This is a genomic window from Streptomyces sp. B21-105 (assembly GCF_036898465.1).
Classification (GTDB): domain Bacteria; phylum Actinomycetota; class Actinomycetes; order Streptomycetales; family Streptomycetaceae; genus Streptomyces.
On sequence record NZ_JARUMJ010000001.1, the window covers coordinates 6,185,819 to 6,416,504 of the forward strand.

183 protein-coding genes, 1 tRNA gene and 6 pseudogenes (1 of these 190 only partly in view) are annotated in these 230,686 nt (G+C 71.4%); 106 read left to right on the forward strand and 84 right to left on the reverse strand.

Annotation, left to right across the window (positions count from 1 at the left end; genetic code table 11):
- Nucleotides 1-69: 69 nt before the first annotated feature.
- A complete protein-coding gene (sodN, locus tag QA802_RS28080; RefSeq protein ID WP_319164971.1) occupies nucleotides 70-465 on the reverse strand; it encodes a superoxide dismutase, Ni in 396 nt (131 codons plus the stop codon).
- A gap of 145 nt (nucleotides 466-610) precedes the next feature.
- Here sodN and sodX point away from each other — a divergent pair, with 145 nt between their 5' ends.
- A complete protein-coding gene (sodX, locus tag QA802_RS28085; RefSeq protein ID WP_334528178.1) occupies nucleotides 611-1,045 on the forward strand; it encodes a nickel-type superoxide dismutase maturation protease in 435 nt (144 codons plus the stop codon).
- Here sodX and QA802_RS28090 read toward each other — a convergent pair.
- A complete protein-coding gene (locus QA802_RS28090) occupies nucleotides 949-1,578 on the reverse strand; it encodes a CGNR zinc finger domain-containing protein (protein ID WP_319164973.1) in 630 nt (209 codons plus the stop codon). The genes sodX and QA802_RS28090 overlap by 97 nt on opposite strands.
- A 301-nt stretch (nucleotides 1,579-1,879) precedes the next feature.
- Here QA802_RS28090 and QA802_RS41675 point away from each other — a divergent pair, with 301 nt between their 5' ends.
- The gene (locus QA802_RS41675; protein WP_443042186.1) at nucleotides 1,880-2,074 is read left to right on the forward strand and encodes a zinc ribbon domain-containing protein; all 195 of its coding nucleotides are present in this window, start codon (nucleotides 1,880-1,882) and stop codon (nucleotides 2,072-2,074) included.
- Between the two features lie 59 nt (nucleotides 2,075-2,133).
- Here QA802_RS41675 and QA802_RS28100 read toward each other — a convergent pair whose 3' ends face one another.
- From QA802_RS28100 to QA802_RS28110, 3 genes are read right to left on the reverse strand one after another with little or no spacing between them, the layout of a single operon-like run.
- Nucleotides 2,134-2,895 (reverse strand): amino acid ABC transporter ATP-binding protein, encoded by a 762-nt coding sequence (locus QA802_RS28100; RefSeq protein WP_319164974.1) that lies wholly within the window; start codon nucleotides 2,893-2,895, stop codon nucleotides 2,134-2,136.
- Nucleotides 2,892-3,854 (reverse strand): amino acid ABC transporter permease, encoded by a 963-nt coding sequence (locus QA802_RS28105; RefSeq protein ID WP_334528183.1) that lies wholly within the window; start codon nucleotides 3,852-3,854, stop codon nucleotides 2,892-2,894. The genes QA802_RS28100 and QA802_RS28105 overlap by 4 nt, the downstream gene beginning before the upstream one ends.
- A gap of 39 nt (nucleotides 3,855-3,893) precedes the next feature.
- Nucleotides 3,894-4,856 (reverse strand): ABC transporter substrate-binding protein, encoded by a 963-nt coding sequence (locus QA802_RS28110; RefSeq protein WP_334528186.1) that lies wholly within the window; start codon nucleotides 4,854-4,856, stop codon nucleotides 3,894-3,896.
- A 635-nt stretch (nucleotides 4,857-5,491) separates the two neighbouring features.
- On the opposite strand from QA802_RS28110, the gene QA802_RS28115 reads away from it, so the two are divergent.
- From QA802_RS28115 to QA802_RS28130, 4 genes are all read left to right on the forward strand, one after another.
- Nucleotides 5,492-6,721 carry an NAD(P)-dependent malic enzyme gene (locus tag QA802_RS28115; protein WP_334528189.1) on the forward strand — a complete coding sequence of 410 codons (1,230 nt, stop codon included), beginning with the start codon at nucleotides 5,492-5,494 and terminating at the stop codon, nucleotides 6,719-6,721.
- A gap of 311 nt (nucleotides 6,722-7,032) precedes the next feature.
- Nucleotides 7,033-7,998 carry a zinc-binding dehydrogenase gene (locus tag QA802_RS28120; RefSeq protein ID WP_334528192.1) on the forward strand — a complete coding sequence of 322 codons (966 nt, stop codon included), beginning with the start codon at nucleotides 7,033-7,035 and terminating at the stop codon, nucleotides 7,996-7,998.
- A gap of 162 nt (nucleotides 7,999-8,160) precedes the next feature.
- Entirely contained in the window at nucleotides 8,161-8,370 is a 210-nt protein-coding gene (locus QA802_RS28125; RefSeq protein WP_111002852.1) for a helix-turn-helix domain-containing protein, read from the forward strand.
- Nucleotides 8,370-8,963 carry a Clp protease N-terminal domain-containing protein gene (locus QA802_RS28130; RefSeq protein ID WP_319164980.1) on the forward strand — a complete coding sequence of 198 codons (594 nt, stop codon included), beginning with the start codon at nucleotides 8,370-8,372 and terminating at the stop codon, nucleotides 8,961-8,963. Before QA802_RS28125 ends, QA802_RS28130 begins: the two co-directional genes overlap by 1 nt.
- Nucleotides 8,964-8,980: 17 nt before the next feature.
- Here the strand turns inward: QA802_RS28130 and QA802_RS28135 are convergent, their stop codons facing one another.
- From QA802_RS28135 to QA802_RS28145, 3 genes are all read right to left on the reverse strand, one after another.
- Nucleotides 8,981-10,147, reverse strand: a complete 1,167-nt coding sequence (locus tag QA802_RS28135) for a PadR family transcriptional regulator (RefSeq protein ID WP_334528199.1) — start codon at nucleotides 10,145-10,147, stop codon at nucleotides 8,981-8,983.
- 1 nt (nucleotide 10,148) lies between these two features.
- The gene (locus QA802_RS28140; protein WP_334528200.1) at nucleotides 10,149-11,060 is read right to left on the reverse strand and encodes a DUF4097 family beta strand repeat-containing protein; all 912 of its coding nucleotides are present in this window, start codon (nucleotides 11,058-11,060) and stop codon (nucleotides 10,149-10,151) included.
- 243 nt (nucleotides 11,061-11,303) lie between these two features.
- On the reverse strand, nucleotides 11,304-11,486 hold the full coding sequence (locus QA802_RS28145; protein ID WP_019058231.1) for a DUF6104 family protein: 183 nt from the start codon (nucleotides 11,484-11,486) through the stop codon (nucleotides 11,304-11,306).
- A 234-nt stretch (nucleotides 11,487-11,720) separates the two neighbouring features.
- Here QA802_RS28145 and QA802_RS41680 point away from each other — a divergent pair, with 234 nt between their 5' ends.
- The 8 genes from QA802_RS41680 (at nucleotide 11,721) to fxsT (ending at nucleotide 25,725) form a co-directional block, all read left to right on the forward strand.
- On the forward strand, nucleotides 11,721-12,341 hold the full coding sequence (locus QA802_RS41680) for a CU044_2847 family protein (RefSeq protein ID WP_443042187.1): 621 nt from the start codon (nucleotides 11,721-11,723) through the stop codon (nucleotides 12,339-12,341).
- On the forward strand, nucleotides 12,338-14,680 hold the full coding sequence (locus tag QA802_RS28155; protein WP_334528203.1) for a VMAP-C domain-containing protein: 2,343 nt from the start codon (nucleotides 12,338-12,340) through the stop codon (nucleotides 14,678-14,680). Before QA802_RS41680 ends, QA802_RS28155 begins: the two co-directional genes overlap by 4 nt.
- Before the next feature lie 107 nt (nucleotides 14,681-14,787).
- Entirely contained in the window at nucleotides 14,788-15,810 is a 1,023-nt protein-coding gene (locus QA802_RS28160; RefSeq protein ID WP_020130728.1) for an AAA family ATPase, read from the forward strand.
- Nucleotides 15,811-15,817: 7 nt separating this feature from the next.
- Nucleotides 15,818-19,303, forward strand: a complete 3,486-nt coding sequence (locus QA802_RS28165; protein ID WP_334528205.1) for an SAV_2336 N-terminal domain-related protein — start codon at nucleotides 15,818-15,820, stop codon at nucleotides 19,301-19,303.
- Nucleotides 19,304-19,329: 26 nt separating this feature from the next.
- Entirely contained in the window at nucleotides 19,330-19,572 is a 243-nt protein-coding gene (fxsA, locus tag QA802_RS28170) for an FxSxx-COOH cyclophane-containing RiPP peptide (RefSeq protein ID WP_334528207.1), read from the forward strand.
- Nucleotides 19,573-19,920: 348 nt separating this feature from the next.
- Nucleotides 19,921-21,093, forward strand: a complete 1,173-nt coding sequence (locus QA802_RS28175) for an FxsB family cyclophane-forming radical SAM/SPASM peptide maturase (protein ID WP_443042299.1) — start codon at nucleotides 19,921-19,923, stop codon at nucleotides 21,091-21,093.
- Nucleotides 21,093-22,550 carry an aKG-HExxH-type peptide beta-hydroxylase gene (locus QA802_RS28180; protein WP_334534942.1) on the forward strand — a complete coding sequence of 486 codons (1,458 nt, stop codon included), beginning with the start codon at nucleotides 21,093-21,095 and terminating at the stop codon, nucleotides 22,548-22,550. Before QA802_RS28175 ends, QA802_RS28180 begins: the two co-directional genes overlap by 1 nt.
- Nucleotides 22,551-22,683: 133 nt before the next feature.
- A complete protein-coding gene (gene fxsT, locus QA802_RS28185) occupies nucleotides 22,684-25,725 on the forward strand; it encodes an FxSxx-COOH system tetratricopeptide repeat protein (protein ID WP_334528212.1) in 3,042 nt (1,013 codons plus the stop codon).
- Between the two features lie 186 nt (nucleotides 25,726-25,911).
- Here fxsT and QA802_RS28190 read toward each other — a convergent pair whose 3' ends face one another.
- The 4 genes from QA802_RS28190 to QA802_RS28205 all read right to left on the reverse strand — a co-directional run bounded on the left by QA802_RS28190 (nucleotide 25,912) and on the right by QA802_RS28205 (nucleotide 32,682).
- Complete coding sequence (locus tag QA802_RS28190) at nucleotides 25,912-29,718, reverse strand: multifunctional oxoglutarate decarboxylase/oxoglutarate dehydrogenase thiamine pyrophosphate-binding subunit/dihydrolipoyllysine-residue succinyltransferase subunit (protein WP_334528214.1); 3,807 nt, start codon at nucleotides 29,716-29,718, stop codon at nucleotides 25,912-25,914.
- Nucleotides 29,719-30,020: 302 nt separating this feature from the next.
- Nucleotides 30,021-31,136 carry a sensor histidine kinase gene (locus QA802_RS28195; RefSeq protein ID WP_319171194.1) on the reverse strand — a complete coding sequence of 372 codons (1,116 nt, stop codon included), beginning with the start codon at nucleotides 31,134-31,136 and terminating at the stop codon, nucleotides 30,021-30,023.
- Entirely contained in the window at nucleotides 31,133-31,873 is a 741-nt protein-coding gene (locus QA802_RS28200; RefSeq protein WP_020130720.1) for a response regulator transcription factor, read from the reverse strand. The genes QA802_RS28195 and QA802_RS28200 overlap by 4 nt, the downstream gene beginning before the upstream one ends.
- A 122-nt stretch (nucleotides 31,874-31,995) precedes the next feature.
- Nucleotides 31,996-32,682, reverse strand: a complete 687-nt coding sequence (locus QA802_RS28205; RefSeq protein ID WP_334528223.1) for a spermine/spermidine synthase domain-containing protein — start codon at nucleotides 32,680-32,682, stop codon at nucleotides 31,996-31,998.
- A gap of 247 nt (nucleotides 32,683-32,929) precedes the next feature.
- Here QA802_RS28205 and QA802_RS28210 point away from each other — a divergent pair, with 247 nt between their 5' ends.
- A complete protein-coding gene (locus QA802_RS28210) occupies nucleotides 32,930-33,820 on the forward strand; it encodes a rhomboid-like protein (RefSeq protein ID WP_443042188.1) in 891 nt (296 codons plus the stop codon).
- 152 nt (nucleotides 33,821-33,972) lie between these two features.
- On the opposite strand, the gene QA802_RS28215 is transcribed toward QA802_RS28210, so the two are convergent.
- Complete coding sequence (locus tag QA802_RS28215) at nucleotides 33,973-34,992, reverse strand: DUF5954 family protein (RefSeq protein WP_334528226.1); 1,020 nt, start codon at nucleotides 34,990-34,992, stop codon at nucleotides 33,973-33,975.
- A 344-nt stretch (nucleotides 34,993-35,336) separates the two neighbouring features.
- On the opposite strand from QA802_RS28215, the gene lon reads away from it, so the two are divergent.
- Nucleotides 35,337-37,751 (forward strand): endopeptidase La, encoded by a 2,415-nt coding sequence (gene lon / locus QA802_RS28220; RefSeq protein ID WP_334528229.1) that lies wholly within the window; start codon nucleotides 35,337-35,339, stop codon nucleotides 37,749-37,751.
- Between the two features lie 157 nt (nucleotides 37,752-37,908).
- Nucleotides 37,909-38,409 (forward strand): MarR family winged helix-turn-helix transcriptional regulator, encoded by a 501-nt coding sequence (locus tag QA802_RS28225; RefSeq protein ID WP_319171200.1) that lies wholly within the window; start codon nucleotides 37,909-37,911, stop codon nucleotides 38,407-38,409.
- Nucleotides 38,410-38,470: 61 nt separating this feature from the next.
- Here QA802_RS28225 and QA802_RS28230 read toward each other — a convergent pair whose 3' ends face one another.
- On the reverse strand, nucleotides 38,471-39,262 hold the full coding sequence (locus tag QA802_RS28230; RefSeq protein WP_334528234.1) for a hypothetical protein: 792 nt from the start codon (nucleotides 39,260-39,262) through the stop codon (nucleotides 38,471-38,473).
- Nucleotides 39,263-39,630: 368 nt separating this feature from the next.
- On the opposite strand from QA802_RS28230, the gene QA802_RS28235 reads away from it, so the two are divergent.
- Genes QA802_RS28235 through QA802_RS28255 form a run of 5 tightly spaced genes read left to right on the forward strand, consistent with a single transcriptional unit; the run spans nucleotide 39,631 to nucleotide 45,557 of the window.
- Nucleotides 39,631-42,687 carry a sensor histidine kinase gene (locus QA802_RS28235; protein WP_334528237.1) on the forward strand — a complete coding sequence of 1,019 codons (3,057 nt, stop codon included), beginning with the start codon at nucleotides 39,631-39,633 and terminating at the stop codon, nucleotides 42,685-42,687.
- Nucleotides 42,684-43,187: a roadblock/LC7 domain-containing protein gene (locus QA802_RS28240; protein ID WP_334528240.1), complete on the forward strand. Its 504-nt coding sequence runs from the start codon at nucleotides 42,684-42,686 to the stop codon at nucleotides 43,185-43,187. Before QA802_RS28235 ends, QA802_RS28240 begins: the two co-directional genes overlap by 4 nt.
- On the forward strand, nucleotides 43,184-43,654 hold the full coding sequence (locus QA802_RS28245; RefSeq protein ID WP_334528243.1) for a DUF742 domain-containing protein: 471 nt from the start codon (nucleotides 43,184-43,186) through the stop codon (nucleotides 43,652-43,654). The genes QA802_RS28240 and QA802_RS28245 overlap by 4 nt, the downstream gene beginning before the upstream one ends.
- Entirely contained in the window at nucleotides 43,635-44,279 is a 645-nt protein-coding gene (locus QA802_RS28250) for a GTP-binding protein (RefSeq protein WP_334528246.1), read from the forward strand. The genes QA802_RS28245 and QA802_RS28250 overlap by 20 nt, the downstream gene beginning before the upstream one ends.
- Nucleotides 44,280-44,303: 24 nt before the next feature.
- Nucleotides 44,304-45,557, forward strand: a complete 1,254-nt coding sequence (locus QA802_RS28255; RefSeq protein ID WP_334528249.1) for a styrene monooxygenase/indole monooxygenase family protein — start codon at nucleotides 44,304-44,306, stop codon at nucleotides 45,555-45,557.
- Here QA802_RS28255 and QA802_RS28260 read toward each other — a convergent pair.
- The 4 genes from QA802_RS28260 to QA802_RS28275 form a co-directional block, all read right to left on the reverse strand.
- Nucleotides 45,530-46,840 carry a C40 family peptidase gene (locus QA802_RS28260; protein ID WP_334528252.1) on the reverse strand — a complete coding sequence of 437 codons (1,311 nt, stop codon included), beginning with the start codon at nucleotides 46,838-46,840 and terminating at the stop codon, nucleotides 45,530-45,532. The genes QA802_RS28255 and QA802_RS28260 overlap by 28 nt on opposite strands.
- Nucleotides 46,841-46,943: 103 nt before the next feature.
- Nucleotides 46,944-47,246 (reverse strand): DUF8847 domain-containing protein, encoded by a 303-nt coding sequence (locus tag QA802_RS28265; protein WP_334528255.1) that lies wholly within the window; start codon nucleotides 47,244-47,246, stop codon nucleotides 46,944-46,946.
- Nucleotides 47,247-47,260: 14 nt separating this feature from the next.
- Nucleotides 47,261-47,911 carry a TetR/AcrR family transcriptional regulator gene (locus tag QA802_RS28270; RefSeq protein WP_319171209.1) on the reverse strand — a complete coding sequence of 217 codons (651 nt, stop codon included), beginning with the start codon at nucleotides 47,909-47,911 and terminating at the stop codon, nucleotides 47,261-47,263.
- A 160-nt stretch (nucleotides 47,912-48,071) separates the two neighbouring features.
- Nucleotides 48,072-49,010 carry an AurF N-oxygenase family protein gene (locus tag QA802_RS28275; RefSeq protein WP_334528259.1) on the reverse strand — a complete coding sequence of 313 codons (939 nt, stop codon included), beginning with the start codon at nucleotides 49,008-49,010 and terminating at the stop codon, nucleotides 48,072-48,074.
- A 146-nt stretch (nucleotides 49,011-49,156) separates the two neighbouring features.
- Here QA802_RS28275 and QA802_RS28280 point away from each other — a divergent pair, with 146 nt between their 5' ends.
- Entirely contained in the window at nucleotides 49,157-49,756 is a 600-nt protein-coding gene (locus tag QA802_RS28280; protein WP_334528262.1) for a Uma2 family endonuclease, read from the forward strand.
- A 25-nt stretch (nucleotides 49,757-49,781) separates the two neighbouring features.
- Nucleotides 49,782-50,108, forward strand: a complete 327-nt coding sequence (locus tag QA802_RS28285) for a hypothetical protein (protein WP_334528265.1) — start codon at nucleotides 49,782-49,784, stop codon at nucleotides 50,106-50,108.
- Here the strand turns inward: QA802_RS28285 and QA802_RS28290 are convergent.
- From QA802_RS28290 to QA802_RS28320, 7 genes and pseudogenes are all read right to left on the reverse strand, one after another.
- On the reverse strand, nucleotides 50,105-50,635 hold the full coding sequence (locus tag QA802_RS28290) for a DUF3291 domain-containing protein (RefSeq protein WP_334528268.1): 531 nt from the start codon (nucleotides 50,633-50,635) through the stop codon (nucleotides 50,105-50,107). The genes QA802_RS28285 and QA802_RS28290 overlap by 4 nt on opposite strands.
- A gap of 45 nt (nucleotides 50,636-50,680) precedes the next feature.
- Nucleotides 50,681-52,138 carry a peptidoglycan D,D-transpeptidase FtsI family protein gene (locus tag QA802_RS28295; protein ID WP_334528271.1) on the reverse strand — a complete coding sequence of 486 codons (1,458 nt, stop codon included), beginning with the start codon at nucleotides 52,136-52,138 and terminating at the stop codon, nucleotides 50,681-50,683.
- Entirely contained in the window at nucleotides 52,135-53,775 is a 1,641-nt protein-coding gene (locus QA802_RS28300) for an FtsW/RodA/SpoVE family cell cycle protein (RefSeq protein ID WP_334528274.1), read from the reverse strand. Before QA802_RS28300 ends, QA802_RS28295 begins: the two co-directional genes overlap by 4 nt.
- Before the next feature lie 52 nt (nucleotides 53,776-53,827).
- Nucleotides 53,828-54,625: a dermokine domain-containing protein gene (locus QA802_RS28305; RefSeq protein WP_334528277.1), complete on the reverse strand. Its 798-nt coding sequence runs from the start codon at nucleotides 54,623-54,625 to the stop codon at nucleotides 53,828-53,830.
- A gap of 70 nt (nucleotides 54,626-54,695) precedes the next feature.
- Nucleotides 54,696-56,075 (reverse strand): ATP-binding protein, encoded by a 1,380-nt coding sequence (locus QA802_RS28310; RefSeq protein WP_334528280.1) that lies wholly within the window; start codon nucleotides 56,073-56,075, stop codon nucleotides 54,696-54,698.
- Nucleotides 56,076-56,130: 55 nt separating this feature from the next.
- Nucleotides 56,131-56,901: pseudogene (locus QA802_RS28315) on the reverse strand (hypothetical protein); the annotation flags it as partial.
- Between the two features lie 320 nt (nucleotides 56,902-57,221).
- Entirely contained in the window at nucleotides 57,222-57,731 is a 510-nt protein-coding gene (locus tag QA802_RS28320; RefSeq protein WP_334528283.1) for a protein-tyrosine phosphatase family protein, read from the reverse strand.
- A gap of 110 nt (nucleotides 57,732-57,841) precedes the next feature.
- Between QA802_RS28320 and QA802_RS28325 the strand changes: the two genes are divergently transcribed.
- The gene (locus QA802_RS28325; protein ID WP_334528286.1) at nucleotides 57,842-58,645 is read left to right on the forward strand and encodes a nuclease-related domain-containing protein; all 804 of its coding nucleotides are present in this window, start codon (nucleotides 57,842-57,844) and stop codon (nucleotides 58,643-58,645) included.
- Nucleotides 58,646-58,742: 97 nt separating this feature from the next.
- Here QA802_RS28325 and ligD read toward each other — a convergent pair whose 3' ends face one another.
- Nucleotides 58,743-59,624 carry a non-homologous end-joining DNA ligase gene (gene ligD / locus QA802_RS28330; RefSeq protein WP_334528289.1) on the reverse strand — a complete coding sequence of 294 codons (882 nt, stop codon included), beginning with the start codon at nucleotides 59,622-59,624 and terminating at the stop codon, nucleotides 58,743-58,745.
- A gap of 113 nt (nucleotides 59,625-59,737) precedes the next feature.
- Between ligD and ku the strand changes: the two genes are divergently transcribed.
- Nucleotides 59,738-60,868, forward strand: coding sequence for a non-homologous end joining protein Ku (ku, locus tag QA802_RS28335; RefSeq protein ID WP_443042189.1), 1,131 nt, complete (start codon nucleotides 59,738-59,740; stop codon nucleotides 60,866-60,868).
- Between the two features lie 84 nt (nucleotides 60,869-60,952).
- Here the strand turns inward: ku and QA802_RS28340 are convergent, their stop codons facing one another.
- The gene (locus QA802_RS28340) at nucleotides 60,953-62,308 is read right to left on the reverse strand and encodes an acyltransferase family protein (protein ID WP_334528295.1); all 1,356 of its coding nucleotides are present in this window, start codon (nucleotides 62,306-62,308) and stop codon (nucleotides 60,953-60,955) included.
- Between the two features lie 356 nt (nucleotides 62,309-62,664).
- On the opposite strand from QA802_RS28340, the gene QA802_RS28345 reads away from it, so the two are divergent.
- The 3 genes from QA802_RS28345 to QA802_RS28355 all read left to right on the forward strand — a co-directional run bounded on the left by QA802_RS28345 (nucleotide 62,665) and on the right by QA802_RS28355 (nucleotide 67,203).
- Nucleotides 62,665-63,870 (forward strand): MFS transporter, encoded by a 1,206-nt coding sequence (locus QA802_RS28345; RefSeq protein ID WP_334534946.1) that lies wholly within the window; start codon nucleotides 62,665-62,667, stop codon nucleotides 63,868-63,870.
- A 77-nt stretch (nucleotides 63,871-63,947) separates the two neighbouring features.
- A complete protein-coding gene (locus QA802_RS28350) occupies nucleotides 63,948-65,780 on the forward strand; it encodes a glycoside hydrolase family 35 protein (RefSeq protein WP_334528298.1) in 1,833 nt (610 codons plus the stop codon).
- Nucleotides 65,781-66,102: 322 nt separating this feature from the next.
- Nucleotides 66,103-67,203 carry a LacI family DNA-binding transcriptional regulator gene (locus QA802_RS28355; RefSeq protein WP_334528301.1) on the forward strand — a complete coding sequence of 367 codons (1,101 nt, stop codon included), beginning with the start codon at nucleotides 66,103-66,105 and terminating at the stop codon, nucleotides 67,201-67,203.
- 21 nt (nucleotides 67,204-67,224) lie between these two features.
- Here QA802_RS28355 and QA802_RS28360 read toward each other — a convergent pair whose 3' ends face one another.
- The gene (locus QA802_RS28360) at nucleotides 67,225-68,055 is read right to left on the reverse strand and encodes a hypothetical protein (RefSeq protein WP_334528304.1); all 831 of its coding nucleotides are present in this window, start codon (nucleotides 68,053-68,055) and stop codon (nucleotides 67,225-67,227) included.
- A 237-nt stretch (nucleotides 68,056-68,292) separates the two neighbouring features.
- On the opposite strand from QA802_RS28360, the gene QA802_RS28365 reads away from it, so the two are divergent.
- Nucleotides 68,293-69,060: a hypothetical protein gene (locus QA802_RS28365; RefSeq protein ID WP_334528307.1), complete on the forward strand. Its 768-nt coding sequence runs from the start codon at nucleotides 68,293-68,295 to the stop codon at nucleotides 69,058-69,060.
- 27 nt (nucleotides 69,061-69,087) lie between these two features.
- Here the strand turns inward: QA802_RS28365 and QA802_RS28370 are convergent, their stop codons facing one another.
- Nucleotides 69,088-69,732, reverse strand: a complete 645-nt coding sequence (locus tag QA802_RS28370) for a dihydrofolate reductase family protein (RefSeq protein WP_334534948.1) — start codon at nucleotides 69,730-69,732, stop codon at nucleotides 69,088-69,090.
- A 284-nt stretch (nucleotides 69,733-70,016) separates the two neighbouring features.
- Here QA802_RS28370 and QA802_RS28375 point away from each other — a divergent pair, with 284 nt between their 5' ends.
- Both QA802_RS28375 and QA802_RS28380 read left to right on the forward strand, forming a co-directional pair.
- Nucleotides 70,017-70,625, forward strand: a complete 609-nt coding sequence (locus QA802_RS28375) for a hypothetical protein (RefSeq protein ID WP_334528310.1) — start codon at nucleotides 70,017-70,019, stop codon at nucleotides 70,623-70,625.
- 77 nt (nucleotides 70,626-70,702) lie between these two features.
- A complete protein-coding gene (locus QA802_RS28380) occupies nucleotides 70,703-70,930 on the forward strand; it encodes a hypothetical protein (protein ID WP_334528313.1) in 228 nt (75 codons plus the stop codon).
- A gap of 225 nt (nucleotides 70,931-71,155) precedes the next feature.
- On the opposite strand, the gene QA802_RS28385 is transcribed toward QA802_RS28380, so the two are convergent.
- Entirely contained in the window at nucleotides 71,156-71,569 is a 414-nt protein-coding gene (locus QA802_RS28385) for a PIN domain-containing protein (protein ID WP_334528316.1), read from the reverse strand.
- Entirely contained in the window at nucleotides 71,566-71,829 is a 264-nt protein-coding gene (locus QA802_RS28390) for a CopG family transcriptional regulator (protein WP_334528318.1), read from the reverse strand. Before QA802_RS28390 ends, QA802_RS28385 begins: the two co-directional genes overlap by 4 nt.
- A gap of 424 nt (nucleotides 71,830-72,253) precedes the next feature.
- On the opposite strand from QA802_RS28390, the gene QA802_RS28395 reads away from it, so the two are divergent.
- Both QA802_RS28395 and QA802_RS28400 read left to right on the forward strand, forming a co-directional pair.
- Nucleotides 72,254-72,424, forward strand: a complete 171-nt coding sequence (locus QA802_RS28395; protein ID WP_334528321.1) for a hypothetical protein — start codon at nucleotides 72,254-72,256, stop codon at nucleotides 72,422-72,424.
- Between the two features lie 405 nt (nucleotides 72,425-72,829).
- Nucleotides 72,830-73,045 carry a hypothetical protein gene (locus tag QA802_RS28400; protein WP_334528324.1) on the forward strand — a complete coding sequence of 72 codons (216 nt, stop codon included), beginning with the start codon at nucleotides 72,830-72,832 and terminating at the stop codon, nucleotides 73,043-73,045.
- Nucleotides 73,046-73,143: 98 nt separating this feature from the next.
- Here QA802_RS28400 and QA802_RS28405 read toward each other — a convergent pair whose 3' ends face one another.
- The 3 genes from QA802_RS28405 to QA802_RS28415 are packed head-to-tail and all read right to left on the reverse strand — an operon-like array spanning nucleotide 73,144 to nucleotide 75,597.
- Entirely contained in the window at nucleotides 73,144-74,226 is a 1,083-nt protein-coding gene (locus QA802_RS28405; protein WP_334528326.1) for an ABC-2 membrane transporter-related protein, read from the reverse strand.
- Complete coding sequence (locus QA802_RS28410) at nucleotides 74,223-75,155, reverse strand: ABC transporter ATP-binding protein (RefSeq protein ID WP_334534950.1); 933 nt, start codon at nucleotides 75,153-75,155, stop codon at nucleotides 74,223-74,225. The genes QA802_RS28405 and QA802_RS28410 overlap by 4 nt, the downstream gene beginning before the upstream one ends.
- Before the next feature lie 4 nt (nucleotides 75,156-75,159).
- On the reverse strand, nucleotides 75,160-75,597 hold the full coding sequence (locus QA802_RS28415; RefSeq protein ID WP_334528329.1) for a GntR family transcriptional regulator: 438 nt from the start codon (nucleotides 75,595-75,597) through the stop codon (nucleotides 75,160-75,162).
- 400 nt (nucleotides 75,598-75,997) lie between these two features.
- Here QA802_RS28415 and QA802_RS28420 point away from each other — a divergent pair, with 400 nt between their 5' ends.
- Entirely contained in the window at nucleotides 75,998-76,297 is a 300-nt protein-coding gene (locus tag QA802_RS28420; RefSeq protein WP_334528332.1) for a helix-turn-helix transcriptional regulator, read from the forward strand.
- A 342-nt stretch (nucleotides 76,298-76,639) separates the two neighbouring features.
- On the opposite strand, the gene QA802_RS28425 is transcribed toward QA802_RS28420, so the two are convergent.
- Nucleotides 76,640-76,711, reverse strand: a tRNA-Arg gene (locus tag QA802_RS28425).
- Nucleotides 76,712-76,815: 104 nt separating this feature from the next.
- On the opposite strand from QA802_RS28425, the gene QA802_RS28430 reads away from it, so the two are divergent.
- From QA802_RS28430 to QA802_RS28555, 26 genes are all read left to right on the forward strand, one after another.
- Complete coding sequence (locus QA802_RS28430; protein WP_334528335.1) at nucleotides 76,816-77,313, forward strand: response regulator; 498 nt, start codon at nucleotides 76,816-76,818, stop codon at nucleotides 77,311-77,313.
- A gap of 191 nt (nucleotides 77,314-77,504) precedes the next feature.
- Nucleotides 77,505-78,572, forward strand: coding sequence for an ArgS-related anticodon-binding protein NrtL (nrtL, locus tag QA802_RS28435; protein WP_334528338.1), 1,068 nt, complete (start codon nucleotides 77,505-77,507; stop codon nucleotides 78,570-78,572).
- Nucleotides 78,573-78,586: 14 nt separating this feature from the next.
- Entirely contained in the window at nucleotides 78,587-79,978 is a 1,392-nt protein-coding gene (gene lysA / locus QA802_RS28440; RefSeq protein WP_334528341.1) for a diaminopimelate decarboxylase, read from the forward strand.
- A 202-nt stretch (nucleotides 79,979-80,180) separates the two neighbouring features.
- On the forward strand, nucleotides 80,181-81,473 hold the full coding sequence (locus QA802_RS28445; RefSeq protein WP_319171251.1) for a homoserine dehydrogenase: 1,293 nt from the start codon (nucleotides 80,181-80,183) through the stop codon (nucleotides 81,471-81,473).
- Nucleotides 81,474-81,476: 3 nt separating this feature from the next.
- The gene (thrC, locus tag QA802_RS28450) at nucleotides 81,477-82,535 is read left to right on the forward strand and encodes a threonine synthase (protein WP_107441899.1); all 1,059 of its coding nucleotides are present in this window, start codon (nucleotides 81,477-81,479) and stop codon (nucleotides 82,533-82,535) included.
- Nucleotides 82,536-82,835: 300 nt separating this feature from the next.
- Nucleotides 82,836-83,765 (forward strand): homoserine kinase, encoded by a 930-nt coding sequence (gene thrB, locus QA802_RS28455; protein WP_334449236.1) that lies wholly within the window; start codon nucleotides 82,836-82,838, stop codon nucleotides 83,763-83,765.
- A gap of 427 nt (nucleotides 83,766-84,192) precedes the next feature.
- Complete coding sequence (gene rho / locus QA802_RS28460) at nucleotides 84,193-86,211, forward strand: transcription termination factor Rho (protein WP_334528349.1); 2,019 nt, start codon at nucleotides 84,193-84,195, stop codon at nucleotides 86,209-86,211.
- A 187-nt stretch (nucleotides 86,212-86,398) separates the two neighbouring features.
- Complete coding sequence (locus tag QA802_RS28465; RefSeq protein ID WP_334528352.1) at nucleotides 86,399-86,605, forward strand: hypothetical protein; 207 nt, start codon at nucleotides 86,399-86,401, stop codon at nucleotides 86,603-86,605.
- A 282-nt stretch (nucleotides 86,606-86,887) separates the two neighbouring features.
- A complete protein-coding gene (locus QA802_RS28470) occupies nucleotides 86,888-88,180 on the forward strand; it encodes an LCP family protein (RefSeq protein WP_334528355.1) in 1,293 nt (430 codons plus the stop codon).
- Between the two features lie 253 nt (nucleotides 88,181-88,433).
- Nucleotides 88,434-88,658 carry a 50S ribosomal protein L31 gene (gene rpmE / locus QA802_RS28475; protein WP_319171256.1) on the forward strand — a complete coding sequence of 75 codons (225 nt, stop codon included), beginning with the start codon at nucleotides 88,434-88,436 and terminating at the stop codon, nucleotides 88,656-88,658.
- A gap of 107 nt (nucleotides 88,659-88,765) precedes the next feature.
- Complete coding sequence (gene prfA, locus QA802_RS28480; RefSeq protein ID WP_057584061.1) at nucleotides 88,766-89,842, forward strand: peptide chain release factor 1; 1,077 nt, start codon at nucleotides 88,766-88,768, stop codon at nucleotides 89,840-89,842.
- Nucleotides 89,843-89,929: 87 nt separating this feature from the next.
- Nucleotides 89,930-90,769 (forward strand): peptide chain release factor N(5)-glutamine methyltransferase, encoded by an 840-nt coding sequence (gene prmC / locus QA802_RS28485; RefSeq protein ID WP_266728596.1) that lies wholly within the window; start codon nucleotides 89,930-89,932, stop codon nucleotides 90,767-90,769.
- A 152-nt stretch (nucleotides 90,770-90,921) separates the two neighbouring features.
- Nucleotides 90,922-91,569, forward strand: a complete 648-nt coding sequence (locus tag QA802_RS28490; protein WP_319171258.1) for an L-threonylcarbamoyladenylate synthase — start codon at nucleotides 90,922-90,924, stop codon at nucleotides 91,567-91,569.
- Nucleotides 91,566-92,243: an arsenate reductase/protein-tyrosine-phosphatase family protein gene (locus QA802_RS28495; RefSeq protein ID WP_319171259.1), complete on the forward strand. Its 678-nt coding sequence runs from the start codon at nucleotides 91,566-91,568 to the stop codon at nucleotides 92,241-92,243. Before QA802_RS28490 ends, QA802_RS28495 begins: the two co-directional genes overlap by 4 nt.
- Before the next feature lie 76 nt (nucleotides 92,244-92,319).
- Nucleotides 92,320-93,558, forward strand: a complete 1,239-nt coding sequence (glyA, locus tag QA802_RS28500) for a serine hydroxymethyltransferase (RefSeq protein ID WP_334528363.1) — start codon at nucleotides 92,320-92,322, stop codon at nucleotides 93,556-93,558.
- Nucleotides 93,559-93,743: 185 nt separating this feature from the next.
- The gene (locus QA802_RS28505; protein WP_334528366.1) at nucleotides 93,744-95,096 is read left to right on the forward strand and encodes an MraY family glycosyltransferase; all 1,353 of its coding nucleotides are present in this window, start codon (nucleotides 93,744-93,746) and stop codon (nucleotides 95,094-95,096) included.
- 304 nt (nucleotides 95,097-95,400) lie between these two features.
- Nucleotides 95,401-95,814: a Cg1360 family ATP-synthase-associated protein gene (locus QA802_RS28510; protein ID WP_334528369.1), complete on the forward strand. Its 414-nt coding sequence runs from the start codon at nucleotides 95,401-95,403 to the stop codon at nucleotides 95,812-95,814.
- Nucleotides 95,815-96,036: 222 nt separating this feature from the next.
- Nucleotides 96,037-96,846, forward strand: coding sequence for a F0F1 ATP synthase subunit A (gene atpB, locus QA802_RS28515; protein ID WP_334528372.1), 810 nt, complete (start codon nucleotides 96,037-96,039; stop codon nucleotides 96,844-96,846).
- A 72-nt stretch (nucleotides 96,847-96,918) separates the two neighbouring features.
- Entirely contained in the window at nucleotides 96,919-97,164 is a 246-nt protein-coding gene (locus QA802_RS28520) for an ATP synthase subunit C-like protein (RefSeq protein ID WP_020131181.1), read from the forward strand.
- Nucleotides 97,165-97,210: 46 nt separating this feature from the next.
- Nucleotides 97,211-97,759, forward strand: a complete 549-nt coding sequence (locus QA802_RS28525; RefSeq protein WP_334534954.1) for a F0F1 ATP synthase subunit B — start codon at nucleotides 97,211-97,213, stop codon at nucleotides 97,757-97,759.
- A complete protein-coding gene (locus QA802_RS28530; protein WP_334528375.1) occupies nucleotides 97,756-98,577 on the forward strand; it encodes a F0F1 ATP synthase subunit delta in 822 nt (273 codons plus the stop codon). The genes QA802_RS28525 and QA802_RS28530 overlap by 4 nt, the downstream gene beginning before the upstream one ends.
- Before the next feature lie 134 nt (nucleotides 98,578-98,711).
- Nucleotides 98,712-100,301: a F0F1 ATP synthase subunit alpha gene (atpA, locus tag QA802_RS28535; RefSeq protein WP_057584041.1), complete on the forward strand. Its 1,590-nt coding sequence runs from the start codon at nucleotides 98,712-98,714 to the stop codon at nucleotides 100,299-100,301.
- Nucleotides 100,302-100,322: 21 nt separating this feature from the next.
- Complete coding sequence (locus QA802_RS28540) at nucleotides 100,323-101,240, forward strand: F0F1 ATP synthase subunit gamma (RefSeq protein WP_334528378.1); 918 nt, start codon at nucleotides 100,323-100,325, stop codon at nucleotides 101,238-101,240.
- Nucleotides 101,240-102,676: a F0F1 ATP synthase subunit beta gene (atpD, locus tag QA802_RS28545; RefSeq protein ID WP_334528381.1), complete on the forward strand. Its 1,437-nt coding sequence runs from the start codon at nucleotides 101,240-101,242 to the stop codon at nucleotides 102,674-102,676. Before QA802_RS28540 ends, atpD begins: the two co-directional genes overlap by 1 nt.
- Before the next feature lie 133 nt (nucleotides 102,677-102,809).
- Nucleotides 102,810-103,184: a F0F1 ATP synthase subunit epsilon gene (locus tag QA802_RS28550; protein ID WP_020131175.1), complete on the forward strand. Its 375-nt coding sequence runs from the start codon at nucleotides 102,810-102,812 to the stop codon at nucleotides 103,182-103,184.
- A 142-nt stretch (nucleotides 103,185-103,326) separates the two neighbouring features.
- Nucleotides 103,327-103,773, forward strand: a complete 447-nt coding sequence (locus QA802_RS28555) for a DUF2550 domain-containing protein (protein ID WP_319171267.1) — start codon at nucleotides 103,327-103,329, stop codon at nucleotides 103,771-103,773.
- A gap of 72 nt (nucleotides 103,774-103,845) precedes the next feature.
- On the opposite strand, the gene QA802_RS28560 is transcribed toward QA802_RS28555, so the two are convergent.
- The 3 genes from QA802_RS28560 to QA802_RS28570 form a co-directional block, all read right to left on the reverse strand.
- Nucleotides 103,846-105,669: a glycosyl hydrolase family 18 protein gene (locus QA802_RS28560; RefSeq protein WP_334528388.1), complete on the reverse strand. Its 1,824-nt coding sequence runs from the start codon at nucleotides 105,667-105,669 to the stop codon at nucleotides 103,846-103,848.
- A gap of 128 nt (nucleotides 105,670-105,797) precedes the next feature.
- The gene (locus QA802_RS28565) at nucleotides 105,798-106,451 is read right to left on the reverse strand and encodes a response regulator (protein WP_334528392.1); all 654 of its coding nucleotides are present in this window, start codon (nucleotides 106,449-106,451) and stop codon (nucleotides 105,798-105,800) included.
- Nucleotides 106,448-107,635 (reverse strand): sensor histidine kinase, encoded by a 1,188-nt coding sequence (locus QA802_RS28570; protein ID WP_334528394.1) that lies wholly within the window; start codon nucleotides 107,633-107,635, stop codon nucleotides 106,448-106,450. Before QA802_RS28570 ends, QA802_RS28565 begins: the two co-directional genes overlap by 4 nt.
- 153 nt (nucleotides 107,636-107,788) lie before the next feature.
- Here QA802_RS28570 and QA802_RS28575 point away from each other — a divergent pair, with 153 nt between their 5' ends.
- Entirely contained in the window at nucleotides 107,789-108,358 is a 570-nt protein-coding gene (locus tag QA802_RS28575; protein WP_334528397.1) for a hypothetical protein, read from the forward strand.
- On the opposite strand, the gene QA802_RS28580 is transcribed toward QA802_RS28575, so the two are convergent.
- Nucleotides 108,355-108,927: a cob(I)yrinic acid a,c-diamide adenosyltransferase gene (locus QA802_RS28580; protein ID WP_319171269.1), complete on the reverse strand. Its 573-nt coding sequence runs from the start codon at nucleotides 108,925-108,927 to the stop codon at nucleotides 108,355-108,357. The genes QA802_RS28575 and QA802_RS28580 overlap by 4 nt on opposite strands.
- A 427-nt stretch (nucleotides 108,928-109,354) precedes the next feature.
- On the opposite strand from QA802_RS28580, the gene QA802_RS28585 reads away from it, so the two are divergent.
- Nucleotides 109,355-109,678, forward strand: coding sequence for an STAS domain-containing protein (locus QA802_RS28585; protein WP_057584016.1), 324 nt, complete (start codon nucleotides 109,355-109,357; stop codon nucleotides 109,676-109,678).
- Between the two features lie 259 nt (nucleotides 109,679-109,937).
- The gene (locus tag QA802_RS28590; protein ID WP_334528400.1) at nucleotides 109,938-112,583 is read left to right on the forward strand and encodes an ATP-binding protein; all 2,646 of its coding nucleotides are present in this window, start codon (nucleotides 109,938-109,940) and stop codon (nucleotides 112,581-112,583) included.
- 101 nt (nucleotides 112,584-112,684) lie between these two features.
- Here QA802_RS28590 and nucS read toward each other — a convergent pair whose 3' ends face one another.
- Nucleotides 112,685-113,365 (reverse strand): endonuclease NucS, encoded by a 681-nt coding sequence (nucS, locus tag QA802_RS28595; protein WP_334528403.1) that lies wholly within the window; start codon nucleotides 113,363-113,365, stop codon nucleotides 112,685-112,687.
- Nucleotides 113,366-113,677: 312 nt separating this feature from the next.
- On the opposite strand from nucS, the gene QA802_RS28600 reads away from it, so the two are divergent.
- Nucleotides 113,678-114,070: an SCO5389 family protein gene (locus tag QA802_RS28600; RefSeq protein ID WP_334528406.1), complete on the forward strand. Its 393-nt coding sequence runs from the start codon at nucleotides 113,678-113,680 to the stop codon at nucleotides 114,068-114,070.
- A 96-nt stretch (nucleotides 114,071-114,166) separates the two neighbouring features.
- On the opposite strand, the gene QA802_RS28605 is transcribed toward QA802_RS28600, so the two are convergent.
- Nucleotides 114,167-115,195, reverse strand: coding sequence for an LLM class flavin-dependent oxidoreductase (locus tag QA802_RS28605; RefSeq protein WP_334528409.1), 1,029 nt, complete (start codon nucleotides 115,193-115,195; stop codon nucleotides 114,167-114,169).
- 221 nt (nucleotides 115,196-115,416) lie between these two features.
- Here QA802_RS28605 and QA802_RS28610 point away from each other — a divergent pair, with 221 nt between their 5' ends.
- On the forward strand, nucleotides 115,417-115,749 hold the full coding sequence (locus tag QA802_RS28610) for an Rv1322 family protein (protein ID WP_334528412.1): 333 nt from the start codon (nucleotides 115,417-115,419) through the stop codon (nucleotides 115,747-115,749).
- A gap of 60 nt (nucleotides 115,750-115,809) precedes the next feature.
- Here the strand turns inward: QA802_RS28610 and QA802_RS28615 are convergent, their stop codons facing one another.
- From QA802_RS28615 to mce, 7 genes are all read right to left on the reverse strand, one after another.
- Nucleotides 115,810-116,691: an ABC-2 transporter permease family protein gene (locus QA802_RS28615; RefSeq protein WP_334528414.1), complete on the reverse strand. Its 882-nt coding sequence runs from the start codon at nucleotides 116,689-116,691 to the stop codon at nucleotides 115,810-115,812.
- Complete coding sequence (locus QA802_RS28620; protein ID WP_334528417.1) at nucleotides 116,688-118,037, reverse strand: ABC transporter ATP-binding protein; 1,350 nt, start codon at nucleotides 118,035-118,037, stop codon at nucleotides 116,688-116,690. The genes QA802_RS28615 and QA802_RS28620 overlap by 4 nt, the downstream gene beginning before the upstream one ends.
- A 110-nt stretch (nucleotides 118,038-118,147) precedes the next feature.
- Complete coding sequence (locus QA802_RS28625) at nucleotides 118,148-118,918, reverse strand: ABC transporter permease (protein ID WP_334528420.1); 771 nt, start codon at nucleotides 118,916-118,918, stop codon at nucleotides 118,148-118,150.
- A gap of 2 nt (nucleotides 118,919-118,920) precedes the next feature.
- Nucleotides 118,921-119,979, reverse strand: a complete 1,059-nt coding sequence (locus tag QA802_RS28630; protein WP_334528423.1) for an ABC transporter ATP-binding protein — start codon at nucleotides 119,977-119,979, stop codon at nucleotides 118,921-118,923.
- A gap of 115 nt (nucleotides 119,980-120,094) precedes the next feature.
- Nucleotides 120,095-121,033, reverse strand: coding sequence for a coiled-coil domain-containing protein (locus QA802_RS28635; protein WP_256911601.1), 939 nt, complete (start codon nucleotides 121,031-121,033; stop codon nucleotides 120,095-120,097).
- Between the two features lie 183 nt (nucleotides 121,034-121,216).
- Nucleotides 121,217-125,098 (reverse strand): polarized growth protein Scy, encoded by a 3,882-nt coding sequence (gene scy / locus QA802_RS28640; protein ID WP_334528426.1) that lies wholly within the window; start codon nucleotides 125,096-125,098, stop codon nucleotides 121,217-121,219.
- Nucleotides 125,099-125,328: 230 nt separating this feature from the next.
- Nucleotides 125,329-125,769 (reverse strand): methylmalonyl-CoA epimerase, encoded by a 441-nt coding sequence (gene mce, locus QA802_RS28645; protein WP_306949231.1) that lies wholly within the window; start codon nucleotides 125,767-125,769, stop codon nucleotides 125,329-125,331.
- 151 nt (nucleotides 125,770-125,920) lie between these two features.
- Between mce and QA802_RS28650 the strand changes: the two genes are divergently transcribed.
- The 3 genes from QA802_RS28650 to QA802_RS28660 all read left to right on the forward strand — a co-directional run bounded on the left by QA802_RS28650 (nucleotide 125,921) and on the right by QA802_RS28660 (nucleotide 129,708).
- The gene (locus tag QA802_RS28650) at nucleotides 125,921-127,132 is read left to right on the forward strand and encodes an acetyl-CoA C-acetyltransferase (RefSeq protein ID WP_334528432.1); all 1,212 of its coding nucleotides are present in this window, start codon (nucleotides 125,921-125,923) and stop codon (nucleotides 127,130-127,132) included.
- 97 nt (nucleotides 127,133-127,229) lie between these two features.
- Entirely contained in the window at nucleotides 127,230-128,186 is a 957-nt protein-coding gene (gene meaB / locus QA802_RS28655; RefSeq protein WP_334528435.1) for a methylmalonyl Co-A mutase-associated GTPase MeaB, read from the forward strand.
- 187 nt (nucleotides 128,187-128,373) lie between these two features.
- Nucleotides 128,374-129,708, forward strand: coding sequence for an MFS transporter (locus QA802_RS28660; protein ID WP_334528438.1), 1,335 nt, complete (start codon nucleotides 128,374-128,376; stop codon nucleotides 129,706-129,708).
- A 50-nt stretch (nucleotides 129,709-129,758) separates the two neighbouring features.
- Here QA802_RS28660 and QA802_RS28665 read toward each other — a convergent pair whose 3' ends face one another.
- Nucleotides 129,759-130,355, reverse strand: a complete 597-nt coding sequence (locus QA802_RS28665) for a PepSY domain-containing protein (RefSeq protein ID WP_334528441.1) — start codon at nucleotides 130,353-130,355, stop codon at nucleotides 129,759-129,761.
- 119 nt (nucleotides 130,356-130,474) lie between these two features.
- On the opposite strand from QA802_RS28665, the gene QA802_RS28670 reads away from it, so the two are divergent.
- A complete protein-coding gene (locus tag QA802_RS28670) occupies nucleotides 130,475-131,245 on the forward strand; it encodes a response regulator transcription factor (RefSeq protein ID WP_334528444.1) in 771 nt (256 codons plus the stop codon).
- Complete coding sequence (locus tag QA802_RS28675) at nucleotides 131,242-132,693, forward strand: sensor histidine kinase (RefSeq protein WP_334528447.1); 1,452 nt, start codon at nucleotides 131,242-131,244, stop codon at nucleotides 132,691-132,693. Before QA802_RS28670 ends, QA802_RS28675 begins: the two co-directional genes overlap by 4 nt.
- A gap of 42 nt (nucleotides 132,694-132,735) precedes the next feature.
- On the opposite strand, the gene QA802_RS28680 is transcribed toward QA802_RS28675, so the two are convergent.
- The 4 genes from QA802_RS28680 to QA802_RS28695 all read right to left on the reverse strand — a co-directional run bounded on the left by QA802_RS28680 (nucleotide 132,736) and on the right by QA802_RS28695 (nucleotide 135,398).
- Nucleotides 132,736-133,212, reverse strand: coding sequence for a MarR family winged helix-turn-helix transcriptional regulator (locus QA802_RS28680; protein WP_306949224.1), 477 nt, complete (start codon nucleotides 133,210-133,212; stop codon nucleotides 132,736-132,738).
- Between the two features lie 92 nt (nucleotides 133,213-133,304).
- Nucleotides 133,305-134,111, reverse strand: a complete 807-nt coding sequence (locus QA802_RS28685; RefSeq protein ID WP_334534956.1) for an AIM24 family protein — start codon at nucleotides 134,109-134,111, stop codon at nucleotides 133,305-133,307.
- A 2-nt stretch (nucleotides 134,112-134,113) separates the two neighbouring features.
- On the reverse strand, nucleotides 134,114-134,764 hold the full coding sequence (locus tag QA802_RS28690) for an AIM24 family protein (RefSeq protein ID WP_319172157.1): 651 nt from the start codon (nucleotides 134,762-134,764) through the stop codon (nucleotides 134,114-134,116).
- 1 nt (nucleotide 134,765) lies between these two features.
- Nucleotides 134,766-135,398 (reverse strand): AIM24 family protein, encoded by a 633-nt coding sequence (locus QA802_RS28695; protein WP_319172187.1) that lies wholly within the window; start codon nucleotides 135,396-135,398, stop codon nucleotides 134,766-134,768.
- A 167-nt stretch (nucleotides 135,399-135,565) separates the two neighbouring features.
- On the opposite strand from QA802_RS28695, the gene QA802_RS28700 reads away from it, so the two are divergent.
- From QA802_RS28700 to QA802_RS28710, 3 genes are all read left to right on the forward strand, one after another.
- Nucleotides 135,566-135,910, forward strand: coding sequence for a DUF3817 domain-containing protein (locus tag QA802_RS28700; RefSeq protein WP_334528458.1), 345 nt, complete (start codon nucleotides 135,566-135,568; stop codon nucleotides 135,908-135,910).
- On the forward strand, nucleotides 135,907-136,200 hold the full coding sequence (locus QA802_RS28705) for an MTH1187 family thiamine-binding protein (RefSeq protein WP_334528461.1): 294 nt from the start codon (nucleotides 135,907-135,909) through the stop codon (nucleotides 136,198-136,200). Before QA802_RS28700 ends, QA802_RS28705 begins: the two co-directional genes overlap by 4 nt.
- A 140-nt stretch (nucleotides 136,201-136,340) precedes the next feature.
- Nucleotides 136,341-137,663, forward strand: a complete 1,323-nt coding sequence (locus tag QA802_RS28710) for a matrixin family metalloprotease (RefSeq protein WP_334528464.1) — start codon at nucleotides 136,341-136,343, stop codon at nucleotides 137,661-137,663.
- Here QA802_RS28710 and QA802_RS28715 read toward each other — a convergent pair.
- Nucleotides 137,612-138,607 (reverse strand): ArsR/SmtB family transcription factor, encoded by a 996-nt coding sequence (locus QA802_RS28715; protein ID WP_334528467.1) that lies wholly within the window; start codon nucleotides 138,605-138,607, stop codon nucleotides 137,612-137,614. The two genes, QA802_RS28710 and QA802_RS28715, sit on opposite strands and share 52 nt — an antisense overlap.
- A 122-nt stretch (nucleotides 138,608-138,729) precedes the next feature.
- On the opposite strand from QA802_RS28715, the gene QA802_RS28720 reads away from it, so the two are divergent.
- The 4 genes from QA802_RS28720 (at nucleotide 138,730) to icmA (ending at nucleotide 142,748) form a co-directional block, all read left to right on the forward strand.
- Nucleotides 138,730-139,986 carry an MFS transporter gene (locus QA802_RS28720; RefSeq protein ID WP_334528469.1) on the forward strand — a complete coding sequence of 419 codons (1,257 nt, stop codon included), beginning with the start codon at nucleotides 138,730-138,732 and terminating at the stop codon, nucleotides 139,984-139,986.
- An 11-nt stretch (nucleotides 139,987-139,997) separates the two neighbouring features.
- Nucleotides 139,998-140,507: a MarR family winged helix-turn-helix transcriptional regulator gene (locus QA802_RS28725; RefSeq protein ID WP_334528471.1), complete on the forward strand. Its 510-nt coding sequence runs from the start codon at nucleotides 139,998-140,000 to the stop codon at nucleotides 140,505-140,507.
- A 112-nt stretch (nucleotides 140,508-140,619) separates the two neighbouring features.
- Nucleotides 140,620-140,958: a DUF3817 domain-containing protein gene (locus QA802_RS28730; RefSeq protein ID WP_334528473.1), complete on the forward strand. Its 339-nt coding sequence runs from the start codon at nucleotides 140,620-140,622 to the stop codon at nucleotides 140,956-140,958.
- Nucleotides 140,959-141,047: 89 nt separating this feature from the next.
- Nucleotides 141,048-142,748, forward strand: coding sequence for a coenzyme B12-dependent isobutyryl-CoA mutase large subunit (gene icmA, locus QA802_RS28735; protein WP_334528476.1), 1,701 nt, complete (start codon nucleotides 141,048-141,050; stop codon nucleotides 142,746-142,748).
- A 365-nt stretch (nucleotides 142,749-143,113) separates the two neighbouring features.
- Here icmA and QA802_RS28740 read toward each other — a convergent pair whose 3' ends face one another.
- On the reverse strand, nucleotides 143,114-143,797 hold the full coding sequence (locus tag QA802_RS28740; RefSeq protein WP_334528479.1) for a TetR/AcrR family transcriptional regulator: 684 nt from the start codon (nucleotides 143,795-143,797) through the stop codon (nucleotides 143,114-143,116).
- 238 nt (nucleotides 143,798-144,035) lie between these two features.
- On the opposite strand from QA802_RS28740, the gene QA802_RS28745 reads away from it, so the two are divergent.
- The 4 genes from QA802_RS28745 (at nucleotide 144,036) to QA802_RS28760 (ending at nucleotide 148,485) form a co-directional block, all read left to right on the forward strand.
- Entirely contained in the window at nucleotides 144,036-145,010 is a 975-nt protein-coding gene (locus tag QA802_RS28745) for a tetratricopeptide repeat protein (protein ID WP_334528482.1), read from the forward strand.
- A 647-nt stretch (nucleotides 145,011-145,657) separates the two neighbouring features.
- Nucleotides 145,658-146,287 (forward strand): DUF6230 family protein, encoded by a 630-nt coding sequence (locus QA802_RS28750; RefSeq protein WP_334528485.1) that lies wholly within the window; start codon nucleotides 145,658-145,660, stop codon nucleotides 146,285-146,287.
- 118 nt (nucleotides 146,288-146,405) lie between these two features.
- On the forward strand, nucleotides 146,406-147,053 hold the full coding sequence (locus QA802_RS28755) for a DUF6114 domain-containing protein (protein ID WP_334528487.1): 648 nt from the start codon (nucleotides 146,406-146,408) through the stop codon (nucleotides 147,051-147,053).
- The gene (locus QA802_RS28760) at nucleotides 147,043-148,485 is read left to right on the forward strand and encodes a hypothetical protein (protein ID WP_334528489.1); all 1,443 of its coding nucleotides are present in this window, start codon (nucleotides 147,043-147,045) and stop codon (nucleotides 148,483-148,485) included. Before QA802_RS28755 ends, QA802_RS28760 begins: the two co-directional genes overlap by 11 nt.
- A 172-nt stretch (nucleotides 148,486-148,657) precedes the next feature.
- On the opposite strand, the gene pyk is transcribed toward QA802_RS28760, so the two are convergent.
- From pyk to pta, 3 genes are all read right to left on the reverse strand, one after another.
- On the reverse strand, nucleotides 148,658-150,088 hold the full coding sequence (pyk, locus tag QA802_RS28765; protein WP_319172172.1) for a pyruvate kinase: 1,431 nt from the start codon (nucleotides 150,086-150,088) through the stop codon (nucleotides 148,658-148,660).
- Nucleotides 150,089-150,206: 118 nt separating this feature from the next.
- Entirely contained in the window at nucleotides 150,207-151,412 is a 1,206-nt protein-coding gene (locus QA802_RS28770) for an acetate kinase (RefSeq protein WP_334528492.1), read from the reverse strand.
- Between the two features lie 17 nt (nucleotides 151,413-151,429).
- On the reverse strand, nucleotides 151,430-153,553 hold the full coding sequence (pta, locus tag QA802_RS28775; RefSeq protein ID WP_334528494.1) for a phosphate acetyltransferase: 2,124 nt from the start codon (nucleotides 153,551-153,553) through the stop codon (nucleotides 151,430-151,432).
- Nucleotides 153,554-153,765: 212 nt separating this feature from the next.
- On the opposite strand from pta, the gene QA802_RS28780 reads away from it, so the two are divergent.
- On the forward strand, nucleotides 153,766-154,791 hold the full coding sequence (locus tag QA802_RS28780; protein WP_319172175.1) for an ATP-dependent 6-phosphofructokinase: 1,026 nt from the start codon (nucleotides 153,766-153,768) through the stop codon (nucleotides 154,789-154,791).
- Nucleotides 154,792-154,881: 90 nt separating this feature from the next.
- Here the strand turns inward: QA802_RS28780 and QA802_RS28785 are convergent, their stop codons facing one another.
- Nucleotides 154,882-155,577 carry a response regulator gene (locus QA802_RS28785; RefSeq protein ID WP_334528497.1) on the reverse strand — a complete coding sequence of 232 codons (696 nt, stop codon included), beginning with the start codon at nucleotides 155,575-155,577 and terminating at the stop codon, nucleotides 154,882-154,884.
- The gene (locus QA802_RS28790; protein ID WP_334528498.1) at nucleotides 155,574-157,223 is read right to left on the reverse strand and encodes an ATP-binding protein; all 1,650 of its coding nucleotides are present in this window, start codon (nucleotides 157,221-157,223) and stop codon (nucleotides 155,574-155,576) included. The genes QA802_RS28785 and QA802_RS28790 overlap by 4 nt, the downstream gene beginning before the upstream one ends.
- A gap of 122 nt (nucleotides 157,224-157,345) precedes the next feature.
- Here QA802_RS28790 and QA802_RS28795 point away from each other — a divergent pair, with 122 nt between their 5' ends.
- Entirely contained in the window at nucleotides 157,346-158,791 is a 1,446-nt protein-coding gene (locus tag QA802_RS28795; RefSeq protein WP_334534959.1) for a cation:dicarboxylate symporter family transporter, read from the forward strand.
- A 163-nt stretch (nucleotides 158,792-158,954) separates the two neighbouring features.
- Here QA802_RS28795 and QA802_RS28800 read toward each other — a convergent pair whose 3' ends face one another.
- Together QA802_RS28800 and QA802_RS28805 are read right to left on the reverse strand one after the other, a co-directional pair.
- Nucleotides 158,955-159,902, reverse strand: coding sequence for an aldo/keto reductase (locus QA802_RS28800; RefSeq protein WP_334528500.1), 948 nt, complete (start codon nucleotides 159,900-159,902; stop codon nucleotides 158,955-158,957).
- A gap of 1 nt (nucleotide 159,903) precedes the next feature.
- Complete coding sequence (locus QA802_RS28805; protein WP_443042190.1) at nucleotides 159,904-160,836, reverse strand: NAD-dependent epimerase/dehydratase family protein; 933 nt, start codon at nucleotides 160,834-160,836, stop codon at nucleotides 159,904-159,906.
- A 39-nt stretch (nucleotides 160,837-160,875) separates the two neighbouring features.
- Here QA802_RS28805 and QA802_RS28810 point away from each other — a divergent pair, with 39 nt between their 5' ends.
- The 4 genes from QA802_RS28810 to QA802_RS28825 all read left to right on the forward strand — a co-directional run bounded on the left by QA802_RS28810 (nucleotide 160,876) and on the right by QA802_RS28825 (nucleotide 164,623).
- Complete coding sequence (locus tag QA802_RS28810) at nucleotides 160,876-161,385, forward strand: Lrp/AsnC family transcriptional regulator (protein WP_334528505.1); 510 nt, start codon at nucleotides 160,876-160,878, stop codon at nucleotides 161,383-161,385.
- Nucleotides 161,386-161,414: 29 nt separating this feature from the next.
- Nucleotides 161,415-161,843: a MerR family transcriptional regulator gene (locus QA802_RS28815; RefSeq protein WP_334528508.1), complete on the forward strand. Its 429-nt coding sequence runs from the start codon at nucleotides 161,415-161,417 to the stop codon at nucleotides 161,841-161,843.
- Nucleotides 161,840-162,172, forward strand: a complete 333-nt coding sequence (gene trxA / locus QA802_RS28820; RefSeq protein WP_334528510.1) for a thioredoxin — start codon at nucleotides 161,840-161,842, stop codon at nucleotides 162,170-162,172. The genes QA802_RS28815 and trxA overlap by 4 nt, the downstream gene beginning before the upstream one ends.
- A 198-nt stretch (nucleotides 162,173-162,370) precedes the next feature.
- Nucleotides 162,371-164,623: a HelD family protein gene (locus QA802_RS28825; protein WP_334534961.1), complete on the forward strand. Its 2,253-nt coding sequence runs from the start codon at nucleotides 162,371-162,373 to the stop codon at nucleotides 164,621-164,623.
- Between the two features lie 140 nt (nucleotides 164,624-164,763).
- On the opposite strand, the gene glgB is transcribed toward QA802_RS28825, so the two are convergent.
- The 5 genes from glgB to QA802_RS28850 all read right to left on the reverse strand — a co-directional run bounded on the left by glgB (nucleotide 164,764) and on the right by QA802_RS28850 (nucleotide 174,370).
- Entirely contained in the window at nucleotides 164,764-166,959 is a 2,196-nt protein-coding gene (gene glgB, locus QA802_RS28830) for a 1,4-alpha-glucan branching enzyme (RefSeq protein WP_334528512.1), read from the reverse strand.
- A gap of 349 nt (nucleotides 166,960-167,308) precedes the next feature.
- Nucleotides 167,309-168,697: a maltokinase N-terminal cap-like domain-containing protein gene (locus tag QA802_RS28835; RefSeq protein WP_334528514.1), complete on the reverse strand. Its 1,389-nt coding sequence runs from the start codon at nucleotides 168,695-168,697 to the stop codon at nucleotides 167,309-167,311.
- Between the two features lie 107 nt (nucleotides 168,698-168,804).
- Nucleotides 168,805-170,505, reverse strand: coding sequence for a maltose alpha-D-glucosyltransferase (treS, locus tag QA802_RS28840; protein ID WP_334528516.1), 1,701 nt, complete (start codon nucleotides 170,503-170,505; stop codon nucleotides 168,805-168,807).
- Nucleotides 170,502-172,550, reverse strand: coding sequence for an alpha-1,4-glucan--maltose-1-phosphate maltosyltransferase (locus tag QA802_RS28845; protein ID WP_334534963.1), 2,049 nt, complete (start codon nucleotides 172,548-172,550; stop codon nucleotides 170,502-170,504). The genes treS and QA802_RS28845 overlap by 4 nt, the downstream gene beginning before the upstream one ends.
- 662 nt (nucleotides 172,551-173,212) lie before the next feature.
- Nucleotides 173,213-174,370, reverse strand: coding sequence for an RNA-guided endonuclease InsQ/TnpB family protein (locus QA802_RS28850; RefSeq protein ID WP_334528519.1), 1,158 nt, complete (start codon nucleotides 174,368-174,370; stop codon nucleotides 173,213-173,215).
- 177 nt (nucleotides 174,371-174,547) lie between these two features.
- On the opposite strand from QA802_RS28850, the gene QA802_RS28855 reads away from it, so the two are divergent.
- The 6 genes from QA802_RS28855 (at nucleotide 174,548) to QA802_RS28880 (ending at nucleotide 193,198) form a co-directional block, all read left to right on the forward strand.
- Nucleotides 174,548-177,172 (forward strand): glycosyltransferase family 1 protein, encoded by a 2,625-nt coding sequence (locus tag QA802_RS28855; RefSeq protein WP_334528522.1) that lies wholly within the window; start codon nucleotides 174,548-174,550, stop codon nucleotides 177,170-177,172.
- Between the two features lie 242 nt (nucleotides 177,173-177,414).
- Nucleotides 177,415-178,863, forward strand: coding sequence for a hypothetical protein (locus QA802_RS28860; protein WP_334528524.1), 1,449 nt, complete (start codon nucleotides 177,415-177,417; stop codon nucleotides 178,861-178,863).
- 108 nt (nucleotides 178,864-178,971) lie between these two features.
- Complete coding sequence (locus tag QA802_RS28865) at nucleotides 178,972-180,306, forward strand: AAA family ATPase (protein WP_334528527.1); 1,335 nt, start codon at nucleotides 178,972-178,974, stop codon at nucleotides 180,304-180,306.
- A 215-nt stretch (nucleotides 180,307-180,521) separates the two neighbouring features.
- Nucleotides 180,522-181,811, forward strand: coding sequence for a vWA domain-containing protein (locus QA802_RS28870; protein WP_334534965.1), 1,290 nt, complete (start codon nucleotides 180,522-180,524; stop codon nucleotides 181,809-181,811).
- A gap of 478 nt (nucleotides 181,812-182,289) precedes the next feature.
- Complete coding sequence (locus QA802_RS28875) at nucleotides 182,290-192,627, forward strand: LamG-like jellyroll fold domain-containing protein (RefSeq protein WP_334528530.1); 10,338 nt, start codon at nucleotides 182,290-182,292, stop codon at nucleotides 192,625-192,627.
- Nucleotides 192,628-192,724: 97 nt separating this feature from the next.
- Nucleotides 192,725-193,198, forward strand: a complete 474-nt coding sequence (locus tag QA802_RS28880) for an SMI1/KNR4 family protein (protein ID WP_334528533.1) — start codon at nucleotides 192,725-192,727, stop codon at nucleotides 193,196-193,198.
- 149 nt (nucleotides 193,199-193,347) lie between these two features.
- Here the strand turns inward: QA802_RS28880 and QA802_RS28885 are convergent.
- Nucleotides 193,348-194,021 (reverse strand): annotated as a pseudogene (locus QA802_RS28885) (ISAzo13-like element transposase-related protein); the annotation flags it as partial.
- On the opposite strand from QA802_RS28885, the gene QA802_RS28890 reads away from it, so the two are divergent.
- Nucleotides 193,948-194,103: a hypothetical protein gene (locus QA802_RS28890; RefSeq protein WP_334535222.1), complete on the forward strand. Its 156-nt coding sequence runs from the start codon at nucleotides 193,948-193,950 to the stop codon at nucleotides 194,101-194,103. The pseudogene QA802_RS28885 and the gene QA802_RS28890 overlap by 74 nt on opposite strands.
- A 176-nt stretch (nucleotides 194,104-194,279) precedes the next feature.
- Here the strand turns inward: QA802_RS28890 and QA802_RS28895 are convergent.
- From QA802_RS28895 to QA802_RS28905, 3 genes and pseudogenes are all read right to left on the reverse strand, one after another.
- Nucleotides 194,280-194,432: pseudogene (locus tag QA802_RS28895) on the reverse strand (transposase family protein); the annotation flags it as partial.
- Nucleotides 194,433-195,135: 703 nt separating this feature from the next.
- Nucleotides 195,136-196,146: a hypothetical protein gene (locus QA802_RS28900; RefSeq protein ID WP_334528536.1), complete on the reverse strand. Its 1,011-nt coding sequence runs from the start codon at nucleotides 196,144-196,146 to the stop codon at nucleotides 195,136-195,138.
- A gap of 340 nt (nucleotides 196,147-196,486) precedes the next feature.
- A pseudogene (locus QA802_RS28905) lies at nucleotides 196,487-196,882 on the reverse strand (HAD domain-containing protein); the annotation flags it as partial.
- A gap of 55 nt (nucleotides 196,883-196,937) precedes the next feature.
- On the opposite strand from QA802_RS28905, the gene QA802_RS28910 reads away from it, so the two are divergent.
- From QA802_RS28910 to QA802_RS28925, 4 genes and pseudogenes are all read left to right on the forward strand, one after another.
- On the forward strand, nucleotides 196,938-199,007 hold the full coding sequence (locus tag QA802_RS28910) for an RHS repeat-associated core domain-containing protein (RefSeq protein ID WP_334528539.1): 2,070 nt from the start codon (nucleotides 196,938-196,940) through the stop codon (nucleotides 199,005-199,007).
- Nucleotides 199,008-199,031: 24 nt separating this feature from the next.
- The gene (locus tag QA802_RS28915; protein ID WP_334528542.1) at nucleotides 199,032-199,634 is read left to right on the forward strand and encodes an SMI1/KNR4 family protein; all 603 of its coding nucleotides are present in this window, start codon (nucleotides 199,032-199,034) and stop codon (nucleotides 199,632-199,634) included.
- 111 nt (nucleotides 199,635-199,745) lie between these two features.
- Nucleotides 199,746-199,871, forward strand: a complete 126-nt coding sequence (locus QA802_RS28920; RefSeq protein ID WP_334528545.1) for a hypothetical protein — start codon at nucleotides 199,746-199,748, stop codon at nucleotides 199,869-199,871.
- Between the two features lie 1,239 nt (nucleotides 199,872-201,110).
- Nucleotides 201,111-202,157 (forward strand): annotated as a pseudogene (locus QA802_RS28925) (IS110 family RNA-guided transposase); the annotation flags it as partial.
- Nucleotides 202,158-202,426: 269 nt separating this feature from the next.
- On the opposite strand, the gene QA802_RS28930 reads toward QA802_RS28925, so the two are convergent.
- The 8 genes from QA802_RS28930 to glgX all read right to left on the reverse strand — a co-directional run bounded on the left by QA802_RS28930 (nucleotide 202,427) and on the right by glgX (nucleotide 217,426).
- On the reverse strand, nucleotides 202,427-202,945 hold the full coding sequence (locus tag QA802_RS28930; RefSeq protein ID WP_334528548.1) for a DUF1990 domain-containing protein: 519 nt from the start codon (nucleotides 202,943-202,945) through the stop codon (nucleotides 202,427-202,429).
- Between the two features lie 70 nt (nucleotides 202,946-203,015).
- Nucleotides 203,016-204,674: a M4 family metallopeptidase gene (locus QA802_RS28935; protein WP_334528550.1), complete on the reverse strand. Its 1,659-nt coding sequence runs from the start codon at nucleotides 204,672-204,674 to the stop codon at nucleotides 203,016-203,018.
- A 317-nt stretch (nucleotides 204,675-204,991) separates the two neighbouring features.
- Nucleotides 204,992-207,043 carry a M4 family metallopeptidase gene (locus QA802_RS28940; protein ID WP_443042191.1) on the reverse strand — a complete coding sequence of 684 codons (2,052 nt, stop codon included), beginning with the start codon at nucleotides 207,041-207,043 and terminating at the stop codon, nucleotides 204,992-204,994.
- A gap of 312 nt (nucleotides 207,044-207,355) precedes the next feature.
- On the reverse strand, nucleotides 207,356-209,143 hold the full coding sequence (locus tag QA802_RS28945; RefSeq protein ID WP_334534967.1) for an ABC transporter ATP-binding protein: 1,788 nt from the start codon (nucleotides 209,141-209,143) through the stop codon (nucleotides 207,356-207,358).
- Between the two features lie 140 nt (nucleotides 209,144-209,283).
- A complete protein-coding gene (locus QA802_RS28950) occupies nucleotides 209,284-210,999 on the reverse strand; it encodes an ABC transporter ATP-binding protein (RefSeq protein ID WP_334528554.1) in 1,716 nt (571 codons plus the stop codon).
- A 79-nt stretch (nucleotides 211,000-211,078) separates the two neighbouring features.
- The gene (locus QA802_RS28955) at nucleotides 211,079-212,941 is read right to left on the reverse strand and encodes an ABC transporter ATP-binding protein (RefSeq protein WP_334528557.1); all 1,863 of its coding nucleotides are present in this window, start codon (nucleotides 212,939-212,941) and stop codon (nucleotides 211,079-211,081) included.
- Nucleotides 212,938-214,728 (reverse strand): ABC transporter ATP-binding protein, encoded by a 1,791-nt coding sequence (locus QA802_RS28960; RefSeq protein WP_334528559.1) that lies wholly within the window; start codon nucleotides 214,726-214,728, stop codon nucleotides 212,938-212,940. The genes QA802_RS28955 and QA802_RS28960 overlap by 4 nt, the downstream gene beginning before the upstream one ends.
- A 463-nt stretch (nucleotides 214,729-215,191) precedes the next feature.
- Nucleotides 215,192-217,426 (reverse strand): glycogen debranching protein GlgX, encoded by a 2,235-nt coding sequence (glgX, locus tag QA802_RS28965; RefSeq protein ID WP_334528562.1) that lies wholly within the window; start codon nucleotides 217,424-217,426, stop codon nucleotides 215,192-215,194.
- Nucleotides 217,427-217,580: 154 nt separating this feature from the next.
- Between glgX and QA802_RS28970 the strand changes: the two genes are divergently transcribed.
- The 7 genes from QA802_RS28970 (at nucleotide 217,581) to QA802_RS29000 (ending at nucleotide 224,437) form a co-directional block, all read left to right on the forward strand.
- Nucleotides 217,581-218,843 (forward strand): L,D-transpeptidase, encoded by a 1,263-nt coding sequence (locus QA802_RS28970; protein ID WP_334528564.1) that lies wholly within the window; start codon nucleotides 217,581-217,583, stop codon nucleotides 218,841-218,843.
- Between the two features lie 166 nt (nucleotides 218,844-219,009).
- Nucleotides 219,010-220,263, forward strand: coding sequence for a L,D-transpeptidase (locus QA802_RS28975; protein WP_334528567.1), 1,254 nt, complete (start codon nucleotides 219,010-219,012; stop codon nucleotides 220,261-220,263).
- Nucleotides 220,264-220,364: 101 nt separating this feature from the next.
- Entirely contained in the window at nucleotides 220,365-221,132 is a 768-nt protein-coding gene (locus QA802_RS28980; protein ID WP_334528570.1) for an enoyl-CoA hydratase/isomerase family protein, read from the forward strand.
- 329 nt (nucleotides 221,133-221,461) lie between these two features.
- Nucleotides 221,462-221,965, forward strand: coding sequence for an ATP-binding protein (locus QA802_RS28985; protein ID WP_334528573.1), 504 nt, complete (start codon nucleotides 221,462-221,464; stop codon nucleotides 221,963-221,965).
- Nucleotides 221,966-222,110: 145 nt separating this feature from the next.
- Nucleotides 222,111-222,926, forward strand: coding sequence for a polysaccharide deacetylase family protein (locus tag QA802_RS28990; RefSeq protein WP_334528576.1), 816 nt, complete (start codon nucleotides 222,111-222,113; stop codon nucleotides 222,924-222,926).
- On the forward strand, nucleotides 222,926-224,116 hold the full coding sequence (locus QA802_RS28995) for a YncE family protein (protein ID WP_334528579.1): 1,191 nt from the start codon (nucleotides 222,926-222,928) through the stop codon (nucleotides 224,114-224,116). The genes QA802_RS28990 and QA802_RS28995 overlap by 1 nt, the downstream gene beginning before the upstream one ends.
- A 108-nt stretch (nucleotides 224,117-224,224) precedes the next feature.
- Nucleotides 224,225-224,437, forward strand: a complete 213-nt coding sequence (locus tag QA802_RS29000) for an EF-hand domain-containing protein (RefSeq protein ID WP_334528582.1) — start codon at nucleotides 224,225-224,227, stop codon at nucleotides 224,435-224,437.
- Nucleotides 224,438-224,684: 247 nt separating this feature from the next.
- Here the strand turns inward: QA802_RS29000 and QA802_RS29005 are convergent.
- The 5 genes and pseudogenes from QA802_RS29005 to QA802_RS29030 form a co-directional block, all read right to left on the reverse strand.
- Nucleotides 224,685-225,226 (reverse strand): annotated as a pseudogene (locus QA802_RS29005) (MOSC domain-containing protein).
- Nucleotides 225,227-225,419: 193 nt separating this feature from the next.
- The gene (locus tag QA802_RS29010; protein ID WP_334528585.1) at nucleotides 225,420-227,699 is read right to left on the reverse strand and encodes an FhaA domain-containing protein; all 2,280 of its coding nucleotides are present in this window, start codon (nucleotides 227,697-227,699) and stop codon (nucleotides 225,420-225,422) included.
- Nucleotides 227,700-228,105: 406 nt separating this feature from the next.
- Nucleotides 228,106-228,498 carry a type II toxin-antitoxin system VapC family toxin gene (locus QA802_RS29015; protein WP_334528588.1) on the reverse strand — a complete coding sequence of 131 codons (393 nt, stop codon included), beginning with the start codon at nucleotides 228,496-228,498 and terminating at the stop codon, nucleotides 228,106-228,108.
- Complete coding sequence (locus QA802_RS29020; protein ID WP_334528591.1) at nucleotides 228,495-228,773, reverse strand: hypothetical protein; 279 nt, start codon at nucleotides 228,771-228,773, stop codon at nucleotides 228,495-228,497. The genes QA802_RS29015 and QA802_RS29020 overlap by 4 nt, the downstream gene beginning before the upstream one ends.
- 820 nt (nucleotides 228,774-229,593) lie before the next feature.
- Nucleotides 229,594-230,686, reverse strand: partial view of an L-serine ammonia-lyase gene (locus QA802_RS29030; RefSeq protein WP_334528594.1) — the 3' portion only. Its footprint extends 275 nt past the window's final position; the window shows 1,093 of its 1,368 coding nt (coding positions 276-1,368); the start codon falls outside the window, past its right edge — the gene reads right to left on this strand; its stop codon occupies nucleotides 229,594-229,596.

Genomic DNA, 230,686 nt, shown 5'->3' on the forward strand with positions numbered 1-230,686 from the left:
GCGGACCGGGTGCGGGCAGGGTAGGCGATGCGGCCCGCGAAAGCGCGGGTCGGACGGCCTGGTCATCGATCAGGCCTTCTTGGTCTCCCAGAAGATCTTGTCGATCTCGGCGATGAGCTCCAGGGCCTTCTCGCCGGTCTTCGGGTCCGTCGAGGCCTTGGCGGCCGACAGGGCCTTCAGGGTGTCGTTGACGAGCTGGTGCAGCTCCGGGTACTTCTCGAAGTGCGGGGGCTTGAAGTAGTCGCTCCACAGCACGGAGACGTGGTGCTTCGCGAGCTCGGCACGCTGCTCCTTGATGACGGTGGCGCGTGCCTGGAAGTGCGGGTCGTCGTTGGCGGCCATCTTCTCCTGCACGGCCTTCACCGACTCCGCCTCGATGCGGGCCTGGGCCGGGTCGTACACGCCGCAGGGCAGGTCGCAGTGGGCGCTGACCTTGACCTTGGGGGCAAACAGGCGGGAAAGCATGGAGCGTTCCTTCCTCGTGATCGTCTTCTCAGGTGGGACATTACTCCCTGCGAGACGGCTTTTCGCGGGTGCCCCCTTGGGCTTAGGACAAAAGTCCGGGGTCACACTGGGACTGGTGGAGGAACGGACCGGGGAGGTGCCGGGGATGCCGGAACCGTCGCAGGAGACCGAGCGGGGAAGGGCGGCGGCGCCTTTCGGGCTGGCCGAGGTGACCGGTCCGTCCATGGTGCCCACGCTCCACCACGGGGATCAGCTGGTGGTGCAGTACGGCGCCCGGGTACGGCCCGGTGACGTGGTGGTGCTGCGGCATCCCTTCCAGCAGGACCTGCTGGTCGTCAAACGGGCCGCGGAGCGCCGCGAGGGCGGCTGGTGGGTGCTCGGCGACAACGCCTTCGCGGGCGGCGACAGCACGGACTACGGCACGGTACCCGACGAGCTGGTCCTGGGCAGGGTGCGGCTGCGCTACCGCCCACGGCCCCGGGATCAGCGCTCGCCGCTGGCGGTGCTGCGCTGGGCGCTGTCGGCGGCCAGGCCGGTGCGGGGCTTCGGTTCCGTCTCCAGGCGCTTGCGGGCGCGGTAGGCGGCCACGTTGGCGCGGGTGGCGCAGCGGTCGGAGCAGTAGCGCCGGGAGCGGTTGGTCGACGTGTCGAGATAGGCGTTGCGGCACGGGCTCGCCTCGCACAGGCCGAGCCGGTCCACGCCGTGTTCGGTGAGGTGGAAGGCCAGGCCCATGGCCGCGATCGCCGCGTATCCCGCCGTCGCGTTCGACGGGTGGTCGGCCAGGTGCATGTGCCACAGCGGGCGGCCGTCGTCGTCGCGGACGTCGTGGCCGGAGATCTGCGGGCTCACCGGGAACTCCAGCAGCAGGGAGTTCAGCAGGTCCACCGCGAGGGTCTCGTCGCCGTCGTCGGCCGCCTCGAAGACCGCGCGCAGCCGGGCGCGGACCGAGCGGAACCGGGTGACGTCCGCCTCGGTGGCGCGGCGGGCGGCGGACCGGCTGACGCCGAAGAGCGCGCGGACGGCCTCGACCGAGGTCAGCGCGTCCTTGCCCCGGGCCGGGTCCTCGCTGTTGACGAGACGCACGGCGTGATCCGAGTAAAGGGCGAGTTCCACTTGTAGTCCTTACCGGGGGTTCGACGGTCGTGGACCCGGCCGAGTAACGGCTGAGGATGCTCCCAGGGTATTACGGACCGTCGCGCCGGGCCCAGACGGACGAAAGGGCGGTACGGAGGATCGGTCACTGTCGTCAAGGACGCGGCGGGCAGATTCTTCGCCTCCTTCGACTCATCGACACCGACCCCGCCACGGACCGGGCCCGCATGCCGCAGACCGACCGCACCGTCGGCGCCGACCTCGGCCTCACCCATTTCGCCGTCCTGTCCGACGGCACGAAGATCGACTCCCCGCGCTTCCTGTGGCGCGCGGAGAATGGACCTGTAGCGCCTGCGGCACGGTCCACGACCGGGACCACGACGCCGCGATCAACATCGAGACGGCCGCCGGACTGGCGGTATCGGCCTGCGGAGCGCCGGTAGGACCGGGAGCTGTCCCGGCACAGCGCGAAGAAACAGGAAGCCACCGATTCCCGACCGGAAACCGTGCCGTGTAGCGGCCCGGTTTCCGGTCGAGGAAGGCCAGAATCCTCGCCCCTTCAGGGCGAGGAGCATGTCAAAGCACCTTGGACAGGAACGCCTGCGTCCGCTCGTGCTGCGGGTTGGTCAGGACGTCGCGCGGGTTGCCCGACTCGACGACCACGCCGCCGTCCATGAAGACCAGGCTGTCGCCGACCTCACGGGCGAAGCCCATCTCGTGGGTGACGACGACCATCGTCATCCCGGACTCGGCGAGGTCGCGCATGACGTCGAGGACGTCGCCGACCAGCTCCGGGTCGAGGGCCGACGTCGGCTCGTCGAACAGCATCAGCTTCGGGTCCATGGCCAGGGCCCGGGCGATCGCGACGCGCTGCTGCTGGCCGCCGGAGAGCTGCGCGGGGTAGCTCCCGGCCTTGTCGGCGAGGCCGACCCGGTCCAGGAGTTCCCTCGCCCGCTCCCTGGCCTGGGCCTTGCTGAGGCCCTTGACCTGGACCGGGGCCTCGATCACGTTCTCCGCCGCCGTCATGTGCGGGAACAGGTTGAACCGCTGGAACACCATGCCGATGTCCCGGCGCTTCAGTGCGACCTCGCTGTCCTTGAGCTCGTACAGCTTGTCGCCCTTCTGGCGGTAGCCCACCAGGTCCCCGTCGACGTACAGCCGGCCGGCGTTGATCTTCTCGAGGTGGTTGATGCACCTCAGGAACGTCGACTTGCCGGAGCCGGACGGGCCGATGAGGCAGAACACCTCGCCGTTCTTGACCTCCAGGTCGATGCCCTTGAGGACCTCGACCAGGCCGAAGGACTTGTGGACGCCCTCCGCCTTCACCATCGCGGTCATGCCGTCCTCCTCGAGGATCCGAACAGGTTCGCCCTGATCTTCTGGAAGACCGTGGGCGGGAGGCTGCGGCTGGAACCGCGGGCGTAGTAGCGCTCCAGGTAGTACTGGAAGACGCTGAAGACGCTGGTCATGACCAGGTACCAGATGGAGGCGACGAACAGCAGCTCCATCACGGCGAACGACGAGGAACCGATCACCGACGTCGAGCGCAGCAGCTCGTTGTACGTCACCACGTACACCAGCGACGAGGTCTTCAGCATGTTGATGAACTCGTTGCCGGTCGGCGGCACGATCACCCGCATCGCCTGCGGGATGACGATCCGGCGCAGCGTCTTGCCGTGGCTCATGCCCAGCGCGTGGGCCGCCTCGGTCTGACCCTCGTCCACGGCCAGCAGGCCGGCCCGGCAGATCTCGGCCATGTACGCGGCCTCGTTCAGACCCAGGCCGAGCAGGGCGCACATGAACGGCGTCATGACGTCCGTCATCTCGTCCTTGTAGATCGGACCGAGGTTCAGCATCGGGAAGATCAGCGCCAGGTTGAACCACATCAGCAGCTGCACGTACACCGGGGTGCCCCGGAAGAACCAGATGTACAGCCAGGCGACCGTGCTGGTCACCGGGTTCTTCGACAGCCGCATCACGGCCAGCACGACGCCCAGGACGACGCCGAGCACCATGGACAGGATGCTGATCAGCAGGGTGCGCCCGGCGCCCGCGATCACGGTCGAGTCGAACAACTGGTCGCCGACGGTGTCCCACTGGATGTCGCCGTGGGCGAAGGCGTTGACCAGCAGCGCGAGCAGCGCGATGACGATGACGGCACTGACCCAGCGGCCGTAGTGACGCACCGGGATCGCCTTGATCGCCTCCGGCGGGCCGGAGAACGCCGCGTCCTTGGCGACCGGCGGGGTGTCCTCGGGTGGTGCGCCCGCGGAGGACTTGTCGAGCTTGTCAGTCATGGGGACTGCCCTTCGAAGACTTCAGGAGGTGCGGGTGGATCACTTGCCGCCGTTGATCGCGGCAGCCTTGATCGCGCCGCTCTGGGCGCCCCACTTCTCCAGCACCTTCTGGTACGAGCCGTCCTTGATGATCGCGTCGACGGCTTCCTTGAGGGCGTCGCGCAGCTGGGTGTTCTTCTTGTCGACGACGATGCCGAACGGAGCGGCCTCGTACTGCTCGTCGAGCACCTCGAAGGTGTTGCCGCCGCCGGCCTTCTTGGCCATGTCCACGGCGACCGGGTAGTCGTTGACGCCGGCCACGGCGCCGCCGGACTTCACGCGGGTCTGGGCCTCGGTGTCGTTCTCGAAGGACTCGATCTTGAGGGCCTTCTTGCCGCCGTCCGTGCACTTCTTGGACTGCGCCTTCAGGGCCTCCTCGTAGGTGGTGCCCCGCTGCACCGCGACCGTCTGACCGCACAGGTCGTCCATGGTCTTGACGCCCTTGGGGTTGCCCTTCTTGACGTAGATGGCCGTGCCCGCGGTGAAGTAGTCGACGAAGTCGACGCCCTCGCCCAGCTTCTTGCCCTTGTCGTCCAGACCCTCCTGGCGCTGCTTGTTGTCCGTGATGGACGACATGGCGATGTTGTAGCGGCCGGTGTTGACCGCGGTGATCAGGGTGTCGAAGCCGCCCGAGGTGAACTGGAAGTCGACGCCGAGCTGCTTGCCGAGCGCGGCGGCGATGTCGGGGTCGACGCCCACGATCTTGCCGCCCTCGACGGACTCCATGGGGGCGTACTCGGCGTTGGTGCCGACCTTGATGACACCCGACTTCTGGATCTCGGCCGGGAGCTTCGAGAAGAGCGGGGCCTTGTTGGAGCCGCTGGACGACTCGGAGGAGCTTCCGCCGCCCTCGGTCTGGTCCCCGCAGGCGGTGAGCAGCAGGGCGCCCGCGACCGCGAGGGATCCGACCGCCGCCAGGCGGGTGCGCGCGGCGGTCGTGGTTCGGGTGGAGCGTGCGGTCATGGTGGGTTCCTCCGGCGGATGGATGGAGATGCCGATGGGGCGACACAGCCGAGGGGCCGACCATGCCGTTGGGTCGACGAGAACACACACCTTCGGGTGTCGCGACCTCGTGTGATGACGGCATCTTGCCATTCGGACGACGCCATTCAGGGGGCCAGCCATGTCAAAATCGGATAACGGGCGACCCCCGAACCCCATCAGTCCGGTACATCACGACTGGACGGAGCCGGACCATCTGCGGGAATCCCCCGTTCCGGCCGAAAAATCTCCCGTTCCTCTCGTCGGGCGGTGATCGCGGTGCGACGCCTGCCTCGACCCGCTTTCTTGTCAAGGCATTGTCAAGAGGACTCACGGAGCCTGGACGCGTCCCCCGCATGAGTCATGTCACTCCCGGCGACCTCTGTCGAAGGTCCACAGACCGAGCGGTGTGACCTTGCACCGAATGGACTCGTCGGCTGTGGTCCCCGTCCGGTAAGAAGGTTCTTCACACCCCTCATCCGGGGCTCAGGGCGCGTGTGCGGCGCGCCCGACGCGCAGACGCCCGTACGCATCACCTCGGCTCTGCGCGATGCCCGCCCACTTCTCAATCAGGAGTGGCCACCCTCAAACCATGCAGACCTAAGGGGTAAGACACAGTGGCAGCGGAGATCGTCAATCCTCGCAGCGAGAGCGCCGACGGAACGGGCCAGGAGGGCGGTGCGGAGCCCCTCGACTCGTTCGACCCGGTGTTCGCGCTGCACCGTGGTGGAAAGATGGCCGTGCAGGCCACCGTCCCGATCCGCGACAAGGACGACCTGTCCCTCGCCTATACGCCCGGCGTCGCTCGCGTGTGCACCGCGATCGCGGAACAGCCGGACCTGGTGAACGACTACACCTGGAAGTCGTCCGTCGTCGCGGTCGTGACCGACGGCACGGCCGTGCTCGGGCTCGGCGACATCGGCCCGGAGGCCTCCCTCCCGGTCATGGAAGGCAAGGCGATCCTGTTCAAGCAGTTCGGCGGTGTCGACGCGGTGCCGATCGCGCTCGCCTGCACGAACGTGGACGAGATCGTCGAGACGGTGGTGCGCCTCGCGCCCTCGTTCGGCGGAGTCAACCTGGAGGACATCTCGGCGCCGCGGTGCTTCGAGATCGAGCGCCGGCTCCAGGAGGAGCTCGACATCCCGATCTTCCACGACGACCAGCACGGCACGGCGATCGTGACGCTGGCGGCGTTGCGCAACGCGGCGCGGCTGAGCGGGCGGGGCATCGGTGAGCTGCGGGCGGTCATCTCGGGCGCCGGGGCGGCCGGCTTCGCCATCGCCAGGATGCTCATCGAGGCCGGCATCGGGGACGTCGCGGTCGCCGACCGCAAGGGCATCGTCTCGGCGGACCGGGGCGACCTGACCGACGTCAAGCGCGAGCTGGCCGGGTTCACCAACAAGGCCGGGCTGAGCGGTTCGCTCGAGGACGCGCTGGCCGGCGCCGACGTGTTCGTCGGCGTCTCCGGCGGCACGGTGGCCGAGGAGGCGGTGGCCTCGATGGCGAAGGGCGCGTTCGTCTTCGCCATGGCCAACCCGAACCCCGAGGTGCACCCGGACGTCGCCCACAAGTACGCGGCCGTCGTCGCGACCGGGCGGTCCGACTTCCCGAACCAGATCAACAACGTGCTGGCGTTCCCGGGCATCTTCGCCGGCGCGCTGCAGGTGCGGGCGTCCAGGATCACCGAGGGCATGAAGCTCGCGGCGGCCGAGGCGCTGGCGGGAGTCGTCGGCGACGATCTCGCGGCGGACTACGTGATCCCGTCGCCGTTCGACGAGCGGGTCGCGCCCGCGGTGACGGCGGCGGTTGCCGCGGCTGCCCGGGCCGAAGGGGTTGCTCGTCGCTGACGTGCGCCCGCGAATGGTCCCGTCCGGGAGGGCGGGGCCATTTCTTTGCCCACCGCCCGCCCGTTCGGGTGATGAGAAGGCGCCGTCCCAGGGGCTGCCGCCCCTGGACCCCGCTTCGGCCCTGAACGGGCCTCGTCCTCAATCGCCGGACGGGCTGGGAATCGCCGGCCCTGTCTGGAGCGTCAGGCCGGGGATCGGGCGGGCGGATGGGCTGGGATTGCTGGTCGGGGTTCGGGGTGGGAGCGCAAGAGGGTGTGTCTCACAGTGCCGTCCGGTTTCGCCGGGCGTCGCCGGAGCCTAGGGTCGGTTGCATGTTCGCCGTCTACGCCGCCCGTATCGACCGTGACCAGCCGCTCTCCGGACTGGAGTTGGGGGAGCGTCCGGCCCCCGAGGCCCGGCCCGGCTGGAGCACCGTCGAGGTTCGGGCCGCATCGCTCAACCACCACGATCTCTGGTCGCTCAAGGGTGTCGGCCTCCCGGAGGGCCGGCTGCCGATGATCCTCGGCTGCGACGCCGCCGGCGTCGACGAGGACGGCAACGAGGTCGTCCTGCACTCCGTCATCGGGCAGACGGGGCACGGCGTCGGGCCCGACGAGCCGCGCTCGATCCTCACCGAGCGGTACCAGGGCACCTTCGCCGAGCAGGTCGCGGTGCCGACCTGGAACATCCTGCCCAAGCCGAAGGAGCTCTCCTTCGCGGAGGCCGCCTGTCTGCCCACGGCCTGGCTGACGGCGTACCGGATGCTCTTCACCAACGCCGGCGTGCGTCCCGGCGACTCCGTTCTCGTGCAGGGCGCCGGCGGCGGCGTCGCCACCGCGGCCATCGTGCTGGGCCGGGCCGCCGGGCTGCGGGTCTTCGCCACCAGTAGGGACGAGGCCAAGCGCAAGCGAGCGCTGGAGCTGGGCGCCGTCGAGGCGGTGGAGCCGGGTGCGCGGCTGCCGCAGCGGGTGGACGCCGTCATCGAGACCGTCGGCGCGGCGACCTGGTCGCACTCGGTGAAGTCCCTGCGGCCCGGCGGCACCCTCGTCATCTCCGGCGCCACCAGCGGCGACCGTCCCTCGCACGCCGAGCTGACCCGGATCTTCTTCCTCGAGCTGAAGGTCGTCGGCTCGACGATGGGCTCGAAGGACGAGCTGGAGGACCTGCTGTCCTTCTGCGCCGCCACCGGCGTCCGCCCCGTCATCGACGAGGCGCTGCCGCTCGACCGGGCCCGCGAGGGATTCGAACGGCTCGCGTCCGGAGACCTGTTCGGCAAGATCGTGCTCACCAACGGCTGAGCGCCGCCGACCGCAGGTTCGGGGCGGGTTGAGGGCGGTTTCGGGGCGGGTCCGGGGAATCCGGGCCCGCCTTTCGCATGCCGGGTGTGCCGGCTGGCGACCGCACACCTGACGTGTCAACCGTGGTTGACATCGGGCGGCTGTCAACGTAAGTTGACATGCATGACCGAAGCAACGGATCTCGCCGAGCGCGCAGGCGACCGCGATCCACGGGTCGGACTGCGCGCCGTGGCGGCACTGCGCCGACTGCTGGAGCAGTTGGAGGCGGTGCAGGTGCGCAGTGCGCGAAACCAGGGCTGGTCCTGGCAGGAGATCGCCGCGGAACTCGGGGTCAGCAGACAGGCCGTCCACAAGAAGCACGGGAGGCAGTGATGTTCGAGCGGTTCACGAAGGACGCCCGGGCCGTGGTCCAGGGCGCGGTGGCACACGCCGAACGGACGCGGGCGGAGCGCGTCGAGGAGACGCATGTGCTGCTCGCCCTGCTCGACCGCGAGGGGAGCCGCGGTTCCTTCGCGCTGGCCTCGCTGGGACTCCCCCCGGGCGGACGCGGGGCTGTGGTGCGGGAGTTGGACGAGGTCCGCCGCCGGGGTGGTCTCTCCCGTGCCGACGCGGACGCCCTCTCGGGCCTGGGCATCGACGTCTCTCGGATCCTCTCGCGGGTCGAGGAGGCGCACGGGGAGGGCGCGCTGGCGGCCGAGGGCAGGGCCGGCGGCCTCGGCCAGCGCGTCTTCGGCGGGCGTCCCTTCGCTCGCGGGGCCAAGGACCTGCTCACCGACACGCTGCGCATCGCCCTCGGCCGCCGTGAGCGGCGCATCGGCGACGAGCACCTGCTGCTCGCCCTCACCGCCCGCCGGGGCGCACCCTCGGAGGTCCTGGCCGACCACGGCGTCACCTACACGTCCCTGACGCGGGTGCTGTACGGCGACGGCCGCGGCGAGGCCGAGCCCGAGGCCAGGGCCGGCTGACCCGGGCCGGGCGGGCGTCAGGACTTGGGCGCTCGCAGCACCACGCCGATGTGCGCCGCCGCCGTCGACAGATGGCGGCGGGCCTCGCGGAGCTGGTCGCCGGTGACTCCGTGGTCACGGGCCGCGTCCCGGATGTCGTCGCGGAAGCGGTCCAGGAGGCGGTCCAGATCCCGGGCCGGGTCGCCGCTGGTGTCCTCGTGGGCCCAGGCCGGCTCGTATCCCGCGGGGAAGTCCTCGGGCGTGCGGGAGTACTCCGGGGGCACGGGGGTCGTGGGGCCGGCTGCCGTCCCTGGGGCGGCGGGTGCGGCCGTTCCGGCTGCCGCCCCCGGGGTGGCAGCCGTCTTCGGCCCCGAGGGGTTTGTCGCGGCCGGGCGGCCGAAGCCGAAGTCCCTGCCGAAGTCCTTGCCGAATTCGCCGAACTCCTTGGCCAGTTCGGTCAGGCCCTCGCGGACGCCCGTCGGCCAGTCGCCCCGGGCGAAGTGGTCCTGGACCTGTTCCTGCACGCGGCGTGCGATGCGCTGCACCTCCTCCTGGGCCTGGGTGCGGGCGTGTTCCTGGGCCTCCTTGGCCTGGCGGCGGGCCCGCTGGGCCTCCTCGCGGGCGCGGCGGCTCTCGTCCTTCGCCCGGCGCGCCTGTTCCTTCCACTCCTGCTTGACGCGGCGCATCTCCTCCTTGGCGGCACGCCAGGCCTCCTGGTCGCCGTACTCGCCGTACTCGGAGTTCTCGCCGTGGGTTTTGTGAGTCCCGTGGGTTCCGTGGTCGCCGTGCTCCGCCGCTTGCGGGCGGCCGGCGCCCTGGCGGGCCTCGGAGGCCGCCGCCCGCATCTCACGGCGCAGATCCCCCGCCGCCCCTCGCACGTCGGCCCGGATCTCCGCGGCCAGCTCGGCGACCGACTCGCGGATCTCCAGCTCCAGGTCGGCCAGTTCACCGCTGCGGTCCGCGAGTTCGGCACGGCCCGCGTCGGTGATCGCGTACACCTTGCGGCCGCCCTCTGTTGTGTGGGTGACCAGGCCCTCGGCCTCCAGCTTGGCCAGTCGCGGATACACCGTGCCCGCCGAGGGCGCGTAGAGGCCCTGGAAGCGTTCTTCGAGGAGGCGGATCACCTCGTAGCCGTGGCGCGGCGCCTCGTCCAGCAGCTTCAGCAGGTAGAGGCGGAGACGGCCGTGGGCGAAGACGGGAGGCATGTCAGAACACCTTCTTGTCGGTCGTGCTGTCGGCCGGGTCACCCGAGGAGCGCTCGGCGCCCGGGCCGCGAACCGCATTCTCCCCCGGGTCACGGACTGCCGCTTCCTCCGTCGGAGGCCTTCTGAGCAGGGCGATCGAGCCGGAGACCGTGGTCGCTCTGAGCTTGCCGTTGCCGGCGCCCAGCCGGCCCGTGATGCGCTTGGCGCCCCACTGGCCGCTGACCCGCAGGTCCTCGAAGGCGTTGGAGACCGAGCCGCTCGCGGTGTTCGCCTCCACCTGCGCGTCGGCCGGATGCGGCAGCCGGATGGCGATCTCGCCCGAGACGCTGGTCAGGTCGATCCGGGTGGGACGGCTCGCGGGGTCGAGGTCGACGATCATCGACCCGCTCACGGAGTCGGCCTTCACGGAGGAGCCGGCCTCGACCACCGTGAGGTCCCCGGAGACCGAGTTGAAGCGCAGGTCGCCGGTGAGGGCCTGCGCCTCCACGCTGCCCGAGACGGTGTCGGCGCGCACCGGCCCGGCGAGGCCGACCAGGGTGGTGTCCCCGGTGACGCCCTTCACCTCGGCGTGGCCGTCGATGCCGGAGACCACGGCGGTGGCGCTCACCACGCCCACCTCCACCCGGGTGCCGGCCGGCACGGCGAGCGAGACGACGGCCCTGCGCCGCCAGCCCCTGCGGTCGAGCCACTTGAGCAAGCCCTTCCAGGGAAGGTCCTCATAGGCCACGGTCAAGGTCCCGTCGCGGTGGCTGACCACCAGCGGCGGGCCGTCGACCTCGGAGACCTCCAGACGGGCAGGGCCTTCGTCGGTGCCCACCACGTTCACGGTGCCCTCGACGATGCGCACGTGCAGTTCGCTCACGGGCTCGTCGAAGGAGAGTTTCCTCGGTTCGGCAACGGACCACTCGGACATGGTGCGGACCTCCTTGAACGACACGCGACACACACGACGAACACGACACACGGCACGGCAGGTGCACACGAGCACGGCACACGAGCACGGCACACGAGCACGGCGCGACGCGCCATATCGCGTCTCCCGCTAAACACGATATATCGCGGTCGCCGAAAGTCAAGAAAAGAAAAAAGGGGCGTCCGGGACGCCCCTTCCCCGCGCGGCCGGCCGCTGTGCTGCCGGGCCGCCGTGCATCGCCTGCTACTCGTCGTCCTCGTCGTCGTCCAGCCGCGCCAGCCATGTCGCCAGCCGCTCCACCGGCACCTCGAAGTCCGGGTTCAGGTCGACGAACGTCCTCAGCTGCTCGGCGAGCCACTCGAAGGTGACCTCCTCCTCGCCGCGCCGCTTCTCGAGTTCCTCGATTCCGCGATCGGTGAAGTACATGGATCGTGCTCCGTGGGTCGGTCGCAGGGGTAGGGGTCCTCCGTCGGGGGAAGGACCCTTGTTCCTGCGAGGGGAGGAAGTGCTCCGCTCTCCGGTGGGGGAGGGGACAGGAAAAGGATAGGCGCAGGGGGGCGCGGGCCTGCGGGCCGCCGTGACCCCCGCGCGGGCGGAACCCGCCGCCGGCCTGCGTACCCGCGGGCGGGGCAGGAGGGGCCGGGGGAACGGGGGAGTGGCATGAACGGTGAGGACGTGACACGGGTGGCGCGCATCGCGCTGCCGGACGGGACGCCCGTCTGGGCCCGGATCTCGGGCGCGGGTGAGCTGTCCGCGCCGTCCGGGCGGCTGTCGTACAGCGACACCGGGTTCGCCGAGCGGGTGGAGGCGAGCGTGGAGAGCCTGCACGCGCTCGTCACGGGGGTCGCGCGGTCGCTGGCGGAGCCGCTGCGGGCGGTGCGGCCGGACGAGGTGAGCGTCGAGTTCGGCATCGAGCTGACCGCCAAGGCCGGCAAGGTCGTCGGTCTGCTGGCCGACGGCGAGGCCAAGGCCGGGATCACGGTCACCCTGACCTGGAACAGCGGCCCGCCCGACCTCGACGCACCTCCGCCACCCGCCTCACCCCCTGTACCCCCGCGGCCCGCCACGCCTCCCCCTCCGCCGCCACCACCCTTGCCCGCCTCGCCACCGCCTCCCGCCTCGCCCGCTGCACCGGCAGCACCGGCAGCACCGGCTTCGTCCGACGCCGACACCGACGCCGACACCGACGCCGACACCGACGCGGGGCGGCGCGCGGGAGCGTCCCCCGGCGCGCCGATGCACAGGGGGATCGACGGCGCCGTCGGCGGGGGCGGAGCATGAGGGGCGGGCACGCCCCGGGCGCATCGAACACGTTCGATGCGGCCCGCCGTGCGCTGCGTGGACTCGTCGTGGCGGCGACCGTGCGCATTCATCGCCCGGTGGTCGGGTATGCCCTGGATGAGCCCGGGACGTTCCTCGGCAGCGGCTTCTTCGTCGCTCCCAACTGGGTTCTGACCTGCGCACACGTGGCCTGCGGCGGGGAGGGGGGCAAAGTGGCCGTGGTGTATGAGACGGCTCCGGGACGGGGTGCCCGGGCCGCGCCCGGCAGGGTGGTGGCGACGCTGCCCGAGCGTGCCGACGGGGCCGCGTCCGCCGGCAACTGGCCGGCCCCGGACCTGGCCCTGGTGCAGCTGACCGAACCGGTCGACGACCACGAGTGCGTGTACGTCTCCGAGCGTCCGGCGGCCTACTACGGCGAAGGCCGGGTGCTGTACGCGGGCTGGACCGAGAACGAGGGCCGCTTACAGGTTCTGGACGGCACGCTCACGGTGCAGGGGACGATCGGCGGCTGGTCCTCGGACGTGCAGATGCGGCTGGGCGACAACGACCTGCCCTACGGCGTCTCGGGCGGGCCGGTGATCGACCCGGTGCGCGGCGAGGTGATCGGCGTCCTGAAGGCGCGCTCGGACCACCGGCCCGGCGGCACCTCCACCGGCATCGAGCAACTGCGCACCCTGCGGGTGCCCGCGGAGGCGGTGCCGGCCGAGCACAGCGACCTCTACCAGGCGGTCTTCCACGCCCATGACCGCTACCACCGCGACCGGCAGCGCCACCCGGCCTCCCGGCGGCAGACCTGGACCGACGTGCAGGCCAACCTGGGGGCCCGGCCGGGCCGCACCCTCAGTCCGGACGAGCGGATCCAGCTGCTCGGCCGGCTGGCCGAGCTTCCGCCGCCCGAGAGCACCCGCGGTCTGCTGGACATCCTCGACTCCCTGCCCGACCTCCAGGGTCCCGTTCCGTTGCCCGCGCCGCGCGGCTGGCGCGACGGTCTCGGCGCGCTGTACGAGAGCGCGAGCGACGACGGCGCGCTGGAGCTGGTGCTCGACTACGCGATGCGGGCGATGTCCGCGCCGCGCCCGTTCGTCGTGCCCAGCACCCCCGACGCCGAGAAGGCCCTGTGGGTGTGGGTGTGGCAGGCCGCGCAGCGGCTGAGCGCCCGCTACCGCTCCGGCCTCGCCGAGCAGCGGATCGCGCGGCTGCGCCGACGGGACGAGGCGGAGCGCGACGCCCCCGACACGGTCTCCAGGGGCGCGCACCCCGCGGACGGTCCCGGCGGGCGTGGGCGCGACCGGCGGCGCGGGCAGGACGCACGCGCGCGTGCCCGTGACCGCCGTGGCCAAGGCAGCGCGGCCCGGCCCTCCGTCCTGCTGGAGCTGGTGCGGCGGGGCTGGGAGCCGGACCGCTGCGACTGGTCGGTCTGCGTCACCGCTCCCGGCGGCGAGGCGATCCGGCTGCACGAGGCCGAGCGCACGCCGCTGGCCGAACTGCCCGGCCGCCTCGCCGGACCCCTCGCGGAGGCCTTCCGCCACTGCGACGAGCCCGGCAGGCCCGCGCTGCTCCAGGTGGCGCTGCCCCACGCGCTGCTCGGACTCGAGGTGGACGCCTGGCAACTCCCGCCGGACGAAGTGCCGTTGGGGACCCTGCGGCCAGTCGTCGTGCGCTGCGCGGACCGCGACCGGCTGCCCGGCGAGGCGTTCGAGGGGTACGACGCGGCAGGCCGCGACGCCGCAGGCCACTGGCGCGCCCCGGAGGACCCCGAGGGCGTCGGAGCGCCGGTGGCCCCTCAAGACGCCCGAGACGCCCGAGACGCCGAAGAGATCGGCGAGGGCGACGAGAACCACGATGACGGCGCCGAGCACGACGAGGGTGACGAGGACGTGGACGCGGAGCGCCGGGCCCGCTGGCGCTGGCTGCACGCGCACCGCGCGCGGGCCGAGGTCCTCGACTGCGACGAGGGGTTGCGCAAGCCCGTGCCGACCGTGGAGCAGTTGCGCGCCCTGTCGCACGGCACCGTCCCGGTGCTCTGCCGCTACGGCGACCTCCGTTACGAGGACGACGCGGAGGCGCTCGCCCGGATCGTGCTCGGCGGCTACGGCGTGGCCCTGTGGCGCCGGCGGCGCGGCCGGTCCGACGCCGTCTGCGGCGAGTTCCACCGCGGCACGATCGACGAGATCGCCGAACCGCCCACCGCGCAGCACCTTCCCGAAGCCGTGCACGATCTCCGGGTTCGCCTGCGCGAGGGCCGCACGGAGTCCTTCTGGGCCGACGGCGTGGCCCTGTTGTACGACGATCCCCACCAGCCCCTCCCCGGAACGGGTGACCTGCTGGAGGCCCCTTGAGCACGCGCCCGCGGGGCCGGCCGGCCCCTTACCAGGCACCCCCAGGATGGATAACGTGATGCACGTTCGGACGGCCGCGGCAGTGGACGAGTGACGAGGACCGGATCATGACCGAATCCAGTGAGTGGCTCATCTACCGAGGCGCCGGCGAACCGCACGACGGGATCGAGCGGCTGCCCGATCCGCCCCCGTGGCGGGACTTCACCAGCCGGGACGCGGCGGGCTCCGGCGACGGCTCCCAGGACCGCAGGCTCGGCGCGCACCGGCATCTGGCGGAACTGCACCGGCCGGGCGCCGAGGAGCTGGAGATGATCAACGCGGCGCTGTATCTGCGTCGTCCGCTGCTCGTCACGGGCAGCCCCGGCGCGGGCAAGAGCACCCTCGCCCACTCGGTGGCGTACGAACTCGGACTCGGCAACGTGCTGCGCTGGTCCATCGTCAGCCGCTCCGCACTGCAGGACGGGCTCTACCACTACGACGCGATCGCCCGGCTCCAGGACGTGCAGATCGCCGCCCAGGGCGGGTTCGGGTCGGCGGCCGGCTCGCCGGGCGCGGTCGAGGGCATCGGCAGCTACATCCGGCTGGGGCCGCTCGGCACCGCCCTGCTGCCCTCGGACACGCCGCGCGTGCTGCTCATCGACGAGCTGGACAAGAGCGACATCGACCTGCCCAACGACCTGCTGAACGTCTTGGAGGAGGGCGAGTTCGCGATACCCGAGCTGGAGCGGATCGCCGACCGGCTGCCGGACGGCGAGGCGGAGGTGCTGACCGCCGACGGCGTGAAGGTGCGGGTGCGCGACGGCCGGGTGCGCTGTCGCGCCTTCCCGTTCGTCGTGCTCACCAGCAACGGGGAGCGTGACTTCCCGGCCCCGCTGATGCGCCGGTGCATCCACCTGGAGCTGGGGCGCCCCGACCACAACCGGCTCGCCACCTTCGTCCGCGCGCACCTCGGTGACGAGGCGGCCCGCGCGGGGGACGATCTGATCACCCGGTTCCTGGAGCGGTCGCGCAGTGAACTCCTCGCCGCGGATCAGCTGTTGAACGCGATCTACCTCACCGACGCGGCCGCGCCGCCCAGTCGTGACCGGCTGGCCGACCTGCTCATCCAGCGACTCGACCGCCCGAGGTGAGGGCCTGATGCCCGACGCAGCGGCCCGCCACGGCCCCGTCCCGCCCGACGACCAGCACCAGGACCACGACCAGCACCAGGACCACGACCACCACGACGATCCCTCGGCCGCACCGCCCCCGTCCCCGGACGGGGGAGACCCTCTCGCCGAGCTGGTCGCGCGACTGCGCGGGGTGGGACTCGATCCGGACGTGGAGCAGTTGTGCGACGCGCTGTGGCTGGCGCGGTGGACCCGGCCGGCGGACGTCGCCGAACAGGCGGAACGGTCGGCCGCGACCGGCGGCCGGACCGCGCTCCGGCGGGCCGGCGGGCAGGGCGGGGGTCCCGACGGAGGGGGGCGGGGGGACCGGCCCGAGCAGCCCGAGCCGCCCCCGCAGGAGGTGGGCGCCGACGGACGCGTGAGCCTGTACCCGGTGCCCCAGGACGGCGTCCCGCGCGCGCGTGGCGCGGGCCGGGCCGCCGCGCTGCCGGTGGGCGTGCCCGCCGCTCCCGCGCTGCCCGCCCCGCTCGAACTCCAGCGCGCGCTGCGGCGGTTGCAGCGCTACCGCAGCCCGGCGCCGCCGCTGCGCATGCGGCTCGACGAGACGGCGACGGCGGAGCGCAGCGCCCAGGCGGGCGGCCTGATCATGCCCGTCCACCGGGCCGTCGTCCAGGGCGATGCCCGGCTCCAACTGGTCCTGGACGCCTCGTCGTCGATGCGGGTGTGGGACCGGCTCTTCCTCGAACTGGAGCAGGTGTTCAGCCAGTTGGGGGCCTTCTCGGACATCAAGGTCAGCCATCTGCACCAGGGTCCCGACGGCGCTCCCGCCGTCAGCCGCAGCCCCGACGTGTACGCGGCGCCGCTGCACTCCACGGACCGGCTCAGCGACCCCACCGGCCGCCGCATCGTGCTCTTCGTCAGCGACTGTGCGGGCCCGCTGTGGCACAGCGGACAGGCGCACCGGCTGCTGCACCACCTCTCCCGGCAGGGCCCGGTCGCCGTGCTCCAGCCGCTTCCGCAGCGGCTGTGGAACCGCACCCGACTGCCCGTGGTCTTCTGCGAACTGAGCCGGGGCGAGACGCTGGGCGGGGCGGCCGCGCTGCGGGTGCGCACGCCGGCCGGCGTTCCGCCGGAGGTCCGCCGCGGGGCGCTGCCGGTGCCCGTGCTGCCGCCCGAACCGGTGGCCCTCGGCGCCTGGGCCAGGCTGCTGTCCGGGGCCGGCGCCGGGTCGGTGCCGGGCGCCGTGGGCTGGGTGCGCGCGGACCAGCCGCCCGCCCCCGCCGGGCGCGCGGACCGGCGGCGCACCCCGCTCGAGCGGGTCAGCAGGTTCAGCTCCAGCGCCTCCCCGGCCGCCGGCCGGCTCGCCGTGTACCTGGCCGCCGCGCCCCTGTGCCTGCCGGTCATGCAGCTCGTCCAGCGCACGATGCTGCCCGACTCGGGACCGTCCGAGCTGGCCGAGGTGCTGGTCGGCGGCCTGCTCACGCGCGAGTCGGAGGAGTACGCCGACGACGGCGCCCAGTGGTACCGCATCGATCCGGACGTGCGTGACGCCCTGCTGTCCCGGCTCGGCCGCGACGAGGCGATGCTGGTGCTCAAGCACTGCTCGGAGTACATCGAGCAGCGCTTCGGCAAGGGCGGCCCCAACTTCCCGGCGCTGGCCCTCGCCCAGCTCGGCGACGGCGGCACGGGCCGCCCCTACGCGCCCGCCGCCGACGTCGACGCCGTGGACCGCGCAGGCCGGGCAGGCCGGGCAGGCCGCGCCAACAACAGGGATACCGGGGACAACGGCACCAACGGCGACGAGGCGCCCGTGCCGCAGCCCTTCGCCGAGGTCGCCGCGCGCGTGCTGCGGCGGTTCATGCCGCTGCCCGAGCAGTACGAGACGCCCGCCGTCGGCACCGGCCCGGGGCGTCCCGAGGAGCAGCCGACGCACCAGGCGGTCCGCCGGGCCCGCACGCTGATCGAGCGCTTCGACCGCGAGGGCATGATCCAGGACGTCATCGACGCGGTGCAGCTGCTGCGCGGCGCCACCGAGCACGAGCGGCCCGCCGGGGCGGACCCCGAGCTGTGGGCCGAGTACGCGCAGTGCACGCTGCGCCTGTGGGAGGTGCAGGGCGGCGACGACCTGCTCCAGGAGGCGGAGACGGCCGCCGAGCGGGCCGCGGCGCACCCGAGGCGGCTGCACGAACGGGCCGTTCTGGCACGGGTGCTGCACGCCGCGGCGACCGACCGCAGACGCCGCGGCGACCCGGCCCGCTCCCTGGACCTGCTGCGCCGCGCCGACCGCGAGTACGCCGTCGCCTGCGCGGCGCCCGACCTCGACCACCACCAGGCTCTCAGGCTGACCCTGGAGCGGGTGCGCGCCCTGGAGGCGCAGTGGCGGCTCGGCGGGGACAGCGCGCTGCTCCAGGGCGCCGTCGGCATGCTGGAGGCCTTCGCCGACGTCTGGCCCGACCGCCGGCAGCGGCCGCCCGAACTCCCCCTGGAGCACGGCCGGATCCTGCTGCGCCTCTCCGGCTCCACCGCCGACCCCGTGCAGTCCCGCCTCTACGCCGAGCAGGGCGCGCAGTCGCTGCGTACCGCCCTCGACACCGGGGAGGCGCCCGACACCGCGGAGTCGGCACGCGCGCGGGTGCGCGTCCTGCTCGACCTGGTCGACGCGCTGCTCCAGGCGGGCGGTCCGCTGGACGACGCCCAGCACCGCGTCGACGAGGCCCTCGCCCTGGTCCGTGAGCAGGGCCGGCGGGCGGCGCTGCTGGCGCGGGCCGGCCGGATCGCCGTCGCCCGGCACCGGGAGTCGGGCGATCCGGCGGAGCTGGAGACGGCCGCCGACCGCTTCGCACAGGCCGCCCAGCGCATGTCCCGCGACGCGCCCGCGCACGCCGACGTCCTCGCCGAGTGGGGCGAGGCGCTGCTGCGGCTGGCGGGGCTGCAGTCCGGGGCGCGGGCCCAGAGCACGCTCTCCCGGGCGATCCGCGTGCTGCGGGACTGCCGGATGGAGACCCCGGCGGGCAGTGCGCAGGTCGCCCACCGGCTGCTCCTGCTCGGCCGTGCGCTGATGCTGCGCTACCGGGGCCGCGGGGACCGCGTCGACCTGCGTGAGGCCGAGCACCTCTTCGGGCTCGCCGCCGTCGACGCGGCGGACCCGCTGCTGGCCGCCCGGTGCCGCCTGGAACTCGGCCAGGTCCAGTTCGAGGCGTTCCGCAGCCTGCGCCGCCCGGCCCGCCTCGACCTGGCGGTCGACGCCTTCCGCGACGCGGCGGAGTCGGCCCGGGAGGCCGAGGGGGCGGCCGCCACGGAACGCCGGCGACACGACGCCGTCCGGACGGGTGCGCAGGCGCACCACTGGCGGGGTATGTCCCTGGAGGCGGCCGCACGTCCGCGGGCCGCCCGGGAGGCCTACCGGGCCGCCCGGACGGAGTGGTCGCGGCTGCCCGAGGGCAGTCTGGTCGGCGACGGGCCGACGGCCGCCGGGACGGCGGAGCGGCTGGCCGCCTTGGAACGTGTGACGTGAGCCGAGCGGGCAGGGGAGGAACGGGCATGGGCATGGACGTACGGGGCGAGTCCGTGACGGAGGCGGAGACGGCCGCGCAGGACTTCGGCGCGGGGAGACCCGGCGCGGGAGGGTCCGGCGCGGGGGAGCCGCTGCCGGATCTGCTGGCGCTGGACCTCGCGGAGTTGCGCACGATCGGGCATCCGGTGCTGCGGGAGGTGGTGGAGGACCTGCGGGAGCGGGCGGGGCGGTCGAGCGAGACCCTGTGGGGTTTCGACTCCGTACTCTGACGGGCGGTGCACGGGCGGGCGGTGCTCTCGCGAGCCGTTCACCGACGGGTGGCGCTCTGGCGCGCTCTTCGGGAACCGCCGCCCGTACCGGATGAGTTCGGTCATCCGGAAGTCGAATCCGGTCTTAATTGCGCGCGACTCGGACAAGTTCGGTCAGGCAGGGTTTGTCGCCGCCGGGTACCCGGGCATGCGCCCCGTGCGGCGCCGCGCGCCGGCGCCGTGCCACGGGCACGCGGCAGCGCGGACCGAAGGACGGCGGCAGGGCGGCCGCGGCGCGGCTTCAGGGCAGCTGTAGGGCATGGGGGTGCTGGAGTGTCCGGACAGGCCTTCCGGCAGTTCATCGTGAAGATGCACGGCCGCTGCAACCTCGCCTGCACCTACTGCTACCTCTACGAGGGCCCGGACCGCACCTGGCGCACCCGCCCCGCCGCAATCGCCCCCGACGTCCTCGACCGCACCGCGGCCCGCATCGCCGAGCACGCCCGCGCCCACGCCCTGACGGACCTCTCCCTCGTCCTGCACGGCGGCGAACCCCTGCTGGCCGGCGCCGAGACCCTGGCCCGTTTCACCGACCTGGTCCGGAACCGCGTCCCGGCCGGCTGCACGGTCCACGCCGTCGTCCAGACCAACGCCACCCTGCTCACCGCACGACGGCTGGCCGTCCTCGCCGACGCCGGCATCCGGATCAGCGTCAGCCTCGACGGTGGGCGGGCCGCGCACAACGCGCGCCGTGTCGACCACGCCGGCCGTCCCTCCTGGCCCGCCGCCTCGCGCGGCGCCCTGCTGGCCGCCGAGCACGCGCCGTCGGCGTACGCCGGCATCCTCACCGTCGTCGACGCCACGCTGGACCCCGTGGAGACGTACGAGTCCCTCCTCGGCCTGCGCCCCCCGGCTCTCAACTTCCTGCTGCCGCACGGCAACTGGTCCGCCCCACCGCCCCACTGGGCCGGCGTCCGGCACGGGGAGTGGCTGTGCGCCGTCTTCGACCGCTGGTGGGACGCGGGCCGGCGGGAGACCCGCGTACGCCTCTTCGAGGAGTGCCTCGCCCTCCTGCTGGGCCTGCCCTCCGCCACCGAGTCCCTGGGCCTCGCGCCCTTCGACGCGGTCGTGGTCGAGACCGACGGGTCGATCGAGCAGACGGACTCCCTGAAATCCGCGTACGCCGGCGCCGCGCACACCGGCCTGGACGTCTTCCGGCACACCTTCGACGACGTCCTGCGGCACCCGGCGGTCGCGGCCCGGCAGGCGGGCACGGCGGCCCTCGCGTCGCAGTGCCGTGCCTGCCCCCTGCTCACGGTCTGCGGAGGCGGCCACTACGCCCACCGCTACCGGGCCGGACACGGCTTTTGCAACCCGTCGGTGTACTGCGCCGACCTCCAGCGCCTGATCCGCCACATAGCCGCCCGGCTCGCCGCGCACACGCCCGTCGCCGCCCAAGCCGCCCCCGCCGCCTCCGTCGTCCAAGCCGCCGCTTCCGCCCTCCATGCCGCCCCGGCCGCCCGGGAAGGGGGCGCTCCGTGATCCGGCCCGCGGTACCGGAACGCGGGCTCGTGGAGCTCGGCCGCACCGAAGGGAGCCCCGACACCCTGGCCCTCCTGACGCGCGACCAGGACACCCGGCGCCTGCTGCTCCTGCGCGCCGTCCTGGACGCGGCCGAGGCGGCGGACCCGGCGGTCTGCTCCACGGCTCGCAAGGCACGGCTGCGCGAGGACTGGGCCCTGCTCGCCGAGGCCGACCGCCCCCGCCCGCCCGATGCGTCGCCCGCCGACCGCCCCCGCCCGCCCGGCGCCGCGCTCTCGCCCGCCCGCGATCGCCTCTTCCACCCGCTGACCGGCCCCTGGGCGCGGAGCTGTCTGCGCGGACTCGACGAGCGCGGCGACCCCGCGGACGAGCACCGCGACCGCCGGCTCCGCCAGGACCTGGCCCACTTCAGCGCCCTCGCCGCGGTGGCCGCCGCCCGCGCCGGCATCCCCTTCACCGTGCGGCTCACCGCCCGCGCCGGAGTGCTCGCCCTGCCCTCCCTCGGCGCCCTGTACACGGCCACCGGCGCGGACTCCCCCGTCGACGTCACCCACCGGCACGGCCGGCTGACGCTCCGGCAGCCCGCCGCGCGGGACGTCGTCGTCCACCTGGAGAGCGGGATCGGAGCCTGGTCCGCCGCCCTCGCCTGGACGCCCGTGCGCACCCTGCCCGGCCTGCTGCCCGCCGCCGCCCCCCTGGCGCTGGACGACGTGGACCCGTACCGCACCGCGCCCGGTCCCGGCCACCGCGGCCTGAGCGGACCGGCCGTGCTCGACGACACGGACCACAAGCGCTGGCTGCAGGCCTGGTCGGGCACCGAGGCGGCGCTGCGTTCCGGCGGCGCGCACCGGGTGGCCGAAACGGCGGCGCTGCTGCGCTGTCTGGTCCCGCTGGAGAGCCCGCCGGGCGCCGACGGGCGCGACAGTTGCAGCGCGACCCGGCACGAGGCGTTCGGCGCCCTGCTCGGCAGCCCCCCGCAGGACGCCGTCGCCCTCGCCGCCACCCTCGTCCACGAACTCCACCACGCCAAACTCGCCGCCCTCGGCGACCTGATGACGCTTCATCACGCCGGTCCCGAGGCCCGCTACTTCGCCCCCTGGAAGCCCGAACCCCGGCCGTACGACGCCCTGTTGCAGGGGACGTACTCACATCTGGCACTCGCCGACTACTTCCAGCGCCGCGCGCTCGTCGCCCCGCCGCCCGACAGCGAGTACGCCTGGTCCCGGCACGCCCGGTACCGCGCCCAGGTCAAGGCGGCCCTGCCGGCGCTCGTCGGCTCGCCCGACCTCACCGTCCGCGGACGCCGCTTCGTCGACGAGATGGCCGCCGCCTACGAACGCATGGCCGAACATCCCGCGGCCCGCAACCACACCGCGCGGGCCCAGGCCTACGTGAAGGCCGCGCGCGGTTTGTGGACACAGCGTCATACTCCGGCGCTGCCACGCCCGAAAGAATGAGGATGGCCTGCGAGGGGCCGTCCGGTGAGCGAAGATCGTCGGGCCGAGGCGCGCGCGGAAGAGGTCGGCGGACTTACGCGCGCCGCGCCGAGGTCCTAGGATTTTCGAGGTACTACGTGCTGGAGGCCGCTGCATGTCTGGAGCTCGTACGCCGGTCGGGGCAACCGGGAGAGGGGCCGCGCGGCAGGCGGTCACGATCCATTTCGCGGGATACAACCGGGCCTGGGCGGCATGGATCGGAGACCGGCTGGAACGCCGCGGCCTGCGCGTGGTGTACCTGCGCTGGGACTCCCCGGCGGAGGTGCCGCTGGTCGACCTGCTGCGCGACCTGGAGCTCGCCGAGGGCCGCATCCTCATCGTCGTCAGCGAGTGGTACTTCCAGCTCGGCCCCCGCACGCAGGAGGAGTGGAACGCGGCGCTGCGCGAGGTCGTCGCCCCCGACCCGTCCCGGTTCGCCGCCGTCTCCGTGACGACGGCCTCGGTACCGGCCGCGACCGCCGTCCTGGCCCCTGTCGACCTGACCAACATGGGCGCCGAGGAGGCCGAGCGCCGTCTGCTCGACCGGCTGGACCTGCCCTTCGAACCGCAGCCCGACGGCGCCGGCGGCGCCCGCCGCGGCCCCCGCTTCCCGGCCGCGATGCCCGAGGTGTGGGGCGGCGTGCCGCGCCGCAACACGCGCTTCACCGGCCGTGAGGCACTGCTCAACGACGCCTACCACCTGTTGCAGGGTGCGGAGCCCGGCGCCGGCGTGGTCACGCTGCACGGCATGTCCGGAGTGGGCAAGACCCAGACGGCCGCCGAGTACGTCTACCGGTTCGGCTCCGAGTACGACGTCGTGTGGTGGGTCAACGCCGAGAAACGCGTCACCTACCGCCGGCTGCTCGCCGAACTCGCCCCGAAACTCGGCCTGCAGACCGGACAGGAGTACGGCGAACGACTGCGTGCCGTCCGTGACTCGCTGCGCCGCGGCGACCCGTACGGACGATGGCTGCTGATCCTCGACGGAGCGGACGAGCCCGATCAGATCTGGGACCTGGTGCCCACCGGTCCCGGCCACGTCATCATCACCTCCCGCAACCCCGAATGGACCGAGCACAACAGCAAGTTGCTGGAAGTGCCCGTCTACGCTCGCGACGAGTCGGTGGCGTTCATCAGGCGCCGCGCGCCCCGGCTGTCCGAGGGCGAGGCCGACCAGCTCGCCGACGCGCTGGAGGACCTGCCGCTGCTGCTGGACCAGACGGCGGGCTGGCTCAACGACTCCGACCTGTCGGTGCGCCAGTACATCGCCCTGCTGGACGGCGGCATCGACAGCGACGTGGTGAAGGTGTCGGCGGACTTCCCGCTCGCCTTCCAGACCGCGTGGTCGATACTGCTGAACAAACTCCGCGAGACCGTCCCCGAGTCCGTGGACCTGCTGCGGCTGTGCACCTTCTTCGCGCCCGGCTTCATCCCCGTCCGGCTGCTGCGCGAGATGTCGAGCGACGAACTGCCCGAACAGCTCGCCGGACTGCTCAACGACCCGCTGCTGTGGAACAAGGCGATCAACCAGCTCCGCCAGTACTCCGTGGTCCGCCTGGAGTCCCACGAGGCGGTCGGCGACGAGGGCGCCGGCTCCGGGGAGTCGCTGTACCTGCACCGCATGGTCCACCAGATCGTGCACAAGGACATGCCGGACGCCGACCGCAAGGAGTTCATCGACGTCGTCCGGCTGGCCCTCGCCGCCGCCGACCCGCGCCGGCCCACCGACCCCGACCTGTGGCCCGGATACGCCGAGATCGTGCCGCACCTGAAGTACGCCGACGTGCTGCAGACCCAGGAACCGACCGTCCAGCGGCTGGTCTTCAACTGCCTGCGCTACATGTACTTCTCCGGCGAGTACGTCGCCGGCATCAAACTCGGCGAGCGCGCCATGAAGGCCTGGCGCGAACTGCTCGGCCCGACCCACCCGCGGATCTGGGAGCTGACCTACCACTACACCAACCTGCTGCGCGCCGTCGGCGACTACGCCGCCACCGAGGCCCTCAGCCGGGCCGCCGCCGAACACCTGAAGGCGGAGCGCGGACCGCAGGACCTGGAGCATCTGCGGGCCGCCGCCGGCCTCGCCGCAGACCTGCGCGGCCTCGGCCGCTACGACGAGGCGCTGGAACTCTCCCAATGGGTCCTGGTGGCCTACCGCGACCTGCTCGGCGACCAGGACTCGCGCAGCCTCAACTCGCTCAACAACCTCGCCGTCTCCCTCCGGCTGCTCGGCCGCTACCCGGAGGCCCTGGAGCACGACCGGCGGACCATGGAGTCCCGCCGTCTGCTCCTGCGGGCCCGCCATCCATGGACCCTCGGCTCCGAGATCTCCTACGCCATCGACCTGCGGCTGCTCGGCCGTTACGCCGAGGCCGAGTCCATCCAGGCGAAGAACGTGCGCGAGATCCGGCTGGTGATGGGCCGCGACAACCCGTCGACCCTCAAGGCCGAGCACAACCTCGCCCTGTGCCGCTACCGCCTCGGCGAGCGGGACCGCGGCCGCGACCGCGGCGCCGAGCGCGAGGAGCCCGGGGAGCTGCTCTCCAGCGTCCTGGAGCGCGGCGAGCGGGTGCTCGGCGAGACGCATCCGCTGACGCTGATCTTCGCGACGGCCCAGAGCTGCTACTCCCGCGAGCACGGCGACATCGACCGGGCGCGCGAGCTCAGCGAGGCCGTCGTCGCGCGCTACGAGGTCATGCTGGGCGACGAGCACCCCTTCGTCGCCGGCGCCCGCGCCAACCAGGCGCTGATCCTGCGCAACGTCGGTGAGCGGGAGGCGGGCCACGTCCTCCTCGAGCAGGCACTCGCGGCGATGACCGACGCCGTGGGGGAGCGCCATCCCTGGACGCTGGGCTGCGCCCTGAACGCCTCCGCCCTGCGCAACCTCGTCGGCGACCCCGAGAGCGCCGCCGAGCTCAGCCACGACACGGTGAGCCGGGCCGTCGAGACGCTCGGGCGCACGCACCCGCTGACCCTGTCGGCGCGCATCGCCCACGCGGCGGACCTGCGCGGGCTGCGGGACCGGCGGCAGGCGGAGAAGGTCGAGCAGGAGGCCCTCGCGGACTTCGACGCGACGCTGGGCAGCAAGCACCCGCACACCGTCTCGGCCCGCTCCCGCAACCGGCCCTACTGGGACTTCGAACCCCAGGTCATCTGAGTCCGCCACGGTCCGACGCGCACGGACGGACGCACGGACGGACGCACGCACGCACGGCGAAGGGCCCGCCCCCGTAACTTCCGGGGCGGGCCCTTCGCCATGGATCACGCCATGGATCACGCCGTGGATCACGCCGTCGACGCGTTCTCGACGGTCGCGTTCTCGACGGTCAGCGGGTCAAGCGGGTCACGCCTCGAAGACCTCGCGGACCAGCTGCTCCTGCTCGGCCTGGTGGCGCTTCGCCGAGCCGACGGCCGGGGACGAGCCGTGCGGCCGCGAGATGCGGCGCAGCCGCTCGCCGTGCGGGATGTCGGCGCCGACCGCCAGGTCCAGGTGGTCGATCAGGTTCAGGGCGATGAACGGCCAGGCGCCCTGGTTGGCCGGCTCCTCCTGCACCCACAGGTACTTCTCGGCGTTCGGGTACTTGTTGACCTCGGCCTGGACCTCGGCGCCCGGCAGCGGGTACAGCCGCTCGAGGCGGATGATCGCCGTGTCGGTGATGCCGCGCTTCTGCCGCTCGGCCTCGAGGTCGTAGTAGACCTTGCCGGCGCAGAAGACGACCTTCTTCACCGCGTCGGCCTGGACCGAGGTGTCGCCGATGACCGGGCGGAACTGGCCCGTGGTGAACTCCTCCGCCTTCGACGCGGCGGCCTTCAGGCGCAGCATCGACTTCGGGGTGAAGACGACCAGCGGCTTGTGGTGCGGGTTGTGCACCTGCCACCGCAGGAGGTGGAAGTAGTTCGACGGAAGCGTCGGCAGCGCGACCGTCATGTTGTTCTGGGCGCAGAGCTGGAGGAAGCGCTCGATGCGGGCCGAGGAGTGGTCCGGGCCCTGGCCCTCGTAGCCGTGGGGGAGGAGCAACGTCACACCGCTCGTCTGGCCCCACTTCTGCTCGGCGGCCGAGATGTACTCGTCGACGACCGTCTGCGCGCCGTTGACGAAGTCGCCGAACTGCGCCTCCCACATCACGAGCGCGTCGGGGCGGGCCAGCGAGTAGCCGTACTCGAAGCCCATGACCGCGTACTCGGACAGCAGGGAGTTGTAGACGTTGTAGCGCGCCTGCTCCTCGGCCAGGTACTGGAGCGGGGTGTGCTCCTCACCCGTCTCGCGGTCGATGAGGACCGCGTGGCGCTGGCCGAAGGTGCCTCGCTGGGAGTCCTGACCGGACAGCCGGACCGGGGTGCCCTCGAGGAGCAGGGAGCCCACGGCCAGGGTTTCGCCCATGCCCCAGTCGATCGTGCCGTCCTCGACCATCGACGCCCGGCGCTGGAGCTGCGGCAGCAGACGCGGGTGGACGTGGAAGTAGTCGGGGATGTTGACCTGGGACTCGGCGATCCGCTTCACGGTCTCCGTGGAGATCGCGGTGTTCACGGCGACCGGGAACTCCGCCTGCGGGTCCGACACGGGGCCGGCGCTCGGCTGGGCCGTGACGGCCTCGCGGACCTCCGTGAAGACCTTCTCCAGCTGCCCCTGGTAGTCCTGCAGCGCCTGCTCGGCCTCTTCCAGGGTGATGTCGCCGCGACCGATCAGGGACTCGGTGTAGAGCTTGCGCACCGAGCGCTTCTTGTCGATCAGGTCGTACATCAGCGGCTGGGTGAAGGCCGGGTTGTCGGTCTCGTTGTGACCGCGGCGGCGGTAGCAGATGAGGTCGATCACCACGTCCTTGTTGAACGCCTGGCGGAACTCGAAGGCCAGGCGCGCCACGCGGACGCAGGCCTCGGGGTCGTCGCCGTTCACGTGGAAGATCGGGGCCTCGATCATGCGGGCCACGTCCGTGGCGTACATCGAGGAACGCGATGACTCGGGAGCCGCCGTGAAGCCGACCTGGTTGTTGATGACCACGTGGACCGTGCCGCCGGTGCGGTAGCCGCGCAGCTGCGACATGTTCAGGGTCTCGGCCACCACGCCCTGGCCCGCGAAGGCCGCGTCGCCGTGCAGGGCGACGGGCAGGACCGTGAAGTCCGAGCCGCCCTTGTTGATGATGTCCTGCTTGGCGCGGGCGATGCCCTCGATGACCGGGTCGACCGTCTCCAGGTGGGAGGGGTTCGCGGCCAGCGAGACCTTGATCTGCTCGCCGTCCAGGCCGGTGAAGGTCCCCTCGGCGCCCAGGTGGTACTTCACGTCGCCCGAGCCGTGCATCGACTTCGGGTCGAGGTTGCCCTCGAACTCGCGGAAGATCTGCGCGTACGACTTGCCGACGATGTTCGCCAGGACGTTCAGGCGGCCGCGGTGGGCCATGCCGATGACGACCTCGTCCAGGCGCGACTCGGCGGCCGAGTCCAGTACCGCGTCGAGCAGCGGGATGACGGACTCGCCGCCCTCCAGCGAGAAGCGCTTCTGGCCGACGTACTTCGTCTGCAGGAACGTCTCGAAGGCTTCCGCGGCGTTCAGCCGGCGCAGGATGCGCAGCTGCTCCTCGCGCTCCGGCTTGGTGTGCGGGCGCTCGATGCGGTCCTGGATCCAGCGGCGCTGCTTGGGGTCCTGGATGTGCATGAACTCGACGCCGGTGGTGCGGCAGTACGAGTCGCGCAGCACGCCGAGGATGTCGCGCAGCTTCATCAGGGACTTGCCGGAGAACCCGCCGACGGCGAACTCGCGCTCCAGGTCCCACAGGGTGAGCCCGTGCTCGGTGATGTCGAGGTCGGGGTGCTTGCGCTGGCGGTACTCCAGCGGGTCGGTGTCGGCCATGACGTGGCCGCGGACCCGGTAGGAGTGGATCAGCTCGAAGACGCGGGCGGCCTTGGTGACGTCGTCGTCGTGGCTGGCGTCGATGTCCTTGAGCCAGCGGACCGGCTCGTAGGGGATGCGCAGCGCCTCGAAGATCTCGTCGAAGAAGCCGTTCTCGCCGAGGAGGAGGTTCGCGACGATCCGCAGGAACTCGCCGGAGGCCGCGCCCTGGATGACCCGGTGGTCGTAGGTCGACGTGAGCGTCATGACCTTCGAGATGGCGAGCTTGTTCAGGGTGTCCTGGCTGGTGCCCTGGAACTCCGCCGGGTAGTCCATCGAGCCGACGCCCATGATGACCGACTGGCCGGGCATCAGACGCGGCACGGAGTGCACGGTGCCGAGCCCGCCGGGGTTGGTCAGCGAGACGGTGACGCCGGTGAAGTCGTCCATCGTCAGCTTGCCGTCGCGGGCGCGGCGGACGATGTCCTCGTAGGCCTGCCAGAACTCGAAGAAGTTCAGCGTCTCGGCCTTCTTGATGCCGGCGACGACGAGCTGGCGGTCGCCGTTGGGCTTCACCAGGTCGATGGCCAGACCGAAGTTGACGTGCGGCGGCTTGACGAGGGTGGGCTTCCCGTCCTTCTCCGCGTAGTGCCAGTTCATCGACGGCATGGCCTTGATGGCCTGCACCATCGCGAAGCCGATCAGGTGCGTGAAGGAGATCTTCCCGCCCCGGGCGCGCTTGAGATGGTTGTTGATGACGATGCGGTTGTCGAACAGCAGCTTCACCGGGACCGCGCGCACGGACGTGGCCGTGGGCAGCTCCAGCGAGGCGTTCATGTTCTTGGCGACCGCGGCGGACGGGCCGCGCAGCGTCACGAACTCCGGGCCCTCGGGGGCGGCGGGCGCCGCGTCGGCGGGCGCGGGCCTCGCGGCGGCGGCCGGCTTGGCCGCGGGGGCTGGGGCCGGCTTCGCCGGAGCGGGAGCAGCGGCCGCCGCGGGCTTCGGCACGGCGGCCGGAGCCGGGGCAGGAGCCGGAGCGGCGGCGGGGGCCGGCTGGGCCGGGGCGGCGGGCGCGGGAGGCGCGGTGGTGGTCGTCGCGGCCCCCGCGGCCGCGGTACCCGCCGTAGCCGAGGGCGCAGCGGCCCCTGGCTTGTAGTCGGCGAAGAAGTCCCACCAGGCGCGGTCTACCGAATTCGGGTCCTGGAGGTACTGCTGATAGATCTCGTCGACGAGCCACTCGTTCGGTCCGAACGCGGCAGCGGGGTTCTTGCCCGCTTGGTCTGCGTCGGTCGAGATGCTGGAGTTACTGGGGGACTGTGGCGACACGGCGGCAACCGCCCTCTTCCGCTTCACAAGGTGATGGACAGCGGGAATAAAGGCTACGCCCCCGGGAGGGGGAGAGTCAGGCCGGGCCCGTCCATCGTCGCGTAAGTCACATCGGAAAGTGAGTTTCGGGGCCGGAAATGGCGGGAAACAAGCGCGGTTGCGGGTCAAAAGGGTGTGTTGATGCACGTCACGCACGACGGGCGTGCGGACCCTTTGCCGACCTGCGCCGGACCGGAGCCTGATCACACGTGCCCGACGGGGCGAACACCGGTGGATCTTGCGGCTCCGCTGCGAACTTTACGTCAACTTGGGACGGAGGACTCTCCCGGAAGAGTGACAAGAATCCGGCAGCCCCGCTCGGATTCGGCCACCCCGATCCGGCCGCCGTGGAGATCGACCGCCCAGCGGGCGATCGCCAGCCCCAGCCCCGTGCCGCCGTCGCTGCCCGGACCGTGCGGCCGGCGCACGGCGCCCCGGTTGAACCGCTCGAACACGCGCCGCCACTCCGAGCGCGGAATGCCGGGCCCCTCGTCCAGGACCTCGATCTCCAGCGACTCCGGCAGCGGCCCGCGCCGCGCCTTCACCGTCACCCGTCCGTGCGGCGGGCTGTGCTTGACGGCGTTGTCGATCAGGTTGGCGACGACCTGGTGGATCCGCTCCGGGTCCGCGTGCGCGGTCAGCTCCGGAGGCGTGACGTCCAGGTGCAGATGGACGTCCGTACGGGTGTGACTGCCGCCCGAGCCCATCGTGGCGCGCGCCGAGGCGACCATGTTGGCCTCCTTCAGCACGCCCGACAGGTACGGCCACACCTCGAAACGCCGCCTGCGCAGCGGGACGACGCCGTTGTCGAGGCGGGACAGGTCCAGCAGGGTCTCCACCAGCCGCCCGAGCCGCTCCGTCTGCTTCAGGGCGGTGCGCATCGTCTCGGTGTCCGCCTCGGCGATGCCGTCGACGACGTTCTCCAGGACGGCGCGCAGGCCCGCGATGGGCGTGCGCAGCTCGTGCGAGACGTTGGCCACCAACTCCTTGCGCTGCCGGTCCTGCGCCTCCAGCTCGTCCGCCATGACGTTGATCGTCTGGGCGAGATCGCCCAGCTCGTCGCGGCGGTTCTCGCTCACCCGGCGGGTGTAGTCGCCGTGCGAGATGGACCGGGCCACCGTGTTCATCTCGTCCAGCGGCGCGGTCAGCGAATGCGCCACGAACTGCGTGATGAGCAGGGTCGCCACCATCGAGAAGACCGTGATGAAGCGGAGCTCCGTCTTGGTGTGCACCGCGATCATCGACAGACCCGTGGTGATCAGCACCGAGATGACGACCAGCGCACCCAGCTTGGTCTTGATCGAGAACGGGCGCACGCGGCCCCACGGCTCCCCCGTTCCGGGAGCGGGGCTTCTCGGTCCGTCCGGCCCGGAGCTCATGGCGTCGGGGTCTCCAGCGCGTAGCCCACGCCGTGCACCGTGCGGATCCGCTCGGCGCCGATCTTCCGGCGCAGCGCCTTGATGTGGCTGTCGACCGTGCGGGTGCCGGAGGCGTCCGCCCAGTCCCAGACCTCGGCGAGGAGCTGCTCACGGGAGAGGACCGCGCGCGGGGTGTTCGCCAGGCAGACCAGCAGGTCGAACTCGGTGGGCGTGAGGTGCACGTCCTCCGAGCGCACCCGCACCCGGCGCTGCGCGTGGTCGATCTCCAGTTCGCCGAGGCGCAGGATCCCGCTTCTCGGTGTGGTCGCGGCGATCGCGGCCCGCTCCACCCGGCGCAGCAGCACATGCACGCGTGCCGCCAGCTCCCGCATGGAGAACGGCTTGGTCATGTAGTCGTCGGCGCCCACGCCGAGCCCGACCAGCATGTCGGTCTCGTCGTCGCGCGCGGTGAGCATCATCACCGGCACCGGGCGGGACGCCTGCACGCGACGGCAGACCTCCAGACCGTCGAAGCCGGGCAGCATGATGTCGAGGATCAGCAGATCGGGCTGCCAGGCCTCCGCGGTGTCGACGGCCGCCGGGCCGTCACCCGCCGTTTGCACGAGGAACCCCTCGGCGCGCAGGCGGGCCGCGATGGCGTCGACGATCGTCGGATCGTCCTCGACCACCAGGACGCGCCGCTGAGCGCCCGGTGTGGCGGTCGCCGTGCTGTTGTGTGCGGTGTGTGTCTGCTCCATCGCCCGCCCCTGAGTGTGCTTTCCGGAACCAGTGGGGTGATCCCATGTCTGCGCATGACTGCGGTTGACGCGTAAATGATCGGCGTCAGGGGTGCAGCGTACGGGGAGTCACCTCGGCTTTGCTATCCAGGCCGGACGGCGAGATGCACGACGTCCGGCACTCCTCGGGCAACCGGGATCTCTTCGGTACGCACCTGCCGGAACCCGGCATTCCGCAAGGTTCCCTCGAATTCCGGAGAGGGTCGGGCAGACCAAACGGCCAGTACGCCGCCCGGTCTCAACACCCGTGCGCAGCCCGCGAGTCCGGCGGGGGAGTACAGGTTCTCGTTGCCTTCGGTGACGGTCCAGTCGGGGCCGTTGTCGATGTCCAGGCATACCGCGTCGAATGTGTCACGAGTCTCATTGACGTGGTCGAGCAGATCCGCCGCCACGATCTTCGTCCTGGGATCGGCGAGCGCCGGCCCGGAGAGCGCGGCCAGCGGGCCGTCGAGGTGCCAGTCGATCACGGCCCGCTCGCGCTCCACGACCGTGACCTCGCCCCAGTGCGGATCGGCTGCCGCGTGGGCGAGCGAGAAGCCCACGCCCAGGCCGCCGATCAGCAGGCGGGGGGCCGGGCGGTCGTCGAGCGCCGCGCGCGCCGCCGCCACCAGCAGGCGCTCCGAGCGGCCGTCCGAGGTGTCCATCAGGAAGCAGCCGTTGGCGATGATCTGGAGCAGCTTCCCGTGCCGGCGCAGGACCACCTCGCCGTAGGGGCCCTCGCGACGGTCCAGCACTTCCGGGGCGTCGGGCATGTCGTACGGGAGAGGCATGTGTCCATCCTGGCAGCCGGCCGGCGGTCGGGCGAGGGAAATCCGGGTGCGGCGGGTGCCGTTGACGTACGGGCTTTCGCGTCGGTCCGGGTCGGTCCCGGGTCGGTCCCGGGCCGGTCCGGGTTGCATGAGAAGCGGCTCGGAGGAGTCTCAGAGGTTCCTGTGAATCGGCCCGGACGTGGCGCGGGTCACAGACAGGAGGCGGGCAGGGCGCGAAGGGTGTGGCGAGACGGAAGGAGCGCCTCAGGTGGAACGCACGACCTCACCCGCGAGCCCGCCCCTGCCCGACGCCGCCCGGCTCCCCGGCAGCACAGGGGTCCCTGGCGTCGCGGAACTGCCCGACGCCGCCGGACTGCTGGACGGCATCCCGGGCCCGCGTGCCGCCCGGCCCACCGCGCCGCCCGTCGAACGGCCCGGCGAGCGGTGCGCAGAGGGTCCGGTCGAGCCCCTCGCGCGCACGGGTCGCGCCCCGCGATCCCGGCGCCCGGCCGGGTTCCGGGTGCGGGTCCCCGTCCCCTTCACGCTCGCCTACGCGGCCGTCCTCGCCGCCACCGCGTACTTCGCCGAGCATGCCGACCCCGCACTCGTGCACGCCCTGCACCAGGGCTCCAGCACCGATGTGGCGCACCTGTTGCAGACGCCGGCGCTGGTGATGGTGGCCAGCGCGCTGTGGCTGGCGGGCGGCTTCGCCTCGCCCTTCACCCTCGGCTTCGTGGTCGTCCTCACCGCGTTGGAACGGCGTATCGGCGGGGCTCGCACCGCGGTCGTCTTCCTGGCCGGGCACGTGCTGGCCACCCTCGCGACGGAGGTCCCGGTGGGCCTGGGAGTGCTGGTGGGGTGGCTGCCCGACAGCTCGCTCCACCGCCTCGACTACGGCATAAGTTTCGGCGTCGCCGCGAGCGTCGGCGCGCTGGCCGGACTGCTCGGGCCGTGGCCGCGCGGGCTGCTGCTCGTCGCCTTCGGCGGGATGCTGCTGCAGGACCTGATCGCCTACACCGACCCGCTGACCAACTGGGGCCACCTGATCGCGCTGGCGATCGGCGTCGCCCTCTGGCCCTGGGCCCGACGCCGGCCCCTGACGGCCCGACACCTGACCGGCCGGCACATGGCGGCCGGGCCTGACGAGTCGGGGGCGTGACGGCGGGGACCAATAATTCGGGCTTGACGAGGCGGGGCTGACCGGCCGGGGAAGTTCCGGTCTACACGTTCCGGGCGGACGGGTTCCAGCTGTCACGTTCCGGGCGGACGCGTTCCCAAAGAACCGTCGGACATGTTCCGGGCGGGTGGGGCTCAGTCGTTGAAACGGACCGTGCCGTCCTCGCACAGGGTGGGGTGGAGCTTCATGGGGCCGTACTCGTCCACGTCGGACGGGCGGGGCGGTTCGGGACCGTCGGGGCCCAGCCGGATCATCCGTTCGACCCGGCAGATGCGGAACTGGCGACCCTCCACGCTCGCCTCGTCGGCGCGGCCGGCCGCCCTGAACGTTTCGGCGGCGCGCGCGTAGAGGGCCTTCTTGCGCTCGTCGAAACGGTAGAGCATCGCCCAGACGCGGGCCATCCCCTCGTACAGCGCGCGGCGCGCCTCGTGCGGGGTCGCGGCCAGCGAGCCGAAGGGCGTCCAGTCCGCGCCGTCGCGCTCGGCCACCGAGAAGCCGACGGGCAGCCGGACGACGTCCGGGTGGGTCAGCACCGCCCGCGCGGAGTCCTCGCGGACGTCGTCGGGGAAGCGGGCGCCCGTGTACGTGAAGTCGCGCAGCCCCAGCCGCAGCGCGCCCGCCATCGGCCCCTCGTCCCGGCCGGGGTCGAGGGCGAAGCCCACGTCCGGCGACGGCGCGGCGCCCGGCTCCTCCCACGACGCGCCCGGGACCTCCGGGTCGGTGGGCCGGGGCGGCTCCAGACCGTCGTCGCCGGTCCGGGCGAACTCGTCGCCGCGCACCACCCGGTAGCGCACCCCCAGGGCGTCGACCTCGTCGGCGGGGGCCCGCTCCAGCACTGCGACGGCGGTCAACAGCTCGCGCCGCACGGCCGGATCGCCGGCGCCGTCCTTCGCCTGGAACCACAGGTGCGAGTTCAGTGCGTCCCGGGCCTGCTGGGGCATGCCGTCCACCACGGGTTTCAGCAGCCGCCAGCACGGCCCGTCGGCGGCCGGGTCCAGGGCGGCGACGCCGAAGACAGGCCCGCGCAGCGCGATGTGCGGGTAGCGCCGGGAGGCCTCGACGGCGTCCGCCTCGGTCACCCAGGCGACGGGGTCGTCGCGGCGGACCAGCTCCGCGTGGAGGGCGTCGAGACGTCGCTTCCAGTCATCGGTCATAAGCGCATTGTGGTCGGGTGAAGGGGATGCTTCGGGGTGAACGCCGGAAGTGGGCGGGGTACGGGCAGGGGGCGCGAGGGGCGTGGCCCGTCGTGCGGCGGTACGGGGTGCGCCCCCTTGGCCGTCGGACGTCATCCCCGTGCGTCCCCCGTGAACTCCGCGCTCGCCGGCGACGACTCGACGCGCCGCGTTCCGGGCTCGTACAGTGCCCGCCCCCGTGCCCCCGGCGCCCCCGTCAGAGCAGTGGTGATCGCCCACAGCGAACGGAACGGCCTGTGGGGAACATTCAAAGGCTCATGTGCATTGAGTCGGCATAGCTCAACTTGACTGCCGAAGGGGAGATCATGGCATCGACGTCCGCTCCGCTCACTCTGCCCGTGCTGCCTCTCGATGACGAGGTCGTGCTCCCCGGCATGGTGGTTCCGCTGGACCTCAACGACGCCGACGTACGCGCCGCGGTGGAGGCCGCCCAGGCCGCCGCCCGTTCAACACCGGGCAAGCCCCAGGTACTCCTGGTGCCGCGTATCGACGGCACGTACGCGAGCACCGGTGTGCTCGGCACCGTCGAACAGGTCGGCCGGCTGGCCGACGGCGACCCGGGCGCGCTGATCCGCGGCCGCGGCCGCGTGAAGATCGGCGCCGGCACCACCGGGCCCGGCGCGGCGCTGTGGGTCGAGGGGACGAAGGCCGACCAGACCGTCCCCGAGCCGCTGCCCGGTCACGTCGCCGAACTGGTCAAGGAGTACAAGGCGCTCGCCACCGCCTGGCTGCGCAAGCGCGCCGCCTGGCAGGTCGTCGACCGGGTCCAGGCCATCGACGACGTCTCCGCGCTCGCCGACAACTCCGGCTACTCGCCGTTCCTCACCACCGAACAGAAGGTGGAGCTCCTGGAGACCACCGACCCGGTGGCCCGGCTGAAGCTCGCCACCCAGCAGCTGCGCGACCACCTCGCCGAACAGGACGTCGCCGAGACGATCGCCAAGGACGTCCAGGAGGGCGTCGACAAGCAGCAGCGCGAGTTCCTGCTGCGCCGCCAGCTCGAAGCGGTGCGCAAGGAGCTGCGGGAACTGAACGGCGAGAAGGAGGGCGAGGAGTCCGACGACTACCGCGCCCGCGTCGAGGCCGCCGACCTGCCCGAGAAGGTCCGCGAGGCCGCCCTCAAGGAGGTCGACAAACTGGAGCGGTCCAGCGACCAGTCGCCCGAGGGCTCCTGGATCCGCACCTGGCTGGACACCGTCCTCGAACTGCCGTGGAACGAGCGCACGGAGGACCGGTACGACATCCAGGGCGCCAAGTCCGTCCTCGACGCCGAGCACGCGGGCCTGGAGGACGTGAAGGAGCGCATCACCGAGTACCTGGCGGTGCGCAAGCGCCGCGGCGAACGCGGGCTCGGTGTGGTCGGCGGCCGGCGCGGCGGCGCCGTCCTGGCCCTCGTCGGCCCGCCCGGCGTCGGCAAGACCAGCCTCGGCGAGTCCGTCGCGCACGCCATGGGCCGCAAGTTCGTCCGCGTCGCCCTCGGCGGCGTCCGCGACGAGGCCGAGATCCGCGGCCACCGCCGTACCTACGTCGGCGCGCTGCCCGGCCGGATCGTGCGGGCGGTCAAGGAGGCCGGGTCGATGAACCCGGTGGTCCTCCTCGACGAGATCGACAAGGTCGGCTCCGACTTCCGGGGCGACCCGGCGGCCGCCCTCCTCGAAGTGCTCGACCCGGCGCAGAACCACACCTTCCGCGACCACTACCTGGAGGTCGAACTCGACCTGTCGGACGTGGTGTTCCTGGCCACCGCCAACGTGCTCGAAGCCATCCCGGAGGCGCTGCTCGACCGTATGGAGCTGGTTCGCCTGGACGGCTACACCGAGGACGAGAAGGTCGTCATCGCCCGCGACCACCTGCTCCCGCGCCAGCTGGAGCGGGCGGGCCTGGACAAGGACGAGGTCACCCTCGACGAGAGCGCCCTGCGCAAGCTCGCCGGCGAGTACACCCGCGAGGCGGGCGTGCGCACCCTGGAGCGGACCGTCGCGCGGCTGCTGCGCAAGGTCGCGGCCCAGCACGAACTGGGCGAGCGGAAGCTGCCGTTCACCATCCGTGACGAGGATCTGCGCGCCCTGATCGGCCGGCCGCACCACGTGCCCGAGTCCGCCCAGGACCCGGCCGAGCGCCGGACCGCCGTGCCCGGTGTCGCGACCGGTCTCGCGGTCACCGGCGCGGGCGGCGACGTCCTGTACGTCGAGGCGTCGCTGGCCGACCCGGAGACGGGCGCGGCGGGCCTGACCCTGACCGGTCAGCTCGGCGACGTGATGAAGGAGTCGGCGCAGATCGCGCTCAGCTTCCTGCGCAGCCACGGGGCCGAACTGGAGCTGCCGGTGGGTGACTTGAAGGACCGGGGCGTGCACATCCACTTCCCGGCGGGCGCGGTCCCCAAGGACGGCCCGAGCGCCGGCGTCACCATGACGACCGCCCTCGCGTCCCTGCTGTCCGGCCGGCTCGTCCGCACGGACGTGGCGATGACCGGCGAGGTGTCCCTCACCGGCCGGGTCCTGCCGATCGGCGGTGTGAAGCAGAAGCTGCTCGCCGCGCACCGGGCCGGGGTCACCACCGTGATCATCCCCAAGCGCAACGAGCCCGACCTGGACGACGTTCCCTCGGAGGTGCTGGACACGCTCGACGTCCACGCTGTCACGGACGTCCGCCAGGTACTGGAGCTGGCGCTCGCGCCCGCCGCGAACGGCGCGACGCCGGAGGTTCCCGTGGCGGCGTGACGGACGCCGTGGGAGTGGCGAGGGCCCGGAACCCGTGGGGACCGGGCCCTCGCCATGCCCGGCGGCGGCCCTGCGAACCGCCGCCGCCCGGGGGCTGGGAAATACTTAAGAGCTGCGCCGATGGCAGCGACCGGCGAAAAAAGGCAGAGGTGCTGACGTGCACGAGGACACAGACGGCGACGGACGCGGGGACGAGTCCGGCGCGCCGTCGCGCGCCGTGGAGCAGGACGACCGGGAGTTCCTGTCCCTGGAGCGGGAGCTGACCGTGCTGTTCCGCCGGGCCCGCGCCAACCAGGGGGAGATGGCCCGCGAGGTCCACCCGGACCTGGAGTCCGCCGCCTACGGGCTCCTCGTCCGGCTGGAGGAGTGCGGCCGGCAGCGGGCCACCGAGCTCGCCGCCTACATCGGCGTCGGCAAGGCCACCATGTCGCGCCAGCTGCGTGCACTGGAACAGCTCGGCCTGGTCGCCCGCGCCCCGGACCCCGCGGACGGCCGGGCCTGGCTGGTCGACCTCACCGAGGAGGGCCGCACCCGGGTGAGCCGGGTCCGCGAGGCCCGCCGTGAGCGGTACGTCAGCCACTTCTCCCACTGGGACCGCGGCGAGGTCGAGGAGCTGGCCCGGCTGCTGCACCAGCTGAACCGGGGCATGGAGAAGTAACCCCACCGGCCGCCGGGCCGGGCCCGCCGGGCCGGCGTGATCGGGCTCGCGCGGGAAGCGGTCACGGCTGCACGTACACCACCGTCGCGTCGTCGTGGGTCTTCGTGCGGCCGAGCAGGGGGCGTCCCGCGGCCGCGTCCGCCAGCTCCAGCTCCCGCACCCGCTCCACCAGGGTCCGCGCCCCTTTCCCGGCGACGAGGGCCAACAGATCAGCCCAGTCGCCCTGGCGGAACAACTCCGCCCAGCGCCCGGCCCCGTCCGACAGGGCGGCCAGCGAACGGACCTCCTCGCGTGGCACGGACCCCGTCACCGCACGGGCCGCCGCCGACGGATCGGCCGCCGCCGTGAAGAAGCCGCCCTCCCGGTTGCGCAGCGTGCCGTCGACGACGTCGGCGCTGCGCAGCAGGGCGCGCGGCACCCGGGCCAGCCGGTCGTCCTGGACGGCGGTCACCGCGCCTTCGGGCGAGGCGAGCAGCAGCGTCGCGTCGCACAGGACCAGGTACTCCACGGTCCGCGGCGACCAGCGCGCCATGACCGCCGTGGCCTGAGGAGTACGTGGGTGAGAAAGGTCACAGGTTTCCGCGTGCGCCTCGGCGGTACGTGCGATGGCGAGGGCGAGCGCCTCGGCCAACGGGACATCCGTGAGCGAAACGGTCAGTTCGGTGAGGGCGCCGCCCAACCGTGCCGTGAACCAGGGGACCGAATGCAGACAGCCCCCGCCGCCCGGCGGCGGAGTCACCCCGTCCAGGAGGACGAGCGAACCTCCCTGCCCGGAGACGGCGAGCCCGACACTCGCGAAGTCCTCGTTGGGGCGGGCCCGATCGCCGGCCTCCGACACAAGTTCCGTACGCATCCGGCCAGTCTGCACGAGCCCTCCACAGCCTTCGCGAAAGGCTGGCAACGCGCCTCGAACGGGTGCGCTGCCGCAGGTCAGACGCCTGTTTTGGGCGGGAATGCAGCACTCCGGGAAGGCGTGGCGGCGAATACTGCCAAAGCCCGCCGCCCACGTCCAACCGGCCCACCGGACAGGGTCGCTGCACACGCCAGAGGAACTTGCCCGCCAACTCCCCTCCGATGTTCACTCCTTCGGGTGGCGGGGCAAGCGATGCGCGGCCCCTGCCCACCGGCACTGGGAGGGTCGGGAACCGTACCGGACGTAGGCGTCACTTGACAGAGCGTCACATCCGGCCCATGGAACACGAGTCAGGAATGCGAGCACCGGTGCAGAAGACGCGGCCTCGGCGTACAGGCAGGCAGACGGCCTCCGTGGGGGGCGCGGAGCGCACCCCCGTCGGCAAGGGCCGTCCGACCCATGTGCGCAACCGGCTGATCGTCGCGGTGGCCGTGGTGGCCGCCGCCATCGCCGGCGCCGGCGCCCCCTCGATCCTGGCCGCCTCCGGTCAGTTGAAGGACGCCCAGGACCTGGTCACCCTGGCCGAACAGACCCAGGACGCCCTCGCCCTCGCCCAGTCTCTGGCGGACGAGCGCGACGAAGTCACCGCCTATGTGGCGGCCGGCCGCGTGAAGTCCAGGGCCCCCTCCGTGCAGAGCCGCGCCCGGGTGGACCTGCAGGTGCGCGAGCTGACCGCCGAGGACGACGTCTCCGCCGCACTGCGCGCCGCCCTCGCCGCCGTCCCCTCCGCGCGGCAGTCGGCCCTCACCGGCAAGAGCACGGCGCTGCAGGCGCACCAGGACTACTCCCAGGCGATCGCCGCGCTCCATCTGCTCGTCGACCGGCTGGCGGAGGACATGCCACCGCGCGCGGGCTCCGGCGCGTACGCCCTCGCCGAACTCGACACCGCCGTCCAGCAGGCGTCCGCGACCCGCGGGCTGCTGCTCGCCGCGCTCAGCGTGCCCACCACCACCGAGACCGAATACGACCCCGTCACCGGCCGGTCGACCGACGAGAAGGTCTCCAGCGACGCCGACGCCAAGCAGCGCGACGCCCTCACCGCCGCCGCACAGCAGGCACGGCTGCGCTCCGACGCGGCCCTCGCCGACTTCCGCGAGGGCGCGCCCGAGGAGGTGCTGGCCTCCTACGACTCCACGGTGACCGGCGGCGACATCGACACCGCCGAGGCCTACCTCACGTCCCTCACCGACCAGCCCACGCTGAGCGACCGCGAACTCGACACCAACGTCAAGAAACTGGACGCCGCGCTCTCCGGCCGCGTCGACCTGATGCGCGGGGCCGAGGCCTCCCTGTACGGCCACCGCGCCGAGGACCTCGCCCAGTTGCGCGACGACGACGTCACCGGCCTGGAGATCCGCGTCGCCGTCCTCGGCGCGCTGATGCTGCTCGCCGTCGCCGTCGCCACGGGCATGGCACGCAGCCTCACCCGGCCGCTGTCCGTGCTGCGCCGCGGATCGGCGAGGCTCGCGGGGTCCGAGAACCCGGCGGCCGAGGAACCGGTCGCGTTCACCGGCCGCAACGACGAGTTCGCGCAGGTCGTGCGCTCCGTCAACGCCCTGCACGCGCACGCCGCGACCCTCCACGAGCGGGTCGCCACGCTGGAGTCCGACCGCAAGCACCTCGTCGGACAGCGCCAGCGGATGGCCGACGCCCGGGAGGAGCTGCGCACCGAACTCGATGACACGGCCGCCCGGTTGGACGGCCTGCGGGACAGCATCAGCGGCACCTTCGTCAACCTCGCCCTGCGCACCCTCGGCCTGGTGGAGCGCCAACTCGCCGTCATCGAGAGCCTGGAGGAGCGCGAGCAGGACCCCGACCGGCTGGCCACCCTCTTCAAGCTCGACCACTTCGCCACCGTCATGCGCCGGCACAGCGAGAACCTGCTGGTGCTGGCCGGCACCGAGCACGTCCAGCAGCACGCGGGCCCGATCCCGCTGGTGGACGTGGTCCGCGCCGCGGTCAGCGAGATCGAGCGCTACGAGCGCGTGCGGATCTCCGCGCTCCCGCCGCACGCGCACGTGGCGGGCTTCGCCGCGGACGACCTCTCGCACCTGCTGGCCGAGCTGATGGAGAACGCCACCTCGTTCTCCCCGCCGGACCTGCCGGTCGAGGTCTCCGGCTGGCTCCTGGAGAACGGCGACGTCATGCTCTCCGTCCAGGACGAGGGCATCGGGATCACGGACGACCGGCTGAGCCGCCTCAACGCCCGCCTCGCCGAGTTCGACCCCGAGACGCCGTACGACCAGGAGGGCGAGGACGGTCTCGGTCTCGGTCTGTACGTGGTGGCCCGGCTCGCCCACCGGCACGGGGTGCGGGTGCGGCTGCGCGAACAGAAGCAGGGCGGTGTGGCGGCCGTCGTCGTCCTGCCGGCCCCGCTGCTGGCCGCCGCACCGGCCGCCGCGATCCCGGCGGCCTCCCCGGCCTCGGCCGCCACCCACGCCTTCACCCTGCCCGGTGCGGACGCGGAGGCCAACTCCAACGTCCTGCACGGTCGTTCGCCCTCCCCGGACCCGCTGATCGCCCTGGCGGAGCGGGCGGTACGCGAGGCCCGGCCCCCGGCGGAGCAGACTCCCGAAGCCACGCCGACGCCCGAGCGCGAGCCGGCATCCGAGCCGGAGCCGGCGGCCGAGCCCGTGTCGGCGCACGAGCCGGAGCCGGCGCCGTATGCGACGCCCGCACCCACGTCGGCGCCCGCCGAGAGGCTCGCCGAGACGACGATGGAACTCCTGCTGCCGATCGCGCCGGACGCGCCGATCCCGTCGGACCCTCCGATGGCGCCGGACGCGCCGATCCCGTCGGACCCTCCGATGGCGCCGGACGCGCCGAACGCGCAGGAGGAGAGCGTCCGTCGGCGGGACGACGCCCCCGCACCCGCCGGGGAGGGCGCCCCCGCACCCGACGGGGAGCGCTCCGCCGGACCGACCGCGCGACCGGCGCCGTCCGCACCGTTCCTGCCCGGGGCCCGACCGGCACCCGGCACCACCCCCTACACCGCCGCCGACACCACCCCCGGCTCCGAAGCCGAAGCCGAGCACACCCGCACCGCCGACGCCCCGGAAGAGCTCGTCACCGACAAGGGCCTCCCGAAGCGCACGCCCAGGATCACCGCACCCGCGCACGCCCCGCGCCGGCGTACCGCCTCCGTCGACGCGGACGCCCTCCGCCGCCGTCTGGGCGGCTTCCGCCGGGGGGCGGAGGCCGGCTACCGCGACGTCGAAGCGGAGATCGCCGAACGAACGGGCCAGAACCGGGTTCCGTCACCTTCCGCTTCCGCGGAACGAAACGCACCGCACCCAGCAGCTCAAGAAGCACACGCACACGCCGAAGATGACACGGGGGGCACAGTCGAGGAGGCAAGCAGTTGACCGCGCCCAGTACCTTCGGACTGAGCAGTGAAGCCCGTAACCTGCACTGGCTGTTGAGCAACCTCGTGGAGGAGGTGCCCGGCATCCAGTCCGTCGCGGTCGTCTCCTCCGACGGCCTGCTGCTGCTCTCGTCGGACCCCGGCCGCAACGCCGCGGCCCGGCAGGCCAGGGAGACCCGGCCCACCGGACCCCGCGGGTCCGCGGCGGACCTCGCCACCATCGTCTCCGGGATCGGCAGCCTCACCCTGGGGGCCGCCAAGCTCATGGCGTTCGGCGGGGTGAAGCACACCATGGTCGCCATGGAGGAGGGCAGCCTCTTCGTCATGTCGATCAGCGACGGCTCGCTCCTCGGCGTGCACGGCTCCGCAGACTGCGACATGAGCGTGGTGTCGTACCACATGGCTCTCTTCGTGGGCCGCGCCGGACACGTGCTGACCCCGGAACTGCGCAGCGAACTACGGCAGTCCCTGGAGTCCGAGACGACCGGGAGCCTGCGATGAGCACGGACCCGCAGGACGTCGGGCACAACGGCAGGCAGGACGTCGGGCGAGACCTCGGGCAGGACGTCCGGCAGCAGCTCCCCGTCCGTGGCGGCGACCGCAAGCCCGCCCGCGTGCGTCCCTACTCGCTCACCGGCGGCCGCACCCGCTTCGGCCACGTCCTCCTCGTCGAGACGTTCGTGGCCGCTCTCGAGGCCCCCGAGGAACGGCGGGAGCTGACGGGAGGGTCGCTCAAGTCCACCGTCATGCCCGAGCTGCGGGCCATCGTCGAACTGTGCCGCCGGATGCGCACGGTGGCCGAGATCGCCGCGCTGCTGAGGATGCCGCTCGGCGTGGTCCGGGTGCTCCTCAGCGACCTCGCGGACCAGGGAAAGATCCGTGTGTACGGCACCGGTACCGCTCACGGTACGGGCCGTCCCGACCGCGCTCTGCTGGAAAGGGTGCTGAGTGGACTCCGTCGTCTCTGACGCCGCCACCTCCCGCGGCGTCACCCCCTTCGTCGAACCCGACGAACCCCTGCAGCCCTGGCAGACGGACCGCACCAGGGCCCCCGTCGCCACGAAGATAGTGGTCGCGGGCGGCTTCGGAGCGGGCAAGACCACCCTGGTCGGCACCGTCTCGGAGATCGAGCCCCTCCAGACGGAGGCGCTGATGACGCAGGCGAGCGAGGAGACCGACGACCTCACCGGCACCCCGGAGAAGCTCACCACCACGGTCGCCATGGACTACGGCCGGCTCACCCTCGACGACGACCTGGTGCTCTACCTGTTCGGCACGCCGGGCCAGCAGCGGTTCTGGTTCATGTGGGACGACCTGGTGCGCGGCGCGATAGGTGCGGTCGTGCTGGCCGACACCCGCCGGCTGAAGGACTGCTTCCCCGCGCTGGACTACTTCGAGAGCTGCGGACTGCCGTACGTGGTCGCCGTCAACCACTTCGACGGCAGCGACCTGTTCGAGCCGGCGGACGTGCGGGAGGCGCTGACGGTGCCCCCGCACATACCTGTCATGATCATGGATGCGCGGCGCCGGATCTCGGTGATCGAGACCCTCCTGGCCCTGGTGGGCCACGCGCTCGACGAAACCCCCGAGTAATCCTCGTTTAGGAGCCATCCCCGCATGCGGAAGATACTCGTCGTCGGAGCCGGCCAGTCCGGACTCCAGCTCGCCCTCGGCCTCCAGTCGCACGGGTACGAGGTCACCCTGATGTCGAACCGGACGGCGGACGAGATCCGCTCCGGCCGCGTCATGTCGACGCAGTGCATGTTCCACACGGCCCTGCAGCACGAGCGCGACCTCCAGCTGAACTTCTGGGAGCAGCAGGCCCCGAAGATCCAGGGCCTCGGCGTCTCGGTCGCCGCCCCGGGCTCGCACGACCCCGGCCCCACCCAGCGCGCGATCGACTGGCTGGGCCGGCTCGACGGTTTCGCCCAGTCCGTCGACCAGCGCGTGAAGATGGCCGGCTGGATGGAGACGTTCGCACAGCGCGGCGGCCAGCTGGTCATCCACGGCGCGGCGGTCTCCGACCTCGACTACTTCTCCCGCGCCTACGACCTCGTCCTGGTCTCCGCGGGCAAGGGCGAACTCGTCCAGATGTTCGGCCGGGACGCCGATCGCTCCCCCTACGCCGAGCCGCAGCGCGCCCTCGCCGTCGCCTACGTGCACGGCCTCGGCCCGCGCCCGGAGCACCCCGACACCGAGGCGGTCCGCTGCAACCTGGTGCCCGGCGTCGGCGAGCTGTTCGTCATGCCGACACTCACCACCTCCGGCCGCGCGGACATCCTGTTCTGGGAGGGCATACCCGGCGGCCCGCTGGACGTCTTCAACGGCGTCAAGGACCCCGCGGAGCACCTCTCCCTGATCCTGGAGCTCATGGAGAAGTTCACGCCGTGGGAGTACGCGCGGGCCACCAGGGTGGAGCTGACGGACGCGGGCGCCACGCTCGCCGGCCGTTACGCCCCCACGGTCCGCAACCCGATCGGCCGCCTCCCCGGCGGCGGCCTGGTGCTGGGCGTCGCGGACGTCGTCGTCGCCAACGACCCGATCACCGGCCAGGGTTCCAACTCGGCCGCCAAGTGCGCGGCTGCCTACCTCGCGTCGATCCTCGAGCGCGGGGACAAGGAGTTCGACGAGGAGTGGATGCGCGCCACCTTCGACCGGTACTGGGACACCGCGCAGCACGTCACCAAGTGGACCAACGCGATGCTGGCCCCGCCGCCGGAGCACGTCGTCGACATGCTGGGCGCGGCCGGGCAGCTGCCGCCCGTGGCTGATCGTTTCGCCAACGCCTTCAACGACCCGGCGGACTTCGAGAACTTCTTCTACGAGCCGGACAAGACGGCCGCCTACCTGGGTTCCGTCGCGGGGGTCTGAGCGGGCGCGGACGGTCCGGGTGGTGCCGGTGGTGCCGGTGGTGCCGGTGGTGCCGGTGGTGCGTCCGGGCGTACGGCTCCGAGGACCGGTTGAGCCGCGATCTCGGTGATCTTGACCTGCTCGCCGGTTCTCGGCGCCTGGACCACCTTGCCCTTGCCCAGGTACAGGGCCACATGGGTGGCCTCCGGGAAGTAGATCACCAGGTCGCCGGGGCGCAGCTTCGTCAGCGGGATCCTCGGCAGCCGCGCCCACTGCGCCTGGCTGGTGCGGGGGATCGGGGTCCCGGCGTGGTCCCAGGCCTCGGACGTCAGGCCCGAGCAGTCGTACGTCCTCGGGCCTTCCGCGCCCCACTCGTACGGCTTGCCGATCTGCCGCACGGCGTACCGGACGGCTTTCGCGCCCTCCTTCGAGGGCTTGTGGTCGTCCGTGCCGAGCGCACCGGACGCGATCAGCTGCTGCTGCGCCCTCGCGACGCCGTCGCGCTCCCGTTCGGCGAGGGCGGTGAGCTGCTCGGCGGTGAGGGAGGCCAGCAGCTTCTCGACGGCGGCCAGCCGGCGGCGGACGTCGTCGCGCTCCTTCTTCCTGCGCGCCGTCAGGGTGAGCTGTGCGTCGAGAGCGGCCCGCGCCCTGCGCGCCAGGCCGCCGGCCCGGCGCTCGCCGCTCGCCAGCCGACCGACCGTCACGGCCCGCTCGCGCGCCAACTGCCCGATCAGATGCCCCTGCTCGAGGGCGTGCTGCGGATCGCGGGCGAGCAGCAGCCGCAGGTACGGGGAGAGGCCGGTGCTGCTCTGGTACTGCTGGCGGGCCAGCCGGCCGGCCGCCCCCCGGCTGTCGTGCAGCGACAGCCGCGCCCGCACCAGGCCGGCGTCCAGCCGCCCGGTCTCGGCGCGCAGCCGCGCGAGCTGCTCCTCGGTGGCGTTGTACGCCTCGGTGGCCCGTTCGGCCTCACGGTACCGCTGCTGAAGCTCCGTCAGCAGTTCGGCGGCGGTCCGCTCGCCGCCGTCCTCCGCCTCTCCCGAGCCGCCTCCGCCGCCCGCGTTTGCGCCGCCCAGGACGTCGTCGTCCGTGCCCCCGTCGTCGGCGGCGGCGGTGTCCTGGGCCCCCGCGGCCGGGAGAGTGCTCCGGGACGGGAGCGCCGGCGCTGCCGCCGTCGGCCCTGTCGCCGTCGGTCCGCCCGGTTCCGGGGGTTCCTGCGCCGCGGCGCACACCGGGGCCAGTACGGGCTGTGCGGCGAGCGCCGCCGTGACGACCGTACAGGCCAGACGCAGCAGTCTTCCTGACACGCCATCACCTCCGCTGCGGGGTGGCCCCTCCATCCCGCAGGGCGAGCCTCGGACGGATCCGCGCGGTCCGCGCGCCGAGCGTGCGCGGTTCGGCGCAACGGTGTCACCCGTCGGCGTCGTCCCGCCGTCCGTCCGGCGTGGCGTCGGGCTTGGACCACGGCCACCGTGGTCGGCCGCTGTCCTTCCCCTCGGGGTCGAACGCGTACTTCCAGCCCTGCGGCAGTCCGAGCCGCTTGCTGTGGCCGCGGGGCACCCGCCGGTAGACCAGGACGGTGGGCGTGCGGCCGGCCGCGCCGGGGACGGGGATGCGGTACGTCTTCGGCGGGTGCCCGGTCGGGCCCAGCAGCACGGGCAGCACCCGGCCGTCCATGGGGCCGCCCTCGAAGGGGGTGTCTTCGCTCTTCACGTCACCAGTGTCGATCAGGTCTCCGCGGCCAGCGCACCCCGGACCAGCTCGTCGGTCTGCGGGTCCCGGGCGGCGGTCACCATGAGGACGGCGACGAACTGGTCGACCAGCCAGTCCCGCAGCTCGTCGGCGGGCGGCTGCTGGTCCTCGTCGAGCCAGATCAGCGACGCCGCCTCGACCGCGGTGATCCACATCCGCACGGTCATCCGCAGCCGCGGTCCGGGGGCGGCCACCCCCAGGTGGCTGTAGATGGCCTCGGCGGCGGCCCGGCGCACGCCGTCCACGATGGCTGTCGTCCGGGACGTCTCGACCACGCTGCCGCCCTGGAGCAGGGCGCTGAAGCCGGCGTCGTGCCGGCCGACGAAGGTGAGATAGCGGTCGAGGACGCGGGCGAGGCGGGGGAGGAGGGGACCGTCGTGGGGCTCGTCGAAGCAGTGGTGCAGCTCGTCGGCGGCGGAGCGCAGGGCGGCCTCGTAGAGCTGCTGCTTGCCGCCGGGGAAGTACCGGTAGACGAGCGGCCGGGAGACGCCGGCGGCCTCGGCCACGTCGTCCAGCGAGACGTCCTCGGGGACGCGGTGCGCGAACAGCGAGAGCGCGGCCTCCAGCAGCTGGCTGCGGCGCTCCTCGACGCTGAGGCGACGGTAGGCGGGGGCGGCGGGCGTCATGACGTGCAGCGTAATCCGTCGCCCCCGGGGTCGTGCCCACGACGGCAGTCCGGACGCCCGTCACAGCCGGCGTCCGGACCGTGCCTACGCCAGGAGTCCGTGCCTACGCCAGGAGCTCCCACCTACGCCAGCAGCCCGCGCTCGCGTCAGGAGGCCGCGCCTACGCCAGCAGTCCGGACGATCGCCACAGTCGGCGTCCGACGCCGCGCAGCACGCCGATGTCGTCCAGGAAGTCCGTCAGCCGCTTCGCGCCGGTCCGCATGATCTCCCGGCGGTGCCCGCTCGCCTGTACCTGCGCCATGGCCGCCCGCCGGTCCAGACCGACGTTCGTGTAGACCTCCGGATTCACGAAGGCCACCGAGAACACCCGGGCGAACTCACCCGACGTGACCCTGGTGAACTCCTGGGACCAGCGCGGGGCGGTCACCATCTGCCGGCGCAACTCCTCGCGGGCGTAGCGCACGTGCCGGGCCTCCTCCACCACGTGGATCCGGGTGACGCCCCGCACCAGCGGCTGTACCCGCTCGTCCGGGAAGGTCAGCCGCTGCATCCAGTCGAGGACCTCCTCGCCGAGCAGCGTCGCGGTGAAGGAGCCGGGGGTGGTGGAGACCGTCTTGAAGAGACGCCCCATGGCCTGGTGGGCGCGGCTCACCGGGTACCACGGCGTGTCGCCGCGCGAGATCAGCCGGGCGAACATCTTCGAGTGCCTGCACTCGTCCTCGATCTCGGTGAGCGCGTACCGCACGTGCGCGCTCGTCGCCGCCTTGTCGTAGATGTGCCGGACGAGCAGCTGCATGAGGATGATCTCGAACCAGATCCCCAGCGAGGCGAGCGCGGCGGCCTCGTGCTGGGACAGCAGGATCCGCTGCTCCTCGCCCATCCGCCGCCACAGCGGCGTGTCGTACAGCGACACGAGCTCCGGCGGCCAGAACCACTTGCCCTCCTCGAAGGGGGCGTCCCAGTCCAGCTCCTGGTCGGGGTCGAAGGAGTGCTTGGCGGAGGACGCGAGCAGCCGCTCGGCCACCTGTTCCCGGTCCTTGAGCAGGCCCAGCGCGTCCCGCAGCCCTTCCACCGCGTCGGCATCCGTGAGGGTCGTCATGGCTCTTATGAGACTGCCTGTCAGCAAGGCAGTCAATCCCTCGCGCGTCAACAATCCGTTCCGTGATCACTCGACGGGCGGGCGATCGGGCGTTCCGGCTGGGTAGGCTGATCGTGCCCGCCAGGCTCCACCGCATGGGAGTGACCATGAGCGCCGCACGCGAGTACGGGCTGGACGAGGACCACGAGTGGGCCCGTCCGCCTGAGGGCGGCTGGACGGCGGAGGATCTCGACAGGCTCCCGAACCTGCCTCCGCACACGGAGCTGATCGACGGGAGCCTGGTTTTCGTGAGTCCGCAGACGCGCTTTCACATGCGTACCCTGCGCCTGCTGGAGCGCACCCTGCTGGAGCAGGCGCCGGACAAGTTCGACATCGACCGCGAGTTCACCGTCAGGCTGGACAGACGCAACCGCCCGGAGCCCGACATCCTGGTGGTCCGGGCGGACGCCGACACCGGCCCCCTGCAGACCTGGCTCCACCCCGACGACGTCGTCCTCGCGGTGGAGATCGTTTCGGCGGACTCCGAGGAGCGCGACCGCAAGGTCAAGCCCCCCAAGTACGCGAGTGCGGGTATCCCTCACTACTGGCGTGTCGAGGAGAGCGACGGTCTGCCCGTGGTCCATGTCTACGAACTCGACCCCGCAACAGGCGCGTACGGGCTCACGGGCATCCACCACGACCTGCTCAAACTGACCGAGCCGTTCCCCCTCACCGTCGACCTCGCCGCTGTCGACCGCCGCCGATGACCGCCGACGAGCGGCCCGTCGTCGCATGCGGGTGCGCAACTCCGGCGCGGAGTTGCTCGAGCTCGTCCTCGAGCCGTACGGCAGCGATCACTGGGTGCGGCCCGGCGAGACCTTCGTGATCTGGACGATCGGGCGGCCCGGGGACGGGGTGTCCGAGGCGTTCGCAGGGGAACACGGGCCGGGGACGGTGACCGTGCACGCCGACGTGCTGCCCGCCTATGTCGGCGACGAGGACGGCAACGAGATCGACTGCGGTCACCACAGGCCGCAGCCCGCCGGCCCGTTCCGGCTCAATCTTCCCCAGCCGCTCCCCGCCCCTCCCGGCCCCTGCTGGACCGACCGGACGGGCTAGACCGAGCAGCCCAGGTCCTCCGGTAGCGCGAACGTCATCGGCTCCGCGCCCTGCGCCGGGAAGGACGTGCGCAGGCCGAAGGCGTACGGGGTCGGGCCGTTCGCGCGCAGATGGAGGAGGCGGGACTCGGCGTCCGCGACCGTCGGGCGTCGGCCCGCCGGCACCCACCACAGGGCCGTCATCGCCTCCGCCACCCGCTCGAACCACTCCCGCCTGCGCGAGAGCAGCTCACGGTGCTGCCCCTGGTACATGAACGTGGTCAGGGCGTCGAGGTCCCGCCACACCGTCATGTTGATGATCAGCCAGGAGTCCCCGAACACCTGGATGCCGGTCGCGTCGCCGCCGTCGGACTGGAGCCGCCACACATAGCCGTCCGCCGTCTCCGCGGCGGCGTTGACCGGGTCGAGAGCGTCCACGAAGTCCTTCAACTGCGGTGATTCCAGCGGGAACCTGAGGCGGGAGATGTTGACCTGGGCGAGTTCGAAAGCGGCGGTCTCGGTGACGTTCTCAGCTCTCGTGTCAGTCATGAGTGAACCGTAGGACGCCCCTGTGCGGCTCGGTACCCCCCCGTCTCACGGGTTGAGCACCGCCTCCATCACCGCCCGGGCGATCGGCGCCGCCATTCCGCCCCCGGTGATGTCCCCGCGGCGCGCCGACCCGTCCTCCACCACCACCGCGACCGCCACCCTCGGCTCCAGGCCCCGCAGGTCCTGCGCCCAGGAGACGAACCACGCGTAGGGGATCCCGGCGTTGCCGATGCCGTGCTGCGCGGTGCCCGTCTTGCCGCCGACGATCGCGCCCGGGATCGCCGCGTTCACCCCGGTGCCCTCCCGCACCACGTCCGTCATCAGCTCGCGCAGCCGCCGTGCCGTCGAGGGCAGCATCGCCTGACGCGACGGACGGGAGCCGGCGGTGGACACCGTGGCCCCGCCCCGGCGCGTCGTCCGCTCCACCAGGTACGGGGTGCGCACCTGACCGCCGTCGGCCACCGCCGCCGACACCATCGCCATCTGCAGCGGGGTCGCCCGCGTGTTGTACTGGCCGATCGAGGACAGCGCCAGCTGGGCCCGGTCGAGCGAGGTGTCGAAGGTGCTCGGCGCGACGGCGAACGGGATCCGCACGTCGAGGTCGTTGAAGCCGAACGCCTGCGCCGTCCGCGCCATCCGGGCCAGACCGGTGTCCACGCCGAGCTTCGCGAACACCGTGTTGCACGACCACTCGAAGGCGTCCCGCAGCGGAGCGTCCTCGCAGCCGTCGCCCTCGTTGGTCAGCCGCGTCCGCGTACCCGGCAGCCGGTAGGGGTCGGGGGAGTAGGTCGCCGCGTCCAGGTCGGTGATCACCCCCGCGTCCAGCGCCGCCGCCGCGGTGACCACCTTGAACGTCGACCCCGGCGGATACGTCTGCCGCACCGCCCGGTTGAGCATCGGCCGGTCCGGATCGCCGCCCAGCCGCGCCCAGGCCCGTTCCGCGCGGGCGTCGTTCCCGGACAGCACGGCCGGGTCGTACGACGGGCTCGACACCAGCGCCAGCACCCGGCCCGTCGACGGCTCCACCGCCGCCACCGCGCCCTTGCGCCCGTCCAGCCCCTCGAACGCGGCACGCTGGGCCCGCGGGTTCAGGGTGGTCACCACGTCGCCGCCGGACGGACGGCCGCGGGTGACGTCGTCCCACAGCGGGAACGAGGCGAGCAGCGGGTCCGAACCGGAGAGCACGCCGTCCCCGCTGTGCTCCAGGAACGTCGTCCCGTACACCTGCGAGGCGAAGCCCGTCACCGGCGCGTACAGCGGCCCGGCGCGGTACGTCCGTTCGTAGCGCAGCTGCTCGCCGGTGTCCCGGGAGCCGGTGACCGGCACCCCGCCGACCAGGATGTCGCCGCGCGGCTGGGCGTAACGGGCGATGGCCGCCCGCCGGTTGGCCGGGTTGCCGTTGTACGCCTCGGACCGGAGGACCTGGACGCGCGCGGCGTTGACCAGGAGCGCCGCCAGCAGCAGGGCGCAGAACGCGGCGGCGCGCCGGATGTGCCGGGTCACCCCGGCCTCCGCGAGATGCGGTCGGCGGCTCGGCCGGGCGCTTCGCCGCGCCCTTCGCCGAGGCCTTCGCCGAGGCCGTCGTCGCGCGCGTGGGAGCCCGCCGCGGGGTGCGCCTCAGTGCGCGCTTCGGGGCGCGCTTCGGGGTGCGCTTCGTTGTGCGTCTCGGGTCCCGCGCCTCCGTGCGTCTCGCGCCCCGGGGAGCCGCGCGTCTCGCGCCTCGCAGCACCGTGCGTCTCGCGCCCCGGGTCGCCGTGCGCCTTGGCGCGGGCCCCGTCGTACGGCCGTCGCGCCGAGTCGCTGACCCGGATCAGCAGCGCCACGATCGCCCAGTTGGTGACGACCGAGGAGCCGCCCTGCGCCAGGAACGGCATCGCCATGCCGGTCAGCGGGATCAGGCCGGTCACCCCGCCCGCGATCACGAACACCTGGAGCGCCACGATCGAGGCGAGGCCGGCCGCCAGCAGCCGTCCGAAGGGGTCGCGCAGCGACAGCCCGGCCCGAAAGCCGCGCTCCACCAGCAGCCCGTACAGCAGGAACAGCGCCGACAGCCCCGCGAGACCCAGCTCCTCGCCGGCCGTCGCCAGGATGAAGTCCGACTTCGCGGCGAAGCCGATGAGGACGGAGTGGCCGAGGCCGAGCCCGGTGCCGAGGATCCCGCCGGCCGCGAAGGAGAACAGCGACTGCGCGAGTTGGTTGGGGCCCTGACCGGCGTCGATGGAGGCGAACGGGTGCAACCAGTCCTCGACCCGGCTGTGCACGTGCGGTTCGAGACGGCCGACGGCGACCGCGCCGAGCGAGGCGAGCAGCAGGCCCACGGCGATCCAGCCGGTGCGGCCGGTGGCCACGTAGAGCATCACCACGAAGAGGCCGAAGAAGAGCAGGGAGGTGCCGAGGTCCCGTTCCAGCACCAGCACGCCGACGCTCAGCAGCCAGATCGCGACGATCGGGCCGAGCACGCGCCCGGTGGGCAGCTGCATGCGCGTGAAGCGCCAGATCCGCCTGCCCGCGTACGCCAACGCCGTGCGGTTGGCCGCCAGATACGCGGCGAAGAACACCGCCAGCAGCACCTTCGCGAACTCTCCGGGCTGGATGGAGAACCCGGCGATCCGGATCCAGATGCGCGCCCCGTTCACCGGGGGGAAGAGGACCGGGAGGGTGAGCAGGGCGAGCGCCGCGACCACGCACACGTACGCGTACCGCTGCAGCACGCGGTGGTCGCCCAGGGCGGTCACCACCACGATGAACAGCGCCACCCCGACCGTCGACCACACCAGTTGGGTGGGCGCGGCCCGGTCGCCGGGCGTCTCCAGGTCGAGCCGGTAGATCAGCACCAGGCCGATCCCGTTGAGCAGCACGGCGGTGGGCAGCAGCAGCGGGTCGGCGCACGGCGCGCGCCACCGCACCGCGAGATGCGCCAGCAGCGCGAGGACCCCGAGCCCGGCGCCGTAGCCGGCGGCGCCGGGCGGCACGGCGCCGAGCTTCGCCAGGCCGACCGCGCAGTAGCCGTACACCGAGAGCAGGACGGCCAGGACGATCAGGGCGAGTTCGACGCCACGGCGCCGGGGGAGGCCTGCCGTCGGAGCGGGCGCGTCGGCCGCCACCACGGTGGTCCCCGCTCCGACTCCGGTTTTCGTCATGTCCGGAACTTACCCAAATATGGCTCCTTGTGAGCCGTGTCGGGCGGTCGTGTCAGCACTGGCGCGGCGGCGCTCCGAGGGTCTCGATGTAGCGCGCCGAGCCCCAGGCCCAGGTGCCGTCCGTCAGGAGGTACCACTGCGTGTTGCCCTGGACGTCCTGACCCGAGGTCCGGCAGAAGATGGAGACGATGTCCCCGCGGTGGACCACCCAGATCACCTGACTCGCCCGGGTGGGCGCACTGCGCAGCAGCAGTTCGCTCGCGGTGACGCGCCCACGCGACCGGCGGCCCTCGTTCTGGGCGCCGGACTGGTTGCCGCCGGACTGCCACGGGTTGCCGCCGGACTGCCACGGGTTGCCGCCGGCCTGGTTGCTCCCGGCCTGGTTGCTTCCCGACTGGTTGCCGCCGGACTGCCACGGGTTGCCGTTCTGGTTTCCGGCCTGGTTTCCGCCGCCGGACTGCTGCCACTGATGGCCGTTCTGGTGGCCGCCCGACTGGTTGCCGGTCTGATTACCGCCCGACTGCCACTGGTTGCCGTTGTGGCTGCCGTTCTGGTTGCCCGACTGGTTGCTGTTCTGGTTGCCGCCGCCGCCCTCGGACTGCCAGTCGTTGCCGCCTCCGGACTGCCAGTCGTTGCTCCCTCCGGACTGCCAGTCGTCACCGCCGTCACCGCCACCGGGCCGCCAGTCGTCGCCGTCGCCGCGCTGGTTCTGCCGGCCGTTCGTTCCGCCCTGCTGGGCGTGGACGCCGTCCCCGCCGTCGGCGAGAGCGGGGGTGACCGCCGCGGAAGCGGCGAGGGCGCCGGCCGCGGTGACCATGGCGAGGCGGGCGAGAGTGGAGCGCAGGGGCATGGCGATACCTCCATGAAGAGGGTGAAGCTGACTTATCGCCAGACTAGGAGCGGTTCCTGCGGGCCGCCCGTCACGCTGCGCCATCGGGGATGTTGCTCGCCGCGGCCGGAGGCGTCTGAGGCAGTGTCAGAGTCGCCTTCGCGCCGCCGTCCGGCGCGTTGGCGAACGTCAGCCGCGCCCCCAGCACCTCCGCCTGTCCCACCGCGATCGTCAGACCGAGCCCGTGTCCCTTCGCGTCGCCTTCGGTGCGGAACCGCTGCGGCCCGTGGGTGACGAGGTACTCCGGATAGCCGTCCCCGTGGTCCCGCACGGTGACCACGGGCCCGTCCACCGTCAGCACGACCGGCGCCCGTCCGTGCCGGCGCGCGTTGGCCAGCAGATTCCCCAGCACCCGTTCGAGGCGCCGCCGGTCGGTCTCGACGCGCGCGTCCCGGACGACGGTGATCGCGATGCCGGTCGACGAGCCCCCGGAACCGCCCGAACCGCCGGAGCCCCCGGAACCGCCCGAACCGCCGGAGCTGCCCGAAGCGCCGGCGCCGCTCGAGCCGTCCGAGGCCTCCGCCGCCCGCACGACCCGCACCACCAGCGCGGTCAGATCCTCGGCGTCCACCTCCAGCCGCTCGCGTCGGGTGTCCAACCGGGAGATCTCCAGCAGGTCCTCGGTGAGTGTGCGCAACGCCGCCACCCGGTCGCGCACCAGCTCCGTCGGCCGTCCCGGCGGCAGCAGTTCGGCCGCCGCGTGCAGCCCGGTCAGCGGTGTCCGCAGCTCATGCGCGACGTCGGCGGTGAACCGCTGCTCGCTCAGCAGCTTCCCCTGCAGCGAGGACGCCATCGAGTCCAGGGCGACGGCGACCGTGCCCACCTCGTCCTGCGGCCGGCCCGGTTCCCGTGTGCGCGGGTCGTTCACGCGGGCGTCCAGATCGCCGGCGGTGATCCGCCGGGCCACCTGAGCCGTGGTGTGCAGCCGGCGCGTCACGCGGGTCACCGCGACCGCCCCGACCAGCAGCGTCGCGCCGATCGCCAGCGCCGACGACCACAGGATCGCGGTGTCCAGCGCCTCGATGGTGCGGGCGCTCTGCGAGTAGTCGACCGCGACCGCGAGGGCCCGGCCGCCGTCCACCGGGCCCGCCGCCCACATCGTGGGCCGCCCGTCACGGTCGGCGACCATGGTGCCGCGCTCCCCGGCCGCCGCCAACGTCCGCAACGAGACGGGCAGTCCCCGCGGGTCGACCCGCGCGCCCCAACCGAGCGTGTCCCCGGCCTCGAACGCCGCCGTCGCCTCCTTCAGCCTGGACAGCGCGAGGTCGCGGGCCTGGCCGACGGTCTGGTTCGTCACCGAGACGTGCACGAGCACGCCGAGCAGGGCGGCCAGCGCGCAGCACATCACGGTGATGAAGACGGCCGCCTTCACGGCGAGCGTGCCGGCCCACGAGGGCACCCCCAGCCTCACCGGCCGCTCGCGAGGGAGGAGGCGGAGGGCGAGTGGGACCCCGGCCGGACGCGGGCGCCGACGAGGCCGTGGGGGAGGCCGTCAAAGAGGTCGTGGCTTCCGGAGCGGGGACGGAGGAGGGGGAGGGGGAGGCGGACGACCGCGGCGTGTGCTTGCGGCCGTCGGTGCGCAGCATCTCGTCGTGGGTGAGCAGCATGGCCTGCTGCTGCTGGTCCCAGGTCCACTGCAGGCGGTACTCGTACCCGGCGACCTCCGAGGGGGCGCGGATGATCACGGAACGGGCGGCCAGCTCGACCCCGCTCACCGCGTCCTCGTAGCCCATGATCTGCACCAGCCGGTTCTTGCGGACGGTGTAGACGCGGACCGCCGTGAGGTTCCCGGGCAGCTGCCGGAAGCCCAGCGTCATGTCGTCATGACCGTCTCCGGTGAGGTCGCGGTAGTACGCCTTGAGGACGGGGCACCTGGCCGCCTGCGCGCCGCTCTTGCCGCAGTCCGCCATCCGGCGGGCCGTCTCCTCGTACTCTCCCGCACCGTAGGCGGCCGGATTCTGGGCGATCTCCCGGCGGACCACCGCGACCGGGTTCACCGCCCGGATGTCACCGTGGGGCACGGTGACGCCCTTCACCACCTGGGTGTCCACCTCGCCGATGTCGAAGGCGGGACGGGAGGCGGGCGTCAGATCCGGCCAGAGCCGGTCCGGACTGATCGCCGTCGGTGTGGCGCCGGCCCCCTTCAGTTCCCCGGCGTCCCCGCAGCCCACGACGACCGAGCCCAGCAGGACGACGGCGACGACGGCGAGCACGACGACCCTGGCGCGGCGTCGCAACCCGCCGGAGTGTCCGGGACCGCCGAGGCCGCTGGGATCCCCGAGGCCGGTGGGGCCGGTGGGACGACTGTGGGACACGGGACTCCTGTGACTCCTCTGACACGACCGGTGGTGACGATGCCGACGACCGGCATTGATACCGGTCCCGCACACCCCGCACACCCCCCACACCTTAATTCGTAAGGAAGTCCGTTTTGCGTACCAGCAGACCGGAAGGGCGAGCCGGTGCCTACATACTCATGACTCGTTGCCGAGCGGATGCCGACTTGATGTCGACGTGGCGCCGATCTGTGTCGAGGCGCCGACCTCGGGCGAAACGATTACTCGGCCAACTCCTCGAGCAGTCGGGCGGTCGGCAGCCCCGCGCGCAGATACTCCACGAACAGCTCGTTGTGCAGGGCCCACGGCGAGCGCCGTGACCGTATCAGCCGGATCGCGTCGTCGGCCGAGCGCCCCCGGCGCACCAGCGCGTGGGCGACGACCAGCCCCGAGCGGTTGTAGCCGCTGTAACAGCGCACGAGGACCCTCCGTCCCTCGTCCAGCGCGTCGGTCGCGGCCTGCGCCAGCCGGATCACCCCGGCGAGCTGGGTGCCGTCCAGCGGCCCGTCGGGAATCGCCCACACATGGTGCTCCACACCGGGCCCGGGTCCATGCTCCGGCCTGGCCCTGGTCAGCGTCTGGACGAGATCGAACTCGTCCCGCACCACGGCCGGCTCCCACGCTCCGGAACGCCCTCGGAACCCATGGCCGCCCATCCACAGTCCGGGCACGATCTCGCTCCACGGACGATCCGGTTCCGGTACGTCGGGCCGCTTCCTGCGAGTCCGCAACGGCGCCTCCCCAAACGCGCTGCCTACGCTCTGCCCGACTCACTCCGCGGGTAACCGCCTTCTTGCCCCGGAGCGTCGCTCCTGTTCCCATGGTCGTGGGGTGATGGTGCATGAACGGACTGCGCGTCATACCGACCTGGCGGCATGGCCGGGAGCGGCTCTACGTCTGTCTCGCGGACGGCAGGAACATCGCCTGGTACGACCGTGAGACGGCCAGGATCAACCTGATCGGCGACGACCGCAGGGAGGACGTCCTGGAGGTGCTCGGCCCCTTCGTCACCGGCCCGGTCACGGTCGGCCCGCCGCCGGTCCCCACGCCCGCCGAACTGGCCCGGCTCTCCCTTCCCCCGGACGACGACCTGGCCCCGAACCGCCCCGGCGAGGCCCTCCTGGTCGACCTGGACCGCGACCCGGGCCCCGCCCACCGGCTGCGCACCGACCCCCGCCGGCGCTCCCTCGCGGCCGAGCAGACGGTCGGCGAGGCACTGGACCGGCTCGAGGGCGCGGGCTGGCACACGCTGCACTCCCTCCCCCTCCCGGGCGGTGGCCGGCTCCACCATCTGGCCATCGGCCCGGCGGGCCTGTTCGCCGTCCGCACGCTGTACGCCCGGAAGCAGCGGGTGCGGATCGCCTACCCGGTGGTCGGACTGGGGCGCCGGGACCCGGCGCCCCTGCTGCGCGGGGTCAGGGTCGAAGCCGACCGCGCGTCCTACGCGCTCACGGCCGAGGTCCGTCCGGTGCTCGCGCTGGTGGGCCCGACGGACGTCGCCTTCACCGGCCCCCCGCGCGAGGTCCGGGTCCTGACCGACGCCGACCTCCCCGACCTGGCCCGCCTGGACGAAGTCCTCAAACCGGCAGACGTGGAGGCCCTCCACGCGATGGCAAGAGACCGCAGAACCTGGTCAGAACCCTGACACCCCCACATCCCCACCCCTACGGCCCCTACGGCCCCTACGGCCCCTACGGCCCCTACGGCCCCTACGGCCCCTACGGCCCCTACGGCCCCACCCCTCACGGCACCGCCCCCGCTCGCCCCTCCTCGAACAACGCCCCCGACAGATCCCCCAGATCCCGCACCCGCGCAGCGACATCCGCCGCGAAGAACGTGAGCGCCCCCGCCGACCGGCACCCCTCCACCTCCTCCCAGGTGACCGGCGCGGACACCGTCGGCTCCGCCCGCGCCCGCAGCGTGTACGGCGCGGCCGTCGTCTTGCGCGCCGCGTTCTGACTCCAGTCCACGAACACCTTCCCCGGCCGCAGACTCCGCGTCATGCGATGCAGCACCAGCCGCGGAGCGGCCTGCTCCGCCTCCACGGCCAGCCGCTTGGCGTACTCCGTGACCCGCTCGGACGACGCCCCCCGCACCGCCGCCAGGAGATGCAGCCCCTTGGACCCGGAGGTCTTCGGATACGCCTCGATCCCGTCCTCCGCCAGCCGCTCCCGCAGCCACAGGGCGACCTCGCAGCATTCGACGACGGTGGCGGGCGTGCCGGGGTCGAGGTCGAAGACGAGCCGGTCGGCGGTCTCCGGCTCCTGGATCACCCACTGGGGCGTATGGAACTCGGTGACGAGATTCGCCGCCCACACCAGGCTCGGCAGGTCCTGCACGACCACCATCCGGGCCGGCCCCTCCGACCGCGGCACCTCGGCGGTGGTGACCCAGTCGGGCGTCCCGGGCGGCACGTTCTTGGCGAAGAAGACCTGGCCGCCGGGCCCGTCCGGGTAGCGCAGGAAGGACAGCGGCCGGTCGCGCAGATGGGGGAGCAGGACGTCGGCCACGGTCGCGTAGTAGTGCAGCACCTCGCCCTTGGTGAAGCCGGTCGCCGGGTACAGCACCTTCCCCAGGTTGCTGAGCGCGAGCCGCCTGCCCTCCACCTCGGTGATCGGCGTCATACGATGAGAATCACACAATATGGCTGATAACACCTCACCTCATCCCCTCACCTCATCCCCTCACCCCTCACCCCCTCCCCTCCCATTCATGCCCGGCCGGAAAGGTGCTGCACGTGAGATCCATCTGGAACGGCGCCATCTCGTTCGGTCTCGTCAGCATCCCGATCAAGCTGGTGAACGCCACCGAGAGCCATTCGATCTCCTTCCGCCAGATCCACACGGAGGACGGCGGTCGCATTCGTTACCGCAAAGTCTGCGAGCTGGAGGAGCGTGAGGTGTCGTCGGCGGAGATCGGCAAGGGGTACGAGGACGCGGACGGCACGATCATCCCGATCACCGACGAGGACCTGTCCCACCTTCCGCTCCCGACCGCCAAGACCATCGAGATCGTGGCCTTCGTGCCGGCCGACCGGATCGACCCGCTCCAGATGGACGCCGCCTACTACCTCCAGGCGGGCGGCGCACCGGCAGCCAAGCCGTACACCCTGCTCCGGGAGGCCCTGAAGCGCAGCAACAAGGTCGCGATCGCGAAGTACGCCCTCCGTGGCCGTGAGCGCCTCGGCATGCTCCGCGTGGTCGGCGAGGCGATCGCCATGCACGGACTGCTCTGGCCGGACGAGGTCCGCGCGCCGGAGGGCGTCGCCCCGGATACCTCCGTCACGGTCCGCGACAACGAACTGGACCTCGCGGACGCCCTGATGGAAACCCTCGGCGAGGTCGACCTGGAGGACCTGCACGACGAGTACCGCGAGGCGGTGGAGGAGGTCGTCGCGGCGAAGGCGGCCGGCGAGGCGCCCCCCGAGGCCCCGTCCCCGCCGTCCAGCGGCAAGGTGCTGGATCTGATGGCGGCCCTGGAGAAGAGCGTCCGGGCGGCGAAGGAGTCGCGGGGCGAGGCCGCGGATTCCGCACGGGAGCCGGAGGAGGCCGAGAAGGCGGAGGTCAGGCGCCTGCCCCAGCGCAAGTCGGCCGGCGCCTCGCCCAAGCAGACGGGCGGCAAGAAGTCGACGTCGACGGCGAAGAAGTCCACGGCCGCGCCACGGAAGTCGACGGCGAAGTCCGGCCAGGCCGCGAAGAAGACGACGGCGACCGGGAGCACGGCCAAGAAGACGGCCGCGAAGAAGACGACGTCGACGGCCAGCAAGACACCCGCCAAGTCGACTGCCAGGACGACCGCGAAGACGACCGAGAAGACCGCGGCCAAGAAGACGGCGAAGAAGGCGACGCCCCGCAAACGCACGGCCTGACCGCCCGCCTACCCCACCTGCCTACCCCGCCTGGCCACCGACCTGCCCAGTCCCCTGCCCGCAGCGCCCCGCTGTCGGTCGGGTTCAGCGGGCCGGTGCTCGCCCGTCGCGCGCGTGGACGTCCGGCCGCGCGCCGTTGCGGTCGCCGCCCCGGCGGGGGAGGGCCAGCAGGGCCGTGCCCGCACCCAGTCCCACGGCCGCCGGGACGGGAATCGCGCCTCCGTGGGCGAATCCGTGTCCCGCGAAGTACGTCAGCGCGCAGACGCTCACCCCGAGCCCCGCCCACACCCGCCAGGCCGCCGCCCCGCGAATCCCGGCGCCGGGACGGACGGCCCTCTCCACCGAGGCCAGCCACCGCTCCAGCGGACGCAACGCCCGGACGACCCCGGCCAGGACGACCCCCAGCACCAGCAGCCACGGCGCACGCAGCGCCCACCAGCCCGCTGAGCCGTACCCGGGTTCGGGGGCGAGGCCGGTGAGGTAGAAGGCGGCGGCGACGATCAGCACGGGCAGCATGTGCCACAGGTAGAGCGTCATGCTGCCGGCCCCCAGCACCCGCACCGCCCGTTCCACCCGGTCCCGTTCCAGCGCTCTGCGGACGGCCGGCGCGATCCACAGCGCCACCCCCACCTGCGCCACCGCCCAGGCCAGCATGGCCGCCGACGGCGGATCGGTGTTGCTCAGCCCCTGCCCCGTCACCAGGATGAGACTGACCGGGAACGGCCCGGGCCCGACGAGGACGGCGAACACCGCCCCACCGGCCAGCGCCAGCGCGACCGGCACCGTCCGCCCGCCTTCGGTCAGCAGCCCGTCCCGCCAGCAGAAGCCGAGCTGGTAGACGACGCCCCACACGAGCAGGTAGTTCACCGCCCCGACGGCCTCGACGAGCCCGGTGCGAGGCGGTCCGACGGCCGCGACGAGCGCGCCCACGCCGAACCCGACGACGCCCATGACCACGGGCACCCGCGGACCCCACCGTTCGTGCAGGGCGTACAGCGTCGGCGTCAGGGCGCTGACCAGCATATACACCGGCAGGAACCAGAACTGCATGGCCATCGCCCAGCCCACCAGCGCGAGGGTGGCGGGATCCACGCCGAGCGCGCCGCACACGCCGAGGACGAGCAGGACGAGACCGCTGTACGCGGCCGTGGGCAGCAGCAGTCGCACCGCCCGCTGCCCTACCCATCCGGCGGCGCTTCCCCCGGCTTCCCGGCTCCGTGCCCAGGACCCGCCGGCCGCGTGCCCGCCGGCCAGGAAGAACAGCGGCATGATCTGGAAGCCCAGCGTCAGCCACTGCGTCCAGGGCAGCGTGAGCAGCATCTCCGGGGCGGTGAGCGTCCCGTCCGGATGCCGGACCAGCCCGGTGATCAGCCAGTGCCCCAGCACCACGAGCAGGATCGCCCAGGCCCGCAGGAAGTCGACGTACCGGTCTCGGCTCATGCCTCGCATGCTGCCGCCGTCTCCGACTCCTTTACAGGTCAACGGCGTTGTCGCAACCAAGCCGTGCCCTGACGGCACCCGCGTCGAGCGTGGCGACCGGTCGCCACGGGCGTCGCCGCACTCTTGACGCCCCGAATGTTACCGGTAACATCGACGGTCGTCGGAGCATCACACCCCACCCCACGACGCCGTGGGCCGTCCGTCCTGGAGTCCGCGTGACCGACCACCCCACGGCACGGCGCGCCCCGGCCACCGGGCCCCCGTCGCCCGGCCCGGCCGGCGCCGCCGCGGTCGAGGCCGGGCCGGCCGAACCCGCACACGCACCCGCAGTCGAAGCCGAAGCAGGCCCTGGTGGCCTGGAGGCCGGCCCTGGCGGTGTGGACGCCGGCCCCGTCTTCACGACGTCCGCCGTGGTCGCGTCCTGCTTCGGATTCGTGCTCATCGGCGTGCTCCAGGCCCTCTACGGACCGTCGATCCCCGCGCTCCGCGAGGAGTTCGGACTCTCCCCCTCCGCCGCGGGCCTCGGCCTGAGCGCCCACTTCGCGGGCGGGGTCGCCGGCGTCCTCCTCTTCGACCGCCGCTTCGGACGCACCGGCAACCGCCGGATCCTCGCCGTCGCGTACCTGCTGATGGCGGCCGGGGCCGCAGGGTTCGCCCTCGCCCCCGACTGGCCCGTCGCCCTCCTCGCCGCCCTCCTCGCCGGCATCGGCTTCGGCGGCATCGACTACGGCCTCAACCGGCTGTTCGCGAGGGGCTTCGGCCGCCGCTCGACGGCGATGCTCAACATCCTCAACGCCCACTTCGGCATCGGCGCGATCCTGGGCCCGGCCCTGCTCGGCGCCGTCGGCGCCGAGCACTATCCGGCCCTCTTCCTGGCCTTCGCCGTAGCCAACATCCCCCTGCTGTTCTGCCTGCGAGGCGTCAAGAACCACGCCCCGCAGCCCACGTCCGCCGATACCGGAGCCGCCGACGCGGGGGCCGGCGACACCGGGGCCGGCACGCCGGTCGGGGCCGCCCTGCGCTCCGTCCTCGCCGTGTTCGTCACCCTCTACGTCCTGCATGTGGGCATCGAGGCGGGCGTGGGCGGCTGGGAACCCACCCACCTGGAGTCCGTCGGCTACGGCGCGGGCGCGGCCGCCACCGCGACCAGCGTCTACTGGCTGATGATGACGGTCGGCCGCTTCCTGGCCGCCCCGATCGCCCTGCGCTTCTCCGCCCAGACGATCATCACCGTCTCCTGCGCCGGCATGACGGCCTGCCTCCTCCTGGCGGCGATCCCGGACTTCGCCCCCTACGCCTACGCCGGCGTCGGCCTCTTCATCGCCCCGATCTTCCCCACCGGCCTGCCCTGGCTCAGCCGGGCCGCCCCCAGCGCCCGCCGGGCCGGGGCGATAGTCATGGCCGCGTCCATGCTGGGCGGCGTGGCGGCGGGCCCGGCCCTCGGCAAGATCATCGAGTGGTCGGGCGTCCGGGACGTCCCCCTCATCCTCGCGGCCGTCTCAGCCGTCTGCCTGGCGGCCACCCTCTGGCTCACCCGGACGACACGCCGACCGTCCCCCTGAGGAAACCCGGAACGCACCCACCCCCTTTGCCCCACCCCCTTTGCCCCACCCCTCGCCCACCCCACCGAAGGGACCTCATGCCCGCCCTCGCCACCACCTCCGACGGCTTCCTCCTCCACGGCGCCCCCTTCCGCATCCTCTCCGGGGCGATGCACTACTTCCGCGTCCACCCCGACCAGTGGGCCGACCGGCTGCGCAAGGCCCGCCTGATGGGCCTGAACACCGTCGAGACGTACCTCCCCTGGAACCTCCACCAGCCCGAACCCGGCACCCTGGTCCTCGACGGCCTGCTCGACCTGCCCCGCTTCCTCCGCCTCGCCGCGGCCGAGGGCCTGCACGTCCTCCTCCGCCCCGGCCCCTTCATCTGCGCCGAGTGGGACGGCGGCGGCCTGCCCCACTGGCTCACCGCCGACCCCGACATCCGCCTGCGCACCAGCGACCCCCGCTTCACGGACGCCGTCGACCGCTACCTGGACCTCCTCCTCCCGCCGCTCCTGCCGTACATGGCGGCGTCCGGCGGCCCCGTCATCGCCGTGCAGGTGGAGAACGAGTACGGGGCGTACGGCGACGACGTCGCCTACCTCAAGCACATCGAGCACGCCCTGCGCTCCCGGGGCGTCGAGGAACTGCTCTTCACCTGCGACCAGACCGCAGGCGACCACCTCCGCAACGGGACGCTGCCCGGCGTCCTGGCCACCGGCACCTTCGGCAGCCGGGTGGAGGAGTCGCTGCGGCGGCTCCGCGAGGCACAGCCCGAAGGCCCCCTGATGTGCTCGGAGTTCTGGATCGGCTGGTTCGACCACTGGGGCGGCCCGCACCACGGGAGGGACGCCGAGGACGCCGCCGCCGACCTGGACCGGCTCCTCTCCGCGGGCGCCTCCGTCAACATCTACATGTTCCACGGCGGCACCAACTTCGGTTACACCAACGGCGCCAACCACCACCACGCCTACGTGCCCACCGTCACCTCCTACGACTACGACGCCCCGCTCACCGAGAGCGGCGACCCGGGCCCGAAGTACCACGCCTTCCGCGAGGTCATCGCCCGCCACGCCCCGGTCCCGGACGAGCCGGTCCCGGCGCCGTCGCCCAAACTCCCCCCGACCACGGTCGGGTTGACCCGCCGCACGCCCCTCATCCCGCCGGCCGGCCGCCCGGTCCGCGCCACGGACCCGCTCTCCGCAGACGACATGGGACGGCGCGCCGGCTACACCCTGTACCGGACGACCGTCCCCACCCCTGGGCACGGCCTGCTGCACTTCGAGGGGGGAGTGGGGGACCGGGCGCAGGTCTTCCTGGACGGCGCCCCGGCCGGCGTCCTGGAGCGCGAGCGCTACGAGGAGACCCTGCCGGTCCACGTCCCGCGCGCGGACGCCGTCCTCGACGTGCTCGTGGAGAACATGGGCCGGGTCAACTACGGGCCCCGCATCGGCGTCCCGAAGGGCCTGCTGGGCCCGGTCACCTTCATGGGACGTCCCCTGCAGGACTGGGACTGCCACGCCCTCCCGCTCGACGACGCCCCCTCCACGGCCACCCTCACCGCCGCCCACCCCACGACCGGGCCCGCCGCCCCCGAGACCACTGCCCCCGGCACCGGGACCCTCACCCCCCGCATCCCCGTCCCCGAGGCCTTCGCCTCCGCCGGGCCCGCCTTCCACCACGGCACCTTCGACGTGGCGACCCCGGCCGACGCCTTCCTCTCCCTCCCCGGCTGGACGAAGGGCCAGGCCTGGATCAACGGCTTCCACCTCGGCCGCTACTGGAACCGCGGCCCCCAGCGCACCCTGTACGTCCCCGCTCCGGTCCTGCGCAGGGGCGTCAACGAGCTCGTCCTCCTCGAACTGCACGGCGCCACGACGTCCGCCGCCCACCTGACCGAAGTCCCCGACCTGGGCCCGACAGGCCCCTGACCCACCCCCCACTCCGCGCCCCACCCCCACCCCCACTCCACCTCGCCCCCACCTCAGGCCACCCCACCCCACCCTCACCTCCGCCCACTCACCTGTCCCCCCGCCGCCCGGCCTATCCTGTGGATCCGCCGGGCGGTCCAGCACGACTGCCTGCCCGGACGCGCCCGCCCCGCAAGCGGAGCCCGCACCCGCCCCGCGCGGGCTCCTCCGCCCAGACCGGCCAGCCCAGCCCAGTCCGCCCAGACCGGCCAGCCCAGCCCAGTCCGCCCAGACCGGCCAGCCCAGCCCAGTCCCGCCCAGTCCACAGGAAGAAGCCCCCACCATGACCGGTAGCGCTGCCGACGGCCCGGCTCCCAGGGGACGCAGCAGACGCAACTTCGCCGGAGCCCGCCCGGTGATGGACGACGTCGCGAAACTGGCGGGCGTCTCCAAGCAGACGGTCTCCCGGGTGCTCAACGACCACCCGGCCGTCCGCGACGAGACGAGGGAGGCGGTCCGGACGGCGATGCGCACCCTCGGCTACCGCCCCAGCAGCAGCGCCCGCTCGCTGGCCAGCGGCCGTACCCGGATGCTCGGCGTGATCTCGTTCGACGCGGCCCGCTACGGCCCCGCCTCGACCCTGACCGCGATCAACACGGCGGCGCAGGAGGCGGGCTACCTGGTGAGCTCGATCGCGCTGGACACCGCGGACCGGGACACGGTGGTGCGGGCCGCCGACCGGCTGTCGGCGGAGGGCGCGGACGGCGTGATCGCGATCGCCCCCCAGGTCCGGCTGGCACGCGCCCTCGCGGAAGCCCACCTGGACACCCCCCTGGTCGTCATGGACAACGACCTCGGCGACGGCACCCCCACGGTCACCTCCGACGCGCTCACCGGCGCCCGCAAGGCGACGCGGCACCTGCTCTCCCTCGGCCACCCCACGGTCCGCCACCTCGCCGGCCCGACGGGCTGGACGTCGGCGGACCGCCGGGCGGACAGCTGGCGCGCCACACTCGAGGCGGCGGGCGCCGAGGTCCACGCCCCCCTCATCGGCGACTGGAGCGCGGACTCCGGCTACGACCGTGGCCGTGAACTGGCGCAGGACCCGGGCCTGACCGCGGTCTTCGTCTCGAACGACCAGATGGCCCTCGGTGTCCTGCGCGCGCTCCACGAGGCGGGCCGTCGCGTCCCCGAGGACGTCAGCGTGGTCGGCTACGACGACATCCCGGAAGCCGCCCACTTCCTTCCCCCGCTGACCACGATCCGCACCGACTTCACCGACATCGGCACCATCGCCCTGCGCGTCCTCCTGGCCCGGATCGACGCCCCGCCCCGTCCCTCAGCGGCACCGGAGCCCTCCCTCACCGTCGTCCCGGTCGACCTGCGGGTCCGGCACAGCACGACCGTCCCGCCCCGCCGCGGCGCCACGCACGCCGCCGTCTGACCGGCCGGACCGCCCGTCACCTCACGCGGGTTCGTCGATCCGGTCCTTCGCCCACCACAGGAACGCGGCGGCGTGCTGCTGGTTGGCGAACCCGTCGCCGGCGAGGGTGTGCAGAAGGTCGTTGCTCCAGAAGATGAGCCGGCCGAGGGTCCAGTTCACCGACTCCGGTGCGGGCAGCTCCAGTCCGTAGACGATCCGCGCGATCTCCCGCTTGCCGCCCGCCTCCGTCGTGTACTTGAGGATCGACAGAAAGCGTTCCGGCTCCATCACGCAGAGCACCCTGGTGAGGAGGGCCTCCTTGAAGCCCGTCATGGCGAACGGCTTCGCCCCGCTCAGCAGGTGGTCCAGCCGGTCCTCGCGCGGTACGTCGTCCGGTCCGTGAAGGAGGTACTCGACCGTCTGCCGGGTCGACTCGGCGGCCGCGTCGTCGCCGAGGGCGTTCCACGCGCTGTTGAACGTGGCCTGGTTGCCGGGGTGCGCTCCGACGTCGGAGTTCGCGAAGTCCTTGAGGGATCGCGGATCGCACGCGTACAGCCCTTCACGGGAGAAGATCCTCCGGTACTTCTCCCAGTAGGCCGCCACCTCGGGATCGAAGTCCGGCCGGGTGGCGAGGTAGCGGGCCTTGAGCCGGTCGACGCGTTCCAGCACTCCGGGCTCCACGTCCTCGGCTTTCGGGAAACGCGCCTTGAGGTCGGCGAAGGAGCGGGGCGGCTGCTTCCTCGGCTCGGCGAGTGCGCCGTGCTCCCACTCGAAACCGCATCGATGCCTGACGAGCCGACGCCCGCCCTCGAGCCCGCGAACCAGCTCGATGTCCTCATCGTCGCTGCACAACGGGCACATCGCCAACGCCATGGCCACCCTCCCGCACGGTGCCGCATCGCACCGCGAACCAGAACACGCGGCAACCGCAAGCCGCCCTGCGAAAGCCTGAGACGCACCCACCGCCCCCACGGTTCTCCACCCCACCGCCCGCCCCACCGTCCGTGCCACGCGAACGCCGGTAAAGCCCCACCGCGCCCACCGCGCCGTGTAGCGTGACGATCTTCGGCCGGCGCAAGCCGCCCGGAGTCCTCGAAGGCCGGGCACCTCATGCACCGCACGCATCTCGCCGCACGCCGCCGCCTCGGCGTCGCCCTGGACGACCTCTCCGACGTCTTCCGCGGCATGACCGCACATCCGGACGAGCACAACTGCCCATGCCACTGGGGCAGCGCGGAGGAGGACTCCCTCCTCAAGACCCCGGACGTGGAACTGGAGCCGGACCTCCTGCGGCGGACCTGGCAGGCCGTCGACTGGGACGATCACGCGGCCGTGCTGCGTCGGATCCTGCCGCAGTTCGCCACGGCGCTCGTCGCCGGCCACGTGCGACAGCGGTACGAGGTGGAAGAGGCCGGCTACTCCTTCGCCCGCGGCCGTTGGCAGCAGTGGCCCGACGAACAGGCCGACGCCGTACGCGAGTTCCTGCACGCCTGGTGGGTGCGTAGCCTCACCGACCCGGACGCGCCCGTCCCGGCGCACGAGGTCTTCGTCCTGTGCGCCGAGGCGTCCGGAACGCTGGGCCCATGGCTCGCCGACTGGGAAGCGCACACCGGGAGCCTCAGCGACCGACGTCTCGCCGAGGCGGTCGCGGAGTGGGAGTACGAGCTCCTGGGAGACAGCCTGCCGTGGTACGTCCACTGGCACGAGCACGACGAGGAGGAACTGCGCGCCGAACTGGTCGGCTGGCTGCTCGGCCACGCCGCGACCCGACTCCGCACGTCGGACGCACCGCCGGACCTGCGGCACCGGATACGTCTGCTCGCCCTCACCGACGAGGCCCGCTGGACGGACCCCCACTGGCCCAACCACCGCTACTGACACCCGGCCGCGCGCTCGGCAGCGGCCTCAGTCGTCGCGCCCGAGGCCGCGGTCGGGCGCGCTCATGTCCCCCGTCCGGGGCGTGCCCTCGGCCAGTCCGTAGCGCAGGTACACGGTGCCCGTCGGACTGGCCGCCGGCGGTTCGAGGAGCGTGACGTTGGTGGGCACCGCGCCACCGTCGAACACCTTCTTCCCGACGCCGAGCACGATCGGATGCACCCAGAGGTCGATACGGTCGAAGAGCTTCTCGCGCAGAAGCGTCTGCACCAGGTCGAGGCTGCCGACGACCTTCACGTGCTCGTGCCGGTCGCGGATCTCGCGCACCGCGCCGACCAGGTCCGGGCCGAGGTGCGTCGACCCCGCCCACGAGAGGTCGGGCGTGCCGCGGGAGGCGACGTACTTCGGGACGCTGTTGAAGAGCGTGGCGATCTCGTTGTCCACGCCGCCCTTCTGGTGCGGCCAGTACGCGGCGAAGATGTCGTACGTCCGCCGGCCGAGCAGAAGGGCGTCCGTGCCCTCGTAGGCGGCGCCGATCTGCGCTCCGGCGACCTCGTCCAGCAGTGGCGCCTGCCAGCCGCCGAGCGGAAACCCCTCCGGGTCCTCGTCCGGGCCGCCGGGTGACTGCGCGACGAGGTCCAGCGATGCGAACAGCTCGATGTCGATGAGGCCCATGCCCTGCTCCCGATGAGTCACGAGTTCCGTCTGTCTCGGTCGGCAGGTAGACCTGTGGACCCGGGCGAACTCATCGCCGCGACGGCACCGACCTCCGAGGCCGTCGTCCGCCCGCCCGGCAACCGGGACACCGCACCGGCACTCCCTCTCACCTCACGATAGGACACGGGCCGCGTCCCGACCCGGCGAAACCCAGCCGCCGGCGTCACCGCAGGTCACCCCGTCCGGCCACGCTGCGGCTAGTGTCGTCGTCAGGTGATCGGTCACGACTGGGGTGGGCGCGGATGACGACCTGGCAGGAGTTGCAGGACGAGGTGGCGGACCGCCTGGCGGACGCGTCCCCGGACGAGCGCGTGGTGTTCGCCGTCGGGGTGGCCGAGCGGCTGATGCGGGCCCAGGAGGCGCTGCCGGCCCATGAGCAGGCGGAGTACGCCCTCAGCCTGCGGCCGATGCTCAACGCCCTGTGGGAAGGCGCGTTGGGCAATGCGTCGGCGTTCGGAGAGATCAAGCACGGGCTGGGCGAGCACCTGCTGAGCGAGTACTGCCACAACGACGGGCGGACCGGCCCCGGTGACGCCGACGAGCCGGCCGCGGCCGCCGTACTCCACACCGCCGTGGCCTACCTGTTCGGCACCGGCGATCCGATCCCGGTCGTCAGCAGCCGCGCCGTCGAAGCCGCGGACGAGCACCCGCACACGGCCGACGGCACCGCAGCCGACCGGAACGAGAAAACCCTCACCGCCGAATTGCAGCGCCAGCTGAGTGACTTGACCCTGATCCGTCAGCACAGCGCGTCCTTGCGCCACGCGAGGCTGGGCCTCGACATCGACACCTCCGCCCGACTGCACCACGCTCTCCGCACCCCCCTGTCGACCACCGAACCCGATGCGTAGACCCGTAGACCGCACCTGCCGACGAGGTGAGTACACGAACTCATGTGGCGGCCGTGGCCCGCTCACAGACTTGGCGCATGAGACGAACCTCCGCATCCACCGGCACGGTCGCCCGCTCCCCGCGCCGCACGCGACGAGCGCTCGCGTCGGCAACCCTCGCGTCGGCAGCGCTCGCCGCGCTGGCCCTCACCGCCTGCGGCACCGAGAAGAGGGGCGCCGACGGACCGGGGAGCGGCCACGCCGACACCGCCGGGTCCTCACCCGCCCGGCCGGGCGTGGCCTTCGCGGAGATGACCAGGGTCTGAAATGCTCTGTTTAGTCGTCTTGTGGCGAACTTCAGTCTGATGCTCGCCAGTTCCGCCGTATGGGGAGGCGTTTCGGGGCGCGTGGGCACGTCCTACGGCTTCTCGGCCTGATGGCCGGGGGCGTGTGCCCATACCGAGTTTCCGGCTTCCGGGGGCGATGACTCGAGGCTGACCCGGCTGTATGCAGGTGTGGGCATCGTGATTGATCAGGCGGGCGGTGTGCCCTCAGATCTTGATGACGGTGACGCGCCCGCGGCAGAGCGTGGCGAGGTCCTCGGGGTCGGAGGTGAGAACGGTGACGGGGCCGGGGGCGGCCAGCGCCGTGGCGCTGAGCATGGCGTCGACGGCGTACTTGTGACCGTGCAGGCCGGCGTTGGCGAGGAGGGCAGCGGCGTGACGGGCGATGGACTCGGTGACCGGTTCGATGACGAGGCGGGACAGGGTCCATTCCAGAGCTGGGCGATTGATCCGTGGGTGGATCACTTCCACGAGGGTGGCTGCGGAAGTGATCACCCGTAGGTCGTCGGCGCGGGCGAGGGCGAGCCAGCCGGTGACCGTGCGGTCGCGCAGGACTGCCTTGGCCAGCCCTTCGCTGTCGAGGACCAGGGTGCCGCCGGGGTTGGCGGGGGAGGGGGTCACGCGGCGTTCACTCCGCCTTGGGTCTGCTGCTCTCGGGCTTGGTGGAGTTGGTCGCGCAGAGCCTGAATCTCTTCGTCGGAAATGGGGCCGTGTTCGGCCTCCGCCACCGTGATGAGTTCGTTGAGGTTGTCCCGCTCGATCTGGCGGGCGACGGCTGCGGCGACGTAAGCGGACAGCCCGGAGGGGCCACTGCGGGCCTTGGCTGCTTCGGCGATATCGCGCGGCATGGTGATCGAGTACTTGCCGGTAAGCTCGCTCATGCTACCTATCCTACCTTTCATCCTCCCTTGGCCGGATGGGGTCGGCAGAGAGAGTCGCCGCGGTGCTGGTCCGACGCGAGTTCGCATCTGGGTTTGGGCGTACGGCGGGACTCCAGGGCGTTGTTGCTGCCGGGCTTGATATGGGCATTCCGGGATGTTCACGCGTCAGAGAGGCGGTGGACGTCATGAGGGACCCGACATCTCAGGCGCGCGGCTGCCCCGGCCGGAGACGTCGAGGAAGGGCCGTGGCCGGCCGGCGCACGGCGGGTGCGACGGATGTCAGGGCCCTGGCCGATGCCTGGGCACGGTGCTCCTCCGTGCCGTTCGACAAGGCGTTGCGGATGAGTCCCCTGAAGGGATCGGTCGTGGCTCGTCACAGGGTCGCGCGGCTGGAGCCGGCTGGTATGCCTTTGCTCTGGAGTACATGGAGACGAGGTGGCCGCTGATCGCGGCGAAGACCCGGGACGAGACCGTTCACGGACTGAGGAAGATCCGCACCGACCAGGCATGGTTCTGGACGGAGCGGTGGCAGGCCGGTGAGCGCGAGGCCGGCGAGGACATCGCGGCTGGGCCCACGACCCGCCACGAGGACTGACGGCGAGCAACCCATCATGGAGATGACTTGGGCACCCGACTGGCGCGCCACCTGGCAGTACGGAGATGAACTCCGTGAAGGTGAGCCACACGTCATCTGGCGCCGGGCCGGTGGGCACGAGGCCTTCGATCCCGGTCCCGCCTGAGGCACCGAGGGCGGCCTTCCTTCCGTGCCCAGCCGAAGGAGCTGAAGACTGGTCTGCCGCCTGCAGGCGTACAGGCGGAAGACTTTGATTGCCATGTCGTCGCGGTCGTCGGCGAAGGTGTCCGGGATCCCGGCGAGTAGTTCGAAGTCTTGCTTGCCGGTCGCCGAGTCGGCCACGGCGCTGAGGGGCAGGGGTGCGAACTCTGATGCGGGCAGGGAAGTATCCACCGCGACGGCGTGGCTAAGGCCGCGAAGACCTCAATGAGTCGTTCTCCCACCGCCACGTCGATGCCCCAGGAGTGCAGCCGTTCTCGGCGGCGGCTCACGCTGCGCGCGCTGATCACGAACTGGCGCGCGGAGCACGTACCGGAACGACGCGGCTACCTCCTCAGCCGCGTCAAGGACGACTGGAGCAACGTCGCACGGGCCGTGGCCGTACCCCTGGACGACGTCATAGCGCGACTCCGGGAAGGCTGACGGTCCTCGCCTCACCGAGGGTGGCGGCGGTGAGCAGGGGGAGGGCCGAAGTCTCACCTGCTCACCGCCTTCGGTGATCGCGGTGGCGCGACGGCTCCTCAGACGAGCCGCTTACGACCCCAGAAGAAGAGGAACGCCACGACGCCGGCCGTCAGGGCGAACAGAATCGACGCCCCGAACCACTGCATACTGCTCATTTGGGATATGGGGATGTAGTCGATCGACGCGCCGACGATGTCCGCTTTCTTCATGCACGACGTAGTCGCCTCCTCCGTCGGCATTTCCGTACACGTGGTCAAGTCGAACAGTTTCCCGCTGCCGCTGACATACGAGGTGTCGAGCCAGTGCGCGGTGCTGGGCACCGAGGGGAAGGTGATCGGAGTGCCGGGACTGACCGGCTTGCTGGTGGCTGTGACGATGTCGCCGAGCGACAGCTTGAAGTAGCCCCAGACGGCCTGGAGGGCGACGGTGAATCCGAGGGTCACGACCATGGCCGCCAGCGTGCGGCGCAGGATCACACCGATCAGCACCCCGCCGAACACGGAGAGGAGGGAGAGGGCGACGGGCGCGGGGCCCGTGGTGTTGAAGAACTCCCGGGAGGTCCAGTCGATGTCCAGGTAATGGAGCTTGATGGGGTTCCACCACCAGGCGAACACAGCCGACAGCGTGACCGTGGTCACCGTCACCGCCAGCCCGGTCAGCGCCAGCTTCGTGGCGAGCCAGCGGTTGCGGCTCACGGACTGGGCGGCGATCAGCTTGGCCGTGCCGTTCTCCAGGTCGCCTGCGAGCAGCGGGGCGCCGAGGAGGACACCGAGTATGACGGGTATCGCCGTGAGACCCGTGGTGACGGAAGTGAACGCGCCGATGTAGGGCTCGAACTCCTTCTCCGCGTCGTCGAGGTTCTTGGCGGGAAAGCCGTAGGCGTTGAGGAAGTCCATCATCTGGGCGCGCTGGTAGATCATCCAGGCCGCGCAGAGCGCGGTGGCGGCGATCATGGTCCAGAACGCGGCCCGGTGCTGGCGCCAGACCAGCCAGGTCATGCCGCTCAGGCGGGGGCGCCGGGTGGCCTCCGTGGTGCTCGCGTTCCCGGCCCCGTGCCTGGGTCCGTTCTTCGTCGCGTTCATCGTCCGGTTCGCCGTCCCGTTCCTGCCGTCGGTCGAGGGGTTGGTGAAGGTGCTCATGCCGCCACCGTCCCGGTGCCGAACGCCTGGCTCTGGACCTGGGCAGTGGGAGTGATCAGCGGTGGCGCGTCGGGTGAGCGGAGATAGGCGAGCAGGAGTTCCTCCATGCTCGGGGCGGCCACCTCCCAGGGGCCGGTGACCGGGCCCTCCGGGCGGATGAGCGCGGTGAACTGCCGTCCGCTGGTCCGGACCTCGACGAGGGTGTGGTACCCGAGGGAGTCGGGCAGGCCCTCGCCCTCCCTGGCCCCGGTGACCACGGTGTGCATGGTCATCAGCTCGTCCATGTCACCGGCGACGCGCACTCCGCCGCCGGAGACGACGACGAGGAAGTCGCACACGTTCTCCAGCTCGGCGAGTACGTGGGTCGACATCACCACGGTGGTGCCGCGCTCGCCGGCCTCGGCGAGGAGGGTGCCCATGAGTTCGTGGCGCACGACCGGATCGAGGTCCGACATCGGCTCGTCGAGCAGCAGCAGGTCAGGGCGCTTGCCGAAGGCCAGGGCGACGGCGACGCGGGTGCGCTGGCCGCCGGAGAGGGTGCTGATCTTCGCGTCGAAGGGCACGTTGCCCGCACGGACGATGTCCTCGGCGGCGCGCTGGTCCCAGCCGGGGTTCAGCTCCCGCCCCAGCCGCAGGGTCTCCGCCACGGTGAAGCGACGGAACAACGGCTTCTCCTGCGCGAGGAAGGCCGTACGCCGGCCGGACTCCACCGAGCCCGGCGTCTCGCCGAACAGACTGAGCGAGCCCTGCGTCGGCTTCAGGACATGGGCCGCGATGTTCAGCAACGTGGTCTTGCCCGCCCCATTGGGGCCGACCAGCCCGCAGATCCTGCCCGCCGGAAGCCGGAAGGTGCAGTCCCGCAGCGCCCAGCCCCGCCGGTAGTGCATCCCCAGTCCGTGTGCCTCAAGCGCCGGCTCCCCCGCGTACATGACGTCACTCACCTGTGCTCCTCGTTGTCCTGCCCCCCGCGACCGCCGTGGTCCCGGGGGCGTACTGCTTCTCCAGCGCCGACGCGACCAGCGCGGCCACGTCCTCCTGCTCCAGACCGGCCCCGGCCGCCTTCGCCATCCACGCCACCAACTCCCCGTACAGCGGCGAGTCGGTGCCCGTCTCGGGGCGGCCCAGCGTGCGGCGTACGAAGGTGCCCTGGCCCGGTCGCGGTTCGACCAGGCCCTCGCGCTCCAGCTCGCGGTACGCCTTGAGGGTGGTGTTCGGGTTGACCGCGCTCGTCTCGGAGACCTCCTTGGCGGTGGGCAGCCGGTCGCCCGGCACCAGTACGCCCAGCCGCAGGGCCTGCTTGGTCTGCTGCACGATCTGCTGGAAGGCGGGGACCCCGCTCCGCCTGTCGATGCGGTACTCCACGGCCACCATCCCTTCCATCATCATTCCACTATGTGATTAGTGGAATGATGATGGAAGGGAGTGGTGGCCGTTGTCAACGGGGTTCGGGAACGGTCCGGAGACAGACCAGGGGAGAGCAAGGGGGGAAGGACGAGGCGAGGACGAGGCGAGTGGCGCGTCAGCCCGCAGATGGCCGGGGTGAGGATCGACCCAGGCGCGGCTTCGGATTCCCAAGGTTCCGGCCCGTTCTACGCCGGCATCGCCTGGTTCCTGCCCTTCGCAGGGGCGTACTGCAAGGCCGAGGACCGGCTGCGCTGACCCCCAGCAGTTCGCCGGCGGCACCTTTTTGAGGACGACTTCTTCGCCCGGTCGACCGCCGGCCGGCGGAGCATGGCGACGACGCCCCGCTCTCGTACGGCAGGACCGCGCGTTGGCCGCTGCCTACGCCGGCCGCACGCGGCCGGTGGAGGCCGGCCGCGAGCCGCTGGGCAAGGAGTTTGTCTGCGGGCCACGATGGCTGAGCACCAGATGTTCCAGACGTCGGACCTGTTGCCGCTCCTGGCAACCGACCGTGTCCAAGGTGGAGAACGGGCGCATGGTTCCCAGCCTCGACGTGCTGGGTCGGTTGTCGCTGGCTCTCGATCTCGACGAGTCGACCTCCCACGCTGTCCTCCTCGCTCGCCGCGTGGACAGGATCGGCCAGAACAAGGGGCGCCAGCAAGCGAAATGATCGCCTGACGGCTGGTGGGATCATGGGGTCGGAGTCGTCCTGGGTATCCCCGTTGCCAGGGCCCACCCCACGCCAATGATCACAGGTAAGCCGACCACAAGATCAGTTACAGCGCAGCCTCAGTCTCGTAGCGGTGGGTCTGCGTCGTGCACTCTTGAACGTCAAGACGCCCGCGTGCGCAACGAGGGCCCGACCTGCGGATTCCTACCCTGCGGCCAGTCCACGCATAGTCCACAGCACCCGACAGACGGCCGCTCCGAGCGGCACACCGCTGCACATACGCCAAGACCCCGTCCTCAGCGAAAGCGCTGGCGGCGGGGTCTTTGGGCACCTCGTGCAAGGTGCCCCCGGCAGGATTCGAACCTGCGCACACGGCTCCGGAGGCCGTTGCTCTATCCCCTGAGCTACGGGGGCGTGTCGGTCGTGAGGTGTTGCTCGCGGCGACGGGTAGAACACTACCAGCTCCCTCGGGGTGTTCATGAACGGGTTTCTGCGGGCCGGAGCGTCGTCCGCGGGGGATGGAAGTGGGGAAAACCCGGACGCGGTGGCCGGTCCCGACCTACTCTCGAGGTGTGCCAGGCGCGTCGGGCCGGGTGCTTGTTGTCGATGACAACAAGGTCATCCGGCAGCTGATCAGGGTCAATCTCGAGCTGGAGGGCATCGAGGTCGTGACCGCGTCCGATGGTGTCGAGTGTCTGGAAGTCGTCCATCAGGTGCGACCCGATCTCGTGACCCTCGATGTCGCCATGCCCCGGCTCGACGGGTTGCGGACGGCCGCTCGACTGCGTAACGATCCACGGACCCGCGATCTTCCGCTCGCCATCATCAGCGCCTGTACGCAGTTCGAGGTGGAGGCCGGTCTCGAGGTCGGCGTCGACGCGTTCCTCGCCAAGCCCTTCGATCCCGTCGAACTCGTCGCGATCATTCGGACCTTGATGGATCGGGAGAGCGGTGCGGGGGAGGGCGTGGGGGCCGGGACGGGCGGCGGGTCCGGCGCGGGACCCATGACCGACTAGAGGCTGTGCCGTTGTGCTGAGCGGGTCGGGTCGGGGCTGCCCTTTGTAGGGGCTTCGGGCGGGATGGCGTGCGATGTGCTTGGTGTGAGGGGCGCGTTCTCTCGCCCCTTTTCTCCGGGGCGGCGTCCACATCGCGGACCTCTCGCAAACCTGCTCGCCTACCCACCCCCCTCCTCCCCTACGCTTGTCCCGTGACCCCCGTCGAGCTCTCCCGTACCGTGCTGTGCGCGGTGCGTCGTGCCGTTCAGGCCGGGGAGCTCAGCGTGCCCGTGCCTGTGCGTGCCGTGGTCACGCCGCCGGGGCCCGGTGGGCGTGGGGACTACGCCACCAGCATCGCCCTGCAGCTCGCCCGGCCGGCCGGGCAGCCCCCGCTCCGTGTCGCCGAGGTGCTCCGGTCCTATCTGGCCGAGTCCGAAGGGGTCGCCCGCGTCGAGATCACCGGGCCGGGGTTTCTCAACCTCAGCCTCGACGGTTCCGCCGCCGGGGTCCTCGTCCGGCGGGTCCTCGGTGAGGGACCGCGTTACGGGCACGGTGACCGGCTCGCCGGGCAGGTCTTCTCGGTGCGGGTGCCGTACGAGGTGCGGGCCGAGGTCATCGCCGACGCGCTCGCGCGGATCGTCGCGGCGCAGGGCGGACGCGTCGACATCAGTCACGACGGGCCCGTCACCCTGCGGCCCGTGCCCGCCCTCGAGGACCCCGCGCCGCTCGGCCTCGACGCCGCCCGCTGGGCCCTGCTCCATCCGGCCCCGCACGACCGGCCCCGGATCACCGCCGATCATCTGGTCCAGCGGGAGAGCAATCCTCTCTTCCGGGTCCGTTACGCCCACGCCCGCACCCGGGCCGTGCGTCGCAACGCCGCCGATCTCGGGTTCGGACCGTGGTCCGACGCCGGCCCGCACGGACCCGGCCCGCACGAAGCCGATTTCCGACTTCGGGTGCCGTCCGAAGCCCAAGCCGAAGCCCACGCCCACGGCCTGCTTCCCCTTCTCGCGGACTACCCCCGCATCCTCGCGACGACCGTGACCGACGCCCCGCAGCCGGTCACCCCCGGTCTCGACGCCGGCGCTCCCTCCCGTCTCGCCCGGCACCTTCTGGCGCTGGCCGACGCGACCCTCGTCCTGCTTCCCGCCGTCCTTCCCCGTGGTGAGGAGAAACCCTCGGCCGCCCACCGTGCCCGGCTCGCGCTTGCCGAAGCCGCCGGGGCGGTGCTGGCCGGCGGCCTGTCCCTGCTCGGTATCGACGCACCCGATCACCTCTGAAAGAGCACGCCCAGATGAGCCGTTCCGCCCACCCCGCCGGGCCCCGTCACGCCGACGTCCTGCCCGAGGGCCACTACTCTGCGCCGCCCGCCGATCTGAACACCCTCGACGTCAAGGTCTGGGCGCAGACCGTCACGCGCAACGCCGACGGTGTGCTGACCGTCGGCGGCGTCGACGTCGTCACCCTCGCCGAGCAGCACGGCACCCCGGCCTACATCCTCGACGAGGCGGACTTCCGCGGCCGGGCGCGCGCCTGGCGCACCGCCTTCGGGGACGACGCCGACGTCTTCTACGCCGGCAAGGCGTTCCTGTCCCGGGCCGTCGTGCGGTGGCTGCACGAGGAGGGGCTCAACCTCGACGTCTGCTCCGGCGGCGAACTCGCCACCGCGCTGTCCGCCGGCATGCCGGCCGACCGCATCGCCTTCCACGGCAACAACAAGTCGACGGACGAGATCCACCGGGCCGTCGAGGCCGGGGTCGGGCGCATCGTTCTCGACTCCTTCCAGGAGATCGTGCGGGTCGCGCACATCGCGCAGTCCCTCGGCAAGCGCCAGCGGGTGCAGATCCGCATCACCGTCGGCGTCGAGGCCCACACGCACGAGTTCATCGCCACCGCCCACGAGGACCAGAAGTTCGGGATCCCGCTCGCCGGCGGGCAGGCGGCCGAGGCGGTGCGGCGCGCCCTTCAGCTCGACGGGCTCGAGCTGATCGGGATCCACTCGCACATCGGGTCGCAGATCTTCGACATGTCGGGGTTCGAGGTCGCCGCCCACCGGGTGGTCGGGCTGCTCAAGGTGATCAGGGACGAGCACGGCGTCGAACTGCCCGAGATCGACCTCGGCGGCGGTCTCGGCATCGCGTACACCAGCGACGACGACCCCCGCGAGCCGCACGAGATCGCCAAGGCGCTGACCGAGATCGTCACCCGGGAGTGCGAGGCCGCACGGCTGCGCACCCCGCGCATCTCCGTCGAGCCGGGCCGCGCGATCGTCGGACCGACCGCGTTCACCCTCTACGAGGTCGGTACCGTCAAGCCGCTCGACGGGCTGCGGACGTACGTCTCCGTCGACGGCGGCATGTCCGACAACATCCGCACCGCGCTGTACGACGCCGAGTACAGCGTGGCGCTCGTCTCGCGTGCCAGCGACGCCGAGCCGATGCTGGCGCGGGTGGTCGGCAAGCACTGCGAGAGCGGGGACATCGTGGTGAAGGACGCGTTCCTGCCGTCGGACCTGGCACCCGGTGACCTCATCGCCGTCCCCGCGACGGGGGCGTACTGCCGTTCCATGGCCAGCAACTACAACCACGTGCTGCGGCCGCCGGTGGTCGTCGTGCACGAGGGGGAGTCGCGGGTCGTCGTGCGCAGGGAGACCGAGGAGGACCTGTTGCGGCTCGACGTGGGCTGAGCGGTGCGGCCGGCCGGGAAATCGGCCGCGCGAAGGAGAATGGGGCGGCGGAGTGGAAGAGGCGGAAGATCTCCTGTCTGCCGCCTCTGCGAAAATGAAATACATGTCTCACGATCCGGACCGGGGACAGAAACCCCGGTCCGGTGAGTGAGACTGAACCAACCGGAAACTGCCGTAGACGGTATTCAGGAAACGAGGTCGGATGATGCGTACGCGTCCGCTGAAGGTGGCGCTGCTGGGCTGTGGAGTGGTCGGCTCAGAGGTGGCGCGCATCATGACGACGCACGCCGACGACCTCGCCGCGCGGATCGGGGCTCCCGTGGAGCTCGCCGGTGTCGCCGTGCGCCGGCCGTCCCGGGTCCGTGAAGGCATCGACCCCGCCCTCGTCACCACCGACGCCACAGCCCTCGTCAAACGCGGGGACATCGACGTCGTCGTCGAGGTCATCGGCGGCATCGAGCCCGCCCGTACGCTCATCACCACCGCCTTCGAGCACGGCGCCTCCGTCGTCTCCGCCAACAAGGCGCTGCTCGCGCAGGACGGCGCCGCGCTGCACGCCGCCGCCGACGAACACGGCAAGGACCTCTACTACGAGGCCGCCGTCGCCGGCGCCATCCCGCTGATCCGGCCGCTGCGCGAATCCCTCGCCGGCGACAAGGTGAACCGGGTGCTCGGCATCGTCAACGGCACCACCAACTTCATCCTCGACAAGATGGACTCCTCCGGCGCCGGCTACCAGGAGGCCCTCGACGAGGCCACCGCCCTGGGGTACGCCGAGGCCGACCCGACCGCCGACGTCGAGGCCTTCGACGCGGCCGCCAAGGCCGCCATCCTCGCCGGGATCGCCTTCCACACGCGCGTGCGCCTCGACGACGTCTACCGCGAGGGCATGACCGAGGTGACGTCGGCCGACTTCGCCTCCGCCCGGCAGATGGGTTGCACCATCAAGCTGCTCGCCATCTGCGAGCGGGCGGCCGACGGGGGGTCCGTGACCGCGCGGGTGCACCCCGCCATGATTCCGCTGAGCCACCCGCTCGCCTCGGTGCGCGGCGCCTACAACGCCGTGTTCGTCGAGTCGGACGCGGCCGGCCAGCTCATGTTCTACGGCCCCGGCGCCGGCGGTGCACCCACCGCCTCCGCCGTGCTCGGCGACCTCGTCGCCGTCTGCCGCAACCGGCTCAGCGGGGCGACGGGGCCCGGCGAGTCGGCGTACGCAGCCCTGCCGGTGTCGCCCATGGGCGATGTCGTCACGCGCTACCACATCAGCCTGGACGTCGCCGACAAGCCGGGCGTTCTCGCCCAGGTGGCGACCGTGTTCGCCGAGCACGGGGTGTCCATCGATACGGTGCGCCAGCAGGGCAAGGACGGCGAGGCCTCTCTCGTCGTCGTCACCCATCGCGCGTCCGACGCCTCCCTGACGGGGACCGTCGAGGCGTTGCGCAAGCTCGACACCGTGCGGGGTGTCGCCAGCATCATGCGGGTTGAAGGAGAGTAACCAATGACCCACCAGTGGCGCGGAATCATCGAGGAGTACCGGGACCGGCTGCCGGTATCCGACAGCACGCCGGTCGTGACGCTCCGTGAGGGCGGCACGCCGCTCGTGCCCGCGCAGGTGCTCTCCGAGCGCACGGGCTGCGAGGTCCACCTGAAGGTGGAGGGCGCCAACCCGACGGGGTCCTTCAAGGACCGCGGCATGACGATGGCGATCACGCGGGCCAAGGAGGAGGGCGCGCAGGCAGTCATCTGTGCCTCGACGGGCAACACCTCTGCCTCCGCGGCCGCCTACGCCGTCCGTGCGGGCATGGTCTCGGCCGTGCTCGTGCCGCGCGGCAAGATCGCGCTCGGCAAGATGGGCCAGGCCCTCGTCCACGGCGCGAAGATCCTCCAGGTCGACGGCAACTTCGACGACTGCCTCACCCTCGCCCGTGCGCTGAGCGACAACTACCCGGTGGCGCTGGTCAATTCGGTGAACCCGGTGCGCATCGAGGGGCAGAAGACGGCCGCCTTCGAGATCGTCGACATGCTCGGCGACGCCCCCGACATCCACGTCCTGCCGGTCGGCAACGCGGGCAACATCACCGCGTACTGGAAGGGGTACCAGGAGTACGCCGCCGACAAGATCGCCGCGAAGACCCCCCGGATGTGGGGGTTCCAGGCGTCCGGCAGCGCTCCGATCGTGCGCGGCGAGATCGTCAAGGACCCGTCGACGATCGCGACCGCCATCCGCATCGGCAACCCCGCCTCCTGGAAGTTCGCGCTGGCGGCGCAGGAGGAGTCCGGCGGCCGAATCGACGAGGTGACGGACCGTGAGATCCTGCGCGCCTACCGGCTGTTGGCGGCTCAGGAGGGCGTATTCGTGGAGCCCGCGTCCGCCGCTTCGGTGGCCGGTCTGCTGAAGGCGGCCGAGCAGGGGCTGGTCGACCCGGGCCAGCGCATCGTCTGCACCGTCACCGGCAACGGCCTCAAGGATCCCGACTGGGCCGTCGCCGGCGCCCCGCAGCCCGTCACCGTCCCGGTCGACGCGGTCACGGCGGCCGAGCGCCTCGGCCTCGCGTAGCGGACCTCGGTCCGACGAGACCCCTACGTGCACCCCCGACGGGGACTTCCCCATCAGGGGTGCACAGGGGGCTTACGACACGCATCGTGCGCCTCCTGTGCGCCCTATGTCGCCGCAGAACCATCCTTCGATAGGCTGTACTGAACCCGCCCGCCGCATATGCCGCGGTGCCGCGCGTCGCCGTAGCGGCGCAGGGTCCTCATGTACGTAGCGCATCAGCCTCACGGATCAACCTCACTCAGCAATCCCACGCAGCAATCTCATTCGACAGCCCCGCAGCTCAAGGAGAGTCATCGCAAGATGGCCGGTCCCGCCTTCCGTGCCGCCCCCGTGCGCGTGCGCGTCCCCGCCACCAGCGCCAATCTCGGCCCGGGTTTCGACGCCTTCGGCCTCGCGCTCGGGCTCTACGACGACGTCGTCGTCCGGGTGGCCGACTCCGGGCTGCACATCGACATCGCGGGCGAGGGCAGCGAGACGCTGCCGCGCGACGAGACGCACCTGCTCGTCCGCTCCCTGCGCACCGCCTTCGACGTCCTCGGCGGTCAGCCGCGCGGACTGGAGATCGTCTGCGCCAACCGCATCCCGCACGGCCGGGGCCTCGGCTCCTCCTCCGCCGCGATCTGCGCCGGCATCGTCGCCGCGCGCGCGGTGACCATAGGCGGTGAGAGCAGGCTCGACGACGCCGCCCTGCTCGAGCTCGCGACCGAGATCGAGGGCCACCCGGACAACGTGGCCGCCTGTCTGCTCGGCGGATTCACCCTGTCCTGGATGGAGGCCGGCGCCGCGCGGGCGATCAGGACGGAGCCCGCCGATTCCATCGTTCCGGTGGTCTTCGTGCCCGGGAAGCCGGTCCTCACCGAGACCGCGCGCGGTCTGCTGCCGCGCTCCGTGCCGCACGTCGACGCGGCGGCCAACGCCGGCCGGGCCGCGCTGCTCGTCGAAGCCCTCACCCGGCGCCCCGAACTCCTGCTGCCCGCCACCGAGGACCGTCTGCACCAGGAGTACCGCGCGCCGGCCATGCCGGAGAGCGCCGCACTCGTGGAGCGGCTGCGCGCCGACGGAATCCCGGCCGTCATCTCCGGTGCCGGACCCACCGTGATGGCGCTGGCCGACGCGGGCACCGCCGACAAGGTCGAGTCCTCGGCCGGCGCGGACTGGGCCGCGAACCGCCTGGCCATGGACCTGCAGGGGGCGTGCGTGCTGCCTCTTGCGCCCTCCGGCGACATTTAAAAAGCGCACGGTTGCCGGATTTCGAGAGGGGGAATGTTTGTTGGATCCGGTAGTGTTAACCTCAAGTCTGCACCCGACCCCACCACGGCGAGGTGCTTCGTGTCCCCCTTCGGGACAGACATTCTTCCGGGAGCTCCCCAAGCCGCACTGCGTTCCGTACGTCGTACCTGGGCAGTACGCCGTGCAACGACGCTGAGCGGCCCGCAGATGGGGGTCCCCCCTCTGGGGGAGCTTCGGAATCGGTGCTACCACGCCACGTGACACTGGGTGTCATGACTCGTCGCGGAAGCGCCATCACCAGCAAATTCTCTTCCGCCGCACAAGGCGGACCACCGCCCCGGCTTCGCCACAGCAAGGATCGAAGCCGGACAGCACAAACGGTCGCCGAGCCAGACAGGCCGACGTCCGCTCCAGGGAAGGACCCTTCGTGAGCGACACCACCGATCTGATGGGCGCACGTGTCGAGGAGACCGCTGCCGCGCCCGCCACGGACGCCTCCGCGCCTGCCACCGGTGCAGGCTCCCGGCGACGCCGCGGTACCGGCCTCGAGGGCATGGTGCTGGCCGAGCTGCAGCAGGTCGCATCCGGCCTCGGCATCAAGGGCACCGCGCGGATGCGCAAGAGCCAGCTGATCGAGGTCATCAAGGAGGCGCAGGCGGGCGGCGCCCCGGCCAAGGCCGAGGATGCGGTCGCCGAGACCAAGCCCAAGCGCCGCGCCACCTCCAAGGCCCGCACGGGAGAGGCCGCCGACAAGAAGGCGGCCGCCGCCCCGGCCGAGGCCGCCGCCGAGAAGGCCGTGGCCCAGCAGCAGATCGAGATCCCCGGCCAGCCGGCCGGAGCCGACGCGCCCGCCGAGCGCCGTCGCCGTCGCGCCACCGCCGACGCGGGCAGCCCGGAGACGGTCGCCGCCGAGGCGAAGAGCGCGCCGAAGGCCGAGACGCCCGCGCCGGCGCAGACCGAGGCCCAGGCGCAGGCCCAGCCGCAGGGTGACGCCAAGAACGACGCCGACGGCGGCGAAGGCCGTCGCCGCGACCGCCGTGAGCGCGGCCGCGACCGCGGGGACCGGGGCGACCGCGGTGATCGCCGCAAGGGCGACGAGCAGCAGGGCGGCCAGCAGCAGCGCGGCGGCCAGCAGGGCCAGCAGCAGGGCGGCCGTCAGGACCGTCAGCAGCGCGACAACGGCCCGCAGGACGACGACGAGTTCGGCGACGGCCGCCGCGGCCGCCGCGGCCGCTACCGCGACCGCCGTGGCCGCCGCGGGCGCGACGAGATCGGCGCCCCCGAGCCGCAGCTCGCCGACGACGACGTGCTGATCCCCGTCGCCGGCATCCTGGACATCCTGGACAACTACGCGTTCATCCGGACCTCCGGCTACCTGCCGGGCCCGAACGACGTGTACGTCTCGCTCGCCCAGGTCCGCAAGAACGGTCTGCGCAAGGGCGACCACGTCACCGGCGCCGTGCGCCAGCCGAAGGACGGGGAGCGCCGCGAGAAGTTCAACGCGTTGGTCCGTCTGGACTCGCAGAACGGCATGGCGCCCGAATCCGGGCGCGGACGCCCCGAGTTCAACAAGCTGACGCCGCTCTACCCGCAGGACCGGCTCCGTCTGGAGACCGACCCGGGCGTTCTCACCACCCGCATCATCGACCTCGTCGCGCCGATCGGTAAGGGCCAGCGCGGTCTGATCGTGGCCCCGCCGAAGACCGGCAAGACCATGATCATGCAGGCGATCGCCAACGCGATCACGCACAACAACCCCGAGTGCCACCTGATGGTCGTCCTGGTCGACGAGCGTCCGGAAGAGGTCACCGACATGCAGCGGTCGGTCAAGGGCGAGGTCATCTCCTCGACCTTCGACCGTCCGGCCGAGGACCACACCACGGTCGCCGAGCTCGCCATCGAGCGCGCCAAGCGTCTGGTGGAGCTGGGCCACGACGTCGTCGTGCTGCTCGACTCGATCACCCGTCTGGGCCGTGCGTACAACCTCGCCGCCCCGGCCTCCGGCCGCATCCTGTCCGGTGGTGTCGACTCGACGGCCCTGTACCCGCCGAAGCGCTTCTTCGGTGCGGCCCGCAACATCGAGGACGGCGGCTCGCTCACCATCCTCGCCACCGCTCTGGTGGACACCGGGTCCCGCATGGACGAGGTGATCTTCGAGGAGTTCAAGGGCACCGGCAACGCCGAGCTCAAGCTCGACCGCAAGCTCGCCGACAAGCGCATCTTCCCGGCGGTGGACGTGGACGCGTCCGGCACCCGCAAGGAAGAGATCCTGCTCGGCAACGAGGAGCTCGCGGTCACCTGGAAGCTGCGCCGGGTGCTGCACGCGCTCGACCAGCAGCAGGCGATCGAGCTGCTCCTCGACAAGATGAAGCAGACGAAGTCGAACGGCGAGTTCCTGATGCAGATCCAGAAGACCACGCCGTCGCCGGGCAACAACAACGACTGACGTCAGTCGCTGCAGAACCGGTACACAGGGCCGCTCCCGCTTCGGGGGCGGCCCTCTCCGTTGCCGCCATCGGGGTGAGATCGCGCTTTCGGCCATGTTCTCGAGCATGAACCTGACGAACCTGAACTCCGTATCCCGAGGGGGTACTTGAGTGTCCGGGAGTGGTCGTAAGCGGCACAGGCGGCGGATGTGCATCGGCCTGCCGGGGGCCGCGGCCGTACTGGCGGCAGCTGTGGCCGGCGCGCTGCTGACGTCGTCGGCCGAGGCGGCCGAGGCGGCCGAGACGCCGCCCACGCCCAAGATCACCGTGCCGTCGGCGAAGGAGCTGCAGAAGCGCTCGACATCGCACTCGCGGGCGACGACATCGCGGGACAGACGTTCAAGGAGTCGCTGACCTCCGGCCGTCGCACCACCACGGTCGAACCGAAGATCATCGGTGGTACGACCACCACCATCGCCAAGGCGCCCCGGATGGCGCAGCTGTGGTACGGCGACGACCGGGGCACGCCGGACAACACCAGCGACGATCGACAACGACATCGCCGTGCTGACCCTGGGGGCCCCGGTCAAGGCCACGCCGATCCCCATGGTCCGCGTTCGTGCAACCCAGCCCCGAGTTTCCCCGTCTGTCCTGGTGGAGTGACGATGGTGAGGTCGCACGAGAACCGAGGAGCGCATGTCCGCCGAGAGCACGCCGGAGCCCGGCACACCGGATGAGCCCGGCACACCGGGTGAGGCCGGCACGACGAGCGGGGCAGCCGACGGCAGCGGTCCCGACGGTCCGGGCGGTCCCGACGGTCCGGGCGGTCCCGACGGTCCGGGCGGTCCTGTGGGTCCGGGCGGTCCCGGCGGTTTGACCGGTCGCGGGGGTTCGGGCGGCCAGGACGGTCGGCGTCATCCGCGCCACCGCAAGCAGCGCGGCGCCGGCGGCAGACGCAAGGGACTGCTGATCGCCGCGTGGAGCGCCGCGGGCGTCCTCGCACTGGGCGGCACCGGAGCCGGATACCTGTACTTCCATCTCAACGGCAACATCAAGAGCGTCGACATCGACCAGGCGCTGGGCACGGCGCGGCCGGCCAAGGCCGACAACGGCTCCGAGAACATCCTCGTCCTCGGCTCGGACACCCGCTCCGGCGCGAACAAGAAGCTGGGCGGCGGCGCGGACGACGGCACCGCCCGCTCCGACACGGCGATGGTCGTCCACGTCTACAAGGGCCACCAGAGGGCCAGTGTCGTCTCCATACCGCGCGACACCCTCATCGACCGGCCCGCCTGCACGGACACGAAGGGCGTCACCCACGACGCCGCCTCCGACGTGATGTTCAACTCGGCGTACTCGACGGGCGGCGCGGCCTGCGCGGTCAGGACGGTCGAGGAGATGAGCGGCATCCGTATGGACCACTATCTCGAAGTCGATTTCGCCGGCTTCGAGAAACTCATCGACGAACTCGGCGGTGTCGAGGTCACCACCACCAAGGCGATCGACGACCCCGACAGCCACCTGAAACTCGACGCGGGCACCCACACGCTCACCGGCGAACAGGCGCTCGGCCTGGTCCGCACCCGGCACGGCGTGGGCGACGGCTCCGACCTCGGCCGCATCCAGCTCCAGCAGGCCTTCCTCAAGGCCCTGGTCGACCAGGTCGGGCACGTCGGCCTGTTCACCGGCGGCACCAAGCTGTACGACCTCGCCGACACCGCCACCAGGGCTGTCACCACCGACTCCCACCTCGGGTCGCTGAACTCCCTGATGTCCTTCGCGGGCGGCCTCAAGGGCATCGGCGCGGCCGACATGACCATGGTGACGATGCCGGTCCGGTACGACCCCGCCAACCTCAACCGCGTCCTCGTCTCCGAGGCGAAGGCCGCACAGGTGTGGACGGCGCTGAAGAACGACCGGCCCGTCCCGAAGGCGGCCACCGAGGGCAACGCCAGCGGTGAGGCGGCGGGGGTCGTCACCTCGTCGTAGCGGCCCGCGTCCGGTCGTCACAGCGGTTCGGTCCGGTCGTAGTGGCGGTCCGGCTCCGGCGGCCCGGCTCCGGCGGTCTCCGCCAGGATCCGACAGGGTCCGGCGCCCCGCCGCGAGCCCTGGGGAATAGATCGCCCCGCCCCCCGGTTTTGGGGGATACGGCCAGTGCTGGCAGACTGGTACGTCGGCTCCGGTTCACGTTTGCCGTATCCCGCGGCAGCGACCCGGCGCCCTCCCGAAACTAGGAGACACCTTGAAGCGCGACATCCACCCCGAGTACGTCGAGACGCAGGTCAGCTGCACCTGTGGCGCGTCGTTCACCACCCGCAGCACGATCGAGGGCGGTTCCATCCGCGCCGACGTCTGCTCCGAGTGCCACCCGTTCTACACGGGCAAGCAGAAGATCCTCGACACCGGTGGCCGTGTGGCCCGCTTCGAGGCCCGCTTCGGCAAGGCCGCCGCCGGCTCCACGAAGTAGCGAGCCCCTCTTCGCCGGTCCACGGCAGTGTCCCCGCCCGGGACACGCCGGGACCGGCGTTTTTGGTCGCCCGCCCTTCCCCCACGTACGTCATTCAGGAGCCCACCATGTTCGAGGCCGTCGAGGAGCTGCTCGGAGAGCACGCCGACCTGGAGAAGAAGCTCGCCGACCCGTCGGTTCACGCCGACCAGGCCAACGCGCGCAAGCTGAACAAGCGCTACGCCGAGCTCACCCCCATCGTCGGCACGTACCGCTCCTGGAAGCAGACCGGTGACGACGTCGAGACCGCGCGCGAGTTCGCCGCCTCCGACCCGGACTTCGCCGCCGAGGTCAAGGAGCTGGAGAAGCAGCGCGAGGAGCTGACGGAGAAGCTGCGGCTGCTGCTCGTGCCCCGGGACCCGTCGGACGACAAGGACGTCATCCTCGAGATCAAGGCGGGCGCGGGCGGCGACGAGTCGGCGCTGTTCGCCGGCGACCTGCTGCGGATGTACCTGCGCTACGCCGAGCGGGTGGGCTGGAAGACCGAGATCATCGACGCCACCGAGTCCGAACTGGGCGGCTACAAGGACGTCCAGGTCGCGGTGAAGACCAAGGGCGGGCAGGGCGCGACGGAACCCGGACAGGGCGTCTGGGCGCGGCTGAAGTACGAGGGCGGCGTGCACCGCGTGCAGCGGGTGCCCGCGACCGAGTCGCAGGGGCGCATCCACACCTCCGCCGCCGGCGTGCTGGTGACGCCCGAGGCCGAGGAGGTCGACGTCGAGATCAACGCGAACGACCTGCGCATCGACGTGTACCGGTCCTCCGGGCCCGGCGGCCAGTCCGTCAACACCACCGACTCCGCCGTGCGCATCACGCACGTTCCCACCGGAGTCGTGGCCTCCTGCCAGAACGAGAAGAGCCAGCTGCAGAACAAGGAGCAGGCAATGCGTATCCTGCGCTCCAGGCTGCTGGCGGCGGCGCAGGAGGAGGCGGAGCGGGAAGCCGCCGACGCCCGCCGCAGCCAGGTCCGCACGGTCGACCGCTCCGAGAAGATCCGCACGTACAACTTCCCGGAAAACCGCCTTTCGGACCACCGCGTCGGCTTCAAGGCGTACAACCTGGACCAGGTCCTGGACGGCGACCTGGACGCGGTGATCCAGGCGTGCGTCGACGCGGACTCGGCCGCCAAGCTCGCGGCCGCGTAGGCGTTGTAGGACGGACGCACGACGAGTACGACACGGAGGACTTGCGTGCAGCAATCATTTGGGGGACGTCCCCCGAGCCCTCGCAGTCTGCTGCTCGCTGAGGTAGCTCAGGCCACCCAGCGGCTGGCCGACGCCGGCGTGCCCTCGCCGCGCAACGACGCGGAGGAGCTCGCCGCGTTCGTGCACGGCGTCAAGCGCGGTGAACTCCACTCCGTGAAGGACCCCGACTTCGACGCCCGCTACTGGGAGGTCATCGCCCGGCGCGAGCAGCGCGAGCCGCTCCAGCACATCACCGGCCGGGCCTTCTTCCGGTACCTGGAGCTCCAGGTGGGGCCCGGGGTCTTCGTGCCGCGTCCCGAGACCGAGTCGGTCGTCGGCTGGGCCATAGACGCCGTACGCGCCATGGACGTCGTCGAGCCCCGGATCGTCGACCTGTGCACCGGCAGCGGCGCCATCGCGCTCGCCCTCGCGCAGGAGGTCCCGCGCTCCCGGGTGCACGCCGTGGAGCTGTCCGAGGACGCCCTGGTGTGGACCCGCAAGAACATGGAGGGGTCCAGGGTCGACCTGCGGCAGGGCAACGCCCTGGACGCGTTCCGCGACCTCGACGGCCAGGTCGACCTCGTCGTCTCCAACCCGCCGTACATCCCGCTCACCGAGTGGGAGTACGTCGCCCCGGAGGCCCGTGACTACGACCCCCAGCTCGCCCTGTTCTCCGGCGAGGACGGCCTCGACCTGATCCGCGGCATCGAGCGCACCGCGCACCGGCTGCTGCGTCCGGGCGGCGTCGTCGTCATCGAGCACGCCGACACCCAGGGCGGCCAGGTGCCGTGGATCTTCACCGAGGAGCGGGGCTGGGCCGACGCGGCCGACCACCCCGACCTCAACAACCGTCCGCGCTTCGCCACCGCCCGCCGGGCGACGCCGTGAGCGGCCCCCGCACTCTCGACCCGCAGCAGGACGTGTACGCGTCCGCGTGCGCGCATTCAGCGCGTTCCATGCGCTCCATGCATTCCATGCATTCCATGCATTCCGTGTATTTCGTGTATTTCGTGTATTCCGTGTACGAGGAGGCTCGCTAGATGGCTCGGCGATACGACACCAACGACGCGACCGACCGCGTGACCGGTCTGCGCGAGGCCGCGTCCGCCGTCCGCCGTGGCGAGCTGGTGGTCCTCCCGACCGACACGGTGTACGGGATCGGCGCCGACGCGTTCTCCTCGGAGGCCGTCGCCGACCTGCTGGACGCCAAGGGCCGGGGCCGCAGCATGCCCACCCCCGTCCTCATCGGCTCCCCGAACACGCTGCACGGCCTCGTCACGGACTTCTCCGAGATGGCCTGGGAGCTGGTCGACGCGTTCTGGCCGGGCGCGCTGACCCTCGTCGCCAAGCACCAGCCGTCCCTGCAGTGGGACCTGGGCGACACCCGGGGCACGGTCGCGGTGCGCATGCCGCTGCACCCCGTCGCGATCGAGCTGCTGACGGAGGTCGGCCCGATGGCGGTCTCCTCCGCCAACCTCACCGGCCACCCGGCGCCGGAGAACTGCGACTCCGCGCAGGAGATGCTCGGCGACTCCGTCTCCGTCTACCTCGACGGCGGTCCGACCCCCGGCAACGTGCCCTCCTCGATCGTCGACGTCAGCCGTGAGGTGCCGCTGCTGCTGCGGGCGGGTGCGATCTCCGCGGACGAGCTGCGGAAGGTCGTACCCGACCTCGAGGTGGCGAATTGACAGCCCCTGACGCGGGGCGTGGCATAGGCAACGGGGAACGTGCCGCGGAGCAGACGACGACGTTCGGGTTTCCGCGCGACACCTTCCGCATCCTCCACGTCAGCACCGGGAACGTCTGCCGCTCGCCCATCACCGAGCGGCTGACCCGGCATTTCGTGTCGCAGCGGCTCGGCCTGCTGGGCGGCGGGCTGATCGTGGAGAGCGCGGGCACCTGGGGCCACGAGGGCGCGCCGATGGAGGCCAACGCGGAGACCGTGCTGGCCGACTTCGGTGCGGACGCCTCCGGGTTCACCGGCCGCGAGCTCCTCGACGAGCACGTCATCATGGCCGACCTGGTCCTGACGGCGACCCGCGACCACCGTGCCCAGGTCATCTCCATGGGCCACTCGGCGGGGCTGCGCACCTTCACCCTGAAGGAGTTCACCCGCCTGGTGAACGCCATAGACCCGGCCACCCTCCCGTCGCTCGACGAGGGCGTGGTGATGCGCGCACGGGCGCTGGTCCGCGCGGCGGCGGCTCTACGCGGGTGGCTACTCGCCCCGACCCTGGAGGCCGACGAGGTCTACGACCCGTACGGGGCGCCCCTGCCGTTCTTCCGCTCCATCGGCGACGAGATACACCAGGCCCTGGACCCGGTGGTGACGGCCCTGACGGGGGTGCCGGCGCGAACCTGACGGCGCGAGCGCGGGGCGTGACGGGCGGTGCGGGCCTACATTGGACGTACGTCACCGTCGACGCCCGGAGCGCACCATGTCGGTCACCCATGTCCCCGAGACCGATGTCCTGCGCCGGCAGGACCCCGAGCTGGCCGGGATCCTCCTCGGCGAACGGGAACGGCAGGCGTCCACGCTCCAGCTCATCGCCGCAGAGAACTTCACCTCGCCCGCCGTGCTCGCCGCCCTCGGCTCGCCGCTCGCCAACAAGTACGCGGAAGGGTATCCGGGCGCCCGCCACCACGGCGGCTGCGAGATCGTCGACGTCGCCGAACGTATCGCCGTGGACCGCGCCAAGGCGCTGTTCGGCGCCGAACACGCCAACGTGCAGGCGCACTCGGGCTCCTCGGCGGTGCTGGCCGCCTACGCCGCCCTGCTGCGGCCCGGCGACACCGTGCTGGCCCTCGGGCTGCCGCACGGCGGCCATCTCACCCACGGCTCCCCGGCGAACTTCTCCGGGCGCTGGTTCGACTTCGTCCCCTACGGGCTGGACGCCGAGACCGGGCTGATCGACCACGAGCAGGTCCGCACGCTGGCCCGGGCCCACCGGCCCAAGGCGATCGTGTGCGGGTCCATCGCCTACCCGCGCCACCTCGACCACGCGTTCTTCCGTGAGGTGGCCGACGAGGTGGGCGCCTTCCTGATCGCCGACGCCGCCCACCCCATCGGCCTGGTCGCCGGGGGAGCGGCGCCCTCCCCGGTGCCGTACGCCGACATCGTCTGCGCCACCACCCACAAGGTGCTGCGCGGACCGCGCGGCGGGATGATCCTTTGCGGCAGGGACCTCGCCGAGCGAGTGGACCGGGCCGTCTTCCCGTTCACGCAGGGCGGTGCGCAGATGCACACGGTCGCCGCGAAGGCGGTCGCGTTCGGGGAGGCGGCAACGCCGGCGTTCGCCGTGTACGCCCATCAGGTGGTCGCCAATGCGAGGGTTCTCGCGGCCGCGCTGCAACGGGAGGGCCTGGTCGTGACGACCGGCGGCACCGACACGCATCTCCTCACCGCCGACACCGCGCCCCTGGGGGTCGACGGACGCGCCGCGCGGGGGCTGCTGGCGGCCGCCGGGATCGTCCTGGACTGCTGCGCCCTGCCGCACGGCACCGCCCGTGGCCTGCGCCTGGGCACCGCCGCGGTGACCACGCAGGGCATGGGGGAGGCGGAGATGACGCGGATCGCGGCGCTGCTGGCCGGGGTGCTGCGGGAGGTGACCGACGCCCGGACGGCCCGCGAGAACGTTCGCGAGCTGACTCTGGCGTTCCCGCCCTATCCGGGCTGAACCGGGGCAGACGCGCCCTGTGCGCTCCCGGTGCGCACCCTGGTACGCGCCCCCGGTCGGGCACCGCGCACAGCCGGACGTGAAACCATCGTCACTACCCGGGAGTCCTCACACATATGCGCCGTGACGTAGTCGATCGCTAGGGTGTGGGACTGAGATGGCCGGCGAGACATGTGGGGAAGCCCGTGCGTGAATACCTGCTGACGCTCTGCATCACGGCCGCGGTGACGTATCTGCTGACAGGGCCGGTACGGAAATTCGCGATCGTGGCCGGAGCGATGCCGGAGATCAGGGCCCGTGACGTGCACCGGGAACCCACTCCGCGGCTCGGCGGGATCGCGATGTTCTTCGGTCTGTGCGCCGGCCTGCTGGTCGCCGACCATCTCACCAACCTCAACGAGGTCTTCGAGAAGTCGAACGAGCCGCGCGCCCTGCTCTCCGGGGCGGCGCTGATCTGGCTGATCGGCGTCCTGGACGACAAGTTCGAGATCGACGCCCTGATCAAGCTGGGCGGCCAGATGATCGCCGCGGGCGTGATGGTCATGCAGGGTCTGACGATCCTGTGGCTCCCGGTGCCGCTGGTCGGCACGGTCGCACTGACGCAGTGGCAGGGCACGCTGCTGACGGTGGCGCTGGTCGTGATCACCATCAACGCCGTCAACTTCGTGGACGGGCTCGACGGACTCGCCGCCGGCATGGTGTGCATCGCCGCTGCCGCGTTCTTCATGTACGCGTACCGCATCTGGTACTCGTACGGCATCGAGGCCGCCGCCCCGGCGACGCTCTTCGCGGCGATCCTGATGGGCATGTGCCTGGGGTTCCTGCCGCACAACATGCACCCCGCCCGGATCTTCATGGGCGACTCGGGCTCCATGCTGATCGGGCTGGTGCTGGCCGCGGGCGCGATCTCCGTCACGGGTCAGATCGACCCCGATGTGATGAAGCTGTTCTCCGGTTCGGAACGCGCCGCCGTCCACCAGATGGTGCCGGTCTACATCCCGCTGGTGATGCCGCTGACGATCATCGCGATCCCGGCCGCCGACCTGATCCTGGCGATCGTGCGCCGCACCTGGCGCGGGCAGTCGCCGTTCGCCGCGGACCGGGGGCATCTGCACCACCGGCTGCTGGAGATCGGCCACTCGCACAGCCGGGCGGTGCTGATCATGTACTTCTGGTCGGCGCTGATCGCCTTCGGCGCGCTCGCCTACTCGGTCAACTCGGCCTCCATGTGGATCGTCCTCGGCGTCGTGTTCCTCAGCGCGATCGGGCTGGGGCTGCTTCTGCTGCCGCGGTTCACGCCGCGCACCCCGCGCTGGGCCGAGGCGTTCGTGCCGCCGCGCTACCGGCGTCGCCGGGGCTCCGCGGCAACCGCGCGGCAGCAGCCGTCGGCGGCCTCCGCCGAGCCGTCCGCGGCGGAGGCGGAGCCCGTCGCGGCCCGCGCGAAGGAGGAGCGGCAGACGCCCGTCGCGGCCGGGGTGGCAGGGGCCAACGGGGCCACCGCGATCGGCGGGCGGCGCGGCTCCAAGGTAAGAATCTGACGAGAGCATTGCCAAGTCGTGGGAGAGTCCGGGGAGGGCAAAGTTCCCCATTACCAGACAAGCCACCCCGGTTTCCGCGCAGACGTGCACTGTCACTCTCATGTGTGACAGTGGGCACACCATCCAGGTAAAGACCTCATCAAATAGTTTGTGATACGGTTCACGAGAACCCCCGGATGGAGCCGAAGGACCGTACTGAGACGGTTCGTTGGAGCGAGGCGGAGCGAGGTCACTCGCCCCCTCGGGCCGGGACTACGCTCGTCCATGACGACACCCTGCCCCCGTTGAATGCGGAGTTGCCGCCATGCAGTCCAACGACGTACGAACGCTCCTGCACTGTGCCCTGCCCACCGCGGTCGCGGGTGTGGCGGGAGTCGCGGTGAGCGCCGCCGTTGCCGGCGGCAAGGGAGCGCTCGGCGCCGTACTCGGCGCGGTGCTCGTCCTGCTTTTCATGGGCGGCGGGCTGATGGTGCTGCTGCGCACCGCGCGCCAGCTTCCCCATCTGTTCCAGTCGATGGGGCTGCTGCTCTACACCACTCAGATTCTGCTGTTGATGATCGTACTGATCACGTTCAAGGGGACCTCGGCCTTCAATCCGAAATGCTTCGCCTTCACGCTGCTCGCGACCACCCTGGTGTGGATCGCCGCACAGGTCGTCTCGCACATGAAGGCCAAGATCCTCTACGTCGAGCCGGATTCCGCTCGGGCGTCGTCGTGACCTGTAGGGCCGGTGTAAAGGGACTTCCGCTCTTTTGCTATGGTCTCGCCACAACTGCGGCAGAGCTGGCGCGGGCGGCAAGCGTGCCTGTGACGTCTCACGGTTCAAAGCCCAGTCGCCGCCCCCTAATCCGCAAGTCCAGTCCAGTGCCGTCCCGCGGTCGCAGGCCGCGCCGACACATCGAGGTTGCCGTACCCATGCGCCACGCTGAAGGAGCTCGCGGTGAGTAACGCCAAGACGCTCGCCTTCGAGACCGACTGTCATATTTTCGACGGGTGCGGTTTCCCGACCCCCGGCCTGCACTCGTTCATGTTCGAGCCGCTCTTCACCGTCGGCGGCATCGAATTCAACAAGCCGATGCTGCTCTCGCTGGTGAGCACCGTCATCGTCATCGGATTCTTCTGGGCAGCCTTCAACAAGCCGAAGCTGATCCCCGGCAAGCTCCAGATGGTCGGCGAGGCCGGCTACGACTTCGTACGCCGCGGAGTCGTCTACGAGACGATCGGCAAGCGCGAGGGCGAGAAGTACGTCCCGCTGATGTTCGCGCTGTTCTTCTTCATCTGGATCATGAACTTGTGGTCGATCGTGCCGATCGCCCAGTTCCCGGCCACCGCGGTGATCGCCTTCCCGGCCGGTCTCGCCGCACTCGTCTACATCCTGTGGATGAGCATCACGTTCAAGCGCCACGGCTTCATCGGCGGCTTCAAGAACATCACCGGCTACGACAAGTCGCTCGGCCCGGTGTTCCCGATGGTCATGTTCTTCGAGTTCCTGTCGAACGTGCTCATCCGGCCCTTCACCCACGCCGTCCGGCTCTTCGCGAACATGTTCGCCGGCCACGTGCTGATCCTGATCTTCACCATCGGAACCTGGTACCTGCTGAACGGCATCGGCATCGCCTACTCGGCGATCTCGTTCCTGATGGTCCTCGTGATGACGGTGTTCGAGCTGTTCATCCAGGCCCTCCAGGCCTACGTCTTCATCCTCCTGTCCTGCAGCTACATCCAGGGCGCGCTCGCCGAGCACCACTGAGCACCCGCACCACCCCCTGAACTTCCGGTGGCCAACCCCCACCGGCCTGTGTAAAGAGAAGGAAGTTACGGCATGTCCGCTCTCGACACCCTCGCCGCGGTCGAAATCAAGGGCAACCTCGCTGCCATCGGCTACGGTCTCGCGGCCATCGGCCCCGGCGTCGGCGTTGGCATCATCTTCGGCAACGGCACCCAGGCGCTGGCTCGCCAGCCCGAGGCCGCCGGCCTGATCCGTCAGAACCAGATCCTCGGCTTCGTCCTCTGTGAGGCGCTCGCCCTGATCGGTCTGGTCATGGGCTTCGTCTACCCGACGTCCTGATCCGGTCTAACGCCGACGAGAGAATTCCACGGAAGGAACTGATGTGATCTCGCCCTTGCTGCAAATCGCGGCTGAGGAGGAGGCCCAGAATCCTCTGATCCCGGAGATCCCCGAGCTCGTCATCGGTCTGATCGCCTTCGCGATCGTGTTCTTCGTCCTGGGCAAGAAGCTCCTTCCGAACATCAACAAGGTTCTGGAAGAGCGTCGCGACGCCATCGAGGGCGGGATCGAACAGGCCGAGATTGCTCGCACCGAGGCCCAGAGCGTCCTGGAGCAGTACAAGGCCCAGCTCGCCGAGGCCCGGCACGAGGCCGCGCGGCTGCGCCAGGAGGCGCAGGAGCAGGGCGCCGTGCTCATCACCGAGATGCGCGCGGAAGGCCAGCGCCAGCGCGAGGAGATCGTCGCCGCCGGGCACAGCCAGATCGAGGCGGACCGCAAGGCCGCCGCGTCCGCGCTGCGCCAGGACGTCGGCAAGCTCGCCACCGAACTGGCCGGCAAGCTCGTCGGGGAGTCCCTCGAGGACCACGCCCGCCAGAGCCGCGTCATCGACCGTTTCCTCGACGAGCTCGAGGAGAAGGCCGAGGCGTCTCGATGACCGCACACGGAGCGAGCCGCGAGGCATTCGCAGCAGCCCGTGAGCGTCTCGACGCGCTGACGGACTCCACGTCCGTGGACGCCGCGCAGCTCGCCGGTGAGCTGGCGACCGTCACCGCGCTGCTCGACCGCGAGGTCTCGCTGCGTCGGGTCCTCACCGACCCGGCGCAGGCCGGCGAGGCCAAGGCCGAGCTGGTCCAGCGCCTGCTCGGCTCCCGGATCAGCGGCCCCGCCGCCGACCTGGTGTCCGGCCTGGTGCGTTCCCGCTGGTCGCAGTCCCGCGACCTGGTGGACGTGCTCGAGGAGCTGGCGTCCATCGCCGACCTCACGGCCGCGCAGAAGGCCGGCACGCTCGACGACGTCGAGGACGAGCTGTTCCGCTTCGGGCGGATCGTCTCCTCGAACACCGAGCTGCGCGCCGCACTGACCAACCGGAAGGCCACCGTCTCGGCCAAGAGCGAGCTGCTGGGCAGCCTGCTCGGCAGCCGGGCCGACGCGGCCACCGAGCGACTGGTGACGCGCCTCGTGACCGCGCCCCGTGGACGTAGCCTGGAAGCGGGCCTCGAAGCCCTGTCCAAGCTCGCCGCTGAGCGCCGGGACCGCATGGTCGCCGTCGTCACCTCGGCGGTACCGCTGAGCGACCCGCAGAAGCAGCGCCTCGGCGCCGCCCTCGCGGGGCTCTACGGCCGCCCGATGCACCTCAACCTCGACGTGGACCCCGCGGTCCTCGGCGGGATCCGGGTGCAGGTCGGCGACGAGGTGATCAACGGCTCCCTCGCGGACCGCATCGAGGACGCCGCCCGCCGCATGGCGAGCTAGCAGCAACTCAAGACCGCAAGTCGAACTGATGGCGGCCCTGGTTGGGCCGTGCAGAGGATTCACCTCTTTCAGGGGGGAGTCCCCATCCCCCCAAAGTGAAACTTCGGGCCCAACAAGGAGAGCAGGGAACCCAGATGGCGGAGCTCACGATCCGGCCGGAGGAGATCCGGGACGCGCTGGAGAACTTTGTCCAGTCGTACAAGCCGGACGCGGCCTCGCGCGAGGAGGTCGGTACGGTCACCCTTGCCGGCGACGGCATCGCGAAGGTCGAGGGCCTCCCCTCGGCCATGGCCAACGAACTGCTGAAGTTCGAGGACGGCACCCTCGGTCTTGCGCTCAACCTCGAAGAGCGCGAGATCGGTACCGTCATCCTCGGCGAGTTCAGCGGCGTCGAGGAGGGCCAGCCGGTCACCCGCACGGGAGAGGTCCTGTCCGTCGCCGTCGGCGAGGGCTACCTCGGCCGTGTCGTCGACCCGCTCGGCAACCCGATCGACGGCCTCGGCGAGATCGAGACGTCCGGTCGCCGTGCGCTGGAGCTGCAGGCTCCCGGCGTCATGGCCCGTAAGTCGGTGCACGAGCCGATGGAGACCGGCTACAAGGCCGTCGACGCGATGACCCCGATCGGCCGTGGCCAGCGTCAGCTGATCATCGGTGACCGCCAGACCGGCAAGACCGCCCTGGCCGTCGACACGATCATCAACCAGCGCGACAACTGGCGCTCCGGTGACGTGAAGAAGCAGGTCCGCTGCGTCTACGTCGCCATCGGCCAGAAGGGCTCGACCATCGCCTCCGTGCGTGGCGCCCTCGAAGAGGCCGGCGCGCTGGAGTACACGACCATCGTCGCCGCCCCGGCGTCCGACCCGGCCGGCTTCAAGTACCTGGCGCCGTACACCGGCTCGGCCATCGGCCAGCAGTGGATGTACGAGGGCAAGCACGTCCTCATCATCTTCGACGACCTCTCGAAGCAGGCCGACGCCTACCGCGCCGTGTCCCTGCTGCTGCGCCGCCCGCCGGGCCGCGAGGCCTACCCGGGTGACGTCTTCTACCTGCACTCCCGTCTGCTGGAGCGCTGCGCGAAGCTCTCCGACGACCTGGGCGCCGGCTCGATGACCGGTCTGCCGATCGTCGAGACGAAGGCCAACGACGTCTCGGCGTTCATCCCGACCAACGTCATCTCCATCACCGACGGCCAGTGCTTCCTGGAGTCCGACCTGTTCAACGCCGGCCAGCGTCCGGCCCTGAACGTCGGTATCTCGGTCTCCCGCGTCGGCGGCTCCGCCCAGCACAAGGCCATGCGCCAGGTGTCCGGCCGGCTCCGCCTCGACCTCGCCCAGTACCGTGAGCTGGAGGCGTTCGCCGCCTTCGGTTCCGACCTGGACGCGGCGTCGAAGTCGCAGCTGGAGCGCGGTCAGCGCCTGGTCGAGCTGCTGAAGCAGCCGCAGTACCAGCCGATGCCGACCGAGGACCAGGTCGTCTCCGTGTGGGCCGGTACCACCGGCAAGATGGACGACGTTCCGGTCTCCGACGTCCGCCGCTTCGAGAAGGAGCTGCTCGAGTACCTGCACCGCAAGGAGCAGGGCCTCATGACCTCCATCAAGGAGGGCGCGAAGATGTCGGACGACACCCTCACCGCTGTTGCCGACGCCATCGCCGAGTTCAAGAAGCAGTTCGAGACCTCGGACGGCAAGCTTCTCGGCGAGGACGCCCCGGCCGCGGCCAAGTGACGTAAGGAAGGGACCTGACTCATGGGAGCCCAGCTCCGGGTCTACAAGCGTCGCATCCGATCCGTCACCGCGACCAAGAAGATCACCAAGGCGATGGAGATGATCGCCGCCTCGCGCGTCGTCAAGGCGCAGCGCAAGGTGGCGGCCTCCACGCCGTACGCGACCGAGCTCACCCGCGCGGTCACGGCGGTCGGCACCGGTTCGAACACGAAGCACGCGCTGACCACGCAGGCGGAGACGGTCGTGCGGTCCGCGGTGCTGCTCCTCACGAGCGACCGCGGTCTCGCCGGCGCCTTCAACTCCAACGCCATCAAGGCCGCGGAGCAGTTGACGGCACGCCTCGAAGCCGAGGGCAGGCAGGTCGACACCTACATCGTCGGCCGGCGTGGTCTCGCGCACTACAACTTCCGTGAGCGCAAGGTCGCCCAGTCGTGGTCGGGCTTCACGGACGAGCCGACGTACGCGGACGCCAAGAAGGTCGCGGGTCCGCTGATCGAGGCCATCGAGAAGGACACGGCGGACGGCGGGGTGGACGAACTCCACATCGTCTTCACCGAGTTCGTCTCGATGATGACGCAGACGGCGCTCGACGACCGTCTGCTGCCGCTCAGCCTCGACGAGGTCGCGAAGGAGGCGGCGCCGAAGGGCGAGATCCTTCCGCTGTACGACTTCGAGCCCTCGGCGGAGGACGTCCTCGACGCCCTGCTGCCGCGCTATGTGGAGAGCCGCGTCTACAACGCTCTCCTCCAGTCGGCAGCCTCGAAGCACGCCGCCACGCGGCGCGCGATGAAGTCGGCGACCGACAACGCGGGCGAGCTCATCGAGACGCTCTCCCGGCTTGCCAACGCGGCCCGCCAGGCCGAAATCACCCAGGAAATCAGCGAGATCGTCGGTGGCTCCGCAGCCCTGGCCGACGCGACCGCGGGGAGTGACAGGTAATGACGACGACAGTTGAGACGGCCGTTGCCACGGGCCGCGTCGCCCGGGTCATCGGCCCGGTCGTCGACGTGGAATTCCCCGTCGACGCCATGCCGGAGATCTACAACGCCCTTCACGTCGAGGTGGCCGACCCGGCCCAGGACGGCGCGAAGAAGACGCTGACCCTGGAGGTCGCCCAGCACCTGGGTGACGGCCTGGTCCGCACGATCTCGATGCAGCCCACCGACGGTCTGGTCCGCCAGGCCCCGGTCACCGACACCGGCACGGGCATCTCCGTCCCGGTCGGCGACTTCACCAAGGGCAAGGTGTTCAACACCCTCGGTGAGGTGCTGAACGTCGACGAGCAGTACGAGGGCGAGCGCTGGTCCATCCACCGCAAGGCCCCCAACTTCGACGAGCTCGAGTCGAAGACCGAGATGTTCGAGACCGGCGTCAAGGTCATCGACCTCCTCACCCCGTACGTCAAGGGTGGAAAGATCGGTCTGTTCGGTGGTGCCGGCGTCGGCAAGACGGTGCTCATCCAGGAGATGATCTACCGCGTCGCCAACAACCACGACGGTGTCTCCGTGTTCGCCGGCGTCGGTGAGCGCACCCGTGAGGGCAACGACCTCATCGAGGAGATGGCCGACTCGGGCGTCATCGACAAGACCGCCCTGGTCTTCGGTCAGATGGACGAGCCCCCGGGCACCCGTCTGCGTGTGGCCCTGGCCGGTCTGACCATGGCGGAGTACTTCCGCGATGTGCAGAAGCAGGACGTGCTGTTCTTCATCGACAACATCTTCCGCTTCACGCAGGCCGGTTCCGAGGTCTCGACCCTGCTCGGCCGTATGCCCTCCGCGGTGGGCTACCAGCCGAACCTGGCCGACGAGATGGGCCTCCTCCAGGAGCGCATCACCTCGACCCGTGGTCACTCGATCACCTCGATGCAGGCGATCTACGTCCCCGCGGACGACCTGACCGACCCGGCCCCGGCCACCACCTTCGCCCACCTCGACGCGACGACGGTGCTCTCCCGTCCGATCTCGGAGAAGGGCATCTACCCGGCCGTGGACCCGCTGGACTCGACGTCCCGCATCCTCGACCCGCGGTACATCGCGGCGGACCACTACAACACCGCGATGCGCGTCAAGACGGTCCTGCAGAAGTACAAGGACCTTCAGGACATCATCGCCATCCTCGGCATCGACGAGCTGGGCGAGGAGGACAAGCTCACCGTCCACCGCGCCCGTCGCGTGGAGCGCTTCCTGTCCCAGAACACCCACGTCGCCAAGCAGTTCACCGGCGTCGACGGGTCGGACGTGCCGCTGGACGAGTCGATCACCGCGTTCAACGCGATCATCGACGGCGACTACGACCACTTCCCGGAGCAGGCGTTCTTCCTGTGCGGTGGCATCGAGGACCTGAAGGCCAACGCCAAGGAGCTGGGCGTCTCCTGAACTCCCTGAGTTCGAAGTGAGCCCTTCGGCTCACGGCTGAGGGGGCGGGCGCGTCCCGCCCCCTCGCGCACGCCCCTTAGACTTGTAACCAACACCCGGCAGAATCCGCCGGGTGGTGACCCGAGGAGCCACCTTGGCTGCTGAGCTGCACGTCGCGCTGGTCGCGGCCGACCGAGAGGTCTGGTCCGGCGAGGCCACCCTGGTCGTCGCGCGCACCACGTCCGGCGACATCGGCGTCATGCCCGGTCACCAGCCGCTGCTCGGTGTGCTGGAGTCGGGCCCGGTGACCATCCGTACGAGTGAGGGTGGAACGGTCGTCGCCGCGGTGCACGGCGGTTTCATCTCGTTCGCGGACAACAAGCTGTCGCTGCTGGCCGAGATCGCCGAGCTGTCGGACGAGATCGACGTCCAGCGCGTGGAGCGCGAGCTCGAGCGCGCGAAGGCGGAGGGCGATGCCGCCGCCGAGCGTCGCGCGGACGTACGACTGCGTGCGGCGGCCTCGCGCTGACCGAGCGCGAAACCGCATGACGTCACTCAGCCGCGGTCGGCACCGGAGCAATCCGGAGCCGACCGCGGCTGAGGCAGATATGGATGATTTTTCCGTTCCGTTACCTGTTTTCGGTACCTAGGAGACGAGGAGGTCGGTGTCGATGGTCCTCGCTCTGACTGTGTGCGCAATCGTCGTGGCCCTGGTGGCGCTGGCGTTGTTCGTCTTCGGCCTGCGCCGCAGACTCATCCAGCGCTCCGGCGGCACCTTCGACTGTTCCCTGCGCTGGGACGTCTCCGAGAAACCGGACACGAGCGGAAAAGGCTGGAGCTACGGGGTCGCCCGCTACAACGGCGACCGTATCGAGTGGTACCGGGTCTTCTCGTACGCGTACCGCCCGCGCCGGGTCCTGGAACGGGGCTCGATCGAGGTGGCCGGCCGCCGGCTTCCCGAGGGGGAGGAGGAGCTGGCGTTGCTGTCCGACGCGGTGATCCTCGTCTGTCTGCACCGGGGGACGCGCCTGGAGCTCGCGATGAGCGAGGACGCGCTGACCGGATTCCTCGCGTGGCTGGAAGCGGCCCCGCCCGGACAGCGAGTGAACGTGGCGTAGCCACGTTCACTCGCTGGGTGAGGTCCCCGGGACGAAGTCTGGGGGAGCGTCGATGTCGCCTGGCGAACTTCTTTACGAGAGCCCGCTGTTGATGGCGCTCACCAGTTCGCCGCCCGCGGTGTCTCCGCTGAACTCCCAGAAGAACGCGCCGCCGAGGCCCTGGTTCTTGGCCCAGGCCATCTTCCCGGCGATGGTGGCCGGGGTGTCGTAGGACCACCAGTTGCTGCCGCACTTCGCGTAGGCCGTGCCGGCGATCGTGCCGGTGGCCGGGCAGGACGTCCTGAGGACCTTGTAGTCCTCGATGCCCTGCTCGTAGGTGCCCGGCGCCGGGCCCGTGGCGGTGCCGCCCGGGGCGTCCCGGGTGACGCCGGTCCAGCCGCGGCCGTAGAAGCCGATGCCGATGAGCAGCTTGCTCGCGGGCACGCCCTTCGCCTTGAACTTGGCCATCGCGTCGGCCGTGGTGAACCCGGCCTGCGGGATGCCGTTGTACGTCGTCAGCGGGGAGTGCGGGGCGGTCGGACCGTCCGCGTCGAAGGCGCCGAAGAAGTCGTACGTCATCACGTTGTACCAGTCGACGTAGTTCGCGGCGCCCGCGTAGTCGGCGGCGTCGATCTTGCCGCCGGAGCTGCCGTCGGCCGTGGTGGCGGCGGTGACCAGGTAGTTCGCGCCGAACTTGGCGCGCAGGGCCTGCATCAGGTTCTTGTAGGCCGCGGCCCCGCTGGTGTCGCAGGACAGGCCGCAGGCGTTCGGGTACTCCCAGTCGACGTCGATGCCGTCGAAGACGTCGGCCCAGCGCGGGTCCTCGACCAGGTTGTAGCAGGACTGGGCGAACGCGGACGGGTTGGCGGCGGCCTGGGCGAAGCCGCCGGACCAGGTCCAGCCGCCGAACGACCAGAGCACCTTGATGTGCGGGTACTTGGCCTTCAGCTGGCGCAGCTGGTTGAAGTTGCCGCGCAGCGGCTGGTCCCAGGTGTCGGCGACGCCGCTGACCGACTGGTCGGCGGTGAAGGCCTTGTCGTAGTCGGCGTAGGAGTCGCCGATCGCGCACTGGCCGTTCGTGACGTTGCCGAAGGCGTAGTTGATGTGCGTGATCTTCGCGGCCGAGCCCGACGTCACCAGGTTCTTGACGTTGTAGTTGCGGCCGTAGATGCCCCACTCGGTGAAGTAGCCGAGTTTGACCTTGTCGCCGGTGGTCGGGGGAGTGGTGCCCCCGCCGGTGGTGCGGACGGCGACCGCGCTGCCGGCCGGTCCCGTCTGGTCGGCGGTGTCACGGGCCCGGACGGCGTAGGAGTAGTCGGTGCCCGCGCTGAGGCCGGTGTCGGTGTAGGAGGTGGTCGTCACGGTGGCGACCTTGGCGCCGTCGCGCAGGACGTCGTAGTTCTTGACGCCCTTGTCGTCGGTGGCCGCGGACCAGGTCAGCTTCACCGAGGTGTCGGTCACGGAGGAGGCCGTGGGCGTGCCGGGCGCGGAGGGGGCGGCGTCACCGGGCACCGAGGTGCCGTCGCAGCCGCCGCCGTTGAGCTTGCAGCCGGACGGGGAGCCGGCGCCGGTGCCGTTGAAGCCGAAGGAGACCGAGGCGCCGGCGGCGAGGCTGCCGTTCCAGGACTTGTTCCTGGCGGTCCAGTGGGTGCCGGAGGACGTGACGTCGGCGTCCCAGGCGGAGGTGACGGAGGTGCCGGAGGGGAAGTCCCACTCGACGGTCCAGGAGCTGATGGCGGTGGTGCCGGTGTTCTTCACCGTCCACCTGCCCTCGAAGCCGGTGCCCCAGTCGGAGGCCTTGGTGTAGGTGGCGGTGGCGGTCGGGGCGGCCTGGGCGGGGCCCGCCAGGCCGACCAGCCCGGCCAGGGGGAGCAACAGCGTCGCGAACGCTGCCGCGGCTCTGTGTCTGAAGCGCATCTCGCGCCTCCTCGGGGGGAGTCGGGGGGCGTGGCTGAGCCTTCACGCCCACGGTGCCGCGAGAATAGAAAGGTCTGGACCACGGGTCAATAGGTCTGGACCACTCCGACCCCGTTCCGCTCCCGATCTCACCGGATGCCCAACTCCTGTGCCAGGACCGCCGCTTGCACCCGGCTGCGCAGTCCCAGCTTGCCCAGCAGTCGGCTGACGTGCGTCTTCACCGTCGCCTCCGCCATGTCGAGGCGTTCGGCGATCCCCGCGTTGGACAGCCCCTGGCCCAGACAGGCGAGCACCTCGCGTTCACGCCGGGTCAGCGGGTCGAGCGCGGCCGGATCGGCCGCGGGCGTGCGGACCGGGCGCGCGGCGAACTCGGCGATCAGACGGCGTGTCACGGCCGGGGCGATCAGCCCGTCCCCGGCGGCAACGGTGCGGACCGCGGTCAGCAGATCCCTCGCCTCCGCGGTCTTGAGCAGGAATCCGGCCGCACCGGCCCGCAACGCACCGAACACGTAGGCGTCGAGGTCGAAAGTGGTCAGGACCAGGACGTCGGCCAGCCCCTCCCCGACGACCTGCCGGGTCGCCGACACCCCGTCCAGGCGCGGCATCTGAATGTCCATCAGCACCAGGTCCGGCCGCAGCTCCCGGGCCAGCGCCACCGCCTCCTCACCGTCCGCGGCCTCCCCGACCACCTCGATGTCGGGCGCGCTGCGCAGGATGAGGACGAGTCCGGCACGGACGGCGGACTGGTCCTCGGCGACGAGAACACGGACGACGGAGCTCATGCGGGCTCTCCTTCGACGAGGGGGAAGACGGTGCGGACCGTCCAGCGCGGCCCCTTCGGCCCGGCCTCGAACGTGCCGCCCAGCAGGGCCGCCCGCTCCCGCATGCCGACCAGTCCCGCACCGGAACCGGGGGCGCGCGGTCCGTCCCGGTGGCCGTACGGACTGCTCACCCGCACGTCGAGCGTGTCGTCGCGCCGGCGCAGCGCGACGGTGACACGGCCGGGGCAGGCGTGCTTCAGCGCGTTGGTCAGCGACTCCTGCACGATCCGGTACGCGGCGAGTTCGACGGGGACGGGGACCCGGCCGTGGCCGGTGTCCGGGGGCATGTCCAGGGTCACGTCGAGCCCGTTCGCGCGGGCGCCGTCGACGAGGGCCGCGAGTCCGTCGAGGGTGGCGGCCGCGGCCGGTTCGTGGTCCCCGCTGCCGTCACGCAGGATCCCGATCAGCCGCCGCATCTCCGCCAGCCCCTCGACGCTGTTCTCGCGGATGACGGACAACGCCTGCCGGGACGTCTCCGGGTCGTCGATGGAGAGGGCGGCCGTCGAGTGGATGGCGATCGCGGACAGGTGGTTGGCGACCACGTCGTGCAACTCCCGTGCCATCCGCGCCCGTTCGGCGGTGACGGCCTGGGCCCGGTCCATCTCGGCGAGCAGCGCGGTCTGTTCGGCCCGCAGCCGGGCGGCCTCGGCGGCGTCACGGTGGTTGCGCACGATCCAGCCGGTGGCGGCGGGCCCGTACGCGACGACGCCCACGACCACGCCGACCAGCAGCGCCTCGGGCACCCGCCATACCGCGAACGGCACCAGCGTCCCCGCCACCGTCAGCAGCCCGGTGATCCACTGGATGCGGCGGGCGGAGGCGAGCGGGCCGTACAGGACGGCCGCGTACACGAGGTCGGTGAACATCAGGACCGTGGACAGACTGCCCTGGGTCACGAGGTCCGCGCTGATCGCGGCCGTGCCGGTGAGCAGGGCCGCGCGGGGAGCCGCCCGGCGCAGCACCTCACAGCCGGCCATCACGGCGAGCGGCGCCAGCACCGGCCAGGGGCCGTCGAACAGCGTGACCCTGGCGCTGGAGGGCCGCGTGCCCAGCCCGATGGCCACCAGCAGCAGCCCGCCGAGCAGTCCGCCGACCCCGACGCACACGTCGAAGCGGTGCGGGCGGGGCAGTCGTCGTACGGCCATGCCCTCCATCCAACACGCCTCGTGCGGCGCGCGCCTGCTCCCCGGGGACGGTCCCGAACTGCATCTTTCGATGTACCGCGACCTCGTCAACGGCGACGACGAATCCGGCAGGCCGGGACGGGAGCCTGGGACGGTGAGCGAGAGGAGCGAACCGTGGTCGTCACACTGATCATCGCCTGCGAGGTGGCCTTCTGGGTGCTGCTGGCCGCCGGGCTGGCCTTCCGGTACGTGCTGCGGATGCCGCGGCTGGGCCTCGCCCTGCTGCTGTGCGAGCCGTTGCTGGAGATCGTGCTGTTCGCCGTGACCGCGACCGACCTCAGGAACGGCGCCGAGCCGGACTGGCGGCACGGACTCGCCGCCGTCTACATAGGCTTCACCGTGGGCCTCGGCCACTCCACGATCAAGTGGGCCGACGCCCGCGTCGCCCACCGCTTCGCGGGCGGTCCGCCGCCCGTACGACCGCCGAAGTACGGCAGGGCCCGCGCCGTTCACGAATGGAAGGTCGCGGGCCGCTGGACCCTCGCCGCCCTGGTCGCCGTCGCCCTGCTCCAGGCGGCCGTCTGGTACGTCGGCGGCGACGGCGACACCGGCTCGCTGCGGGCATGGCAGCAGCGGATGCTGTTCGTCGTCGGCGTCAACGTCGTCATCGCCGCGAGCTACACCCTCTTCCCTAAGCGGGAACCCAAGGGCGGCCCGGAGCGGGAACCGGCCAAGATGGGCTAGCGCTCGCCGCCCGGCACCCACAGCACGTCGCCGACCGCCTTGTTGGCCGTGCGGGCGAGGATGAACAACAGGTCGGACAGCCGGTTGAGGTAGGTCGCGGTGAGCGGGTTCATCTGCTCGCCGTGCGCCTCCAGGGCGGCCCAGGTGGAGCGTTCGGCGCGTCGGACCACCGTGCACGCCTGATGCAGCAGGGCCGCGCCCGGGGTGCCGCCGGGCAGGATGAACGACCGCAGCTTGTCCAACTGCGCGTTGAAACGGTCGCAGTCCGCCTCCAGCCGGTCGATGTAGAACTGCTCGACCCTCAGGGGCGGGAACTCCGGGTTCTCCACGACCGGCGTCGACAGGTCGGCGCCCACGTCGAACAGATCGTTCTGGACGCGCACCAGAACCTCGGCCGTCTCCTCGTCGAGTCCGCCCAGTGCGAGGGCCGTGCCGATGACCGCGTTCGCCTCGTTGGCATCGGCGTAGGCGGCGATCCGCAGATCGGTCTTGGCGACCCGGCTCATGTCGCCGAGAGCGGTGGTGCCCTGGTCGCCGGTCCTGGTGTAGATGCGCGTCAGATTGACCATGCCGCCAATCTAGTGCCGTGACCGGGAAGGTTCACCGGCGCGTGACGCCCGCCTGCTCAGTACGGGGCCAATCGGAGTGAATCGGACAGGATTTGACGACGTGACCGGCGTCTCACGCCGTGAGACGTGAGACGCGTTACTAACCGGTCACGCAGCGCCTCGCGACCGCTAATCTCCGGCCGAGAGACAGACGGACAGGCAACCGGGGCGGCTGCGCCGGATGGTTGACGCCGGTGACATCGGGCGTGTGAACGGGCAGGGCTCTACAGGCACCGGAACCGCACAGGTCCCAGAGGCCTCACCCGTGCGAGTGAATTGGGTATCGGTTCGCTCACAGACGGCAACCTCTGACCGCTTCTCGCAGTCAGAGGATGCAACACCGGACACCACCACCGCGGAGCACGAGACGCACGCTTAGGGGAGCGCTATGCACATCAAGGGCGACCACGTCGAGCTGGTCGTCGGGGGCCGCCTCGACGTCCGCAGCGCGGCGGACGCCCGTACGGCCCTGCACACGGCCGTCGACGACGGAGTCGGCGACCTGGTGCTCGACCTGTCCGGACTCGACTCGTGGGACGCCACCGGACTCGGCGTCATCATGGGCGTCCACCGGCGGGCCGGCCGCTGCGGCCGGCGCCTGGTGCTGCGCGGCGTGCCGCCGCAGATGCAACGCCTGCTGGTGGCCACCCGGCTGCACCGGATCCTCGCCATCGAGGGCGGCATCGGAGTGGAGTCCCTGCCCCGCGTGTGACGCGACAGGGGCTGTGGCCTGCGGCGGGAAGCGTGCGGCGGGCGCGACGGGTGCGAGCGGCCCGACGCAATCCTCACGAGACCGTGACTCTTCAGGCGGCCCGGCACCCCGGACTGTCGTAGATACTGTGCGAAGGTTTACGGTTCGACTGCCCGCCGCCCGCAGCCCTCGAGCGGGCACCGGACCAGAAGCGACAGCCCAGTGTGCGGCAAGGCCGGGAGGGGCTACCGCCACACGACGCTTTTGGGGGGCTTGACCCATGGACCCGAACACCCGGGGACCCGAGGAGCACGGCCACGACCAGGGGGACCTCTCCCGGTCGAGCGCCTTCGACTCCGGGCCCGGCCAGACCTCGCGCCCGCGCCCGTCCAGGGACCCCCTCACCCCCGACTTCGGCCAGCCCGCCCCGGCCCTGGCCCGCACGGTGCGCCTGGTCGCCGGCGACCATCTGCTCACCGTCAACCCCGTCGACGGCAGCGAGATCGAGCTGTGCCCGCCTGGGGGCACCGCCCGCTCGAGCGCAGCCGAGAGCGGGGGAGAGCGGCCCGGCAGGCCCGCCAGGCGCACGCCCGAGGGGCGCGCCGAGGCCGAACGCGCCGCCAGGCCGCCCGCCCCCGCCGGAACCGTCCCGCCCGCGCAGCCGCTCCTGGGCCGTCAGGACGAACGCGAACAGCTGGTCCGTCTCCTCGCCCGCGGCCGCTCCGTCCGTCTCACCGGCGCCCCCGGCTCCGGCCGCACCAGCCTCCTCGACCTGGTCGCCGAGGACTGCGAGGACCTCGCCCCCGACGGCGTCGTCCGTCTCAGCGGCCGCCTGCGCACCGCCGCAGACCTGCTGCACGACCTCTTCCACGCCGTCTACGACGCCCCGCGGCACCGCCCCGACGGGGACGAGCTGCGCGACCTGGTCCGCGAGGTCGGCGCGGTCGTGGTGGTCGACGACCTCGACCTCGGCGGCGCCGACCTCGACGAGCTGCTGGACGCGACGCCCGAGTGCGCCTTCCTGCTCGGCGTGACGCCGGACACCCCGCCGCCCTCCGTGGACTCCGCCGTCGAGGAGGTCGTCCTCAGCGGTCTCGACCGTGCGGGCGGCGTCGAGGTCATCGAGCGTGCCGTCGGCCGCGTCCTCACCGAGGAGGAGGCCAACTGGGCCGGCGACCTGTGGTTCGAGTCCGAGGGCCTGCCGCTGCGGTTCGTGCAGGCCGGCGCGCTCCTCGCGCAGCGCGACCGGCTGCGGGCCGGCGCCGACGCGGTCGACGTGTTCGGTGTCTTCGAGGACGTCCGGCCGCTGCCCGGCCCCGTCGACGCGGCCGCCGGGGCCGGGGAGGCCGAGGGGATACCCCTGCCCTCCCTCGGCGAGGCCGCCGCCCCCGCCCCGCTGCTCGCCGCCCGCCTCAGCGCCTCCGCCCGCGCCACCCTGCGACTCGCCGTCGCCCTCGGCGGCGAGGTCCCGCACCAGGCCCATCTGCCGGCCCTGGTCGGCGACACCCACGCCGACGCCGCCCTCGGCGAGCTGGCCGGCTGCGGGCTCGTCTCCCCGGTCGGCACCCGCTACCGGCTCGCCGCCGGCGTCCAGACCCAGCTCGAGGCCGCCGGGTACGCCGACGACGTCGAGACCCGCGCCCGCGCCGCCGCCCAGCACTACGCCTGGTGGACCGGGCACCCCTCGGTCACCCCGGAACGGGTCTGCGCGGAGGCCGACGCCGTCCTCGCCGCCCTCGCGGCCGTCGTCGCGGACACCACCCGGCCCGAGGAGGGCGAGGAGGTCACCGCCGTCCGGCTCGCCCGCACGGCGGCGCCCGCGTTCGCCGCGGGACTGCAGTGGAGCGCCTGGTCGAGCGCTCTGCACGAAGGCGCGGAGGCCGCCCGGCTCGCGGCGCAGTCCGCGGACCGCGCCTACTTCCACCATGAGCTCGGCGTCCTCGCGCTGTGCACCGGGGACCTGGACCGGGCCCGTTCCGAGCTGGAGGCCTCGCTCGCCCTGCGCGGCACGATCGCCGACAAGCGCGGCACCGTGGCCGGCCGCCGTGCCCTCGCGCTGGTCGCCGACCGCTCGGGCGACGTGCCCGGCCTGCCCGTCGCGACGTTCGGCGACGAGACGCTCGACGTCCGCCGCGAGGAGCAGGCGTCCCCGCCCCACGGCGTCCGGGCGGCGCACCCGGCCTTTCCGCCTCACGGCGTCCAGGCGGCGGCGCACCCGGCCTCCCCGCCGGAGGCCGAGACCCTCGTCGCCCGCCGCGAACCGCCCGCCGCGGCGACCCGCCACAGCCGCGGCGGTCTGCGCGGCCTCGCCCGCCGCAACCTGGTCGGCGTCGGCGCGGGCGCGCTGCTCGTCGCCGTGCTCGGCACGGTGGTCACGCTCGGCGCGACCTCGAACAAGGACGCCGGTGACCCCTCCGACCGGGTCGGCGTCAACCCGTCCGTCTCCACCGGGGTCGACGGCGGTGACCTCGGCGCGGACCTTCCCGGCGACGACAAGGGCTCCGCCGACACGGGTGAGGCGACCAGCAGGCCCACGGACCCGGGCCCGGACGGAACCATGGGCACCTCGGACGACCCGACGCCCACGGGATCGGCGACGCCGTCGGCGGGGGCGAGCAGCTCGGAGGATCCCGGGGACGGGGACGGGAAGCCCTCCGGATCCCCCAAGCCGCCGCCGTCGCCGAGCTCGACGGCCAAGCCGCCGTCGGGAACGCCGACGGGGCCGACGGGGCAGCCCAGCGACACGCCCAGCGGCACCCCTACGGGATCGACGCCGTCCGGCACGCCGTCCGGCACGCCCTCCGGCGACACCTCGGTCTCGGGCGGCAACTCCATGTCCTCCGCGCCCGTGGGCGGCACGATGAGCTCCCCCGGGCTTGTCGGGCCCTCCGACACGGAGCCGGGTTCGCCGGACGAGGTGATCTGAGCCGCGGGGGCACGCCCCCCGGCACACGACAGGGCCGGGTTCCGCTACGGGAACCCGGCCCTGGTCGTCGTACGGACGTCGTGGGGACGCCGTACCGGGCGTCAGAACAGCCGCAGTTTGTCGTCCTCGATGCCGCGCAGGGCGTTGTAGTCGAGGACCGCGCAGCCGATGCCGCGGTCCGTGGCGAGGACGCGGGCCTGCGGCTTGATCTCCTGGGCGGCGAACACGCCGCGGACCGGGGCGAGATGCGGGTCGCGGTTCAACAGCTCGAGATAGCGGGTGAGTTGCTCGACCCCGTCGATCTCGCCGCGCCGCTTGATCTCCACCGCGACGGTCTGCCCGTCCGCGTCCCGGCACAGGATGTCGACCGGGCCGATGGCCGTCATGTACTCGCGGCGGATGAGGGTGTAGCCCTCGCCGAGGGTCTCGATGCGGTCCGCGAGCAGTTCCTGGAGGTGCGCTTCCACGCCGTCCTTGATCAGGCCGGGGTCGACGCCCAGTTCGTGCGACGAGTCGTGGAGGATCTCCTCCATCGTGATGATGAGCTTCTCACCGCCCTTGTTGACGACGGTCCAGACGCCCGCCACGCCGTCGGAGTCCCCCGCGTCCTCCTTCAGCGTGCAGGGCGGCGACATCCAGTTGAGGGGCTTGTAGGCCCGGTCGTCCGCGTGGATGGAGACGCTGCCGTCCGCCTTCACCAGGATCAGACGGGGGGCGGAGGGGAGGTGGGCGGTGAGCCGGCCGGCGTAGTCGACGGAGCACCGGGCGATGACGAGACGCATGGTCGGCAACGCTATCCGACGCCCCGCCGTGCAGGCGATCCGCCCGCCCGTCCGCCGGTCCCGCACGTACCGTGCGACCCTTCGGCCCCGCCCCTTTTGATCAGGAAAACCTCTGTTCGGCTGTGGCCGATTGTGTGCCCAACAAGGCTTCCCTATGTGCTCATTCTCCTGGTGCGGTCACCGTCCGTTGCCTACCGTAGTGAACGGGAGGTCGCGATGCGTGTACTCAGCGTGTGCGGTGTTTCGGCATGGCGGACTCCCTTTCCCTGTCCGTCAACCCTCGTCGTTCTCGGGGGTGCGAGAGGAGTACCCATGTCGCTCGACGTCTCACCGGCCCTACTCGATCAGGCCGAGCGAGGCGAGGTCGACGAAGCAGAATTCGTCGACTGCGTCCGGACCTCCCTGCCCTACGCATGGGAGATGGTCAGCTCCCTGGTGGCCCAGCTGAAGGTGGACGGCGGAGACTTCGCCGACAACCAGACGCCCCCGCCGGGCGAGCAGGCACGCGGGCAGCTGCTGCGCGCGCTCGCGAGTGACGCCATACGCGGCGCGCTGCAGCGGCACTTCGGTGTGCGGCTCGCCTTCCAGAACTGCCACCGGGTGGCGGTGTTCCCGTTGGACTCGGCTGTCGACGAGAAGCTGGACCGCTTCACCTCGATCCGCAGCCAGGTGCTCAACCAGTCCCCGGAATTCCGGGACTGCTGACGGCATGACGACGTCGCTTGCCGCTCCTGACGCGGGAGGTCTCCAGCACCACGGGAGCATCACGGGAGCGGCAGGCTCCGCGGCCGGCTGGGCCGCTCACCGGAGGTGGGGGAGCACCTCCGAGCCCAGCCGCCGTACGTTCTCCTCGGTGGCCGCCAGGTCGCCGGAGCCCTCGACGAGCAGCGCGAAGCGCGAGATGCCCGTCCGCTCGCTGGTGGCCGCGAGGCGGTCGGCGCACAGCCTCGGCGTGCCCACCGGGTGCAGCCCGCAGAGCAGTTCGGTGTACGCCACCGGGTCCCGCATGGAGCGGGGCCGGCCGTCCACCGTGACATGGGCGTCGAGCCCCTGCTTCAGCCAGCCCGGCATGGCCTTCACCAGGGTCTCCACCGCGTCCGTGCGCCGGTCCGCGATCTGGCAGACGCCCGCCGAGACATGCGCCGCGCCGCGGATCTCGCTCTCGGACCGCCCGGCCGCGCGGGCGAACCGCCGCCACAGGGCGACCATCTCGGCCTTCTCCTCGTCCCCCACGTGCATGCCGAGCAGCATCGGCAGGCCGCGCTCGGCGGCCAGCCGCACGCTCGCCGGTGAGGTGCACGCGACGACGACCTCCGGCCCGGACGTCTCCGTCAGAGCCTCCGACGGCCGGGGCACGACGGGGACTTCACGGAAGCGGAAGCGCTCGCCGTCGGCTCCCACCGAGGGTTCGCGCAGCCAGCGCACCAGCAGATCGAGTGATTCCGGGAACCCCTTCTCGTACGCCTCCAGCCCGGAGCCGAACACCTCGAGGTCGACCCACGGCCCGCCGCGGCCGACGCCCAGCGAGAAGCGGCCGCCGCTGGTCAGGTGCAGCAGCGCGGCCTGTTCGCCGAGCGCCACGGGATGGACGGTGGGCAGCACGCTGACCGCGGTGCCCACCCTGATGCGGCGGGTGCGGCCCAGCAGCAGAGCGGCGAGCGTGACCGCCGACGGGCATGTGCCGTACGGCACGAAGTGGTGCTCGGCCAGCCAGACCGAGTCGAGCCCCGCCTCCTCGGCGACCTCGGCCGAGCGGACCGCGCGGTGCAGCGCCTCGCCCTGACCCTGGCCGGGGAACTGGGCCCCCAACACAAAACTTCCAACGCGCATGGACTTTCCTGCTTCCTTGGCTCCGACACGGAGCTCCCCCGCCCGGCATAACCGTCCGACACGTGCCGAGGACACGGCCTGGCGGAGAGATTTGCGGATTGTCTGCCGAATGGGACGTCCGGGAAGGGCGCCTGCGGGTCTGTCGCCCCACGGGTGCCCCGGCCGGCGCCGCGTACGCTGGAAGACGGTCCTGTCCCCTGTATAGCCCCGTGAGGTGTCCTGTGTCGCCGCGTCGCAACCGACCCAAGGATGAGGGCTCGTCGGGCCGGAGCGCCGAGGACGACCGCGCGCGCCGCTACGGCGGCTGGGAGTCGGCGCAGGACTGGCACGGCGAGCGGTGGAGCGTGCGGCACGTGGCCGGGGCGAGCGCCCAGGGCAAGACGTACCGGTGCCCCGGCTGCGACCAGTTGATCCCCGGCGGCGTCCCGCACGTGGTGGCCTGGCCGGAGCACGCGGGCGTCGACGACCGGCGTCACTGGCACAAGGCGTGCTGGAACGCACGGGACCGCCGCACCCCGGGGATGCAGCGGTCCCGTAACGCGCCCAGGTTCTGAACCCGGTTGAACCCGGTCTGTTCGTTGAACCCGTCTGTTCTCGGCTCGGGGCGCGGTGGCCTACACGTCCCGCTTCTCCAGCAGCGCGAAGGCGGCGCCGAGCACGACGGCCGTCGTACCCAGCGCGATCCACAGCGGGTCCCAGCCGCTCGGGCCGCTCTCGCTGAGCGAGGCCGCGTAGAAGACGCTGAGCTGGCTGGGGATCGAGTACTCGAAGAGGGCCTGGCGCAGGCTCTCCAGCGAGGACGAGAACATGAAGATCGCGATGACCAGCGGGGCCAGCAGCAGACCGATCATGATGGTGATGGCGCCCGCCGAGTGCCGGATGATCGAGCCGACGGCCAGCGACAGCAGCCCGAGCAGCGCCAGGTAGAGGGACACGCCCACGGTGGCCTTCAGCCACTCCGCGCCGCTCGGTTCGCGGGCGCCGGACAGCATCGCCACCTGGATCACGGCCACGAAGGCCGACGCCACGAGCGTCACCGTGAAGGCGACGGCGAAGAACACGATCGCCTTCGCGGCGAGGACCCGGCCGCGCGAGGGGCAGGCGACCATGGTCGTGCGGATCATGCCGGTGCCGTACTCGGAGGCCGTGGTCAGCACGCCGAGCGTGATGACGCACATGCTGCCGAGGAGCAGTCCGAAGAAGCCGAACGGCAGCGCGGTGTCGCCCGCGAGGTCCTGCTCGGAGGCGTTCGCGGCGACGATCGCTCCGGCCCCCAGCCCGATGCCCACGACGAGGAACAGGTACACGCCGAGCGTCCACATGGTGGAGCGCACCGACCGGATCTTGGTCCATTCCGAGGCGATCGCGTTCCCGAGGTGGGTGCGCACGATCGGGATCGGCGAGGTGTAGACGGGGCCGGCCGCGGCGTACGAGGCGCCGGGCGCCGTCTGCCAGGCGGGTGCGGCCTGCGGCGACGGGTGCTGCGGGGTGCTCATCGGGCGTCCTCGGACTCGGTCGGGGCGTCGGGGGCGGAAACGGGCGCGGGCATCGGCGCTGCTTCGGGCGCCGGCGTCGCGGCCGGAGCAGCGGGCGCCTTGTCCAGTGAGGGCGTCGGCGCGGGCGGCGCGGCGGGCGCGGCCGCTACCGGTGCCGCGGGCGTCGGCGGAGCGGTCGGGGTCGGGCCCTGTGCGGGCGGCTGCGCGTACGGGTTGGCGGTGTGCGGGCCGGGAGCCGCGCCGGGCGCCGCGGGGGCGCCGTACGCCCCGTGGGCGGCCGCGGGAGTCGTCTGGGCCGGCTGCGCAGGCGCGTGACCCTGTGCGTGCGGGGGCGGCGGGGCGTACCAGCCCGGCTGGCCCTGGCCCGGCACCGGCATCGGCGGTTGCGCGCCGGGCGGAACCTGCTGCTGGAGGCCGGCCTTCTGGTCGATGGTCGACCGGTAGTCCACGGCGCCCTGCGTCATCCGCATGTACGCCTCCTCCAGGGAGGCCTGGTGCGGCGACAGCTCCCACAGGCGGACGTCGCTGTCGTGGGCGATGTCGCTGATGCGGGGCAACGGCAAGCCCGTCACCCGCAGCGCGCCGTCCTGCTCGGGCAGGACGTGGCCGCCCGCCTCGGTGAGCGCCGAGGCCAGCTTCTCGCGCAGCTCCGGGTCGGTGTGCGGGGTGCGCACGCGCGCGAAGTCGGCGGAGTTGGCCGAAATGAAGTCCTTCACGCTCATGTCGGACAGCAGCTGTCCGCGCCCGATGACGATGAGGTGGTCGGCGGTGAGCGCCATCTCGCTCATCAGGTGGGAGGAGACGAACACCGTGCGGCCTTCGGCGGCCAGCGCCTTCATCAGGTTGCGCACCCAGAGGATGCCCTCCGGGTCGAGGCCGTTGACCGGCTCGTCGAAGAGCAGCACCTGGGGGTCGCCGAGCAGCGCGGCCGCGATGCCGAGCCGCTGGCCCATGCCCAGGGAGAAGCCCTTGGAGCGCTTGCGGGCCACGTCCTGGAGACCGACCACACCGAGCACCTCGTCGACCCGCCGGGCCGGGATGCCGGACAGCTGGGCCAGGCTCAGCAGGTGGTTGCGGGCGGTCCGGCCGCCGTGCACCGCCTTGGCGTCCAGCAGCGCGCCCACCTGACGGGCGGCGTTGGGCAGCCGGCGGTACGGGTAGCCGCCGATCGTCACCGAGCCGGCCGTCGGGTTGTCCAGGCCCAGGATCATCCGCATGGTCGTGGACTTGCCCGAGCCGTTCGGCCCGAGGAAGCCCGTGACGGCGCCAGGGCGCACCTGGAAGGAAAGGTTGTACACAGCGGTCTTGTCGCCGTAGCGCTTGGTCAGGCCGACTGCTTCGATCATGCTCCGCACCCATCGAAAGGTTCAGGACAGCAGGGCACACGCCCCCGTAAGGGTTAGGAGACTATCCGGGCGCTGACGGTTCCACCCAAAACAAAGCAAAGCCCAAAGCGTTACGCGTCGCGTTTCTTCAGCAGGAGGTAGCCGCCGGCGAGCGCCGCCACCGTCCACAGCGCCATGATCGCGAACCCGCCCCAGGGCCCGTACGGGGTGTCGTCGTCGATCCGCGGGACCACCTGCATGACCCTGCTGCCCGCCTGGTCGGGCAGATACCGGCCGATCTTCTTCGTGGCGGAGACGTTGCCGAGGATGTTGGAGATCAGGAAGAAGAACGGCATCAGGATGCCGAGCGACAGCATCGGTGAGCGCAGCATCGTGGCCACGCCCATCGAGAAGACCGCGATGAGCGTCATGTACAGACCGCCGCCGATCACCGCCCGCAGGACGCCGCTGTCCTCGAGCGACGCCCGATGGGAGCCGAGCGCGGCCTGCCCCAGGAAGAACGTGACGAAGCTGGTCACGAGCCCCACGGCCAGCGAGAGCCCGGCGGCCACCGCGATCTTGCTGAACAGGAAGGCGCCGCGCTGCGGCACGGCGGCAAGCGAGGTGCGGATCATGCCGGTGCTGTACTCGTTCGACACCACCAGCACCCCGAACACGATCATCGCCAGCTGACCCAGGGTCATCCCGGCGAAGCTGACGAAGGTGGGGTCGAAGGAGAGCCGGTCGTCTCGGCTCATGTTGTCGAACTCGTGGTTCGACAGCGCCGAGATCAGCACGCCGAGGGCGACGGTGACCACCACGGCGAGGGACAGCGTCCACACCGTGGACGCCACCGACCGGATCTTGGTCCATTCGGACCGGATGACCTGGGTCGCCGCCATCGTCAGCTCCTCGTCCAGTCGTCGCCCCACCGCTGCCGGGACTGTTCGCCGGGCGCGCCCGCGGGCAGGCCCGGGGGCACGTCCGCCGGAACATCGGGGGGCACGTCCGCCGGCGCGTCCGCCGCCGGCGTGTCCGTCGGAACGTCCATCGGCACGTCCGTGTGCGCGTGGTACTGCACCGACTCCGCGGTCAGCCGCATGAACGCCTCCTCCAGGGAGGCCCGCTGCGGGCTCAGCTCGTGCAGCACGATCCGGTGCCGCGCGGCCAGCTCACCGATGTGCTCGGGCCTGCCGTCGTCGACCTCCAGCACCCCGTCGCCGGTCTCGACGACCACGGCTCCGGCCTCGTGCAGCACATCGAGCAGCCGCTCCCGCTGCGGGCTGCGGACCCGGACGTAACTGCGCGAGTTCTGCGCGATGAAGTCGGCCATGGAGGTGTCGGCGAGCAGCCGGCCCTGCCCGATGACGACGAGATGATCCGCGGTCAGCGCCATCTCGCTCATCAGGTGGGACGAGACGAACACCGTCCGCCCCTGCGAGGCCAGCGATTTCATCAGCGTGCGGATCCAGTGGATGCCCTCGGGGTCGAGCCCGTTGACCGGCTCGTCGAACATCAGGATCCGGGGGTCCCCGAGAAGCGCGCCCGCGATGCCCAGCCGCTGCCCCATGCCCAGCGAGAACCCCTTGGCCTTCTTCCGTGCCACGGAGGTGAGCCCGACGGTGTCCAGCACCTCGTGCACCCGGCTGCGGGCAATGCCGTTGCTCTGCGCCAGACACAGCAGATGGTTGAAGGCGCTGCGCCCGCCGTGCATGGCCTTGGCGTCGAGCAGGGCGCCGATGCGGGTGAGCGGGTCCTTGAGCCGGTCGTAGTGCTGCCCGTCGATGAGGACGTCCCCCGCGGTCGGCCGGTCGAGACCGAGCATCATCCGCATGGTGGTGGACTTGCCCGCGCCGTTGGGACCGAGGAAGCCCGTGACGATGCCCGGTCCGACGGTGAAGCTGAGGTTCTTCACCGCCACCGTGTCGCCGTACCGCTTCGTCAGTCCCGACAGCTCGATCATGCGGCCACGCTAAAGCGCGGCAAAGCCCCCTGCCACCGGAGTGGCAGAGGGCTTCGGCGATGTCCGTTCCCCGTGACTCCCGGACGTCGCCGTGACCTACCGGGCTTTCCGGGGCCTACCGGGACTGCTGCGCCGGGACCCCGCGCGAGATCGGCTCGTCGTCCGTGGACGGCGTACCGGCCGCGGCCACCGCGGCGCCGGTCAGCGTGGCGAGCATCTCGCGGACGTTCGTCAGCTGCGCGTTGATCGAGTCGCGGCGGTTGGTGAGAGCCGCCAGCTCGCGCTCCGATTCGGAACGGATCCGGTCCGCCTTGGCGTTCGCGTCGGCCACGATGTCCTCGGCCTGGCGCTGCGCCGTCTCGACGGTCTGACGGGCCCGACGCTCGGCGTCCGTGCGCAGCTTCTCCGCCTCCAGACGCAGCTGCTCCGCGCGGTGCTCGATCTCCGCGAGACGCTTCTCCGCCTTCTGCTGACGGGACGCCAGGTCGCGCTCCGACTGCTCGCGGCGCTTGGCCAGGTTGGTCTCGAAGTCGGCGGCGGCCTGCGCGGCCTTCGCGCGGGTCTCCTCGAAGAGGGCGTCCGCCTCCTCACGCTTCGACTGCGCGTCCTTCTGCGCCTCGGAGCGCAGCTGCGACGCGTCGCTCTTGGCCTTCTCGACGATCCGGACGCCCTCGTCCTCCGCCTTGGACTTGCGCTCCGCGGCGAACGACTCCGCGTCGTTGCGCACCTGCTGGGCGGCCGACTCGGCGAGCTCCCGGTGCTGCTCGGCCGCGCGACGGGCCTCCTCGCGCAGGTCCTTGGCCTCTTCCTCGGCGAGGCGGAGGATCTTCTCGACACGCGCGCCGAGACCGGCGTACGACGGCTCCGCGTCGCTTACCTGGGCCTGGGCGTTCTGCGTCTCGAGGTGGAGCTCCTCGATGCGCTTTTCCAGAGCAGTGATACGAGCCAGAGCGCTGTCACGGTCGGAGACGAGCTTCGAGATGCGTTCGTCCACCTGAGCGCGGTCGTACCCACGCCGCACAAGCTCGAAGCCGTAGGGGGAAGTGTCGCTCATGGGGTTCCTGTCGAATGAGACCGGTGAGGTGATAGGGGGAATCCTAGGGGCCTTTGCGGTGTGTCATCGAGCGTATGCGTGTTTGATCTGGAGAATGACACCCCTTTTGGGTGGCTGACCGGCAGACCTCTTGCCAAAACTTGGGTCAAAGGCCCCAGACTTTAACGCAATCCACACATTCCGCTACCCGTCCGAGACCTTCCCACCCGATCGGGGGGCTCCGATGGTCGCACCCGCCTTGACGCCCCCGTCCTTGCCCCCGGCCGGCGCCTCGAACGACTCCAGCGCCTCCAGCACGTCCTGGACCCGGGAGATCTCCGCTTGGATGTCCTCGCGCCGGCGCACCAGGACCTCCAGCTCCCGCTTGCCCTCCTCGACCGTGCGCCGCGCCTCGCGGATCGCCTCGGCCTTGAGCTCCTCGGCCTCGCGCACCAGCGCCGACTTCTTCTGCTCGGCCTCCTTGAGGAGCCCCTCCGCCTTCTTCACGGCGGCGATACGGACCTTGCCGGCCTCGGAGTTGGCGTCCGACACCAGCTCCCGCGCCTTCGCCTGCGCCTTCGCGAGCTGCTCCTCGGACGCCTTGATCAGCGCGTCGCAGCGGTCGCCGGTCGACTTCATCGTCTCGGCGGCCTCGCGGCGGGCCCGTTCGTGCAGCGCCTCGATCTCGCTCGTGATGCGGTCGCGCAGCTCCTCCGCCCGCTCCCTTATGGCCGTCGCGTCCCGCCGGGCGCCGATGAGCAGCTCGTCCGCGTCGGTACGGGCCTTCTCCACCCGGGAGTTGCCCTCCACCGTCGCCTCGGAGACCAGCCGGTCGGCCTCGCTGCGGGCCGCGCCGACCATCGAGTCGGCCTGCGCCTCCGCGTCCGCGGTCGTCTTCTGCGCCTGCGTCTGCGCCTCGGCGAGCAGCTTGTCCGCCTCGGCCGCGGTCTCCGTGATGAGGGTGTCGACCTGCTCGGCCGCCTCGGAGCGGCGCTTGTTGGCCTCCTTGCGGGCCTCGTCCAGCGTCGTGTCGGCCTCCTCGCGGGCCACGCTCATCAGCCGGTCGGCCTCCGCGGCCGCCTCCGCCTTGAAGCGCTCCGCCTCGGCCCTGACCCGCTCGGCGTGCTGCTGCGCCGACCCCACCGTCTCGGCCGCCTCGACACGCAGCCGCTCCGCGTCCCCCGACGCGTCCGAGATCAGCTTCTCCGCCTTGGCGACCGACTCGGCGCGCAGCCGCTCGGCCTCCGCGATCGTCTCCGACTGCAGCCGCTCCGCCTCGGCGATGGTCTCCGACTGGAGCCGCTCCGCCTCGCCTCGGGCCTCGGTGATGAGGGTGTCGGCCTGCGTCGCCGCGTCCGAGCGGATGCGGTTGGCGTCGTCACGGGCGTCGGCGCGAGTGCGCGACGCGTCCTGCTCGGCCTGGGCGATGGTGTCCGACGACTCCGTACGCACCCGCTGGGCGTGCGCGGACGCCTCCGAGCGCAGCCGCTCCGCCTCCGTGATCGCCTCGCCGACGGTCTGCTCGGCCAGCGCCTGCGCCGCCTGAGCCGCCTCGTTCGCCTCCCGCCGGAGCCGGCCCGCGTCCTCGGCGGCCCGTTCCCGCTCGGCGTAGGCGTCGGTGCGGACCCGGTCCGCCTCCTCCTCGGCCTCGCGCCGGACACGGTCCGCCGCGTGCTCGGCGGCCGAACGCAGCCCGGTGATCTCGTCCTGCGCCTGCTCGTGCAGCCCGGCCACGGAATCCCGCACCTGCTGCGCGTGCTGCTCGGCCGCCGACACCATCTCGGTGGCCCGCCGGTCGGCTTCCTCGACCAGCCGGACGGCCTCGGTCTGTGCCTCCTCCACGCGCTTGCGCGCCGAGGCCAGCAGTTCCTCGCTCTGCTCGCGGGCCCGCTCGCGCTCCTGGCCGGCCTCCTGGCGGGCGGAACCGAGCAGCTCCTCGGCCTCGCGCCGGCGCCGGACGGCCTCCTCCTGGGCGGCGGCCAGCGTCTCGGACGCCTCGTCGGCCAGCCGCTCGGCGGCGGCCTGTGCCTCCGCGCGCACCCGGTCGGCGGTGTCCTGCGCCTCGGTCTTGAGCCGCTCCGCCTCCGCGGCCGCGTCGGACCGCAGCCGGACGGCGACCGCCTCGCCCTCGGCGCGTGAGGCGGACGCGTCGGCGGCGGCCTCGTTGCGCAGCCGCTCCGCCTCCGCGTCGGCCTGCTGCTGGAGGGTGCGGATCCGGTCGGCCGCCTCGTTGCGCAGCCGCTCGGTCTCCTCGACGGCCTCGCGGCGGATCCGCGCGGCCTCCTCGCGGGCGTCGGTGAGCGCCTGCTCGGCGGAGGCCAGCCGGCTCTCCGTCTCCGTCTGCAGCCGGGTCAGCTCCTCGGCCGCCTCCGCCTGCCGCGCCTCTATCCCGCGCTCGGTCTCCTCGCGCAGCTCGCGCGCGGCCTGCTCGGCGTTCGAGGTGATGGTCTCGGCGAGCTCCACCGCCTCCTCGCGGGAGCGCTCGGCCTCCGCACGGGTGCGCTCCAGGGTCTCGGCGGCCTGCCGGCGCAGCGCGGTGGCGCGCTCGATGGCCTCGGTGCGCACCTTCTCGCTGTCGGCGGTGGCCTTCTGCCGTAGCTCGTCCGCGTCGGCCTTCGCCTTGGACAGCAGCTCCTCGGCGGTCCTGGCCGCCTCCTCGATCTGCTGGACGGCCTCCTTGCGGGCCTCCGCGCGGATCTTCTCGCCCTCGGCGACGGCGTCGGCGCGCAGCTGCTCGGCCTCGCCGCGCAGCCGGCGGGCCTCCTCCTGGAGCTCGACCGTCTTGGCGCGGTACTCCTTGGTGTCGTCCTTCGCCGAACCCTTGAGCTGCTCGGCGATGTCGTGCGCCTCGGCGCGCAGCCGGTCCGCCTCGGTCTCCGCCTCACGGCGGATCCGCTCGGCCTCCTCGGCGGCGGCCCTGGTGGTGCGCTGGGCGTCCTCCTGCGCCTTGATGAGGACGTCCTCGGCGGTCTTCGCCGCCTTCGACAGCTGGGTCGCGCTCTCCTCGGCGGTGAGCGTGCGGGCCTTCTCGGAGGCCTCCGCGACGATCTTCTCGGCCTCGGCACGGGCGTCGGCGACGAGCTGCTCGGCGTCCGCCTTGGTGGTCTCGGCCTCCTTGGTGGCCTCGCTGACCAGCCGGGCGACCTGCTCCTTCGCGGTACGGGTGCGCTGCTCGTTGGCCGACTCGGCGCCCGCGAGCGTCTTGGACGCGGCCTCCTTGGCCTCGGCGAGCACCTTGTCGGCCTCGGCCTGCGCCTTGCGCAGCGCCTCCTCGGCCTCGGACATCCGCTGCTCGGCGGCGCGACTGAGCTCCCCGGCCTGCCGGCGGGCGGCGTCGGACTCGGTGACGGTGGAGGTGCGCAGCTGCTCCGCGTGGTCGCTGGCCTCCTGGGCCTGCGTGGACGCGGCGTTCAGCAGCCGCTCGGCGTCGGTGCGGGCCCGCAGCAGCAGCTGCTCGGCCTCGGCGCGGGCCGACTCGGCGTCCGCCTGGAGCCGTTGCCGGGCCTCCGTCGCCACCCGCTCGGCCTCGGCACGGGCGGCCGTCAGGGCCTGCTCGGCCTCGGCCCGTGACTCGTCGAGCAGCCGGCGGGCCTGCGCCTCGGTGCGGGCGCGCAGCTGCTCGGCCCACGCCACGTTCTCGTTGACGTGCGACTCGACGTTCTGCCGGCGCTCGGCCAGCTCCTGGTCGAGCTGCTGGCGACGGGTGACGGCCTCCTGGTGCAGCTCCGCCTGGAGGCGGGCCGCCTGCTCGGCGTGCTCCTGGAGGATCCGCTGCGTCTGCGCCCGGGCCTGGCTCAGCTCCCGTTCGGCGTCCTGCCGCAGCTGGTCGGCCTGCATCTGCGCGTTGCGCAGCAGCTGCTCGGCCTGGTACCCGAGGTCGCCGCCGTCGAAGGCGGGCCGGGACATGATGGTGCGCCGCGCCTCGTGCAACTTGGCGCGCAGCACCTCGACCTGGTAGCCGAGGTCCTCGGCATGCTGGATCGCCTTTTCCCGCTCGGTCTTCAGCCGCTTCATCTCGGCTTCGAACCGAGTCAGGTGGTCGACGTCAGCCGCCGGCTCCCGCTCCTGGCTCTCATAGCCCCGCACTGCGCGGTCCCATCCGTCCCTGGTCGCAAGCTTCCCGAACGAGCTCCGTCCATCCGCCGGACGGGGCTCCCGGGGAATGGTGTCAGATCAACGACGGAGCACGGGCTGCTGCCCCGACGCTCGCCCCCGAAACCCGGACCCCGGCTGCGTCCCGCCGCTGACGGCAGGACCGGGTCGCCCCGGTGTGAGCGGCGACCGAGCCCAACCCTACCGGCCCATATGTACGGGGGTCAGTGCTCAGGTGACTCAACAGGGGCCGATGTGACGAGTTCTGTCAGTACTCCGTGGCAATCCTTCGGGTGCAGGAAGGTGATTCGTGACCCCATGGAGCCGCGTCGGGGCTCTTCGTACAGAACGCGTACGCCCTTGGAGCGGATGTCGGCGGCCTCGCCGTCCACGTCCGCCGTGCCGAAGGCGATGTGGTGGACGCCCTCGCCGTTCTTGTCGAGCCACTTGGCGACGGTGGAGTCGGGGCGGGTCGGCTCCAGGAGCTGCAGGTAGGAGGCGCCGCCGTCGGAGGTGTCGTTGATCTTCAGCATGGCCTCGCGCACGCCCTGCTCCTCGTTGACCTCGGAGTGGAACACCTCGAAGCCGTATGTGGAACGGTAGAACTCGACGGTCGCGTCGAGGTCGTGGCAGGCGATCCCGATGTGGTCGATTCGCGTCAGCATGGTGCTAGTGCAGCGCGACGGAGGTGGTTACGCAACGTGCGCGCGATCACACTGACGGCCCGATGACGGCACGGAGTGCCACTCAGTACATTCGAAGTAAACCCTCGTTCACTCCTCGGCCTGTGCAGGCCGGTAAGGGGAATCGCAGCTCATGACTGACTCGACTGGCTCCAACGGCACGACCTCGGTGATCGTCGCGGGCGCGCGTACGCCCATGGGACGGCTGCTGGGCTCCCTCAAGTCCTTCTCCGGAGCCGATCTCGGCGGCTTCGCGATCAAGGCCGCCCTCGACCGCGCGGGCATCGGCGGCGACCAGGTGCAGTACGTGATCATGGGCCAGGTGCTGCAGGCCGGGGCGGGCCAGATCCCGGCCCGTCAGGCCGCGGTCAAGGCCGGCATCCCGATGAACGTGCCGGCGCTCACGATCAACAAGGTGTGTCTCTCGGGCCTGGACGCGATCGCCCTGGCCGACCAGTTGATCCGCGCGGGTGAGTTCGACATCGTCGTGGCCGGCGGCCAGGAGTCCATGACCAACGCCCCGCACCTGCTGCCGAAGTCCCGGGAGGGCTACAAGTACGGCGCGATCGAGATGCTCGACGCGATGGCGCACGACGGTCTGACCGACGCCTTCGAGAACATCGCCATGGGCGCGTCCACCGAGAAGCACAACACCCGTCTCGGCATCGCCCGTCCGGAGCAGGACGAGATCGCCGCCCTGTCCCACCAGCGTGCGGCCGCCGCCCAGAAGAACGGCGTCTTCGAGGCCGAGATCACCCCGGTCGAGATCCCGCAGCGCAAGGGCGAGCCGGTCGTCCTCAGCACGGACGAGGGCATCCGCGCCGACACCACCGCGGAGTCCCTCGGCAAGCTCCGCCCGGCGTTCGCCAAGGACGGCACGATCACCGCGGGCTCGTCCTCGCCGATCTCCGACGGCGCGGCCGCCGTGGTCGTGATGAGCAAGGCCAAGGCGCAGGAGCTCGGCCTGGAGTGGATCGCGGAGATCGGCGCCCACGGCAACGTGGCCGGGCCGGACAACTCGCTGCACTCCCAGCCCTCCAACGCCATCGCGCACGCCCTGAAGAAGGAGGGCCTGGAGGTCTCCGACCTCGACCTCATCGAGATCAACGAGGCCTTCGCCGCCGTCTCGATCCAGTCAATGAAGGACCTCGGCGTGTCCACGGAAAAGGTGAACGTCAACGGTGGCGCCATCGCCCTCGGCCACCCCATCGGCATGTCCGGCGCCCGGCTGGTGCTGCACCTGGCCCTGGAGCTCAAGCGGCGCGGTGGCGGGGTCGGCGCGGCGGCGCTGTGCGGCGGCGGCGGGCAGGGCGACGCGCTGATCGTGCGGGTGCCCAAGGCCTGAGCCGCGTCGCGCGACGTACGCGCGACGTCTACGAGGCACGACGCGCGACGTACGAGGCACTCGCTGACGCAACCGAACGGATCTGAACGGAGCTGTGATGCAGGACGTCTCCTCGCTGGTCGCCCAGGCCAGGGAAGGCCGGCCCCGGGCGGTGGCCCGGCTGATCTCCCTGGTGGAGGGGGCGTCCCCGCAGCTCAGGGAGGTGATGGCGGCGCTGGCCCCGCTCACCGGCAACGCGTACGTGGTCGGGCTGACGGGGTCGCCGGGCGTCGGCAAGTCCACCTCGACCTCCGCGCTGGTCACCGCCTACCGCAGGCAGGGCAGACGGGTCGGCGTGCTGGCCGTCGACCCGTCGTCCCCGTTCTCCGGGGGCGCGCTGCTCGGCGACCGGGTCCGGATGTCCGACCACGCCTCCGACCCCGGCGTCTACATCCGCTCCATGGCCACCCGCGGCCACCTCGGCGGCCTCGCCTGGTCGGCTCCGCAGGCCATCCGCGTGCTGGACGCCGCCGGCTGCGACGTGATCCTGGTCGAGACGGTCGGCGTCGGCCAGTCGGAGATCGAGATCGCCTCCCAGGCGGACACCAGCGTGGTCCTGCTGGCCCCGGGGATGGGCGACGGCATCCAGGCCGCCAAGGCGGGCATCCTGGAGATCGGCGACGTCTACGTCGTCAACAAGGCCGACCGGGACGGCGCCGACGCCACCGCCCGCGAACTGAACCACATGCTCGGCCTCGGCGAGGCCCGCGGCCCCGGGGACTGGCGGCCGCCGATCGTGAAGACCGTCGCCGCGCGCGCCGAAGGCATCGACGAGGTCGTCGAGGCGCTGGAGAAGCACCGGGCGTGGATGGAGGAGCACGGCGTCCTCGCCGAGCGCCGCCGCGCCCGCGCCGCCCGCGAGGTCGAGATCATCGCCGTCACGGCCCTGCGCGAACGCATCGGCGACCTCCACGGCGACCGCCGCCTGAGCAGCCTGGCGGACCGCATCGTCAGCGGCGAACTCGACCCTTACCGCGCGGCCGACGAACTGGTCGCGGGGCTCACGGAGGGCTGAGCCCGGCCGGCGGCACGGCGGGGAAAACGGCGTGCGGCGCGCGCGGGCGCTGCTACGGTCGTTGACGTGTTTCTCCTCTTGGCATAGGGACCGCCCAGGTCCGTGATCGGTGAACGGCAGCAGGCCGGACCGGTCGCGGCGATCCGGCGACCCCTTTCCCGCCTGCCTCGAGTCGAGGAACCTCCTCATGCCCGCTTCACCGTCCGTGCGGCCCTCGTACGCCGTCGTCCTGCGCGTCCCGCACGCCCGCCGCACCTTCGCCGCCGCTCTGATCGGCCGGTCGTCCTATGCGATCGTCCCGCTGTCCCTGATGCTCGCCGTGACCCGGTCCTCCGGCTCGTACGCGGTGGCCGGCGCCGTGATGGCGCTGTTCGGGGCCACCACCGTCTTCCTGTCGCCCGCGCGGGCGGCCTTCGTCGACCGCCACGGGGCGCGCCGGGCGCTCGTGCCGATGACGGCCGGGCACACCGTGCTGCTCGGCCTGCTGGCCGCGGCCGTCTCCCGGCCGGACGCCGCCCCCGCACCGGCGCTCGGGGCCCTCGCCGCGGCCGCCGGGGCCTGCGTTCCGCCGCTGGGGCCGACCATGCGGGCCGTCTGGACGCGGCTCGCCCCAGACCGGGCGCTGCTCCAGCGGGCCTACAGCCTCGACGGCGTCGCCGAGGAGCTGCTGTTCGTGAGCGGGCCGCTGCTGGTCGGCGTCCTCCTCGGCTTCGCACCGCCGGCCGCCGGGATCGCGCTCGGCGCGGTCCTGATGGCCGGCGGCACGGCCGGGTTCCTGTCGTCCCCCGCGCTGCGGGCGGCGCCCGCGGGCGCCGGCGCCGTGCGGCGGGGCGGCGGCGGACTGCGCGGGCTCGGACGGCCCGTCGCCGCCGTCGCGGGCGTCGGGCTGGCGCTGGGCGCGGTCGACCTGCTGGTCGTGGCGTTCGCGGAACGGCACGGCCACGGCACCGGCGGCGGGGCGGGCGTCGCCTGGGTGCTGGCGGCACTGTCGGCGGGCAGCGCGGTCGGCGGGCTGCTCAACGGAGCCGTCTCCTGGCGGACGCCGGCCCCGGCCCGGCTGACGGTGCTCACGGCGGCCCTCGGTCTGACGCTGTGCGGCGCGGGCCTGGCGCCGGGGCTCGGCACCCTGGCCGCGGCCGTCGCGATCGCCGGGTTCTTCGTGTCGCCGGCGCTCACCACGGCCTACCTCATCGCCGACGAGGTCGCCGGCCCGCAGGCCCGGGTGCGGGCGGGGGCGTGGATCAACACGGCCGTCAACGCGGGCTGCACGGCCGGCACGGCGGTCGCCGGGACGCTGGCGGGGCGGCTGGCCGTGGGGGCGTGCTTCGCGGCGACGGGGGCGGCGGTGCTCGCCACGGCGGTGCTCGTGGCGGGCGCGTCACGGCGGGACACGCCGAGGAAGGGCGCGAGGGAGGACGCAAGGGAGGACGCAAGGAAGGGCGCGCGGAAGCAGGACAGGGAGGACCCGGTGGGGAAGGGCACGCCGGAGAGGGACGCGAGCGGACTCGCGCCCCTCGGCTGAGACGCCCCCGGCTGAGACGCCCGGCGGATCCAGGGCGGGAGGTCGGAGCCTCAGTCGTCGAGGTCCTGCGTGACCTTGCCGGTGCGCGCGTCCACCAGCCACTCGCCGCCCCGGGCGGTGTCCACGCTCCAGACGACGGCGCCCGCGTCGCCGTCCAGGTCGACGTCGGTCACCGTGCCCTTCGCGGCGACGGCCCGGACGGCCTCCCGGGCGTCCACCGTCGTGCCCTTCAGGGCGGCGAGGTCCGCACGGCCGTCGTCGTCACCGTCGTCGTCAGTGTCGCGGTGGGCGCCGAGCACCTTGCCGGTGTCCGGGGAGACGGTGACGACGTACTCGGCGCCGTCCGCCTTCACGACGTCCACCTGCCAGGTGCCGGCGCCCTGGCCGTCGTCCTCGCGGTCGGCGGAGACCGCGGTGCCGGGGGCGTGGGCCAGCGCGGCCGCGATCGCCTCCGTGACGCCGGTCTTCGAGTCGGTCGCCGACGTGTTCGTGTCCGCGGCCCGCGCCGCTGTCCGCGCCTCGGCGGCCGGGGCCTGCGCCTCGGCCGCGCCGGCGGTGGACGTGTCGCCGTCCGCGAAGGCGAGGGCGGCGCCCCCGCCGAGCAGGGCGGACACGGCGACGACGGCGGTGACGAGCTTGCGCTTCATGGGGTTCCTCCGGTTCGGGGTCGTTCGCTTTCGACGAGGACCACGCTGCCCGACCGGAGCTGAAGCCCCGCTGAAACCACCTGAAGGGCGCTTCAGGTTCGGTTTGGCACCCTGAGCGCATGCGCCCGCCCGTCATCCGCCACCGCCCCGCCCCGGGCGCCGCCGTGCGCCACCCCTTCCGGATTCTGATCGTCGAGGACGAACGCCGGCTGGCCCTGTCGCTGGCCAGGGGACTCGCCGCCGAGGGCTACGCCGTGGACGTCATCCACGACGGCCTGGAGGGGCTGCACCAGGCCGGTGAATCGCCCTACGACCTGCTCCTCCTGGACATCATGCTGCCCGGCATGAACGGCTACCGGGTCTGCTCCGCGCTGCGCGCCGCCGGTCACGACGTGCCGATCCTCATGCTCACCGCCAAGGACGGCGAGTACGACGAGGCGGAGGGCCTGGACACGGGCGCGGACGACTATCTGACCAAGCCGTTCTCGTACGTCGTGCTCGTCGCCCGGGTGAAGGCGCTGCTGCGCCGACGCGGCCGGGACGGCGGGGCCCCGCCCGTGCTGGCGCTGGGCGCGCTGACCGTGGACACCGCCGCCCGACGGGTCTTCGTCGGCGGGGAGGAGACCGTCCTGACCGCCAAGGAGTTCGCCGTCCTGGAGCATCTCGCGGCGCGGGCCGGCGAGGTGGTGTCCAAGGCCGACGTCCTCGAGCACGTCTGGGACTTCGCCTACGACGGCGACCCCAACATCGTCGAGGTGTACGTCAGCGCGCTGCGCCGCAAGCTGGGCGCCGGGCTCATCCGGACGGTGCGCGGCGCCGGGTACCGGCTGGAGCCGCTGGAGCCCTCGGGGGCGACCGAGCGGCCGGAGCAGCCGGAGGCGGGGCGATGAGCCGCAGGTTCGGCTCGGTGCGGGCGCGGGCGACGCTCGGCGCCGTCCTCGTGGTCGCCGTCGCCCTCGTCGCGGCCGGCGCCGCGGTAGTGCTGTCGCTGCGCTCCCAGCTGCTCGACCAGGCCGACGCGCAGGCGGAGCGCGTCGCACGGACCGTCGCCACCCAGCTGTCCGTAGGGACGGCCTACGACCGGCTCTCCTCGCTGGACGACGACGACCGGCCCGTCCAGGTCGTCGACGCGGCCGGCCGGCAGGTCGCCGCGTCCGAGGACCTGGAGCGGATCAGCGGGACGCCGGCCACGGAGCCCGACGACGACCTCGACCCCGGCGAGATCGAGGACAGGACCCGCTTCGGCGACGGCTCTGCGACCGTCGACGGCGACACGGCCGATTACCGGTTCGCCGCCGTGCAGGTCAGGGACCCGCAGAAGGGCCCGTTGACCGTGTACGCCGGCGCCCCGCTGTCCGCCGAACGCGGCGCCGTGCGCACCGCCCTGACCGTCATGCTGATCGGCTTCCCGCTGCTGCTGGCCGTCGTCGCCGGGGTGACCTGGCTGGTCACCCGGCGGGCGCTGCGGCCGGTCGAGGGGATCCGGCGCGAGATGGCGGCGATCACCGCCTCCGCCGACCTGGGCCGCCGGGTGCCCGTGCCGGACACCCACGACGAGGTCGCCCGGCTGGCCCGCACGACCAACGAGACGCTCGCCGCGCTGGAGAGCTCCGTCGAGCGCCAACGCCGGTTCGTCGCCGACGCCTCCCACGAGCTGCGCAGTCCGATCGCCTCGCTGCGCACCCAGTTGGAGGTGGGCGCCGCGCACCCCGGGCTGCTGGACGTGGCAGGCGCGGTCGAGGACACCGTCCGGCTGCAGCGGCTGGCCGCCGACCTGCTGCTGCTGGCCCGGCTGGACGCGGGGGAGGAGCCCGTGGGCGGACGGCTCGACCTGGCGGCGCTGGCCCGTGAGGAGGCCGCCGGGCGGCCCGCGGTGACGGTGGATACGGCGGCGGACGGTGCGACGGAGGCGGCGGTGGACGGGACGGCGGCAGGCGGGGCAGTGGCGGGCGGGGCAGTGGCGGGCGGGGCGGCGGGCGGGCCGTCCTTGCTGGTGGCCGGGTCGCGGGGGCAGTTGGGGAGGGTGCTGGCCAACCTGCTCGACAACGCGCAGCGGCACGCCCGGACGGAGGTCTCGGTGCGCGTGCGGCGGTCGGGGGACCGGGTCGTCGTCGAGGTGGCGGACGACGGGGACGGGGTGCCCGAGGCCGACCGGGAGCGGATCTTCGAGCGGTTCGTCCGGCTGGACGACGCGCGCAGCCGTGACGACGGCGGGGCGGGCCTCGGTCTCGCGATCGCGCGGGACGTGGCGGCGCGGCACGGCGGGACGCTCACGGTCGGTGAGACGCCGGCAGGCGGAGCCCTGTTCGAGCTCCGTCTGCCGGCCGTCAACGGGTAGTGGGTGCTGTGGCTGTGGCTGTGGCTGTGGCCGCGGCTGTGGTTACGGCCGTCCCCGCCGCCCGCGGAGGTGTTCCGCGACGGGCTTCAGGGCCTTGGAGAGTTCCGCCAGGGCCTCTGGGGACAGGAGATCGATGAAGTGGCGCCGCACGGAGTCCACATGGTGCGGCGCGACCTTCTGCATGGTCTCCATGCCGTGGTCGGTCAGGACCGCGTACAGACCGCGGCGGTCGGACTCGCAGTTCTCCCGGCGCACCAGATCGGCGTTCTCCATGCGGGTGATCTGGTGCGAGAGCCGGCTCTTGGACTGGAGGGTCGCGGAGGCCAGATCGCTCATTCGCATCCGGACGCCCTCCGACTCGGAGAGGTTCACCAGGATCTCGTAGTCGTTCATGGTCAGTCCGAACGGCTGCAGGTCCTTCTCGAGCTGGTACGTCAACAGCCTGTTGACCTCCAGATGGGTGCGCCAGGCGCACTGCTCCGCTTGGGTCAGCCAGCGCGTGGCCGTTTCGGTCTCCATAAATGAAGTCTACCTAAAATGTTGAAAGGCGAACTAGTACGGGTGGTGTGACGGTGCGCACGCGTTCGATGTCACACTCCGCAGACTACCGCTCACAGCCCGAAGCGACGCTGGAGGTCCCCCAGCTGTCCGGGAAGGCGCGGTGCGCCTGACGGCGTGCCGTGGCCCACGTGCCCACCTGGGACACCGCTCGCACCGGGCACCCCCGGCTCGTGCGGAACCACGCCCGTGGCCTGCTCGGCCATGAGGGTCTCGGACGACTGCAGCAGCACCGTGCCGGCGCCGACGAACTCGAACTGGTGCTCCTCCCCGGAAGCGCCGCCCAGGCCCGTCAGTGCACGTAGACCGCCCATCACGCCGGTCATGTACCCGTGGTCGTAGTGATGGCACGGGGAGGGACAGTCGGCCCAGCCCACGAGTGCCTGCGGGTCCACCCGGATCGGAGGTTCCATGAACACCACCGGCCCGTTGGAGGCGGCCACGAACTTTCCGGTTCCGATGAGGGTGAGGAAACCCGGCACGATCGACTGCTTGAGCGACAGACTTGGCTGAAAAGCGAGCAGATTGCCCGAGCGAATGGTCAGGTTGCCGTCTTCGAGGTCGTACGAGTTGACGTCGAAGGCCCGGTCGGCGAGGAGCATCTTGCCCGAGCCCTCCGCCACGACCCAGTCGCTCGCGTGCAGAGGCGAATGGAAGGAAGTTCGCACCAGACGGTCCAGTCGGCCGTGTCCGACGCCGTTGAAGTCGATCGACCCGTAGTAGGCGATCATCTTCCCCTTCTGCAGGAACCACTGGCTCCCCTTGAGCTCCACGCAGAAGGTGTAGTTGTTCACGTTGTCGTCGACCGGCAGGGTCATGGGGTCGTGCACCGTCGGGCCGCCGCCCGGAGCCCCGTACATGCTCACAGCTTCTCCTCGGACGCCTGGACGAACACCGCACCGCTGCCGCTCAGCTCCAGCTGGAAGCCCTCGCCGGAACCGCGGCCCACCATGTCCCGCCAGCCGAGCGCCGTCGACAGCTTGTTGCGGACGTCGCCGTGGTGGGCGACGTAGGCCTGGGGGTCGACGTGGACCGGGCGCTGCGGGGTGATCGGGACCTCGAAGACCCCGCCGTGGGCCATCACGGCGACGGCCCCGTGGCCCTTGAGGGTGGTGGTGAACAGCCCCTGCCCGCTGACCTGGCCGCGGACCATGCCCATGACGCCGCCCTGCGAGCCCAGGAACATCGTGCCCTGCTGGAGGGTGCCCTCGAAGGCGAGCAGGCGGTCCGCCTCGACGCACAGCGTGTCGCCGCTGAGCCGGATGACCTGGACGTGATGCCCGCCGTGCCCGAAGAGGACCGTGCCGTTGCCCTCGACGGTCATCAGCGGCGTGTCCTCGTTGGCGAGTCGCCGCCCGATCATGGACATCACCCCGCCCTGCCCGCCCTGGACGTTGGGAGTGAACGACACGTCGCCGCGGTAGGCCAGCATGGCCCCGCGCTGGCTGAAGAGCCGGGCGCCGGGGACGACGGTCGCCTCGAGCATCTTGGAGTTGATCTCACGGAAGGTCATCTCACACGTCCCCCGCGATCGTGTTGCGCTCGCTCGGCTGGACGTACACCAGGCCGTCCCCCTCGAAGCGGATCTGGAAGGCCTCGCCGCCGCCCTCACCGAGGAACGTGCGGAACGTCACCCCCGACTGGAAGGACTGCCGCACATTGCCCTGGTGCGCGACATAGGCGCCGGGGTCGACGGTGAGCGGGTACTGCGGGCTGACGCGCAGCACCACCGCCGGCCCGTCCGACGTGATCGCCGCCTGGCCGGTGCCCTCGACGGTCGTCGTGAACAGCCCGTTGCCCTGGGTCGCGCCGCGCAGGCCCGTGAAGCTCGTGCCCGTGCGCAGGCCGGCGTCGGTCGCGAGCAGGTTGCTCGACTCGACGAACAGCTTGTCGCCCTGGAGTCGCACGAGGTTGATCTCGGAAGCCCGGTCGGCGAACCAGCACGTGCCCTGCCCCCTCACCTCCATCACCGTCATCTGCTCGCCGGTGAGCCGCCGGGTCACCATGCCCCGGATGCCCTCACCGCCGCCGCTGAGCTTCTTGAAGGCCATCTGCCCGTCGTACGCGACCATCGAGCCGTTCTTCGCCTTCACGGCGTCGCCGGTCATGTCGACGGCGAGCACCTTGCTGCCTTGGAGTCGAAACATCGCCACGGGGCGAAGGTATCGGCCGGACGGGTGCGCCGAACAGCACCCGGAGGTGGAGCAAGACCCTGAACACACCCTTAGGGGGACCGTTTGTCACAATGGACGAACGCTTGTGCGTGCATTCACAAACTCCCTGCTCATCGCCGTACCCCACCCGAAGGTGACCCGTGGACCTCAAGACCGCCTCCGCCCTCCGCCGCCTGCGCCTGGTCTCCGCCCCGGAGGCCGTGTCCTTCCTCCTGCTGCTGGTCTGCTCGGTGCTGAAGCGGACCACGGACTTCGACGCCGTCCGCGTGATGGGCTGGGTCCACGCCGGGTTCTTCGTCCTGTACCTGCTCTTCTGGGCCGACGCCTGGAACCGCACGAAGTGGTCCCTGAAGACCGCGGCCCTCTACTTCGTCCTCGCGGTCCTGCCGACCGGTGGTTTCTTCGCCGAGCGCAAGCTGCGCCGCGAGGCCGAGGACGCGGTCATCGCCTCCCGTGCCCGCAAGGAAGGCGTGGTGAACGCATGATCGTCGCCTTCTCCGTCACTCCCCTGGGTGTCGGCGAGGAAGTCGGAGAGTACGTCGCCGACGCCGTTCGGGTGGTCCGCGACTCCGGCCTGCCGAACCGCACCGACGCCATGTTCACCTCCGTCGAAGGCGAGTGGGAAGAGGTGATGGACGTCGTCAGGCGGGCCGTCGCCGCCGTCGAGGCGCGCGCCCCGCGGGTCTCCCTCGTCCTGAAGGCGGACATCCGCCCCGGCGTGACGGACGGGCTCACCTCGAAGGTGGCGACCGTGGAGCGGCATCTCGCACCGTGACCGTCCCGGAACCGGACGCCCGTCCGATCCGTCCCCCGAACGGGTGCGGATCGGACGGGCGTCCGGCCTGTGCCGCATGACTAATGTCTCCCGGGTCGATCATGTTCCGCGTGCGGCGCGGCACTGAAGGGGAGTGTGCGGTGGCAGGGCGGCACGGGCCGGACCATCCCGGCAGGGCGATCACGGCGTTCCTCCTGGCGGCGACGCTGGCGGCCCTCTGCGTGGGCCAGCCGCCCCGGACGCCCGCCTGCTCGCTCGCCCGGGGCGAACTCACCGTCGACGACCTGCCCGCCGGCTCCTCCGTGCTCGACTGCTCCGCGGTCGGGCGCGTGGTCACCCACGACGGCGCGGGCCTGGCGGTGCCCGAGCCCGGCACGACGGTCAGCGTCGACTCCCTCACCGCGGACGGATCGGCGCATGGCTTCACCCTGAAGGTCGCCCCCGACGGCACGGTCTCCTACACCTACGAGGCCACCCACCCCGGGGCCGGTCACGGCGGAGCCGCCCATGCCGGGGCCGGTCCCACCGGGGTGGCTCAGCCCAAAAGCCCGCACGCCAAAAGCCCGCACGCCAAAAGCCCTCACGCCGAAACCCCTCACGCCGAAACCCCGCACGCCGAAACCCCTCACGCCGAAACCCCTCACGCCGGGACCGCTCACGCAAGGGCCGGCCGCACCGAGGCCGCCCGCGCCCAGGCTGCTCCCGCCGAGGCCGGTGCCGCCGGAATGCCTCACGCCGGGGCTGCTCGCACAGAGGCCGTCCACGCCGGGGCCCCTCGCACCGGGGGCGGGCGGGGAGGGCGGGCCGACGCGCCTGCGCCCTGTGCCGACGACGCCTATGTCACCGCGGGGCGCAAGGCGTACGGCCCGTACGAGTGGTTCCTCGGCGACGGCCACTGGCCGGGCGGGATCTCCCGCGCCGGGGCCCGGCGGGCCTTCGAGGAGGCCGTCGCCACCATCACCGCCAGCCGCAACGACTGCGGTCTCGAGGACCGGGTCGCCGCGAAGGCCCGCTATGTGTCGACCACCTCCAGCGAGGCCGACATCGACCGGGAGACCCGCTGCATGCGCCCCGACGGCCTGAGCGTCTGGGACGCGGGCGACCTCGGCCCCGAGTCCGTCGCCACCACCTGCTCCTGGAGCCGCCCGGCGCCCGGCGGGGGACCGGAGGAACTGCTCGAGGCCGACGTCCGCTTCAACACCCACGACCACGCGTTCACCGACGACCCGTCCGGCGCCTGCACGCAGGCGTACGACCTGCGCAGCGTCGCCACGCACGAGGCCGGGCACGTGTTCGGCCTCGCCCACTCCGGCGCCGGACACGAGAACCTCACCATGTTCGCGAGCTCGTTCGCCTGCTCCACGAGCGCCCGCACCCTCGGCAAGGGCGACGTCCTCGGTCTGCGCAGCCTCTACTGGGCGTCGCCCGACACCAACGCGATGCCCAGCGGCGTCCGCTCGTAGAGCACCTGGTGGCCGTAACGGCGGGACACCAGCAGCCCGGCCTCGCGCAGCACGCCCAGGTGCGCGGAGACCGACGACGGGGCGAGACCGAGGCGGTGCGCCAGCGCCGACGTGCTCGCCGGGTCGTCGAGCGCGCCGAGCACGGCGGCCCGGCCCCGGCCGAGCAGCCGCACCAGCGCGTCGGGGAGGCGCTGAGCACGGTCGGCGGGGTCGCTCCACAGGCCCGCGATGCCCCGCGCCGGGTAGACCAGCGTCGGCTGCCAGGGCGGGTCGAAGCCGCTCACCACGTCCGGCCACGAGAACACGCTCGGCATCAGCACCAGCCCCTGGCCGCCCAGATGCCGCTCGTGCTCGCCGTTCGACGCGACGGTCAGCGTGCCCGCCCGCCAGCCGCACCGCCGGTTGATCTCCGGCAGCAGCCCGCCCAGGCCGACTTCGGCCAGCCGTCGTGAGTGGAAGACGACGTCTGCCTCCAGCAGCGCGCGCAGCCGCGGCCAGTCCGGCGCGAGGAGGGTGCGCCAGATCTCCTCCAGCACGTCGGCGAGCTCGCGGATCATCCGCTCCGGATCTGCCAGCCAGGCCCGTCCCTGCGGCGAGTCCAGTGCGCCGGGGGTGTCCGCCAGCGAGCGGGCGGTGTCCTCGCGGGCGGCGCGCGGATCCGCGGCCCGCACGGCGGCGATCTCCTCCTCGAACCCGGCCGCCGGCCCCAGCGGCGGCGGGCACAGCCAGTCGGGGGAGTGGCCCCGGCGCGGCATGACCAGCCACAGACCGGTCAGGTCGAGCGCCCCGGCCGCCGAGCGGATCCGGCGCAGCCAGGGCGTGTGGTAGCCGTGCCGGTCGGGCCGCTTGAGCGTGCGCGCGACCTCCTGCGTCTCCCACAGCGGGGACACGGCGAACCGGCAGCGCAGGAAGTCCTCCTCCCCGAAGTGCAGCCGCGAGGACACGCCACCCCCTCCTCTCACCCGTCCGACTCTCACCAGCACGCCTCGCACCCACCCGCCCGGCGAACATTCGGCCCTGGCCGAAACTCTAGGACGCGCGCCCGCACCCCAGCACGCTGCCCTGCATGTCAGACGTCACGACGGCCGCCCCCGAGGCCCCGCCCACCGGATACCTCCGGGTCTTCGCCGTCCGCGAGTTCCGGGCCGTCTTCGCCGCCCACCTGCTGTCCATGCTCGGCGTCATCGTCGCCGAGGTCGCGCTCTCCGTCCTGGTCTACGACCTGACGGGCTCACCCCTGCTGAGCGCCCTGGCCTGGGCCCTCGGCTTCCTGCCCTACGTCGTCGGCGGCACCCTCCTCGCGGGCGTCGCCGACCGCTTCCCGGCCCGCCGCGTCCTCGTCGGCTGCGACCTGGTGTGCGCGGCGTGCGTGCTCCCCATGACGGCGCCGGGCGCGCACCTCGCCGTCCTGCTCGCCCTGCGCTGCTGCCTCGCCGTGGTCTCGCCGGTCTTCGCGGGCACCCGCATGGCGACCCTCGCGGACATCCTGGGCGACGGCGACCTGTTCGTCCTCGGCCGCTCCCTGCTGCGCATCACCGCGCAGAGCGCCCTGCTCGTCGGCTTCGGGCTCGGCGGTGTGCTGCTCACCGTGGCCTCTCCGCGCCAGGCCCTCCTCCTCACCGTCGCCACCTTTCTCGCCTCCGCCGCGCTGCTGCGCGTCGGCACCCGTCGCCGCCCGGCCCGCACCCGGACCGGCGGGGCGCTGGTCGCCGACTCCCTCAAGGGCGCCCGGCAGGTCCTCGCCGACCGGCGCACCCGGGCACTCCTGCTGCTCTTCTGGGTGCCGCCGACGTTCGGCGTCGCCCCCGAGGCGCTGTCCGCGCCGTACGCCGACGACCTCGGCGTCGGCTCCGTCGGCCTGGGTCTGCTGATGTGCGCGCTGCCCGTCGGCACGGTCGCCGGCGAGCTGTACGCCGGGGCCCGGCTGCGCCCCGCCGCCCGCGAACGGATCGCCCTCCCGCTCGTCTGTGTCACCCTGCTGCCCTACCTCGGCTACGCCCTGCACCCGGGCCTCGCCGTCTCGCTGCTGCTGCTGGTCGTCGCGGGGGCCGGGTCGGCGTACACCCTCGGCCTCGACCAGTGGATCGTCCGGGACGTCCCGCAGGAGCTGCGCGGACGGGCCATGACGCTGCTCACCGCCGGACTGATGACCTTCCAGGGCGTCGGTATGGCGCTGGCGGGCGTCGCCGCCGAGGCGGCGGGGGTGGCGTGGACCGTCACGGGGGCGGGCGTGCTGGGGGCACTGGCTTGCGTCCTCACCGCCCGGGAGGTCCGCGCGACCGAAACGCGAGACGGGGCTGACCACGATGTGACCGGCCGGTAAGGTCTGGAAGCGTGCCGAAACCGCTCAGTCTCGCCTTCGATCCCATCGCCCGCGCCGACGAGCTCTGGAAGCAGCGCTGGGGGAACGTGCCGTCCATGGCTGCGATCACCTCGATCATGCGCGCGCACCAGATCCTGCTCGCCGAGGTGGACGCCGTGGTCAAGCCGTACGGCCTGACGTTCGCGCGCTACGAGGCGCTGGTGCTGCTCACCTTCTCCAAGGAGGGCGAGCTGACCATGTCGAAGATCGGCGAGCGGCTCCAGGTGCACCCCACGTCGGTCACGAACACCGTGGACCGGCTGGTGAGGTCGGGTCTGGTGGACAAGCGCCCCAACCCCAACGACGGCCGCGGCACCCTCGCAGTGATCACCGACAAGGGTCGCGAGGTCGTCGAGGCGGCCACCCGCGACCTGATGGCCATGGACTTCGGGCTCGGGGTGTACGACGCGGAGGAGTGCGGGGAGATCTTCGCGATGCTGCGGCCCCTGCGGGTCGCCGCGCACGACTTCGACGAGGGCTGAACCGCCACCCCGACCCGGAGCGGCCGGGGGCCTTCCACGCCGAGCGACCGGACGCGCCGGGAGCGCCGACCCGGGGCAAGATCTCCCGGAACGGGTCGTTACGCTCGTCGGCATGAAGAAGAGCGTGCTGACCCGCTACCGCGTCATGGCCTACGTCACCGGTGTGCTGCTGGTCCTGCTGTGTCTGGGCGTCATCGCCAAGTACATCCTGGACGTCGACGGGGCCGCGGACTTCACGCGTGTCGTCGGATTCGCGCACGGCTGGCTCTACGTCCTCTACCTGGTCTTCGCCTTCGACCTGGGCTCCAAGGCGAAGTGGCCGGTCGGCAAGCTGCTGTGGGTGCTGCTGGCCGGGACCGTCCCCACGGCCGCCTTCTTCGTGGAGCACAGGGTCAGCCGTGAGCTGGCCCCCACCGGAGCGGTCGAGGACCCCGCGACCGTCAAGGCGTAGCCGCGGCACAGGCCGGTTCGCCCGGGATCACCGGACGTCCCTGCCTGCAGCTGTCGACATTTACTTGGACGTCCTAGTAAATTCGAAGCATGGACGCTGACGTCATCGAGGAAGGCCGCCGTCGCTGGCAGGCCCGGTACGACGCTTCGCGCAAGCGTGAGGCCGACTTCACCACGCTCTCCGGGGACCCGGTGGAGCCGGTGTACGGGCCGCGGGCCGGTGACACCTACGACGGCTTCGAGCGGATCGGCTGGCCGGGGGAGTACCCCTTCACGCGCGGTCTCTATCCGACGGGCTACCGCGGGCGCACGTGGACCATCCGGCAGTTCGCCGGGTTCGGCAACGCCGAGCAGACCAACGAGCGCTACAAGATGATCCTGGCCAACGGCGGGGGCGGCCTCTCCGTCGCCTTCGACATGCCGACCCTCATGGGCCGCGACTCCGACGACCGGCGCTCGCTGGGCGAGGTCGGCCACTGCGGCGTCGCCATCGACTCCGCCGCCGACATGGAGGTCCTGTTCAAGGACATCCCCCTGGGCGAGGTCACCACGTCCATGACGATCAGCGGGCCCGCCGTGCCCGTCTTCTGCATGTACCTGGTCGCCGCCGAACGGCAGGGCGTCGACCCCGGCGTCCTCAACGGCACCCTCCAGACGGACATCTTCAAGGAGTACATCGCCCAGAAGGAGTGGCTCTTCCCGCCCGAGCCGCACCTGCGTCTCATCGGCGACCTGATGGAGTACTGCGCGGCCGGCATCCCCGCCTACAAGCCGCTGTCCGTCTCCGGCTACCACATCCGCGAGGCCGGCGCGACGGCCGCGCAGGAGCTCGCCTACACGCTGGCGGACGGCTTCGGGTACGTGGAGCTCGGTCTCAGCCGCGGGTTGGACGTCGACGTGTTCGCGCCCGGGCTGTCCTTCTTCTTCGACGCGCACCTCGACTTCTTCGAGGAGATCGCCAAGTTCCGCGCGGCGCGCAGGATCTGGGCCCGCTGGATGCGGGACGTGTACGGGGCCAAGACCGACAAGGCCCAGTGGCTGCGCTTCCACACCCAGACCGCCGGCGTCTCGCTGACCGCCCAACAGCCGTACAACAACGTGGTGCGCACGGCCGTCGAGGCGCTCGCGGCGGTGCTCGGCGGCACCAACTCGCTGCACACCAACGCCCTCGACGAGACCCTCGCGCTGCCGAGCGAGCAGGCGGCCGAGATCGCGCTGCGCACCCAGCAGGTGCTCATGGAGGAGACCGGCGTCGCCAACGTGGCCGACCCGCTGGGCGGTTCGTGGTTCGTCGAGCAGCTGACGGACCGCATCGAGGCCGACGCGGAGAAGATCTTCGAGCAGATAAGGGAGCGCGGGCTGCGGGCCCATCCCGACGGGCGGCACCCGATCGGTCCGATCACCTCCGGCATTCTGCGCGGCATCGAGGACGGCTGGTTCACCGGGGAGATCGCGGAGTCGGCGTTCCGGTACCAGCAGGCCCTGGAGAAGGGGGACAAGCGCGTCGTCGGCGTCAACGCGCACACCGGGTCGGTGACCGGGGACCTGGAGATCCTGCGGGTCAGCCACGAGGTGGAGCGCGAGCAGGTGCGCGCGCTGGGCACGCGCAGGGCGGCCAGGGACGAGCAGGCCGTGCACAGCGCCCTCGCGGCGATGCTGACGGCGGCCCGCGACGGGGCCAACATGATCGGCCCCATGCTGGACGCGGTGCGCGCCGAGGCCACACTGGGCGAGATCTGCGACGTGCTGCGGGACGAGTGGGGCGTGTACACAGAGCCGCCGGGCTTCTGAGCGACCCGCGACGCCGGGGGCGGGGCGGGTCCGGCGTGACGCCGGGGTGCGGCTGGAATCCGGCGTGACGCCGGGGCGGCGCGGTGCCGAACGGGCACCGGCGCGGTGCCGGACAGGCACCGGCGCGGTGTCGGGGCGGCAGGGCCGGCCGGGCATCCGGCGTGACGCCGGGGCGGCTCGGGGCGGCTGACGGTCCGGTGCCGTCCCGCCCGCATGTCCCCGGGCGCGAATGGCGTCGGCCCCCTTCCGGTGCGGAGGGCTTCGGATGCGTCCCGCTGCGCGGGGCTCGGGCTGTGCCCAGCCTGGCTTGGGGGTTCGGGCCGGCCTGGGGGTTCTCGGGCTGTGCCCGGGCTTGGGATCTCGGGCTACGCCCCGGCGTGGGGCCTGGGAGCTATGCCCCCGGCGCGAGGGCCGGGGTGCGTCGCGGGCTGCTCGGAGGCCGATGCCAGGCCCAGCAGCAGGACCCGGGTGAAGCCGCGCACCCACTCCTCGTCCGCCGGTTCCGCGCTGACCAGGGTGCGGTGCACCACCGCGCCCGCCACCACGTCGAAGATCAGGTCGGCGGTCCGCACGGCCTCGGCCGGGTCGGACTCCGGGGGGAGTTCGCCGCGTGCCTGGGCCCGGGCGCGGCCCTCCAGGACCAGGCCCTTCTGCGGGTCGACGATGGAGGCGCGGATGCGCTCGCGCAGAGCGTCGTCGCGGGTGGATTCGGCGACGACCGCCATCAGGCCGCTCTTGGCCTCCGGGCGCGCCAGGATCGCCGCGAACTGCAGGACCACGCCCTCGATGTCGGCGGCGAGGGTGCCGCAGTCGGGGAGTTCGAGCTCGGCGAACAGTTCCGCGACCGCGTCGACGACCAGTTCGTTCTTGCCGGCCCAGCGGCGGTAGAGCGTCGTCTTGGCGACGCCGGCGCGCGTCGCCACGTCGCCCAGGGTCAGCTTCGACCAGCCCAGCTCGACCAGCGCCGCACGTGTCGCGGCCAGGATCGCGGCGTCCGCGGCGGCGCTGCGCGGACGGCCGGTGCGGACGGCGGGCGGGCGGCTCTGCATTCTCCGACCATAACCGCAGGTTTTTCCGCTGCGTCCGTGAGGCAGATCACTGAAGGGCGCTTGGTGCGAGGGCACTCGGTGCCATTACGCTACGGCTCGTAGCGAAAGCTCGCGACGGACGTACGCGAGCCGGACCGGCACGGCGCGGGGTGGGGACCCGAGCGCTCGTGTCCGGGCTGTTCGAGACGTATGGGGATCGCATTTTCACGCTGGCGCGCGGACGGGGGAGGATGGACGCATGCAGCCACGGAACATGTCCATGAGCGGAGTCGTCGACCTCGCCGCGGTGAAGGCGGCCCAGGAGGCCAAGGCCAAGGCGGAGCAGACGCGCGCCGAAGCGGCACGGCACGGCGGCGCCGGCGCCGTCTCCCCGGCCGATCTCGTGATCGACGTCGACGAGGCGGGGTTCGAGCAGGAGGTCCTGCAGCGGTCCGCCGAGGTGCCCGTCGTCATCGACTTCTGGGCCGAGTGGTGTCAGCCCTGTAAGCAGCTGAGCCCGGTCCTGGAGCGACTCGCCCTCGAGTACGACGGCCGCTTCCTGCTGGCCAAGATCGACGTCGACGCCAACCAGATGCTGATGCAGCAGTTCGGGGTGCAGGGCATCCCGGCCGTGTTCGCCGTCGTCGCCGGACAGGCACTGCCGCTCTTCCAGGGCGCGGCCGGCGAGGCGCAGATCCGTCAGACCCTCGACCAGTTGGTACAGGTCGCCGAGCAGCGGTTCGGGCTCACCGGCCTGACCGTCGACCCCGACGCCGAGCCGGGCGACGCCCAGGCGGCCCCGGCCGAGCCCGTCGGACCGTACGACGCGCTCCTCGAAGCCGCCGTGCACGCGCTGGACGCGGGCGACTTCGCCGGCGCGGTCCAGGCCTACAAGAACGTGCTCGCCGACGACCCCGGTAACCCCGAAGCCCAGCTGGGGCTTGCGCAGGCCGAGTTGCTCCAGCGGGTGGGCGGCATGGATCCGCAGCAGGTGCGCAAGGACGCGGCCGAACGTCCCACGGACGTGACGGCCCAGATCGCCGCGGCCGATCTGGATCTGGTGGGCGGTCATGTCGAGGACGCCTTCGGCAGGCTCATCGACACCGTGCGTCGCACGGCCGGTGACGACCGGGACGCCGCACGCGTGCGGTTGCTCGAACTGTTCGACGTGGTCGGTCCCGAGGACCCGCGGGTGGCGGGGGCGCGGCGGGCGCTGGCGCGCGCGCTGTTCTGACCCGGCCCGGCCCCGGGTGCTGACCAGTCGCTAAACGTCAGGGCCAGTGGTGCCGGAGTGAAATTTTCGTCAAAGTGGTTCCCCGGCGGCCGCGCTTTACCAAATCTTGGTAATCGCGGCCGCTGTTACTAGGAGTAAGACCAGGCCGTCGGTCTGTCGGTTTCTGTCCATGGCTCAATAGTTTTGTCCTGGGCATGAAGGACACCCTGTGTGGCCGGCCGAGACCAGCGGGTCGTTGTTCGGTTATCCGGCCGTTACTAGCCAGTAACGAACCCCCTTGTGCGGGCGGCGAGAATGCACCACGATCGGCCACGCTCGGTCCAATCCCGTACCCCGACAGCCGGTTGGGCGGACGGGTTCTCCTGGGTCCCCACCGAGCAGGGCCGGCGACAGTGATGTCGGCCCTCGGACAGGGGGGTCTTCGCCGAGGCGGAGCCTGTCCGGCAAGGTTGTGCGTGATGCGTGTCAGGCGCGACCAGTGGTTGTCGCTCGGGGGTGATCGCCGATGATCGGTGCGCGGTACGCGCCTTTCGAAACAGGCGCTCCCCTTCCCGAGGACGTAGCACTTCTCCCATCCCTGGCCGACTGAGTCGCCCTCATCGGAGGCGAGCCGGAGCCAGGAGATGTACGTCCGAGAAGGAGGAAATATGGAGTCCCAGGTGCGTGGCGGGACCAGATGGAAGCGCTTCGCTGTGGTCATGGTGCCCAGCGTCGCCGCTACGGCGTGTATAGGTGTCGCTCTCGCGCAGGGTGCACTGGCCGCGTCGTTCAGTGTTTCGGGGCAGTCGTTCAAGGTCACCGCCGACAAGCTCGTCGGTACCGGCTTCGCGCAGTACGGAGCCATCGACTCGGGGTACAACCTCGACGGCAGCAAGACTGCTCACGCGGTCGCGGTCTCGTCCTTCAGCAAGGCCGAGATCACGAACATGTGCCAGTCCGTGGTCACGCCGAACATCCCGCTGCTCGGCTCGGTGAGCCTGACGCTGAAGGCGGGCGGCGGCGGCACGCCGGTCCAGGCCGACAACCTCTACATCGATGTCGAGGACCTCAGCGCCAACGCGACGTTCGAGAACATCCGGATCGGCGTCGCCGGCAAGGACCTCAAGGGTCCCGGCATCAAGAGCGGTGACGCCGCCAACCCGTTCGGCTTCGGTCAGGACGCCGACAAGGCCACCCTGACCGACGTGAAGCAGACGGCGTGGGCCACCACCGCCGGAACCTTCAAGCTCAGCGGCCTGAAGATGTCGCTGTCGTCGGGCGTCAAGGAGTGCTACTAAGCACTCGCTGACGGGCGGGGGAGCCGGTGGCGCCCCCGCCCGTCCAGTCTGAAGCCCGGGGCTTCACCAGTCGTACGACTCACCACCACAGCAAAGCCGCACCAGGGAGCTGTTTTCCATGAGCGCCGAGACCCCTGACGCCCCCGGCCAGTTCACCCGCCGGAGGGAGCAGTTCCGCGCCTGGCGGGGCACCAGGCCTTTCTGGGCGGGCCTGTTCGTCCTCCTCGCCGGCTTCCCCATCGCCTACTTCCCCTACGCCCATCTCCAGGTGGGCCATCTGACTCTGGCGATGGCGACCACGGCGGGCGCGGGGTCGCTGATCATCGGCGTGCTGCTGGGCGTCCTGGGCATCAGTCTGTGGTTCCAGAAGCACGTACAGGTCTTCGCGGGCGTCGCGGCGATCCTGCTCGGCCTGGTGTCCATCCCGGTGTCCAACCTCGGCGGCTTCCTCATCGGCTTCTTCTTCGCGCTGATCGGTGGGGCGATGGCCGTGTCGTGGGCGCCCGGCACGCCGCCCGCGCCCGCTGCGGGCCCGGAGGCGGCCGCGAGCGCCGGAGGAGCCCCGCAGGGCGCGCACCCCGAAGGCCCCGCCACGGCGGGCGACCTCACCCAGAACCCGTACAGCACGGGCCCGGACCGGACCGGCGGGCCGTCCTTCACGAAGGACGCCGACGGACCGGGCGAGCCGCACGACCTGCACGACCTGCACGATCTGTCAGGAACGAGCCCGGCGAACGGGGCGAACGGGAGGCACAGTGCCGGCTGACGAGGTTTCCACCGGGAGCGATGTGGACGCTGCCCGCGTGAGAAGCACCGGGCCGCGGCACGCGGCACCCAAGAAGCCGCTGTTCACCAGGCTCCACATGCCGGCCGGCAAGGCGATAGCCCTGGCGGCCATGCCGACCGCGGTGCTGATGGGGATGGGCTTCACGCCCACCCTCGCCAACGCGGAGGACCAGCCGGCGTCCAAGAGCCTCACGATCGACGAGTACAAGGACTGCGTGGCGGCCCTGGAGGAGGCGGACGCCTCGCCGTCCGCCTCCGCGAGCGAGTCCGCCGACGACTCCAAGGACGACGCGAAGGACTCCAAGGACTCCAAGGACGACGCGAAGGACTCCAAGGACTCCGAGGACGGCTCCAAGGGCTCGGACGACTCCAAGGGCACGGCGGGCGACTCCGGCAAGGGCGGCTCGGCTTCGTCGGATTCAGGTTCCGACGACGCGGCCACGCCCTCTCCGGCGGCGTCCTCCGCCCCCGACAAGTCCGCGACGTCCGCCGACAGCACGACGACGACCCCGACGGACACCGAGACGAGCAAGAACGTCCTGGAGACCATCGGCGACGCGATCACGGACCTGTTCGACGGCAAGGACTCCGACGACGCGACGACCGAGGCGAACCCCTCGCCGTCGGCCTCCGCCCCGGCGGCCGGCGACTCGACGTCGGGCTCCGGGTCCTCGGACACCTCCGGCTCGGGCTCCTCCGGCACGGACTCGTCGTCCGGCAAGTCCTCCTCCGGCAAGTCTTCCTCGAAGACCTCGGCGGGCACGGCCAAGGACACCGCCGACGCCGTCACCGACAAGGCGAAGGACACCGCCGAGGACGCCGCCGACAAGGCCGAGGACACGGCGAAGGACACGGCGAAGGACGCCAAGGACACCGCCGCCGACGCCACGGCCTCGCCGAGCGCGTCCAAGGACGCCACGACGGACGCCGACGACTGCCCCGCCGCCACGGACGACGAGGGCGGCATCGACAACGGCAAGGTCGCGCTGCCCGACGAACCCTGGTTCCTGAACGCGAGTTCACTGCTGCTCAAGGGCGCCGACTACCAGGGCGTCGTGAAGGTGAAGACGGCCAACGGCACGGTCAAGGAAGTGCTGAAGTACGTCATCTCCGACGGCACCGACATCGGCGACCTGCACCAGACGGTCAACGACAAGCAGTCCGGCAGGACGTACCACGTGCAGGCCGGCAAGGGCACGACGTCCACCATCCGTGACGGCGACACGATCATGTACACCGAGAGCATCTCCGGGAACCTGTTCGGCCTGATACCGGTGACGTTCAGCCCGAAGAGCCCGCCGCCGCTGAACATCCCGCTGATCTACTTCACCAACGTCAAGGTCCAGCAGGCCGGCCAGTTCGGCGGCACGCTGACGGTGCCCGGGCTGCACCAGTTCACGACCGCCGGCTGAGCCGGGCGACCCGCGCGCCCCAGCCCGTCCGGGAGCCCGTCGGCCCGTCCGGGAGGCCATGAGCCCGTCCCGTAGCCGCACAACGCCTGAGGGCGCCTCCTGTGTCACAGGAGGCGCCCTCAGGCGCGTACAGGGCCCTTCACGGCCCGCCGCTCAGTCGTGGCCCGTCGGCTCAGTCGCGGGAGCCGCCGCCGAGGTGGTGGACCCGGAGCATGTTGGTGGTGCCGGGGACGCCGGGGGGCGAGCCGGCGGTGATGATGACGACGTCGCCCGGGTTGAAACGGTTGATCTTGGCGATCTCCTGGTCGACCATGTCGACCATTTCGTCCGTGGTGTTCACGAACGGCACGATGTGCGACTCGACGCCCCAGCTGAGCGCGAGCTGGTTGCGGGTGCCCTCGTCGGTGGTGAAGGCGATGATCGGCTGGGTCGCGCGGTAGCGCGAGAGCCGGCGGGCGGTGTCGCCGGACTGGGTGAACGCCACCAGGCCGCGGCCGCCGAGGAAGTCGGAGATCTCGCACGCGGCGCGCGCGATCGAACCGCCCTGCGTGCGCGGCTTCTTGCCCGGCACGAGCGGCTGCAGACCCTTGCTGAGCAGCTCCTGCTCGGCCGCGCTGACGATCTTCGACATCGTCTTCACGGTCTCGATCGGATACGCGCCCACGCTCGACTCGGCCGACAGCATGACCGCGTCCGCGCCGTCCAGGATCGCGTTGGCCACGTCGGAGGCCTCGGCGCGGGTCGGCCGGGAGTTGGTGATCATCGACTCCATCATCTGGGTCGCCACGATCACCGGCTTGGCGTTGCGCCGGCACAGCTCGATCAGGCGCTTCTGCACCATGGGCACCCGCTCCAGCGGGTACTCGACGGCGAGGTCGCCACGGGCGACCATCACACCGTCGAACGCCATCACGACGTCCTCCATGTTCTCCACCGCCTGCGGCTTCTCCACCTTGGCGATGACGGGGACCCGGCGGCCCTCCTCGTCCATGACCCGGTGGACGTCGGCGACGTCCTTGGCGTCCCGGACGAAGGACAGCGCGACCAGGTCCGCGCCCATGCGCAGCGCGAACCGCAGGTCGTCGATGTCCTTCTCGCTGAGCGCGGGCACGTTGACGGCCGTGCCGGGCAGGTTGATGCCCTTGTGGTCGGAGATGACCCCGCCCTCGATGACGATCGTCCGCACCCGCGGGCCCTCGACGTCGAGGACCTTCAGCTCGACGTTGCCGTCGTTGATGAGGACCTGGTCGCCGCGCGAGACGTCGCCGGGCAGACCCTTGTAGGTCGTGCCGCAGATCGTCTTGTCGCCGGGGACGTCGTCGGTGGTGATGGTGAACTCGTCACCCCGCACCAGCTCGACGGGGCCCTCGGCGAAGGTCTCGAGGCGGATCTTGGGGCCCTGGAGGTCGGCGAGGACGCCGATGGCCCGGCCGGTCTCCTCGGCGGCGGCACGGACCCGGTCGTACCGGCCCTGGTGCTCGGCGTGGGAGCCGTGGCTGAAGTTGAAACGGGCCACGTTCATGCCGGCCTCGATCAGCGACACAAGCATTTCGTGGGAGTCGACCGCGGGGCCGAGAGTACAGACAATTTTCGAACGGCGCATGGGGTGATCCTATCGGTTTGTTTCGCAACGGAATATTCCGTCTGGCGGAAGATACAAATGAGAAGGAGTGTGCTCAGTTGCTTTCCCGCTCAGTTGTCATGCGGCGTACCGCAAATGATTACCCCTTCACCAGCGCGTAGGTCTGCGTCGCGATCTCCAGTTCCTCGTCCGTCGGCACCACGGCGACCGCCACCCGCGCGCCGGCGGGCGAGATCAGCCGCGGCTCGTCACCGCGTACCGCGTTCAGCTCGGCGTCCACTGCCAGGCCCAGGGAGCCCAGCCCCGCGACGGCCGCCTCCCGTACCGGCGCGGCGTTCTCCCCGACCCCGGCGGTGAACGCCACCGCGTCCACGTGCCCGAGTACGGCGTAATAGGCGCCGAGGTACTTCTTCAGCCGGTGAATGTAGATGTCGAACGCGAGCTTCGCCCGCTCGTCGCCCTCGTCGATCCGCCGACGGATCTCCCGCATGTCGTTGTCCCCGCACAGCCCGACGAGACCGCTCTTCTTGTTGAGAAGAGCATCGATTTCGTCGATGGACATTCCACCGACACGAGCCAAATGGAAGATGACGGCCGGGTCGACGTCTCCCGAGCGCGTACCCATGACGAGACCTTCCAAGGGCGTCAGTCCCATCGAGGTGTCCACACAGCGGCCCTTCTCGACGGCCGACGCCGACGCCCCGTTGCCGAGGTGCAGCACGATGACGTTCACCTCCTCGGGGGACTTGCCCAACAGCTTCGCCGTCGCCCGCGAGACGTACGCGTGCGACGTCCCGTGGAAGCCGTAGCGCCGCACCCGGTGCGCGTCCGCGGTCTCGACGTCGATCGCGTAGCGGGCCGCCGACTCCGGCATCGTCGTGTGGAAGGCGGTGTCGAACACGGCGACCTGCGGCAGGTCGGGCCGCAGGGCCGTCGCCGTGCGGATACCGGTCAGGTTCGCCGGGTTGTGCAGCGGCGCGACCGGGATCAGCCGCTCGATCTCGGCGAGCACGGCGTCGTCCACCACGGTCGGCCGGGTGAAGTGCCTGCCCCCGTGCACGACCCGGTGCCCGATCGCGGCGAGCTCGGGGGAGTCCAGCCCGAGGCCGTCCCTGGCCAGCTCCTCGGCGACGGCCTTCAGCGCCGCGCCGTGATCGGCGAACGGCCCGCCCTGCTCACGGGGCGCGCCGCCGGTCGCGAGCGGGGAGTGCTTCAGCCGCGAGGTCCGCTCGCCGATGCGCTCGACGAGCCCGCTCGCCAGCCGACTGCTGTCCCGCATGTCGAGCAGCTGGTACTTCACCGACGAGGAGCCGGAGTTGAGGACGAGGACGCGGGTCGCGCTCACGGGTCGTCGGGTCGCGCTCACAGGTCGGTCGCCTTCTCGCTGGAGGCCGGTCCGGCGGTCCGGCCGGCCTGGGACGGTATCTGGGCCTGGATGGCCGTGATGGCCACGGTGTTGACGATGTCCTGGACGAGAGCGCCCCGCGACAGGTCGTTGACCGGCTTGCGCAGCCCCTGCAGCACCGGCCCGACCGCGATCGCGCCGGCCGAACGCTGCACCGCCTTGTAGGTGTTGTTGCCGGTGTTGAGGTCCGGGAAGATCAACACGCTGGCCTGGCCCGCGACTTCGGAGCCCGGCAGCTTGGTGGCGGCGACCGTGGGCTCGACGGCGGCGTCGTACTGGATCGGCCCCTCGATCTTCAGATCGGGACGCCGCTCGCGCACCAGCTCCGTCGCCTCCCGCACCTTGTCGACGTCCGCGCCGGAGCCGGAGGTGCCGGTGGAGTACGACAGCATCGCGATCCGCGGCTCCACGCCGAACTGCGCGGCGGTGGCGGCCGCCTGGACGGCGATGTCGGCGAGCTGCTCGGCGTCCGGGTCGGGGTTCACCGCGCAGTCGCCGTAGACCAGGACCTTGTCGGCGAGGCACATGAAGAACACCGACGACACGATGTCGGCGTCCGGCTTGGTCTTGATGATCTCGAACGCGGGCCGGATCGTGGCCGCCGTGGAGTGCACCGAACCGGAGACCATGCCGTCGGCGAGACCCTCCTGCACCATGAGCGTGCCGAAGTAGTTCACGTCCGAGACGACGTCGTAGGCCAGCTCGACGGTGACGCCCCGGTGGGCGCGCAGCGCCGCGTACTTCTCGGCGAAGGCGTCGCGCAGCTCGCTCGTCGCCGGGTCGATGAGCCGGCAGTCGCCGAGGTCGATGCCCAGGTCGGCGGCCTTCTTGCGGATCTGGTCCACCGGCCCGAGCAGGGTGAGGTCGCACACGCCGCGACGCAGCAGCACCTCGGCCGCGTGCAGCACCCGCTCCTCGGTGCCCTCCGGCAGCACGACCCGGCGCTTGTCGGAGCGGGCCTGCTCGAGGAGCTTGTGCTCGAACATCATCGGCGTGACGCGGTCGGTGCTGGGCGCGGAGACGCGCCGGAGCAGATCCGCCGTGTCCACGTGCCGTTCGAACACCCCCAGCGCGGTCTCCGCCTTGCGGGGCGTCGCCGCGTTCAGCTTGCCCTCCAGGGAGAACAGCTGCTCGGCGGTGAGGAAGCTGTTGCCGGGCACCGAGACGACCGGTGTGCCGGGGGCGAGGCGGGCGGCCAGCGTCAGGATCTCCTGCGTCGGCACCTCGCCGAGGGTGAGCAGCAGACCGGCGATCGGCGGGGTGCCGGCGCTGTGCGCGGCCAGCGAGCCGATCACCAGGTCCGCCCGGTCGCCCGGGGTGACGACCAGACAGCCGGGGGTCAGGGCCGCGAGGAAGTTCGGCAGCATCGCCCCGCCGAAGACGAAGTCGAGGGCGTCGCGGGCCAGCCCGGAGTCGTCGCCCAGCAGCACCCGCGCGCCGAGGGCGTGGCTGATCTGCGAGACGGTCGGCGCGGACAGCGCGGGCTCGTCGGGCAGCACGTAGCAGGGCACGGGCACCCGGGCGGCGAGCCGGGAGGCGATCTCCTCCCGGTCCTCCCGGGCCACCCGGTTGGTCACCATGGCGAGGACGTCGCAGCCGAGGCCCTGGTACGCCCGGTAGGCGTTGCGCGTCTCGGCGAGCACCGACTCCACCGTCTGCCTGCGGCCGCCGACCACCGGGATCACGGACGCGCCGAACTCGTTGGCGAGGCGAGCGTTCAGGGCGAGTTCGTCCGGGAACTGGGTGTCGGCGTAGTCGGTGCCCAGCACCAGCACGACGTCGTAGGCGCGGGCCACGACGTGGAAGCGCTCCACGAGGGTGGAGACCAGTTCGTCCGCGCCCTGCTCCGCCTGGAGGGCCGACGCCTCGTGGTAGTCCATGCCGTAGACCGTGGCCGGATCCTGCGCCAGCCGGTAGCGCGCACGCAGCAGTTCGAAGAGCCGGTCCGGCCCGTCGTGGACGAGCGGACGGAACACGCCCACCCGGTCGACCTGCCGGGTCAGGAGCTCCATGACCCCCAGTTCGACGACCTGGCGGCCGTCGCCGCGGTCGATACCGGTCACGTACACGCTGCGGGTCACGCCAGCTCTCCGTTTCGTTCCGGGACACATCGGGGACGCACATCCGGGACACACCGTCCGGGACACAAAAATCGCCCACCTAGGTGAGCAGATCCCTCTTGACAATACCCCCGGCCATGATTAAGGCGCCCGTCAAGAGACAGCGCGCTCGGCGGCGTGAAACAATCGAATCCGGCTCACCGGCAACGACAGCGAGCAGGAGACACAGCACGATGCGCATCGGAGTTCTCACGGCAGGCGGCGACTGCCCCGGCCTGAACGCAGTGATCCGGTCGGTCGTGCACCGCGCCGTCGACAACTACGGCGACGAGGTCATCGGCTTCGAGGACGGCTACGCCGGGCTGCTCGACGGCCGCTACCGGACGCTCGACCTCAACGCGGTGAGCGGCATCCTGGCCCGCGGCGGCACCATCCTCGGCTCCTCCCGCCTGGAGCGCGACCGGCTGCGCGAGGCCTGCGAGAGCGCCTCCGACATGATCCACGACTTCGGAATCGACGCGCTCATCCCGATCGGCGGCGAGGGCACGCTGACGGCGGCGCGGATGCTGTCCGACGCCGGTCTGCCGGTGGTCGGCGTGCCCAAGACGATCGACAACGACATCTCGTCCACCGACCGCACCTTCGGCTTCGACACGGCGGTCGGGGTCGCCACCGAGGCGATGGACCGCCTGAAGACGACCGCCGAATCCCACCAGCGGGTCATGGTGGTCGAGGTCATGGGCCGCCACGCCGGCTGGATCGCGCTGGAGAGCGGAATGGCGGCGGGCGCGCACGGCATCTGCCTGCCCGAGCGCCCCTTCGACCCCACCGACCTCGTGAAGATGGTCGAGGAGCGGTTCGCGCGCGGCAAGAAGTTCGCGGTGATCTGCGTCGCCGAGGGCGCGCACCCGGCCGACGGCACGATGGACTACAGCAAGGGCGCGATCGACCAGTTCGGCCACGAACGCTTCCAGGGCATCGGCACGGCGCTGGCCTACGAACTCGAGCGGCGGCTCGGCAAGGAGGCCCGCCCGGTCATCCTCGGCCACATCCAGCGCGGCGGCGTCCCGACGGCGTACGACCGCGTCCTCGCGACCCGCTTCGGCTGGCACGCGGTGGAGGCGGCGCACCGCGGCCAGTTCGGGCGGATGACGGCGCTGCGCGGCACGGACGTGGTGATGGTGCCGCTGGCCGAGGCGGTCACCGAGCTGAAGACGGTCCCCACGGACCGGATCGTCGAAGCCGAGTCGGTCTTCTAGGACGGGCCTCGCCACCAGGAGGAACCCCAGGACCATTTCTTTGCTCCCGCGACGGTCTAGGGGTTTGCCGGCCGCCGCCGCTTCCGCTCCTCAGCGGGCTCTCGGTGCGCTCCTGACCCATCGGTACACCAGCTCGGGGCGGCCCACCTGCCCGTACAGCGGCTTGCGCTCGGCCCGGCCGGAATCGACCAGATGCTCCAGATAGCGGCGTGCCGTGATCCGGGAGATGCCCACCGCCTCGGCCACGCCGGCCGCCGTCAGCCCCTCCTGCGTCTCCCGCACCGTCGTCGTGACGCGTTCCAGCGTCGGGGCGCTCAGGCCCTTGGGGAGGGCGGCCGGCCCGGGGGCGCGCAGGGCGGCCAGCGCCCGGTCGACCTCGTCCTGACCGCTCGCCTCGCCCGCCGCGCCGCGGAACTCGGCGTACCGGACCAGCCGGTCCCGCAGGGTCGCGAACGTGAACGGCTTCAGCACGTACTGGACGACGCCCAGCGAGACGCCCTCCCGGACCACGGTGAGGTCCCGCGCCGACGTCACCGCGATCACGTCCGCGTGGTACCCCGCCGCCCGCAGCGAACGGGCCAGCTGCAGCCCGTGCGCGTCGGGGAGGTGCAGGTCCAGCAGGAGCAGGTCCACCGGCGTGCGGTCCAGCAGTCGCCGGGCCTCCGCCCCGGTGTGCGCCTTGCCCACGGCGACGAACCCCGGCACCCGTCCTACGTACATGACGTGGGCGTCCGCGGCGACCGGGTCGTCCTCCACGACCAGCACTCTGATGGGTTCCTCGGTCATCTGCTGCCTCCCGATCCCGACACGGATCCGGAGATACCGGATGCGGCGTTCGTCCGCAACGGCAGGCGCACCGCGAACTCGGCTCCGCCGCCCGCCGCCTCCGTCACCGACAGTGTGCCCTCGTGCCGCTGTACGGCCTGCCGGACCAGCGCCAGCCCGAGGCCCCGCCCGCCCGGCCCGGACGGCTTCGTGGAGAAGCCGCGTTCGAAGACCTGGGAGGCGTGCGCGGGATCCACGCCCGTCCCCGTGTCCGCGACCTGGAGCAGCAGCTCGGAGCTCTCCGTGGACGCCGTCACCGTCACCTTCGCCCGGACGCTGCCCTGGGCCGCGTCCACCGCGTTGTCGATCAGGTTGCCCAGGATCGTCACCAGGTCGCGGGCGGGCAGCGTCTCCGGCAGCAGACCGTCGTCCAGGGTGCTCTCCTGAGAGACCACCAGCTCCACACCCCGCTCGTTCGCCTGCGCGGTCTTGCCCAGCAGCAGGGCCGCCAGGACCGGCTCGCTGACGGCCGCGACCACCTGGTCCGTCAGCGCCTGCGCCAGCTCCAGTTCCGACGTCGCGAAGTCCACGGCCTCCTCGGCGCGCCCCAGCTCGATCAGCGAGACGACCGTGTGGAGCCGGTTGGCCGCCTCGTGGGCCTGCGAGCGCAGTGCCTGCGTGAAGCCGCGCTCCGAGTCCAACTCGCCCATGAGGGACTGGAGTTCGGTGACATCGCGCAGGGTGGCCACCGTCCCGCGCCGTTCGCCGCCGGACACCGGGGAGGTGTTCACCACCAGCACCCGGTCCGCCGTCAGATGCACCTCGTCCACCCGGGGCTCCGAGGCGAGCAGCGCGCCCGTCAGCGGGGCCGGCAGGCCGAGCTCAGCCACCGACGCGCCCACCACGTCCCCCGAGACGCCCAGCAGCTCGCGGCCCCCGTCGTTGATCAGGGCCACCTTGTACTGTCCGTCCAGCATCAGCAGCCCCTCGCGGACCGCGTGCAGCGCGGCCTGGTGGTAGTCGTGCATCCGGCTCAGCTCGGTCGCGTTCATGCCGTGGGTGTGGCGGCGCAGGGACGCGTTGATGACGTACGTGCCGATCGCGCCGAGCGTGAGCGCGCCGACGGCCCACGCGAACAGGGCCGTCACCTGGTCCTGCACCCGCTCGCTGATCGCCTCGACCCGGATGCCGGCGCTGACCATGCCGATGATCCGCTTGTCGTCGTCCCTGATGGGGGTGACCGCGCGGACGGACGCGCCGAGGGTGCCGGTGTACGTCTCGGTGAACGTGTGGCCCGCCAGCGCCTCGGCCGTGTTGCCGCGGAAGTGCTGACCGATCTGTTCCTCGTCCGGGTGGGTCCAGCGGATGCCCTCGGTGTTCATGATCGTCACGAAGTCGACGTCCGTGTCGAGCATGACGCGGTGGGCGTACGGCTGCAGCTCGGCCGTGGGGTCCGCGGTGTGGATCGCCGTCCGGACCGACGGGGAGTCGGCCACCGAACGGGCCACCGCCGTGGCCTGGCGGCCCGCCGCCTCCTCGGCCTGCCGGCCGTCGCTGACGTACGTGAACAGCGCGTAGCCCGCGACCACGACCGCTATCAGCACCGCCTGCATGGCGAACAGCTGCCCTGCCAGGCTGCGGGGACGGGGGAGGGTGGGGATGCGCATGCCGTCAGTGTGCCCCCGAGGTCAGGCGTGAACTAAATGAACGGAAGGGTGACCGCCCTCACACCGCACGGGATAGTCACGGCATCCCCCACAACTTCCCGGACGTGAGCCGCACGCCGGTGATGACGACGAAGACGTCAAGGAGGGCAGCCGTGGCCGCCAGCAGCACCCCCGATACGGCACCTGCCGCACCCGCCGTGAAGCGGGACCGCACCCACTACCTCTACATCGCGGTGATCATCGCGGTCGCCATCGGCATCGGCGTGGGTCTCGTGGCCCCCGACTTCGCCGTCGAGCTGAAGCCCATCGGCACCGGCTTCGTGAACCTGATCAAGATGATGATCTCGCCGATCATCTTCTGCACGATCGTTCTCGGCATCGGATCCGTACGGCAGGCCGCCAAGGTCGGCAAGGTCGGCGGCATCGCGCTCGGCTACTTCGTGGTCATGTCGCTGGTGGCGCTCACCATCGGCCTGGTCGTCGGCAACATCCTGGAGCCCGGCAGCGGCCTGCACATCACCGACGCCGTGAAGGAGACCGGCCAGGCGCAGGTCTCGGCCGAGGCCAAGGACACCACCGAGTTCCTGCTCGGCATCATCCCCACCACGATCCTCTCCGCGTTCACCCAGCCGGACGTCCTGCAGACCCTGCTCATCGCACTGCTCTGCGGTTTCGCCCTCCAGAGCATGGGCAAGGCCGGCCGACCGATCCTGCGCGGCGTCGAGCACATCCAGCGGCTCGTCTTCCGCATCCTCGCGATGGTCATGTGGGTCGCCCCGATCGGCGCCTTCGGCGCGATGGCCGCGGTCGTCGGCTCGGCGGGCGTGGACGCGCTCAAGAGCCTCGCCGTCCTGATGCTCGGCTTCTACACCACGTGTTTCCTGTTCGTCTTCATCGTGCTCGGCGCGCTGCTGAAGATCTTCACGGGCCTGAACATCCTGACGTTCTTCAAGTACCTCGCCCGTGAGTTCCTGCTGATCCTGTCCACCTCCTCCTCCGAGTCCGCGCTGCCGCGCCTCATCGCGAAGATGGAGCACCTGGGCGTCAGCAAGCCCGTCGTCGGCATCACCGTCCCGACCGGCTACTCCTTCAACCTCGACGGCACCATGATCTACATGACCATGGCGTCCCTGTTCATCGCCGACGCGATGGGCACGCCGATGTCGATCGGCGAGCAGATCCCGCTGCTGCTCTTCCTGTTCGTCGCCTCCAAGGGCGCGGCCGGCGTCACCGGCGCGGGCATGGCGACCCTGGCCGGTGGTCTGCAGTCGCACAAGCCCGCCCTGGTGGACGGCATGGGCCTCATCGTCGGCATCGACCGCTTCATGAGCGAGGCCCGCGCCCTCACCAACTTCGCCGGCAACGCCGTCGCCACGGTCCTCATCGGCACCTGGACGAAGGAGATCGACAAGGAGCGCGTCCAGCTGGTGCTGGCCGGCGGCCTGCCGTTCGACGAGAAGACCCTGCTCGACCACGACGACCAGAACGACCACCACGAGGACGACGTCGTCGCGGCGGGTCTGCCCGAGCAGCGCGAAGAGGGCGAGAAGGAACTCGCCAAGGCCTGACCGGCCCACGCACTCCGGGTGTCCGGCCCCGCCTGAACCGGGGCCGGACACCCGGCCAAGCCCCTTCCCGCAGTTCCTGGGCCCCACCCTCTCCGGGCGACCGAGCGCTCCCCCCGTGCCTCGGTCGCCCGGTCTTTTCGCGTTCCCCGCCCGGCCGGTCGGGTCAGCGCACCTGGGCCGCCGCTCGCTTTTGCCGCCCCCGGCGCACCGCCTCGGTCAGGCGGGTCAGGGACTCCGGGTCCAGCGTCAGGTCGGCCGCGGCGGCCGAGTCCCGGATCGTCTCCGGGCGGGTCGCGCCCGGGATCGGGACGACGGCAGGGGAGCAGGCCAGCAGCCAGGCCAGGCAGATCTGCTGGGGGCTCACGCCGTGCTCGCGGGCGATCTCGTGGAACGCGCCGAAGCGCCGCTCGCCGCCGTCCGCCGGGGCCGAGCCGTCCGCCGGGACCGGTCCGTCCAGGGAACTGCGGGAGACGCCGCCCAGCGGGCTCCACGGGAGGAACGCCAGCCCGAGTTCGGCCGCCAGCCGCAGCTCGGGCTCGCTGTCGCCGACGGCGGGGGAGAGGCGGTTCTGGACCGACACGAGCCGGTCGCCGAGGATCGCGTGGGCCCGGCGGATCTGGTCCGCGTCCGTGTTGGAGACGCCGGCCAGCCGGATCTTCCCGTCGTCGAGCAGGTCCCGCAGCGCGCCCACGGACTCCTCGAAGGGGACCGACGGGTCGGGCTTGTGCAGCTGGTAGAGGCCGATCGCCTCGACGCCGAGCCGCCGCAGGGAGTCCTCCGCGGCGGCCTTCAGATGGCGGGGGTCGCCGTTCACCGTCCAGTCCGCCGCGCCGCCCGGTCTGCCGCGGCCGCCCTTCGTCGCGACGAGCACGCCGTCCGGGTCACCGCCGTAGGACGCGAGGGCGCGGGCCAGCAGGCGTTCGTTGTGGCCGGGTTCCCCGCCCGGCAGGTGATAGGAGTCGGCCGTGTCCAGCAGGGTGACGCCGGCGTCCAGCGCGGCGTGCACCGTGGCCAGGGCGCGGGCCTCGTCGGGGCGGCCCTCGACGGACAGCGGCATCGCGCCGAGCCCGATCGCGCTCACCCGCAGATCTCCGAGCAGCCGGTGCCGCACGTCAGTTCACCGTCCCCAGGGTCTCGGCCACCGCGCGCGGCAGCCACCGGCGGGCGTCGCCGAAGGCGAACCCGAGCCCGGCGGCGCGGGAGTTGTCCATGGCGTAGCCGCGGCGGAAGGCGAAAGGCGACACCGCGCCGACCTCGGCCGGCCGGAACACCGTCCTGCCCCGCGGGACCCGCGCGGCCACCGCCTCGCACAGCTCCCGGGTGGTCAGCGTGCCGTGCGAGGCCGCGTTGACCGGGCCGGTGAAGTCCTCGCCCACCGCCCAGAACAGGAAGTCGGCGATCTCCTCGACGTGGATGTAGGTCGCCGGCCGGTTCACCGTCGGCACCGTGATCGGATCGCCGGCGCGCAGCCGGGAGGCGTAGTGCTGGAGCCGTCCCGTGAAGTCGTCGTCCCCGCCGAGGACGTGCGCGACGCGGACGGCCGCCCAGGGGAGGTCCGCCCCGGCGGCGAAGACGCCCTCCGCCTGCCGCTTGCCCTCGCCGTAGTGGGCCTCGGCGAACTCGGCGTCGTCCCACGGCAGTCCGGTGTCCACGTGCACGCTCAGCGGGTCGACGGCCTGCTCCGGCACGAGCGCCGCGGAGTCCTCGTACTCGTACACCTCGACCGTCGACGTCATCACATAGCGGCGGGTGCGGCCGGTGAACACGCGGCGGGCGACGGCGGCCTGGCGCGGGTTGTAGCAGACCTGGTCGACGACGACGTCGAAGGTCCGGGCCCCGAGCGCAGCGTTCAGCGCGTCCTCGTCGTCGCGGTCGGCGATCAGGTGGACTGCGCCCGGAGGCGGCGGCGACGATCCGCGGTTCAGCACCGTCACCCGGTCCCCGGCGGCGAGCAGCCGGGCGATCAGCCGCTTGCCGAAATAGCGGTTCCCGCCGATCACCAGCACTTCTCGTGTCTTTACCGCGTGCGCCTTTTCCATGACCATGATTCTTCCTGCGCACCCGCACGCGATGAAGGGCTGATCATGGGAGTTCCGGCCGCTGTACCGAAAGAACCCCGGCGGATACGCGCCGCCGCCGTCGAAACCGTGGTGGCCTTCGACGCGGTGGACCGGCAGATCCTTGAGCTGCTCCAGACCGACGGCCGGATCAAGCTCAGCGAGCTGGGCCGCAGGGTGCGGCTGAGCCCCGCGGCCGTGACGGAGCGGGTGCGGCGGCTGGAGAGCGCGGGGGTGATCAGCGGCTACGGGGCGCAGGTCGTCCCGGCCCGGCTCGGTTACGGCATCCAGGCGTTCGTGCGGGTCGACCCGCACGGCGGGTACAACCTCAAGCATCCGCGGACGCTGGAGCTGATCGAGCGGCCCGAGATCGTCGAGGTGCACCACGTTGTGGGCGAGGACTGCTGGATCCTCAAGGCCGCGGTCCGGGACACCGTCCATCTGGAGGAGGTTCTCGAAGCCGTCTCCGCCCTTGGCCGTACGACGACGTCGATCGTGCTCACCTCGCCGGTGGTGCGCAAACCGCTCTTGCCCTGACGTCGGCGTCAAGGATTACGGTCGTGGACATGCGCATCGGAGAGCTGGCCGCGCGGGCCGGGACGACGACCCGGACGCTGCGGTACTACGAGTCGCGCGGGCTGCTGCCCGCGCGGCGCGGAGACAACGGGTACCGGACGTACGACGAGGGCGATCTGCGGCTGCTGCGGCAGATCAGGACGCTCCAGGACTTCGGGTTCGACCTGGAGGAGACCCGGCCCTTCGTGGAGTGTCTGCGGGCCGGGCACCCGCAGGGCGACTCGTGTCCGGCGTCGCTCGTGGTCTACCGCCGCAAGCTCGACGAGCTGGACGCGCTCATCGGCGAGCTGCGGGCGGTCCGCGAGACGGTCTCCGGACAGCTCGTGCGGGCCGAGCGGGCGCGGGACGAGCTGGCGGCCGAGGCGCTGGCTCCGGGGGGTCCGGAGCCGGGGTGCGAACTGGGAGGGCGAGGACTGTGATCAAGGCGGACGGCGTGACCGAGGTGACGGACGACGATTTCGGGGCGCAGGTGCTGGAGGCGGAACTGCCGGTGCTCGTGCAGTTCACGGCCGAGTGGTGCGGCCCCTGCCGGCAGCTCGGCCCGGTGCTGGGCAGCATCGCCGAGGAGGAGGGCGAGCGGCTGAAGGTCGTGCGGCTGGACGTGGACCGTAATCCGCGGACCGCGATCGCGTACCACGTGCTGTCGACGCCCACCCTGATGGTGTTCCGCGGCGGTGAGCCCGTGCGGTCGATGGTGGGGGCCCGGCCCAAGCGCCGGCTGCTGGAGGAGATCGCCGACGTGCTCTGACCCGACCTGACAGTTCCGCTGCCGCACACGGGTCCGCACACGGGTTCGCGCACGAAGAAATCCCCCGGGCAATTGTGCTCGGGGGATTTCTCGGCGTATATTGAGTGATTCGCGACTTCAATTGAATGAAGTCGTAATGCGGTTCACTGAAGGCATCATATCCGGGCGGGAGCTGAATTGTCAAACGCCGATTTCGAATTGCAGCGCGAGCAGGAATTCATCGACGATCTGTACGCGCGCGTGGACGCCCTGCGCGGCGACACCGAGGTCTCCGTCACCGACGCGCTCGCCCAGGGCCACGCCCCCCAGCAGGCCCGGCTCGAGCGGGACATCCTCGTCGCCGAGCGCTCGGGGCTGCTCGCCGCGCTGAACGCGGTCGACGGCTCGCTGTGCTTCGGCCGCATCGACCTCGCCTCCGGAGTCCACCACCACATCGGCCGTATCGGCCTGCGCGTCGGCGACGCCGAACGCACCCCGGTCCTGATCGACTGGCGGGCCGACGTCGCCCGCCCGTTCTACCTCGCCACCGGCCACACCCCGATGGGGCTGCGCAGGCGACGGCACCTCGCCGGCGAGGGCCGCCGGGTCACCGCCCTGCACGACGAGATCCTCGACATCGGCGACCCCACCCGCACCGGCCACGAGGACCCGACCGGCGACGCCGTCCTGCTCGCGGCGCTCGACTCGGCACGCACCGGCCGTATGCACGACATCGTGCAGACCATCCAGGCCGAGCAGGACGAGATCATCCGCGCCCCCCACCGAGGGGTGCTGGTGGTCGAGGGCGGTCCTGGCACCGGCAAGACCGCCGTCGCCCTGCACCGCGCCGCCTACCTCCTCTACGAGCACCGGCAGCTGCTCGCCAAACGGGCCGTCCTGATCGTCGGCCCCAACCCCGCCTTCCTCGGCTACATCGGCGAGGTGCTGCCCGCGCTCGGCGAGACGGGCGTGCTCCTCGCGACGGTCGGCGAGCTGTTCCCCGGTGTGCGGGCGACGGCCGCCGACACCCGCGAGGCGGCCGCGGTCAAGGGCCGTGCCGACATGGCGGACGTCCTCGCCGACGTCGTACGCGACTGGCAGGCGCTGCCCGACCCGGTCATCGCGATCGAGCACGACCGCGAGATCCTCCTGCTCGACGACGGTCTCGTGCGGGTGGCCCGCGAACGCACCCGGGCGGCCGGGCTGCCGCACAACGCGGCCCGCGAGCACTTCGAGGGCCACATCCTCAACACGCTCACCGACATGGTCGCCGAGCGCCTGGGCACCGACCCCTTCGACGGCACCAACCTCCTCGACCCGAGCGACGTCACCCAGATCCGCGACGAGCTCGCCGACAACCCCGAGGTGTGGGCCGCCGTCGACCAGCTGTGGCCGCGGCTGACCCCGCAGCGCCTCGTCGCGGACTTCCTCGCCGACCCCGTGGGCTACGTCTCCGACGACGACGCGGCCGTCATCCGCCGCCCGGTGACCCGCGCCTGGACGGTGGCCGACGTGCCGCTCCTCGACGAGGCCGCCGAACTGCTCGGCGAGGACGACCGGGTGACGCGGGCCCGGGCGGAACGCGAACGCGCGACACAGATCGCCTACGCGCAGGGCGTCCTGGACGTCTCGTACGCCTCCCGCACCTACGAGTTCGACGACAAGGAAGAGGAGGACTCCGAGGTCCTGTCCGCGCACGACATCATCGACGCCGAGCGGTTCGCCGAGCGGCACGAGGAGGACGACCACCGCAGCGCCGCCGAACGCGCGGCGGCCGACCGGACCTGGGCGTTCGGCCACATCATCGTCGACGAGGCGCAGGAGCTGTCGCCGATGGCGTGGCGGCTGCTCATGCGGCGCTGCCCCACCCGCTCGATGACACTGGTCGGCGACCCCGCGCAGACCGCCGAGGCGGCCGGCGTCGGATCGTGGGCGGACATCCTCAAGCCGTACGTGCAGGACCGCTGGGAGCACACCCGACTCGGCGTCAACTACCGCACCCCGGCCGAGATCATGGACGTCGCGGCGGCGGTCGTGCGTGCCGAGCACCCGGATTTCGCACCGCCGAGCTCCATCCGGTCCACCGGTGTGCGGCCGTGGGCGCGCGCGACCGACGACCTGCCGGACGCGGTGGCCGAGGCGGCCCGGGAGCTGACGCCCGCCGAGGGCCGGCTCGCGGTCATCGCCCCGCGTAGCCTGCACCGGCGGCTGGCGGCACGGCTGGACGGCGTCACGGCGGGCGCGGAACCCGACCTCACCCGGGGCGTCGTCCTGCTCGACCCCCGCCAGTCCAAGGGGCTCGAGTTCGACTCCGTCCTCGTGGTGGAGCCGTCCCGGTACGGCACCAGCGACCTGTACGTGGCGCTGACCCGCGCGACGCAACGGCTCGGCGTGCTGCACAGCCGCCCCCTGCCGAAGGCCCTGGCCGACGCGTTCGCGTCACCCGCGTCACCCGGGGCCGGCACGAAGTGACGGTTCGGGCCCGCGTCGCTCCCGGGCCCGGAGCCCGGGCCTGCGCCGGCATGGTGTGCGGGCGGCGGGAGAACCCGTCCGCACAGCCGCGCCGGCCCGCCGGGCGGCACGCGCGCGGGCCCGGACACGTGGGGTCCGGCTCAGGCGGGCCGTAGCCACACGGTCGCCAGCGGGGGCAGCGTCAGCCGGATGCTCGCCGGCCGGCCGTGCGCGCCCTGCGGCTCCGGCTTGACCGGGTCGGGGTGGCCGACGCCGCTGCCGCCGAACCGTTCGGCGTCGGTGTTGAGGACCTCGTGCCAGGCCGGGACGTCGGCCGGCACGCCCAGCCGGTAGTCCTGGCGGACGACGGGGGACAGGTTGGAGACGGACAGCAGCAAGGAGCCCTCGGCGTCGCGCCTCAGGAAGGCGAAGACGTTGTCCTCGGCCGCGTCCCCGACCACCCACTCGAAACCCGCCGGGTCGGTGTCCCGCTGCCAGAGGGCGGGGACCGCCCGGTAGACGGCGTTGAGGTCGCGGACCAGGTCCCGCACGCCCCGGTGGTCGGCCTCCGCCCCGTACCCCGGATCCAGCAGCCACCAGTCGGGCCCGTGCGCCTCGGACCACTCCGCCCCCTGCGCGAACTCCTGCCCCATGAAGAGGAGTTGCTTGCCGGGATGGGCCCACATGTACGCCAGGTACGCCCGCAGGCCGGCGCGCTGCCGCCACCAGTCGCCGGGCATCTTCGACACCAGCGACCGCTTGCCGTGCACGACCTCGTCGTGGGAGATCGGCAGCACGTAGTTCTCGCTGTACGCGTACACCATCGAGAACGTCATCTCGTGGTGGTGGTACCTGCGGTGCACCGGCTCGTGGCTCATGTACGTGAGCGAGTCGTGCATCCAGCCCATGTTCCACTTCAGCCCGAAACCGAGCCCCCCCAAGCCGCTGGGGCCGAAGTGGTGGGTGGCGCGGGTCACCCCGTCCCAGGCGGTGGACTCCTCGGCGATCGTCACGACGCCCGGGTTGCGGCGGTACACCGTCGCGTTCATCTCCTGGAGGAACGCCACCGCGTCCAGGTTCTCCCGGCCGCCGTGCTCGTTCGGCGTCCACTGGCCGGCCTCGCGCGAGTAGTCGAGGTAGAGCATCGAGGCGACGGCGTCCACCCGCAGGCCGTCGATGTGGAACTCCTCGCACCAGTACGTGGCGTTCGCCACCAGGAAGTTGCGCACCTCACGCCGGCCGAAGTCGAACTCCAGCGTCCCCCAGTCGGGGTGGGCGGCGCGCAACGGGTCGGCGTGCTCGTACAGCGGCCGCCCGTCGAACTCGGCGAGGGCCCACTCGTCGCGCGGGAAGTGCGCCGGCACCCAGTCCATCAGGACCCCGATGCCGGCCCGGTGCAGCGCGTCCACCAGGTACCTGAAGTCGTCCGGTGTGCCGAGCCGGGCGGTGGGCGCGTAGAAACCGGTGACCTGATAACCCCAGGACCCGCCGAAGGGATGCTCGGCGACCGGCATCAGCTCGACGTGCGTGAAGCCGAGGTCCTTCACATAGGCGGGCAGCTGCTCGGCGAGCTGGCGATACGTCAGTCCCGGTCGCCAGGACGCCAGATGAAGCTCGTACACGGAGAACGGGGCTTCGTGCACGGGTATCCCGGCCCGCCCGGCCAGCCACTCGGCGTCGCCCCACTCGTACCGCGAGGCGTCCACGACCGACGACGTGGCCGGCGGGACCTCGGTGCGCCGCGCCATCGGGTCGGCGCGCAGGGTGTGCGAGCCGTCCGGGCGGGTGATGTCGAACTTGTACAGCGCGCCCTCGCCGACCCCCGGCACGAACAGCTCCCACACCCCGGACGAGCCGAGGGACCGCATCGGACACCCGGTGGAGTCCCAGTAGTTGAACGTGCCCGCCAGCCGGACGCCGCGCGCGTTCGGGGCCCACACCGCGAAGCTTGTGCCGCTCACGCCCTGGTGGGTCCTCGGGTGCGCGCCGAGCACGGTCCACAGCTGCTCGTGCCGGCCCTCGCCGATCAGGTGCAGGTCCAGCTCACCCAGGGTGGGCCGGAAACGGTAGGAGTCCTCGGTCTCCACCATCGTGTCCTCGTACGTCACGAGGAGCCGGTAGTCCGGCGGGGCCCCGGTGAGCGGCAGCAGAGCGGAGAAGAACCCGTCGCCGTCGTCGTGGAGCCGGGCCCGCAGCTCACCGGACACCACCTCCACGGACCGCGCGTACGGGCGCAGCACCCGGAACACCACCCCGCCCGGCGCGGGGTGCGCGCCCAGCACCGAGTGCGGGTCGTGGTGCGTGCCCTCAAGCAGACGCGCACGGTCGGCGGCGTCCGGGGCACTTTGGAACTCCACGACCGCCTCCGGCGAGGGGGCGGCGTCCTGGGTGCTCCGGGATTCCGTGATCGTCCCGGGCGAGGGGTCTGCCTCCGGCAGGGGGGCCGGCCGCGCAGAGGGGGGTGCCTGCGACGGGGGGACTGTCCTCGGCAGGGGATGCTCCTCCGGCCGGGGGTCCGCCTCCGCTGAGGAGGCTGCCTGCGGCAGGGGGGCCGCCTGTGGTGAAGTGCCCGTCCCCGGTGAGCCGTCCGCTGTCGGGGAGCGGTGCGCCTCCGGGACGGAGGAGCCCGCCGGTGGTGCGGCGGGGGGCTTGCTGTTCTGCGTGGCGGCCTTCTCGACCTTCTTCGGGGTCACGTGCGGAGCCTCCTCAAGGCAGGTCGGGGGGTGCGGCGAGGCGTCGTATCGCGGACAGCGGCACGGGGAGCCAGTCCGGCCGGTGCCGGGCCTCGTAGACGACCTCGTAGATCGCCTTGTCCGTCTCGTACGCCCGCAGCAGCACGGGGTCGGTCCGCGGGTCGACGCCCGCCGCCTCGGCGTACCCCGAGCAGTAGGCCGCCCGGCAGGCGTGCGCCCAGCCCGGGGCCGGCGGGTCGGCGGAGTGGGCCGCGTAGTCGAAGGAGCGCAGCATGCCCGCCACGTCCCGCACGGCCGGCTGCGGCATCCGGCGCTCGCCCAGCGGTCTGGCCGGCTCGCCCTCGAAGTCGATCAGCGACCACTCGCCCGAGGCGGCGCGCAGGCACTGCCCGAGATGCAGGTCGCCGTGGACGCGCTGGGCGGTCCAGGTGCGGCCCTCGGCCGCGAGGTCGGCCAGCGCGGTGAAGGCGGTGCGCAGCGCGGGTGCGTACGGACGCAGCGCGGGCACCGCCTGCGCCGCCGCGTCGAGCCGCTCGATCATGCCGCGCACCGCCGGCCCCGTCTGCGCCTGCCCCAGCGTCGCCGTGGGCAGCGCCCGGGCCAGCGCCCCGTGCACCTCGGCCGTGGCCCGGCCCAGCGCCCGTGCCTCGGCGGCGAAGTCCTCGCCCTTGGCCAGTTCCCGCAGCGCCAGCTCCCAGCCGTCCGCCGCGCCCTGCACATACGGCTGGAGCACGGCCAGGACGTACGACTCGTCCTCGCTCCCGTCGCCGCCGAGGTCCGCGTGCATCCACGCGGTCGGCGCGGGCACCCGGGGGCAGCCCTCGCGGGCCAGCGCCAGCGGCAGCTCCAGGTCCGGGTTGACGCCGGGCACGACCCTGCGCAACAGCTTCAGGATGAACGTATCTCCGTAGACGACGGACGAATTCGACTGCTCGCCCGTCAGCCGGCGCGGGACCAGTCCCGACCGGATCTCCTGCTGCGGGTCGCGCTCGCAGTGCAGCGCGCCGATCCGCGTCCCGGTGCGCAGCGCCTCCAGCAGCAGCTCGGCCGGCCGGGTGTCGTACAGCGCGTCATAGGCGGTCCGCCCGGTCAGCGGCCCCTGGGTGACGTGCCCGATCAGCGCGGGGGCCAGCCGGGGCGGCAGGGCCTCGCGGACGCCGATCAGCAGCTGGTAGCAGTCGCCCGGGGCCGCGCCCTGCCGGGCACGCACCAGCAGGTGGTACAGGCCCAGCCTGGATCCGGCGGGCAGCAGTTCGGTTGCCGCCACCAGCGAGAACCCGGTGACCGGACGCCCCTTGCCGGCGAACCAGCGCTGCCGGGGCAGCCACTCGCGCAGCAGGGGGTCCAGTGACGCGAGGAGGCCGGGGCTCGTCTTGCCGGAGAGTGTGACAGTTTCCGCCATTACGTCACATTCCTTTCCCCGGGGGGTCGGGGTGTTACTGATGCGTGCCCCGGGCGGGACAGGGGAAACCGCCCCGCCGACGGGGTTCTGGGCCGGGTGCCGGCGCCTCAGACCACGTCCCTGCGGAGCCGGAACCAGTAGAAGCCGTGGCCGGCGAGGGTGAGCAGGTAGGGGAGTTCGCCGACGGGCGGGAAGCGGACTGTGCCGAAGAGTTCGACGGGGTAGCGGCCGTGGAAGCGGCTGAGGTCGAGTTCGGTGGGTTGGGCGAAGCGGGAGAAGTTGTGGACGCACAGGACGAGGTCGTCGTCGTGTTCGCGCAGGAAGGCGAGGACGGCGGGGTTGGAGGAGGGGAGTTCGGTGTAGGTGCCGAGGCCGAAGGCGGGGTTCTGTTTGCGGATCTCGATCATGCGGCGGGTCCAGTGCAGGAGCGAGGAGGGCGACGACATGGACGCCTCGACGTTGGTGACCTGGTAGCCGTAGACGGGGTCCATGATGGTGGGCAGGGAGAGGCGGCCGGGGTCGCAGGAGGAGAAGCCGGCGTTGCGGTCGGGTGTCCACTGCATGGGGGTGCGGACGGCGTCGCGGTCGCCGAGCCAGATGTTGTCGCCCATGCCGATCTCGTCGCCGTAGTAGAGGATCGGGGAGCCGGGCAGGGAGAGCAGGAGTGCGGTGAAGAGCTCGATCTGGTTGCGGTCGTTGTCGAGGAGGGGTGCGAGGCGGCGGCGGATGCCGATGTTGGCGCGCATACGCGGGTCTTTGGCGTATTCGGCGTACATGTAGTCGCGTTCTTCGTCGGTGACCATTTCGAGGGTGAGCTCGTCGTGGTTGCGCAGGAAGATGCCCCATTGGCAGGTGGCGGGGATGGCGGGGGTCTTGGCGAGGATCTCGGAGACGGGGTGGCGTGATTCGCGGCGGACGGCCATGAAGATGCGGGGCATGACGGGGAAGTGGAATGCCATGTGGCATTCGTCGCCGCCGGAGGTGTAGTCGCCGAAGTAGTCGACGACGTCCTCGGGCCATTGGTTGGCCTCGGCCAGGATCACGGTGTCGGGGTAGTGCGCGTCGACCTCTTTGCGGACCCGCTTCAGGAACTCGTGCGTGGCCGGCAGGTTCTCGCAGTTGGTGCCCTCCTCGGCGTAGAGGTAGGGCACGGCGTCCAGGCGGAACCCGTCGATGCCCAGGTCCAGCCAGAACCTGAGCGCGGAGATCATCTCCTCCTGCACGGCCGGGTTCTCGTAGTTGAGATCCGGTTGGTGGGAGAAGAAGCGGTGGAAGAAGTACTGCTTGCGGACGGGGTCGAAGGTCCAGTTGGAGACTTCGGTGTCGACGAAGATGATGCGGGCGTCGGCGTACTGTTTGTCGTCGTCGGCCCACATGTAGTAGTCGCCGTAGGGTCCGTCGGGGTTGTTCCGGGATTCCTGGAACCACGGGTGCTGGTCGCTGGTGTGGTTCATGACGAAGTCGATGATGACGCGCATGCCGCGTTGGTGGGCGGCGTCGACGAATTCGACGAAGTCGGCGAGGTCGCCGAATTCGGGAAGGACGGCGGTGTAGTCGGAGACGTCGTATCCGCCGTCACGCAGGGGTGATTTGAAGAAGGGCGGGAGCCAGAGGCAGTCGACTCCGAGCCATTGCAGGTAGTCGAGTTTCGCGGTGATGCCTTTGAGGTCGCCGATGCCGTCGCCGTTGCTGTCCTGGAAGGAGCGGACGAGGACCTCGTAGAACACGGCGCGTTTGAACCACTCGGGATCGCGGTCCTTTGCGGGCGTGTCCTCGAAGGTGTCCGGAACGGGCTCGTTGACGATCATGATGTGGGTGACCCTCCGCTCTGCGGGTAGGACGGTCGCAGGACGGTGAACACGTGCGCGGGCCGGGTGCCCGGTTCGAGGCGCACGTAGTTGGTCCTGCCCCAGTGGTAGGTCTCGCCGGTGAGCTCGTCGCGCACCGGCACCGACTCGTGCCAGTCCAGGCCGAGTTGCGGCATGTCCAACGAGACCGTGGCCTCCTGGGTGTGGTGGGGGTCGAGGTTGACGACCACCAGAACCGTGTTCGATCCGCTGCTGTCCGAGCTGGTCTTCGAGTAGGCGATCACCGCTTCCTTGTCGGTGTGGTGAAAGTGCAGGTTGCGCAGTCGGTGGAGGGCGGGGTTGGCGCGTCGGATGGTGTTGAGGCGGGTGATGAGGGGGGCGATGGTGCGGCCCTCGCGTTCGGCTGCCTCCCAGTCGCGGGAGGTGAGCTGGTACTTCTCGGAGTCGAGGTATTCCTCGCCGCCCTCGCGCAGGGGGGTGTTCTCGCAGAGTTCGTAGCCGCTGTACACGCCCCAGGTGGGGGAGAGGGTGGCGGCCAGGACGGCGCGGGCCTCGAAGGCGGGCCGGCCGCCGTGCTGGAGGTGGGCGGGCAGGATGTCGGGGGTGTTGGCGAAGAAGTTGGGCCGCATGTACGAGGCGGCCTGCCCCGACAGCTCGGTGAGGTACTCGGTCAGCTCGTCCTTGGTGGTACGCCAGGTGAAGTACGTGTAGGACTGCTGGAAGCCGATCTGGGCGAGGGCGTGCATCATCGCGGGCCGGGTGAACGCCTCGGCCAGGAAGATCACGTCGGGGTCGGCGCCGTTGATCTCGGCGATGACGCGTTCCCAGAACACCACGGGTTTGGTGTGGGGGTTGTCGACGCGGAAGATCCGCACGCCGTGGCCCATCCAGTGCCGCAGCACCCGCACGGTCTCGGCGATCAGGCCCTTCATGTCGGCGTCGAAGGCGACGGGGTAGATGTCCTGGTACTTCTTCGGCGGGTTCTCGGCGTGGGCGATGGTGCCGTCGGGGCGGTGGTGGAACCACTCGGGGTGCTTGTCGACCCAGGGGTGGTCGGGGGAGCACTGCAGGGCGAAGTCGAGGGCGATCTCCAGGCCGAGCGCGCGGGCCTGCCCGACGAACCGGGCGAAGTCCTCCAGGGTGCCCAGTGCGGGGTGGACGGCGTCGTGGCCGCCTTCGGGGGAGCCGATCGCCCAGGGCACGCCGACGTCGTCGGGGCGTGCGTCGAGGGTGTTGTTGCGGCCTTTGCGGAAGGTGGCGCCGATGGGGTGGACGGGGGGGAGGTAGACGACGTCGAAGCCCATCGCGGCGATCGCTGGGAGCCGGCGGGCGGCGGTGCGGAACGTGCCGTGGGGCTGCTCGGGGGTGCCCTCGGAACGGGGGAAGAACTCGTACCAGGCCCCGTACAGGGCGCGTTCGCGTTCCACCAGCAGCGGCAGCGGCTCCGCTGCGGTCACCAGCTCCCGCAGCGGAAACCGCGCCAGCACCTCGTCCACCTCCGGCGTCAACGCCGCCGCCAGCCGGGCCACGGGGGGACGGCTCTCGTCGCGCAGGGCGTCGACGGCGATCAGCACCGCCTTGCGCTCCGGGCCGCTCGGCACACCGTCCGCCGCCCGCTCGTACAGACGGGCGCCCTCCTCGAGGACCGACTCCGTGTCCATCCCGGCGGGCACCTTCACACCGGCGTGGTGCCGCCACGTGGAGACCGGGTCCCCCCAGGCCTCCACGGTGTACGTCCAGCGGCCGGTCGCGTCCGGGGTGACGTCCGCGCCCCAGCGGTCGGTGCCGGGGGCGAGTTCGCGCATCGGCGTCCAGGGCCCGGGGACGCCGTCCGGATTCCGCAGGACGACGTTGGCGGCGACGGCGTCGTGCCCTTCGCGGAACACGGTCGCCGAGACCTCGAACGTCTCGCCGACGACCGCCTTCGCGGGCCGTCGTCCCTGCTGGACCATCGGAAGGACGTCGAGGACGGGGATGCGCCCGACGGCGGTGGCCGCGCCGGCCTCGCCCCGTGGGGCGGCGGCGTGCGTGCGACCGGGGGGCATTGCGGGCTCGGTGGGCTCGGCCGGCTTGGCGCTCTTCGCCGGCTTCGCGCTCCCGGCGCCCTTGGAGCGCTTCGCGTTCTTCGGTTCCTTGGCGTCGGTACGGCCCTTGGCGTCGGTACGGCCCTTGGCGTCGCTACGGCCCTTGGCGTCCACAGGGTCCCTGACGTCCTTGGGGGTCTTCTTGGGGGGTGTTGACGGGTGGTGCCTGGCTGGCATGACCGCTCCTGTCCGCATCAAGGGGGGTAGGCGGATGGATGTGGTGGGAGGTGGGTCCTGCGGGGGAGTACCGGAGGAGCCTTCCACCCTGTGCGGGTGAACAATCCGGCCCTTTGTTAACTCCTCACGCCGATATCCGACTCGGCGCGCCACGGCCTTGCCGGGCACACCACTGGCACCCTCTCGCGCGGAGCGAAGCCCCACAAGGTGGCCCAGCGGAGTGAAAGCGGGATTTTCGGCCCTTCGGCGCAGGGCTCCGGCCAGCCCCCGGCAAGGCCGACGCCGACGCCGGTACCGTCGTGACAGACGTGGACGCACACTGCCGTGCGCCCATCACGCGAACGCGCAACACCGAGGTGGAAAGTCAACCACCTGGCCCTGAAGGGCCAGGCTTGCAGGCAGAGTGAGAGCTGATGTCCCACTGTGGTTCCCTGCGTCCGGTACCGCTAGGCGGTACTGGGGCGGTTGACTGCGCCCCGCTGCCACACAGCATCGGCCCGGTGGGCGATATTGCGGGAGCCGTTGTGGTCCGCATGCAGCACGGTCCCGCAGGACCGGCATACGAACCGTGCTTGATCCACTCGGTTGGTCCGGTGGGTGTGCCAGCACTCCGAGCACTGACGGGAGGTGTTGCGCGGGTCGACGTGGACCACGGGCACACCAGCCCGCTTGGCCTTGTACTCGACAAAGGAGCCGAGTTGGGCGAACGCCCAGGAGGAAAGCCGTGCCCGCTGGTCCTTCTTGGCCGTAACCCTCTGCCGGATACCGGTCAGGTCTTCCAGACCGATACCCCGCGAGGTGCGTTCAGCGGTGGTCACGAGCTTCTTGGCGATGATGTGGTTGCGCTGGGTGGCGTACCGGGCCTCCTTGCGCCGCTGGCGCTTGAGGACGCGGGCCGCGCTCTTGGTGCGCTTCTTCTGCAGCTTCGAGCGCAGGTCACGCTTGCGCTGCCGGTACCGGTTGACCTGACGGCCGGACATGATCCGCCCGTCGCTGGTGGTGGCGATGTTGACGATCCCGAGGTCTACGCCGAGGAAGCCGGTCGGCTCCGACACGGCCGGTTCGGGAATGTCGATGGTGGCGATGAGGAAGAACATGCCGTCCCGCATCACCAGGTCCGACTCCCCCTTGCGGGAGGCCAGGAGCTTCATCGCCTCGGGCGAGCACACGAACGGAACGCCCTTGAGCCGCCCGGCCACCGTCCAGATCGACACGGTCCGATCGTCCAGGTTCCAGGTCAGAATCCGGTCGTCGTACGGCTGCGCCGAGGTCTCACGGAAGCCGATCGGCTTCGACTCCACCTTGTTCCGCCGCTTCGAACCTTCCGGTCCGTAGTTCCCGGCCCGCAGGTTCGCCTTGAGTGTGGCGTAGGCATCACACACCTTCTTGACCGTGCGCACGGCGGCCTGCGCCCCGAGATCGAAGTCAGCCTTGATCCGGTGGTACACGGCATCCTGCAACACGTTCCGGCGTTGGAGGTCCTTCGCGAACGCCACCTCGGACGCCGCGTTCGCGGCCCGGTTACAGGCACGCAGGGTCGCCGCCAGTGCATCCGCGTCATGCGCGGACGCAGGCAACAATTTCACCTGCGCGACAATCTTCACGCAGAACAACCTAGTAGGGCCGATCATCGGAGGTCAACTTGCCGTCGAAGCACGGTCTTTCGCACTCGCGGCGAAATCCCGCCCGTTGCCCTGCTCCGCAGGAGCTTCGATTCTCCCCCGCAAGCGGAAGTACCCCCACCCCGACCTGAAGGACGGGGCATCCTCGAAGGAGATCAAGTGAAGGCGATCCGTCGATTCACCGTCCGACCCCTCCTCCCCGAACCTCTCCGGCCGCTCAGCGACCTGGCCCGCAATCTGCGCTGGTCCTGGCACGCGGAGACCCGCGACCTCTTCCGGTCCGTCGACCCCGAGCGCTGGGCCCGCTCGGACCGTGACCCGGTGAGACTCCTCGGCGGCGTGCCCCCGGCCCGCCTCCTCGAACTCGCCGAGGACCGCCGCTTCCTGCGCCGGCTCGCCGCCGCCGCAGGCGACCTGCACGACTACCTGAGCGGCGACCGCTGGTACCAGGCGCAGCCCTCCTCCGCCGGACTCCCCGCCGCCGTCGCCTACTTCTCGCCCGAGTTCGGCATCACGGCCGCGCTGCCCCAGTACTCCGGCGGCCTCGGCATCCTCGCCGGCGACCACCTGAAGGCGGCCAGCGACCTGGGCGTGCCGCTGATCGGCGTGGGCCTGCTCTACCGGCACGGCTACTTCCGGCAGACCCTCTCGCGGGACGGCTGGCAGCAGGAGCACTACCCCGTCCTGGACCCCAACGAGCTGCCGGTGACCCTCCTGAAGGAGGAGGACGGCACGCCGGCCCGGATCTCCCTGGCCCTCCCCGCGGGCAGGCAGCTGCACGCCCGTGTCTGGCTGGCGCAGGTCGGCCGGGTCCCGCTGCTCATGCTCGACTCCGACGTCGAGGAGAACGACCTCGGCGAGCGCGGGGTGACCGACCGGCTCTACGGCGGCGGCAGCGAACACCGGCTGCTGCAGGAGATGCTGCTCGGCATAGGAGGTGTCCGGGCGGTGCGCACGTACTGCCGGCTGACCGGTCACGCCGAGCCCGAGGTCTTCCACACCAACGAGGGTCACGCCGGTTTCCTCGGCCTGGAGCGCATCGCCGAACTCGGCGACACGGGACTGGACTTCGACGCGGCGCTGGAGGCCGTCCGGGCCGGGACCGTCTTCACCACGCACACGCCCGTCCCGGCCGGCATCGACCGCTTCGACCGGGAGCTGGTCGCCCGCCACTTCGGCCCCGAAGCCGAGCTGCCCCGCATGGACGTCGACCGCATCCTGCGGCTGGGCATGGAGACCTACCCCGGCGGCGAGCCGAACCTGTTCAACATGGCCGTCATGGGACTGCGGCTGGCGCAGCGCGCGAACGGGGTCTCGCTGCTGCACGGCCAGGTCAGCCGCACGATGTTCGCCGGCCTGTGGCCCGGCTTCGACCCCGAGGAGGTGCCGATCACCTCCGTCACCAACGGCGTGCACGCCCCGACCTGGGTCGCCCCGGAGGTGCTGCGCCTCGGCGCCCGGCAGATCGGCGCCGAGCGCGCCGAGGACGCCCTGAGCGTCGGCGGCTCCGACCGCTGGGACTCCGTCGCCGACATCCCCGACCAGGACATCTGGGAGCTGCGCCGCGAACTGCGCGAGCAGCTGGTGCTGGAGGCGCGGCGGCGACTGCTCGCCTCGTGGCGTCAACGAGGTGCGGCGAGCGCCGAGTTGGGATGGATCGACGGCGTTCTGGACCCCGACGTCCTCACCATCGGCTTCGCGCGCCGGGTCCCGTCGTACAAGCGTCTGACGCTGATGCTGCGGGACCGGGACCGGCTCATGAAGCTGCTGCTGCACCCGGAGCGGCCGATCCAGATCGTCGTCGCGGGCAAGGCGCATCCGGCGGACGACGGCGGCAAACGCCTGGTACAGGAACTCGTCCGGTTCACCGACGACCCTCGGGTCCGGCACCGCATCGTCTTCCTGCCCGACTACGGCATGGCCATGGCGCAGAAGCTGTACCCCGGCTGCGACATCTGGCTGAACAACCCGCTTCGCCCCCTGGAGGCCTGCGGCACGTCGGGCATGAAGGCCGCGCTCAACGGCTGCCTCAACCTGTCCGTCCTGGACGGCTGGTGGGACGAGTGGTTCCAGCCCGACTTCGGGTGGGCCATCCCCACCGCGGACGGCGCCGGAACCGACCCCGACCGCCGGGACGACATCGAGGCGACGGCCCTCTACGACCTCCTGGAACAGCGCATCACACCGCGTTTCTACGAGCGCGGGCGGGCCGGCCTGCCCGACCGCTGGATCGAGATGGTCCGCCAGACCCTCACCCTGCTCGGCCCGAAGGTGCTGGCGGGACGCATGGTCCGCGAGTACGTGGAGCGGCTCTACACCCCGGCCGCCCACGCGCACCGGACGATGCTCCCCGCCGCGGCGCGTGAACTCTCCGGCTGGAAGCAGCGGGTGCGTGCGGCCTGGCACGCCGTGGCGGTCGACCACGTGGAGACGTCGGCGGCCACGGTCTCGGCCGAACTGGGCACGACCCTCGCCCTGCGGGTGCGGGTGCGCCTCGGCGACCTCACTCCCGACGACGTCGAGGTGCAGGCGGTCTCGGGCCGCGTCGATGAGGAGGACCGCATCACGGACGCGGCCACGGTCCCGCTGAAACCGGCGGGCGGCCCGGACCTCGAGGGCAGGTGGGTGTACGAGGGCCCGCTGTCGCTGGACCGCACGGGCCCCTTCGGGTACACGGTCCGCATCCTCCCGGCCCACCGCCTGCTGGCGTCCGGCGCCGAACTGGGGCTGCTGGAAGCGCCGTCCGAGGAAGCGGCCGAAGAAGCGGGCGTCCTGCTGCGCTGACCCGGTGAGCGCGGCCCGCCCCCGACGCCCGCACCGCCGCCCGCCCGCCGCACCCGGTGGGCGGGCGGCGGTGCGTGCGGTGCCGTGCCGTGCCGTACCCCAGGCTGGGCCGGTGCGATCCGCCCTCCGTACGGGGCGACGGAAATCTCTGGCCGGGTCACCGGCACGACGGCTATGCTCCCCGCGATGACTACTCCTTCTGTCGACAGATCGGGGGACCCGTCCGCGCAAGGTGAGTGCTGATGACGACTCACTTCGCGAACGAGGATTCCCCGCTTTCCTTCTGGCCGCGCGTGCGCGAGTTCGCCGTGCCGGCCTCCATGATCGAGACCGCGACCGCGCGCCGCCGTGCCGGCGACTGGGCGGGGGCCTGCGCCGCGGCGGGCGTCGACGTCGATCTCGACCTGCGGACCCTGGCGGGCAGCCATGGCCGGGAGTTCGTCTCCCGGCTCCGCTGCGACCTGCGGCACCTGGCTCCCGACCTGCTGCGCTGGCATCTGCCGAGAATCGCCCCCCACGGGCTGCTGCGACCCGGTCTGACCATCGCCCTCGCGCGGTACGACGGCGCGGGGCGCGGCGGGCGTCCGGTGCATCTGGTGGTGCGGACGCCGCCGTCCTGGGCGGACGCGGGCCAGCGGATCAGCCTGACGCTGTGGGAGGGATTTCGCGCAGACGGCCACGGCGCCGGCCCGGGGCATCCGCACCCACACCCCCACCCCAGCCGACGGTTCCGTCTCGACCTGCACCGGCATCTGTGGGACGCGCGCCGCACGGACGAGCTGCGGACGCGGTCCGGGGCGACGGTCACGGTGGCGCGGACGCCGGGTGAACCCGAGGACGACGAGCGGGCGCCGCGCCTCACGTTGCCGCCGGGCGCGGTGCCCGACGGCCGTACCGCCGCCGTCGACCGGTGGCCCGCCGAGGCGGACATCCTGCTCCGGGCGCAGGGATGCTCCGGCGGCGCCGTCCTGGTGCGGCTCGGCGGACGGCACCGGCTGATCCTGGAGACCGACGGGGACGACGGCGGCGGGCCGCCCGCCCTGCGCGTCGCGCCCGTCGGCGGAGGGACCGGCGCCGCCCCGGGAACCGGTCCGGCGCTGCCAGTGCTGCCCGACGCCGCCGCCTGGGTGCCGCCCGACCTCGAGCTGCTGCGCGCCGACGCGATCGACGCCGACCGGCTCCACCCGCTGGTCGCCGCCGCGCTGGTCCCGGAGCGACGGCCGACCTACCGTGCCGAGGCAGCCGACCGGCCGGGACAGCCGCGTTTCGTTGAGTGCCGGGGAGCCCGTCACCGGATCGGCCTGGTGGATGGGGTGCTGGTCCCGTTGGACCACGACCCGGCCGAACTCCGGCGGGAGGAACTCCTGGTCGCGCTGAGCGGAACCCCGTTGCCGTGCCTGCGGGCCGTCGACGAGGCCCACCGCCGCCCGGACTGCCTCACCGGCGTCCGTGAACGCCTCGTCCACGGCGACATCGCCGGCGCGCTGGCCGTCGTCGAAGGGCTGCTCGGCCCCGAGGCGCTGCTGCGCGACGGCGCGCTGCGGGACGAACTCGAGGCGGCCGCCGAACGGCGGATCACCTACGGGCTGTTCCGGGCCGGCCTGACCGGGCGCGCGCCGGGCCGCCTCCCACCGCGCAAGCCCCGTCCGGCCGGCCTGCGCTCCCGTCCCCGCCACGTGACCGGCCGCTGAACCGCATCCACTGAACCGCATCCACACCACCTCGCAAGGCCGCCACGGCCCCTGACGATCCCGCACGGCCCTTCTGCCCTTCCCCCGCGAACCCAAAGGTGATCACCCATGCCCACATGCGCCCCGCTCACCCTCGTCGACGCCCCCACCGACGCACCGTCCCGACCGGACAGCACCTCGCCGTCGGACGTCCTGAACCCGCCCGACACCCCGGCCGCCCCGGCCGCCCGACTCGACGTCGCCGCAGACCTCCTGGCCCTGCTGCGCGACTTCACCACCGAACCGCGCCCCGACACCCAGCTCGAGGCCCTGACCCTCGCCGTGGCGGCCGACCTGCCCGTGCTGCTGTGGGGCGAGCCCGGCATCGGCAAGACCGCCGCGCTGACCCAGCTGGCCGCCGCTCTCGAACTTCCGCTGACCACCGTGATCGCCAGCGTGCACGAGCCGTCCGACTTCTCGGGGCTGCCGGTCCTCGGGGACGACCCCGAGACGCAGGGCGTCCCGATGGCCCCGCCGGACTGGGCGGTACGGCTGGTGCGGGCCGGCCGCGGGCTGCTGTTCCTCGACGAGCTGTCCACCGCCCCGCCCGCTGTGCAGGCCGCGCTGCTGCGGCTGGTGCTCGAGCGGCGGATCGGCGCGCTGCGACTGCCGCCGGGCGTACGGATCGTGGCCGCGGCCAACCCGCGGTCCTCGGCGGCCGACGGCTGGGAGCTGAGCCCGCCGCTGGCCAACCGCTTCGTCCACCTGCAGTGGACCCATGACCACGAGGTCGTCGTCCGCGGTCTCGGCGGGACCTGGCCCCGGGCGACCCTCCCCCGGCTCGACCCGGCGAAGCTGCCCGAGGCCGTGGACCTCGCGCGCCGCGCGGTGTGCGGCCTGCTGGCCGCGCGCCCCACGCTCGTGCACCGGCTGCCCAGCGGCGAGACCCGCCGCGGCGGCGCCTGGCCGTCGCCGCGCAGCTGGGAGATGGCCCTGAGCCTGATCGCCTTCGCGACGGCGGCGGGCTCCTCCCGGGACGTGCTCTCCCTCCTGGTCCGGGGCGCGGTCGGCGACGGGCCGGGGCTGGAACTGCTGGCCGGCCTGGACCGGATGGACCTGCCGGATCCCGAGGACCTGCTCGCCGATCCGGCCGGCGCCGAGCTGCCCCAGCGGGGCGATCTGCGTCAGGCGGCGTTGGACGCGGTGGTGGCGGCGGTCAGGTCCCGTCCGGACCGGTCCCGCTGGGACGCGGCGTGGGCGCTGCTGGTGAGGGCGGTCGAGACCGGAGCCCCCGACCTGGTCGTGGTCCCCGCGACCACCCTCGCCGCGCTGCGCCAGGACGACTGGGACGTGCCCCCGTCGATCGAGAGCCTCGCCGGCGCGGTGGCCCTCTCCCGGCGGGCGGACCGGGCGGCGGCCCGCACGAAGCAACGGGAAGCCGACACGGCGAAGGCGACCCGATGAGCACGACGGGTTCGGCGGGCGGGGGGTCCGGCTTGTCGGCGGACGGCTTGCCTGCGGACGGCCTGCCGGGATCAGCGGGTCCCGTGCCGGGCGTATCGGCGGCCGGGCGGCCGGGTCCGGCGGGTGGGGGGTCCGGTGTGCCGGTGAACGCCGGGGGTTCGGCCGGCGCGGGACCGGGTGTGCCGGCGGGGGCGGGGGCGGCGAGTCCGGCGGCCATGGCGGCCGGCGTGCCGTTGTCCGCGCGGGGCGCGGCCGACGCGGCGGCCGGCCCGCCGTTGGACATGGACAAACTGCTCGCGGCCCGGTTGTACGCGGCCCGGGCCCGCCCCTACCTGGCGACGGCCCTGTTCGCGCTGCACATCGTGGAGTCGCGGCAGGTGCCGACGATGGGCGTGGACCGGCACTGGCGTTGCTACGTCTCGCCGGGGTTCGTCGAGCGGATGCCGGTGGAGGATCTGGCAGGCGTGTGGGTGCACGAGGTGTCGCACCTGTTGCGCGACCATCACGGCCGCAGCGACCGCCTCGCGAGGCAACGCGGTCTGACCGGGCCGGGGGACCGGCTGCGGATGAACATCGCCGCGGACTGCGAGATCAACGACGACGCGTACGGGGACGGACTGGTCGAGCCTGCCGGGGCCGTGACACCGGGCTCACTGGGACTGGATCCGGGCGAGCTGATGGAGGACTACCTGCGTCAGTTCCGGCTCGGGCCGCGCACCCAGCGCCTGTCCTGGCTGGACTGCGGCAGCGGCGCGGACGGACGGGAACGGGAGTGGGAACTGGGCCCCGACGGCGCGGACGGCCTCAGCGAGCAGCAACGGGACGCCGTCCGGTTCCGGGTGGCGCAAGGCATCAACGGGCGGCCGGGGTCGGCGCCGAAACAGTGGAAGAGGTGGGCGGAAGAGGCCTTCCACCCGCCGCAGCCCTGGCGGGAACTGCTGGGCGCGGCGGTCCGCTCGGCGGCCTCGGGTCCGGGTGTCGGCGAGGACTACACCTACGGCCGTCCCGCGCGTCGCTCGGCCTGCCTGCCCGGGGTCGTCCTGCCGAGCCTGCGGCACCGGCCGCCCCGGGTGTGCGTCGTCATCGACACGTCCGGTTCGGTCAGCGACGCCGAACTGGGCAGCGCGCTCCTGGAGGTCGCTGCCATCTCCCATGCCGTGGGCGGCCGGCGTGACCTGGTCTCCGTGGTGCCGTGCGACGCGTCGGCGGGGATGGTGCACACCCTGTGCCGCGCCGAGGGCATCCCCCTGATGGGCGGCGGCGGCACGGACCTGCGCACCGGCTTCGCCAAGGCCCTGCGGGCCAGTCCCCGCCCCGACGCGATCGTCGTCCTCACCGACGGTCAGACCCCCTGGCCCGAAACCCGCCCGTCCTGCCGCACGGTGATCGGCCTCTTCCCCCGAGGCCGCACCCGCTACCGCGAGACGAACCCCGACTACGTCCCCGACACCCCGCCCGCCTGGGCCCGGGTGGTGGAGATCGGGACGGCGGGCGGCGGAGGGTGAAGGCCGGGGTGCCCGCTCAACTGGCTTGCGAACATCCCTCGTTGGATGCGTCGGAGTGTCTGAGTGCTGACCCTTCGCGGCAAATGCGGCGTGATCATGTTCACTTCAGATGGGTGAGATCTGTGAAGCCCTTGTGTTTTTGTGAGGAAATCTGTTAAAAGTTGCCCACTTGTGATCATTTGGGTGGGGGGATGTCGTGCGTCCGGCACGTCCGTTGGTTCTTGCTGTCGCTTTCGTTCTGTCTGTACTGGCAGGAACTGAGCAAGTCGCTCTCGCGGTAGGGCAGTCGTCGTCCGCTTCTGGTACGGGGGAGGCGCCGGATCAGCAGTGGGGGAGTGCCGCCGGCCGTGGCCACGCCGCCACCGCCGACGCGACGGATGCCGTCGCCAGGGGCGGACGCGCCGGAGCGCTGTCCGGTCCTGGCGAACTGCCCGCGGACAGCGCGGCCGGTGCCGTCGACCTGCCTGGCGCGGCGCCCATGCCGCAGCCCGGCCCCGTCACATCGGTCGCGCCTCCGGCTCCCGCGACGCCCCAGGGCTTCGACGCCGGGCGCAGCAAGGAGGTCGCGGGCGAGCGCGCGGAGCGCGAGAGCACGTATCTGAACCCCGACGGGACCTACACCACCCGCTTCTACACGGAGCCGGTCAACTTCCGGTCCGAGGACGGGTCCTGGAAGCCGATCGACGCGACACTCGTCCCCCTGGAGTCGTCCGGTCCCAGCACGATGAGCACGGAAGAGGAAGGCTGGAAAACCTCCTCGACCGAGGCCCAGATCGAGTTCGCCGGCATAGCCGACGCCGATCCCGTGGTGCGTGTGCAGGTGGACGAGGGGGTGTCGGTCGGCTACGGAGTGGACGACGCGCACGGCGTCGCCGGGCAGGCGGAGGCCAGCACTCTGACCTACGAGAACGTGCGCCCCCATTCCGACATCGACTTCCTTGCGGGCAGCGACTCGGTCAAGGAGACCCTGGTCCTCAAGGACGCCGACGCGCCCACCGAGTGGCGTTTCCCGCTGGAGCTGGAGGGGCTCACGGCGTCGCTCGACGCCCACGGCAACGTGGTGTTCACCGACGCCGACGGCACCGTCCGCGCGTGGACGCCGGCCGGCTGGATGCAGGACTCGAACCTCGCTGCCGACTCCGACCAGGGCGTGATCTCCTCCGGCGTCACCTACAGCTTGACGGTGGAGGACGGCCGCCAGGTTCTGGTGGTCAAGCTCGACAAGGCGTGGTTGTCCGCGCCCGAGCGGGTCTTTCCCGTCCGTGTGGACCCGTCGGTGAAGTCCGTCGAGGCCACCTCCGGTACCTATGTCCAGTACCCGTACAACCAGAACTTCGCCTCGGACACGGTGCTGAAGGCCGGTACGTATGACGGTGGCAGCCACAAGGCCGCGGCCTTCCTGCGTTTCGCGGGCCTGGAGACGAGCCTGAAGAACGCCTGGGTGCTCAACGCCAACCTCGCGCTGTACAACACCTGGTCGCAGTCCTGCACCGCCCGGCCTGTGACGGTGCACCCGATCACGTCGAACTGGGCGGAGTCCACGACGTCGAAGTGGCCCGGCCCGTCGACCGGCGCGTCGCTGGCCTCCAAGAGCTTCGCCCACGGCTGGCGGCCCGGGGGCACGACCACCTGGTCGTGCGGCCCCGCCTGGGAGACGATCAACCTCGGCTCCGCCGGTCGTCAACTGGTCGATGACTGGACGCACGCCCGGAAAGCCAACTACGGCCTGGCGGTCAAGGCTTCGACCACCGATTCGAAGTCCTGGAAGCAGTTCGGCTCGGACGACTACCCGAACGGCAAGCCCAGCCTGGACGTCACCTGGACCAAGTACGGCGCCACCTACAAGCTCGGCGAGTTCGTCTCCCCGATCACGGCGACCGCGGAGAGCGTCTTCAAGGTGACGGTCACCAACCGCGGTCAGCAGACGTGGCCGAAGAACGGCAACTTCTCCCTTCGTTACCATCTGTACGACGCGGCAGGCAGGGAGATCACGGACACTTCGAAGATCCGCTGGTCGCCGATGCCCGCCGACGTTCCTCCGGGCAGAACGGTAACGGTCGATGCCAGGATCGCACCGCTGACGCCGGGTGACTACACCCTGGCGTGGACGATGAACGACAACGGCGTGGCAACGTTCAGCGGTTCCGGCGTCCCTACCGTGGCCATGCGGGTGTCCGCCGTCAACATTCCGCCGTACCTGACCGCTGAGGCGCCGGCAAGCGGGGCCGTGGTCACCACCCTCACGCCGACTCTGTGGGCGTCCGGTGCCGACCGTGACCGCTATCCCAAGGCCTTGCAGTACCAGTTCGAAGTCTGTGAGGTCGAGGGCAAGAACCTCCGCAAGAACTGCAAGACGGGTCCCCGCGTCGCCTCCCAGCAGTGGGCGGTCACCAGCGGCTGGCTGTCCTGGTCGAAGACGTACGCCTGGTACGGGTACGCCTATGACGGCAGTGGCACCTCATTGCGTCCCGGCCCGTCTCTGCTGACGACGCAGGTGGCCCAGCCGGCGATCACCAGCCACCTCGGTGGAACAGACGGCGACCGCAGCTTCGGCGAACGCTCCGGCAACTACGTGACCGCGGCCACCGATGCCGCAGTGCCGACTATTGGCCCCGAGCTGTCGGTGACGCGCACCTACAACTCGCAGGATCCACGGCAGAAGAACGCCTTCGGTGCCGGCTGGGCGACGCGTTGGGACATGCGGGCGGCGGCGGAGAGCACGGGAAGCGTCGTCATCACGCTCTCCACCGGAAGTCAGGTCCGCTTCGGCAGGAACGCGGACGGCAGCTATGCCGCTCCATCCGGTTCGACCGGACTCCTCAAGGCGGAGACCGGCGGCGGCTGGACGCTGCGCGACGGCTCCGGGACGCTTCATACCTTCGACACAGCCGGTCTGCTCACGAAGATCGCCGACGGTCATGGCAGGGCTCAGCAACTCACCTACTCGGACGGCAAGCTGACCCAGGCCAAGGACGTGCTGTCGGGCCGCACCCTGACTTTCACCTGGTCCGGCGGTCATGTGGCGGCAGCCGAGACGAGCGCCGTGAGCGGTGCCGGCTCCGGTCTGAAATGGACCTACACCTATGAGGGCGACCGGCTGGTGAAGGTCTGCCCGCCGTCGTCGACCACCTCGTGCACCGTCTACACCTACGAGGACGGCAGCCTGTACCGCAGCACCGTGCTGGACGCCGGCCCGTCCGCGTACTGGCGGCTGAACGAGGCCGACGGCGAGAGCGCGAAGAGCGAGGCCGTCTCGGGTACCGGCCTGAACGAGGCGCTGTACCGGGACGTCACCCGCGAAGCGGCGGGTGCGCCGGCTGGGACGGGCGACAAGGCCGGCTCCTTCGACGGCAGCGACTCCCACCTCGCACTGCCCGACGACGCATGGGGATCCTCACCGTTCGCCTCGGTGGAGATGTGGTTCAAGACCACCAAGCCCGGTGTCCTTCTGTCGCAGGCCAACGAGCGCATGGAGGACGTCGACCCGACCGTCAGCCAGTCCACACCCCTGCTGTATGTCGGCACGGACGGCAAGCTCCGAGGCCAGTTCTATTACCCCGGCACCACGTGGACACCCATGACGTCCACCGGTGCCGTGACGGACGGCGCCTGGCACCACCTGGTGCTCTCCGGCGCCGGCACCTCGCAGGCGCTGTACCTCGACGGGGCCGCGATCGGCGCCAGGACCGGCGCCATCGACCACCTCGAACAGCGCTACACCTACGTCGGCCTCGGCTGGACCAGCGTGCCCTGGCAGGGAATCGACAAGACCGACCAACTCGGCCACTTCAACGGCCAGATCGACGAAGTAGCGTTCTACGACCACACCATCGACGCGAGTACGGTCATCGACCACTTCGCAGCCAGGGCCACCGCTTCCAGGATCACCAAGGTCACCCTGCCCTCAGGACGCGTCGACGCCGAGGTGACCTACGACTCCGACACCGAGCGGGTCACCCAGGTCAAGGAAGCCGGTAACGGCGTGTGGAAGGTGTCCGCCCCGTCTTATTCAGCCGGTTCCGCCGCCTACGGCGACGCTGTGCGTGCCTCCGGGCCGACCGAGTACTGGCGGTTGGGTGACCGCCGTGGCCTCACCGCGGCGAGCGCTCTCGCGGAGGGTTCGGACGGCGAGTACGGCGACGATGTCGTGCTCGGTACCTTCGGAGCTTTCGCCGCCGGCGACGACACGGCCGCCGGCCTGAACGGTGACTCGCACATCCAGGTCGCCGACGCCTCCCTCGATGGCACCGCCCTGTCGGCGGAACTGTGGTTCCGCACGGACAAGGCCGGGATCCTGCTGACCGAGGCGAATGCCGACATCAGCGAGGACGCGGTTCCCACCCGCGCCACTCCGCTGCTCTACGTGGGCACGGACGGCAAGCTGCATGGTCAGTTCTACTCGGAGACCACCAACTGGACCCCCCCGGTCTCCAAGATCAAGGTCAACGACAGCCAGTGGCACCATGCCGTGCTGACCGGCAGCGGCAACACCTCCGCCCTGTACGTCGACGGCGTGCTCGCGGGCCAGGTGTCCGGCACGATCACCCATCTGGACCAGACGCGGATCTTCCTCGGCAAGGGCCGAACCGGGTCACGCTGGGCCGCGCTGGACTCCTCCGACCCGTGGGGCCACTTCAGCGGCGCCATCGACGAGGTCGCCTTCTACTCCAAGGCCCTCACCGCCACCGAGGTCGGTGAGCACTACCGCTCCCGCACCGGCATGGTCACCGGCGACGGCCCCCACTACCGCGGCGCGGTCACCGCAGACGCCCCGGCCGGCTACTGGCGCCTGGACGAGACCAGCGGAAGCGTGGCACACAGCCAGTCCGCCGCCCTCGACGGCGACGGCGCCTACACCAACGCGACCCTCGGCGCCGACGGGGCCTTCGGCACCGGCGACAACAGTGCTGTCAGCCTCACCGGCAACGGCTACGCCGAGATACCCGGCGGCATCCTGCGAGGATCGACCGACCTGGCGGTCGAGCTGTGGTTCAAGACCACCAAGCCCGGCGTCCTGATCGGGGACCAGTCCAACCCTGTCGGCGGCACTACCGCCACCGGAACCTTCGCACCCCTGCTGTACGTGGGCACGGACGGCAAGCTGCACGGCAAGTTCTACTCACCCGGGCTCGGCGCCGCGAAGGTCGCCTCCGTCGACAGCGTCAACGACGACCAGTGGCATCACGCCGTCGTCACCGCCACCGGCACGGCCCAGGCTCTCTACCTTGACGGCGTCCAGGCCGCCACCCTGACCGGAGCCGTCAACCACCAGTCCAACACCCGCACCTACATCGGGGCGGGCTTCGCCAAGGGCTGGCCCGCCGCTCCCGGCGAGGTCAGCTACTTCACCGGACAGATCGACGAAGTCGCCATCTACCGCAACGGTCTGACGGCCGACCAGGTGGCAGAGCACTACAGCTCGCGCGAGCACTCCAACTCGTCCGCCCTGTCCATGACGGTCACCGTCACCGATCCGACGGGCGCCACCACCAGCACCACCTACGACGCGTTGCGCGGCCGGCGCCGCACCGCCGTCACCGACGCCGAACAGGGCGTCACCACCTTCGCGTACGACACTGGCGGCTACCTGCACACGGTCACCGACCCCAACGGCCACACCACCGTCACCGGCCACGATGCGCGCGGCAACGTCGTTTCGACCACGACCTGCCGAGACGCCGACTCATGCACGACGAGGTTCGCCTCGTACTACCTCAACACCACCGACCCCCTCGACCCGCGCAACGACAAGCCCCTCACCACCAGCGACGAGCGCTCGACCGACGCCAAGGACACGCGCTACCGCACGCAGTACGCCTACAGCGACAAGGGCCTGCCCACCACGGTGACCCGCCCGGGCGGCTCGACGGCCACCACGACGTACACAGCGGGCAGCGAGCCGGCGGTCGGCGGAGGCACGGTCCCGGCGGGCCTTGTGCTCACCCGGACGACACCGGGCGGTGCGAAGACGTCGTACCGCTACCACGCGGACGGAGACCTGGCCGAGGTCACGTCCCCGTCGGGTCTGGTGACGTCGTACACGTACGACGGCCTCGGCCGGAGGATCACCGAGAAGCAGGTCTCCGACACCTTCCCGGCAGGCGTGACCACGGCCTACGCCTACGACGCGGCCTCGCACGTCGTGACCGAGACGGGCGCGGGCGTCCAGAACGAGATCACGCAGGTCACGCACACGCCTGTGATCAGCCGAAGCTACGACGAGGACGGCAACCTGCTCTCGGAGTCGACCAAGGACGCCACCGGCGGAGACGCCGAGCGGACCATGCTCTACACCTACGACGCGCACGGCCTCAACGACACCGCCACGGACGCCGAACAGAACACCACCCGCTTCGAGCACGACGAACTCGGCCGGGCGGTCGGCATGACCGACGCGGCCGGCACGCACTTCACCTACACGTACACCGCCCGCGGCCGGCACGCCACGACGGTCCTCGACGACTGGACCGGCGACCCGTCCGGCTCCGTCCGGGATCTGACGGTGGTCTCGAACGCGTACGATCCGGCCGGCCGCCTGGCGTCCACGACGGACGCCATGGGTGCGACGACCGCGTACACCTACTACGACGACGGCCTCGCGGCCACCACCACTGCCAAGCAGGTCACCCAGGCGGACGGCACCCGGCACGACATCGTGCTGGAGTCCGACGTCTACGACCCGGCGGGCCACCTCGTCCGGCAGACCACCGGCGGCGGCAAGACCGCCCGGACGTTCACGGTGGACGCCCTCGGCCGAACCCTCACCAGCACCCTGGACCCGTCCGGCCTCAACCGCACCACGACCCTCGCCTACGACGGCGACGACCGAGTGACGGAACAGACGCAGTCGATCTCCGGGACCAGGAAGCTCACCACGACCTCCGAGTACGACGCGGCGGGCAACGTCACCAAGCAATCAGTCACCGACGGCACGGGCACCCACATCACCACCGGCACCTACGACGACCGCGGCCTGCCCTTGACAGCGGTCAGCCCCCGCGGCCACGCCCCCGGCGCCGATCCGGCCGCGTACACCACCGTCTTGCGTTACGACGCACTGGGCCGTCCGGTCCAGCAGACCGCGCCGGCGGTGCAGACGGAGGAGAACGGCGCCACAGCCTCCACCACCAGGCCGAGCACCCTCACCGGCTACAACACCTTCGGCGAGGCCACCCACACGCGCGACGCCCGCGGCAGGACGACCAGCACGGAGGTCGACCGCCTCGGCCGCACCACCGCGGTGACCCTGCCCGGCTACACCCCGCCGGGCTTCACCACCGCTCTGACGGCGACCGCGCGTACCACGTACACCGCACTCGGCCGGCCGCGGACCGCGACGGACCCCCTGGGCCGCGTCACCCGCTACGCCTACGACCAGTTCGGGCAGCTGACCGCCCAGACCGACCCGGCGGCCGACGCCGCGGCGGCGATGACGGCGGAGACCGACTCCGACCTGCTCAACCCCACGAGCGCGGACGGCGGCGGTGTCACCCGTGCCACCTGGACCCCGACCGGTCACCAGTTGTCCGTCACCGGCCCGACGGGCGCCCGCACCGAGGCCACCTACGACGAGCTCGGCAGGCAGCTGACGGCGACGACCGTCGAGCGCTACCCGAGCGCCGCGAACCTGGTCAGCCGCTTCACGTGGGACGACGCGAACAACCAGATCGCGTCGATGACGCCGATGGGTACCGCCACGACGAGTACGTACAACGCGGCCGGTGAACCGAGGACTGTGACGGACCCGGCCGGCACGACCAGGTACGACTACGACGGCCTGGGCCGCCGGACGGAGACCACGGACGCGACCGGCCGCCGCACGACCACGTCCTACGACGCGCTCGGCGACGTCACCGCCACCACCGACTACGGCACCGGCGCCACCGCCCTGCGCACCGCGACCGCCGAATACGACGCGGAGGGCAACCGCACGGCGGTGGTCCCCGCGGGGAGCAAGGCCCGGTCGACCTACGCGTACGACGCGCTGGGCCGTATGACGACCCAGACGGAGCCGGTCACCGCGACGGCGTCGATCACGTCGTCGCTCGGCTACGACGCCGAGGGCAACCTCACCCGCCTGACGGACGGACGCGGCGGCAAGACCGTCTACACGTTCAACAGTTGGGGCCTGCCCGAGTCGACGATCGAGCCCTCCACACCCGCACATCCGAACCCGGCCGACCGCACCTGGACGACCGTCTATGACAAGGCCGGCCAGGCAGTGACGGAGGTCCTGCCGGGCGGCGTGAAGCGCGAGCGCACCTACGACGGCCTCGGCCGCCTCACGAAGGAGACGGGCACCGGCGCGGAGGCGTCCACGGTGACCCGCACCCTGGAGCACGACCTTGCCGGGCGTCTGACCGCGACAGGCACGGCGGACGGCGTCACCCGCAACACCTACACCTACAACGATCGCGGCGCGCTGCTGACCGCCGAAGGCCCGGGAGGCACTGCCGCCTACGCCTACAACGCCGACGGCAGCATGACACGACGCACCACGACGGCCGGCGCCACCGACTACACCTACGACGCCGCAGGCCGCATCGACACCGCCCGCGACTCGATCACCGGCAACGACGTCCTCTACGACTTCGACGCCGCGGGCCGCCCGAGCACGGAGCAGTACGCCACGAGCCCGACGGGCACGGGGCCGTACACGGTCACAGCCAAACGCACCTACGCCTACGACGAGTTGGGCCGAATGAAGTCGGATGCCGTCGCCTCGGCGGACGGCGCGACGAGCGTGGCCTCGACGACGTACGGCTACGACCTGGACGACAACCTGACGTCGAAGACGACGACGGGCACGGCAGGCGCGGGGAGCAACACGTACACCTACGACTTCGCGAACCGCATGACGTCATGGGCGAAGGACGGCACGGCGCCGACGTCGTACGAGTGGGACGCCGCAGGCAACCGCACCAAGGCGGGCGCGACGACGGCGACCTTCGACGCCCGCAACCGTCAGCTGACGGACGGCACGACGGCGTACACGTACACGGCGCGAGGCACCCTGTCCTCGACCGACACCGACACCGACACCGACACCGGCAGCGGCAGCGGTCCGGCACGCTCACTCACCTTCGACGCCTTCGAACGCAAGATCACCGACGGCGGCACGACGTACTCGTACGACTCCCTGGACCGCGTCCAGACCCGAGGCGCGACGACGTTCACCTACGACGGAGGCTCCAACAACCTCGCAGGCGACGGCACGACCGCCTACAACCGCACACCCGACGGCGCCCTGCTCTCCCTCGCCACCGGCACGACCAAGCAGTGGGCGCTGACCGACCAGCACACCGACCTGGTCGCCGGCCTGACGGCGAACGGCACCTCGGTGACCGGCTCGACCTCCTACGACCCCTTCGGCAAGGAAACAGCGACCAACGGCACCACCCCGGCGATCGGCTACCAGTCCGGCTGGACCGACCCGACGAGCGGCGACGTCAACATGGCCGCCCGCTGGTACCAGCCGGGCACAGGATCCTTCACCTCACGAGACACCTGGCAACTGGACCCGATGCCGTCCGGGCAGGCAAATCGGTACACCTACGGCAACGGTGGACCGCTCAACGGAACGGACCCCAGTGGGCATTGCTTCTGGGACGCATGCGCCGTGGAGGCCTACGGCACGGCTGTCGTTTTGACAGCGCTGGCCGGCTATGCCTCTTACCAACTCCAGCACTCCAGTTTGTCCTACAGCTCGTCGTGGGACTGGTCGTGGTCGTGGGGGAGTTCCTCCACAAGCAGTCACAGCACAACCAGCAGTAGCGTCCTGTCACAGTCGTATGCGGGCAGCATGTCCAGCGCGATCGCGGCTCAGGCCAATGCCATGCGAGCCGGTGCCGGCAGCTCCGGTCTCGTCTCCACAGGTACCGGCGCCAGCACCTACAACTACGCATGCACCTACTCCTGCGGCGGTCGAACAGCGGCTGCGCAACCCCGGGTCGTTCGCCCACCCAAGCCGCCCATCGACCAGAACCCCAACAACGGCAAGCACCCCAGGCCCGCCCCCACACGGCCCACCCCAAAACCCGATTGGGATCCGAACGGCGGTAAATGGAAGCCCGGCGACATCGTCAAGCTGGTCGTCGGTGCCGCACAGATGCTTGACTTGTCAGACGATGAGCAATATATGCCGGACACTCACGCAGCCCCGGGAACGAATCCCGGCAGCGACGGCAATTCAGGTGAAAGCCGCAGGAGCGAGGACTGTCGTCGCGACGGCAAGGGCTGGGTGGAGTACGGGGATGTCGACAGCGCGCACGGCAACCGAGCTACCTTTGGTGAGGCCTGTCTGGACAGTGCCTACCTCGCGGCGCACCCAGGCACTCCCACGGTCAAGGGGAATGTGCCGCCCGGTTATAAATGGGCTCGACGATACGTCAGCCATCTCGGTGGTGCCCGCAGCGGTGTCAATAACTGTCACCTTGTGGGTGCACAATTGGGTGGGTCGGGAACTGACCTCGCCAATTTGGTGACCTGTGGAACGGATGCTAATTCTTACGTCGGGAAGCCCAAGGCTCCGATTCCTCCGATGGACGGCATGCTCAATTTCGAGGACCAAGTGAGATCGCTTGTGAACTCCCAGCACGTAGTCCATTATCAAGTCACACCTGTATATAAGGGGAGTCGTACTGTTCCCTTCGAAGTCAGGATGTCCTACACGGCTTGGGACGCGTCCGGAAGGCTTGCCGGCGCCGACGCTGCAACGGTGTCAAATCTCATTTACACTTCAGGGAGTGGATGGAAGAATCTAGGGACCGCGATCGATAGCAGAACCGGTGCGGATGCCCCAGTTGCAGGCCGATGAATGTACCCTTCTATATTATTGAGAGGAATCAGTAGTGCCACGCTCGGGAATAGATCGCCTGCGAAACGTGATGCCACCTCCCTCGTCCGGAGGTGACGTGATCGATTGGGATATGATTGCCAGTTCAACGGGATGGGAATTTCCGTTGGATTATAAGGAATTCGTCGAGCTCTATGGCGGTGGGGAGATTGATGAGTACTTTTCCGTGCTTACGCCGCCTGTTGACGGGTCTCCTCTTGGCACCCTTTTGGACGGGGTGGAGCCCGCGCTCCCTCCGGACTGTCGCGTAGAACTGGCGCACCATCTTCCGCCCGCAGTAGATCCCAGGCTGCTGCCATTTGGTGCCACGGCAAGCGGTGACGTCGCTTTCTGGCTTGTTGAAGGCATTCCGGAAAAATGGAAAGTGGTGGTTTTCAGGAGGCAATCTCCTTACGGGGAGAAGCGCTGGTCAATTTTCGAGATGGGGATGATCGATTTCCTTTGGTCCATTCTTGGCGAGTTCATGCAACCTTTCAGTCAGCACTTTGTAGGCGAGGGAGTGCACGAGTATCTCAGCTGGCGTGAGGGCTGATGGAACTCAGTTTCTCCGATCGCATGGAAGGCGCCCTTGATGGCACCCGGCCAGACTGGCAGAATTCTCGAGCGCGGAACGCCTCCTCGAGGAGGCGTCGACCCGTGGCAGGGAGCTGCCGAACAATAACTCCTCGATCTTGGTGAGGATCACGGGGGTGTGAGGTCGTGCCCGGCGATCTCGGCGAGCTGTTGGGCCGTGGTCACGGTGAGGGCGCCGGTCGAGACGGTGTGCCCGAGCGCGGCGAGAACGGGGGTGGCCTCCCGGAGGGTCGCGCCGATCCTGCTCTTGGGCAGGCCGGTTGCCTCGGCGAGCGGTGCCTGGTCCATGGACCAGCGCTTCTTGAGGAGGAAGACGACGAGCTGGTCGGCGACGGAGTGCCGCCGGCGCCGGGGCCTCCGTCGGGGCGCTTGCCGGGCAGGAAGATCGGCGGGTGCTCGGTGCACCAGGCTTGGTAGCGGGCGGTGAGCTCGTCGAAGGCGGCGGGCTCGAGTCCGGTGAGACTGGGGTGCCGCAGCCAGGCAGGCAGCTTGTCACCGGCCGGGAAACGCCCGAACTCGGCACTGGGCGGGGGCGGTTCAGGCGCGAGGGGTTCGGGGCGCAGGGTGTAGTTCCACGTGCCGTGCCAGTCGTGCGGCGTGAGGGGCAGGCGGTCTATGACACTGTCAGGGACGGTGACCCCGGTGGGGTAAGTGCCAGGGTCGAAGTCGGCGTGGACGGACAGTCCGTTGCGTGTGGTGGTCGCTCCGATGGTGCTGACGACGACTTCGTGGCTGGTCAGGGGCCTGCCGCGCCAGTTGATGCTGATCTGCGAGAAAAGCCGGCTGGTTTCATTCGTCTTCGCACCGACCTCCACTTGGGCGAGCGTCGCGACGCGGCCGTGGGTGACCGCCGAAAGGAGGTGACGGCGGGCCGTGTCTCCGCGGGCGGAGCCCCTGAGCGCCTTGCCGTCCACGGCGATGACGCGCCGTGACTCGGAGGTGCCGGCTGATTCGACGGCCCTACGGTGCCGGTCCGCGAGGTAGGCACCCACCGCCCGATCCAGGGCATCACCGTCAACTGCCCCCAGCGCACGCCCGATCGTCGCCGCCGACGGACAGCGTCGCCACCTGAGTGGATGGCCACGGATACCGAGAGCCGCCAAGAGCCCGCTGGAGGCGTGCACGCCCCATTCAGCCAGCTCATCGATGCTCCTCGCACCCGAGACGACCGCACAGGCACAGACCAGCAAGATCGCCGTCAGGGAATACCACCGGCCCCGCCGCGAACGCGGATCGGGCACCGAGCCGAAGTAGGGACGCAGGTCAGCGACCCGGTCCGCGTCCAGCGGACCCAGCTTCAGCAGGACAGCGGGGATAGGGGAAGATACTGCGGCAGGCACGGGCCACCTCATGATCAACGGGCTTAGACACCACGATGATCACGAAGCCCGTGCCTGCTCTGCTATCCGCCCCAACCGGTCCTACCCGACCAACCGCACGCCTCCGGAACTTGCATCAGCCGTGCCGGGGAGCCGCGAGCAGCGCCGACCTCTTCTGCTGGCTCACGCGCGGCGAACCAGGTCAGTGGCCCGTGTTCGTTTTCAGTCACGGCGACGACGTATGGACCCGGCACGAATTCGGGATGACGGAGTTCCTGGTCCGTGTGCTGAATGCCCGATCGGGCGTCGAGGTGATGGAGGAAACGCCGTTGTGGGGCGACAGGAGACCTTCGTACGTCAATTCCGCGGAAGAGCGCCGCGCACGGGGAAGGTGAACGACGCGCCGACATCGCCGGCCGGTGGCCGTAACCTTGATTGTTCAGCAGCCGACCATCGAGGTCAGGCTGCTGAAAATCGAGGCCAATCCCCTCCGTCACGCCCGTATCCTACGGTCCAACAGGCCACAGAAACCCAGGAGTTATTGATCATCAGCTCGCTGCGACTCCCTGGCTTGTGATCAGCGCGGCCGGCGTTCCCTGAGTGCCTTGCGGGCCGTCTTCGTACGGACTGCTCGGTAATAGAGCGGCCCCACGAAGTAGTACCGCCACGGTAGTGCATCGGTGAAGCCGTCGACCTGACGGAACTGCTCCCCGGCCGCCCTGTACCGGCCCTGTCGGTACAGGAAGTACGCCAGGAGGTGTCGTACCTCCGGAAGCCTCGGGTGGTTCGGTTCAGCGAGTGCCGCGTCAGCGAGCGCCGTGTCAACCAGCACACGTACTTGCGGGCTGCGAAATCCGGCATCGCCCACCTCCTCCGCATGGTTCTCGTACCAGGCGATCAGAGGCAGCACAGCCAGCAGGCTGCCTGGCGGCGCACTGGCCGCCGCCCTCTCGGCGAACTCCCGCGCGAGCTTCTTGGAGCCTCGCCATTTCGCGGTCCAATATTGGAGGGCACTCGTGTGCGCTTCAAAGTGATGCGGCGCCCGGGTCGTGATCTCGGACCACAGGGCAAGCATCTCCCGGTTGGGGTAGCCCAGTCCGAGCGCCCTCCAGATTTCCGCGACAAGCGGGGAGGGGTCGTCAGGGCTCAGTGCGAAGGCCTGCTTGATATCGTCCTGCGCGGCAAACAACTCCCGGTGGAATCTCTCGAACCGGCTCCGCGACGTGTACTGCCCCAGCGCATTGCCTCTCAGGTTCCACGCGTACTGGATTTTGGTGCGCGCCACCACGAGCGCGGAGTCCGGGTCTCCAGGGCGGGCCTTCTGCCATGCCTTCAGCCAACGGTCGCTCTTCCTGGCGGCGAGGTATCCCAACCGCTTGGCGTACAGGGAGCGGCGCTCCCAGTCCTGACCAGCGTCCTCGAAGAGCTGGGCGGCGGGCTCCCAGCGACCCCTGGCAGCAGCCCTGCACGCGCGCTGTAGTGCGACATCGGGGCCAGCGAGGTGGGAGTTCTGCCATCGCAGGGGTAGCAGGCCGTACCAGAGCCAGTACCAGAGCAGCAGCAGGCAGACGGGGAGAAGAAGTGTCATGGCTGGGCCAATCCCTCCAGGAAACCGTCGCGAGGTACAGAACGGGGTGGCGGCAGTATTGCCCGTCGCAAGGGGAGGCCGGCATGCGGGGTGCCGTCCACACAAGCCGCACTCCCTGGGCGAGATCCCGCTTCGGCCTGTCGGCAGTCACATGATCCGCCAGACAGGCCGCAGCAGGTCAGCGCGCCCACCACGTCGGCTGACTGTCTTCGGCTGATACTCAAACCGTCATGCTTTCCGGGGGTACTTCTCTCGATCAGGACGCGCACGGCCTATGGGTCGTAGACCATCGGGACGTAGCGAGGGAGTAAGTGTCAAATCCTGTGGATCATTGGGGAGTTCAAGTCAACTGTAGCCATTGATCGAGGACTGCGAAGTCATGGTCGGTTCGGCCGCGGGACGACGCGACGCGATGGAGGATCGCCTGGGCGGGGTGGTGGGTGGATACCCAGTCTCGGTCGGCGTCGGTGATTTCGTCGTCGACCCAGGCGAACGGGCGTCCGTCCGCCCACGCGACGAGGGTGCGGGTCTTCCAGTGGAGCCCGAACCACTGGTCTTCGCGTTCGTGGGCGGCTGAGGGCTCGGGCCAGTTCACGACCGGCAGGTGCCGCAGGCCGAGCCGCGGTGCCAGCTCGATATTGGCCTCTTCTTCCCAGGTGGTGGCCCAGACCAGGTCACAGGGCAGCGCCGCGAGCCGCGGCCCCATCTGCGGGTCGAGCCGCGCCAGGTGCGAGTTCGATGCGGTGCCCGCCAGATCGCGCTGCAGGCCGTCACCGGACGGCGCGACGAGCGTGGCCTCGACGACGTACGGCTACGACCTGGACGACAACCTGACGTCGAAGACGACGACGGGCACGGCAGGCGCGGGGAGCAACACGTACACCTACGACTTCGCGAACCGCATGACGTCATGGGCGAAGGACGGCACGGCGCCGACGTCGTACGAGTGGGACGCCGCAGGCAACCGCACCAAGGCGGGCGCGACGACGGCGACCTTCGACGCCCGCAACCGTCAGCTGACGGACGGCACGACGGCGTACACGTACACGGCGCGAGGCACCCTGTCCTCGACCGACACCGGCAGCGGCAGCGGTCCGGCACGCTCACTCACCTTCGACGCCTTCGAACGCAAGATCACCGACGGCGGCACGACGTACTCGTACGACTCCCTGGACCGCGTCCAGACCCGAGGCGCGACGACGTTCACCTACGACGGAGGCTCCAACAACCTCGCAGGCGACGGCACGACCGCCTACAACCGCACACCCGACGGCGCCCTGCTCTCCCTCGCCACCGGCACGACCAAGCAGTGGGCGCTGACCGACCAGCACACCGACCTGGTCGCCGGCCTGACGGCGAACGGCACCTCGGTGACCGGCTCGACCTCCTACGACCCCTTCGGCAAGGAAACAGCGACCAACGGCACCACCCCGGCGATCGGCTACCAGTCCGGCTGGACCGACCCGGCAAGCGGCGACGTCAACATGGCCGCCCGCTGGTACCAGCCGGGGACGGGATCCTTCAGCTCACGAGACACCTGGCAACTGGACCCGATGCCATCGGTACAGAGCAACCGCTACACCTACGGCAACGCCACACCCCTGAACTCCCTCGACCCTCTCGGGCACGAGACCAGGTTCGCCACCAGGGGGGCGACGACTACACATCCGGCGTGGCACGGCACCAGCTCCGGAGCAGGGAACCGGTACTACGGTGCCCTTTCCACCTATCGGATGCTCAGGAGACGAAGCCCGATGGGATACCTCGCGGGCAAAGCCATCGAGCGATTCCTGGACCGGCCCACCATCACCATCTTCCAGCCCCGGAGCACCCCGAGGAGCGGCGGAACCGCGAGACAGCCTGTCGGCTATTCCGGTCTCGTCGACACTGGTTACGACCGCGGTCGTGGACCTAGTACCGGTACAGGCACGGGCGGCGGCCGGGGCGGCGGAAATGGCACGGGCGGCGGGGGCCGCGGCGATTGCTGGAATTCCTGCGTGATAATCCCGCCGGCACCGCCGATCGACCAGAACCCCAACAACGGCTCGGACCCGACTACGGCCCCGACGCGGGACAGGCCCGTACCGGACTGGGCGGATCAGACTTGGGCTGCCGGACAAGGAGTCAGTGGGACGATTACGGCGCAAATGATGCTCGATCTGGCTGGTCTCACCGCCTTCATTCCGCTCGAAGCCCTGATGGCCAACGCACTCCTTCCCGATGGGAATGGGACGGGAACAGGCAGCCGCACGCGGCAGGATTGTCGCCGAGGTGGCGAGGGCTGGGTCGACTTCGGCGATCTCGACAGCGCGAACGGCAACCGGGCCACCGGTGTGGAAGCGTGCCTGGACAGCAACTACCTTGCCGAGCACAAGGGAAGCAAGACCGAAACGAGTAAGGTTTCCCCTCCTGGCTATCAGTGGGGCAAGGCGTACGCGGGGTACCTCGGCCTCAACTCCAAAATCTCGATCAACGCTTGCCATCTGCTCGGTGACGCCCTCAGCGGATCTGGAACGGATCTGCGGAACCTTGGAACGTGCTCACGCCAGGCGAACTTCGCCATCAACGGTGACGGTCGTATCGAGGACCACATGTACTCCTACGAGAACCGGGTGAAGAGCGCCATTGACAGTGGACAAGTGGTGCACTATACCGTGACACCCCACTACGCGGGTTCGAGGACGGTTCCGGTGTCCTTCGATCTTACGGCCCGGGGTACCAAGCCCGACGGCTCCCCCGGCATTTCCTTCAGCCAGCCCGTGCCGAACTCGATCTACAGCCCGCGGCAGGGAATGAAGAACCTCGGTACGGTCACGGACAGTCGCACCGGCGTTGCCGTGCCGACCGGCTCGATGCCGTAACAACGTTTGAGAGGTGATGGATTCGTGTCCTGGCTTGAAGAAGTGAGGCGCATCATGCCCACTCATCCGGGGGCCGGTGATTCCGTGGACTGGGATGCTATTGAAGCCAGTTGGAGAACGCGCTTCCCCAGCGACTACAAGGAGTTCATGGCCGAGTACGGTGAAGGCGCCATCGATGACTACTTGGCGTTGTTGGCACCTGAGACCCACGTTGGTCCTGGTGATGCCTCCTATATGGGCATGCAGTTGGAATCAGCGAACGCTGAGGACGTGTGGCGGGCTGCCAAGTCAAGAGCAGCGGAGATTCCGCGTCTCATTGCCTGGGGAGTGGACTCCAGCGCGGACATTCTGTGCTGGCTTGCCACGGACTCCGATCCGGACAAGTGGCTTGTGGTGGTGTGGGGCCGGGGCGACGCGCGATGGACCGAGTATGCGTGTGGAATGCTAGAATTCTTGTGCCGCTTGTTCCGTGCGGAATTCGACGAGTGCCCCGTTGGGGACCTCACCCTCTGGGGTAACGCGTCGCCGCGGTTTCTGCACCGAGATGAGGAGCAGCGACTCCGTGCTTCCGGCCTCGACCCGTGGACGGGGGAGCCGGACCCATACGCTGGGATGTTCGGCGACTGACGCAGGTGTGCCGGGCGCTGGCCGCCGGAGGCGGCCACAGGGGCCGACACCGTGCGCCCCGCAGCGCGGTGCGGGTGGGGGGAGATACCCGACGAGAGAGCTTGCCGACCGGTGGGTGACGACGACAGCGGGGCGGACGACGCGGACGCGGACCGGCTCGACATAGGGCTGCGCTGCTACCTGGACCTGCGTCAGCTGGTCGGCCCGGCAGTGGTACCGGACGCTACCCTGCTATGAGGCAGAGCCGTCGCCGTACACTGGGAAAGCGAGCCTTTCCTTCTCCACTCTCACGGTGACCATCAGTGTTCCGGTCATAGCCCGCCACCGAGCCGCCCACGGCGTCGATACCTCCAGCGACCTTCTGGTCGCCTCGCCTCCTGGCCTTCCGACCCGAGAGCGGGCGCCGACGGCGCGGCAGCGGTGCCGGATCTGGAGAGCTTTGAGAGCGGACAGCGGGATGATCCAGGCATAAAGGTCGAAGCAGCGAGTGAGTGGAATGACGCAAGTGAGCGAGGAGAGACCCGAGTTGTCGAGAGGTCGTCTCCGACGGTCCGTGGTGCTATGGGCCGTCGCGGCCCTGGCCGGCTTGTGGGTGGTGGGATGTTCGGCCGCCGGTACCGATGAGCCGGCGGGTGAGGAGGGGGCGCCGGTAAGTTCTGCGTCCTCGTCGGTGAGTTCGGCGAGCAGGCCTGCTTCACCGAGCCCTGCTCCGAGTCGTGCGGCGGCGACTGTATCGCCCACGCCCTCAGCGTCGAAGACCTCGGCTCCGCGGGCGACGAAGGAATCGTCGGCGCATGGGGGCGGCGGTGGCTCTGGCAGGTCGAGCGGTTCGGGTACGACTGATCGCGGGTCAAGTCGGTCGGGCGGAGGGAACGGGCCAGGTTCTGTTCCGCAGAACCCCAATCGTGGTCCCAATCCTCCACCCGCGCCGCCTCGTCCGGCTCCCACGCCGGAGTGGAGCTCGGCGGAGTGGCAGCCTGGCGATCCGGTCGCTACGGTGCCCGGTTCGGGGGCCGGCCAGGGGTAGTGAGCTGCTGGCGCCGCCTGTTATCGACGGCACCATCGAGCGGCGCGGCTTGCCGAGCGATGGGCCCGGCTGCGATCCCGAGGTCCGTGCTTACCCCGGCTGACGGTCAGGTTACTTCTCGGCGTACTTGGCCATGGCGGAGTAGTTGTAACCCGCGGCCAGAGCGACGCCGCTGGTGCTCTTCTGCGCTTCCCGGCCAAGGGCTCGTGGGCGTGCGTCGTGTGTCCGAGGAAAGGGGACCGACGAGCGGTGCCCGGTCCTCAGCAGTGTCGCCCGGTTTCTCGCCGCTACCGGGCGGGAGGGCCGGACCGTCGTCCGGGTCCTCGGTGCCGTCCTCGACGTTCGCATCCTCGGCCGGTTCCGGCGCGGTCAGGTCAGCGGGGTGACACCGCCACCTGGTTGATGGGGGCGGGTCCGCTCGTGTTGACCGGTTCGGAGGCGGTGAGGGCCTCCTGGTGATCGTGGACCAGCCCGCATCCATCGGAGCCCTCCCGCTCACGGTCGCCCGGGACACGGGCTGCCAGGTCGCCTACCTGCCCGGACTCGCGATGCGGCGGATCGCCGACCTGTATCCGGGCGAGGCCAAGACCGACGCGAAGGACGCCACGGTCATCGCGGATGCGGCCCGCACCATGCCGCACACCCTGCGCTCGCTGGAACTCACCGACGAGATCACCGCCGAACTGACCGTCCTCGTCGGCTTCGACCAGGACCTCGCGGCCGAGGCCACCCGCACGTCCAACCGGATACGCGGCCTGCTCACCCAGTTCCACCCGTCGCTGGAGCGCGTTCTGGGCCCCCGCCTCGACCACCAGGCCGTCACCTGGCTGCTGGAGCGCTACGGCTCCCCCGCCGCACTGCGAAAGGCCGGCCGCCGCAGGCTCGTCGAGCTCATCCGGCCCAAAGCCCCGCGCATGGCCCAGCGGCTGATCGACGATGTCTTCGAGGCGTTGGACGAACAGACCGTCGTGGTCCCGGGGACCGGCACCCTCGACATCGTCGTGCCCTCCCTGGCCCGCTCGCTCGCCGCTGTCCACGAACAGCGCCGGGCCCTGGAAGCCCAGATCAACGCCCTGCTGGAGGCCCACCCTCTTTCCCCGGTCCTGACGTCGATGCCCGGCGTCGGCGTCAGGACCGCCGCCGTCCTGCTGGTCACCGTCGGCGACGGCACCAGCTTCCCCACCGCCGCCCACCTGGCCTCCTACGCCGGACTCGCCCCGACCACAGAGTCCTCGGGGACCTCGATCCACGGCGAACACGCACCCCGAGGCGGCAACCGCCAGCTCAAACGCGCCATGTTCCTCTCCGCCTTCGCCTGCATGAACGCCGATCCCGCCTCCCGCGCCTACTACGACAAGCAACGAACCCGCGGCAAAACCCACACCCAAGCCCTCCTCCGCCTCGCCCGCCAACGCATCAGCGTCCTGTTCGCCATGCTCCGAGACGGCACCTTCTACGAAGCCCGCACACCCGCGGACGTCGAGCTCGCCGCATGACCCCAGCAAGACCGAATCACCCCAAACCCGACAAGGGTGCCTTGACGAAGAACATAGAGGCACACCCCGTGAGCACTTGACCAAAGACTTGCATAAGAATGGGCGAATCACAGTTCTTTCTTTGCCCACCTCTTGACCGTTTATCTCTTCAGCGAAAACGGACGAGAGGAACGCATCGCCCCTGAGAGAAGCAGTGGTCTGTTTTTGGGACGGGGACCTCAGTTGGCGCTATGGGGAGTGACCGGGTCCGTGCCTATCCCGGCTGACAATCACGACTCCCCGCCCCCGCTCAGTTCGCGCAGGACCTTGCCGCAGCGGTGGGCGTAGGCGTGTTGGAGGCCTCTGGTTACTGGGCCGGCGGCTATCGCGTACCACTTCGCGGGGCGGCTGAACGCCGTCACCGTCAGCCAGACCGTGCCGTCTCCGGTGCGGTCGACGACGAAGGACTCCTCGCCGCGTTCGGGGTGGCCGGGGAGGGTGCCGTAGGCCCAGCCGGCGCGCCGGGGTTCTTCCACCGTCCAGACCACGCGGCAGGGGGCCTTGACGAGGCCGGCCAGGGTGACGGTGACGTCGACGTCGGGGGCCGCGCGGTCCGCCGTGGCGTCGATGCCGACGCCGAGGGCGCGGTGCATCTGCCACGTCATGACGGCGTCCGCGGCGCGCCGGAAGACGTCGTGGCCCTCGCCCAGGCGGGTGCGGACGTGGAGGGGGTGGAAGCCCTCGGGGCAGGCGTCGGGGCGGTCGCGCGTCGCGCCGACGTCGTCGTACGTGAAGTCCTTCGAAGACATGGGAGCCAAGAGTAGGGCGGCACCCGGGAATGCCTTCGTCCCGGGTGCCGCCCAGCTCGCTACGGCGGGGTCAGTTGACGTTGATCGCCGACCAGGCCGCCGCCACGGCCTTGTACTCGGTGCTGCCGGTGCCGCCGTACAGCGACGAGGCCGCCGAGAGGGTGCCGGTGCGGGCGCCCTTGTAGGTGGTCGTCGACGTGAAGTACGTCGTCAGGGCCTTGTACCAGATCTGAAGCGCCTTGGCGCGGCCGATGCCGGTGACCGTGGAGCCGTTGGACGTCGGCGAGTTGTAGGACACGCCGTTGATCGTCTTCGCGCCGCTGCCCTCGGCCAGCAGGTAGAAGAAGTGGTTCGCCGGGCCCGACGAGTAGTGCGGGTCGAGGCCGGACACGGAGGAGGACCAGTAGTCCCTGGAGCCGCCGTCCTTGCTCGGCTTGTCCATGTAGCGCAGCGGGGTGCCGTCGCCGTTGATGTCGATCTTCTCGCCGATGAGGTAGTCGCCCTTGTCGGCCGCGTTGTTGGCGAAGAACTCGACGCCGGTGCCGAAGATGTCGGAGGTGGCCTCGTTCAGACCGCCGGCGTCACCCGAGTACTCGAGACCCGCGGTGACCGAGGTCAGACCGTGGCTCATCTCGTGGCCGGCCACGTCCAGCGACGTCAGCGGGTTGACGTTGCCCTCGCCGTCGCCGTACGTCATGCAGAAGCAGTCGTCGTCCCAGAAGGCGTTGACGTAGGCGTTGCCGTAGTGCACGCGGGAGTAGGCGGCCTTGCCGTCGTTGCGGATGCCGCTGCGGTTGAAGGTGCTCTTGTAGAAGTCCCAGGTCATCTGCGCGCCGTAGGCGGCGTCCACGGCCGCGGTCTGGTCGCTGGAGGAGCTGGAGGCCGTGCCGGTGCCCCACGCGTCGTCCGCGTCGGTGAACAGGGTGCCGGCGGAGGAGGACGTGCTGCGCGCCTTGTTGTAGGTCTTGTGCCCGCCGCGCGTGCCGTCGGTCAGGTTGTACGTCGAGCCCGACTTGGTCGTGTTGAGGGTGACCGTGCCCGAGTAGAGGCTCTTGCCGCTGCCGGTCTCGATGGCCTGGTGCTCGTAGAGCTTCTTGCCGGTGGTGGCGTCGGTGATGACGTGCAGCCTGCTCGGGGTGCCGTCGTCCTGGAGGCCGCCGACGACCGTCTCGTAGGCGAGCGTCGGGGTGCCGTTGCCGGCCCAGATCACCTTGCGGGGGGCCTGGTCGGCGGCGGTGGCCTCGGAGCCGGCGGCCTTGGCGGCGGTGAGCGCCTGCTTCTGGACCTTGGCGGTGGCGACCTGCGGGGTGAGCGTGGACACCTTGATGGTGGCCGCGACGGCCTTGGTCACGCTCTGGGCGCCGGAGGGGGCCTTGTGCACGACCAGGTCGCCGCCGAGGACCGGCAGACCTGCGTAGGTGCGCTCGTAGCGGGTGTGGACGGTGCCGTCGACGTCCTTGACGACGTCCTTGACGACCAGCTTCTCCTGGGCGCCGAGGCCTATCGACTTCGCGGTCGCGGTCGCGTCGGACTGCTGCTGCCGGATCAGCGTGGTGCGGGCCGCGGCGGACAGCTGGACCGGGGCGCCCTGCAGGGCGGCCCGCGCGCCGGAGTCCGCCGGGGCGGCGGCGCTACCGGTGGTCAGGCCGGTGGTGACCAGGGCTCCGGCCGCGACGGCGGTGGCGATGGCCAGAGTGGTGCGCTTGTGACGCGCGTAGAGGGAGGTCACACAAGCTCCTTCATGTGGGGGGTCCGGGCGGCGTGGGGCGGCCGCCCGTGACGGTAGTGAAGTTGTGCGGCGGGTGAACGAAGACTGACATCCGGGCGCGTACATGTCAGGACCCCGAAGTGATGTTGGCCGAAAGTCGACTGTCCGGTGAACATTGCAGACACGTAAACGCAGTTGAGCCGTGGTAAAGCGGCAACCGGGCGTGGGTAAGGGGCGGGCAAAAAGGGGGCGCCGCCCCGGGGAGGTGGTGCCTCCGGGGCGGCGCCCTGTGCGGTGCCTTTCAGGCGGTTGTGCGTGGCCCGTGCGGGGCCTGTGGCCTACGGGAAGGTGAGCTTCCAGCTGTTGATGTAGCCGGTGTCCTGGGCCGCGTTGTCCTGGACCCTCAACTGCCAGACACCGTTGGCGACCTCGGAGGAGGCGTTCACCGTGTACGTGGTGCTGAGGTTGTCCGTGCTGCCGCCGGTGCCGTACGCCTTCAGCGTGTAGGCCGTGCCGTCGGGGGCGATCAGCTGCACCCGGAGGTCGCCGATGTAGGTGTGCACGATGTCGACCGCCACCGCCAGGTTCGACGGCGCGTTGCCGGTGCGGCCGGAGACGGTGATCGACGAGTTGACCGCCGCACCGTTGTCCGGAATCGATACGTCGGCCGTGTTCTCGAAGGAGGTGCCGCCACCCCCGCCGCCGCCCGAACGCGCGCCCACCGCGACGCCGGCCCAAGCGTCCTGCACCGCCTTGTACTCGGTGGAGGTGGTGCCGTACAGCTCACCGGCCGCCGCCAGGGTGCCGGTGCGGGCCCCCGCGTAGTTGGTGGTCGTGGTGAACTTCGTGGTCAGCGCGCGGAACCAGATCTTCTCCGCCTTGTCACGGCCGATGCCGGTGACCGGGAGGCCGTCCGAGGTGGACGAGTTGTAGCTGACGCCGTTGATGACCTTGGCGCCGCTGCCCTCGCTCAGCAGGTAGAAGAAGTGGTTGGCCGGGCCCGACGAGTAGTGCACGTCGACCCCGCCGATGCCGGAGTACCAGCTGTCCTTGGACGCGCCGTCCTTGCTCGGCTTGTCCATGTACCGCAGCGGCGTGCCGTCGCCGTTGATGTCGATCTCCTCGCCGATGAGGTAGTCACCGACGTCCGACGAGTTCTGGGCGTAGAACTCGACCGAGGTGCCGAAGATGTCCGAGGTCGCCTCGTTGAGGCCGCCGGACTCGCCGGAGTAGTTCAGCCCGGCCGTGTTCGAGGTGACGCCGTGCGTCATCTCGTGGCCGGCCACGTCGATGGCCGTCAGCGGGTGGGTGTTGCCCGAGCCGTCGCCGTACGTCATGCAGAAGCAGCTGTCCGACCAGAACGCGTTGACGTAGTTGCTGCCGTAGTGCACGCGTGAGTACGCGCCCACGCCGTCGCCCTTGATGCCGTTGCGGCCGTGCACGTTCTTGTAGTAGTCCCAGGTGAGGGCCGCGCCGTAGTGCGCGTCCGCGCCCGCGGTCTCCGCGTTCGACGCGGCGCCGGTGCCCCACACGTCGTCCGGGCCGGAGAAGAGCGTTCCGGTGCCGGAGCTGCCCCGGTTGAGGTTGTACGTCTTGTGGTTGCCGCGCGCGCCGTCGGTCAGGTTGTACGTCGACCCCGACTGCGTGGTGCCGAGCGTCACCGTGCCGCTGTACATCGTGTTGCCGGTGCCGGTCTCGATGCCCTGGTACTCGTAGAGCTTCTGACCGGTCGTCGCGTCGGTGATGACGTGCAGTTCGTTCGGGGTGCCGTCCTCCTGGAGCCCGCCGACGACGGTCTCGTAGGCGAGGACCGGGGTGCCGTTCGCCGCCCAGATCACCTTGCGCGGCGCGCGGTTGGTGTCCGCGTTCGCGGCGCCGTCGGCCTTGGCGAGGCTCAGCGCCTGCTTCTCCGCCTTCGCCGCCGCGATCGTGGGCGTCAGCGAGGCGACCTCGACGGCGGCCCGGGTGGCCAGGGTGACGCGCTCGGTGGCGCCGGACTTCGCGGTCTCGACGACCAGGTCGCCGCCGAGGACCGGGAGCCCGCCGTAGGTGCGCTCGTAGCGGGTGTGCAGGGTGCCGTCGGCGTCCTTGACGATGTCACGGACGACGAGCGCCTCCTTGGCGCCGAGGCCGAGCTTCTTGGCGGTCGCCGACTTGCCGGCGTCCGCGTCGCGGATCAGCGCGGCCCGCTGGGCGGGGGTGAGGCGCACCGACTCGGCGCCCGGATTGGCCTTGCCCGTCGCCTGCGGTGCCTTCTGGGAGGCGGCGGTCGCGGCGCCGGACTGCACGGCGGCGGCTATGAGCGCGGAGACGCCGACGAGGGCGACGGCCGCGACGCGACGGGAGGGGCTGTGGGGGGTGCGTCTGCGAGAGGGACTGCTGCTCAACACTGACTCCTTCTGCGCGGCCGCGGATCACGCGGCCAGGGGAGACCCGAGCGGCGGGTGGGCCGTACGGGCACGACAAAGGCGGTACGCAGAACAAAGGCGGAACGTGGAGCGCGCGTAACTGTGGGGTTGTTGTGAACCAGCAGGGGGAAGAGTGGCAGTGGATTGCGCTGTCTGTCAGGAGCGCGTCAGAAAGTTGGCCGGAAACGGTCCGTTGTCCGGTAGTCGGTGTTCGATATACGGAGTGGCCGGATCCCGTCGCTCCGCACCGCCGGATCCCTCGCTCCGGACCGTGTTTTCCGAGGTCGTACGCCCTCACGGCCCCCCGTGCCAGGTCCGCCACAGTGCCGCGTACGCGCCGTCGCCCGCCACCAGCGCCTCGTGCGTGCCGAGTTCGGTGAGACGGCCGTTTTGCATCACGGCGACCCGGTCCGCGTCGTGGGCGGTGTGCAGCCGGTGGGCGATGGCGATGACCGTCCGGCCCCGGAGCACCGCCGCCAGGGCCCGCTCGGTGTGCCGGGCCGTCGTCGGATCCAGCAACGCGGTCGCCTCGTCCAGGATCAGCGTGTGCGGGTCCGCCAGCACCACCCGGGCCAAGGCGAGCTGCTGCGCCTGCGATCCGTCCGTCGTACGGCCGCCGCCGCGGCCCAGCTCGGCGTCGAGACCGCCCGGCAGTTCCCGCACCCAGTCCGCCGCGCCCACCGCGGCCAGCGCCGCCCACAACCGCGCGTCGTCCGCCGCGGGTTCGGCGATCAGCAGGTTGTCGCGGACCGTGCCGATGAAGACGTGATGCTCCTGCGTGACCAGCACGACCTGCCGGCGCAGCGTCTCGGGCGCCAGCTCGGCGACCGGCGCGCCGCCCACCGTCACCGTGCCCGCGCTCGGCGCGTCCACGCCCGCCAGCAGCCGGCTCAGCGTGGTCTTGCCCGCCCCGGACGGGCCGACGACCGCGAGCCGCTCCCCGGGCCGCACCGTCAGGTCGACCCCGCGCAGCACCTCGCCGCCGCGCTCGTAGGCGTACCGCACGCCCGTCACGTCGATCCGGTCGTCCACCGGGACCGGCGCCGCCGCCCCGCCGTCCCGCTCCGAGCGCGGCGCGCCGGCCAGGCCCTCCACCCGGGCGAACGATGCCCCGCTGCTCTGCAGTTGCTCGACGCGCACCAGGATCTGGTCGAGCGGCTCGGTGAACTGCCGCAGATACAGCGTGGCCGCCACCACCGCGCCCAGACTCATCGCCCCGCGCGCGTGCAGCGCGCCGCCCAGCAGCAGCACCCCCGCCACCGGCAGCGAGTACGACGTCTCGACCACCGGGAAGAACACCGAGCGCAGGTACAGCGTGTGGAAACGGGTGCGACGCGCGACCTCCAGCGCGTCCCGGTTCGCCGCCGTCCGCCGCCGCTCGAGCCGGAACGCCTCCACAGTCCGCGCCCCGGACGCCGTCGCCGTGACGATCTCGGCGACCTCGGAGTCCGCCGCGCCCTGCGCCAGATAACCGGCCCGCGCCCGCCGCAGATACCAGCGCAGCGCGAACCAGATCGGCGTCAGCGCCAGCACCCCGACGACACCGAGCAGCGGGTCGATCACGAACACCGCGCCGAGCGTGAACAGCGCCTGGACGGTGCACACCAGCAGCTCGGGTCCGGCGTCCCGCAGGGTCGTGCCCACGGCCGCCACGTCGGCGGTGCCGCGGGTGGTCAGATCGCCGGCGCCGGCCCGCTCCACGACCGACGCGGGCAACGCGAGCGCCCGCCCGACGAAATCCTCCCTGACCCGCGCCAGCGTGCGCTCGCCGAACCGGTGCCCCACGTACCGCGCCCAGCGCGCCAGCAGCAACTGCGCCGCCGCGCACACCAGGATCGCCGCCGCCAGCCGGTCCACCGGCGCGACACCGTGCCCGGCCCGCACCTCGTCGATGATCCGCCCCAGCAGCCACGGCCCGGCGAGGCCCGCGCCGGCGGCGAGCACGTTCAGGGCGAGCGCGCCGGCGAACGCCCGCCGGTCGGCCCGCACCAGCCGCCACACCGCCCGTCGCACCTCGGCGCGCCCGGCGACGGGCAGCCGGCCCGTCGCCGGGTGACTGTCGTCCGGCGCCTCGGCCGTCATCGGGTGGCCTGCTCGGTCCTGGCCGCCGTGGTCGTCATCGGTCGCCCTTCCGGTCTCGGCTGCCGTGCTCGTCACCGCGTTGTCCTCGCGGTCTCGGCTGCCGGGGTCGTCGTCGGGGCTCTCGGTCTTTGCCGCCGTCGTCATCGGGTCGCCTCCTCCGTGTCGTCGGCGTCGCGGGTCACCAGCGCGCGGTAGCCGGGCTCCCGTCGCAGGAGGTCGCGGTGGCTGCCGGTCGCGGCGACCTTCCCGTCCACCAGGTAGTGCACCGTCTCCGCGCGGTCGAGGACCAGCGGGGAGGTGCTGCTGACGAGCGTGGTCCGGCCCGCCCGGTACGCGTGCAGCCGCTCCGCGACCGCCGCCTCCGTGTGCGCGTCCAGCGCCGACGTCGGCTCCACGGCCAGCAGCACCTCGGGGTCGGCGAGCAGCGCCCGCACCAGCCGTACCCGCTGCCGCTGGCCGCCGGAGAGACTGCGGCCCTGAGCGGTCACCGGCGAGTCGAGCCCCTCGGGCAGACCCTGCACGATGTCGTCGGCGGCCGCCGCCCGCACCGCCCGCGCGACCTCCGCCGTCGAGGGCGTGCCCCGTCCACAGACCGCCTCGCGCAGGCTTCCGGCGAACAGGTCGGCCTCGTGGTCGGCGACCAGGACGCGGGCCCTGACCTGCTCCAACGGCACGGCGTCCAGCCGCCGTCCGCCCCAGGTGACGTCCGAGGGGCCGTACCGGCCGAGCCGGTCCACGACGGCCGTCACCTCCGAGTGACGTCCCCCGGCCAGCGCGGTCAGCCGGCCCGGAGCCACCCGCACACCCGACTCGGGGTCGTGCAGCACCGACGGCTCGGCGGGCGCGTCGCCGGTCCCGGTGTCCGGGTCGGGCTCGGTGCGCAGCAGCCGTACGACGCGCCGGGCGGCCACCACGCCGCGGCTGAGCTGGTACCCCATGTCGACGAGGAACGCCACCGGGCCGACCAGGACGGCGACATAGCCGTACACCGCCACCAACTCGCCCACGGTCAGCTCGCCCTGGGCGGCCAGCCGGGCCGCGAGCCAGGTCACGGCGGCGAGGAACAGGGTGGGCAGCCCCACCCCGAGCGCCTGCATCCAGCTGGTGACCGCGCCCACCCGGTAGCCCTGCGCCCGCAGCCGCTGCGAGTCCCGGCCGAAGGAGTCCGCGAACAGCCCCTTGCCGCCCAGCCCGTTGAGCACGCGCAGCCCGCCCGCGAGGTCGCCGATCCGCGCGGTCAGCACGCCCTGCCGCTCCCGGTACTCCGCCTCCGTGCCCTGCAGCCGCGCCATCAGCGGGCCGACCAGCACCGCGATCACCGGCATCCCCAGCAGGACGACCGCCGCCAGCACCGGCGACACCGACAGCAGGAGCCCGGCGACGAAGACGTACACCACGATCGACCCGACGCCGGGCCCGACCACCGTCAGCGACTGCGCGATGGTGTGCACGTCGCCCACCCCGATGGTGACGACCTCCCCGGCCCCCACCCGGCGCGGCAGCGCGGCGCCCAGCCGGGCCGCGTGCCCGACGACGACCTTGGTGGTGCGGAAGTAGGCGTCCATGCGCAGCCTGGTCATCGTGCGGTGCCGCATGATGCTCACCCACGCGTTGAGCGCGCCCACCGCGAGCAGCACGGCCGTCCAGCCCGCCAGCGCGGCCGTGTCGCCGGGCTCCAGCCCGTCGTCCACCGCCCGCGACAGCAGATACGGCGCGATCGCCATCAGCACCATCCAGAGGCAGGCCAGCAGCGCCCCGGCCGCCGCCCGGCCCGGCTGGCAGCGCACCAGCCACGCCAGATACGCCCAGCCACCGCGGCTGTCGGGCGTGCCGGGATCCTCGTACGGGTCGATCATCCACTCGTCCTTCCGGTCCCGGTGGCCCGCTGACCGGCTCCCTCAGCCCGCTGACCGGTTCTCGTGACGCGCTGAACGCTCACGCCAGGCTGTCCCGCCAGGCGCGGTGCAGATCCGCGAACCGGCCGGTGCCCGCGATGAGTTCGGCCGGGCCGCCGTCCTCGACGATCCGGCCGTGCTCCATGACGAGCACCCGGTCGGCGATCTCCACGGTCGACAGCCGGTGCGCGATCACCACCGCCGTGCGGCCCTTCAGCACCGTGGCCATCGCCGCCTGCACCGCCCGCTCACCCGGGACGTCCAGCGAGCTGGTCGCCTCGTCGAGGATCAGCACCGCCGGGTCGGCGAGCAACGCCCGTGCGAACGCGACCAGTTGACGCTGGCCCGCGGAGATGCGGCCGCCGCGCTTGCGTACGTCGGTGTCGTAGCCGTCGGGCAGGGCGCTGACGAACTCGTGCGCGCCGATCGCCTTCGCGGCCCGCTCGATCTCCTCCCGGGACGCCTCCGGCCGTCCGATGGCGATGTTCTCGGCGACCGTGCCGGAGAACAGGAACGCCTCCTGCGTCACCATCACCACCCCGCGCCGCAGTTCGGGCATCGCCAGCTCGCGTAGGTCCACCCCGTCCAGTAGCACCCGGCCCTCGGAGGGGTCGTAGAAGCGGGCGAGCAGCTTGGCCAGCGTGGACTTGCCGGCGCCGGTCGAGCCGACCACGGCGACCGTCTGCCCGGCGGGAAGCGTGAGGTCGAAGCGGGGGAGGACCTCGCCGCCCGTGCGGTAACCGAAGGAGACCCCGTCGAAGACGACCTCCCGGCCGGGGAGTTCATCCCGCGCCGCGGGCAGTTCCCGCGGGGCCGACGGCTCCGGCACGGACGGCGTCTGCGCCAGCAGCCCCGCGATCTTCTCCAGCGACGCGGCCGCCGACTGGTAGGAGTTGAGGAACATGCCGAGCCGGTCGATCGGGTCGTACAGCCGCCGCAGGTACAGCACCGCCGCCGCCAGCACACCCAGCTCCAGCGAGCCGTCCGCGACCCGCATGGCGCCCCACAGCACGATCGCCGCGACCGCCGTGTTCGCGACCAGCCGCGACCCGACGACGTACCGCGCCATCTCCAGCAGCGCGTCCCCGTTCCGGCGCTCGTGCCGCCGGTTCAAGGCCCGGAAACCGGTGTCGTTGACGGCCTCGCGACGGAACGCGCGCACCGGCCGGATGCCGTTCATCGTCTCCACGAACTTCACGATCACGGCCGCGATCGCCGTCGAGCGGGCCGTGAACACCCGTCCCGCGCGCCGCTGGTAGACCCGGACGAGGCCGTACAGCGGCACGAACGACGCGACCGCGACGGCGCCCAGGCCGAGGTCCAGCCAGAGCAGCATCGCGGAGATGAACAGGAAGGACAGCGCGACCGTCACGAGTTCCTGGAGACCCTCTTCGAGGAGCTCGCGCAGGGCCTCCACATCGCTGGTGGAGCGGGAGATGAGCCGGCCCGAGGTGTAGCGCTCGTGGAAGTCGAGGCTCAGCGCCTGCGCATGCCGGAAGATCCGGCCGCGCAGGTCGAGCAGCACGTCCTGGTTGACGCGGGCGGAGGCGAGCAGGAACGCGTACTGCAGCCCGCCGGACGCCACCGCGCACAGCAGGTAGCCGGCGCCCACCGCGACCAGCGGTCCGTCGTCGTCGGCCCGCAGCGCCGGCACGGCACGGTCGATGGCGTACGCCACCAGCAGCGGGCCCGCCTGCACCGCCGCCTGCTGGAGCAGCAGCAGGAGCGTGGTGAGGGCGACGCGCGCCCGCATCGGAGCCAGCAGCGAACGCAGCAGCGCGCCGGTGGCGCCGGGCGCGGTGGGCAGGACGTCCTTGTCGAAGGGATCCTGCGCGGCCTGCGGGCGCGCGTCCCGCGGTCCGTCGTCGTCGGTCGTGGGGGAGGACGTCGTGGGGGCGGTCATCGGTCGTCCTCCTGGCGGCCGGTTCCTGACATGAGGTGGGCGTACTCGGGGTGGTCGCGCAGCAGTTCCTGGTGGGTGCCCACCGCGGCGATCCGGCCGCCGGACAGCAGCGCCACCCGGTCGGCGAGGAGGACGGTGGACGGGCGGTGGGCGACGATCAGCGCGGTGGTGTCGGCGAGGACCTGCCGCAGCGCGGCCTCCACGGCGGCCTCGGTGTGCACGTCCAGCGCGGACAGCGGGTCGTCCAGGACGAGGAAGCGGGGCCGGCCGACCACGGCTCTGGCCAGCGCGAGCCGCTGCCGCTGTCCGCCGGAGAGGCTGAGCCCCTGCTCGCCGACCTGGGTGTCGACGCCCTGTGGCAGCGTCTGCACGAACCCGGCCTGCGCCACGTCCAGCGCCCGTTCCAGTTCGACGGCGCCCGCCCGGTCGTCGGCGCCCATGAGGACGTTCTCCCCGACGCTCGCGGAGAACAGGGTCGGCTCCTCGAAGGCGACGGCGACCCGCGCGCGGAGCTCCTCGCGGGGCATCGCGGTGACGTCCTCGCCGTCCAGGGTGATGCGCCCCGCCGTCGCCTCGTGCAGCCGGGGCACGAGGGCCGTGAGGGTGGTCTTCCCACTGCCCGTCGCCCCGACCAGGGCCATCGACTCACCGGGCCGGATGTGCAGGTCGACGCCCTCGAGGGTGGGCCGGGAGCCGGGGTCGGCGTCCGGGTAGCGGAAGGTGACGCCGTCGAAGCGCAGCCCGCGGTCGGCCGCCGGGGCCGCCCGCACGACGGTGTCCCGCTCCGGCTCCTCGTCCATCACCTCGAAGTACCGTTCCGTGGCCGTCGCCGCCTCCTGGCTCATCGCCAGCAGGAACCCGATGGAGTCCACCGGCCAGCGCAGCGCGAGAGCGGTGGACAGGAAGGCGACCAGGGTGCCCGCGGACAGCTCGCCGTCCGCCACCTGCACCGCCCCCAGCACCAGCGCGGCCCCGATCGCCAGTTCGGGCAGCGTCACGATGACGGCCCAGATGGTGGCCAGCAGCCGTGCCTTGTCCAGTTCGGTGCCGCGCAGGGTCGACGACAGCGCGCGGAAGGCGCGCGCCTGGCTGCGGTGCCGGCCGAAGCCTTTGATGATCCGGATTCCGAGGACGCTCTCCTCGACCACCGTCGTCAGATCCCCGACCTGGTCCTGCGCCCGCCGCGCCACGAGCGCGTACCGGCGCTCGAAGTACAGGCACATCACGACGACGGGTACGGCCGGCCCGAGGATGACCAGCCCCAGCTGCCAGTCCTGGACCAGCATGATGACGACGCCGAACACGATCGTGACCGAGTTGACCAGCAGGAACGTCAGCGGGAACGCGAGGAACATGCGCACAAGCCCCAGATCGGCCGTCGCCCGGGACAGCAGCTGCCCCGACGGCCACCGGTCGTGGAACGCCACCGGCAGCCGCTGCAGCCGCCCGTACAGATCCGCCCGCATCTCCGCCTCGACGTGCGCCAGCGGACGCGCCACCAGCCAGCGCCGCATCCCGAACAGCAGCGCCTCGGTGAACCCGAGGAGCAGCAGGCAGAGCGCGCCCAGCCAGACCCCGGCGGTGTCCCCGTCGGCCACCGGACCGTCCACCATCCACTTCAGGACGAGGGGGATCACCAGCCCGGCGCACGAGGCGAGCACGGCGACGAACGCGGCCGCGAACAGCCGCAGCCGCACGGGTCTGACGTACGGCCACAGGCGCAGCAGGGAGCGCACGGCGGAGCGGTCGGGGGTGCGGTCGGGGGTGGTTGCACGTGTCTCGGCCATCACAGCGAGCCTACGGACCGCCACTGACACAGCCCACCGAGTTTCGGCCCGACCGGGCCCCGCCGCTGGTCCTACGACCTGCGAGTTCGAGGGGTCGTACAGCCGTGCCGACCGATCGGCTGACGCCCGTTCGAGCGAGTCGGCCGATGCGCCGGCCGCGCCCCGCCCGGTGGGCGTCAACGACCGCGCGGCCGCGGTGGCGAGCGCCTACGAGCGGGAATTCTCGGCTGTCCCGCCGTAAACCTGCTCACCGCCTGCCGTAACCCGCTCGCCGTGAGCCGCCTGCCGTAACCCGCCCGCCGTGAGCCGCCCGCCGTAACCCGCCCGCCGTGAGCCGCCCGCCGTCGCCCGCCGTGCCTCGCTCGCCGTCGCGGTCCGTCGCCCGTGCGTCGCGCGTCGCGTCGCCGCGGACGGTGGGTCCGTCCGTCCGTCGTGGCGTCGAAGTCGCCTGCCTCCGCCCGGCTCACCTCACCACCCGCAGCAGCAGCACCGTCCGTGCCGGGACGGTCACCGTGGTGCCTGCCGGGAGGACGACCGCGGGCGCCTCGTCCTGTTCCTCGCGGGACGTGTCGACGACCACCTCGTACCGCTCTGCCCACGGCGGGCCCGGCAGGGCGAAGTCCACCGGGCGGTGCCCCGCGTGCAGGACGGCGAGGAAGCTGTCGTCGGCGATCGGGGCGCCCCGTTCGTCGCGGCCGGGGATGTCCCGCCCGGAGAGGTACATCCCCAGGGTCGCCGCGGGCGCGTACCAGTCCCCCTCCGTCATCTCCGTGCCCCGCTCCGTGAACCAGGCCAGGTCCCGCAGCCCGTCCGCCGAGTGCGCCCGGCCGGAGAAGAAGGCGCGGCGGCGGAGCACCGGGTGGCGGTGCCGCAGCGCGATCAGCCGGGCGGTGAGGTCGAACAGGGCCCGCCAGCCCGGCTCCTCCAGCAGCCCCCAGTCCACCCAGCTGATCTCGTTGTCCTGGCAGTAGGCGTTGTTGTTGCCCTGCTGGGTGCGCCCGAACTCGTCGCCCGCGACCAGCATCGGCACGCCCGTCGACAGCAGCAGCGTCGTCAGCAGGTTGCGCAACTGCCGGCGCCGCAGCGCAGTCACGTCCTCGTCGGCCGTCGCGCCCTCGGCGCCGCCGTTCCAGGAGCGGTTGTCGTTCGTGCCGTCCCGGTTGCCCTCGCCGTTGGCCTCGTTGTGCTTGCGCTCGTAGGACACCAGGTCGCGCAGGGTGAAACCGTCGTGCGCGGTCACGAAGTTGACCGACGCGTACGGCCGCCGCCCGCCCCACGCGTACAGGTCGCTCGAGCCGGACAGCCGGTAGCCCATCTCCCGCACGTCCGGCAGGGCGTGCCGCCAGAAGTCCCGCACGGCGTCGCGGTAGCGGTCGTTCCACTCCGTCCACAGCGGCGGGAAGGCGCCCACCTGGTAGCCGCCCGAGCCCACGTCCCAGGGCTCCGCGATGAGCTTCACCCGGCGCAGCACCGGGTCCTGCGCGATCACCGCGAGGAACGGGGAGAGCATGTCGACGTCGTGCATGGAGCGGGCCAGCGCCGCCGCCAGGTCGAAGCGGAAGCCGTCGACGCCCATCTCCGTCACCCAGTAGCGCAGCGAGTCGGTGATCAGGCGCAGCACATGCGGCTGGACCACGTGCAGGGTGTTCCCGCAGCCCGTGTAGTCGGCGTAGCGCCGGGCGTCGGACTGCAGACGGTAGTAGCCGCGGTTGTCGACGCCCTTCAGCGACAGGGTCGGTCCCAGCTCGCCGGCCTCCGCCGTGTGGTTGTAGACGACGTCGAGGATCACCTCGATCCCCGCCGCGTGCAGGGCGCGCACCATCCGCTTGAACTCGCCGACCTGCTGACCCGTCGTTCCCGCGGCGGCGTACGCGGCGTGCGGCGCGAAGTAGCCGATCGAGTTGTAGCCCCAGTAGTTCTTCAGGCCGCGGCGCAGCAGATGGTCCTCGTGCGCGAACTGGTGGACCGGCAGCAGCTCCACCGCCGTCACGCCCAGCCGCACCAGGTGCTCCACGGCGGCCGGGTGCGCCAGACCGGCGTAGGTGCCGCGCAGTTCCTCCGGGACGCCGGGGTGCCGTCGGGTGAAGCCCCGCACATGCAGCTCGTAGATCACCGAGTCGGCCCACGGCGTCTTCGGGCGGCGGTCGTCGGCCCAGTCGTCGTCGTCGTGCACGACGACGCCCTTCGGGACGTGCGGCGCGGAGTCGCGTTCGTCGCGCACGGTGTCGGCGACCTGCTGCTGGGGCCAGTCGCGGACGTGCCCGTACACCTCCGGCGGCAGCAGGAACTCGCCGTCCACCGCGCGGGCGTACGGGTCGAGGAGCAGCTTCGCCGGGTTCCAGCGGCCGCCGGTCCACGGGTCCCAGCGGCCGTGCACCCGGTAGCCGTAGCGCTGGCCGGGCATGATGCCGGGCACGAAGCCGTGCCAGATCTCGTGCGTGAGCTCGGTGAGCCGGGCGCGTGTCTCCCGTCCGGCCTCGTCGAACAGGCACAGCTCGACGGCCTCCGCGCCGCCCGCCCACAGCGCGAAGTTGGTGCCGGCGACCCCGTCAGGGCCGACCCGGAACCGGGCGCCCAGCGGTGTGGACGCGCCCGGCCACACGGGTGGGCCCGGCACCTTGCGCGAGACGCCGTTCACGACGGTCTCCGGCGTGGCGCGCTCGGCCGCCACCGCCTCCTGCTCGGCTGCGCTGGACACCGTCTCGCCCTCCCGCGGCTCGTGGGACGACGGGGGAGAAGAGCGCGCGGCGTCCCGTCCGCGGCTCCCTTTCGCGTCGTCCTCCCCCCATCTCTGCCCAGAGCGGCCGTCGCACTCACGTTTCCCCGGAGCGTGCCCGGTCGTTGGGCACCCCGTGAGGCACGTACATGGGCGCGCACGGCGCGCGGGGGTCGCACTGGCCGCCGTACTGACATGGGCAGGACTGCTGGCCGGGGCCGTCGGCTGTAGCGGCGGGATCGGCGGGGCCGGCGGTGACAGCCGCAGCGGACTCGACCGGATGCTCGGCAAACCCCCGGCCCCCGAGGACGTCATCCGCGTCAGCCCGCAGGACGGCGCGAAGGGCGTACGGCCCGGGACACAGCTGTCGGTGCGGGTGCCGGCCGGCCGGCTGGAGTCGGTGAAGGTCGTCAGATCGCAGGACGCGCGGGAGAGCGAGGTGAAGGGGCGGATCGCCGCGGACGGTCTGAGCTGGCGGCCGGCGGAGGACCGGCTCGGGCTCGCCGCCCGCTACACGGTCGACGTGGTGGCGCTGGACGGTGAGGGGAACCGCTCGGCGCGCCACACCACGTTCACCACCTTCGTCCCCGAGAAGCGCTTCATCGGCTACGTCACTCCCGAGAACCGGGCCACCGTGGGCACCGGGATGATCGTCTCGCTGGAGTTCAACCGCGAGATCCGCGACCGCGCCGCCGTCGAACGCGCCGTCCGGGTCACGGCCGAGCCGGCCACCGAGATCAGGGCGCACTGGTTCGGCGGCACCCGCCTCGACTTCCGCCCCGAGGAGTACTGGCAGCCGGGCACCGAGGTGACGGTCGACCTCGGGCTGCGGGACGTCGAGGGGGCGCCAGGCGTCTACGGCCTGCAGGACAAGTCGTTCTCCTTCACCGTCGGCCGCAGCCAGGTGTCCCTGGTGGACGCGGCCAAGCACACCATGCAGGTGCGGCGGGACGGCGAACTGCTGGCCACCGTGCCGATCACGGCAGGGTCGCCCGAGAACACCACCTACAACGGCAAGATGGTGGTGAGCGAGATGCTGGAGCTGACCCGGATGAACGGCGCCACGGTCGGCTTCAAGAAGGCGAACGGCAAGGGCGAGTACGACATCCCGGACGTTCCGCACGCCATGCGTCTGACCAGCTCCGGCACGTTCCTGCACGGCAACTACTGGGCTCAGGACGTCTTCGGCAGGGCCAACGTCAGCCACGGCTGCGTGGGTCTGCGGGACGTGAAGGGCGGCGGCTCGGACACGCCCGCGGGCTGGTTCTTCGACCGCTCCCTCATCGGCGACGTCGTCGAGGTGGTCCACAGCAAGGACAAGCGGGTCGCCCCGGACAACGGCCTCGGCGGCTGGAACATGACCTGGCGGGATTGGACGGCGGGCAGCGCCCTGAACTGACCTTTCTCCCTGTGCAACCATCCCCGCCGTTGCGTGGTCCCACTTGGGACGGAACGGTGACCTTGGCCTGACACGAAGCTCGAATTCGTACGGTTAATATGCGCCAAAGATCGCGCGGGAGCGCTGGGGTGGGGGCCTGACCAGGGCCTTGCGAGGGGAGAACGACTTGAACGTGCGACCGATATCGGGGGCGTCGGTTGGCGGGCGCTCACGGGGCCGCAACAGACGACTGGCGCTGATCGTCGGCGGGATGCTGTTCGCCGTCACGGCGTGCGCCGGGGGCGGTGACGACCCGGGTTCCGGGTCCGACGCGAAGGCCGGGGGCGACAAGGGAGCCACGGCCGCCGCGGAGAGCAAGCAGTCGGAGGCGGTCGTCACCATCGCCCCGAAGACCGGCGCCAAGGACGTGGACACCAGCGGCGCCCTCAAGGTCACCGCGGCCAAGGGCAAGCTGACCGAGGTCACCGTCAAGGACGCCAAGGGCAGGAAGATCGACGGCGCGATCTCGGCGGACGGCGTCGGCTGGACGCCCGCCACCCACCTGGCCGCGTCCACCGAGTACCAGGTGCACGCGGTCGCCAAGGACGCCGCGGGCCGCACGTCCGCCGAGGACTCCGCCTTCACCACGCTTAGCCCGCAGAACACCTTCGTCGGCAACTTCACGCCCGAGGACGGCTCCAAGGTCGGCGTCGGCATGCCGTTCTCGGTCCGGTTCACCCGGGGCATCACCAAGTCCGCGGACGTCGAGAAGGCCATCAGGATCACGACCGTGCCGGCGGTCGAGGTCGAGGGCCACTGGTTCGGCAACGACCGCCTGGACTTCCGTCCGGAGAAGTACTGGAAGGCCGGCACCAAGGTGACCGTCGAGCTGAACCTCGACGGCGTCGAGGGCCGCAAGGGCGTCTACGGCAAGCAGTCCAAGACGGTGTCCTTCACCATCGGCCGCGACCAGGTGACCGTCGTGGACGCCAAGAAGCACACGATGAAGGTCATGCGGGAGGGCAAGGTCGTCAAGACCATCCCGGTCACCACCGGCAAGCCCGGCTACGCCACCTGGAACGGCCAGATGGTCATCAGCGAGAAGTTCACCGTGACCCGCATGAACGGCGACACGGTCGGCTACGACGGCGAGTACGACATCAAGGACGTCCCGCACGCCATGCGGCTGACCAACTCCGGCACCTTCGTGCACGGCAACTACTGGGGCGGCGACGCCTTCGGCAACTACAACGCCAGCCACGGCTGCATCGGCCTGCGCGACGTGCGCGGCGGCTACGACGGCTCCGTGCCGGCCGCGTGGTTCTTCAACCAGTCGATGGTCGGCGACGTGGTCGTCGTGAAGAACTCCACCGACCCGGTGGTCGACCCGTCCAACGGCCTCAACGGCTGGAACATCTCCTGGGCGGACTGGAAGAAGTAGGGTTCCGCTCCCTCTTCCCTGCTCCCTGTCCTGCGGGCGGGCCCGGTGCTGTGACACACGGCACCGGGCCCGTCGTCGTTAGTGGTGGTTAACCTGCTGCCATGACCGTGAATCTCGAAGTCGCCGAAGGCGTCGGCACGATCCGCCTCGACCGTCCGCCCATGAACGCGCTGGACGTCGCCACGCAGGACCGTCTCAAGGAGCTCGCCGAGGAGGCCACCCGGCGCGACGACGTCCGCGCGGTCGTCCTGTACGGCGGCGAGAAGGTGTTCGCGGCGGGCGCGGACATCAAGGAGATGCAGGACATGGACCACACCGCGATGGTGCTGCGCTCCCGCGCCCTGCAGGAGTCCTTCACGGCGGTGGCCCGCATCCCCAAGCCGGTCGTCGCGGCCGTGACCGGGTACGCGCTGGGCGGCGGCTGTGAACTCGCGCTCTGCGCCGACTTCCGCATCGCCGGGGACGACGCCAGGCTGGGCCAGCCGGAGATCCTGCTCGGGCTGATCCCCGGGGCCGGCGGCACCCAGCGTCTCTCCCGGCTGATCGGCCCCTCCAAGGCGAAGGACCTCATCTTCACGGGCCGGATGGTGAAGGCCGACGAGGCGCTGGCCCTCGGGCTGGTGGACCGGGTGGCGCCGGCCGCCGACGTGTACACCGAGGCGCACGCCTGGGCGGCGAAGCTGGCGCAGGGGCCGGCGCTGGCGCTGCGCGCGGCGAAGGAGTCGATCGACACCGGTCTGGAGACGGACGTCGAGACGGGCCTGGCGGTGGAACGCACCTGGTTCGCCGGTCTGTTCGCCACCGCGGACCGCGAGACCGGCATGCGCAGCTTCGTGGCGGAAGGCCCCGGCAAGGCCAAGTTCCTGTGAGTCGAGTTCCTGTGTGTCGAGTTGCTGTGAGTGCCGTCTCTTCCGGAGGCGTCGCCGGGTCTTGCCCCTGACGGGACGTCCCACCCGCGTCCCCCGATGGGGCGGTTCGAGGGAACCTCGAGGCGACCTCGAGGCGACCTTGGGCCCGCCTTGTCGGGGGAGCCCGTCGCCTGCCGTGGAGCGGGTCTTCGCAGCAGGTCAGGGCGGGTTTGTCAGCATCTGTGTTGCCGTTGGCATATGCCGATCGAGCCAATCGGAACGAGGGATTCCGGGGGGCGTATTCCAGCGGAACGGCCCCCAAGGAGGCTCGGGGCGGCCATGATGGGGGCATGGCGGGGCTGGAGGGCATCGAACAGCCGCGGGGAGACAGCCGTGCGGCCGCGGCGCGCTGGTCGCCCGCGGTCGAGGACGAACGGGCGCTCAAAGCGCTGGAGTTGTTCGGCAATCCGACGGAGGGCGAGGTTCCGCTCCCGTCCCGCCCCGAGTCCGCCGCCGCGGCCCGCCGACTGGCCCAGGTCGTGGTCCTGCGCCAGTGGGGGCTCAGCCCCAAGATGGCCGAGGACTCGGTCCTGCTCGTCTCCGAACTCGTCGGCAACGCCGTACGGCACACCGGCGCCCGCGTCTTCGGCCTCCGGATGCGACGCCGGCGCGGCTGGATCCGCGTCGAGGTCCGCGACCCCTCCCGCGGGCTGCCCTGCCTGATGCCGGTTCAGGAGATGGACATCAGCGGGCGGGGCCTCTTCCTCGTCGACAAGCTGTCCGACCGGTGGGGCGTCGACCTGCTGCCCCGCGGGAAGACGACCTGGTTCGAGATGCGGGTCGCCGACCGCTAGCGGCACCGACCCTCGGCTGCATCGACCGTCGGCGGCACCGGCTGCGGCGACCGGCCGAGCCGTCCGGTCCGCCAGATCCGTCCGGTGTCGGCGGTGGGCGCGGCCGATGCGTCAATGGTCGGAATTGCGGCATATCACCCCTTAAATGGTTCGGGTGACCCCATCCGACCGCCGTTCCGCGCTGCGGGCGGGCGCCGGGCTCGTCGCCGGGGGTGCGTTCGCGGCCGGGTGCTCGCCCGCCGTGTCCTCCTCCGGCGCCGCCGTCCGGCCCGCCACCGTCTCCCGGTCCCCCGCCTCCCGGCCCGCCGTCTCCCAGCCCTCCGCCCGCACCCCCGCCGCCGCGCCGCGCGCCTTCCCCGGGCAGCCCGCCCAGATCACTCACGGCCCCCGCGACCGGCCCCGGGTCGCCCTCACCTTCCACGGACAGGGCGAGCCCGCCATCGTCCGCGCCCTGCTCGGCGAAGCCGAACGGCACGGCGCGCGGGTCACCGTCCTGGCCGTCGGGACCTGGCTCGACGAACATCCGGGTCTTGCCCGCCGGGTCCTCGACGGCGGCCACGACCTCGGCAACCACACCCAGCGGCACCTGGACGTCAACGCCATGTCCGAGGCCGAGGCGACTGCTGAGATCGCCGGGTGCGCACAGCGGCTGCGCCGGCTCACCGGATCCGTCGGCACCTGGTTCCGGCCCTCCCGAGCGGCCCGCGCATCCCCGCTCGTCGCCGCGCTGGCCCGGCGGGCCGGCTACCCGCACGTCCTGTCCTACGACGTCGACTCGCTCGACTTCACCTCGCCCGGCGCCCCCGCCGTCACCCGCAACGTCCTCGACGGGATCCGCAACGGGTCCGTCGTGAGCCTGCACTTCGGGTACGCGGACACGGTCGCCGCCCTCCCCGCCCTGCTGGACGAACTCGACCGCCGCGGACTGCGCGCGGTCACTGCCACGGAGCTGATCGGCTGATGCACCGCAACCTCGTCACAAGCGCCCTGCTCACCGGCGCCGCGCTCGCCGTCCTCGCCGCCTGCGGCACCGACAGCCGAAGCGGCGCGGGCGGGACGGGCCGGACCACCGAGCGGGCCGTGCCCGCGCCGACGAAGAAGGCCGCCAGACCGGTCGTCGACGGCCTGCCGGGCATGCCGCCCGTACTCGACCCGGGGGACGTCTACGCCGCCGACCGGCCGAACCGGCTCTCGCCGGTGGTCAAGGACTTCCCCTCCCGGGTCTACGTCCCCAACACCGAGTCCGACACCGTCTCCGTCATCGATCCGAAGACGTACCGGGTGATCGAAACGCTCCACGTCGGACGCCAGCCGCAGCACGTCGTCCCGTCCTGGGACCTCAAGACCCTGTGGGTCAACAACAACCGCGGGCACACGCTCACCCCGATCGACCCCGCGACCGGGAAGGCGGGCAAGCCGGTCGAGGTGCACGACCCCTACAACCTCTACTTCACGCCCAACGGCAAGTACGCCGTCGTGATGGCCTCCCTCGACCGTGAGCTCGTCTTCCGGGACCCGCACACGATGAAGCGGATCAAGACCGAACCGGTCACCTGCTACGGCGTCAACCACGCCGACTTCTCCCTGGACGGGAAGTACTTCATCGTGTCCTGCGAGTTCAGCGGCGAACTGCTGAAGGTCGACACCGAGCGGATGAAGGTCGTCGCCCAGCAGAAGCTGCCCCTCCAGGGCGCCATGCCGCAGGACGTGAAGGTGTCGCCGGACGGCAAGCGCTTCTACGTCGCCGACATGATGGCCCACGGCATGTGGATCGTCGACGGAGACACCTTCGGCAAACCGCGGTTCCTGCACACCGGCAAGGGCTGCCACGGGCTGTACGTCAGCCGCGACTCCCGCGAGATGTACGTCACCAACCGTGGCGAGGGCACCGTCTCCGTCTTCGACTTCGCCAAGGGCGAGCTCACCAAGAAGTGGCGGCTCCCGGACGGCGGCAGCCCCGACATGGGCGGCGTCTCGGCGGACGGCAAGGTCCTGTGGCTGTCCGGGCGGTACAACTCCGAGGTGTACGCGATCGACACCGCCGACGGTCACCAGCTCGCCCGCATCAAGGTCGGCGCCGGCCCGCACGGCCTGGCCGTCTACCCGCAGCCCGGCCGCTACTCGCTCGGCCACACGGGTGTGTTCCGCTAGCGGGAGGTCCTGCGTCCGGCTGTCGGCGGGGCCGTTAATCTGGCCTGCGTCAGTTGGACAGCAGAACAGCACATGTGCCCGCGAGGCATGAAGAAGAGGGGCGGACCGGTGGCCGACATCGAAGAAGCGCGCAACCATTTCCAGCGGATCGACACGGACGGCGACGGCTTCATCACCGCGGCCGAGTTCAAGAGCGCCCTGGCTCAGGAGGGCGACTGGAACGTCACGGAGTCGGTCGCCGAGGCCATCATCAAGTCCCGCGACCTGAACGGCGACAAGGTCCTCTCGTTCGACGAGTTCTGGGCCCACCTGAGCAAGTGACGTGAACCCGCACGGGCTGACGTGAACCGACAGGGGGTGCCGCGACGAGGCGCCCCCTTCGTCGTGGGCCGCAAAGCCGCCGCGGGGACGGAACAGACCCCGCCGCGTCAGGTTGACATCCCGCCGGCACCCCGACCGCATGGCGCTGCCGGTCGGACCAGGCGAGGAGGATGACGCGGACCAGCTCGGAATCGGGTGCGGATCAGCTCGGGATCAGGTGCGGATCAGGGCCGGATCCGCGCCCGGGTCAGACGATCTCGAGGGGTACGTGCGGCCCGTCCGGCAGCTCGACCGCGATCGGGTCGCCGGGCCGCACGACGCCCCCGGTCAGCACGACGCCCATGATCCCGGCCCGGAAGGCCGGGCGGCCGTCCGGAGCCCGCCCGACGACCTGCTTCAACAACCCCTTGCGGAAGGCGTCGATCTGCGCGCAGGGATTGCGCAGCCCCGTCACCCGCACCACGGCCTCCGCGCCCAGCCGCAGCCGCGTTCCGACGGGCAGTCCGAGGAGATCGATCCCCGCGTGGTCACGTTCTCCCCGAGCTGCCCGGCGGCCACCTCGAACCCGGCCGCGCGCACCTCCTCGAAGAGCTCCTCGTGGATGAGGTGGACCTGCCGCAGATTCGGCTGCGAGGGGTCCCTTCTCACCCGGGACCGGTGCTTCACCGTGACTCCGGCGTGCACGTCGCCCTCCACCCCGAGCCCCGCGAGCAGCGTGACGCTCTCGCGGTTGGGCTTGGTGAAGGAGTACGCGCCGTTGCTGCTGACGGCGCTGACCGAGCTGCTCATCCCCACACGCTCCTCCTGCGACTGCGAATCCCGGTGAGCCGCAGGCCAGAACCCTACGCCGGGTGGGGGATTCCTCGCATGGGGCTCGTGGGGCAGCGAGCTTCCGCAGTCGCGTCAACCGCGAGTTCCGTCGTCGACGCCGCCTCGCCGGCGGTCCGACTCCGGTGACGGATCACTCCGTGGCCCGCCCGTGTCACGCCCGTGCGGGAGCGGCGAAATAGCTGGGCGCGTTGTATCCCGAGTGAGGGTAGGAGGCGGCCCAGCTCACGGCTTCGGGCTGGGTGCGGGGGAAGTCCGCGGCCACCAGCGTCGCCAGGTCGAAGTAGGCCTCGCGGGTCCGTGCCTTCATCTGCTCCAGATCGACCTCCGAGCCCGTCGAAAGGTGCTCGTCGAACGGGATCACCACCACACCCCGGCACCGGGCACGGAAGTGGTCCACGACCTCGTTCACCTTCACCATCTTGCTCTTCCGGCGCGCCTCGGACACCACGGTGATACTCCGGCTGACGAGGTCCTCGTACTGGTGCGCGTTGAGCCAGTCCAGGGTGGTGCTGGCGCTGGTCGCGCCGTCCACGCTGGGCGTGGCGACCACGATGAGTTGATCGGCGAAATCCAGGATGCCCCGCATCGCGCTGTGCAGCAGTCCGGTGCCGGAGTCGGTGAGGATGATCGGGTAGTGCTGTCCGAGGCAGCCGACGACCTGTCGGTAGTCCTCGTCGTTGAACGCCGTGGAGAGAGCGGGGTCCACCTCGTTGGCCAGGACCTCGAGGCCGCTCGGGGACTGGGAAGTGAAGCGCCGTACGGACATGTAGTTGGTGAGATTCGGGATCTCGGCCACGAGGTCACGGATGGTCGCGCCGGTTTCGCGACGGACACGGCGGCTGAGGGTACCCGCGTCCGGATTGGCGTCGATCGCGACGACGCGGTCCTGGCGCTCGGTGGCGAGAGTCGCGCCCAGGGCGGTCGTGGTGGTCGTCTTGCCGACGCCGCCCTTGAGGCTGATCACGGCGATCTTGTGGCACTGCATCACCGGCGTGCGGAGGATGGCCAGCTTCTGCTGGCGCTCTCGTTCGGCGGCCCCGCCGCCCATGCGCAACCGGCTGAGAGCTCGTCGGCCGGTCGACCGGCCGCGCAGCAGGCGGTCGGACGAGAGCTCGACCGTCGCACTCTGTCCCAGCGCCCCGCGGCCGCTCCAGTCCGGCGTCATCCACTGCGCCGGAGGGTGGTGCGCAGGCAGGCGGGAGTAGGCCGGTGTTCCACCGGTGCCCCGGGTCGGCTGCGGGCCTCTGTCATGGGGAGCCGTATGGGGCACCGCGTCGAAGCGGCTCTCCGCGGGCACCGGCTCGTCGGCCGTCCTGGGGCTGGTCAGCGGTTCCATCGGTGCGGCGGCCCGGGGCCGGCCGTTGACGTACGGGTCCGGCGGTGTGAGAACGTGCCCGGCGGAGAGTTCCCTGCCCCTGTCGGGTACAGCATCGTCGGGGCAGATGTCGCGATCGTTCGTCATGTTCTGTCCTTTCGGCGAGATGGCGGGCCCCTCGGGCACAGAGGCGACGGCGTGGCGGCGGGCAGATGTGATGCCCGGCACCCGCATGTCGGACCGATGACTTGTGGCGTCTGCCGGGCAGGAGTCGCCGATCGGATCAAGGGGCGCCGCCGGCTGTCCGGCGGGCAGGCTTCCGATCTGCGGCTCGGGCGGGCGGACGATGAGCTGGTGCCCCGTCTCCCGGCCCGGGGCGTGTGCATGGGCTCCTGCGGGGTCGAGCGCCGGACGCCCGGCGTGCCCAGCGGCAGGGGCGCGCACCGCGTGAACGGACCGGGACAGGACGGCGACACCCGGGCGGTCCGGCATGGGCTCGACGGGGCGGAGCGTCCGCGATGGCGCGGCGACAGCGTTCGGCGGGGCAGCGCGGACCAGGCTTCCGTCTTCGCTGAAGGCAAGCCCCATCGATATGAGCTGATCCGGGGTCAGAGCCCGCTTTTGGCCGCGCAGGACTTGCGTCGACGGTTGCCGGGTCGCGTCGCCACCGCTGGCCGGCCCGACCGCCGTCGCACGCGTGGCCCGGTACCGCCGATCGACCTCCAGAGCGTGCCGGCCCTCCGGCGGCACTTCGAGGCGACTGCGCACGCGGTACTGCCCCGCCTTCAGGTTCTCCGACCGCTGCAACTGAACCTTCAACGGACCTACGAAGGAGTACCGCTGTTCCTCGGCATGCGCGCGCACCTTCTCGACCAGCTCTTCACCGAGCATGACCAGGCACGCGCTGTACAGCTCGTGGTCGCCCGGACTGAGTTCGACGACGAAATTGTTGGGCGCGATCGTGTACCCCTGGGTCCAGATCCTGGCGTTGACGTCACACTCGCGCCGGAGCGCGCCGGCGAACTCCAGTGGTTGCACGGCGGATCTGAAGATCTTGGCAAAGGTGTCGTTGACCAGAGCCTCGAAGCGCTGTTCCAGCTTGTTCAGCGTTCCCACTGCAGCCTCCGGATGCCCATCCGCTGCCAGGCAGTCAGATAGGGCGATGATGTCACTGATAGTACTTATGTAGACACTTAGAGTGCCGACCTTGCGGCATGTCGCCGCATTTCACCGGATCGTCGTAAGGGTCCGCCCGTCGGGCCGCAGCGGCCGCCGTTTCGGCGCCGCCCCCGCCACGCCGTTCCCGCCTCGGTGCCGACCGGGCAAGGCCCGGCGTTCGGGGCCGCGGCGTGAGGATCGCGCCCGGTCCGGGGGTGACGGTCCCACGCCCGCTGCGCCGTGGCACCCGTCCCGGGCAGCGCTCCACCACGTGAGCCGGAGCCCCCAAGCTGCCCCGGTCACGATTCTCCCCGCTTGGCCGAGGTCTGTTCTTGCCCGCAGGGTCATCCCGCCTCGGGCCGTGTCAGATCTTGATGACGTGGACCCCCGAGCCGCACAACATGTGGAGATCCTCGGGGTCGGACGTCAGGACGGTCACGGGGGCGGGTGAGGCGAGTGCGCTGGCGGCGACGATGGCGTCGAGGGCGTATTTGTGGCCGTGCAGGCCGGCTGCGGCGAGGAGTTTGCTCGCGTGGCGGGCGATGGCTTCGGTGGGCGGGAGGATGTTGACGCGGGAGACGGCGTGGTCGAAGCGGGCCTGGCTGGTCCTGGGGTCGCGGGCTTCGGCGAGGGTGACGGAGCTGGTGATGACGCGGATATCCTCGGCCTCGGCGGCGACGAGCCACTCGGTGAGTTCGGGTGCGCGGCGTACGAGCTTGGACAGACCTTCGCAGTCCAGGACAAGGGTGCCGCTCACGCGGCGTCCGCCGAGCCGGCCGCGTCGCCGCGCAGGAGCGCTCGCTTGGCGTCGACCGCAGCCTGGTCGACCGGGCCGTGCTCGCCTTCGGCGTCCTCGATGAGTTCGCGCAGTCGGTCGCGTTCCAGTTGGCGCTGGATGAGGGCTTCGACGTAGGCGGACATGCCGCGCTTCCCGGTGCGTGCCTTGAGCGCCGCGATGGTGCCTTCGTGGAGGGAGACGGAGACCGGGCGGACGGGACCTTCGCCGGGAGCGGGATCGGGGGTGGTGCCCATGGAGCTATATTAACAAAACTCTTGTTATTGGGTGGGGTGATTCTGTGGCGTTGCGGCTTGACCGGAGGCAGACGGCGGATTGCCTCGCGGGGTACAGATCCTCGGGCCCTGAAGAGTGCCACGGCCGTACGTACGCCCTGGAGGCTTACGGCCTGACCGAGGAACACCTCTGACCGAGGAACACCTCTGACCGTGGTGCACGCCCCGTTCACCGAGAAGGGCGCGCGTCTGGAGGAGTTTCTGCGGGCCGAGCAGAGTTCGTGCCCGACGTGGGAGCGCAGCTCTCGCATGCCGACCCGTCCCAGCTCGTGGCCCAGCACCCGCACCGTGCCGCGGGTGGGGTGCAGGAGGCTGAGGAGGGTGGTCCTCCCCGCGCCGTTGGCGCCGAGCAGCGCCATCGACCTCCTTGAACCGTTCCTGTGGACTGAGCAGAAGTGGGTCCTGCTCAGCCGCACGCCCCGGACGGTCTTGGGCGCACTGGTTACCGGCGTACTCGCCCCCGGGGCAGCGACACGCATCCGGTGCGTGGTCCGAACCCGGGAGGCCGGCTCCCGCACGACCTGGACATATGGGTACGGCCAAAGGTGACGGGGAGGCCCCGAGCCGTCTCGCTGGTGGAGCGGGGGCCCCGCACACCGGCGCCGTACCCGGCGTCCCAGACCGCACGGTCACGGTAGCCCGAACGACCCGTCGCGCCGCAAGCCCAGAAGCCGACCATCGCACGATCGAGCTGAAACGACGTTATGCATGCTCCAGAGCGAGCGGCTGACAACCCCCGGGCCGGAGATTCATCCCGTGGGATCTCCTGGGGCCCATCCCCTCAACACTCGATGATGTTCACCGCGAGGCCGCCGCGGGCCGTCTCCTTGTATTTGACGCTCATGTCCGCGCCGGTGTCCTTCATCGTCTTGATGACCTTGTCGAGGGACACCTTGTGCGAGCCGTCGCCGCGCATCGCCATACGGGCCGCCGTGACCGCCTTGACCGCGGCCATGCCGTTGCGCTCGATGCACGGGATCTGGACCAGGCCGCCCACCGGGTCGCAGGTGAGGCCGAGGTTGTGCTCCATGCCGATCTCGGCCGCGTTCTCGACCTGTTCCGGGGAGCCGCCGAGGACCTCGGCGAGCGCCCCCGCCGCCATCGAGCAGGCCGAGCCGACCTCGCCCTGGCAGCCGACCTCGGCGCCGGAGATGGAGGCGTTCTCCTTGAAGAGCATGCCGATCGCGCCGGCCGCGAGGAGGAAGCGGACGACGCCGTCCTCGTCGGCGCCGGGCACGAAGTTCATGTAGTAGTGCAGCACCGCCGGGATGATGCCGGCCGCGCCGTTCGTGGGAGCCGTGACCACCCTGCCGCCGGCCGCGTTCTCCTCGTTCACCGCCATCGCGTACAGCGTGATCCACTCCATGGAGTGCGCCAACGCGTCGCCCTCCGCGCGGAGTTGACGGGCCGTCATGGCAGCGCGGCGGCGGACCCGCAGGCCGCCCGGCAGGATGCCCTCACGGGACATGCCCCGCGAGACACAGCCCTGCATAACCCGCCACAGCTCCAGCAGGCCCGCCCGGATCTCGTCCTCCGTGCGCCAGGCCCGCTCGTTCTCCAGCATCAGCGCGGAGATCGACAGGCCGGTCTCCTGCGTCAGGCGCAGCAGTTCGTCGCCCGTGCGGAAGGGGTACTTCAGCACCGCGTCGTCGAGTTTGATGCGGTCCGCGCCGACCGCCTCCTCGTCCACGACGAACCCGCCGCCGACCGAGTAGTACGTCTTCGACAGCAGCTCGGCGCCCTGTGCGTCATGGGCCCATATCGTCATGCCGTTGGCGTGGTACGGCAGGGCCTTGCGGCGGTGCAGGACGAGATCGTCGTCGAAGGAGAACGGGATCTCGTGCGAGCCCAGCAGCCGCAGCCGCCCGGAGCTC

Coding starts and splice junctions, on each gene's coding strand:
- sodN (WP_319164971.1), bottom strand. CDS start 465: ATGCTTTCCCGCCTGTTTGCCCCCAAGGTCAAGGTCAGCGCCCACTGC.
- sodX (WP_334528178.1), top strand. CDS start 611: ATGCCGGAACCGTCGCAGGAGACCGAGCGGGGAAGGGCGGCGGCGCCT.
- QA802_RS28100 (WP_319164974.1), bottom strand. CDS start 2,895: ATGACCGCGATGGTGAAGGCGGAGGGCGTCCACAAGTCCTTCGGCCTG.
- QA802_RS28105 (WP_334528183.1), bottom strand. CDS start 3,854: ATGACTGACAAGCTCGACAAGTCCTCCGCGGGCGCACCACCCGAGGAC.
- QA802_RS28110 (WP_334528186.1), bottom strand. CDS start 4,856: ATGACCGCACGCTCCACCCGAACCACGACCGCCGCGCGCACCCGCCTG.
- QA802_RS28120 (WP_334528192.1), top strand. CDS start 7,033: ATGTTCGCCGTCTACGCCGCCCGTATCGACCGTGACCAGCCGCTCTCC.
- QA802_RS28125 (WP_111002852.1), top strand. CDS start 8,161: ATGACCGAAGCAACGGATCTCGCCGAGCGCGCAGGCGACCGCGATCCA.
- QA802_RS28130 (WP_319164980.1), top strand. CDS start 8,370: ATGTTCGAGCGGTTCACGAAGGACGCCCGGGCCGTGGTCCAGGGCGCG.
- QA802_RS28135 (WP_334528199.1), bottom strand. CDS start 10,147: ATGCCTCCCGTCTTCGCCCACGGCCGTCTCCGCCTCTACCTGCTGAAG.
- QA802_RS28140 (WP_334528200.1), bottom strand. CDS start 11,060: ATGTCCGAGTGGTCCGTTGCCGAACCGAGGAAACTCTCCTTCGACGAG.
- QA802_RS28145 (WP_019058231.1), bottom strand. CDS start 11,486: ATGTACTTCACCGATCGCGGAATCGAGGAACTCGAGAAGCGGCGCGGC.
- QA802_RS41680 (WP_443042187.1), top strand. CDS start 11,721: ATGAACGGTGAGGACGTGACACGGGTGGCGCGCATCGCGCTGCCGGAC.
- QA802_RS28155 (WP_334528203.1), top strand. CDS start 12,338: ATGAGGGGCGGGCACGCCCCGGGCGCATCGAACACGTTCGATGCGGCC.
- QA802_RS28160 (WP_020130728.1), top strand. CDS start 14,788: ATGACCGAATCCAGTGAGTGGCTCATCTACCGAGGCGCCGGCGAACCG.
- QA802_RS28165 (WP_334528205.1), top strand. CDS start 15,818: ATGCCCGACGCAGCGGCCCGCCACGGCCCCGTCCCGCCCGACGACCAG.
- fxsA (WP_334528207.1), top strand. CDS start 19,330: ATGGGCATGGACGTACGGGGCGAGTCCGTGACGGAGGCGGAGACGGCC.
- QA802_RS28175 (WP_443042299.1), top strand. CDS start 19,921: ATGCACGGCCGCTGCAACCTCGCCTGCACCTACTGCTACCTCTACGAG.
- fxsT (WP_334528212.1), top strand. CDS start 22,684: ATGTCTGGAGCTCGTACGCCGGTCGGGGCAACCGGGAGAGGGGCCGCG.
- QA802_RS28195 (WP_319171194.1), bottom strand. CDS start 31,136: ATGAGCTCCGGGCCGGACGGACCGAGAAGCCCCGCTCCCGGAACGGGG.
- QA802_RS28200 (WP_020130720.1), bottom strand. CDS start 31,873: ATGGAGCAGACACACACCGCACACAACAGCACGGCGACCGCCACACCG.
- QA802_RS28205 (WP_334528223.1), bottom strand. CDS start 32,682: ATGCCTCTCCCGTACGACATGCCCGACGCCCCGGAAGTGCTGGACCGT.
- QA802_RS28215 (WP_334528226.1), bottom strand. CDS start 34,992: ATGACCGATGACTGGAAGCGACGTCTCGACGCCCTCCACGCGGAGCTG.
- lon (WP_334528229.1), top strand. CDS start 35,337: ATGGCATCGACGTCCGCTCCGCTCACTCTGCCCGTGCTGCCTCTCGAT.
- QA802_RS28230 (WP_334528234.1), bottom strand. CDS start 39,262: ATGCGTACGGAACTTGTGTCGGAGGCCGGCGATCGGGCCCGCCCCAAC.
- QA802_RS28245 (WP_334528243.1), top strand. CDS start 43,184: ATGAGCACGGACCCGCAGGACGTCGGGCACAACGGCAGGCAGGACGTC.
- QA802_RS28255 (WP_334528249.1), top strand. CDS start 44,304: ATGCGGAAGATACTCGTCGTCGGAGCCGGCCAGTCCGGACTCCAGCTC.
- QA802_RS28270 (WP_319171209.1), bottom strand. CDS start 47,911: ATGACGCCCGCCGCCCCCGCCTACCGTCGCCTCAGCGTCGAGGAGCGC.
- QA802_RS28275 (WP_334528259.1), bottom strand. CDS start 49,010: ATGACGACCCTCACGGATGCCGACGCGGTGGAAGGGCTGCGGGACGCG.
- QA802_RS28280 (WP_334528262.1), top strand. CDS start 49,157: ATGAGCGCCGCACGCGAGTACGGGCTGGACGAGGACCACGAGTGGGCC.
- QA802_RS28285 (WP_334528265.1), top strand. CDS start 49,782: ATGCGGGTGCGCAACTCCGGCGCGGAGTTGCTCGAGCTCGTCCTCGAG.
- QA802_RS28290 (WP_334528268.1), bottom strand. CDS start 50,635: ATGACTGACACGAGAGCTGAGAACGTCACCGAGACCGCCGCTTTCGAA.
- QA802_RS28300 (WP_334528274.1), bottom strand. CDS start 53,775: ATGACGAAAACCGGAGTCGGAGCGGGGACCACCGTGGTGGCGGCCGAC.
- QA802_RS28305 (WP_334528277.1), bottom strand. CDS start 54,625: ATGCCCCTGCGCTCCACTCTCGCCCGCCTCGCCATGGTCACCGCGGCC.
- QA802_RS28325 (WP_334528286.1), top strand. CDS start 57,842: ATGAACGGACTGCGCGTCATACCGACCTGGCGGCATGGCCGGGAGCGG.
- ligD (WP_334528289.1), bottom strand. CDS start 59,624: ATGACGCCGATCACCGAGGTGGAGGGCAGGCGGCTCGCGCTCAGCAAC.
- QA802_RS28340 (WP_334528295.1), bottom strand. CDS start 62,308: ATGAGCCGAGACCGGTACGTCGACTTCCTGCGGGCCTGGGCGATCCTG.
- QA802_RS28350 (WP_334528298.1), top strand. CDS start 63,948: ATGCCCGCCCTCGCCACCACCTCCGACGGCTTCCTCCTCCACGGCGCC.
- QA802_RS28355 (WP_334528301.1), top strand. CDS start 66,103: ATGACCGGTAGCGCTGCCGACGGCCCGGCTCCCAGGGGACGCAGCAGA.
- QA802_RS28360 (WP_334528304.1), bottom strand. CDS start 68,055: ATGGCGTTGGCGATGTGCCCGTTGTGCAGCGACGATGAGGACATCGAG.
- QA802_RS28365 (WP_334528307.1), top strand. CDS start 68,293: ATGCACCGCACGCATCTCGCCGCACGCCGCCGCCTCGGCGTCGCCCTG.
- QA802_RS28370 (WP_334534948.1), bottom strand. CDS start 69,732: ATGGGCCTCATCGACATCGAGCTGTTCGCATCGCTGGACCTCGTCGCG.
- QA802_RS28375 (WP_334528310.1), top strand. CDS start 70,017: ATGACGACCTGGCAGGAGTTGCAGGACGAGGTGGCGGACCGCCTGGCG.
- QA802_RS28380 (WP_334528313.1), top strand. CDS start 70,703: ATGAGACGAACCTCCGCATCCACCGGCACGGTCGCCCGCTCCCCGCGC.
- QA802_RS28390 (WP_334528318.1), bottom strand. CDS start 71,829: ATGAGCGAGCTTACCGGCAAGTACTCGATCACCATGCCGCGCGATATC.
- QA802_RS28395 (WP_334528321.1), top strand. CDS start 72,254: ATGGAGACGAGGTGGCCGCTGATCGCGGCGAAGACCCGGGACGAGACC.
- QA802_RS28400 (WP_334528324.1), top strand. CDS start 72,830: ATGAGTCGTTCTCCCACCGCCACGTCGATGCCCCAGGAGTGCAGCCGT.
- QA802_RS28405 (WP_334528326.1), bottom strand. CDS start 74,226: ATGAGCACCTTCACCAACCCCTCGACCGACGGCAGGAACGGGACGGCG.
- QA802_RS28410 (WP_334534950.1), bottom strand. CDS start 75,155: ATGTACGCGGGGGAGCCGGCGCTTGAGGCACACGGACTGGGGATGCAC.
- QA802_RS28415 (WP_334528329.1), bottom strand. CDS start 75,597: ATGGTGGCCGTGGAGTACCGCATCGACAGGCGGAGCGGGGTCCCCGCC.
- QA802_RS28430 (WP_334528335.1), top strand. CDS start 76,816: ATGGAAGTGGGGAAAACCCGGACGCGGTGGCCGGTCCCGACCTACTCT.
- lysA (WP_334528341.1), top strand. CDS start 78,587: ATGAGCCGTTCCGCCCACCCCGCCGGGCCCCGTCACGCCGACGTCCTG.
- QA802_RS28445 (WP_319171251.1), top strand. CDS start 80,181: ATGATGCGTACGCGTCCGCTGAAGGTGGCGCTGCTGGGCTGTGGAGTG.
- thrC (WP_107441899.1), top strand. CDS start 81,477: ATGACCCACCAGTGGCGCGGAATCATCGAGGAGTACCGGGACCGGCTG.
- thrB (WP_334449236.1), top strand. CDS start 82,836: ATGGCCGGTCCCGCCTTCCGTGCCGCCCCCGTGCGCGTGCGCGTCCCC.
- QA802_RS28465 (WP_334528352.1), top strand. CDS start 86,399: ATGTGCATCGGCCTGCCGGGGGCCGCGGCCGTACTGGCGGCAGCTGTG.
- QA802_RS28470 (WP_334528355.1), top strand. CDS start 86,888: ATGTCCGCCGAGAGCACGCCGGAGCCCGGCACACCGGATGAGCCCGGC.
- prfA (WP_057584061.1), top strand. CDS start 88,766: ATGTTCGAGGCCGTCGAGGAGCTGCTCGGAGAGCACGCCGACCTGGAG.
- QA802_RS28490 (WP_319171258.1), top strand. CDS start 90,922: ATGGCTCGGCGATACGACACCAACGACGCGACCGACCGCGTGACCGGT.
- glyA (WP_334528363.1), top strand. CDS start 92,320: ATGTCGGTCACCCATGTCCCCGAGACCGATGTCCTGCGCCGGCAGGAC.
- QA802_RS28510 (WP_334528369.1), top strand. CDS start 95,401: ATGCAGTCCAACGACGTACGAACGCTCCTGCACTGTGCCCTGCCCACC.
- QA802_RS28520 (WP_020131181.1), top strand. CDS start 96,919: ATGTCCGCTCTCGACACCCTCGCCGCGGTCGAAATCAAGGGCAACCTC.
- QA802_RS28530 (WP_334528375.1), top strand. CDS start 97,756: ATGACCGCACACGGAGCGAGCCGCGAGGCATTCGCAGCAGCCCGTGAG.
- atpA (WP_057584041.1), top strand. CDS start 98,712: ATGGCGGAGCTCACGATCCGGCCGGAGGAGATCCGGGACGCGCTGGAG.
- QA802_RS28540 (WP_334528378.1), top strand. CDS start 100,323: ATGGGAGCCCAGCTCCGGGTCTACAAGCGTCGCATCCGATCCGTCACC.
- atpD (WP_334528381.1), top strand. CDS start 101,240: ATGACGACGACAGTTGAGACGGCCGTTGCCACGGGCCGCGTCGCCCGG.
- QA802_RS28555 (WP_319171267.1), top strand. CDS start 103,327: ATGGTCCTCGCTCTGACTGTGTGCGCAATCGTCGTGGCCCTGGTGGCG.
- QA802_RS28560 (WP_334528388.1), bottom strand. CDS start 105,669: ATGCGCTTCAGACACAGAGCCGCGGCAGCGTTCGCGACGCTGTTGCTC.
- QA802_RS28565 (WP_334528392.1), bottom strand. CDS start 106,451: ATGAGCTCCGTCGTCCGTGTTCTCGTCGCCGAGGACCAGTCCGCCGTC.
- QA802_RS28570 (WP_334528394.1), bottom strand. CDS start 107,635: ATGGCCGTACGACGACTGCCCCGCCCGCACCGCTTCGACGTGTGCGTC.
- QA802_RS28580 (WP_319171269.1), bottom strand. CDS start 108,927: ATGGTCAATCTGACGCGCATCTACACCAGGACCGGCGACCAGGGCACC.
- QA802_RS28585 (WP_057584016.1), top strand. CDS start 109,355: ATGCACATCAAGGGCGACCACGTCGAGCTGGTCGTCGGGGGCCGCCTC.
- QA802_RS28590 (WP_334528400.1), top strand. CDS start 109,938: ATGGACCCGAACACCCGGGGACCCGAGGAGCACGGCCACGACCAGGGG.
- nucS (WP_334528403.1), bottom strand. CDS start 113,365: ATGCGTCTCGTCATCGCCCGGTGCTCCGTCGACTACGCCGGCCGGCTC.
- QA802_RS28600 (WP_334528406.1), top strand. CDS start 113,678: ATGTCGCTCGACGTCTCACCGGCCCTACTCGATCAGGCCGAGCGAGGC.
- QA802_RS28605 (WP_334528409.1), bottom strand. CDS start 115,195: ATGCGCGTTGGAAGTTTTGTGTTGGGGGCCCAGTTCCCCGGCCAGGGT.
- QA802_RS28615 (WP_334528414.1), bottom strand. CDS start 116,691: ATGAGCACCCCGCAGCACCCGTCGCCGCAGGCCGCACCCGCCTGGCAG.
- QA802_RS28620 (WP_334528417.1), bottom strand. CDS start 118,037: ATGATCGAAGCAGTCGGCCTGACCAAGCGCTACGGCGACAAGACCGCT.
- QA802_RS28625 (WP_334528420.1), bottom strand. CDS start 118,918: ATGGCGGCGACCCAGGTCATCCGGTCCGAATGGACCAAGATCCGGTCG.
- QA802_RS28630 (WP_334528423.1), bottom strand. CDS start 119,979: ATGATCGAGCTGTCGGGACTGACGAAGCGGTACGGCGACACGGTGGCG.
- QA802_RS28635 (WP_256911601.1), bottom strand. CDS start 121,033: ATGAGCGACACTTCCCCCTACGGCTTCGAGCTTGTGCGGCGTGGGTAC.
- mce (WP_306949231.1), bottom strand. CDS start 125,769: ATGCTGACGCGAATCGACCACATCGGGATCGCCTGCCACGACCTCGAC.
- QA802_RS28650 (WP_334528432.1), top strand. CDS start 125,921: ATGACTGACTCGACTGGCTCCAACGGCACGACCTCGGTGATCGTCGCG.
- meaB (WP_334528435.1), top strand. CDS start 127,230: ATGCAGGACGTCTCCTCGCTGGTCGCCCAGGCCAGGGAAGGCCGGCCC.
- QA802_RS28660 (WP_334528438.1), top strand. CDS start 128,374: ATGCCCGCTTCACCGTCCGTGCGGCCCTCGTACGCCGTCGTCCTGCGC.
- QA802_RS28665 (WP_334528441.1), bottom strand. CDS start 130,355: ATGAAGCGCAAGCTCGTCACCGCCGTCGTCGCCGTGTCCGCCCTGCTC.
- QA802_RS28670 (WP_334528444.1), top strand. CDS start 130,475: ATGCGCCCGCCCGTCATCCGCCACCGCCCCGCCCCGGGCGCCGCCGTG.
- QA802_RS28675 (WP_334528447.1), top strand. CDS start 131,242: ATGAGCCGCAGGTTCGGCTCGGTGCGGGCGCGGGCGACGCTCGGCGCC.
- QA802_RS28680 (WP_306949224.1), bottom strand. CDS start 133,212: ATGGAGACCGAAACGGCCACGCGCTGGCTGACCCAAGCGGAGCAGTGC.
- QA802_RS28685 (WP_334534956.1), bottom strand. CDS start 134,111: ATGTACGGGGCTCCGGGCGGCGGCCCGACGGTGCACGACCCCATGACC.
- QA802_RS28690 (WP_319172157.1), bottom strand. CDS start 134,764: ATGACCTTCCGTGAGATCAACTCCAAGATGCTCGAGGCGACCGTCGTC.
- QA802_RS28695 (WP_319172187.1), bottom strand. CDS start 135,398: ATGTTTCGACTCCAAGGCAGCAAGGTGCTCGCCGTCGACATGACCGGC.
- QA802_RS28705 (WP_334528461.1), top strand. CDS start 135,907: ATGATCGTCGCCTTCTCCGTCACTCCCCTGGGTGTCGGCGAGGAAGTC.
- QA802_RS28720 (WP_334528469.1), top strand. CDS start 138,730: ATGTCAGACGTCACGACGGCCGCCCCCGAGGCCCCGCCCACCGGATAC.
- QA802_RS28730 (WP_334528473.1), top strand. CDS start 140,620: ATGAAGAAGAGCGTGCTGACCCGCTACCGCGTCATGGCCTACGTCACC.
- icmA (WP_334528476.1), top strand. CDS start 141,048: ATGGACGCTGACGTCATCGAGGAAGGCCGCCGTCGCTGGCAGGCCCGG.
- QA802_RS28740 (WP_334528479.1), bottom strand. CDS start 143,797: ATGCAGAGCCGCCCGCCCGCCGTCCGCACCGGCCGTCCGCGCAGCGCC.
- QA802_RS28745 (WP_334528482.1), top strand. CDS start 144,036: ATGCAGCCACGGAACATGTCCATGAGCGGAGTCGTCGACCTCGCCGCG.
- QA802_RS28750 (WP_334528485.1), top strand. CDS start 145,658: ATGGAGTCCCAGGTGCGTGGCGGGACCAGATGGAAGCGCTTCGCTGTG.
- QA802_RS28755 (WP_334528487.1), top strand. CDS start 146,406: ATGAGCGCCGAGACCCCTGACGCCCCCGGCCAGTTCACCCGCCGGAGG.
- pyk (WP_319172172.1), bottom strand. CDS start 150,088: ATGCGCCGTTCGAAAATTGTCTGTACTCTCGGCCCCGCGGTCGACTCC.
- QA802_RS28780 (WP_319172175.1), top strand. CDS start 153,766: ATGCGCATCGGAGTTCTCACGGCAGGCGGCGACTGCCCCGGCCTGAAC.
- QA802_RS28785 (WP_334528497.1), bottom strand. CDS start 155,577: ATGACCGAGGAACCCATCAGAGTGCTGGTCGTGGAGGACGACCCGGTC.
- QA802_RS28790 (WP_334528498.1), bottom strand. CDS start 157,223: ATGCGCATCCCCACCCTCCCCCGTCCCCGCAGCCTGGCAGGGCAGCTG.
- QA802_RS28795 (WP_334534959.1), top strand. CDS start 157,346: ATGACGACGAAGACGTCAAGGAGGGCAGCCGTGGCCGCCAGCAGCACC.
- QA802_RS28805 (WP_443042190.1), bottom strand. CDS start 160,836: ATGGTCATGGAAAAGGCGCACGCGGTAAAGACACGAGAAGTGCTGGTG.
- QA802_RS28810 (WP_334528505.1), top strand. CDS start 160,876: ATGGGAGTTCCGGCCGCTGTACCGAAAGAACCCCGGCGGATACGCGCC.
- QA802_RS28815 (WP_334528508.1), top strand. CDS start 161,415: ATGCGCATCGGAGAGCTGGCCGCGCGGGCCGGGACGACGACCCGGACG.
- QA802_RS28835 (WP_334528514.1), bottom strand. CDS start 168,697: ATGGCGGAAACTGTCACACTCTCCGGCAAGACGAGCCCCGGCCTCCTC.
- treS (WP_334528516.1), bottom strand. CDS start 170,505: ATGATCGTCAACGAGCCCGTTCCGGACACCTTCGAGGACACGCCCGCA.
- QA802_RS28845 (WP_334534963.1), bottom strand. CDS start 172,550: ATGCCCCCCGGTCGCACGCACGCCGCCGCCCCACGGGGCGAGGCCGGC.
- QA802_RS28860 (WP_334528524.1), top strand. CDS start 177,415: ATGACGACTCACTTCGCGAACGAGGATTCCCCGCTTTCCTTCTGGCCG.
- QA802_RS28865 (WP_334528527.1), top strand. CDS start 178,972: ATGCCCACATGCGCCCCGCTCACCCTCGTCGACGCCCCCACCGACGCA.
- QA802_RS28870 (WP_334534965.1), top strand. CDS start 180,522: ATGGCGGCCGGCGTGCCGTTGTCCGCGCGGGGCGCGGCCGACGCGGCG.
- QA802_RS28875 (WP_334528530.1), top strand. CDS start 182,290: ATGCCGCAGCCCGGCCCCGTCACATCGGTCGCGCCTCCGGCTCCCGCG.
- QA802_RS28890 (WP_334535222.1), top strand. CDS start 193,948: ATGGTGCTGACGACGACTTCGTGGCTGGTCAGGGGCCTGCCGCGCCAG.
- QA802_RS28900 (WP_334528536.1), bottom strand. CDS start 196,146: ATGACACTTCTTCTCCCCGTCTGCCTGCTGCTGCTCTGGTACTGGCTC.
- QA802_RS28930 (WP_334528548.1), bottom strand. CDS start 202,945: ATGTCTTCGAAGGACTTCACGTACGACGACGTCGGCGCGACGCGCGAC.
- QA802_RS28945 (WP_334534967.1), bottom strand. CDS start 209,143: ATGACGGCCGAGGCGCCGGACGACAGTCACCCGGCGACGGGCCGGCTG.
- QA802_RS28950 (WP_334528554.1), bottom strand. CDS start 210,999: ATGATCGACCCGTACGAGGATCCCGGCACGCCCGACAGCCGCGGTGGC.
- QA802_RS28955 (WP_334528557.1), bottom strand. CDS start 212,941: ATGACCGCCCCCACGACGTCCTCCCCCACGACCGACGACGACGGACCG.
- QA802_RS28960 (WP_334528559.1), bottom strand. CDS start 214,728: ATGGCCGAGACACGTGCAACCACCCCCGACCGCACCCCCGACCGCTCC.
- QA802_RS28980 (WP_334528570.1), top strand. CDS start 220,365: ATGACCGTGAATCTCGAAGTCGCCGAAGGCGTCGGCACGATCCGCCTC.
- QA802_RS28985 (WP_334528573.1), top strand. CDS start 221,462: ATGGCGGGGCTGGAGGGCATCGAACAGCCGCGGGGAGACAGCCGTGCG.
- QA802_RS28990 (WP_334528576.1), top strand. CDS start 222,111: ATGGTTCGGGTGACCCCATCCGACCGCCGTTCCGCGCTGCGGGCGGGC.
- QA802_RS28995 (WP_334528579.1), top strand. CDS start 222,926: ATGCACCGCAACCTCGTCACAAGCGCCCTGCTCACCGGCGCCGCGCTC.
- QA802_RS29020 (WP_334528591.1), bottom strand. CDS start 228,773: ATGGGCACCACCCCCGATCCCGCTCCCGGCGAAGGTCCCGTCCGCCCG.